Origin of the sequence: Reinekea thalattae (genome assembly GCF_008041945.1) — a bacterium.
GTDB classification, from domain to species: Bacteria; Pseudomonadota; Gammaproteobacteria; order Pseudomonadales; family Natronospirillaceae; genus Reinekea; species Reinekea thalattae.
Genome location: NZ_VKAD01000002.1, coordinates 1 through 230,686 on the forward strand (window position 1 = coordinate 1; position 230,686 = coordinate 230,686).

Sequence of the window (230,686 nt, forward strand, 5' to 3'; positions counted from 1 at the left end):
AAGGTATAAAGGCAAATGAAAGCAACGTGTTTGTAGTGTTGTAGTGATGGACAGCCCGCAATGCCCCTTACCGGCTCGAGAACTCGCTGCGCTCAGACACACTCGCCGATAAACACGCATTGCTGACTGTTCTTGCAGTGACCTTTGGATAGTAGAAAAACAGATAAAAACAGTCTGATATAAAAAAGAACAAATAGATAATAAAGTTGCTGACTCAAAGTAAAGGGCGCTCTAGCTCTGCCCTAGCGAAGGTGTTTGAGCGCAGCGAGTTCTTGAGCTGGGCAAGGTAGAGAACACTGAACTGATAGTTCAGCTAGAGCAAGAAAGCGGCTTGAATAAGAAGTGAAAACTAACTTTGCAGTTTATTTTTTAAATCGTTAAATAATTGCCGTTTGGTTGTGGGGTCAAGGTCGGCTGGCGTAGCATCTGGGATAAGTGAAGTGGTATCCAGTTTAGCATCCGCATTGCTTTCAATAGGCGCTGAAAGTTGTTCAAGGTGACTTTGTAATACATCGGCTGCTTCGATTGAGCCTTGAATCTCTTCATCATCACCGGTCCACTTTTCGATACGCTGCTCCAGCTTTTCAATCATTTGAGCAACTTCTTGCTGAGAAGGTTTTTTTTCTTCTAGCCAAGCTTTGGCGCTTTGTGCGGTTGTGGACATTATTAAAGCCTTTCTGTCAGATTTAGAGCGTTGTAATTATAATGAATTGGTCGATCAATGCAGCCAAAAGTCATCCTATTGCATAGCTTACTTTACTGACTCTATTGATAAGATTAGGCTTTAGTCTGTTTAAATATGCATTGTTAATAAATCAGGTGGTAAAGGGAGCGGTATGTCTGAAGTAGTAAAGAATTTAATTAAACTTCTTGAACTGGAATCCATAGACGAGACTCATTTTCGAGGTCACTCTCAAGATTTAGGTTATCCAAAATTATTTGGTGGTCAGGTTATCGGTCAAAGTCTTTCTGCCGCTAGCCAAACAGTTGCCGATCGCCAACCACATTCGTTACATACCTACTTTATTCGTCCTGGAGATGCCAAGCTTAGTATCGAGTTTGCTGTAGAAAACGTTAGGGATGGAGGCTCTTTTAGTGTTCGTCGTGTTGTCGCAAGCCAAAATTCAAAACCTATCCTAGAGATGACTGTATCTTTCCAAGGGCATGAGGATGGCTTAGAGCACAGTGTTTCCATGCCTAACGTTCCCGGCCCAGAAGTGCTTGAACCAGAGTTGAAAATTTATCGGCAACATGCAGAAGAAATTCCTGCACCGATTCGCGATCTATTCACAGCAGATAGACCGATAGAATATCGCATAGTAGAAAATCAAAACCCATTTCGACCTCGCCACGGTATTGGTAAGCGCCATATGTGGATAAGATCTACCGCAGCGCTTCCCGATAGCCCGTTGGTGCACCAATCAATGTTAGCCTACACAACCGATTATGGATTTTTAGAAACCGCCCTGATGCCGCATGGTTTGTCGATAATTTATCCAGGCTTGACTATTGCGAGCCTTGATCATGCCATCTGGTTCCATCGTCCATTCCGCTTGGATGATTGGTTGTTATATGTCGCAGATGCACCAACAACAGGTGGTGGTCGGGCTTACGTACGCGGGCAAATTTTTGATCAATCAGGTCAATTAGTTGCCAGCACAACACAAGAAGGCTTAATTAGAGTGCCGAGCAAATAATGATAAAAGAAGTCACACTCGCGATCACGGGTGCCTCTGGCGCACCCTATGCTCATCGGTTATTGCAAGTGCTGTTGGATCAGCAGGTGCATGTGCACCTGCTAGTTTCTAAAGCTGCAATGATGGTTGCAGCCGTTGAGCAGGGCGAAGCATGGCCGACTAATCACGCTAAACTTGCCGATTACATTCGGCAGAACCTTTCAGCGAAGGGTAAGCTTGATATTTATGGCAGAGACGACTGGATGAGCCCTGTGGCTAGTGGTTCTGGAGCTCCTAGCACAATGATTGTTTGCCCTTGTTCTTCTGGTTCGTTAGCTAGTATTGCTACTGGCCAGTGCGATAACCTGATAGAGCGAGCTGCAGATGTCGTGCTAAAAGAGTCAGGACGACTTATTTTAGTGCCCAGAGAAACACCATTGCATGAAATTCATCTCGAGAATATGCTGAAATTGAAGCGCGCCGGAGCAGTGATATTGCCAGCCTCTCCCGGTTTTTACCATCAACCAAAAAGGGTTGAGGACTTGGTTGATTTTATTGTTGCTCGAATTTTAAAAAGTGCTGGTTTCGAGCAAACTCTGCTACCTGGCTGGGGTCGCTAGGCGAATATATTAGATGGCCATTTTTTAACATATGTGTAAGTCAGTCACTCAATTCATTAGAGTGGTTGGCTAAAATTTCCCCGATTAGATGACTGCGTTCTTTATCGATAGCCTCGCCAATCGCCTTACCCGTTAGCCCTTGAGCAATAAAGTTTTCAGCTGAAACCTGCTGACAAGCATCGGCCATACTCTGTAATAAAGCACCTTGTGGATAGGGTGTTGCTTCAAAACCCGTGCGTCCGCGAGCATCGGCTTGGCAAGCAATGATAAAACCGTGAAGATCTTCAGGCTGACGTAAGGCGTTAATATTTTTTAGTAGCTTGAGGATCGTCTTCGGCTTGAGCTGTGTAATGGTATGACAATGAGTATGGTAGCGGGCGACGTTTTCGACCAGGCGCGCTGTTTTTGTCGGCCACTTCATACGTTTTGCGATAGCGGGCACCAAGTCAGCACCTCGGCTTTCGTGAGCGATATGCGAAGGCAGTTTATCGACTGGAGTTAAACCCTTACCTAGATCATGGCATAAAGTCGCCATTAGGGTTGCCTCGTCATCTGTTTGGCTGCGGGCATAACTTAGGGCGAGCAACGCGTGTACGCCAGTATCAACTTCTGGGTGCCAGCGTTCAGGTTGGGGTACGCCAAAGAGACGGTCTAGTTCAGGGAAAATCAGCTTGAGCGCCCCTACTTGCCTTAAGCAATAGAAAAACTCTTCCGGGTTTTTACTCGCCAGTGCGCGACTCATTTCCGACCACACCCGCTCGGCGACTAAATGTTCAAGCTCGCCATTGTTGGTCATTTCGGTCATGAGGGCTAAGGTGTCAGGATGTACCGAAAAGCCTAAGTGTTTAAAGCGCGCCGCAAATCGAGCGACACGTAATACTCGCAATGGGTCTTCACTAAACGCAGGCGAAACATGCCGTAAGACTCGATCATTAAGGTCTTGCACTCCTTGGTAAGGGTCAATCAACCTACCATCTTGGCTTTTAGCGATAGCGTTAATGCTGAGGTCGCGGCGTAATAAGTCATCTTCTAGGGTGATGGATTGATCAAACACCACCTCAAAGCCTTTGTAGCCAGTACCTGACTTTCGCTCGGTACGTGCGAGTGCGTATTCTTCTTTTGTGTTGGGGTGTAAAAATACAGGAAAGTCAGCGCCGACCTGTTTAAAACCAGCGTCGATCATCTTTTGAGGTGTTGTGCCTACCACAACCCAGTCACGATCTTTGATCGTTAAGCCTAAAAGTTCATCACGGACAGCACCGCCAACGAGATATGTTTCCATGCTTAATGTTTCTATCTAAAAAAAAGTAGCAGCAGTATAAACAACAAAGCCCCTAAAAAGGGGCTTTGATTTAAAACGGCTGTTTGTTCTAGCTTGCTTAGAAGCTTGCTGATGCCTGTAGCGCAAAACCAAAGTCTTTAACAAACTCGGTAGCTTCGCTAAAGCCGTCAGGCTGTACCCAAGTACTAAACTCTAGACCAACGCCAAATGGTGTTAAACCAAAGCCTGTTGAAACCACATGGCTGCTATCGACGGCTAAGTTATTACGGTAGCCAGCGCGCAATGCGGCATGTTTACCAGCCTTTAATTCGCCACCTAAGGCTAAATAACGAGTCGGTACACCATATTTTAGGGCTTGGTTTTCGGTAAGGTCTAAATCCATCGCTAAGGTTGAAAAGGTAGTGCTGTGCGCAAGACCTGCACGCAATTTAGGGCGGATTTTTAGTGTCGAGCCTTGGTCGGTTTCCAAATCCCATGGAATGACATCTTTAAGTGCTAAGCCGGTAGTAAGCTTGCCCTTGTAGTCCCAAGATTTTGCCGCGCCTAAGTCGAGGTTGCCGCGTAATAGGGTGGTCGAGTTTTCTTGGAAATAGCCAACTGGGTCGTCTGAAATCTCATCAGACTCATCGCTAATGAGGTCAAGTTCAATACGCTTTTCAAATACGGTAAACATTTGCAGTTTTGGCGTTACTCCTAATGCAACATCGGTATCTGCAATAATGACGTTTTTAGCAAAGGCGACGGCTAATTCAGTCGTTTGAGCACCGATAAACTCAATCTCACTATCGAAGTTTTCTAGTGCAGAGTCATCAAATTCACCATTAGTGAAGTATGTGCCGTTGTAACTAGAGACTGCCGTTGTTGCCGTTTCGACTTCAGCTGCTTGTGTCTCAACATTATCACTAAGAGTTGCAAGTTCATCGGCCCACTCTGCTAAATCATCTTGATAAGCTTGGGAAGCGGCGCCTCCGGCATAGTCGTTTTCGTCTGGCTGTTCATTAATGTGTGCAGTAAGGGCTTCATTTGCTGCGGCTAGTTTTACCATTTCAGCACTAAGCACCGATGCTTCATCTGTCATGCCATCAAGGTCTTGGAGTAATGCGTCTAACGTAGTTTGATCTCCATCCGACAGAAGCACCTGTGCACCAATGACGAGATTAGTAGAAACAGAGACAGCCATACTTAAATTGTTGTTGGGCAGTGCTGCATCGAGCCAGTTTTCACCAACGCCCACTTGGAACGGTAAGCCATCAACAGTAGCTGAGCTGTCAACGATGTTTTGTAAGTTTGTGACTTCGGTATCCGTTACCGATACCTTACTGTCTAGCAATGTTGTATTCGTTGTTAAAGATGCTGATTCGTTATTTAGAGCAGTGATATCTGATGGGTCGACACTGCCACTTTGAGCATCACTTTGGATTCTAGTAACAAGGGTGGTTATGGCGGTTGTATTATCTGTAACGTCACTGATGACAGTAGACATACTTGCTTCTGTGCCGTCACCAGCAATCGCGGTATTAAACGCGTCGAAATCAGCATCACTCATAACATTTTGAATATCATCAAGAGTTTCAACTAGACCTGCGGAATCGTCTGTATAAACCTTAGTGGTAAATAATGACAACTCAAAATTGGTGTCTTGATTCTCAGCCAGCATTGCTGGGTTAAAATTGGTGGCGCTGGTAGCGCTTGCCGAGGCAACACCAGTTGTACCCATGGCATTAGAGGCTGCATCGTTACCGGTATAAGGGCTGGCCATTGCAATCCCTGCCGCGAGCGCACTAAAAGACATCAGTATCTGTTTCATAACTAAACCCTTTGTTTATGTAACATTTACATTGAGCTTAGCGGGAAATGGCGCTAGGTAAAAGCTAAATCAATGTTTTTATCAAAAAACATCTATTGTCATATTGACAGCTTAGGCGTGGCTTGAACTCTAAATGAATGATTAAAAATAAAACCTAAGGCTTTTTTCTAGATAGCCGATAAATCAAGCAACATAGTTATTCAGAACATTCTGAACGGAGTAGATAGATGAATATGCGAAGCCTAATGGCAGTCTCTGCTGCGGTAATATTCGCCGCAAGCTGCGGTTCTAATGGAAAAAAAGAAGAGCAAGCGCAGGCAGAAAAAGTTGATGCGATTGTTTCTCAAGTGCAAGAGATCAATGAAAAAATGCCAACGATGGAGCCAATGGTGCTTCAAGTGACTGGTTATGGCGCTATTAATGCGGCAACTCGCGGTGTTACAGAAGTGCAGAAGCGCTTACTAGCAATGCGAGCATCTAAGTTAGATGCTTATCGTACGCTCGCTGAACGAGTATACGGAACTAAAATTATCGGTAACTCAACGGTCGAAAACCTAGTTGTTCAAAACGATAAATACCGCGCCTTTGTTGATGCCAATATTTTGGGTGCAAACGTTATTTATCAAGAAATGATGCCTGATGGCAGTTACGAGACCATGGTTGAAATGATTATTGACGAAGGCTTCCGCAACTGTCTTGCCAGTCAAAATGAAGGTCGTTCTAACACTACCTGTGCATCTGATGCGGTACACAGTTTAGATTCGTTGTCACGTAGCAGCTTGTCAGCACAGGGCGTTAGCTCAACAGGCAGTGGCTTGTACTTCATTGAGTAATGACAGCCTTGAGCAATGATAGTATTTGCTGATTTCGTTAGTTACTGAACTGTAAAGCGTAGAGATTGGGGTAGGCGTATGAGCCGATTTATCAAGAGCGTATTTAAATTGTTACTGGTTAGCTGTTTGGCGATACCGGCTGTTTCTGCAAAAGAAGTCATTGCAGAAGGTGTTTCTGAAATCACCTTTGGTGATGAAAACAGCGCCAAAGTCCATGCAATGCGCAATGCGATAGAAAATGCCTCAATGCAAGTTAGCGCCAGTGTTAAAAGCAGTCAGGTGATGGAAAATGGTAATCTGACTGTCGATTACTTGCGAGTTAACAGCGCCGCACAGGTAACCGATATCGAAGTGTTGTCGGAAGGTCGTGAAGGGGCGCTGTACAAGGTCGTCATTCGGGCGGATGTCTCGCCAAATCAAATTTGCGCCAACGTCGTTGCCAATAGCTATCACAAGTCGGTCGCCATTACAGGCTTTGCAATGGAGCATCCGGAGCATGCTACCTTAGGCCATTTAGGTTCGGTTGATCGCTCGCTTGCTGCTTTGTTGGTGAATGGTTTAAACGGCCGCCAGGGTACGCGAGCATTAAGTGCAAACTACATGACGCTTTATCCGAATATCGCTAATGCGCCAACTCAAATATCACCGAGAATGACTCTAACACGTGCAGTTTCTACGGCTAAAGACTTGGGTGTTCAGTTTGTCGTTTCTGGTGTGATTCGAGATATGGCCATGGAAAATCCGGATGCGCCGCGAGCCAATGGTTGGGATAAATGGCTGAAAAAAGTTGGTGTGACCAAGGCTAAGCGAACCCGTCATTTTGTTTTTGATCTATTTGTTCATGATGGTTATTCGGGTGCGTTAGTTTTTCAGAGCCGTTATAAAACCTATGGTTTATGGAATGAACGTAATCATGATGAAATCGGTTTTGCCACCGGTAAGTTTTTTACCACCGATTATGGCCAGCAGGTTCGTATGTTAGTCGACCGTGCAGTGACCGATTTACAAGAAACCGTTCAGTGTCAGCCGTTTATGGCGACGATTGCGCAAGTGAGCGGTAATCGTATTTATGTTTCTAGCGGCGCTGAAAGTGGTTTGCGTCCGGGTGACTATTTATCGGTTTACCGCACCAGCGAACGTTTTAATCGTGAAGGTGATAATTTCTGGCAAATTTCAGATACTCGATTAGTCGCAGAAGTGAAGCAAGTTCAACCCTACTATGCTGTTGCCGAATTGGCGATTGGCGCAGAACGTTTGAATCTGCAAGTTGAAGATATTGTGATGGCTTGGTAATTAAAATCCATTGCGAATGTTCTTGTACACTTTCAGATCAATAAAAAAGCCAACGTTAATGTTGGCTTTTTTGGTTAGTCGCGAAGAACTTTTATTAGCTTGGCGATTAAAAGTTTTTGCGTAGGCCAAATAGGTAGTTGATGTCTTCTTCGTCTTGATCGTATTCACCGCCAAACGGCGTGCTGTCCGAAATCGCACTTGCACCAACGTAAATATCAATGCCGTACAGTTCTGGGAAATCGCGGCCGAGTTCAACGTGACCAGTAATGCCGATATCATCTACGTCATCTTTTAGCCAAACGCCAGCGCTGGCGTCGAGATATAGACGGTTAGATAAGTATTTTTCCAATACTAATTCTGGATACCAAGTATTTCGTTTGATACCACGGTATAAATTAATATCTAAGACATTATTCAGTGAGGTGCCAATTTTAAATTCGGTCTCATCGCTTCGAGTGTCAACAAGATAGTTGTAGGTAATGACTTCTAAATCGATATTGAAGTCATCGAACTGCATGTTGTAACCAAAGTTGACATCCATCTCGACAGGAACGCCTTCGGCTTCTTCTGAAGCATTAATATTTATAAAGCGTATGCTGGAATAGGCATTTTTGTTGGTGTTAGTCGCTTTAACATAAACGCCGATATCGTGATTGGTTTGGCTGATACCGCGGAACAGATAGTCGGACATTATGCCTGCCTGTTTAACGGTAGCGGCCTGAGTACTGGCAGCCAGGACGAGTGCTGCGGATGCAAAAAATAGCTTGTTCATTGAATCCCCTAGATTTCAAAAGAGTGCTGCATAGCAGCGTTAAGCTGAGACTAATCGGCTTGTCTGTATGGGTCAATGGCGCTGTTCTGAAAACACTAATGGGTCGACAATTCATCAAAGGCAGACTGGCTTAGTTGTGCTATGTCGCCTTTAGCATCACAAATATAGCGAGTGCTGTTATCCATATTCATCAGCGTCAGGTAATTACCCCAAGCGTAACCGGTATCTAAGCCGATCATGTTGTAATTATGAGTGATACCCATGAGTGCAGCCCAGTGACCAAAGATAAGTCGGTGCTCGCGTTTATTCGCGGGCCATTCATACCAAGGCAACATACCTAACGGGGCCTTTTGTGGTGACGACTTGGCTTTGAAATCGAGCTTGCCGTTTGCATCGCAAAACCGCATGCGGGTGAAAGCATTAACGATATAGCGTAAACGGTTGTGACCAATCAGTTTACCGGACCAACGATTCGGGCTTTGGCCATACATCTGTTTAAAAAATTCGTAGCGAGCGTTTTTATCGGCAAAGCAGGACTCGGCTTCGCGAGCCCGTTTTATCGCTTTTTTATCCGACCACTGAGGTGGAATCCCCGCGTGGGTCATGATCAGCTTGCGTTGCTCGTCTTGCACCAGCATGGGTTGCTCAATGAGCCAGGCTAACAATTCTGCGGCGTTAGGCTGTTTTAAAATATTACGAATTTCTGAGCTTGCTTTCGCAGGTAAGGCTTCATAACAGGCCAGAAGATGCAGGTCGTGATTGCCGAGTACGGTTTGGGCGGCATCACCTAAGGATCGAACATATTCTAGCGTGCCTATAGAGTCGGGGCCGCGACAGACTAAGTCGCCAGTGAGCCAAAGCTGGTCGTTGCTTGGGTCGAACTTAACATGATCCAACAGTCGCTTAAGTGGCTCAACACAGCCGTGTAAATCACCGACGGCATATAGACTCATTGCGCGCTCTCGTGCATGGCGTTAGCAATGCGAACAAAGCTTTCGATGTCGAGTGTCTCTGCTCTAACACTAGGATTAATATCGATATTGGTAAGTGCTTGCTCATCGATAAGACCTTTAAGGTTGTTCCTAAGAGTCTTGCGTCGTTGAGCAAAGGCGGCTTTTACAACCTGTGCGAATAACTGAAAATTTTCTGCTTTATAAGGCAGCTCTTTTCGAGGTGTTAATTTCACAATAGCCGAGTCGACTTTGGGTGCTGGACTGAAAGAACCCGGTGGTACAGTAAATAAATAGCGAGCTTCGCAGCGATACTGCATCATGATACCTAAACGGCCATAAGCGCTGTCGCCAGGAGCAGCACATAGGCGCTCGACCACTTCTTTTTGCAACATAAAGTGCATATCACTGATCAGTTCTGAAAACTCCAGCAACCGAAACATTAATGGCGTTGAAATGTTATAGGGCAGGTTGCCGACTAAACGTAAAGGTCGGTCATCCTGTGCTAAGGATGCAAAATCAAATTTCAGCGCATCGGCTTCATGAATCTCTAGACCTTCGTATCGGAAAAACTGAGCTTTTAAAATGGGGATTAAATCTCGGTCCAATTCGATAACGTCAAGATGTCCGTCGAGTGCTTGTAGTAACGGCTCGGTAATGGCACCACGCCCCGGACCAATTTCTATAAGGTGTTGGCCAACAGTTGGGTTAATGCTTTTAACGATTCGATCAATCACATGGTGATCGTTTAAAAAATTCTGACCAAATCGTTTACGCGCTTTATGCATGTCGTTGTTCCTGCTGTTTTAGTTGCTGCTGTTGCGCCATGCTGTGAGCATAGTTTAGTGCGGTATAGAGAGAACCGGTATCGGCTCGACCGGAGCCTGCAATATCCAGTGCCGTACCATGATCCACCGAGGTTCGAATAAATGGTAGCCCAAGGGTTATGTTGACGGCATTACCAAAGCCTTTGTACTTTAAAACTGGTAAGCCCTGATCGTGATACATGGCAAGTACCGCGTCGGCATTTTCTAGATAATGTGGCTGGAATAGAGTATCTGCTGGTAATGGGCCTTGAGTGCGAATGCCTTGCTGATGCAACGCTTTAAGTGCAGGAATAATGGTGTCGATTTCTTCATAGCCAAGATGGCCGTCTTCACCGGCGTGTGGGTTGAGCCCAGTGACTAAAATAGTTGGTTGCTCGCAACCAAACTGATGGATCAGGTCGTTGTGTAAAATACGGCAGACACGTTGAATTTTATCCTGCGTAATGGCGGCACTGACATCTTTTAGCGGTAAGTGCGTCGTTACTAATGCGACTCGCAATCCTTCTGTCGCCAGCATCATCACAACTTCTTCGACGCCGCATTGATCGCGCAAATATTCGGTGTGACCAGTAAAGGCTAAACCGCCGTCGTTGATAACACCCTTATGCACGGGGCCGGTAACAATCGCTGAGACTGTTTGGTTGTTGGCAAGCTCTATGGCAAGGTCGAGCATCTGAATGACATAACGGCTATTGGCTTTGTTGAGCTGGCCGGTGATAACTGGCTGATCAAGTGGAATGTCCAAAATAGCAAGCACACCCGCCTGGTTGCTCAGGTTTGCAAGCTCAGAGCGGTCGATTTTTTTAACTGTGACCTCGATACCCAACTCAGAGGCGCGCTGTTGCATTAGCTCTAAGTTCGCGATGACCGCGGTTGCTCTCGGAAAACCTTGAGCAGCCTGCAATAAACAAACATCAGGGCCGATACCAGCTGGCTCACCAGAGGTGATGACTAAGGGTTTGTCAGGGTTAGCAGGTTTGCAAGGATTAGCGATACTCAACGAAAGACTCCGCACGTAGTTCAGATTGCCAGCGCTCTAGCGCATCGTTGTAACGTTGTTGGCCTAGCTGATTGCGTACTTGCTGGCGTACAACATCGATACTGACATCACGATCGCGACTGCCTTCCACGCGTAAAATATGAAAGCCAAATGGCGATTTAAAAATTTCAGAAAGCTCACCCTGCTGGGTGTTTAATGCAGCTTCGGCAAATTCAGACACGTAGCTGTCCAGTCGACTCCAGCCGAGCAAGCCGCCAAGGCCTTTACTACCGTCGTCCTGGCTGAATTCATCGGCTAATTCTGCCATCGACTCGCCCGCTAAAATACGAGCTCGTAATTCTTCTAGCAGTGATTGTGCGGCGGCGTCGTCAAACACGATGTCGGTTTTGATCAAGATATGACGAATAGAATACTCTTTGATATTCAGTGAACGGACTTCTGATTTGTTCGTCAGTTGGGCGAGGTGCAAGGCGCCATTACGCTCAACAATAACGGCTTCGTTGTCGTTTAAAACCGGTACCAGCGTTCGAAACAAGGACGGTATATCCGCCAGTTTGCGCATGCCCAAATCACGGGCGTTGTCTTGATCGATTAATTTGGCACCCTTGTTGAGTTCTGCGACCAGCTGTTCAGCTTGTGTGCGCTGGCTGCTGTCAAAACGCAAATAGCTCAATTGATATTGCGTTTCGGTAAAGGATTGGCCGGATTGAGTTTGTAAAAAGCGATCAACTTCCGCATCGGATACATAAATTTGTCGGCTGATGATTTGCTTCTGCAATTCTGCAATGGTCAGTTCATTGCTGATCTGTTCTCGGATCGCTTGCTCTGAAAATCCGCGTGCATTGAGTTGCTGATAATATTGAGCGACGTTCATATTTTGTCGCGCAGCAATGCTGGCGATGGTGTTATCAATGGTTTGGTCAGGAATGATAATTCGTGATTTTTTAGCCAGTTGCAATTGCAGTGACTCTAAAATCAGCGTATCCAATAGCTGCGCTTTTAATGATTCATCATCAGGCAGTCGGTTCGGCGCGGCACGGTATTGGTCTTTAATAAAGTTTAAGCGGTTATCGAGTTCTTGCGCCGTAATGACGTCATCGTTAGCGACAACAATAATACGATCGAGCAAGACCGCTTGGCTGGTGGCACTGAACAGTAACGCGCAAATAGCGATAAAGCATTGGCTCGCTAACGAGTGAGTTCGGTATGTTGCGTTTGATCGAAACAGTTTAGTCATTTTAGGCTCTGTCATGGGTAGTTAAATCTGTCATTGATAGTTAAAGAGACGGCCTGCATATCCAAAATCGAGGCTGTTTAATATTGATTCAATGTTGCCGCTACCCGAATTGATGCCTTTGAGGGTCAGTTCAAAATAAAACTCCCACTCGGTTTCTTCTGGGTAAAACGAGTCGCTGTCATCGTCGTCAGCAGCAGATTCTAATGCTGCTAAGCGTACATTCCAGCAGCAATTATCGTATTCTAGGCCGTACAGTATGTCGTTAAACTGGTAGGCGTTTGGGCTTTCTTGCGCTTCTTTTTCAAAACTGGCGTAACCGATAAGCGCAACGTTATACCTGACAGGGAAGTAAGCACCAGCTTTTAGATAGTCGAACGTGGTGCCGTAATCATCACTGTCTTCATCGTCATCTTCTTCGCGTTCCGCTTCAAAGTAACCAAATACCTTATCCGTCGGTTTATAGTGGGCTGTTAGGCCATAGCTGCTGAACGTTTCAGCGTCATGCTCAAGCGCGGCATCGGCGCTGAATGTCCATTGAGAATTCGGTTGATAGCCCAGAGTTGCAAACCAATCGCTCCATACTGGCTGCCAATCTTCATCAATGCTATCGACACCGGTTTCGGTCAACCTTTCTTGAGACAGCTGAATGCCTTTGCTCATACTAGCGCTAAAGAACTCTGCATTGCCGTTTGCCTGATAGCGGTAAGCTAGGCTGGTGGCGAGGCGGTTCATGTCGCCAACCCGATCGTAACCTGAAAAACGACTGGCGGTAAAAAGAGCAAAGCTGGTGGCTTCTTCACTGTCTAAAATAGGGCCGTCTTGGTCGGTCAGCGGCGCATAGGCGTAATAAAGTCGCGGTGAAACAACGTGTTTATCGCCATAGCTGGTGCCTATATCTAAGCTGGCGCGACCAGCATATTGGCTGACTTGCTCTGCACCGTATTCGCTGTTTAGGTCTAAGCCTTGATCGTTAGTTAGGCTGTATTGACTCGCAAATACTTCGAACTTAGGTTTGAAATAACTTTTGGAGCTGGCTAGGTAGTCTCTACTCAAGGAAAGTGATGCGTAACTGCGAAATGCTTCGGTTGCATAGTCTAATTCGTTGCTCGCAAGACTATTTAGCTGGCTATCGGAGAGGCCACGGCTAAAGTAACCTAAGCGAAATTTTTCGACCTGATCAAAGCCTAAAATGGTGCTGTTAGGCGTTAACGATAAAGCGAACTCTGGCGCGCGTAGATAGTCATAATCGCTGGCACTGGCGTCGCTGGTAGGTTCATACTCTTCTTGTTCTTCAAACAACAGGCTGCTGCTGAACCTACTGTTGCTGTTACTTAGTTGAATGCTGTAAGTCTCAAAGTCTTCGCTGCTGTCATCGACGGGGCGGCTGTAATCGATCGCCAACTTATTGTTCAATGATGCAACCGATTTACTTAAATCCAGTGACAGCGTTTGGTAGTCGACAGAATCAGACCCTGAGTAATAGGCTGGGTCAAAATTAATATCACTGACCCAGCGGCTATCGAACTGGTATTCGATGCCACCGATAATTGAGCCTTCTTGCTCGTGCGAAATCGACCAGCGTCGATCATCGCTGCTATCAGCTTGAATAACCTGGTAATCAATTTGGTTGGTGCCGCTATGCTGTTTGGTTAAAAAGCGGAACTCATTACGCAGCACACTGCCGTTATCTGAGGTGATGACTGGCGTGATTGTATCGTCGTAGTTGGGCGCTAAATTGATGTAATAGGGCAGTGTCGTTTTACTACCCAATGTAGGCGTTAACAGGCCTGTTCTTGGTCGATCATCGATAGGGAAGCTGATGTAAGGCGTGTACAAAACAGGAATGTTCTTTACTTCGAAGCGTGCGTTCCAAGCGGTGGCTAAGCCTTCTTCACTATCGATAGTAAGGCTGCTGGCTTTAATGTTCCAAGCGTCAGAGCTGGGCGCGCAGCGAGTAAAGGTAATGCCGTTGGCATTAAAAGCATCGGCTTGAGTGCGTTCAATTTGGTTTGCTTCGCCGTGTAAGTTTTGTTGGTAGAGCACAAACTGCGCATTGTTGATGATCGCGTAATAATCTTCCAAACTGAGCGTAGCATCGCTGCCGCTGATACCATTGTCGGGTGTGCGAATAGCCACGTTGCCGGAAAGCTCACTCTGCTGGTTTGCAACTGAGTAATAAGCTTGATCAGAATTGGCAACACCCTGCTCGGAATAAATTTTAATATCGCCAGTCAAATGATGGTTTTGCTCGGCATCGCTGTTATCTTGGTCGAAAAGGATGTAGGTTTTACCGCCTTTGACGATCTCGGGTGTTTCGATAACCGGTGCCACAAAGCGGCCGCTACAATAGGGTGCGACATTGGCTTTTTCATCGTCTGAAAGTGACTGCCATGCTTTCCAGTCGGTTTGTGTTATCGGTTCAGCATTGACCGTTAACAGCACCTGAGAGGTAAGCACAAGGCAGGTTTTTTGGAGTGTATGTCGTCGCACAGAAATTCTTGTCTGGATAAAGGTAAGATCATAACCAAATTCTTGTCTGAACGCATGAGGCAAGGTGATTTTGGCGACGTAAAAAATGTGATTGATTGCCTGAATGCTAAGGCATTGGCCGAACAAAACTCAGAGTTAGGGCTCTAAATAAACTTTCTAGGTCTAAATAAGCTATCTAGCTTTAAATAATCTCTCTATAGGAATATTGGTACAGTTTTTATGAAGTATTGGGCAGGTAAGATCATTGGCGCCACGATAGGCTTTTATAGCGGTAGTTTTCTGGGGTTGGTCTTAGGCCTGTTGCTGGGTAACGCCTTTGATCAAACCACGAGGCGACGAATAAGTGGTCCTGAGCGGCCTGCATCATTAGGCATGTTGCAAACGGTTTTTTTCCAGGCGACGTTCAAAGTCATGGGCCGAATGGCGAAATCCGATGGCCGAGTGACTGAGCATGAAATCAACATGGCGCGCAAAATTATGGCGCGTATGGCATTGAAAGAGTCTCAGCGATTAGAAGCGATGCGGCTTTTTAACGAAGGTAAATCACCAGAAACGCAGATTGAACCCTTATTGCAGGATCTCGCGGAAGTGATTGGTCGACAAAGTGGCTTGAGCCAGATGTTTTTAGAAATTCAGCTTATGGCAGCCTATGCCGACGGCCAGCTCAACAGCGTTGAGCGCCAGCTGCTAGCTAAAATTAGTCGCTATTTGAGTATTAGCCCCATTCAGTTTGAAATTATTCATCAGCGTGTGCGCATTCAGGTGCGCTATTCATCGCAACAGGGGCAGGGTGAGACTAAGCGCCAGCAGGCATCATCTGCGTTGGTGGATGCCTATAAAGTCTTAGGTGTTGAGGCCAGTGCATCTGAAGCCGAAGTGAAAAAAGCCTATCGTCGACTGATGAGTCAGCACCATCCAGATAAGTTACTGGCCAAAGGCTTGCCTGAGTCGATGATGGAGATGGCAAAGCAGCGTACGCAACAAATTCAGCAAGCTTATGAGCAAATTAAGTCCGCACGCCGCTAGGGTTTGCGGTCTAATCTTTTTGGTAGATTAAATCCCAAACACCGTGACCAAGGCGCTCGCCACGTTTTTCGAATTTAGTGACTGGGCGGTGCTCAGGTCGAGCAGGTAAATAGTGGCCAGTGCCTGCGGTATTACTAAAGCCTTCGGCTGCATCCATGACTTCTAACATATGCTCGGCATAATTTTGCCAATCGGTCGCCATATGTAGTGTGCCGCCAGCTTTCAGTTTACGACGAATCAGCTGGGCGAATTCGGCGTTAACAATGCGTCGTTTGTGATGGCGCTTTTTATGCCAAGGATCTGGAAAAAACAGCTGTACACAGCTTAGGCTGCCATCGGCAATGCAGTCATTCAGGACTTCGATCGCATCTTCTTTGTAGCAACGTACGTTGTTTACATTCTCAGTGGCTACTCGATTAAGCATGCGGCCAACACCCGGTAAGTGAACCTCAACGCCAATAAAGTTTTTTTCTGGTGCGGCAATGGCCATGTCGACAAGGGAGTCACCCATACCGAAGCCGATTTCGAGCGTTGTATCGGCCTCTCGCTGAAACAGCTGTTGGCTGCTTATTGGGCCTTGGCTAACGCTGAGGCCATAAGACTTCCAATGATTGTCTAAGCTGAGCTTCTGGCTTTCCGTCATACGTGCAGCGCGTAATACAAAGCTTTTAATGCGGCGAGGAAAGTCGATGTTTTCTTGAGTCATTGGAGGCTTCACAATAAAAAAGCCGCAAAAGCGGCTTAGGTTTTTGGTTTATTCCACAGCGATAACAGTATCGGCGTGGGTTCAATCAGTGACAGATTAGATCGATTAGAAATCGATGCTCATAACCTTTTTCACTTTATTCATGGCGTTTTTCTCTAGCTGGCGGATACGCTCAGCAGAAACGCCGTATTTTTCGGCTAATTCGTGCAATGTCGCCTTTTGATCACTTAACCAGCGCTGCTGGATAATGTCGCGTGAACGATCATCCAGATCTTCAAGTGCAGTAAACAGCTGACCATGTGCGTCATCGGTATAGTTTGCGCGCTCAACGGTTAAGGCTGGGTCGTCGTTCTCATCCTGCAGGTAATCTGAAGGGTGAAAAGCAACGCCATCGTCGTCGTCATCGTTAAAGCCATCGAAAGCAGCATCGGACGCTGTTAGACGGCCTTCCATGTCGTACACCGTCTTTTTGGTGACGCCTAAGGTGTCAGCAATGTCTTGTGCTTCCGTTTCGTTTAACCAACCGAGGCGTTTTTTTGAACTGCGTAAATTAAAGAACAGTTTACGCTGTGCCTTGGTGGTGGCGATTTTAACAATACGCCAGTTGCGCAAGATGTATTCTTGGATTTCAGCTTTGATCCAATGCACGGCAAAAGATACAAGACGCACGCCGACTTCTGGGTTGAAGCGACGAACCGCCTTCATTAGGCCAACATTACCTTCTTGGATTAGGTCGCCTTGGTTTAGACCATAACCAGAATAGGTTTTTGCAATGTGCACGACAAAGCGTAGATGCGACATAACTAAGCGACGAGCGCTTGATAGATCGTCATCGTAATAAAGACTTTCAGCGAGTTCTTTCTCTTCTTCTGCACTAAGTAGCTCGAAGGTGTTTACCGTTTGAATATAGGCTTCGAGATTTTGACCTGGTGATAATGTATCTAGTGCTAGTGTCGGAACGCTATTATTTAGTTTCACATTCACTCCTTATTGGGCTTCGTGAAATTCGCTACAGCCGACCATTATAGGACGGATCTGTACTTAGTTTAAACCCTAATAACCTAGTTTAAACCCTAAAGCTGAGAATAAAACATGGGGTTAGCAAACATTAATTAAAGGTTTGTTTACAATGGCTTTAAAGTTGTACCAAAACATACGTAGAATCGATGGATTTGGTTCTGTAGTGCTTATTTTAGTAATTATTAATGTTATTTAGGGTCGGTGTCTCGCAAGTGTTTCCATAAGGCTATTCGGGCGCCAAGCAGACTGACCGCAATCGCCGAGGCCACTAAGATCAATAACTCTTTAGCGCTTAACCAAATAGCTGGACTACTCAGACCATAGCCAGCCAGAAAAGGTTTTAGGGTTGACTGAAAATTTACGCTGATCAGCGTTAGTAGCAGCGAGGCTGCTAATCCGCCAAATAAACCATACCAAGCACCTAAATACAGGAATGGTCGGCGAACAAAGGCGTCAGTGGCGCCCAAAAGCTTAATAATCTGAATATCGGCCTTACTCGATTCCACCGACAGTCGAATGGTGTTGCCAACAATCAGCAAAACAGCCATAGATAGCATGCCGCTGAGCAGGTTTACGATCGATTTGGCGATACTCATCAAATGATTAAGTCGTTCAATCCAAGCCAAGTCCAGTTGGATATCTTCAATTTCAGGAACGTCAGTCAAGGTTAAAATTAACGCCTCTAAATCGACTCGATCTTGCAGTGCAGGGACGACAACGATGCTCGCTGGCAATGGGTTATCGCTTAACTCAAGGCCAGTATTTTCGCTGATCAGTGGTCGGAAGTCCTGCCAAGCTTGCTGCTTGCTGATGTAGTCGGTGCTGACGACTTCTGGGCGTTGTGCCAGTTCAGTTGTCAGTGCTTGGCCTTGCTCTAGCGATGTTTGATCGTTGAGATAAAGAGTGATTTGACCGCCCTGTTGCCAGTGGCTGGTTTGTTGTGCGACCGCTTGTAAGGCAATGTAAAACAGAGCAGGTAGGATCAGCGCAATAGCAATCACCAGCCAAGTCAGAGCGCTGGAAATGGGTTGTCTTATCAGTGAGTTGAGAGCTTCAGTGGCGCACTTTTTATGATGCCTGAGCCAGCCAGAAACATCCCAGCCTGTGGACTGCGTCGAGCGTTTGCGATTCGCCGTTACTTTTTTCTTTCTTGCATTGGCCATTTTATTCGCCGCCTGCCGCAAAAGGAGAGTCCATCAGTTTACCGTCGCTAAGCGATAGCACACGATAATTGAGTCGCGCGATCAGTCCCAAATCATGGCTGGCAATCAGAACGGTGGTGCCTAAGTCGTTGAATTGCTCGAACAACGTCATGATGTCTTGAGACAATGCCGGATCAAGGTTACCTGTCGGTTCATCGGCGAGAATAAGAATGGGGCGCTTCACAACAGCGCGAGCAATACCGACCCTTTGCTGTTCACCGCCAGACAATTGAATCGGGCGGAAACTCGCCTTGCTAAGCAAGCCGACTTTGTCCAACGCGGCATGCACGCGGCGTTTCATATCGTTGGGTTTTTCGCCAGTGATAAGCAGCGGCTGAGCGACATTGTCGAATACCGTATGGTTCATCATCAGCTGGTGGTCTTGATGAATGATACCCAGCTTACGGCGATAAAGCGCAATATCTTGGCGGTTGTAGTTTTTCAGCAAAGCGCCGTCGACTCGGACCGAGCCGGAGGATGGTTTTTCGATCGCAGTAATCAGTTTTAACAGCGTACTTTTGCCTGCGCCAGAACGGCCGGTCAAAAACGCCAGTTCGCCCTTTTCGATATGGAAGGACAACCCTGATAGCGCCTCGTGGCCGCCGTCGTAGCGTTTACTGACTTGCTCGAATCGAATCATGGCTATTGTAAACCCAGCAGTGCATCGACAAATTCTTCTGCTTTGAAGCGGTTTAGGTCTTCAACCTGCTCACCAACACCAATAAAGCGAACGGGTATGGGTTGCTTGTTTGCCAGCGCAAAGATAACGCCGCCTTTGGCGGTGCCGTCGAGCTTGGTCAGCGCCAGTCCGGTCAGTGGTGTTGCTTGAGTAAAGGCTTGTACCTGATTGACGGCATTCTGTCCGGTTCCAGCATCGAGCACGAGCAAGACTTCGTGCGGCGCGTCTTGATCAAGTTTTTTGATAACGCGTTGCACCTTTTCTAGCTCAGTCATTAGATTGTCTTTGTTGTGCAAACGTCCGGCAGTATCGGCAATGATGACGTCTATGTTGCGAGCTTTGGCGGCCTGAACGGCGTCAAAAATAACCGAAGCGCTGTCTGCGCCAGTATGTTGTGCCACAACTGGAATGTCGTTTCGCTCGCCCCAGGTTTGTAGCTGTTCAACTGCCGCAGCACGGAAGGTATCACCAGCGGCCAACATGACAGAATGGCCTTCAGACTGAAAGCGCTTGCTCATCTTACCAATGGTTGTGGTTTTGCCGACACCGTTGACGCCAACCACTAAAATGACGTACGGCTTGTGATTAGTGTCGATAACCAAGGGCGCTTCAACCGGTGTGAGTAATTCAATCATGGTGTCGCGTAGCGCTTGCATAATGGCATCGTCACCAGCGTTTAGCTCTTTGCGAGATAGCCGAGCTGTCACCGTGCTGAGTATCTGTTCGGTTGCCTCAATGCCAACATCGGCAGTCAGCAACAGCATTTCGAGATTTTCTAGCGTATCTTCATCGAGCGACTTTTTACCTAAAATAGCGCTGCTAATACCGCTGGTAAATTGCTCGCGGGTTTTACCCAAACCAGATTTTACTCGTTTAAGCCAGTTGGCTTGTGCGACTGCAGTGTCTGCTTTAGACATCTCGTTGCCGACCTGAGTCTGTGCTTCCGAGGCCTGTTGTTTCGAGGTTTGTGGTTCTGGGCTCTTGTGTTTACGCTTTGAAAATCCGAACATGGTGAGAGGTGCCAATAAACTATTCTAGAAGGTGGCCTACATTAACACAGAATCAATGGACTAAAAACGGATGCTCAATGTTTCACTTTAAGCGACGCACACTCTGGATCATCATGTATATCACCATCCCGCTGATTGCGTTATTAAACAGCTTAGGGCCAGATGAATCAGCGCAGAATGATGCGGAAAAGACTCAAGCCGCGTCGCCCACTGAGTCAACTCAATCAATTGCTTCGACAACAGAGCCAACCAACTCGGCAATAACCGAGCCGGTTATGGCGGATTCGTGGCGTTTATCTGAGCTTGCGTTCGACTGCTTAAACTCTGTTTGCCCAGTTTATTTACCGGGCGCTGCTGAATTTTATGTCACGGTAATCAGCGATCAGGTTCCTGTTGAGCGCGTTGATGTCCCGACTCAATTGCAAGTCTCTGCAACAGGTCAGGCAGGTTGGTTTGTCATTAGAGTTAAAAGCCCAGCGGGCGATGAAGCGATCGAGCAAGCGCGGTTATTTTTACAGCAGTGGTTACCCGCAAACGCAACCATGAAACTGGTCTTGAGCGGCGATATCGATAGCGCCATTGTTGAGCATTGGTCGTCGTTAAAATCCGAACTGAATGCATCTGGCGCACCTTACCGAGCGGCAGTGCAAGCTTTGCCGACCTCGATAGCCAGCCCTACCTTGGGCAGCGAACAGCAGCTAGCATTTTTGCTTTGGAGTGAAGTGCTTAAACAAAGGCTAGCTAAACAGCAAATCGAATTGCATTGGGATCACCGCGCCAAACCGAGCTTCTTGATTTTATCTGCTCCGGTAGATCCTGCCGATTTAAAACCGGTTGATAATTCTGAATTGGCCCCGATCTTATCGGCTTACATCGATCAGGCCCAGTTGCCGCAGCGCAGTGCAGAACAGATTCATCGCTATGCCGTTTCGGCAGTATTGCATCAGTTACCACTGTCTTATTTTGCTGAGCAGGGCGAACGTTTAAACGCCATAACCTTGCCTTCTATTAATCGTGCGCGAGACTACTTCATTGAGCAAATCCAGCCGTAAAAAAAATCATTCAAATCCACAGCCACGTTCAACGGCAAGCGGTACTTTAAGAATTGTTGGTGGTAAGCATCGCGGCCGAAAACTCAGTATTCCGGCGCTCGATGGCCTACGACCAACCTCTGATCGCGTTCGAGAAACGCTGTTTAATTGGCTGCAGTTTGAACTTGCTGGCATGTCAGTGGTCGATCTATTTGCTGGTACCGGCGCTCTCGGTTTGGAAGCCTTATCACGTGGAGCTAAGCAGGTTGATTTTGTTGAGCCGCAACGCCTAGCGGCGCAAGGTATTCAGCAATCGCTGTCGGTTTTGGCTGAAACAGAGGCTCAGGTTCATATAAAAACAGCGCAAGCTTTTTTACTTGAGCAGCCAACCAAAGTTGATTTGATTTTTGTTGACCCTCCATTTGCATTAGGGCTTTGGGATCAAACGCTGAGTGCGTTAGTAGAGCAAGACTGCTTGAACAATGGCGGCTACGTTTATCTTGAAAGTCCGAAAACGCAACCGATTAACCTGCCAAATGGATTTGTTGTCGTAAAAGACAAGACCGCGGGCAATGTTCGCTTTCAACTACTTCAGCTGCGCAGCTCCAGTTGAACTTCTTCCGTTGTATAACCTAAGTCGATTAGATGTTCTTAGCTTTGAATAAATAGCAGCTTGGATAAATGCAGACTGAACCAACAAAAACTGGAATGAATAGGGTATAGCAATGACTCAATCAAACAGATTGCAGCAACAGTTAGCTGACCAGCTGCTTAAACAAGATCAGGCATACCGGGACCAACCTTACGCTAGCGCTGCGGTTCGGCAAAAGCGGCTGCGCACACTGAAAAAAATGCTGGTAGAGAATCGAGCAGAAATTTGCGACGCCATTGATGAGGATTTTGCCGGTCGATCAAAAAACGAAACACTGATTGCCGAATATCTTCCCAGCGTTATGGCAATTAATGATGCGGTTCGTCACCTTAAAGGCTGGATGAAACCAGACTATAAAATGCCGCATTGGTTGTTTCAGCCTGCAACGGCCAAGGTGCTAGCGCAGCCGCTTGGTATTGTCGGCATCATGGTGCCTTGGAATTATCCGCTTTATTTGGCGATAGGCCCGTTAGTCGGTGCGCTATCGGCAGGCAATCACGCCATGGTAAAGCTGTCTGAATTTACGCCAAAATTTGCTGCTCTGTTTGAGCAGCTTATTCGAACCTACTTTACGCCTGGCTTAATTACCGTCGTTAATGGCGAAACAGAAGTAGCGCAAGCCTTTAGTGCCTTGCCATTTGATCATCTGGTTTTTACCGGCTCAACCGCTGTGGGCAAGCACGTTATGCGAGCTGCGAGCGATAACCTGACTCCAGTAACTCTTGAATTAGGCGGTAAAAGCCCAGCGGTGATCGACCGTTCTATTGGTATGGCTGAGGCCGCGCAACGGTTAGTTTTTGCTAAGTCGATGAACGCAGGGCAAACCTGTGTCGCGCCCGATTATGTATTGTGCCCAGAAGAGTCGATTGACGATTTTATTCAGCACTATATCGCCGAAACAAAACGCCAGTACGCTGATATTCGTGATAACGATGATTTCTCCAGCATCATTAATGAGCGCCAACGGCAGCGTTTAATCCATCTGTTAAACGACGCTAAAGCACAGGGTGCAACTCTTTATATTGTTGGTCAGTCAGGAAACCTAGAAGACAGTGATGCTTTTGAAAACGACATCAGTTTTGAAGGCTATGGCACTAAGTTTCCGCCAGTTTTGGTCAAGGATGCACCAGCAGGTTGTGAACTCATGACTGAAGAAATTTTTGGGCCGATTTTGCCGGTGGTAGGCTACAACGAAAGAGCCGAAGCTTTGCAATACATCAATGCCCGACCAAGGCCATTGGCGCTTTACGTGTTCGGTTTTGATCGCGCGTTGAAACCTCTGTTCGAGCAAGGTACGCACAGTGGCGCATTATTGTTCAATGAAGCCTTGATTCATGTTGCTATGGAAAACCTACCCTTTGGTGGTGTTGGTGCCAGTGGCATTGGCCAATATCATGGTTTTTATGGATTTCAGCGCTTATCGAAACTTAAACCGATTGTTTCTAAAGGCCGTATAAGTAGCTTGAAATGGCTTTACCCGCCCTATAAAGGCTGGATAATTCAGTTAATGTTGAAGATTATGCGCGGCTGATTTGTTCGCAATCGTCGCATAAGGTAATATTCGCGCGCTTTTTTTGACCAACTAACGGAACGCCAATGACTAGAATCGTCGTCTATCCGGGAACTTTCGACCCTATTACGTTGGGGCACATGGACTTAATCGAGCGCGGATTACGCCAGTTCGATAAGCTGGTTGTCGCGGTAGCAGCTAGCCCAAAAAAGAACCCGTTGTTTTCATTAGAGAATAGGGTGGCCCTCGCTAAAGAGGTAACTCAAGGGCTAGGCAATGTTGAAGTGATAGGCTTCAGTAATCTGTTGGTCGATTTTGCTCGGGAGCAGGGTGCGCAAGCAATTTTGCGTGGCTTGCGAGTGGTTAGTGACTTTGAATATGAGTTTCAGCTAGCCAACATGAACCGAGTTTTAGCACCGGATTTAGAAAGTTTATTTTTAACGCCGTCAGAACAATTTTCATTTATATCGTCGACCTTTGTACGAGAAATTTCCTTCCTGAAAGGGGATGTTTCTAAAATGGTCCATCCGGCGGTTGAGGCGGCGTTGACCAAACAGTTCGATGGCTTGGGGCGTTAGTTTAACGCGCAAAAAAACAGCCGACACTAACGGCAGTTAATAATTAGTAGAATGAATAAAAACAGCGCAATTTACAGACGCTGCAACGAAGAGAATCAGGAAGGACTACAACATGGCGTTAATCATTACCGATGAATGCATCAACTGTGATGTTTGTGAGCCAGAATGCCCGAACAGCGCTATATCTGAAGGCGAGGAAATCTATGAGATTGATCCGGCTTTATGTACTGAGTGCGTCGGTCATTATGACGAACCACAATGTCAGCAGGTTTGCCCAGTGGATTGTATCCCGCACGATGCAGACAACGTAGAAAGTCGAGACCAATTGATGGAAAAGTATGAGCGCATCATGGCCGCTCAGGCCTAAGGGCTTATCCTCTAGCCAGTTAACTGGCTGCTAACCCGGTTTCGGTTAGGTTAACTCACAGCAAAAGCCTCAACACAGTTGGGGCTTTTTTTCGTTTGGCGAGCCTTCACATGCCTGTCTGAAATTAGGTTGCTAGCTAGAGGGGGTATTTCATTGCCTGACTTGTTGGTCAAAATACATTGTCGATAATGAATATCGGTGTTAGCCTTGGTCACCGGTTTTTAACACACCTCATGCCGGAGCACACTCCATGCGCGTCGAAAACGACATTAAATTGGGCTTTAAGGATGTCATGATCCGCCCGAAACGTTCTACTTTAAAATCTCGCTCGCAAGTCTCACTAGAAAGAACCTACACCTTCTGCAATAGCGGTCAAACTTGGACTGGCGTGCCAATTATTGCCGCCAATATGGACACTGTTGGAACTTTCGAAACAGCTCAAATTTTGGCTGGTTTTAAAATGCTCACCGCAATGCATAAGCATTACTCGGTACAGCAATGGGCGGATTTTTTAGCGCAACTGCCTGTCGAACAGCTGCCCTATATTATGGTCAGCACTGGCACTTCCGATGCCGATTACGAACGCTTGCAGCAGATATTGGCACTAAACGACGGCCTATCATTTGCCTGTATTGATGTTGCCAATGGTTATTCGGAGCACTTTGTCAGTTTTCTACGTCGTGTACGAAAGAGCTATCCAAAGCTGACCATTGTTGCTGGTAATGTTGTTACCGGTGAAATGGCTGAAGAATTAATTTTATCGGGAGCCGATATCGTCAAGGTTGGCATTGGCCCCGGCTCTGTTTGTACCACGCGAGTAAAAACAGGCGTTGGCTATCCACAGGTTTCGGCGGTTATTGAATGTGCCGATGCCGCTCACGGTTTACGCGGTCATGTCATTTCCGATGGCGGTTGTGCCTGCCCGGGTGATGTTTCTAAAGCCTTTGGTGCCGGTGCTGACTTTGTCATGCTCGGTGGCATGCTTGCCGGTCATGATGAAAGTGGCGGTGAATTAGTTGAGCAGGAAGGCAAAAAATTTAAACTGTTTTATGGCATGAGTTCCGATACCGCGATGGATAAATATCATGGCGGAGTTGCTAATTATCGCGCCAGTGAAGGCAAGACAGTTAAAGTTCCTTACCGCGGCTCAATCGTCGATACGATCCATGACATTCTGGGTGGCGTGCGTTCAACCTGTACCTATGTTGGCGCCAGTGAATTAAAAGAACTGTCTAAACGTACGACTTTTATTCGCGTACAAGAGCAAGAGAATCGCGTCTTTACTCAATAGCTGTTGCTTGATTTAACAACCATTCAATCGATGGTTGTTAAATCATTAGAAAGCAATTTATTCGGCAGACTGTTTTTCAAGTTTTGCGAGTGTGTAACTGCCACCGATGACTCGTGTTGTGGTGGTCAGTATGCAAAGCCCAAAAAACACCCAAGCTAATATCGGGAAGTAATTTGGCAGTAGGCACATGGCAACAAAAAATAGAATCGTCTCAGTGCCTTCCATTAAACCATTGATATAATAAAAGCCCTTGTTCGGGTAGCTCATCGAATTCAGCTTTAGTCGTTCTGCTAAAATAGCAAAGGCCAAAAAGCTAGAACCTGTTCCCATAAAACTAAATATCAGTGCTGCGGCAGGCAATGCGTTTGTTTGAGGCGCCGCCATAGCAAAGCCAAAAATCACACCTGAGTAAAAAATAAAATCCAAAACAATATCGAGGTACGCGCCCTGTTCACTGGGTTTGCTTAAGCGAGCAACGGTGCCGTCGAGGCCATCAGCAATGCGGTTTAGTGCAATAAACAGCAGTGCTAAAAGATAATGTTGTAATGCTAAAGCAGGGATGGCGAGCATGCCGATAAAAAAGCCAAACAGACTGATATGATTTGCGCTGATACCTAAGCGAAGCATTTGTTTTGCTATAGAACGTAGAGGCGGCTTTACCGCGATTAAGCTCCAACGATCAAGCATGACTCGCCTCCAATTCGATACAAACTGCGCCGTCAGGAATATCCTGTTGGTCGTGTGTGACCAAAACGGCAGCAATGTTTTGTTGTTTTAGTTGAGAAAACACCCAGCCACGAAATTGCTCGCGTAGACTGTCGTCCAATTTTGAAAACGGCTCGTCGAGCAACATCAGTCTAGGCTCGGATAACAGAGTGCGCAACAGACTGACGCGTGAGCGTTGGCCACCAGATAATGTGGCAATATCTCGGCTTTCAAAGCCCGCTAATCCTGCTTCTGCCAATGCTTCTTTAATACGTTGTTGTTTTTCTTTTTTTGTCCAGTGGCTCGGAACACCAAAGACTAAATTTTGGTAAACATTTAAATGTGGAAACAACAGGTCTTCTTGGAATAAAATTCCGATGTGGCGTTGCTCAACGGCAACGTCAGAAATTTCACTGCCGTTTAAATAGATGTGTCCGCTGCGTTTAAAACCGGGCTCCAGCGTCCCTAATATATCTGACAAGATCGTCGACTTACCAATGCCGCTTGGACCTTTAATGGTAGCGATTTGGCCAGCTTCGATCATCAGTGAAACTGGCTGAAATAATGCCTGATCGGCCTTAAAAATTTGTAGCTTGTCTAATTTAAACATAACTGCCGTTTCTTAGTTATTAGTTATTAGTTTTGGTTTTTAGTTGCTTGGCTGAATTAAAGCAGCGCTTTACGTTTTCTAAAGAGTAGCGCCGGCGCTAATGTTGCGAATAAAAAAATTAATAAGGGTAGAGCCTGTTGCCAAAGCGCCATGACCGCAATGAGTCGGCGATCGCTGCCGCTGGTAATGGCGACAGCTTCAGTGGTGAGTGTCGAAAATTTACCGGCGCCGATAAAAAGTGTTGGCAAATACTGCGCAATCGAAACCGAAAATCCGGTAGCAAAGGCGTAAAGAATAGGCCGCAATAAAATTGGTAATTTAATTAGCCAAAAACTTTTTAAATGGCTGGCACTGAGCGATAAAGCTTGCAGCTGATAGCGTTGATCGTAACGACGATAAGGCCCGCTTAGTGTTAAAAATACATAGGGGATGACAAAAATGCAGTGCGACCAAAGCAAGGCGTAAAAGTTAGCGTCGATGCCGAGCTGAATAAGAAAAACCTGAAAGCCAAACAGAAACGCAATCTGTGGAATCAGTAACGGCAAGTAAATAAGCAGTTGGATGTTGTCGGTATTGATGCTGCGTTTTTTATGTCGTAGCCGAACTTCATTTTCGAGCATCAATATGCAAAGCACTAAAGCGAGAGTCGCGCTGGCTAAGGCCAATTGAAAAGTCGTATAAAAAGGTTCGTCGATACGATTAAAAATTCGTGACCAAGCTTTGGTTGAAAAACCGTCCGGCCAAAGGTGAGGGTAGCGCCAACGTGATGCAAAACTCCAACTGAGCATCTGCAAGGTCGCGCCAATATAAAAAGAAAATAACAGTAGCGCTGAAACCAGTGCGATGGGTTTTTCCCAAAAAATACGGTGTGCCTTTTTGGAGCCCTGATTAACAACATGGCAACGCAATAAGGCGGCAGGCTTTTCTAATAGATGCAATAAACCCAGCACCAAAATGTTAATGGCCAGTAAGGATGTTGCACCCGCTGCACCCAGTGTTCGTAATTCTAAATTAGGATCGTAGAACCAATGGTTGACCATCACTGCAAGAGTTGGTGGTGTTGTTGGCCCAGCGATCATCGCAATATCGACAACGGTTAATGAGTAAGCAATGATCGCAAAAAATGGCAATTTAATCTGTTTGTACAGCTGCGGAAAAATTAGCCAAACCCAAGCGTAGCGACGACTGTGCCCTAAGCTGTGAGTCAGCGTAATGGTTTGACTGACTTTAAGGCTTGGCAAAACCGCGAGCGACATAAAAAGTAAAAAAGGAATTTCTTTTAACGTCAGCGCTAAAATTAAACTCAAGCCCATCGGGTCTTGGAATGTCGCAATATTGGGCGGTGACGCCAGCTGATCGAAGCCTTGTGCTAGCAATCGAACTAACCAGCCGCTGGGCATAATTAATAAGCCTAAACCTATGGCAAAGGCGGCATGAGGGACAGAAAGTAGCGGTGCTAAGTTGCGCTCAATGGTTTTAAACAGCTTAGAAGGGTAGAGGCCAATCAATAATAGCAGTGTTATCAGAATGGCTAAAAATGACGCGACCAGACCTGTTGTCAGTGTTGTTTTTAGCGCAGTCCAAAAGCCAGGATAATCGGTCATTAACGACCAAGCCTGAATGGAAAATGCGCGAGCATCAATCGCCGGCAGCCAGCCAAAGGCAGGCAGCCAAGTACCTAATAGGCCGACGGCAACAGGCAATAAAAAAATTGCACTGGTGAGCCAAGGGCTGGTACTTAGACCTACTTTTGAAAGCTGCGGTTTTAAAAAAAATGTAAGGTATGGTTTCAAGAAAAATCCGTTTAATTTCCGTAACGTTCTAACCAAGCAGCTTCTAACGCAGCAACCCAACTGGCGTGCGGCTCTTGCAACACCTTGGCGAGCTCTTGGTTAGATAGCGTGGCAATACCTTGCGGCAAGTTATCAAACTGTGCTTTTTGTGAGGCATCCAGTTTGTCCATGCTTAACACGGTTGGGTCGCCCCAAATTGTTGGGTTCGCTTTACGAGCTTGAGCCTCTGCAGACATTAAAAAGTCGGCAAATACCATGGCCGCAACAGGTTGGCTTGCGTTGTAAGGGATGGCGACAAAGTGGCTATTACCAATGGTGCCGTTATCGTGGATGTAAGTACGAATACTGTTGGGTAGTTCGTCGTTGGCAATGGCACTGCTGGCTTCAAACGGGTTAAAGCTCAGCGAGATAGCAATTTCGCCGTCGTTGAGTAATTGCTTCATGCGCGGTGCGCCATCGGTAAAGGTTTTACCCTGACGCCACATAACTGGGTGTAGTTGATCTAAATATTCCCATAACGGCGCGGTGACAGAGTCAAAGTCGGCCATGGTGACAGGCGCATAAAGCGCAGCATTTTGTTCGCTCAATTCAATCAGCATTTGCTTTACGAAGGTGGTGCCATGAAAGGCCGGTGGCGCAGGATAAGTAAAGCGGCCAGGGTTTGCTTGCGCAAAGGCTAATAGTTCGGCTGCGTTACTGGGTGGCTGGCTGACCAGTTCGCTGTCGTACATAAATACCAGCTGAGCCATGCCCCAAGGCGCTTCTAGATGATCGACCGGAACGGTAAAGTCATACAGGGTTGTCGGTTTGTTTTCGGTGTCCACCAGTGCGTAATTAGGTAAGTCTTGCGTGAACGCGCCATACAGCAAGCCACCCTTTTTCATGCTGGCGAAGTTTTCACCATTGATCCAGATTAGATCGACCGCGCCGCCGTTATCTTTGCCGGCGGATTTTTCTGCAAGCACTTGGCTAACCGCTGTAGCAGCTCCGCTTTTGACATGCTTAACATCGATGTCGTATTCGGCTTTAACCCGATCGGCAGCCCACTGAATGTAGTCGTTAATGTTTTCGTCGCCGCCCCAAGCATGAAAGTAAACCGTTTGCCCTTTGGCTTGATCGAGCTTGTCTTGCCATGCATCAGCGTGAGCAGTTGGCAGAGCAATCAGAGTAAGATTAACAAGGGTGGCAATGGCAGCACGGGTAACAGGTTTCATGAGTGTCCTTATGTTTAGGTTGGCTATTGTTGTTGTGGTCAATATTTTTTAGCAAAGCAGCTCAAGCAAATATCTGCATTAAATACAGCTCTCGTGTTTATCATTAACGTCGACATTGACAGGCTCGATAAAAGACAGCGACAGAGTTAGATAGTTCCATTTTGTTTAAGTGGCTGACGAGACAGCCTATAACAATAGAGCGCTAGATTTCGCGGTATTCGAGTTCGCTTGCAGGCGTTAAACAAACGGCAGTTGCAACAAACTATAATAGCCTGCGAAGCCTGTTTTTGGGTAGCGCTTGTCATTAAACTATTAGACAGGGCGTTTCATTTATTAACTAGGGTTGCAGCATGTCACAAAAACAACAGCAAAAAGAACGTGAACTATTAGCCTGTCAGCCAGCTTTTTTACAACTGGATGAAAGCCTGCAGAAGTTTTATCAAACCGCCTGCTTTGCCAGTCCTTGGCTGTTCGGCTGGCTCAAAAGCTGTACGGATTGGTCGGCCTTTATGGATTTTGTTAAAGCCGATGTCGATGCGAATCGTGAATTGGAAGGGCTCAGTAACGATTGGCGATTAGATGATGAAGCCGGTGTGATGAAGCAGTTGCGTTGCTGGCGCAACCGGCACATGGCGCGTTTGATCTGTCGCGATCAGCTACAGCTGAACAATGTGCGCACCACGGCGAAGGCGGTTTCGGATTTAGCTGACAGCGCCGTGAATGCCGCGCTCAAATGGAGTACGGATGCAGTGCAGCAACGCGAAGGTGTCGCCGCGAGCTGTCGCTTTAGCGGCCAGCCGGAGCAATTGGTGGTTATTGCAATGGGTAAGCATGGCGCTCAAGAATTAAATTTATCCTCGGATATTGATCTCATCTTTGCTTATCCCAGTCAGGCCGAAACTGATAAAGATAAGCCGCACGAACAGCTGTTCACCCGCATTGCCCGCAAATTAATAAAACTGCTTGATGCGCGTACCGCTGATGGTTTTGTGTTTCGAGTCGATATGCGCTTGCGGCCTTGGGGTCAGTCTGGTGCGCTGGTGTCTAATTTTTCTGCGTTGCAAAACTACTATTTACAGCACGGTCGTTTTTGGGAGCGCTTCGCTATGGTTAAGGCTCGCAGTATTACTGGCGCGGCTGAAGCACAGGCGCAGTTGCAGCAGATTTTAATGCCTTTTGTGTATCGCCGTTATGTTGATTATCAGGCAATCGGTGCGTTGCGCGAATTGAAGCAAAAAATGAATGCCGAGGTGCGACGGCATCGTTTAGATCGCAATATTAAGTTGGGCCGTGGCGGTATTCGCGAAGTAGAATTTATTGCTCAGGTGTTTCAATTGATCCGTGGCGGACAGGATGTTCGCTTGCAACAAAGAGGTACTTGGCCGGTGTTGTCGGTATTGGCTGAGGTTGAGTTATTGCCCTTTGAGGCTGTTGAGCAATTGCAGCAGGCTTACGATTTTTTGCGTGATTTGGAACATCGCATCCAAGCCATTGATGACCAACAGGGTCAAACCTTACCATCCGATGAACTCAGTTTAATGAGGTTGGCTTGTGCGATCGGTTATTCGTCGGTTGATCAGTTAGAGCAGCAGTTGCAGCACTATCGTGATCAGGTGCATCAACATTTTAGTCTGTTAATCAGTGAAGAGAGCGAGCAACTCGATACAGCTGAATTGAATGGCTATCGGCAACAATGGTTGGCCGATAAGTTAGAAAATAATGAGCCGCTGGTACAGCGCTTGGCGCAGTTTCGTGACTTAGCCGCCGTTCAGCGATTGGCGCCAAGTGCGCGACAAAATTTGGATGCACTGATGCCCATACTGTGGGCCAAGCTGCAAGCTTGCTCGGATGCTGCAAGTCGGTTTGACGCAATCGCTCCAATTTTGGAAGCGGTATTACGGCGTACGTCTTACTTTTCATTGCTGGCAGAAAACCCAGCCGCGGTATCCGAATTAGTCAAGTTGGTGCCGCAAAGTCAGTGGTTGGCTAACAACTTTATTGAAAAGCCTTATCTGTTAGATGAATTAATCGACCTGCGTAGTCTTTATTCACTGCCGACTAAAGTTGAGCTGATGGATGAATTGCATCAGCAGCTGTTGCGCATACCCGAAGAAGATTTAGAGCAGCAAATGGAAGTGATGCGACACTTCCGTCATGCCAAGGTTCTGCGAGCTGCGGCGTGTGAAATTACAGGCTTATTGCCACTGATGAAAATTTCCGACTACCTTGCTTGGGTTGCCGAAGTTGTTGTCGAGCAGTCGCTTAGCTTGGCATGGCAGCAGATGCTGGCTAAATATGGCCGACCTTCCTGCTTGAATGATGAGGTTGGCGAAGTCTCGTTTGGTGTTATTGCCTACGGCAAGATGGGCGGCCTTGAGTTGTCTTATGAATCCGATTTAGACCTCGTGTTTATTCACCGGGCCGACCCGCAAGGTGCAACCGATGGCCCTAAGGTTATCGAGAATCCTGTGTTTATGGCTCGGCTCGGGCAAAAGCTTATTCATCTGTTATCGGCACAGACTGCATCCGGCAGCCTTTATGAGGTCGACATGAGGTTACGTCCGTCTGGAAACTCCGGCATGTTGGTGTCGAGTGTCAGTGCCTTTGCCGATTATCAGCAACGAGAAGCCTGGGTTTGGGAGCATCAGGCTTTGGTCCGGGCGCGCTTTATTGCTGGCGATGCAAGCTTAAAGCAGGCCTTTGATCAGATTCGCCAGTCGGTGTTGTGCCAGCCTCGAAGTCGACAGCTGTTGTTGGCTGAAGTGACTGCCATGCGGCAAAAAATGCGTCAGCATCAATCGGCTCACGTTAGCGCTCGTTACCCAGGGAACGACTTTAACGTTAAGCAGGATGATGGCGGCATTATTGATCTTGAGTTTATGGTGCAGTTTTGGGTGTTACTGAATGCTCATGATTATCCGCAGATTACGCGTTTTTCAGATAACGTTCGGACGCTAAATGAGCTGAGCAGCGCTGGCATCGTGTCGCAAAGTGAAAATGAGCGCTTGCAGCAAGCCTATTTAACCTTGCGACAAGCGGCGCATCACTGCATTTTATCGGCGCAAAGTAGTGGCGTGGTGCAAGTAGAAAAGCACTCGTCGTTGGCTCAGGCAATAGAGGATGTCATCAGCCTTTGGCGCCAGCATATGCTGACCTAGCGGCTGCAATAGTCGATTTATATTATTGCGATATTTGCAGGTTATTTAGGCCTAGTGTCGCTCTTAGAATAAGCATACAATATTTCACTCTTTTAAAGAGATTCATTTTTTTAGTGCGTTTTTTGCACTGTTGATTGACCGATTATTCATGCATGGGAGCAATACGATGGCCGCTTTTGGAACCGTTTTTATGCCAGAAATGACGCTGGCGACCTTTGAAAATAGCCAATGGAGCGAGTCGCAAGTCGTGCCATCCGACCGATTGCAGCTGCATCCTGGTGCTCATGTATTGCATTACTCAAGTACTTGTTTTGAAGGACTTAAGGCGTTCCGTCATCAAAACGGCAGTGTTTGTATTTTTAGAATGGACGCCAATATTCGCCGTTTACAACAAAGCAGCGCTTTGCTGCATTTGCCAGAATTCAGTGCTGAGCAGCTATCGAGCATGATTGTCGAGATTGTCGCCAAGTACGCCAGCGAAGTACCAGCACCTCCAGGCTCAATGTACATTCGCCCAACCCACTTTGGTACCGACCCTGCCATTGGTAAGGCCGCAGCGCCATCGTTAGAGTCGCTGTTGTATGTTTTGTTGTCGCCGGTGGGTGATTATTTTACCGGTGGTGCTCAGGCGTTACGTTTACTACTTGATGAAGATGGCGCCCGTTGTGCACCGCACATGGGTATGGTGAAAAGTGGTGGCAACTACGCCAGCGCACTGGATCCTATTATCAAAGCAAGGGCAGCGGTCAAGGCCGATCAGGTATTGTTTTGCCCGAACGGTGATGTACAAGAAACAGGCGCGGCGAACTTTTTGTTAATCGACGGTGATGAAATTATTACTAAAGCGCTCGACTCTAGTTTTTTACACGGCATTACTCGAGATTCTTTACTAACCTTAGCTGCCGATATGGGCATGAAGGTCAGCGAGCGAGAACTGACGGTTGAGGAATTATTAGAGCGCGCTGCGAAACCAAATTGTGAAGCGGCTTTGTCTGGTACGGCTGCGGTATTAGCACCGGTTGGCACCCTGATTCATGATGGTAAAGACTATGCGGTCGGTTCTGCTCAAGAAGGGCCGACAACTAAGAAGCTGCGTCAGGCGTTAAATGATATTCAATGGGGCTTGGCAGAAGATAAGTTTGGCTGGTTAACGAAGGTTTAACTTTAATCAGTTATAACGTTGGTTAGGTATGGCTTTGGTCAGGTGCTAAATCTGGCCTGGCGTTAAATAGGCAAGATGCCGTTTAGGCATCTTGCAAGCCTGCTTTCTCGACTATAACGTGGCTTAGCTTTTATAAATGGCTGAAGCGAATGATGTTAGAAAGCTTAGGGTTAGGCTCATCAGCGGCTTTTAAAAGCAGTGCTACGTGGCCAATGGTTTGCACTAATTCCGCACCGCTTTGCTGTACTAGGGCGGTAATCATTGCTTTTTTATCGTCACGATCTTCAGCGACAACCTTTACTTTTATTAACTCATGATCATCCAGCGCACGGTTGATTTCAGCCATAACAGTATCTGTTAAGCCCTTTTCACCGACGGTGACGATTGGATTTAACTTATGGCCTATTGTGCGTAAACGCTTTTTTTGTTCCTGTTTCAAACTCATAATGGGTGTTTCTCGTTTTTACTTTAATTGCATTGCGGCCATTGTACGTTAGATGCTCGCAAATCACTAAAGAGGATTTACAGTGGCTCGGCCAAAGAATAGTCAGGATTGGCTTAAAGAACACTTTGATGACAAATATGTCCAGATGGCGAAGCAGGATGGCTATCGCAGTCGAGCAAGCTATAAACTGCTTGAAATCAGTGATAAGTATCAGCTCATCAAACCCGGCATGACCGTGGTCGACTTAGGTTCTGCGCCGGGCGGTTGGTCACAGGTAGCGGCTCGTTTAGTCGGCGATCATGGTCGTGTGGTGGCCTCGGATATTCTAGAGATGGATTCAATCGCCGATGTTGAGTTTATTCAGGGTGATTTCACCGAAGAATCGGTTTATAGCGAGCTGTTAGAGCGTATTGGTGATCGTCCTGTTGACCTTGTAATTTCTGACATGGCCCCCAATATGAGCGGAAACGCTGTAATCGATCAGCCGGCTGCCATGTATTTGGTTGAGTTAGCGCTTGATATGGCACAATCTATCCTGAAGCCCAACGGTGCCTTTGTCGCTAAGGTGTTTCATGGCGAAAGTTTTGACGAATACGTCAAGACGGTAAGGCAACACTTTACAAAGGTAGTGATGCGTAAACCAGATGCATCTAGACCGAGATCCCGCGAGACTTATGTCGTTGCGACTGGTTATAAAAATTAAGCAAGCACGCAAGCGTTTGTGTGAGAAGGTGAAAATTGAACGATATGGCTAAGAATTTAATTTTATGGGTGATTATCGCAGTTGTATTGATTGCGGTGTTTAACAACTTCGATATGTCGACCAATGCCGAACAGGTCAGCTACTCGCGCTTTGTTCAGCAGGTTGAGCAGGATCAGGTACGTTCTGTGACCTACACTGGGCTTAATATTCGCGGTGAATTACGTGATGGCTCAAGCTTTGCCACGACGCGTCCAGAATACAGCGACCCTAACGTACTGATCGGTGAAATGATCGACCACGGTGTCGATGTATCCGTTCAGCCACCAGAGCAACCCAGTATCTGGACTCAGCTCTTTTTAGCAGCATTCCCTATTTTGATCATTTTGGGCGTATTCATGTTTTTTATGCGCCAAATGCAAGGTGGCGCGGGCGGTGGTAAAGGCGGCCCAATGAGCTTTGGTAAGAGCAAGGCTCGCTTACTCAGTGAAGATCAGATTAACACCACCTTTAAAGATGTCGCTGGTGTTGATGAAGCGAAAGAAGATGTTCAAGAGTTGGTCGACTTTTTACGTGACCCCGGCAAATACCAGCGACTCGGCGGTAAGATTCCGCGCGGCGTTTTAATGGTTGGTCAGCCAGGTACAGGTAAAACCTTACTTGCGAAAGCTATCGCTGGTGAAGCTAAGGTTCCGTTCTTCTCAATTTCAGGTTCTGACTTTGTTGAAATGTTTGTCGGTGTCGGTGCTTCTCGTGTGCGCGACATGTTCGAGCAGGCTAAAAAGCAAGCGCCTTGTATTATCTTTATCGACGAAATCGATGCCGTTGGTCGCTCTCGTGGCGCAGGTATTGGCGGCGGTAACGACGAACGCGAACAAACACTTAACCAGCTACTGGTTGAGATGGATGGCTTTGAAGTTAACGACGGCATTATCGTCATTGCTGCAACTAACCGCCCAGATGTATTGGACCCAGCGCTAAAACGTCCAGGTCGATTCGACCGTGAAGTGGTTGTAGGCTTGCCAGATGTTCGTGGCCGTGAGCAAATTTTAAAAGTTCATATGCGTAAAGTGCCTGTTGGTGATGATGTGGATGCTTCGGTTATTGCGCGTGGAACGCCAGGCTTTTCTGGTGCCGATCTAGCTAACCTGATTAACGAAGCGGCGTTGTTTGCTGCGCGTCTGAATCGACGTGTCGTTACCGCCGAAGAAATCGATAAGGCTAAAGATAAAATCACCATGGGCGCAGAGCGCAAAAACAAGGTGATGAGCGAAGAAGATAAGTTGAACACGGCTTATCACGAATCAGGCCATGCAATTGTTGCTTATTTAGCGAAAGAGTCTGACCCGATTCATAAGGTGACTATTATTCCGCGTGGGCAGGCGTTAGGCTTTGTTCAGCAGTTACCGGAAGCCGATCAGGTTGGTTACAGTCGACAATATTTGTTAACCCGCATTACCATTGCTTATGGTGGTCGTATCGCAGAAGAAATGACGGTTGGTTGGGATGGCGCAACGACCGGCGCTTCTCAAGATATTAGCTATGCAACCGGTTTAGCTCGCCAGATGGTGACTAAGTGGGGCTTCTCAAAAGAAGCAGGCCCGGTTTTGTATGAAAAAGAAAATCAGTCATATCTTGGTAGCAGCGGCGGCACGTCCGACTTCTCTCCGGAGACGATGACAAAAATCGATGCAGAGGTTCGTAAAATCCTGACTGATTGCTACGATCATGCGAAGTCCATCTTGGAAGAAAACCGAGACAAGCTTGAAACCATGACTAAAGCCTTGATGGAATATGAAACAATTTTCCCAGAGCAAATAGAAGACATCATGGCAGGCAGAGAGCCGGGCAAGCCAAAAGGCTGGGAAGATCGAGATGCGGCGAAAGCCCCAGAGTCAGAGCCTGCGGAAGATAGCGCAAGCGATTCAAAAGATGACTCGCCTACACAGCACTGATCTACATAGGTTATTATTCAAAGTCGGCTTAGGCCGACTTTTTTGTTGTAAGGTTTGGTGAATGAGCATGTTTAAATTTAAGGATCGGCAACTCAGTTTGGATCAGTCCCATGTTATGGGGATTCTAAACGTGACGCCGGATTCTTTTTCCGATGGCGGCCAGCATAAGCATTTAGATGATGCACTTGTGCGTGCCGAGCAGATGGTTGCCGAAGGCGCGGCCTTTATTGATGTTGGCGGTGAAAGTACTCGGCCTGGAGCTGAACCAGTATCGCTGCAACAAGAAATGGACCGAGTATTGCCGGTGGTTGAAGCATTAGCCAGTCGTGTTGATGCGTTAATTTCAGTGGATTCCAGCTCTGCTGCGGTCATGACAGAGTCTGCCAAATTGGGTGCGCACCTGATTAATGACGTCCGTGCGCTGCAACGTGAAGGTGCTCTGCAGGCGGCAGCATCGACCGGCTTGCCTATCTGTTTAATGCATAAGCAGGGTGAGCCAGTAAACATGCAGGATAACCCAGAATACGAAAACATCATTAGTGACGTTGCCGAGTTCTTTCAGCAGCGTATCAATGCTTGTCACCATGTTGGTATTGATACGGATAGACTGATTCTTGACCCCGGCTTTGGATTTGGTAAACGCTTAGAACATAACCTGTTACTACTGAATCGATTGTCAGATATTCAAGTCGATCAGTTGCCTTTATTGGTGGGAATGTCGCGTAAAACCATGATTGGCGATGTATTAAATAAACCGGTTGATCAACGCCTGTATGGTAGCCTTGCGCTTGCAGCGGCGGCGGTTATGAAGGGCGCTTGGATTGTCCGTGTTCATGATGTCGCCGAAACGGTCGATACGGTACGGATGATTAACGCAGTTAAGCAAGAGCACGTTATTTAGGAGAGCCATTGGTATGGCAAAAGCAAAAAAATATTTTGGTACTGATGGTATTCGCGGAGAAGTGGGCAAGGGTGTTATTACGCCGGAATTTGTTCTCAAGTTAGGTTGGGCGGCTGGGCGAGTCTTTTCTCGCAATGGTCGCGGTAAAATACTAATAGGCAAGGATACTCGTATTTCAGGCTACATGTTTGAAACGGTACTTGAGTCGGGCTTGGCGGCTGCGGGTTGTAACAGTTTAATGGTTGGGCCAATGCCGACACCGGCGATTGCTTATTTAACTCGGACGTTTCATGCCGATGCAGGCATCGTTATCTCTGCATCTCATAACCCATTTTATGATAATGGCATTAAATTTTTCTCAGCCGACGGTACGAAATTACCCGATGAAGTTGAGTTTGCTATTGAAAAAGAATTACAGCAGGAAATGCAGTGCGCGCCGAGTGCTGAACTCGGTAAGGTACGCCGTATTGTCGATGCTAATGGTCGTTACGTTGAATACTGCAAGTCGACCTCTGGTTATTTAAATTTAGATCAGCTCACCATCGTTTTGGATTGTGCTAATGGCGCAACCTACGATATCGCACCAAAGGTGTTTCGTGAACTTGGCGCAACGGTTCATTTAATCGGTGTTGAGCCGAATGGTTTGAACATTAACGAAGGCGTCGGTTCGACGCATCCAGCGGCGCTGCAAAAGGCGGTGTTAGAGCATAAGGCTGATCTTGGTATCGCTTTCGATGGCGATGGCGACCGACTATTAATGGTTGATCATCAAGGCCACATCGTTGATGGTGATGAATTGCTTTACATCATTGCCAAGCATCTTAAAGCTAAGGGAATTGTCAGCGGCGGAATCGTTGGTACGCTGATGACTAACTTAGGTTTGGAAGTGGCATTGAAAAAGCTCGATTTAGAGCTGGTTCGCGCCAATGTCGGTGATCGCTACGTCATGGAGCAGCTTAATCAGCGAGGCTGGATGATTGGTGGTGAGAACTCTGGTCATCTTGTGTGTAAGCATGTCTCGACCACAGGCGATGGCATTGTGTCTGCGTTGCAGGTGCTTTGTGCATTGGCAGAAAGCGATCAGACCTTAGCGCAAGCTAAGTCAGATATGCGAAAATATCCGCAGGTTATGATCAATGTTAAATTGCCTAAAAAGCAGGATGTGTTAGCCTTGCCAACAGTGCAGAAGGCCGTTGAGCATGCTGAGGCAGAATTAGCAGATCGCGGTCGAGTGTTACTGCGCCCTTCCGGCACGGAACCTGTTGTTCGGGTTATGGTCGAAGGGGAAGATATTTCGACGGTCAAAGTAGTGTGCGAGGCATTAGCCAAAGAAGTCGAAGCAGCTGTCATTACTTAACTACCTAATCGATTGATTTAACAATAATTTTAATATAAATCTCGGGTGCTTTTTCGGAGCTAATACTTGCTCCGAAACTTTAAAATAAGTAAACTCTGCGCCCGCTCGAAGGAGGCAAGTTTATGCGACGCTTACTCGTAGCAGCGAATTGGAAGATGAACGGCAGTAAAGAATCTAATGCTTTATTGCTCAATGCTTTTAAAGCCGGGTTCGATGGCTCAGCGGATACAGCAATTTTTCCGCCCGCCGTTTACGTTCCTCAATTGAGTGAAGAATTAGCAGGCACATCCATCGCCTATGGTATTCAAAATGCGCACTTCGAAAAGAGCGGCGCGTTTACCGGTGAGTTAAGTATGGATATGGCGAAAGATTTTGGTTGCCAGTATGTATTGGTTGGCCATTCTGAACGTCGTGAAATTTTCGGTGAGACCGATGCCGACGTTGCCAAAAAAGTCGCAGCGATTTTAGCCGCAGGCCTGATTCCGATGTTGTGTATCGGTGAGACTCTTGAGCAAAGAGAGTCCGGTATTACTGAACAGGTTTGTGAGCAGCAGGTTGGTGCTGTTTTAGAAAAGGTCGGCATTGCCGCTTTCGAAAAAATAGTTATAGCCTACGAGCCAGTTTGGGCGATTGGCACCGGTAAGACGGCCACGCCAGAGCAGGCTCAAGATGTACATGCGTTTATTCGCGCTTATCTTGCCAAGAGTGATCAGGCTGTAGCGGATAAAACACGGATTTTATATGGTGGCAGTGTTAAAGCTGCCAGTGCTGGTGCGTTATTTGGCCAGCCGGATATCGATGGCGGCCTAGTTGGTGGTGCATCGTTAATAGCAGATGAATTCGTAGCGATCTGTAATGCTACGCAAGGGTAATCAAAATGTTATATGAAAATTTAGTTCTGTTGGTGCATGTGTTACTGGCTATTGGTGTGATTGGTTTTGTGCTAATCCAGCGTGGCAAGGGTGCTGAAGCTGGTGCTTCTTTCGGCGGTGGTGCATCTCAGACTGTCTTCGGTTCGGGCGGTAGTGGTAATTTCTTAACCCGTATGACAGCTATTTTAGTTGCGGGCTTCTTTGTTACCAGTCTTGCGTTGGCTTATGTTGCAAAGCAAAAAGCCGATGCTTTATCTGACATCAATATCCCTGCAACTGAGTTGCCGATTGAGTCCGATACTGTAACGACTGAACAGCCAGCTTCTGCGTTACCTGCAGAGTAAGCTGTAGCTCAAAGCGCTGCATTGCAGCGCTAAAGATCAGAGCTAAGAAAAGTTTAAGCCGACGTGGTGAAATTGGTAGACACGCCACCTTGAGGGGGTGGTGGGCGCAAGCCCGTGCTAGTTCGAATCTAGTCGTCGGCACCATTATTGAAAAGGCCTGTTTACAGGCTTTTTTTATGGCTAAACGCCTTGCATGAAATAGGCGTCATCCGTATAATTCGCGCGGTTTTATACGGACGCATGTTGGTTTTATACGCGTTTGTGGTGCAAGTGTTGATGCGGGGTGGAGCAGCCTGGTAGCTCGTCGGGCTCATAACCCGAAGGTCGTCGGTTCAAATCCGGCCCCCGCTACCAATTTACGGCACCGTTCAGTCGAGGTTTTGGCTGGATCGCACGAATGATGTTACTCGTGCGGAGGGATACCGGGGTATCTCTTAAAATTTAGATTCTTTAAGCCCCTCAATGCAGGGGCTTTTTGGTTTTTAGGGTGTAAGAATATTTTGATCTGTTCGTCATAGCGGGCAGTTACATTTATTTTCTGGATGCGGACGAATTTAAGTGGCAAAAGTAGATGAATTAACAACCCTGATTGAGCCGGTTGTCTCCGGTATGGGTTTTGAATTGTGGGGTATCGAGTATTTGCGCAATGGTAAATTTTCTACCTTGCGTATCTATATCGACCACGAAAACGGTATTGATGTAGACCACTGTGCTGAAGTGAGTCGACAGGTCAGTGCGGTAATGGATGTTGAAGATCCGATTACCAATAACTATACGCTAGAGGTTTCCTCGCCAGGTATGGATCGGCCACTGTTTAAGTTGGAACAATACCAGCACAGCATTAATGAGTGGGTAGAGATTAAATTACGCCATGCGTTTGAGGGTCGTAAAAACTTTAAAGGCGTTATTACCGGCGTTGAAGGCGATGAGGTCGTTGTCCAAGTCGATAACGAAGAGTTTTTGTTGCCTATTGAGAGTATAGAACGAGGACGGATTATTCCGAACTTTAGCTAATTATAGAGTTAGTTAATTTGATAGTTCGATAGTTCGTTTAGCTGTGCGATATAGCCGCTTTTTGGTGTAACGCACACACATATTTAACTTAGTGTTTTTGATTAGCCTTAGGTTATCAGCCAGATAACGATGGTCTTGGTCAAAAATGAAATGTCAGAATTTTTAATGAGCGAAAGGCTCAATTGATTGAAAGGGGCTGAAACGATGAGCAAAGAACTACTCCTAGTCGTAGATGCAGTTGCAAACGAAAAGGGTGTTTCACGCGAAGTTATTTTTGATGCGATGGAACAGGCTTTAGCAATGGCTGCAAAAAAGCGTCTAGATGACGAGGGAGAGACTGATGTCTATGTCGTCATTGACCGAAAAACCGGTGAATACGAAACCTTTCAACGGTGGGAGGTCGTGGCAGATGATGTTGTCGCGATCCTAGGTTCTCAATGGACAACAGAAGAAGCTCATGAAGTAGACGAAAGTTTACAGCCAGGAGATTTCTACGAAAGACTGATTGAAAACGAAGCCTTTGGTCGTATCAGTGCACAGGCTGCGAAACAGATTATTGTGCAAAAAGTTCGTGATGCTGAGCGTGCTCGTATCGTAGATATGTATCGTGATCGCATCGGTGAAATGGTTTCAGGTACCGTTAAAAAAGTAACGCGTGATGCCTTGATCGTCGATCTAGGCGGTAATGCCGAAGCGATTATGCCTCGTGAAGAAATGATTGGTCGTGAAGCGTTCCGTTTAGCGGATCGAGTTCGTGCGGTATTGCAAACTATTAAGTCTGAAGGTCGTGGACCTCAATTGGTACTGAGCCGATCGAGCAATGAAATGCTGGTTGAGCTGTTCCGTATTGAAGTGCCAGAAATTCAGGAAGAAATTATTGAAATTCGCTCCTGTGCTCGTGACCCAGGTTCTCGTGCAAAGATTGCTGTAAAAACTAACGATGGCCGTATTGATCCAGTCGGTGCTTGTGTTGGTATGCGGGGTTCACGAGTGCAAGCCGTATCGAACGAGTTAGGTAATGAGCGAGTCGATATTATCCTTTGGGATGATAACCCAGCGCAGCTTGTGATTAATGCAATGGCTCCTGCGGAAGTTGCTTCTATCGTCATGGACGAAGACGCCAACACAATGCAGGTTGCAGTAGCAGAAGATAACCTTGCTATGGCGATTGGCCGAAGTGGTCAAAACGTGCGTTTGGCGAGTGATCTTACGGGTTGGACAATTAACGTTATCACTGAAGATGAAGCCGGTGAGCGACAAGAGCAAGAAGTTGAGCAAATCGTTAGTTACTTTGTTGATAAGTTAGGCGTTGATGATGATTTCGCAGCGGTGTTGGTTGAAGAAGGCTTCACTACCGTTGAAGAAGTGGCCTATGTGCCAATCGCTGAAATGCTTGAAATTGACGGCTTCGATGAAGACTTGGTTGAACAGCTTCGTCAGCGAGCTAAAGATGTCTTGCTTACTCAAGAACTGGCAAGCGAAGAGCGTTTAGAGTCTGCAGAGCCACAACAGGATCTGTTAGAAATGGAAGGTATGGATGAGCATCTAGCTTTGACCCTTGCGAGTAAAGGTATCGTTTCCATGGAAGATCTAGCGGAATTGAGTATCGACGAAATGGTCGATGCCAGTGGCTTAGATGAAGAAACTTCTGGGAAACTAATCATGGCTGCTCGCGCGCCATGGTTTGAAAATGAATAAGCGGGAAGGAGAAATGAATGTCCGAAGTTACAGTAAAGCAGTTGGCCGAGTCCGTCGGCACTCCCGTCGACAAACTTTTAACTCAAATGAAGTCTGCTGGTCTGCCTCATAAAGCAGAAGGCGATGCAGTCAATGATGAGCAAAAGCAGCAGCTGTTAGATCACCTTAAAACCACTCATGGCGATACTGGTGATGCGCCAAAGAAAATAACCCTAAAGCGTAAGGTAACAACAACGCTTAAGGCGAATGGCAATAAGAACAAAACCGTGAGCATTGAGGTGCGTAAAAAACGCACCTACGTTAAGCGTGATGAAACGGCAACAGCGGCTCCTCAAGAAGAAGAGGATCGCTTATCTAAGCGCGCTGAAGAAGACGCGAAGTTAGAGGCTGCGCGTTTAAAAGCGGCACAAGAGAAAGAAGCAGAAGCGCAAAAGCAAGCTGAACTTAAACAGCAAGCAGAGCAAGCCGCTTCCAGTGATCAGAATTCTAAGGCTCAGCCAGATGCCGCTGAGGCCGTTGCCGAGCAAGAAGCGAAGCTGGTTAAAGAAGGTCAGGGTCGTAGCGCAGAGAAAAAACGTGCGCCTAATAAGGCTCGTGAAACGACTCGTCGTGTTGAAGACGGTCCTGCCGAAGCTGGACGTAAAGCTGGCCATAAAAAAGTCAGCCAAAAAGCCCAAGCACAAAGAGCATCGACACATCGTACAGGTAACAAACATCAACAGATGTTGGATGCGTTGGACGATGAAGGCTTTGGTCGTCGTCGTAAGGCAAAACGACCTAAGAAGAATTTAGAGCACCAATTTGAAAAACCAACCGCTCCGGTTATTCGTGATGTTGAGCTGTTAGGAGAAAGCATTACCGTTGCTGAGTTGGCGCAGAAGATGTCGGTTAAATCCGCCGAAGTGGTGAAAAACCTATTCAAGATGGGTGTGATGGCGACAGTGAACCAAGTACTGGATCAAGATACTGCCATCCTCGTTATCGAAGAAATGGGTCACACCTACAAGATCGTTAATGAAAACGCGCTTGAAGACACCATGATGGAAGTGACTTACGACAGTGAGCTTGAATCACGTGCACCTGTTGTTACGGTGATGGGTCACGTTGACCACGGTAAGACCAGCTTACTTGACTACATCCGTAAGTCTCGTGTGACTGCCGGTGAGTCAGGCGGTATTACTCAGCATATTGGTGCTTATCACGTTGAATCTTCTCGTGGCATGATCACCTTCTTGGATACACCAGGACACGCCGCCTTTACTGCAATGCGTGCGCGTGGTGCTCAGGCTACTGACGTTGTTATTTTGGTGGTTGCCGCAGACGATGGCGTGATGCCGCAAACCCAAGAGGCGATCCAGCACGCGAAAGCGGCCGGTGTACCATTGGTGGTGGCGATCAACAAGATCGATAAAGAAACGGCTGACCCAGATCGAGTCACTAACGAGCTTGCTCAACAGGATGTTATTCCAGAATCTTGGGGTGGTGACACGCAGTTTATTCCTGTTTCTGCTCATACTGGCCAAGGTGTCGAAGAGCTTCTAGAAGCGGTTTCATTGCAAGCTGAATTGTTAGAGCTTAAAGCACACAGCACTGGTCCTGGTAAGGGTGTGGTTATTGAATCCAGCCTTGATAAAGGGCGTGGTGCGGTTGCAACCGTATTGGTTCAGTCTGGTTTGCTAAAGCGTGGCGATGTTGTATTAGCCGGCTCTTATTATGGTCGTGTTCGTGCCTTGTTAGACGAGTCTGCCAAACCTATTGACGAAGCAGGCCCTTCTATTCCGGCTCAGATTTTAGGCTTGAATGGTACGCCAGAAGCTGGTGACGAATTTGTCGTCGCGGAAAATGAGCGAGCTGCTCGTGATGTTGCTGAATTGCGTTCATCACGTAGTAAAGGCGCGCTGCAAGCTCAGCAACAGGCGGCGAAACTAGACGCTCTGTTTGCTAACGTCGGCGACACTGAGCTAAGAGTGCTTAATGTTGTTCTAAAAACAGACGTTCGTGGTTCATTAGAAGCGATTAGCAGCTCATTGCTTAAACTGGGTAATGATGAAGTTAAGGTTAATATTGTTGCCAGCGGTGTTGGTGCAATTTCTGAATCGGATGCTAACTTAGCTATTACTTCAGGCGCGGTTGTGTTCGGCTTTAACGTACGAGCAACGGGCAAAGCACGTGAAGCGATTGAACGTGGCGGCTTGGATCTGCGTTACTACAATGTCATTTACGATCTGATTGACGATGTTAAAGCGGCATTGAGCGGCATGTTGGCACCTGATCTTCGTGAAGAGATTGTGGGTCTTGCAGAAGTCCGTGATGTCTTTAACTCACCTAAGTTTGGCCAAGTGGCTGGCTGTATGGTTGTTGAAGGTACGGTTTACCGTAACAAGCGTATTCGCGTATTGCGCGATGAGGTTGTGATCTACGAAGGTGAATTGGAATCTCTACGTCGCTTTAAAGACGATGTACAGGACGTTCGTCAAAATATGGAATGTGGTATCGGCGTTAAAAATTACACCGATGTTAAGGTGGGCGATAAGATCGAAGTATTCGATGTTAAAGAAGTCGCTCGTACGATTGACGACGTCTAGTCGAGTCCAATAAACGTGACCGGCTTTACTTAGCGTGAAGCCGGTTTTTTTGTTTTCGGGAGTAACAAAATGGCGAGTAACAGCAATCGCATCCGTAAAATCGGCGATCAGATTCAGCGTGATCTGTCCGCTATTATTCAGCGTGAGGTTAAAGACCCTCGCGTTGGCATGGTTACCATCAACGAAGTGAAGGTTTCCAGCGACCTTTCTTACGCCGATGTCTATTTCACTTGTATGGCGTTTGGCGCACAGGGTGATGAGTCAGAGCAGGAAGAAAAGCGCGAACAGCAAACCAAATTATTAAACCAGGCGGCGGGCTTTATGCGCTCGGTGTTGGCAAAGGGGCTGAGTCTACGTGTTATTCCTCAGTTGCGCTTTCATTACGATGCGGTCATTGAATCGGGAACCCGAGTGTCAGCATTGATTGATAAGGCGATTTCACAAGATGCCAACAATCAACGAGACGCTGAAGAGGACGAATAAGCATGGCGCGTAAGCGTAAAGGTCGTGCTCTGGACGGCGTGCTGTTAGTCGATAAGCCCGCAGGGTTTTCATCTAACGGTTTACTGCAAAAAGTACGTTGGCTGTATCAGGCGCAAAAAGCCGGCCACACTGGCGCGTTAGATCCCGCAGCGACCGGGCTGTTGCCGATCTGCTTTGGCGAGGCAACTAAGTTCACCCGTTATCTATTAGATTCCGATAAGCGTTATTTAACCACAGGCCTGTTAGGTATTCAGACCGATACGCTCGATGCCGAAGGCGAAGTCGTGGCAGAAAGTGATGTGCCTAATGTGACGGCCGAGCAGTTAGAACAACTCATTCAAACGCAGTTCAGTGGCGACATTGAACAGGTGCCACCGATGTACTCTGCACTCAAACGAGACGGGCAAAAGCTTTACGAGTTGGCTCGACAGGGCGAGGTGATCGAGCTGGAAGCGCGCCCAGTAACTATTTTTGAGAATCAGTTGTTGAGCTTACAAACTCCAGAATTCACATTGTCGGTGCATTGTTCAAAAGGCACCTACATTCGTACGCTGGTTGCCGATATTGGCAATGCACTCGGTTGTGGCGCTCATGTCAAAACTTTGCGCCGCACTCAGCATGGCCCATTTAAACTAGAACAGGCTGTTACTCTAGAGGAGCTGGTGCAGATGCAGGAGCAATCTGAGCTGGCAAAGATGGACGCGTTGTTGATTTCCATCGATGAGTTGCTCAGTCATTTACCCAAGGTGGTCTTGGATGCCCATCAGAGCCGCTTTTTTAGCCATGGTAATGATGTTCAATTCGATCAAACAGAGCGTGGTGAAGTACGGGTTTACGATGCTGAGCTGAGCTTCTTAGGGGTTGGCGAGGTCAGCGAACAGAGCAGACTTAAGCCAGTTCGGTTGATTGCTCGTCAAGCAGTGGAATAAGGTTGGTTCATGGGTTGTGCTTGTGTATAATCCGCCGCGATTCTACTCAATAGAGTCGAATTCGATCTTGCTGTTAATGTGCACGGCAACGATTAGATGAATGAAACGCACATTCTTGGAGTAATGAAAAATGGCATTAAGTGTCGAAAAGAAAGCAGAAATCATTAAAGAGTTTGGCCAAAGTGAAACAGATTCTGGCTCTCCTGAAGTTCAGGTTGCCCTGTTAACTGCAAATATTGAAACATTGCAGTCTCACTTTAAAGATCACGCAAAAGATCACCATTCTCGTCGCGGCCTGATCCGTATGGTTAACCAGCGTCGTAAATTATTGGACTACCTAAAGCGTAAAGATGTTGCTCGTTATGCATCTGTTATTAAGCGTTTAGGTTTGCGTCGATAAGCAACCGATTTCTAAAAGGGCTCATTACTGAGCCCTTTCTCATTTCTAACGACCCTTCGTTGTTTGCTCTTTGTTTTATATTCATTCGCCTATATAGCGGCTTTTTCAAAAACCAAAAGACGTTATTTTAAATCATTTTATGTTAATCATTGGCTGTTAACGATTACTGCCCAGCTTGTTTTGGGGCTTCTATCGATAGGTTTGGATTGTTTAATCAAGAATCTATCGATAGAAGCATCGTGGCAGCCGAATAAGAAAGGTATTGTTAAATGTTAGATTTAACCCCAAAAACCACCTCGTTTGAATTTGGTGGCAAGACCGTTACGCTAGAAACTGGCCGTGTTGCTCGCCAAGCGACGGGTGCAGTTGTTTGTACTATCGATGACACCGTTGTCTTAGCAACAGTTGTAGCAAAAGATTCAGTCTCTCCGGGCCAAGACTTCTTCCCGTTGTCTGTACACTATCAAGAAAAATTCTACTCAGTTGGCCGTATTCCTGGTGGCTATCTAAAGCGTGAAGGCCGTCCTTCAGAAAAAGAAACCCTGACCTCTCGTTTGATTGACCGTCCTATTCGTCCGCTTTTCCCGAAAGGCTTCATGAACGAAGTTCAGGTCATCATTAATGTTTTGTCTGCTAACAAAACAGACGATCCAGATATTTGCGCCATGATCGCAACATCTGCGGCTTTAGCGGTTTCTGGTATTCCATTCAGCGGCCCAATTGGCGCAGCTCGTGTTGGTTATACCGATGAGCAGGGTTACTTCCTAAACCCAAGCTATGAAGCATTAGAAACGTCAAAACTAGACATGGTTGTTGCCGGTACCGACAGCGCTGTATTGATGGTTGAATCAGAAGCGCACGAACTTTCTGAAGATCAAATGTTGGGTGCGGTTTTATTTGCTCACCAAGAATTCCAATCAGCAATTACTGCGATTAAGTCATTCGCTGCAGAAAACGCTAAACCAGCATGGGATTGGCAGCCAGAAGCTGAAAACACTGAGCTAAAAGCCAAGGTATCTGAAGCTTACGCAGAAAAAATTGCTCAATGTTATCAGGTTGCCGATAAGATGCAGCGCTATGCCGCATTGAATGATCTACGCGCAGAAGCGGTAGCAAGCTTATCTTCAGAAGAAGGTGATTCTGCTGACGATGTTAGCGCTATGTTCAGCAAAATCGAAAAAACCACTGTTCGTCAGCGCATTGTTGCTGGTGAGCCTCGTATTGATGGTCGTGATGGCAAAACCGTTCGTCCAATTAAAGTAGAGGTTGGTGTTTTACCAGGTGCTCATGGTTCGGCGCTATTTACTCGTGGCGAAACTCAAGCATTGGTGACTACCACTTTAGGTACCTTGCGTGATGGCAAGATGGAAGACATGTTGCACGGCACGCAAACCGATAACTTCATGTTGCACTATAACTTCCCTCCGTTCTCTGTAGGTGAAGCTGGCCGTATGGGTGGTGTTGGTCGTCGTGAAATCGGTCACGGTCGTTTAGCTAAGCGCGGTGTTCTAGCGATGATGCCTAACACTGAGGAATTCCCTTACACAGTACGTGTTGTTTCAGAAATTACTGAATCAAACGGTTCTTCTTCTATGGCTTCGGTTTGTGGTGCGTCACTTGCGATGATGGATGCTGGTGTACCTGTTAAGAACCCTGTTGCAGGTATTGCGATGGGTCTAGTTAAAGAAGGCGAAGGCTTTACCGTTCTAACCGATATCTTGGGCGATGAAGATCACCTAGGCGATATGGACTTTAAAGTAGCAGGTACTGAAGCGGGTATTACTGCTCTGCAAATGGATATTAAAATCCAAGGCATCACCGAAGAAATTATGGAAATTGCTCTTGCTCAAGCATTGGATGCGCGTTTGCACATCTTGCGTGAGATGGCGACAGTCATTGGCTATGCTCGTCCAGAACTTCCAGATAACGCCCCAACAATGGATCTTATGAAAGTTGACCAAGATAAGATTCGTGACGTTATTGGTAAAGGTGGTGCGACTATTCGTAGCATTATCGACCAGACTGGTGCGGAAGTGGATATTCAAGACGACGGTACTGTTCGCATTTACGGCTCAAGCAAAGAGGCGGCATTGGCTGCTCGCAACATGATCTTAGCGATTACTGCAGAGCCTGAAATTGGCGCAGTTTATAAAGGTAAGGTTGCGCGTATTGCTGACTTTGGTGCCTTTGTTACCTTCTTACCAGGCAAAGACGGCTTGGTTCACATCTCCCAAATCGTTGAAGAGCGTATTGAGAAAGTGACCGATAAGCTAAGCGAAGGCGAAGAAGTTGTCGTTAAAGTCCTAGACGTTGATGCTCGCGGTCGAGTGAAGCTGTCAATGAAAGAAGTGACTGAAGAAGACAAAGCAAAAGTTGCTGACGCTGAATAAGTCGTTAGTTTAGACACAAAAAACCGCACAGCAGTGCGGTTTTTTTTGCCTGTAAAAAAGGGTGATCTGCGTTATTAGCAGCTCACCCTTGTTAAGTTTTAAGTAAGAACAGATTTAAAGATAAGAATAGAACGTAGCCTAGAACAGTGAGTTGACGCCGCCGTCGCTTGAACTGGTCGGAATGGCGGGCTGGTCAGCACTAAAGTCGATCGATAGGTTCGAGTCGCTACTGTATTCGGTTGGTGCTTCATCTTCTTTAAAGTATTCGAACACAGCATTAGGTGTTCTTGCGGTCGCCAGCAGGCCGTTTCTTGGATCAATTCTCACCCTGACGATCCCAACTGGCTGAGGTTGAGTATTCAGCGGTTTATTTGCCAGTGCTGTTTCCATGAATTCAATCCAGCCCGGTAACGCTGCCTTGCCGCCGTATTCTGAGGCGCCTAGTGATTTATGCGAATCGTAGCCAACCCAGGTCGCGGCAACGTAATCGCCGTTGTAGCCGGTAAACCAAGCATCGACTGCATCGTTCGTTGTGCCGGTTTTACCGCCCAGATCACTGCGGTTAAGCGCTGCATTGGCGGCTCGCCCGGTACCTTTTTGAACCACGTCTTGCAGGATCGAGTTCATCAAAAATGCGGTTTGAGCAGAAATAACTCGCGGTGCATGCTCTTGCTCTGCTTTTGCCTGTACGCTGACGCCTTCCTCTTCTGGCGGGCCTTGATCCAGCGATAGCGACAATGGCGCGATATCGATGGCGGTTGTGCTTGTTGATGGGCTTTCCGCTAAATCGAACTGCTCGGTATCTGGGCAGCCGCGGCAAACCGTGGCAGGGCTCGCTTCGAATAGAATATTGCCGGACTGATCTTCAATACGATCAATAAAGTAGGGTTCAACTCGATAGCCGCCATTGGCGAAAACAGCATAACCGGTCGCTACCTGAATGGGCGGCATCGCGGTACTGCCAAGCACCAAGGTCATATCGTTTGCTAAGGCGTTGCCATCAAAACCAAATTTAGCGGCATAGTTACGTGCGTAGTTAACGCCGATATCATCCAAGATCCGAATGCTCGATAAGTTACGAGATTGGTACAGGGCTTGACGGAATGGAATAGGGCCGAGATAACGATCACCAGAGTTTTTCGGCCGCCAAACATCTTCGATTGATGAATCTGGACGTACAATCGGCGCATCGTTGACGATAGTGGCTGGTGTGTAGCCCTTATCGATCGCAGCAGCGTAGATAAAGGGTTTAAAGTTAGAGCCGGGTTGTCGACTTGACTGTACTGCTCGGTTGTATTTATTTAGCACGTAATCGAAACCGCCGACCAGCGCCTGAATGCTGCCGTCGACAGGCGATAACGCGACTAATGCGCCTTGAGCTTGAGGCACTTGCGCTAACGCCCAGCCGTCCTCGGTTTGTTCTACGCGGATAACATCACCAGGCACAGCAACCTGATTTACATGCGTCAGTTGCGGTCCAAATTCATCAACATCGATGCGTTTTCGCGCCCAAGCGACTTGTTCTAAGGTTAGTGAGTAGAGTCGGTCGCTGCCTTTTGGAATAAAGCTCAGCTCGTCTTTTTTACCAGTGACCACTAACGCTGGCTGCAAGCCACCGAAGGTCGGTAATTTGTTGAGCTCCGATAAGTTACTTTGCAGTATTTCACGCTCGGTCGTGCCTTCACCAACCAGCTGTTGTTCTGGGCCGAGGTAGCCGTGTCGACGACTGTAACTGATCAGAGTTTTGCGAACGCCTCGGTTAGCGGCTTCTTGAAGTTCACTGTTAACGGTCGTGTAAACGGTGTAGCCATCGGTGTAAGCCGCATCACCAAAGCGGTCGATCATTTCGGCACGAACCATCTCTGCTAAATAATAAGCTTCAAAATCTGGGTTGTTACCGTGATAACGGGCGCTGATTGGTTCTGCAACTGCCAATTCGTATTCGCTTTGAGTAATGAATTGGTTGCTTAACATCGCTGCAAGTACACCATCTCGACGGCGCTTTGCTCGCTCAGGATTGGCAATCGGGTTGGCGCTGGATGGCGCTTGATGCAGGCCAGCAATCATTGCCATTTGTGGCAGCGTTAGGTCATTAACGTCTTTGCCGTAATAGACAGTAGCCGCGGCCTGAATACCGTACGAGCGGTAGCCAAGGAAGTGTTTGTTGATATACAGCTCGAAAATCTCTGCTTTGCTTAATTCTTGCTCCATCTTTAGGGCAAGCAAAATTTCAGTGAACTTCCGAGTAAAGGTTTTTTGCTGTGATAAGAAGTAGTTACGTGCAACCTGTTGCGTCAGCGTGGAACCGCCGGCACCTTCTTTATCGCCGGTGATCAACACATCAAGCGTTACGCGGGTAAAGCGGATCGGGTCGACACCATGGTGTTCCTCAAAGCGCTTATCTTCAATGGCGATCAATGCCTGAATAAAAGGAATGGGCACATTCTGAAAGGCAATCGGTGCTCGGCGCTTTTCACCGTATTCGGCGATGAGTTTATTGTCGGCGCTCATGACTCGCATAGGGGTTTGCAGTTTAAAGTCTTTGAGCGTCTTAACATCCGGCAGCTGTGGCGATAAATAAAGATAAACGCTGGCGGCGATTAGCACGGCTGTGCATAACAGCGATGCGCAGAGCCAAAGCAAAAAATGGATGAATTTGGTAAGAATCTTCATGTTTTTCCAACTAATTAAATGTCGTTAGATAAGGATCAGTTTCAATAGTGATCGATTATAAGCTGAAATGGATGTTGTTTGATATTGCGTAGCGTTGAATAGTGATATCTAATTGTGAAGTAGGTATGAAAGGATTTATACCATACGCCATAGCGAAGGGAAGCACCGATGGCCTTACTGTACACAAGCAAACCAAAAGGTTTACTTGGTATCGACATTGCCGATAACTCGGTTAATTTGGTCGAACTTAGTAAACACTCACACCTTATTCGGCTTGAATGCTACGCCTCGGCGCAATTGCCCGCAGGTGCTGTTATCGATGGCCTAATTCATAACGAAATCGTACTCGCTGAAACACTGCAGCAACTTATCCTGACCGCCAAACCCTGTTGTCGTGATGCCGTTATTGCATTGCCCGATAGTGCCGTTATCGAAAAACAATTTGAGTTGCCTGCAAGGCTAAATAAAAAGCAACGGCAGGCGCAGATCGAAGCTCTAATTGCCGAAACCATTCCTTATCCTATTCATGATGTTGCTTTTGATTATTGGCTAGCGCTCACTCAGCCAGAAACAGAAGCTAACCAGACATTTAGCGTCGCGGTTTGTCGTAAACAACAGGTACAAAGTCGAGAAATTGTTTTGGCAATGGCCGAACTCAACTGCATCGCTATCGAGCTACAGAGCTGTGCCCAATGGCGCAGCCGAGAACGTTTAACGTCGTTGTCATGCGTCAACTTAGCTTTAGGGGTTGAACGCACCGAGTTGTTATCAATGACCGGTGCGTTAGAGGTTGCATACGGTTTGGCTGCAAGGGGGCTTGTTGATGGATCAAATTAATTTTTTACCCTGGCGCTATCGCCGCGACCAACAAAGGCTGCATCGGCTCAAGTATGGCCTTGCCATCCTTTTATTGTTGAACCTGTTGCTGGTCATCGCGTATAGCGCTTACATGCAGTTGCGCTATGAGCAACAACAAGAGCGGCAAGCCTATTTACAGCTGCAATTGCAGCAGGTTAAAGCGGTTACCGCCAAATTTGACCAGCTTAAAGATCAGCAGCAAAGGCTGTACTCGCACCTTGTCTGGCTTGGGCAATTGCAGCGGCACAATCAAGAATTATTGGCGAGTTTGGAACAGCTGGCGATAGTGACGCCGCCGCAGTTGGTTTATTCACGGTTATTAATCAATCAACGAGAGCTGCTTATATCCGCCGAGCTCCATGACATAGAGCAGCTTGGGCCTTTGTTGCAAGTTTTGACAATGACGGAGCCGTTTCAGCAGGCCGAAGTGCTTTCGATGAAGAGGCTCGAAGTAAGCAGGCTTGAACGGTTAGATAATACCGCACTGCATCAAGTCGAATTACGCCTGTTGCGGGCAAAAAATAAACAAGAGGAGGCGTTATGAAAAAGGATTTTCAGTCTGTCGCGATAAATGAACCGTATTTTTTAGCCCATCGTTATAGTTGGCGGCAACCAGCAACTTGGCTGTTTTGGCATCAGTTAGTGCTCGGTTTAGTGGTTTTAGGCTTGCTGAATCTGTTGCTTTATCAGGGAGTGATTCAGCCAAGGCAGAGCCGTTTAAAGCAAGCAGCAGTATTACAAGCAGAACTGAAACAGCAATATGTTAGCCAATGGCAGCCATTATCGACAGTGGATGAGCTAGCCAAGCAGTTGCAACAGCAGACCGAGCAATGGCAGCAGTTACAACAGCGCTATCTTAATTCGATCAGTATGGCTGAGTTGATTGCTCGGGTCAGCGCGATAAGTTATCAGCAGGGGCTGGCGGTGGTTGAGATAGCCCCATTGGATAAAGCTCCGCTGGATAAAGTTCCTCTCGACAAAGCGCCGATTGATAAGCAGCCGCTCGATGCAGTGCTATCGGTCGAGTACCAAGAAATTCGATTGTCGATTCATATCCGAGGCTCGTATCATCAGCTGGGCCACTTTGTTGCCGCTCTTGCCGAGCAGCAGCCATTAATGAATCTTACCGATGTTGTTATTGAACAGTCTGTTTTTGGCAGCGAAACTGCTAGCCATGAATGGTTGGATATTCACGCGACCGTTAAGAGCTACGCTTTATTGGAGGGTGACTATGAATAGTTATGTCGCCGCTCTTTTGCTAAGGCGTTTAATGTTAGCGGGGCTATTATTATTGTTGGTCGCTTGTCATAAGCCAGCAGAGTTAACGGACTTAAAAGCCTTTGTCGAACAAACTCAGCGAGCTGCACAACCCATGCCCTCGAAGTTAGAGCATGACCGTAATCAGCAACCGTTTGCAGCCGTTTTATCTGATAGGGTGGCAGTGGCTTATCGGGCAGATCAGTATCGTTCACCCTTTGCAGAACAAGGCTTTGTTGCCATATCGTCATTCACGCCAGAAGGTAGCGCTATAGAAGCTGAGTCAGCCTTGAGGCAAGTTGATATTACACATCAAAATCATATGGCTGGCTTTACTCTCGATCAATTGGTGCTGGTGGGGACTCTATCTGGCTTGGCCGATGATGACTATTGGGTGTTGATTCAGGATCCAAACGGCGAAGTGCATCGACTTGGTGTAGCAGACTACATCGGTGCCGAGTCCGCTAAAATCGACACGATAGGTCGATCAAAAATCGAACTGTTGGTGCAGGTTGTAGCGAATGACGGAAAAATCATTGAGCAGACAAAGGTTATGCGACTTAATAGTCAAAATGCTAGACTTGAATAATAATAGACACAATAGTCGAACGGAGACGTGAACCGAATGAAATATGGGGTTATTTTTTTAATCTGCTGGTTGGCCGCAACGGTTCAGTCTGCCAATTTAATTGAACTCGAAGTAAAGCCGCTGACTACGGACCATACGCAAATCGTGTTGCATTTTGATGCTGCGGCACCCAAGCCTGTTGGTTACAGCATTCAGCAGCCAGCGCGCATATCGCTAGACTTTATGGGGGCCGCCAGTCAGCTGGACTCCAAATACATTCAATTGGGTCTAGGTAATACACGCACAGCTACCGTATTGGATACGGGCGATAGAATTCGTGTGGTCTTTGGCTTGGCTAAATTGGTGCCATACGTTTGGCGAGTCAACGGCAATGAGCTGTCCGTTTATATCGGTGAAGGTGTCGAGTCGATGGTGTTTAACGGCGAACCGGCATCATCGCCGCAGAGTTCTGCGAGTCCAGTGCCTGCGGTTAGTTATCGGCAAGTCGGTAGTCCCGTGGGGGCTGATGCAGCGACACCTGAGCAGCCTGCTTATCGCTTAACCAATGTTGATTTTGATAAAACCGATGAGGGCGCTGGCCAGCTAGCGCTGCAGTTTTCTGCGGCTAACGCCAGTATCGCGGTCTATGAGCAGCAAGGCGATATCGTGGTTCGCGCCGAAAATACTCAGGTCGATAATGAGCTGTTGCGTAACCTAGATGTTTCTGGCTTTGCTACCGCGGTGAGCTCTATTCGCTTATTTAATCAGGGTAATGATGCATACATTCATATCACGCCTGAGGGTTTACATGATTACCTTGCCTATCAAAAACAAGATCAGCTAGTGATCGAAGTTACCACACTCAGTGAAGAGCAATCGAAAGATGCTTACCTCTACTCGGGTGAAAAAATATCGCTTAACTTCCAAGATATTGGAACCAGAGATGCATTACAGATTCTGGCAAACTATGTCGGTTTTAATTTGGTGGTGTCCGATTCTGTCGATGGCTCAATGACATTGCGCTTGGATGATGTTCCTTGGGATCACGCATTAGACTTGGTGCTGAAATCTAATGGCTTGACTAGCCGGCTTTCTGGCAATATTTTGCAAGTAGCAACCACGGCTGAATTTTCAGCTCAGGATGCGCTGGAGCTATTAGCCAAAGAACAAGAAATAGAATTGGCGGTGCTGCAAACTGAGTACATCCAAATTAATTATGCAAAAGCTGAGGATATTGCTGAAATTTTGATCGAAGGCAGTTCACAAGAAACCACCGTCAGTGATGGTGCTTTAACGACAGCAACGAGTATTTCAATTGCTAATGGATTTTTATCCAGCCGTGGTAATGTTGTTGTTGATGAACGTACTAATACCTTGGTGATTACCGACACACAAACCAATTTACAGGGTATTCGTCAGGCGATTGCTGTGTTTGATGTGCCGATTCGTCAGGTACTGATTGAGGCGCGAATCGTGTTGGCGCGCACTTCGGTAGATGAAGGCTTAGGTGTTCGTTGGGGTGGGCAGGCGTATCAGAATATTGGCTCTGGCAACATACATGCCTCTGGATCTTTAGCGCAAAATGAATTGGCGGTAAATAATAATGGTGGCTCATTAAGCTTCGACGATATGCTCGCCGTCAACCTACCCGTGGATAATAATACCGGCTCGTTTGCGATCGGTTACACTCAGGGCGTATTTGATTTGGAACTTGAAATCTCGGCCTTAGAATCAACCGGCATGGTCGACGTGGTATCGCAACCAAAAGTCATTACTCAAGATGGCCAACAAGCACGGATTTTTTCTGGTCAGAATGTGCCTATTTTGGGTGAACTGGTTGAGGCGGGTTTAAAGTTGGAAGTTACGCCGCAAATTACGCCGGATGATCGTGTGGTTTTAAATCTCATTGTTAATCAAGATTCGGTTTCTACCACCACAGGCACCGGTTTAACGGCTATTGATACCAATAGTTTATCGACACAAGTTCAGGTGAAAAGTGGTGAGACTCTAGTGCTTGGTGGCGTGTATCGGTTAGCAACCAGCTATACCGAAGATAAAACGCCAGTGTTAGGTGATTTACCAATGATTGGATGGATGTTTCGCCGCGAGACAACCTCGGATGATAAATCAGAATTACTGGTGTTTATAACACCAACATTAATTGAAGAAGGCGCAGTTGTTCAATAATGAAACTCAAGCAACATATAGTTTTAATTGGCCCAATGGGAGCCGGTAAAAGTACCATTGGGCGGTTTTTATCTGAGCAGATGTCTTGTCAATTTACCGATATCGATAAGGTTATAGAACAGCAGGCTGGCGCATCGATACCTTGGATTTTTGAAATCGAAGGTGAGCAAAAATTTCGCGAACGTGAAACCACAGCTTTACGTCACGTTATTGCCGATCAGCCCAGCGTTATTGCAACGGGTGGTGGTTGCGTGATGAGCGCCGAAAACCAACATATCCTTAATAGTCAGGCAGTGACTATCTATTTAGTTACCTCTATTGAGCAGCAGCTAGAGCGAACCGCAAAAGATAAAAATAGGCCTTTACTGCAAACGGATGACCCAAAAAAAGTACTCGAAGAATTAGCCAATAAACGCAACCCCGTTTATGAGTCGTTGGCAGATATATCGGTTACAACCAATTCAAAACCGCCAAAGGTGGTTGCACAAGAAATTTTAACTAGGTTACAAAGTAGATATGATGAAAACCCTTCACGTTGATTTAGCCGAGCGCAGTTATCCCATCTATATTGGCGAATGCTTAAGTCATGAATCGCTAATTTTAGAAACGCTGAGTCATCAGGAAATCGTCATTGTTACCAATGAAACAGTGGCGCCGCTTTATTTAGATGTCATCAAACGACCGCTGGTTAACGCTGGAAAAAAAGTCGCTCAGGTTATTTTGCCAGACGGTGAAAAATACAAAACACTCGATACCGTTAATAAAATCTTTGATGTGCTATTGGCTGAAAATTTCAGCCGCCATGTTGCGTTGGTCGCTCTCGGTGGTGGTGTCATCGGTGACATGACCGGCTTTGCTGCGGCAGCTTATCAGCGAGGCGTCGACTTTGTTCAAATACCGACCACGTTGTTGTCTCAAGTGGATTCGTCGGTAGGCGGAAAGACAGGCGTGAATCATCCGTTGGGCAAAAATATGATCGGTGCCTTCAAGCAACCATTGGCGGTATTGATCGATCCATCGACGTTAAAAACCCTACCTGAAAAAGAGTTTTCTGCAGGCTTTGCTGAAGTTATTAAACACGGTGTTATCCAGTCGGCAGAATACTTTGAATTCTTGGAGCAAAATTTATCCACTATCTTTAACCTAGATCTTACTGTTTTGGCAGAAGTGATCGCTGGCTCCTGTGAGATTAAACGTAAGGTTATTGAGCAGGATGAAACTGAACAAAATATTCGAGCAATTCTGAATTTAGGGCATACCTTTGGTCATGCCATCGAAACGACCATGGGCTATGGCAATTGGTTGCACGGCCAAGCGGTGGCCGCTGGTGTTATTATGGCTGCTGATCTATCTGCTCGTTTAGGACGTATAGACTCGGCATTGGTGCAACGTATTGTCGCACTAACGCAAGCATCGGGCTTACCTGTTAACTGCCCCTCAGAAATGACGCCTGATAGTTTTTTAGCAGCCATGTATCGTGATAAAAAGGTTCAGTCAGGAACCTTACGCTTGGTATTGATTAACTCGTTAGGCAGTGCAGAGGTGACCGATCAGTTTGATTCGGCGCTTTTAGGTGAAACGCTTGAACACTTTTGTCAGCAAGCAAAAGCCAGTTAATGTTATTTGTTGAGACCTAATAAATGAACAGATCGCGAAAAATAAGGGAGGTGTGTTGTGGATTTAACTGAACAGTCTGATCGTATGCAGCAGCATTATAATTTACGCCACGACCCATTTGGCCCCCTAGTTGACGCGCTTGTTTTTAGCGGTGCCGGTGGCAGGTACGATGTTGCTGAAACCGTTCGACATTTGCTTTCTTATAGCCCGCAAGAAATTTTACTCTACGGTGCATCCGGGAGCGGTAAGCGTACTCTTGCGCAAAATGTATTAAGAAAATTAGACGATGATTGGCGGGTTGCTTGGGTCGATGGTATCGATACCGAAACAGTACACGCCTTAGTCAAAGAAATTATTGGCCAGCTTGGGCTTGGCTTACGTGGTGATCAAGACCCTGAAGCCCTGTTGCCGCAAATTGCTCAGCAGGCATCTGCGCGTGCTCAGTCGGATGAAATGTTTGTCATCGTTGTGCAGTTTGCCGATCATCTTTCCGCAGAAGTGACTCAAGCTTTATTAGAGTTGCGTGATCTTTGTGCCGATAGCGAGTTTCGAATCCGCCAGCTTTGGTTGGCTGAATCTTTAACGTCCTTTCCTGATGGCGTAAACGAAGACGACTTTTATATTTATGAGCTGGCACCGCTCGATGATGACGATGCCGCGCAGTATTTAAAAGATAGGCTAGTAGCTGCCGGTGGCGTTGATACCTTCCCATTTACAAATAAAGACGTTGCTCGATTAAATCAAATGTCAGCGGGGTTGCCTGCAGCGCTGAATGATATTGCTCGTGATTTTTTAATTGGCACGACATTCAAAGCATCAGAAAAAAAACGTTCTTTCCCGATTACTCATATCATCGCAGGTGTTGCTGCGCTTTGCTTGGTCGTTATCGCGGTACTTTATAATGCCAGTATCAGTGGCTTAGATGCTGAGTCTGAGCAAGTTGAGTTGGCAGATCAAGGCGAAGTGGTCGGCTTGTCGACAATAGAAGAAAAGCTCGCTAATGCTGTTGCCAATGTTGAGTCAAAACAGTCGCCAACAGAGGCCGAGCCTGCCGATCAAATGCAAGAAGACGATGCTCAAAGCACCGTTGCCGAAGATTCCGGCACTGTTGCTCCTAGTGTTTCTGTTCCAGAGGTTTCTGCTGCTACCGATTCGGTTGCGGCGACGAACAATGCAAGCGAGGCGCAAGCAGAGGTTAGTCAGCGCTTGGTTGATGTTGCAACGGATAGCGAATACACCTTGCAGCTGATTGGCGTTCGTAATGCCGAGCAGCTAAACACCATTAAAGAAGGTTTAGCAAACAGTGAGCGCTACGATATTGTCGCTACTCGCTATAAGGGTGAGCCTTGGTATATTTTGATTCATGGTCGCTACCCGTCGACGACAGCCGCTAAAGCTGACATAGCAACGCTGCCAGAGCCGTTCCGTTCAAGTCAGCCGTGGGCACGTTCGTTTCGATCAATTAGAGCCGACTTACTCTAAGTTAGGTATTTATAGCCAGCGTTTAGATGTTTATAGCGAGTTAGGCGGTTATAGAGATAGCTCTAAATGTTTGCAGAGCTCATCGATGTGTTGATCGAATTGCCGTTTAAACCGCTGCGTGCTTGCCACTGCAGTGGCGGCCTGTTCGGTTAGTGGGTTGGTAAAACGTATCCGCTTGGCGACACCCTGAAGCGCCTTTTCGATACCTTGTGGCGAGCGGTAGGCTATAAACCAATTATAATTTCGCATCGTTTCTATTGTTTGGGTCAGTCGTATCGGTAACGCCATTTCATTAAATTCGGATAGTTGCTGGTAGCTGTTGTGTGCAAATTGCTCAAGCGTTAGTGAGCTGTAGCTCTGCCAGTGCAGAGCGATGTGATGATCGAGTAGCATGTCGATAACAACCGGCGTGGTTTTACGAAATGTCGGTCGTAAATAGTCTCGCACAGGTGTGAGAGTTGGGCTGGTATCGGTTAGTTGGTCGATAAGCTGATGGCGATCAAAGTGTTGCAAAAATAGAGTGGAGCACTGTTCAGCCTCCGGTCGTTTCGCAAAGTCGGGCCAAAGACTGCCCATCAAGGCTGACGGCGTTTGTACAGATAGTAGGCAGTGCCCCAAATAATTCATATCCAACTAAATTCCGTCGTAAGCCAATAAATCAATCAGTATACTGAATACTCAGTATTTTTAGGTAAAGAATGTGACCAAGCTAGAGAACGATCGTTTTTTAAGAGCGCTACTTAAGCAACCCGTTGATAGAACGCCGATTTGGATGATGCGGCAAGCAGGTCGCTATCTACCTGAGTATCGAGAATCCCGAGCTAAGGCTGGCGACTTCCTCAGCCTATGCAAAAACGCCGACTTTGCCTGCGAAGTGACTATGCAGCCGCTGGAGCGGTTTCCGCTCGATGCTGCCATCCTATTCTCTGATATATTGACCATTCCTGATGCCATGGGTTTAGGCCTTTATTTTGAAACCGGTGAAGGGCCAAAGTTTAAGCGCACTGTCCGTTCACAGCAGGATTTCGACCAGCTCATTATTCCTAAAGTTGAGGATGACTTGGGTTATGTCATGAAGGCGATATCGACCATTCGCCATGAGCTTAACGGCAAAGTGCCACTTATCGGTTTTAGTGGTAGCCCTTGGACCTTGGCGACCTACATGATTGAAGGTGGCAGCAGCAAGGACTTCCGGCATAGCAAGGCGATGCTTTATGACACGCCTGAATTAATGCATCAGTTGCTCGATCGATTAGCAGATGTCGTTATCGAATACCTTAATGCGCAAATCGCAGCTGGGGCGCAGGCGGTGCAGATTTTTGATTCTTGGGGTGGCGCGCTGAGTCATCGTGCGTACCAAGAGTTTTCTCTAAAGTACATGTCGAAAATTGTTGCGGGTTTGAATCGCCAAGCTGAAGGCCGCACGGTGCCGGTTATTTTATTCAGTAAGGGTGGCGGCCAATGGCTGCAATCGATGGCTTCGGTTGGTGCCGATGCGTTAGGGCTCGACTGGACGACATCGCTACGCGATGCACGTGCACTGGTCGGCGATCGAGTGGCTTTACAGGGGAATATGGACCCAAGCGTGCTTTATGCTAAGCCTGAGCGAATCCGTGAAGAGGTCGCTTGCATCCTCGAAGAATACGGTCGCGGCTCTGGTCATGTGTTTAATTTAGGTCATGGTATTCATCAGTTTGTCGACCCTGATCACGCTAAAGCATTTATTGATGCTGTTGTTGAGTTGTCGCCTCATTATCATCTTGATGACTAATGTTGTAGGTTGTGCTGGAACCTGAGACACTAGAGGGCAACATACGGCAAATGCAAAATATTAGCTTTAATTGATTGATTTTTAACAGGTTTTTCCATGTCTGAACAAAGTGCTGATTTTACTGAATCACTATCGCTGAGTGAGTTTACCGAAAAAGCGTATCTGGATTACTCCATGTACGTCATCTTGGACCGAGCCTTGCCGCATGTGGGCGATGGTCTAAAGCCGGTACAGCGACGCATTATTTATGCGATGAGCGAGTTGGGTTTACGTAATTCGGCAAAGCATAAAAAGTCGGCGCGTACCGTCGGTGATGTGCTTGGTAAATACCATCCGCATGGTGACAGTGCCTGTTATGAAGCCATGGTATTGATGGCTCAGCCGTTTTCCTATCGTTACCCAATGGTTGATGGCCAGGGTAACTGGGGCTCGCCAGACGATCCTAAATCGTTTGCTGCAATGCGATATACCGAATCTCGGCTGCATAAAAATGCGCAGCTGTTATTAGAAGAGTTGGGTCAAGGCACAGTCGACTGGGTGCCCAATTTTGATGGCAGTCTAAATGAACCAACGGTGTTGCCTGCGCGCCTGCCGCATGTGCTATTAAATGGCACCACCGGTATTGCTGTCGGTATGGCGACCGACATTCCTCCGCATAATTTAAAAGAAGTTGCTGCCGCCTGTATTCATCTGATTGATCAGCCGGATGCTTCTGTTGCCGATCTGATGATGCATGTTCGTGGTCCAGATTATGCGACCGGTGCTGAATTAATCACGCCAAAAGCAGAGTTGCAAAAAGTCTATGAAACCGGCCGTGGCTCGGTTCGCTTGCGTGCTAAATACATGAAAGAAGGTAGCGATATCGTTATTACTGAGCTGCCTCACCAAGTTTCTGGCGCAAAAATACTTGAGCAAATTGCAGCTCAAATGCAGGCTAAGAAGCTGCCGATGGTTGCGGATTTGCGTGACGAGTCAGACCATGAAAATCCGACTCGCTTGGTCATTGAGCCGCGCAGCAATCGCGTCGATGCCGAATCCTTAATGAACCACCTGTTTGCCACCACCGACCTTGAAAAAACCGCTCGGGTAAACCTCAACGTTATCGGTATTGATGGCAGCCCGAAAGTAAAATCCTTGGCTGACATTTTAACTGAGTGGTTGGTCTTTAGAACAGAAACGGTACGTCGCCGATTACAGCATCGCCTAGATAAGGTGAATGCTCGACTGCATATTTTAGATGGCTTATTGATTGCCTATCTGAACATCGATGAAGTGATCGAGATTATTCGTACCGAGGACGAACCTAAAGTCGAGCTAATGTCTCGTTTTGGTCTGACCGATATTCAAGCAGAATCGATTTTAGAAATTAAATTACGTCAGCTTGCTAAGCTAGAAGAAATTAAAATTCGTGGCGAGCAAGATGATTTATCTGCCGAGCGCGATAAGTTAGAAAAAATTCTCGCCTCTAAAGCTCGAATGAAGACATTGATTAAAAAAGAAATTTTGGCCGATGCCGAAACCTATGGCGATGACCGTCGTACAGCGCTGGTTAGTCGTAGTGAAGCTACTGCCTTTAGTGAGTCGGATATTCTACCTTCTGAAGCAGTCAGCGTTATTTTGTCGGAGCGAGGTTGGATTCGCTCAGCCAAAGGCCACGAAATCGACCCCGTAGGTTTGAGCTATAAGTCGGGTGATGGTTTTGCCTATATGGCGAAAGGTAAGAGCAATGAAGCCACCGTTCTAATTGATTCCACTGGCCGTTCTTACTCGCTGGCAACCCACACCTTGCCATCGGCTCGAGGCCAAGGTGAGCCTTTAACAACTCGGTTAAATTTACAGCCAGCATCAACTATTAAGGGTTTGTTGTTGGGCCAAGCTGAAGAAAAATATTTGCTTTGCTCCGATGCTGGCTATGGCTTTGTTGCCAAGCTCTCAGACATGGTGAGTAAAAATAAAGCCGGTAAAGCACTGCTTAACCTACCTAAAAATGCACAGGTGTTATCGCCTGAGCCGGTAGCGCAGTTTGCCACCGATTACTTAGCTGCCGTGACCAATGAAGGTCGCTTATTGGTCTTCCCATTGCGAGATTTACCAGAGCTGGCCAAAGGCAAAGGCAATAAAATTATCAATATTCCAGCGTCGAGAGCCTCAAATGGCGAGGAGCTTATGGTTTCTGTTGCTGTGTTAGGTGCGCAAGAAACTCTGTTGGTTTATTCCGGTAAGCGTAAGTTGAAATTAACCGGTGCTGATTTAGAGCATTATCAAGGAGAGCGAGGTCGACGTGGTAACAAGTTGCCTCGTGGTTTCCAAAACGTATCTGGCTTAGGGGTAGAACGAAAGTCATAGGGCCGTAGGCTAGCTGTTTAATAGCTTTCCTATATCAATCTAAACCTGAATTATTTTGTAGGCGTTTTTTCAGTGAATGCTCGTCAACTGCTGTTTGTTTTAGTTTTTATAGCGTTACTATTGTTGGCCGGTTCGGTTACTTTGGGCGTAAAACAAAGTCGAGTTTTTGCTCAGACTAACGAACTTATTGTCGCCTATGAATCGCTGATGCAATGGCAGAAGCATGCCGAACAGCGGCCAGCTAAAGAATCGGTATTAAATCGCTATGCACAGCAAATTATTAATAACTTGCCTGAGCTAGTCGGCAATACGGATCAGCCAGTTAGTGAACTAACACAGTACTTGTTCGACTATAGTGCAAGCCCTAATCAGCCAGCATCGGTTGATGTTTTTCAATCTGATATTCTTGAGTCAGCGATTCTCTGGGAATTGCTCGACTGCCATCAACAGCAAACTCGGCTGGCTCATCTAGCAAACTATATCAGCGTTGGACTGGGCTTTACGCTATTAGGTTTGGGTCTTAACGCCTACTTTATGGGGCGTCGCTCAAAGGATTATCGCTTAGCGCCTTTTTTGGAAGACAACCCCAATCCTGTTTTCGGTTTGAACTTTAACGGTAAAATCATCTACAGCAATGTTGCCGCCAATAAGGCGCTACAGCAATTATTGCCCTACTCAGACGATGTCTCCATGTTGTTGCCTGACGACTATGGCATGCTGCTTAATAAACTGAAATCCGAACAGCAAACCACGGCAGTGTGGAATCGTGAGCTGAAAGATCGGCTGTATAAGTTTAGCGTTCACCTGATGCCTAATTATGGTCGTATTCATATTTATGGTGAAGACGTTACCGAACAAGAAAAAATCCGTGCTCATAATCATTTCTTAGCGTTTCATGACCCGATTTGCGAATTGGCGAATCGACAAAAATACGAACAGTTGGTGAATGATCTGCACGATGAGTCGCTTGATATTACATTGGTCATGACTCGCGTAATCGGCACCTCGGCCTTGTTATCTAACCAAGGCTTATTGGTTGTTGATCAATTTGTTAAAGATTTGTCTGCACGTTTAACCAGAGCATATCGCGCAGTCGACAGCTTTGGTGAGCGTCGCGCTGAAGTAATCCGATTTGATAACAGCCTTTTTGGCTGTCTTTACTTTGGTCGCTTAACAGAACGCCAATGCCGCTACTTGACTAGCCTGCTTGAGCAATGCGGTGAAGCTCCCTATGTGTCAGGTAATAGAGAACATTACTTCAAGATTAAAAGCGGTGCGGTCTGTGAAAAATCCTCGCGCAGTGCTCAGTTTGTCATGCAAAAAGCCAACATCGCATTAGATTCACTACGTGATCCTGAACAAAGTTTTCTGCTGTTTGATGAATCGATTGAAGCTGAAATGCGAGAGTCTGAGCGTGTTCATAATGCCCTCAGGCATGCCGTGCAATTGGATGAGCTAGCCATGGTTTATCAGCCGCAGCAAGATTTAAGAACCGGCTCGTTGGTTGGCTTTGAAGCCTTAATGCGTTGGAATAACCATGGCAAAAATGTACCGCCAGATGTCTTTATTCCTTTGGCCGAAAAAACCGGCTTAATTCATGGCATTGGTAATTGGGCAATGCGTGAAGTTTTAAGGCAAAGCATTGACTGGCAAAACCAGCCGGCAATTAAACTTAAGCAAATTGCCTTTAATGTCTCGGCGCAAGAATTTAGCCGACAAGACTTTATTGAGTCTATCGAGGTCGCACTTGCTGACTACCCTGCAACGCCGGATACCATTCAAATCGAGTTAACCGAAAGCCTGTTAATCGATGATGAACAGGCGGCGATCGAGAAGTTACACACCTTGAAAGAACTTGGCTTTACCGTTGCTATTGATGATTTCGGTACGGGTTATTCTTCATTTAGTTACTTGTCTCGCTTCCCTATCGATAAGTTAAAAATTGATCGTTCTTTTATTACCAATATGGCCAATGGCGAGCGCGATATCGCAATTGTGGCGGCAATGATCAATGTAGCGCATCGACTAGGTATTGGTGTTATCGCAGAAGGAGTGGAAACTCTGGAACAACGAGATATTCTATTGAGTATGGAATGCGACCAAATACAGGGTTTTTTATTTGGCAAGCCGATGAATTCCGTGGATGCAACACTATTCTGTGTTAATGAAGGGGTAAGCCAATGAACTTTGAAAGCCAAATCTCAAATTTTTATGAAAAAATGGTGGCTGACGATTTAAAAAAACGCAGCGACAAAGATCCGATCGACGATGAAATGATGGTCGACATTGCCTGCGTCGCTCTCAATCAGTTGCCGTCGCGCTATTATCGCTACTCGGTTGATATGGCTTTTTATCTAGAAACACAAGAATACCAAAAGATGCAGGCCGCGGTGATTAAGGCGGTTGATTTCGCGATTAAGTTTGTCGAAACACATAAAACCAATCGCGCAGAATAGCCATTAACGCAATGTTCTTTATTCACGTTATAAGCTGTTGGTGTCATAGAGCATAGGCGTTACAGATTTTTGGCGTTAAATTGAAGCCAGACTGAATCTGCTTACAGGCTTGCAGTTGTACTCCTGTTCAACGCTTGCTCGGCCTTTATCGGCTAATCCAGCTAACAGCATAAACACAGCTAACATCACATAAGAATAGAAATGACGAACCGAATCAGAATTGCCACTCGCAAAAGTCCTCTCGCCATCTGGCAAGCCGAATATGTAAAAACAGAGCTACTAAAACACCATTCAGATTTGCAGGTGGAATTTGTCGCGCTCAGCACACGAGGCGACAAAATTTTAGATGTGGCGCTATCCAAAGTTGGCGGTAAGGGTTTATTTGTAAAAGAATTAGAAGTTGCAATGACTGACGATGCGGCAGATATCGCCGTACACTCAATGAAAGATGTTCCAATGCAGTTACCGCAAGGATTTGAGCTGCCGATCATCTGTGAGCGAGAGGACCCATCCGATGCTCTAGTCAGTCATCACTTCAATAGCATTGAAGCTTTGCCTCAAGGTGCCGTTGTCGGTACCTCCAGTCTAAGACGTCAAGCCCAGCTGTTGGCCATTCGCCCAGATTTGACCATAAAGGTATTGCGCGGCAATGTGGGCACTCGCTTACAGCGATTAGACGATGGTGAGTACGACGCCATTCTGCTGGCAGCGGCTGGCCTTAAGCGTTTAGGCTTAGAAGCGCGAATTGCTCAACGGCTCAACAAAGATGATTTGCTGCCTGCTTGTGGTCAAGGTGCTGTTGGCATCGAAACTCGGCAAGGGGATGAGCGAATTATCCAACTGTTAAAGCCGCTTTATCATCGCGAGACTGCGTTACGGGTTAGCGCTGAACGGGCTATGAATCGAGCTTTAGATGGCGGCTGTCAGGTACCGATTGCCGGCTTTGCATTATTGAGCGATGACCAGCTATCGCTTGAGGGCCGAGTTGGCTCTGTCGATGGTCGTCAACTACTTAAAGTGGCGGAGCAAATCACTCTAGTTGGCAGTGATGATGAACAGCTTGCTCAGGCCGAGCAGCTGGGTTTAAGCGTTGCAAATAAATTACGCAGTCAGGGCGCTGACGCGCTATTAGCTGAGCTCGTTTAATGCGAATATTAATCCCCAAAGCGCAGAGCGAACAGCGCAGATGGCAAGCACTATTAGATGGACAGTCTGTCGAGCCGGTGTTTTGCGATCCATGGCAGATTGATCTATTGCCGCAAACAGCAGAAACAAAAACGGCATGGTTAAACTTGGATCTGAATGCAGTAGTTTTTTGTGTCAGTCCAACGGCAGCGAAAGTATTAGTTGATGCATTAGATGAGTATTGGCCAATGCCGCCAGAAGGGGTGCGTTGGCTTTGTAATGGTCCACGAACGGCGCGAGTATTAAGCGAGTACGGCTTGCCAGCAGAATACCCAAGCAGTGGCCATACCTCTGAAGATGTTTATAAAATGGTTCAAGGCTCGTTGACGTCGTCGCAGCGCTATCTAATTATTTGTGGTGAAGGTGGTCGCGATTGGATGCGACAAACTCTGCAGCAGCAGGGTGTTCAGGTAGGCGTTATTCGCTGCTATCAGCGGGCAGTTAATACGCAGGTGTTAGCACAGATGACCGAGCTGATTACAACGTGCCAAGCACTGTGGCTCAGTTCTGAATATTTGGGTGAAGCTCTTATTGCGCAGGCTGCGGAATTTTGGCGCAGCTGGCCGGGCGCATGGTGGCTTTCATCAAATAGGTTGGATCAGTGGGCCGAACAACAGGGTATTATCAATCGATTCCAAGCCGGTGGTGCAACGCCGGAGGATCTAAGTAGGCTAATTAAACAGCACGCTGGCGCCTAGAGCCGTCGCGGTGCATGAACAGGTTAGATTATGAACGAATCAGATAAACAGCCATCGACTGAAAAGTCTGTAGAAACTGCCGCTACCGAGCAAGTAACCGATAGTAACGCGGCCTTGCAATCAGAGCAGGATGACAGCGCAGACCGTTCAAACCGAGCGACTAAATCAGCCGCTGCTAAACGAGCAGCCCGTGCTAAAAAACGCAAAAAAGCAAAAGCAGATAGTGACTCTTCAGTAGCCAAAACCAGTAAGTTGCGGATCTTCGTAACAAAAAAAGCACTGGCTTTATATGTTATCTGTATCGCTATTGCTGCGATTGCTTACGCTGGCTATTGGTTAAAGGATTTCGCCTCAGATTATGTCGAGCAATATAAAGCGCGACAGGCGTTATTAGTTGAGCAAATCGAACAACAGCGTGAACGTATCGAAGTGTTAGAAAATAAGCTCGATCAGTCTCAGCAGGGCTGGCAGCAAGCAAGTGACGAACTGGAAGAATTGGTCGTTGAGTCTGCTCAGAGGCTAAATCAATATACCAGCAATGGCGAGAATCAGTGGCCACTGGAAGAAGCACTTACCCTAACCCGCTTAGCTCAGCAACGCTTGCAATTAGACAGCTCTGCGACCATGGCCGTGCGGCTATTAAAGTCAGCTGATAGCGTCTTAGCTGGGCAAGACCAAGCCGCTGTGTTGCCTTTGCGACGTCAATTGGCGGCAGATATTCTAGCGCTTAACAATGTTGAGTCGGCTGATATTAATGGGCATTACTTTGCTTTGGAGGCGATAGCTGATCAAATCCGACAGCTAGAGTGGTTACCAAAACCGGCGCAACAGCAAGCGCTGGCTGATGATGTAGCACCCAGTGAAGGCTTCTTGCAAAGTTTGCAGCAGATAGTTGTGGTGCGTCGCTTAGATGTACCTATGCAAGCTGCGCCATTGCAAACCACCTTTGAGCAATGGCGACAACAGACATTGTTACGTATCGAGCAAACTCAGCTGGCATTGTTGGCGCGTAATCAGCCATTATACGACAGCGCATTGCAGCAAAGCCAGTCATTGATCAGCCAAATGCAGAGCCAAGTATCTGTCGATGCTTACTTGGCTCAGTTGACGGAGTTATCTGGTGCAGAATTAAACCCGAGTTGGCCGGATATTTCTGCGAGCACGGAGTTGATCGAACAATACATTTCCGAGTATCAAACGACTGAATTATCGGAGGGCGACGAATGAAAAAATTAGCACCGCTGTTGCTGCTGTTTATCGTCGTCTTATTGCTCGGCGGCGTATTGGCACAAATGATGTCCAAGGACGCTGGCGTCATGTTGTTAAGCTGGAATGGTTGGCTAGTAGAAACCACCTTTTGGGTCGGTGTAGCGCTGATCATTAGTTTTTTGTTGACGCTTTATTTTGGTATCTGGCTGCTGCAGCGAATTGCGCCGACTCGATGGTTAGGCCAGTTGCAGTTACGCCGTCGGCGTCGACAAGCTCGTATCGAAACTAAGCAGGCGATTGACCGGTGGATGCTCGGTGACGAAGAGGGCGCAAGCCAGGCGTTACAAAAGGTGGCAAAGGCTGGCGGTTCAGAGCGTTTGCCGCGAGCATTGAGTTTGGCGCTGGGTGTCACGCATGCGCAATGGCCAGATCAATTCACCGCCTTTACTCAGCAGGATGCGGAACTGACTGACTACGCATTAATGTTACAAGCAGAGCGTTACTGGCAACTCGATCAGCCATTAGCCTTTATCGCCCTGTTGAAGGATCATCCAACCTTGGCGGCACTGCCACGGCTGCAACGCAGATACTGGCAGGCATTGATTGAAAACAGCCAAGCCAGTGATGCTATCGCTCACATCATTGGTGCGCACAGCGTGCAACCAGATGAGCGTCAGCGCTGGTTGGTGCAGGCTGTGGTTATGGCGTTTAAGCAGGTTTTAGGCGAACCACAACAGAGTCAAAAAATACTCAAGCCGTTGAACAAAGCGCAAAAAGCCTTGCCAGAAATATGTGTTGCAGAAATTCAATACCTGATCTCTATTGGCGAACATAGCGCGGCATTTAAACGCATAAAACAGCTTCTGTTGCAGCCTCATCAGTTGGATCAGTGTGAGCTGTTATTGGCATTGAATATTGACGATAAGCTTAAGCTCGATTACTTGCACAGCCTTAAGCCAGCCGAACCCAGCGCGACCTATTGCCGAGTGGTGGGCTTGTTGCATTTTAATTTGAAAATATGGGGCAGCGCTCAAAGCTGGTTAGAGCTCGCTTGGCAACAACAGGATTTGGTCGCAGCAGTGCAACTGGCAGAGCTTTATCAACAACGAGATATGGAAAAAGAGGCTGCAAGCTTATATCAAGCGATTGCACATTCGATCCATCAGCCTAATCAGAAGGAAGATTAATATGGCAGAAACATTAGATTATGACCCAAGTGCCAGTACCGAATTGCAATACGACCAGCTGCAAACACAACTGCAAGCTCTTTGCCACGGTGAACAGGATTTAACCGCGAACTTAGCCAATATCGCAGCAGCGATGCGGCAAACCTTTGGTTTTTTTTGGGTCGGCTTTTATGTTGTTAAAGAGGCGCAGTTGGTTCTAGGGCCGTTTCAAGGAGACATTGCTTGCACTCGTATTGGTTATGGCAAGGGCGTCTGTGGTACCGCTTGGAAAAACAAGTCGCTGCAGTGGGTGCCTGATGTTGATGCATTTGATGGCCATATAGTGTGCAGTAGCGCCTCGCGTTCTGAAGTGGTTGCACCTATTCTTAAAGATGGAGAAGTTGTCGCCGTGCTCGATATTGATAGCGATCAGCTGGATGACTTTACCGAACAGGATGTACAAGGCATACAGCGATTGAGTGATTGGATCGCCACACTGTTTTAATAACCGCAGATTTAATGACAGCAGAGTCAGATCGCTTTAGAAACAACCTGTATTTTAATTTGCTGCTTACGTAAGGCTATTTCAATTGCATTCAGGTTTGCTTAGATGAAACAACAAAAATTATATAACGATCTTAAAACAGCCTTGCGCAGTGTAAAAATAGATCCGCAACAATCACAAATAGTGGCGGAACAAGCTGTATTGGTCGCCCAGAAAAACGCCTCGATCAAAACCTTAGGTCTTGCTTATTTAGTCCTTGGCGAGGCGAATTTAGAGAATCGAATTGACGATTTGGCGACGGATTATTTTTTGCGTGCTAACGCCATTTTCAAAGACTTAAATATCACTGAATTCAATGCAGAGTGCCATTATGGGCTCGGCTGTTGCTATGTTCATTTGGGCGATTTTGTTCAAGCCATTGAACAGTTTCGGGCAGCACAAAGACAAATCCCCCATGCAGAAAATCGCGACTATTTAGAAGTACTTATTAAACTGGCCATTTCACGTGGTTTAATGAATCTAACCTATTGGTCTGAAGCAGAAGAAGAGTTACAAAGTATAAAGCGACAGCAGTTAGAAGACGGCGTGTTACAGGTCGAGCATCAATTACAGCTGTTGCGTATTGCCTTTCATCGCGGTAATCAGCGCTTCATTCATGACCAGTTGATTTGTTGCCGGAATTTAATATTCGATGTAAAAAATAAAAATATTCAAGATCTGTTTACCTATTTTTCTGGTCGCTTCGTTATGAAATACCAAAGCGTTAAAAAGGGTGAAGCGATTTTGGCTAAGCTTTGGCGCGAAGTCGATTATGGCGGTGGCTATGCGTATTTTTTATGTTATGAAGCCGCGCTCGATATCCTAAAATCTGATCAGCCAAAAAAAGGCGTCAACTGGTTTAATGTGCTGTTGGCCATTGAAAACCTTCCGATGGTGCTGCGGCATCGAATTCACATAGCCATGGCTGAATTTTATGTTGCTCACTCTGCTTATAAAAATGCCACGGAACACTTTCAGTCGGCAGAGAAAGCATCGCGTGAAATACAAGAAAATGAATTAGCCCAACAGTGGGTTAAATTTAGAGCGGAAGAAACCTATCAACAGCTGCGACATCAGGTTCAGGAGCAGCAGGAGAATAATCAACTACTGGAACAAGCCAATAGTTTGCTTGCGTCGGTCAATGAAATTGCTATCGATGTGAACTCTGCGTTGGACCATGCGACCATGTTGCAACGGCTATATGAACAATTATCGCATTGGTTGGATGTCGACATTATCGCAATTTGTGAAATTCATCAGGGTAAATTAAAAGGTGGCTCTGTGGTTAAGCAGGGGCAGCCTGTAGATCCTAAAGAATGCATTTCTATTCAGCACAAAATGTGGGCTGTCGAGGTAATAGAGCAAAGGAAAGCATTGCTTAAGCAGGACATTGAGCTCAGCAAGGTCTACCCGCATCCTGATCATCCGAAAACTAAAATTTCATTATTTCAGCTGCCATTAACCTGTGAAAATCGAGTTGTTGGTGTATTTTTGGTGCAGGCAAATAAGTCCTTTGTTTTTGATGAGCAGGTCATTAATTTGCTTAATTCCATTTCGCCGGTTATCGGTATTGCTTTAGCAAATCTTATTAACTTAGAACGTATGCGCAATATGAGTGGCCAGTTAGATAAACAACAGCGAGAACTTAATGATGTCCGTAAATTAGTTAGCCACCTTGCCGAAAATGATGAGCTTACCGGGTTGTTGAATCGATCAGGTGTCGAATATTATTGGCCGCAGTGGCAACAGCGAGAAGCCTTTTATTGTATGCAGATCAGCATACTGAATATTGATAAAATTGATCGATCAGTTAGCGGTCATTCGGCACAAGAGGCGGTAAGAGTATTGGCTGAACGATTTTCTCAGCATATTGATTCAGAATATCTTTTTGCTCGAGTGGACAATGCAAGCTTTGTTGTTTTGCTCGACGGAGATCAAGCTAAACGCACCATTAAACAATTGGCAGAAACGCTAATACAGCAGAGTCGAGAGCCGGTTGATTACGCAGCGGCGGTGTTTTCTACCGAGGTGGCTGTTGGTGTGGTGAAGTATCCAGATCATGGCGATAACTTAGAAGAATTATTATCGTTAAGTTCGATTGCAGTCAGTCACGCAGCACATGATCAGAGCAGCTTTTCTTTTATTGATTAGCCAGTGTTTTTTTTAAATTAGAATTTAAAGAATAGCTTTTGACCTGCTCTAATTCAGTTTGAAGATTTAGATTGAAGGTTTTGAGATATAGATTGAAGGTAAGTTGAATCTTTTTAGAGTAGCCCGCCATACTTGGCGGGCTTTTTTCAAGGGCGTTATTTTTTAATTAGCTACGAGCTTTCAGTGTTTGCTGCGCCCGTAAACAGGCTGCTAACACTTGGTTTGGTGCTGTACCGCCAAGGTGGTCTCGAGCAGCAACAGAGCCTTCTAACGTTAAGACATCAAAAACATCCTGCTCAATCAAATCAGAAAATTGCTGTAGTTGCGCTAACGTCAGTTCGGCAAGGTCTTTACTTTGTTCAATACCAAAAGCGACAGACTCACCCACAACCTCATGCGCATCTCGGAAGGGTAAACCCTTTTTAACTAAATAGTCTGCTAAGTCTGTGGCGGTTGAATAGCCTTTGGCAGCGGCTTGATACATGCTGTCTTTTTTCGCCTTGATGTGCGGCACCATGTCGGCAAAAGCACGTAGACTTCCAGCAAGCGTATCGATGGTGTCAAACAGAGGTTCTTTATCTTCTTGGTTGTCTTTGTTGTAGGCCAATGGCTGAGATTTCATTAATGTTAGAAGACTCATCAGATGACCATAAACGCGCCCTGTTTTGCCACGGACTAATTCCGGAACGTCAGGGTTTTTCTTTTGCGGCATAATTGAAGAGCCGGTGCAAAAACGGTCAGGTAGGTCGATAAAATCGAATTGAGCTGAGGCCCACAGAACTAACTCTTCAGACATACGTGATAGATGCATCATGATCAATGCACCGACCTGGGTGAATTCAATAGCAAAGTCTCTGTCTGAAACCGAATCCAGAGAGTTTTCAGAAGGGCGATCAAAGCCCAGTAACTCAGCAGTAATGGTTCGATCAATCGGATAAGTTGTGCCTGCTAGTGCCGCAGCGCCAAGCGGCATAATGTTAACGCGCTTACGACAATCGATAATGCGTTCGTAGTCGCGCTGTAGCATTTCATTCCAAGCCAATAGGTGGTGACCAAATGTGACTGGCTGTGCTGTTTGTAGGTGGGTAAAGCCGGGCATGATCGTATTGGCTTCAGTTTGTGCCAATTCGATAAGCGCCGCCTGTAAGCGGGTTAGCTCGCTGGCGAGGTGGTCGATTTCATCGCGCAAGTAAAGTCGTATGTCGGTGGCAATTTGATCGTTGCGTGAACGGCCAGTGTGCAATTTTTTACCAACTGTGCCGATTTTCGCCGTTAAGGCAGCTTCGACGTTCATGTGTACGTCTTCCAATGCGACTGACCATTGCATGTCGCCATTTTCAATATCACTTTGCACGGCTTTAAGACCATCAACGATAGCCTGCTGCTCTTGCTCGGTAATCACATTGCATTTTGCCAGCATCGTTGCATGAGCAATTGAACCTTCAATGTCGTGACGATACAGCCGAGCATCAAAGCCAATAGATGCGGTGAATTCTGCGACAAATGCATCGGTTGCCTCGGCAAATCGGCCACCCCAAGAAGCGTTCGTTTGAGTCATGAAAGAGTATCCAGTTGTTGAATTTAGCCGACCATTATAGGCCTTCCGCTAAACGCATCAAACCAACTTTTTCAGCGATTGTTGATTAATTTTCACATCATTGCAGACGAGGATGATGGAGATGAAAAAAATTTTGCTAAAAGCCTGCGAATTACTGGCGGATGCCAATGGCAGCGACTATATATACTGATGTTATCTGGCGGTGCCCTGTTTGGCTGCATAAATGCTTGCTGAAACAGACATTAAGCTGGTCAATATAATAATAACGAAAACCGATCGACAGCGGCCAATGTCGTTTTAACGGCAACTAAGTTTACTCAATATTCGTTTGCTTAGACGTTGTTTATTTAGCAAAAAATAACCCTAGGATTCAGGGTTTTAGTGATGTCGCAGTGCGCTGATAAGCGAGTGCAATACTGCAAAAGGAGAAGAAAATGACAGCAGAAAAAAAATTACCGGAAGGCCCAATCACAACAGAAGAGTTGGCGCGTACCCCGAAATGCAATGAAAACGTTCGCTCTGCTATGAACAGCGAAGTAGAAAAATTTTTAGCTCAGGGCGGTGCGGTTACTCAAGTGGAATCAGGTTATCGGGCAGATCCACCGAAAAAGCCTGAAAGTAAATATGGCTCTCGGCCTATCTAGGCTTATTTATTTAGCATCCCGTTTTACAGGTTTCACGGGCCGTCTCCATTGGAGCACTTTTAGCTTAAGTTTGCTCTATTAAGATGTGACCGCTTTGTTGGAAAGCCTGCTTTATCAAAAAACACGTAAAGCTCTAGCCTACGATTAAAAATAATGAGTAGGCTTTAGTTCGAGCTTTTCTCTATAATGCGCCTTCAATGTAACTTGCTAGAGCGCATGCGCGAATTTGATCTGATAAAAACACACTTTACCGACTGGTCGACAAACTGCTCAAACCTGAAGCTGGGTATTGGCGATGACTGCTTAGTTTGGCAAGGTGATCAACCCTTGGTTATTTCGACCGATACCGCAGTTCAGGGGGTGCATTTCCCAGAGCAGGCGCGGCCCGATCAGGTAGCCTCGCGCGCGTTTTTATCGGCCTTGAGTGACCTTGCTGCCATGGGTGCGAGCGCTGATTTTTTTACTTTGGCGTTATCGTTACCTGCAGATCTCACCGACCATTGGTTATCCGAATTTGCCAAACAGTTGAGAGTTTTAGCGCAGCAGTACCAAATTGTTTTGGCAGGTGGAGATACCACTCGCTCCAAACTCATTACCGTGACCATCAGTGTTCATGGCTGTGTTGCCAAACCGCTATTACGCAGCGGAGCTATAGCGGGCGATGATATTTGGGTTACTGGCCGTTTAGGTGGTGCAGCGGCTGCATTACCGACAATCCTTGCCAGCTACGATGAAACATCAGGCGACGCTAATTTGGGCACTCAGGCTGTAAGCGCGAAAACTTCTATTCCTAGCCAATGGTTAAACGCCTATTGGCAACCTGATATTCCCATGCTGTTTGCCAAGCAAGCGAGCAGCCTCTTGAACAGTGCAATCGATATTTCTGACGGTTTAATGGGCGATGCCGGACATCTTGCTCGGGCCAGTCAGGTCGATTTAGAATTCGATATCCATGCCTTACCACTTGCTGAACAATTGCAGCCTAACGTGCCGCAGCATCTTGCTTTGGCGCTTGCCGGAGGTGACGACTACCAGCTCTGTTTCACCGCAACTAAGGCGGCGCGTCAGTCGATAACACTATTAGCAGAATCCATTAATCAGCCGGTTAGTCTTGTTGGTCGCGTTGTTCGCGGCAACGGCGATGTTCGCTGGTATGATGGAACCCATCAAATCAAGCCTGCTTTGCAGGGCTACCAACATTTTTAAACGAGGACGACATGTTAGAACCTTCACAGCGACGCTGGAATAATCATTGGGTACATTTTTTAGCCTTTGGTTTAGGCAGTGGTGCCGCCCCTAAAGCGCCAGGAACCTTTGGCACCATTGCTGCGGTGCCACTGTATTTGCTATTGGCTCAGCTCTCGTTGCCGCTCTATCTGGTGGTTGTTTTGGTTAGTTTTGTCTTGGGTATTTATTTGTGCGGTCAAACCTCAAAAGATATGCAAGTACACGATCACGGCGGCATTGTTTGGGATGAGTTTGTTGGTTTTTGGATCACTATGATCGCATTACCTTTGCACTGGGCTTGGCTGTTGGCTGGTTTTGTCTTATTCCGCCTGTTCGATATTATTAAGCCGTTTCCGATTGGTTGGCTAGATAAGCGTGTGCACGGCGGTTTGGGGATTATGATCGACGACGTCTTGGCTGGTGTTTTTGCTTTGCTGGTTTTACAGGCAGTGCGCTACTTTTTCTTTTAGCGGTTCTGTTTTTGCTGTTGATTGCTGATGCGTAAGTGCAGCAGCAATCAACGGTTGCTAAGTTAGGTAAACTTTTCTGTAAAGCCTATTTCATCAAGCCGTTGTTCTAGCTTTTTCTGAATTTCTTTCTCATTAGGTAGGTCGATAATATCGTCCAGTAGTAGCCGACAATCGCGCATTTCAATATTGCGAATTAGCCACTTTATCAGTGGCAGTTTATAAGCAGACAGGCTTAAGGTTCTTATGCCCATACCTAATAACACCAATACTGCTTTTGGATCCCCAGCCATTTCACCACAGACACTGACTGCTAGGTTGAGTCGTCGACATTCGCGAGCGATATCATAGATGGCGCGTAATACCGCCGGATGAAAAGGCGTAAACAGATGAGCAACGCGCGGATTATTACGGTCGACCGCCAACAAATATTGGGTTAAATCGTTTGAGCCAATAGACACAAAATCAATATGATCCCTTAGGTGTGGCAGCATCCAAATCACCGCGGGCACCTCAGCCATAATGCCAATCGGTGGTCGCACGACCGCATGGCCTTCTTCTTTAAGCTGACTGACCGCCTCATCGATAATCGCGCCAATACGCAGTAGCTCATCTTCTCGGCTCAGCATTGGCACCATAATTTGCAAGTTCCCCAAGCCGATGTCGGCGAGCAGCATGGCGCGAATCTGGTCGAGCTGAATGTTGCGATAATCAAGCGTGAAACGAATGCCGCGCCAACCCAGATAGGGGTTTTCTTCTTGGATTGGGAAGTAGGGCAGAGCTTTGTCGCCACCGATGTCGAGTGTCCGCATCACCACGGGTTTGGGTGCATAAGCAGACAGCACCTTGCGATAAATGCGCACCTGTTCTTCTTCGGTCGGGAAGGTGTTGTGCACCATAAAAGGAATTTCAGAACGATACAGACCAATGCCTTCGGAGCCGCGTTCTAGTCCGGGGCGAATATCGGCCAGCAAGCCGGTATTGGAATAGAGGTTTACTCGCTGTTGGTCAATCGACTCGGCAGGCAAACTTTTCAGGTGCGCCAGATTAGCCTGGCGGGCTTGGTTTTGTTTGATAACCTGCTGATATTCTTCTTTTACAGCCTCTGGCGGATTGGCAATCAGAATGCCGCGATGACCGTCGAGAATAACCTGAGCGTGATGCATGGCGCTGAGGTTGGATTCTTGCAAACCAACAATAGCCGGAATACCCAAAGCATTTGCCAATACCGAGGTATGTGAAAGCGTCGAGCCTTGGTTACTGGCAACCCCAGCTATTAATGCCGGATTAATGCGACCAAAATGTTCAATGGTGATGTTCTCACCGATCAACACAATGGGTTCATCGGTATTGATGACTTCGGGTTCTAAATTTTGTAAATGGCGGTAGACGCGAGCAGCTAAGACGCGTAAATCATCGGCACGGGCCTTTAGGTAAGGATCTTCAACGGCATCAAAAATAGCGATCTGCTCAAGCATAGCGAGCTTTAATGCACTGCTTGCGCTGACGTCAGTTGCTAAGTGTTTATCGATTGCCGCATGCAATTCTGGGCTACTCAGCAGTAAGCGATAAACCTCAATCAGCGCGGAAAGCGTTTCTTCTTGAGTATTGCCCTCACTGGCAAGCTCTTCTAAACAGTTATCGAAAGAGTCTTTGATGCGAGACTTTTCAAACTCTAGGCCAGAGCCGGGCTGAACGCTGATGTCTTCTAGGCGGATGTCGCTGCGAACGACCCACGCTTTGGCAATGGTAACGCCCGGAGCACCGGCTAAGCCGCGCACATGGCGAACTTCGTGAGCAGTAAATGGCCGCTCTTCACGAGTCGAACGTTTCAAGCTGGCCGCTTGGCTGGCAACCAGGTTTGCGCCCATGGTGACTAAGAAGGCTTCTTCTTCTTCACTGAAGCGGCGGGTCTCTTTAACCTGAACCACTAGAACGCCCAAAACATCGCCATGATGAATCAGCGGTACGCCCAAAAAGCCTTGGTAACGCTCTTCACCGGTTTCTTCAAAGTATTTAAAGCGAGGGTGTTTTTCGGCATAGGGTAGGTTAAGCAGATGTTGCCGCTCTGCAATGGTACCCACCAAGCCTTGGCCTGGCGGCATGCGAATTTTACCAATGGCCTCTTCTGCCAAACCTTCGGTGGCGGTTAATACCAGCTCACCTTCTTGCATAATATAGAGGCTGCAAACATCTACAGATAACGCGGTGCGAATACGTTGCACAATGAGCTTAACCAGAGACTTGTGGTCTTTTACCAGGGCAGCATCTAAGAATATTTTTTTTGCGACCAGTAAAGGGTTAAGCATGGAGGTTCCTGTTGAAAGAGGGGTTTAAAGTATACCTATATGTTGGTGCGTTGATTCGTGACCAGCATCTATAAACAATCGGTTAGTGTTTGTCAGGTTAGAACATGCCACAAAGTCAAAAAGAACACCATAAAAGCATGCTATTTAGCCTGTAGTTTAGCGTGTAAAAACAGCATAGATTGCGTTAGCTGGGTAACTGTAATGAGAAGCACTAGATAGTAACGCTTAGGGGTAAAATAAATACTTAAATCTAAAGCAGCAGTGCGGCGAGAGCCGCCACACTGCGCGTAAGTTTCGCTAGCTTTAGGCCGATTTCAAAGCCTGATACGCCGCTTCAACACGTGCCACCTCGTCACTGTCGAGTGGCAGTTCAGAGTAGTGTGCCAGTGTTTGCTTTAAGCCTTTATCGGCAAACATGGCTTGTAGCTCAACCGCTTGTGGATCTTCTTCGTTAATGTAAAAGAACGCAGCCGCCATACCTTTTATAAGGTGGTCGTTTGCAATGCCATACTCCATGGTACCGAGTAATGGTTTGGTTAAGCGATCGGCAGGACCTAACTTGCGGATTGGCTGGCGGCCAACGCGGTCGATTTCATCAACCAAATAGGGGTTGGCAAAGCGGCCGAGGATCTTCTCGATATAGGCAGCGTGCGCCTTAGCATCGAAGCCATAACGTCGCACTAGAACTTCACCAGACTCTTGCATTGCTGCTTTTACATCAGCTTTAACGGCATCGTCTTCAATGGCTTCGCGGATGGTTTTATAGCCCGCCAGAGCACCCAGATAAGCGGTAATAAGGTGGCCAGTATTGAGCGTGAACAGTTTACGCTCAACAAACGCCATTAAATTATCGGTTAGTTCCATACCTTTAATATCAGGAACGTCACCTTTAAATTGGCTTTGGTCGACAATCCATTCACTGAACTCTTCAACGGTGACTTCTAAAATGTCGTCACTGTCCGAAGGTGGCACAATACGGTCAACGGCCGAATCGGCAAAACCTACTAGCGCCTCAACTTTAGCGTGGTATGAATCATCAAGATGCTTGAGCACCTCAGCTTTTAGATGGCTAGTGCCACGCACCATATTTTCGCAAGCAATGATATTAAGGTAACTTTCATTGCCTTGATCAATGCGCAGAGCCAAGCCTTCGGCCAGTGTTTTAGCAATAATATTTAAAACGTTAGGTCCAACCGCTGTCGTAATCAGATCTGTGCTGGCGATCTGATCGAGTACTGCTTGGTTATTCTTCGAGTTGACGGCATCGACATTGGTGACGGTATCGACTTGAACCTCACTACCAACAACGCGTACTGGGTAAGACTTACGTTCTTGCAGCGCAGTGATGAGTTCATCGGCAACGTCGGCAAAGGTGACATGAACACCTGCGTCGGCTAAAAGCTTGCCGATAAAACCACGGCCAATATTACCTGCACCAAAATGTAGATTCTTCATGGGGCCATCCTTACATAGTTAAAAAGTGAGAAGCGTGACCAACAGGGGCAGCCCCGTGAGTCGTTGTTATTTTTATTGCGATCATTGTTATGTCGATCGGTTATTCAGCCATGCGATATTTGATAACTTAAGCTTAACGTATTTTCCAAGTAACGCTTAAGCTTAGCAACCAGCAGACGATTAGTTTTGCAAATAACTTGATTAAAATTGACTTAATTCGCGTATCTACTGCGTTTTATTGATTGCCTAAAGGCTGCTTAGTCGAACAGCGACCGCTTAAAAGGGCCGCTTAGGCCTTAATTGAGCGGCTTTTATCTCGAGTGAGTCAAGAAAAAACAGTTAAAAATCAAGCATCTGGCTAGACTTGTCGATGTTGCGCGTTATAATGCGCCCACTATCCAAACAGTACAGCTTAGCCTGTGCGAATCTCTGAGGGCCTATAGCTCAGTTGGTTAGAGCAGTCGACTCATAATCGATTGGTCGTCGGTTCAAGTCCGCCTAGGCCCACCACTCCCCATTTTTATACCTTTCTGTCTACTACAAACGAGCTCTATTTTTGCGTATGGTTTCAATGCCGATTCTCTATGCTTGATCGATAGCTTTATTCAGCTGTTTTTAAATCGCCCTTTTTTAGTTGTGTTGAACTCACTAATTTACTGAGTAAGTGTCGAGTGATTTCTTAATTGCATCGGTTTATAGGTTGTTTGGTTGTCGTGATTTCAATAAATGATCGTATTAAGGAAGTAGTTCGTATTAATAATCGATCTCGACTTTTCTATTTCATTTTTTTAGCTAATCTTTTTTTAATTTAACCTTATTTTTTTTATGGTTTTATTGTCGATATTTTTTACTTTTTAAATTTTTTTAGTTCGATAAGTCGAATTAAAAGGGTTCGATCACAGTTCTAAAATTAAAGTCATTGCCCCTGGAACTCATTGAAAAATATTTTTATTAACAGAGGGTGGTTTTTATAAATATTATTTTGTGAGCGCATAGACGGCATTTTTTTTTCACGTTGTGATTTTATAGCCTACTATGAGGAAATCGTATTAAGTTTTACTCTGGCATGCCGATGAATTGGCTGATAAAAATGAGCGACTACTCTCCACTCTTGCATTTTTTTAGCGGATTGAAAATTCAATTTTATCGGTAATGAAAATCTTGAACAGCATTCGATGAATAGGTCATTGGGTGCAACTAATATAGGCGTGTCTTCATGCTTATGAATTTTAGAATATGATAGATATAGGTTTAAAAATATGACTTACTCGTTTCGAGCATTAGCGTTTCGAATTTCCTTCTACGTCAGTGTAGGGCTGATGGCTTATGCTCTAGTTTTAGCGAATTGGCATAACACTTGGTCGCAAGCCTTTGTTATTGGCTTACCGTCGTTACTCATTCCATATGCACTCTACAAGATGTTAGGTGACCACCTACTATCACGTGTCGCTTACGGTCTTAGTTATATGATTTTCTCTGGCCTCTTTATCCACCAAGGCGCCGGAATGATTGAAATGCACTTTGGTATTTTTGTCTTACTGGCATTGCTGATCGTGTTCCGCGATTGGATCGTTATTTTAGCCGCTGCCGGTCTCATTGCGGTGCATCACCTGTCCTTTATGTTTTTGCAAGCCTCGGGCGTGCCAGTTTATGTATTCCCTGAAAATGAGTTACACCTCGGTATTGTTATTTTACATGCAGGCTATGTGGTCGTAGAAAGCATCGTGCTTTGTATTATTGCTTACACCAGTTTAAAAGAAGCCCGACAAGCGGAGTATTTTTTACAGGCGACCGAAAAAATGGTCGATGAACAGGGCAAAATTTGGCTTGGTGAACTTTCAATTGATAAGCACACAGCCTTAACTCGTAAATTCTCTAATGTGATCGGTACGCTTCGTTCAACTGTTGCGATGATCGACGATTCTGCAATGACCTTAAAAGACGAAACTCAAACCATGGTTGGCCAAGGTATGAGCATGATGGGAAGCATGCGTAAGGAAGCAACGCAGGTCGACACCATTGCCTCGGCGACTGAACAGATGACGGCATCAATTAACGAACTGGTGACACTTTCTGAACAGGTTGTTTCTATGGCCGATGGTCAGCAAGAAGCATCGAAGGCAGGCCAGTCGGCGGTAACAGAAATGACCAATACCATTACCGAATTGTCTGAAACACTTGAGACAACCAAAGAGAAGGTTAATGGTTTGGCCGAGTCGACCAACAATATTCGTAGCGTACTTGAAGTCATTCAAAGCATCGCAGAACAGACTAACTTACTGGCGTTAAATGCAGCAATTGAGGCAGCTCGTGCTGGTGAACATGGTCGAGGTTTTGCTGTCGTTGCAGACGAAGTACGTAGCCTAGCATCGCGTACGCATCAGTCGACTGGTGAAATCGAATCGATGATCGAAGGGCTGGTACAGTCGGGTGAAGAGTCAGTTGTCTCGGTTGATGAATCTATTGCTCGATTACAGTCGACAGTCGAAATTGCTAACGACAGTAGTGGCTGGCTGGATAAGATTTCTGAACACGCATTGAATGTATTGAATGCAGCAGAAACCATGTCTTCTACCTTGACCCAGCAAGGCGAAGCGAGTGAAGAAATTGCCCGCTCAACAGCGCTACTGAATACTATTTCTGCGTCGTTAAATGAAAAAGGCCAGACAGTCGTAGAAACTGCTCAAAGTGCAGAGAAAATCGCCGGAAAACTAAAAGAAGAAGCCGACAAGTTTGATTATAAATAATGGCGGTTGTGCAAAAAAAACATATCCTTGCGGCAATACTCATTGCCGTTTGGGTACCTGCCTCATTAGTGTTACTCAAACGTTTTGGCGATAGTTACACCGGAGTGTTTGACCCAAACTTTCAACTGAAAACGGTCAGCGCTAACGCCCCTGAACTGATCAGTAAGCTCGACATTCGCAACGATCAATCGGCGATCATTCATGTGTTGGATAAGACTTGTTCCTGTTATGAGCAAACGGCCGAACACGTGAATTATTTAGCTGACCAAATGCCCGCTGGTGTAGCACAGCGTGATATGAGCGTTGCAGAGCTAGCGAAAATGGGTATCGAAGTACCAGCCACACCGATGACTATTTTGATTCGTAATAGCGAATTGCAGTACGTAGGGCCTTATGCCACAGGCCCTTTATGTACCCCACAAAGTGATATTATCCTGCCAATCTTAGAAGGTAAGATCCAGCTGCCCAACGCGTGGCTGAACAGTACTGCCGTGGCCTGTCGCTGCCCAGTGTAACCGCATACCCTGTCGCTTTTCAGGCTTGAATTTTTCTACTGTCATTGATTTTTGTTTTAACAAACAGTGGCTAGCAAAGAGCGCTTCGATTTTATCCGTAAACTAATGCCTGTAGTAGCAAGCCAGTAAATAAGGCCAAGCTCATCGAAAATAAAGAGCCTAAAATAACGTACTCGGTGAACTTCCTATCGTGAGCCTCTCGCAAATCGCCCATTCTAAAAATAGATTTTGCTGCCAAGATAAAGCCGACGGCTTTAAATTCATCGTTTAGTACAAAGGTTAATACCAGCAGTCGCTCTAGGTAGCCGATGTATTGCCCAGCCTGAGGTAGCGAGTCTCGATTCTCTTTTGATGTTTGTTGTTCAATGGCTAACGTCCACTGCGAGAGTAACTGGCTAACCACAACCGCGCTGGGTTTCAGCATTAGCAAATAGCCAAGGCACAGCGCCCAGCCATTCGACCAATTTAATGTACTGAGTAAGATTTGAATTTGTGGCCCAGCGCCAGGCAATAAAAACAGCCAAAGTACGACCAAACTTAATAGGTGCAGCGCTTGGTCCAATAAAAACCAAATCAGCGTTTTGCCCAGTAGCAGTTTTAAGTAATCAATCGCGCCGTGAATTAGGCTAAAAAGCAGCCCTGTAACGAGCGCAAGCGATAGGTTGAGCGTTGCCGTCGTTGCCAGTATTAAGGCAACAATACCGCCATGCAGCAAAGCATGTAGATAAAAATAGCTAGAACGAATTTTATGCTGCTGTTTAGATTGAGCCCAATGGTCCGGTTGCAAAAAGAAATCACCGATCAAGTGACCAAGCAATAACAACCAAAGTAGCGAAATACCGTCCAGTGTTGCCAGCATAGCCAAGTTCCTCTTGGATTATTGGTCTGTGTGCAGTTCGTTGTTATGAATCAATGGCTGCAAGCTTATCAGCAATAACCGCTTCATACAGCGCTAGTGTTTCAATAATGATGTCGGCATTGGCGCGCTGTAGCCGCGAGGCTAGGGAGCGTCGGTTGATCGCTGTTTTTTCTGCCAGCAGTTGTTGGGTAAGTGCCGGGTAAAGTAAGCGCGGATACAACACCTCTGCTTGCTTATGGCTTAGTGCGGTCAAGACAAAATCTAAATACTGGATAAGCAATTGATGGCTGGGGTTGATCTGCGCGCGGCTTGAACAGTTAACGGTTAACCGCTGCTCGTCCATCGCTTTTAAGGCTCGGCCCGATAACACAAAGGCTTCACCCTTGGCGGTTTTTCGCAGCTCAGGCTCTAGTTGATTAAAGTGGCCAATACCAATCGCCACCCGTGCATCGGAGCGCTTAACGCATTGCATAAGGGCTAGGCGTAACAGTACGGCGATGCGCAAACTGAATTGTGGCTGTGCAATAAAGACTTGGAACTCATCACCACGATAAATATCGCCCTGAACAGCAAACTCTTGGTTTAGAGTCAGCATCGATTGCTCTAACTGTACAAGGCAGCTGCGATGATCGGTATCGGACAAGCCGGTAGAGTTAATGATGTCGCCAGTGACGACAGCGCCGATGCTGACCATAGTCTATGCCTTAGAAGTGAGATCGCTTATTGGTCATACTTTAGTGGCCAAAGTATATTTGGTCAATAATTCGTGGCCATTAATGGAGCTTGAATAAATAGGAAACCCCATACAGCCATGTCATGATACGGCTTTAAAATGTTAACCGATTTAATTATGCAGCGTTCCCAACTACTCGATTTACTCAGAATCTTCGCCATCTTGCTGGTGTTTATTGCTCATTTTGGCCAATTGTTTAATCACAATTTAGGTGACTTTTTTGGCATTAAAAACTTTTATTACGTCAGTTTAGGTGGCGTTGGCGTGACTCTCTTTTTGCTGCTGTCAGGTTTACTCTTAGGTCTAACCGACGGCAATAAAAAGCGCGGTTACTTTGCTTTTATAGGCAAAAAGCTAAAGCGCATTTATCCGCTTTACTGGATCTGCTTGCCTTTATCTTTACTTGGTTATGTACTCGGCAGTTATGTAGCGGGAGATGGCTTGCCCGATTTGGCTCCCAATGGTCTGCTGGTGGACCTGTTCGGCACATTAACGGGCTTTTATGCTTGGCTGAGTTTGTGGGGGGGGCCCTATAATGCGCCCAGCTGGTTTATTGGCCTTATTATTAGTTTGTACGCCGTAGGCCCATTACTTTTGTTTGGCCTTAAGCGCTTCCCTTATATAGTGCTGCTTATTTTGTTGCTTATTAGTGTGCTATCGCGTTGGTATGTTGGCCAAGAAGGCATTCCATTGGTATCGAATAATCTCTATGACGAAGCCAAAGGCTGGGCCTATCGTCAATTTGGTTTTATGCCTGGTCGACCAACAGACTGGTTCCCGCTGTGTCGAATATTTGAGTTTGGGTTTGGTATTTATCTTGGCTTAGTTGTGCCAAAACGAGTTTGGTTTAGCGTTAATCTGCCGGGGCAGAAAATCAGCAGCTATTTAAGTGATTTGGCATTCCCTCTTTTTTTATTGCATCTTCCGTGGTTGTTTTTTGTCGAGGTATTGATCGATAAAGGTATGCCAACTTCCGTAAGCATAGCGGTGTTTATGTTGCTGTTGGTCGTGCTCGCTCAAGGCGTGACCAAGTTGGAAAGCATGTTGCTGGCGAAGCTAGGTTATTGACCAAGCTAACTAAGTTATTAAAAAAGTAAAAAGCTTAACAGCATTTAATTTACAGGGTACTGAGTTAATGGCAGTGGAATATGTTTCATTTTAACGCCAGAGCGTTTGTTATTAGTGTGCTTCTTTTTGCGGCGTTGGTCGTTATTGCAGTGTATGTAACTGACGATATTGTTAGGCCTTTTTTGGGCGATGTGCTGGTGGTGGTCTGGTTGTATTTTGTTATGCGCAGTGTGCTCAATTATTCGAAAAATATAATTATTTCCGGTGTGTTGATCTTTGCTTATGCAGTAGAGTTTGCTCAATACTTCCAGCTTTTAAGCTGGTTGGGGTTGGATCATATCTATTGGTTGCGAATTGTTTTAGGCGCGACGTTCGATATTAAAGATTTACTGGCTTATAGCGTAGGGGCCGTTATGTTATTTTTGCTGAATGTCGATACAGCCTAACGGCTTCTATATCTGTATTTGGGAATTGGCGATAATCCAAATAAGGGCAAAGGATTAGATTAGCCTTTACCAACAGTGAGCCTTTTTCGTTGAGTGCTTGCCAGCCGTGTAGCGAGGTCTGTTCAGTCACATTCTGTTGCATGGCTTGGCCGCAAAGAAAATAGCTTTTGTCAGCGTTAAACTGCATCGGCGTTTTAAACTCAATGCGTTCGTGCTGCGTTAATAGTTCGCTATCTCGGTAGTTACGCCAGTCGTCAGTATTACAGCTTAGTTTGGCCATAATGGTTAAAATCTTCCGCCAATGGTTGCCGTCCTGACTAATAATATTTTCGACCGCTACTTCACTTAACTCCGAATCTTTATTTAGCCGGTATTGCCCTTTGGGCGGTGTCGGCAAAATAAATATTATCTTGGCTTTTTCTCGGCTAACGCCAATGCTTTGCATCGATTTTTACCTTATGACTTTACGACAGGAAGCTTGAACCGCTGTTGTTTGTTGAATGCTAATTTTATGGCTGGTTAAAAGCAAAGAATAATGATGAGCAATGAACTTGTAGCATGCCTGATATGCAAATAAATCCATAGGCGGTATTGGCTTATCGTTGTAACTTACAACCTATGAGGTTCATAACCTCTGTGACTTATTTATATTGTAATTGACAGTCTTTGTAACTAAGAACCTTTGTAACTAAGAACTTTTGTAATTAATAACCAATTTGTAATTGATGGAAGCGACCATGTTAACTGCAGGCACTCACGTTCAATCGATTTCTTTACCGCATCAGGTCATTCGAGGTCCAAACAGCTTAACTCAGCTGTTTGGCTTTTTACCTAAAAATATATCGCGTGTTTTTATTGTTGGTGGTCATACCGCGTTATCAATAGCATTGCCGACTATTGAAGCGGTTGTCACAAACAATTATCTGCTCGAGTCAGCACACTATGGTGGTGAGGTGACGAGAACTAATTTAGCACAGCTGAAACAGCAGGCGAGTCGCTTTGATGCCGATATCATCGTAGCCATTGGTGGTGGAAAGGCGCTCGATATGGGCAAGTGGCTAGCGGATGAACTTGGACTTGCTAGTGTGACAGTGCCTACTATCGCAGCGACCTGTGCTGCAACATCGACGGTTTCGGTTATTTACGATGAGGCTGGTCACTTTGAATCTTTAATTTCCGTTAACAAAGCGCCCATCGCTGTTTTTTTAGATAGTGACATTATTGCGCGTGCGCCTTATCAGTGGTTGGCCGCAGGTTTGGGTGACACACTGGCAAAGCTGTATGAGTTTCGCGCCATTGCTGAGAATTTACCCCAATGCAGCTTTAACTCGTCGGCCTATATGAACGGCAAACTTTGCTACGACATTATTGTCGAGTTTGGTGAACAGGCGATCAGTGATGTTCAGCAAGGGCGCACCTCACCAGCCCTAGAGGCAGTAATGGATGCCATTATTTTGTATGCAGGCTTTACTTCTATTATGGGGGTTGGTGATCACGTTGCTGCTGCGCACGCGTTGTACGATGGTTTTACCACCAATGAAAAAACGCGTTTATATGGTCATGGCTTGCTGGTCGGTTTTGGTAATTTAGTCTTGCAAGTTTTAGAGGGTCGTAGTGATCTTGAATTAGAAGAAGCCATTAAGATTGCTCGCCGCTGCGCAGTTCCTACTGATTTGGATGAGATCGCCAACTTAACGCAAGCCGAACTAAAATCAATATGCCAAGCTGCGGTGGCTACTCCCGATATGAACAATATGCCGATGGACGTATCAGTCGAACAACTGATGGCAGCAGTTAATCAGGTGTCGATGTTTTCGAAATCTGTGCGTTAAGCCAGTCAACGATTTTAGCAATGTGTGGTGTTTGATCTAATGCTTCTGCATAGCGTAAGTAGTAGTGAGCACCGCTGTTAACGCTGATAGTGGAAGGGCATATAAGGCGTCCGGTTATGATGTCTTCTTTAACTAAGTTTATGTCGGCAATGGCAACGCCAAAGCCTTGAATGGCAGCGCTAATTGATAAATCCATGGTTTCAAAGAATTGATTTTTTACCATGACAGCAGGGTCAATCTCTGCTTCATTTAACCACAAGGCCCAATCTGAGTGATTTTTCGATGGGTGCAAAAAAGTGTAGTTGTTGATATCGAAAGGTTGTTGCGGGTTATAGATAGTCGGTGAGATAACCGGCGTCAGCTGTTCATCAAAAAGTTTAATCGATCCACTTTCGTCAGGCTTATCATCATAAGAAAAAACCACCGCCATATCGAAGTTTTCTGTTTCGAAGTTTATGCCGTGCTCGGTTGTTGTGGTTAGCGCTACCTGAATATCTGGGTGGTCGTTTTCTAACTCAATTAATTTTGGTACTAGCCAACGCATCGAACAAGTAGGCGCTTTCATCTTAATGTCCGTCGAAGGGTGCATCGCCTGTTGCGTGGTTTGCATAATCTGATCAAAGGCTTGCTTCATCGAAGGCAAAATATCTTTGCCTTTATCAGTAAGCTCTAGGCCTCTGGCATGGCGATGAAAAACTTTAAAGCCTAAGTAAGATTCTAGCGCTGCAATTTGTCGGCTAACGGCACCTTGCGTTACAAATAGCTCTTCGGCTGCATGAGTAAAATTAAGATGCTTTGCTGTAATGATAAAGCTATAAAGCCCATTGAATGGAGGTGATCTTTTCGCCATTAGAAACCTTAACTGACTTATGTGTTTTACTCATGCCTAGTATGACGACAAATCGATGGCGGATATAGAGGATATTTTCTCTAATAGCCAGACATTGCAAGTTTATAGCTAGGAGCCTTCATGGTTGATACGCCCATTCACGTCCCGTCAAAACTCGATGATGTCGGTACCACCATCTTTAGTGTTATCGCAGAGTTGTCCGACCAGCACAAGGCTATTAACTTAGCACAAGGTGCGCCAAGTTTTGACTGCGACCCCCGATTGATTGAGTTAACCCATGAAGCAATGCGGCGTGGCGATAACCAGTACTCTCCTATGGCAGGCGTGTTGGCGCTACGGCAGCAAGTCTCAGACAAAATAGCCCAGCTGTACCAGCATCGCTACCGGCCCGAAGATGAGGTATTGATCACCGCCAGTGCTAGTCAGGGCTTGTACATTGCGATATCTGCGTTAGTTCATGCCGGTGATGAAGTGATCTACCTTGAGCCATGTTTCGATAGCTATGCGCCAATTGTTCGCATGCAGGGCGCAACGCCGATTGGAATAAAGCTCAAGGTGCCTGACTTTAGTGTCGATTGGCAGCAAGTGGCCGAGCACATCACTCCGAAAACACGCATGATTATCCTCAATAGTCCGCACAACCCAACCGGCATGGTTTTCTCTCAACAAGATTTAGAGTGCTTAAATAATCTGACTAAAAACAGCAATATCCTTATTCTTTCTGATGAGGTTTATGAGCACACTTTGTTCGATAATAAAAAGCATCTATCGATGTCGACGCATAAAGAATTAGCTCAGCGCAGTGTCGTAGTCACCTCCTTTGGTAAGACTTTCCATGTTACCGGTTGGCGAGTCGGATGTTGTGTTGCGCCCGAGCCGATCATGAAGGAACTAATGAAGGTGCATCAATTTTTGATGTTTGCCGCAGACACGCCCATGCAGTACGCTTTTAGTGAATACCTTAAAGAGCCAGAACATTATTTGGGCTTAGCGCAGCTTTATCAGAAAAAAAGAGATCTAATGCTATCTTTATTAGAGCAGGGGCCTTTTAAAGCCTTGCCCAGTGCGGGTTCTTTTTTTGTATTGTTGAGCTATGGGCACTTGTCGCAAGAAGCCGATAGTGAAATTGTAAAACGCCTTATTCAAGAGGCTGGCGTTGCAACAATACCGCTGTCGGCTTTTTACAGTGACAGCACCGATAACAAATTTATACGTTTAGCATTCTGTAAAAAAGACGAAGAAATTATCCGAGGCGTTGAAGCGCTTAATGCATTTAAGTTAGGTTGAATCGAATGAAAATAGCCGCCGTTCAAATGTCTAGCCGAGCAGATTTAAAACTCAATATCTTGAAGGCAGAGCAGCTTATTAAGCAGGCTGTAGACAGCGGTGCTGAGTGTGTTTTGCTGCCGGAATATTTTTATTCAATGGCAGCAAAAGATAGCGACCGTCTGGCATTGGCAGAGGCCTTTTTAGACGGGCCTATTCAAATACACATGGCGGCGTTAGCAAAAGAATATGCTATTTGGTTGATCGCAGGCACCTTACCAATTAAAAGCGAGCAGCCAGATAAGTTTTTTAATAGCCAGCTGGTGTATAGCCCTAACGGTGAATGCGTCTGCCGATACGACAAGGTGCACCTGTTTGGTTTTGATAATGGTAACGAAGCCTATTGTGAATCCGATACCATGGCTGCTGGATCAGAAATTAAAACCTTTCAGCTGGCGGAGCACACTGTTAGGCCGTCTATCTGTTATGACTTACGTTTTCCTGAATTTTATCGCCACGATGCAGGCTTTGACCTGATCACCGCTCCCGCCGCCTTTACCTACACCACCGGTAAAGCTCATTGGAAAACACTACTGACTTGCCGAGCCATTGAAAACCAGTGTTATGTTATCGCTGCCGCTCAGGTTGGCGAACATGAAAACGGCAGCCGTACTTATGGCCACAGTATGATCATTAACCCTTGGGGTGAAGTGTTGGATTGCTTGCCAGAAGGCGAGGGCTTTGTTTGTGCCGAATTAGAGATGGATTACTTGAACGAAAAACGCCAGCAATTACCGGCGCTAAAAAATAGAGTGTTTTTTTAATTTCTGAATTATCAAATCCTGACTGCTGGTAAACTTTTTTAGTTAAGAGTTCTTTTAGTTAAGAGCTTTTGCAGCTAAGCATTCTGGCACGTAAAAGCTAGCAGTGAATGCCTAGGCCAAGCCCATAAACGCTCTAAGGCGTGCATAGTGATAGCTGTCGTTATCAAGATCTAAAATGGCCTGAGGAGACGCGCTGACTTTAATAGCACCATCTTCCATCATGACAATTCTATCGGATACCGATAACGCAAAATCCATTTCATGAGTCACAATTATCAGCGTCATGCCGTCTTTTGCTAAGTCTTGAATGACTTTTAAAACCTCGCCGACCATTTCAGGGTCGAGTGCCGAAGTCGGCTCATCAAATAAAATAATATCCGGTGCTAACGCTAGCGTACGAGCAATGGCAACACGTTGTTGCTGGCCGCCAGAAAGTTGGTGAGGGTATTTATGAGCATGGGCTAAAAGGCCAACTCGATCTAACAGATAAAGTGCCTGCTGCTGGTTATCCTGTTCGCTATAAAGCTTGTGGTAACTAGGCGCCAGCATCAGGTTTTGCAGAACGGTTTTATGAGCAAAGAGATTAAAGTTTTGAAACACCATACCAATGCGTAACATACCTGCTTTGCACTGCGCCGCATTGAGTTGGCTGGGTTTAGCAACAAAGCTTTCACCAAATAGAACCACTTCGCCATCATCTAATGTTTCTAGAGTATTCAGTGTTCTAATCAGCGTTGTTTTACCCGAACCAGAAGGGCCAATAATACTGACAACATCGCCCATATTGATGTTCATGTTGATATCTTTTAATACCTGATGACTGCCGTAAGCTTTGGTTAAACCCTGTAACTGTAGCGCCGGAGGTATGCCTTTTTGCACAGTCGTTTCCGTCTTTGGGGTTGCAGCCAACTGCGTTTTTAGGTGGTCACATTCGGCCTCAGTTAGGGTTTGAGGTTTGCGCGAAAAAATATCTAAGCGTTTTTCTAAGAACTGTAAAATAGTGCTAAACAGCGTGACGATTAAGACATAGTAAATTGCAACGCCTAGCAATGTTTCGAGCACCATAAAGTTTTCAGAATAGAGTCGTTGGCCGACCTGAAGTAATTCAGGTAATGAGATGGCAGAGACTAAAGAACTGAGTTTAATGATGGTGACAAATTCGTTGGTCATGGTTGGCATCGAAATACGAAATGCCTGAGGAATAACAATGAGCCGCTGTACGCCTAAAAAACCAATATTCAGTGCATGGCCTGCTTCGCGTTGGCCTTTGGCGACGGAGAGCAAACCGCCTCGATGAATTTCGGCCATGTAGGCTGCTTCTGTTAGCACTAGGCTAACCAAGCCAGCTAAAAATGGTACACCCAATACAGGTCGCGTTACCGGGAATAATTGCGGTAAGTTGTAGGTGAAAACCAATAACACTAATAGCGGTACGCTACGGAAAAACCAAATGTAGAGACTCGCTGGCAAAGAAAGCCAGCGATAAGAGGACATTTTTGCGGAGGCAACAACGAAACCAAACATTAACCCTAAAACCCAAGCAAGACTGCTAATCGCAATAACCGTGACGCAGGCTTGCCAGAACATCTTTAGGGTGAAGAGTGAAAAAACGTATTGCCAATCAAATTCCATTAGTGCGCTCCGCTGAATGTTTTACTCGCTAACAGGCGTTAGCTCGTATTTTTCGATCAATGCCAAGTATGAACCGTTGGCTTTAATGGCATCCATTGCGCTTTGCAATTGGTTAAAGAGCGCGTCGTTACCCTTATCAACAAAAATACCCAGTGTTTGCGGGTAAATTAAATCCAGTGAGCTAATTACGATACGACCACGGCTACGCTCAGAAAACATCTTCGCTGCGCCAGCAATTTCAACTTGCGCATCAATGTTACGTGACAATAACGCTTGCGAAACTTCTGGTGCAGTTGGGTACTGGCGCACGGTGATGGCTGCTTTGTCATTAGCTAAGCAGTAGTCGGTTGATAACGCTTCCAAATCTTTAACCCAAGAAGTGCCTTGCTGTAAGCCAACGCTTAAGCCGCAAAGCTCTTTTTCGGTCGCTGGTTTTTGCTCACTGTCTTTTAACGTCATGATATGAGCACCGGTTCTGGCGTAAGCAATTGCATCAGTTCTTTCTAGGCGCTTAGGCAAGATGTACATACCAGAAATGACGGTATCAAACTTATCGCTCGACAGGCCTAAAATTAAGTTAGTGAACTTGCTGTCGACAAATTTCGGCGTTACGCCCATTTGTTCAGAGAGCAATGTTGCAAGCTCAGGGTCGAAACCGACAACCTTATCGCCATCGTAAGATTCAAACGGTGGGTAGGCGATCTCCATGCCAACGGTAAGAGTGCCTTCGCTAATCAATGTTTCTGCTTGTGTTGATGTTGCTGCTAATAGCACGCTGCTCGTTAGCGCTAAGCTGGCCAGTGTCTTCACAAAAGAGTGGGTGGTGATACTCATACTGTTCTCCAAATATCGTGGTTTCAGTTTGCAATAAGCGGTATTGGTCATTAAATATCAACTAAAAAAAAGCGAGTAACGAAACCTAGTCATGTGAGCGATGACAAAAAATCATACCGGCGTTGGCTGCGTCAATAATCTCGGCTCGTCTTTTTGAGACAGCTGGTTGCTATTACCGACAATGCTCTCGATAACCGATCAAATAAGGTGATAGTATTTGCTTTATTTACCTAATTTAAGAGGCAGATCGCAGCGATGGCATTGCTAGACGATATAGAGATTTACCCTATCAAATCGACTCAAGGCATTGCCTTGAAACAGAGCTCGGTGCAGTTGTCTGGCCTAACGGGAGACAGGCGCTATATGCTGGTCGACGAGCGAGGCCAATTTGTAACCGCGCGTAAATATCCAGTCTTAACCCAAGTGAGCTCAACCTATCAGCCAGGCGATCAATTACAACTGACCTATAGTGAGCCTGATGCTCAGGTTGATAGTCAATTGACAATCAACCCTGCCGACTTTACTGGCGATTACACCGATACCATTATTTGGAAAGTTGGCGTACGTGCGCTTCTATGTGGTGAAAAGTACGACCGTTGGTTCAGTGATATCCTAAATAAACCAGTACGATTGGTTTATTTTGCTGAGCAATCCAGCCGATTAGCTAACTCGCAGCCAGAAAAGCCCGTTGCCTTTGCCGATAGTTACCCCTTTTTAATTGCCTCTCGTGCCTCTTTAAACGCCGTTGCCGAGCAATGCCCTGAGCCCGTTAACATCCAACAGTTTCGAGCTAATATCATTGTTGATGAATGCGAACCGTTTGCCGAAGATAGCTGGCAGCGTTTTAAAATTGGCGATGTGGTTTTTGAAACGGTCAGCCCCTGTGTGCGTTGTAGTTTGATTACAGTAAACCCTGCAACGGCAGAAAGAAGCAGTATTGGTGAGCCGTTTAAAACGTTGACCAAACAGCGCATGCTAGAAGAAAACGGTAAAAAACAAGGGCCAACCTTTGGTATGAATTTGGTTGCACTGAACGAAGGTACAATCCGTGTCGGTGATTCCGTCGAAGTATTGGAATACCGAACGCCAGAGCGTTACTAGTTATAGAGTGATTAACTGAATGACTAGCTAAGCGACTAAATAGCTCGAATGGCTAACTTGATTAAACCGCGCGCATAAATCCGTGTAACCAGCAAACAGAGGTGCTTGTTCAAAATGCAAAATAAAATCGGCTTTCGTCATTTTTTAGCGTTGTCATTCATCGTTGCTTTAGCTTGGTTTGGTTTTTTAGATCGCTACGCTGAATATTATATTAATGGTTCATTAGCCACCTCGACGGTCTCGTTTGGCATTGCACGACTGTTTAATGCAACGGTTTCTGTACTTTCTAGTATTACGCTCAATGTGCCAGTGGTTGGCTCAGTGCAGATCGGAGAATTACTCGACCCACTGAATGATTTAGTCGAAGATTTTTCAACCGTGATGAAGTATGCGATTTCATCTTTATTGATTCAAAAATTCTTAGTCGAAATTTCTCAAACGCTGCATTTTAAAATTTTCTTAACCTTAACCGCGGTAGCGTATTTTTTTTCCGGACGATATTGGCCAAACCGACGTCAGCTTGCTTATCGAGCTTTTGTGTTGGCGTGCGCCTGTAAGTTTTCTATTGTGCTCGTTGCGCTTGCCAGTAGTTGGGTTGATGCTGCCTTTGTTGAAGATAAAATTGAACAGGCGAATAACTCACTAGAAGCCTTTCCGATACGCGCCCAAGAGTTGGATCAACTGCTGGACTTGAATGTCGAAATTCGTGAACAGGTAGAGCGAGATATCGTCGTTCACGAAAACAATAAAGTTAGCCTGCTGAATGAAAAGCTTTTACTGCTCGAAAAAATCAGCCCACTAAAAAAACAGTTGGCTAGTGTTGAGCAGCAGCTAGCAGCAGAGAACGAAAAAGAAGGCCTTATTAATAGCCTAGTGAATAAAAACGAACAACAGCTAGCGTTAAAAACAGAGGCTCGCGAATTAAACAAATCGCTTGCTCAACTAAACAGCCAGATAGCAAACCTAGATCGGCTGGTACAGAATATCGATGTCGACATCCTCAGGTTGGAGCGCCGCCTTAACAGCGATGTCGGCACATTCGAAAGCCTTATGGGCGGCTTTGATCACGTCACCGAAGCGGCAAAAAGTAAAATCACCCGCTATGTCGACACGCTCAATAACTCGATAGAAACCTTCTTAAACCTGATGGCGCTCTTTGTACTCAAAACAATAGTTCTGCCGTTATTGTTTTTATTAGTGCTTTATCTTTCGTTTAAAAAGCTTTGGTGAATCTTTCTTTGGTAGGTCTATAGGTTTATAGGCCAAATGCCATAGTTATCGATATAACAGTCACTGATTTGACTAAGTTTTTGCAGCGTACATTATTCGACGTGATTTTGACGAGTGAGGCGCTCAGCGCATTTTGTGTGGCTAGCCCTTATAGCATGGAGGCTTAGCTATAAGGACAGCCTTTAGCATTTAGCTTGTTTTATGAACAAAAACTTAACACACCTCAGCTTTGAATCGAAATTCATACAAATGCATCTTTTCTCCTTATTTCCAATGCCTCCATTGCCATGTAATATCTTCATGTTTTGAATTTTAGGCATAGCATTTATAAGGAACGCTCATGAAATACTTTAAATTAAATGGGGCCCTGCTGGCAGCAAGTATCGCGCTGGTAGGCTGTGGAGCCGAAAGTGGCAGTTCATTCGGAAATGACATATCACTGACTAACCCAATTGCTGATATGACGTTATCTGGTGATACAAGACTAAATTTCTCGATCCCCGACAATACCTGTACCAGTAACAGCGTCCACTCAATCAATTACGAGATCGACAATGTAGCTGACAATGTTGGCTTTTCATTAAATTACAATTCAACAACGCTAAGCGGCTATGCCGACGATGTTGGCGAGGTCACTGTATCTTATAGCTGTAGCGTTTTAGGTGGCGATACCCTAACGGATGAATTCACCATTACTGTTGTTGATTTCGATGCCGACCCAGTGGTGACAATTTCAGCCGATCAAACTGGTGATGTGCGAGGTGGAACAACGGTAACCCTAACCGCAGATGCCGAGGTGCCGAACCTAACCGGTGAAATTGACCCGGACTCGTATAACTGGGAGCAGAACTTAGGTGAAGATGAAACTGGAACTCGGGTTGCCGATTTTACAGCAAATGGCAATGAGCTGAGTTTTGATGTTCCAGCCATCTCGTCCCCTGAAGAGCTGGTGTTTGAAGTTACTGTGGCGGATGCTGCGGATGAAGATGCTACTGCCACTGCTACTATCTCTATTCGTGCCATTCCTCAGTACGCACCGGAAGTTTCTATTTCATTCCCACTGTCTTTAGGTGAATACAGTGCAAGTGCTGTGGATATGTTTGGTGTAGTTGAGGCTGCGACGGGTGGAACTGTCAACAGTGTTACTGTCACTATCGATGACGGTGTTCCTCAGACCGCTACTGTTACTGGCACCCAATGGCGAGTTGAAGATGTTACCTTGCCGATAGATGCCGAGATTAAAGTTGTAGCGGTTGGTGGCAGTGATGAAAACTACGCCGAGATCTCTCTAGACAAAGATACCTTCTACAGCACATCGCTTGATAATGACCTTTCCGATATCGCTGTCGATGAAATCAATGGCTATGTTTATGCGCAGGTCGATGGTGCGACATCCGCACAGGTTGAGTTTTTAAAGTTCGACTTAGGCTCCGCTGAAAGTAGCGTGCTCGATATTGATCGTTACTTTAGTTTTTCTGATGATGAGCCGACTTCTATCTCTATCGATGCGGAATCGCAAACACTATTTGTCGGCTATGCAACAGGTGCGACTAAAATTAATTTAGCCACTGGTGATGAGGCTATCTTATATAACGCGCCAGATTTTACAGACGAGAATGGTGATCGTTATAGCGGTCTTATTGCTGACTTGTTTTATCATGATGCATCAGGGTTGGTGTTAAGTGCCGAGGCGAATAATTCAGTTTTAGTTTCAGTCGACCCCGAAGTGGTGTTTGGTGACCGAACACCTTATATTAGTGGTATTGGTGCCCTTCTTTCAACGGCGATTGACTCATCTGGAAACGCCTATTTCTCTCAGGGCTATAATGTAGATGGGCAGGCAATCATTCAAAAAAATGATGGCTCAGATTTTAGTATTATCTATGATGTCGCTGCAGGCTCTTCCGGTGGTCCAGTTTCTGATATCGCAATAAATGAAAATGGTGATTCATTGTATTTCGTAAATGGGGCAGGTGATTTAATTAAACTTGCTTTAGCCGATAACTCAACTGAAACGGTTTTATCTGAGCTGTTTGATATTAGTACTTTTCAAAATCCTGGTACGCCTTTAATCGGCTTACACTACGACAGTACTCGTCAGGTGTTAATAGCGGCAGGCCGTGATTTTGGCGGCTCGGGTAACAAGCTATTAGTTATCGACCCTGAAACTTGGAATTACGCCAAAATAGCCGAAGGTAACTAAAATTAAGTACTCTCAGTGCAAGCCAATGCATTGAGTAACAAAACAAAAAGCCGCTGATTAGCGGCTTTTTTTTGATTAAAAATTTATCAAATAGATGTGCCTTATAAAGTAAAACCTTAAATAGATTCGTCGATAATTTGACTTATTTTGGTGTCGCTTTTCAGATTTTGGTTTTTTTTGACGCGTTTGAACGTGTTCACATGAACAAAAACTTAATGTGATTAAATTTGAAAGTGAAAAGTATACAAATGCTCTCTTTCTGCATATTTCCAATGCCTCAATTGCCATGTAGTATCACTGCTGTTTTCAATTGGCTTGCATAGAATTTACAAGGAACGCGTATGACGTATCTAAAATTAAATAGCGCACTACTGGCAGCGAGTGTCGCGCTGGTGGGTTGTGGTGCAGAAAGCGGCGGGAGCAGTTCCCGATTAACATTGGCTAACCCAATTGCAGATATTGAATTGGATCGAGGTAATGAACTCGATTATTCGATTCCAAGTGATGTTTGCACAACACCAGGTGGTTACTCTTCTGCCTCTACTGTGATCACTGACGTTTCTAATAATCTTGGCTTTCAATTTAATCACTATACAACCGGTACTAGTAATGGGGTTGCCTATTCTGGTTATCGGCAGATCTATGGCTATCCAACTGAGGCTGGCGAAGTTTCCGTCACCGTTACTTGTATTGATCAGGGGGAAAGACTAACGGATGAATTTACCATTACCGTTCTCGAAAACGATGAAGCTCCGAATGCCTCTATATCCTTCCCATTTGATTTTGGCGACTACAGTAGCTCAACCTCAATGGATGTGTTTGGCAACTTTTCAGCACCAGTGGGCGAGTCAATAAGAAGTCTTGAAGTTAAGATCAAATATAAAGCTGGATATAGTACTGTATCGGATATATCCGGCGTTACTGATACATGGCGCAGGTCGGGTATTAGTTTGGATGAGGTTGAGAGCATTTCGGTGACAGTAACAGCAGAGAACGACTATGTGGCTTATGATGAAGTGATTTTAAATAATGGTGAGCTTTATTCTACCAGCATTGATGACTATATTTCTGATATTGCTGTTGATGAGGCCACGGGTGATATCTATGTTCATTCCGATGGTGATTATGTTAGTCAAATAGCAATCAAAAAATTTAATTTAGATTCAGGCGAGAGTGAAGAGCTAAGTTATACGGCTGACACTACCTATGGTACGTATGTTCGCTCTAGTATCGCGATCGATACTGATAATTTATATGTCAGCGCGAGTAGTGGAATAACAAAGATAAATTTATCAAACGGTATAGAGACTGTGTTATCGGATGCAAACGCAGGTAGCGGGGTTGCCTTGGATTCTACCCTTGATCTGATTTATAGCGAATCTGACGATCTTTTGTATGCGGTTCAATATTCTAACCATACGATTGTTTCTATTGACCCTGACACTGGAGATAGAGCGGTCGTTGTCGTAGATACAGATGAGCAACCAATGTCTATGGCAATTAACGAATCGACTGGAAGTATTTACTATTCCCGAGGTGTTAATATTACAGGAGATTATATTCTATATGAATATGATGGTTCGAGCTCTACACAGCTTACATACGGTGACAGCGGAGCGGTTTCAGATTTAGCTTACGATGAGTCGAATAATATATTGTATTATGTTGATGGTGCGGGAGACTTAACCTCATATGACATATCAGCCAATGCCCAAACGACAGTTGTCGCTGATTTGTTTGCTCTTGAGAACTTAAATGGCTTAACTACTCCGCTAATCGGCCTTCATTACCACAGTGAACGTAACCTGTTGATAGCTGCTGGTAAAGATACTGACGGTACGACAAATCTGTTATTAGCTATCGACCCTGAATCAGGTAATTACGCGAAACTAGCCGAAGGTAACTAAGGCAGAGTCTCTCAGTTAAAAAATATTAGTTAATAATATTGTTAACTAACAAAACAAAAAGCCGCTGATTAGCGGCTTTTTTTTTAGGCTAGTGTTTTTATTTTTATAAAGCTCAACGTCAGTTTAGTTTTTTATACATCACATAGCTGTCGACAAAACCGAGCGTTTTATGTTGGTAGGCGTTTGGTATCGTACCGATAATATCGAAGCCGAGTTTTTGCCAAAGAGTAACCGCGGCGGTGTTGGTAGAAACAACGGCGTTAAATTGCATGGCGCTAAAGCCAAGTTCTTTTGCAAGGCTTTGGGAATGCAAGCAAAGTTGTTTGGCAATGCCTTGACCGCGCGCGCTTTCTGCCACCATGTAGCCGCAGTTACAGATGTGGCTACTCGGCCCCATGCCGTTTGCTTTTATGTAGTAAGTTCCGAGGATGTGGTTTTGTGGTTCATAAGCGTTTTGTTTTTCATAGACAAGGGTTTTTAATGGGCTTGTACACCACAGCTCGAAGGCCTGTTCAAAACTCATGTCTGGCTCATAAGCGTAGCTGTTTTGTGCTGCTATGATGCGTTTAAAGTCTGGCCAGAATTGTTGGAAATCTTCTTTGTTGAGTTCTCGAATCATTTGTCCACTCTTATGCCTAAAGCCTATTCTGTAAACCTAAAGTCTATTTTGTAAAAGAGTATGGCGCAGTCGGCTTAAATAAAAAAGCTGAAAAAAAGCAGCCAGAGAAAAGCCAGCTATAAAAATAAAGCCACAAAAAAGCCCCAATGAAGGGGCTTAGTATTTTAAAACATAATCTGTTTAGCGAGTGCTCAGTTTACAGAATAAACTTCCACCAAATAAATACCGCTAAGAAACCGAATAGGTAAACAAGGCCAGCCCAGTTTAAAACCTTAAGGCGAGTAGTGAGTGCTAATACGCCAGTCAGGTTAGTCTTAGAAATAAGGCGGAAGTTAAGCAATGCGAAGATTGGCGTGGTAATAAAGGCTAGGATCATCGCGAAGTTTAACATCGGTACCAGTTCTGCTTTGTAGAAGAACAAAATCAGCATGGCGCCAGCTGCAACTAGTAACATCCAGAAACGGTGGTAATTGATGTTTTCTGGCTTATTTAAAATAAGACGCTGTGCTTCTGCTAATGCGCGCGGGTAGCCGTCGATGCAGGTTAGCGTGCTGCCAAAAATACAAAAGAACGCCAAGATCGCAACAATGTAGCGTGACCATTCACCAATGTTTGAAGAATATAAACCCACTAACTGGTGTGAAAAGCCGATGCCTGAAGTCGCTAATTCGGTGCCGCTACCGTTAAGCAATAGCGCACCCAGTGCGAGGAAGAATAACGCTAATACGGCGGTAGTAATGTAGCCGACGTTGAAGTCGAACAATGCCGAGCGCGGTGTAACGTTTGCGACTTTACGTTGGTCTTTTAACCATAATGAGGTGATGCTCGAAACTTCGATAGTGGTCGGCATCCAACCCATCATAATCACAATAAAGCCAATCGCGCTAAGATCCCAAATAGTAGGTGGCTGGTAGTCTGCAGGAGCGACAGCGCCGTTAGTAAAGGCGGCGATGACAACAAAAATAGTCACAAGCGATAGAGTGCCAACAATCACTTTAGACATCTTGTCTAACGCCTGGTAACGGCCAGCAAATAAAATGACTAGGCAAGCCGAAATAAGAATCAGCGCATTGTATTCCAGTGGTAAGCCGGTTTTGAATATATAGCCAAACAGACTGGCACTGAACAGTAGCAGTGCAGATACGTTGACAAAGGCAGCCACGACACTCAAGAAAGTAAATGACCACAAATAAATACGGCCCATACCCTTGTAGCCTTCGACCAAGCTGTTACCGGTTGCCATAGTGTATTGAATACCGGCGCGGAAGAATGGGTATTTAAATAGGTTAACCAGTGCGATAACCAGCACTAATTGCCAGCCGTAAATAGCACCAGACTTAGTCGAAGCAACTAGGTGCGAGCCACCAATAGAGGTTGAAGCTAACATGATGCCAGGGCCTAGAACCTTGATCATGTCGAGTAATGTTTGTTTTTTGATGCTGCGGCCTGATTCTGGGGCCAATGTGTTTTCCATGTTCTTTCCTTTAAATGAGCCTAAGCAAAATGCAAGCAGCGGATTCTTACGTGGCTCATGGATTTGCGGCCAGCCAGTATAACAACAGTGAAAGTTTTATTATTGAATTGTCTGCAATTCTGGTATGCAACTTTTAGCAACAGTGCGCTATTTCGTTAGCCTGTAGAGATTGGTTTAATTATTTTGTTGACCAGATAGTCAACTTTGGTACAAAAGCTGCTACAGTATCGCTAACTAGAAAAACCATAAGATGAGTCAATGGCCTATTTTTATAGAGACCGAGCGATTGGTTGTGCTATGAAACATAGGCGTTGTTGGCTCGATAGAGAGAGTAGAGGTAGAGCGTGATACGTTTTCTATTAAATAACCGGGTAGTTGAGCTGGATGGCGTCGCGCCGACCTTAAGTACCCTAGATTGGCTGCGCACTAAAACGGATCTTGCCGGTACCAAAGAAGGCTGCGCCTCGGGCGATTGTGGTGCCTGTACCGTGGTGATCGGCGAGCAGCAAGATGGCGAGCTTAGCTATAAAAGCATGAATGCCTGCTTGTTACTGGTCGGTCAACTCAATGGTAAGCACCTTGTGACGGTTGAGGGCCTGACTGTCCAGAATACGACCGATGCGCTGAGCTTAGAAGCGCTACACCCAGTGCAGCGAGCGATGGTTGAATGCCACGGCTCGCAATGTGGTTTCTGTACGCCCGGCTTTATCATGAGCATGTTTACGCTCTATATGAATCATGTCGAATATCCAGGTGAACATCAGGTGATAGAGCAGTTGGGTGGTAACCTCTGCCGCTGTACTGGTTATCGGCCAATTTTGGCGGCGTGTGAGCAAATGTACCAATACCCGCGTGCTGAAAATCATTTAAGTGCCGCGGCGAGCGATTTTTTTGCTTTGCCTGCGTTGCCAGAAGCTTCGTTGAGTCATCAACAACAGCAGTTTTATTTACCAGCCGATTTAGCCACATTGACGGCGTTAAGAAGCGCTCACCCAGCGGCGTTGCTGGTGACCGGTGGCACCGACTTATCACTTGCCTTTACTCAGCAGTTGCAAACCGCCGATGCTGTGATTTCGCTTGCCGATGTCGCGGAACTCAAGCAGATCGACGACGATCGCCAAGGCCTAACCATTGGTGCGGCATTGAGCTATTCGCAATTTATGCCGAGCTTGCTGAATTATTTTCCTGAGGCGACAGAGTTGTTTTCGCGCTTGGGCTCGATGCAAGTACGTAATGCTGGCTCATTGGGCGGCAGCCTAGGCAATGCCTCGCCGATTGGCGACCCTGCGCCGCTGTTGCTAGCGTTAGATGCAGAAATACAGCTGGTTAGCCAACGCGGTGAGCGCTGGTTAGCGATTGCAGATTTCTTTTTAGATTATCGCAAAACTCAACTGGCCGAAGACGAAGTGATTGCGCGCATTTTCATTCCTGCCAGAAAGCCAAACAGTAAATTGGCTTGCTACAAAATCTCCAAACGTATGGAAGACGATATTTCTGCCGTCTGTTGTGTCATTCATTACCAACTTATCGATGGCGTTATGCAAAATGTTAAAACCGGTTTTGGTGGCATGGCGGCAATACCTAAAGCGGCGAATCAGCTGCAAGATTATCTAGAAGGTAAGGCGTTAACGGCGGCTGAAATTGAACATGCAGCAGAGCGCTTAACAGAAGATTTTCAACCCATGGCTGACGTTCGCGCAAGTAAAGACTACCGAATGCAGGTCAGTAAAAACCTATTGCAACGACTTTGGCTGGAGCAAAGTAGCCAACTAATTACGAGGGTCGATCATGCGGCACTTTAAAATGGACGCCCAATCAAGTGGGCATAAAGTGGTGGGTAAATCACTCAAGCACGAGAGCGCCATCGCTCAAGTTACCGGCCAAGCACAGTATGTCGACGATGCTCTGATTGCCGAACAAGCCTTGCATGCATACCCAGCGGTTGCCAACCAAACGGTCGGCTTAATCAAGTCTATTGATATCGACGCCGTATTAGCCGTAGAGGGTGTTGTGACGGTACTAACTGCTGCCGATATTCCTGGTAAAAAAGACATTGGCCCAGTGTTTCCCGGCGATGTATTACTGGCTGAAGATCAGCTGCAATATCATCATCAGCCGGTGGCGCTGGTGGTTGCCGAAAGTTTTGATATCGCCCGCAAAGCCGCTCGGTTGATCAAAGTTGAGGTTGAAGCGGATGAAACTAAGCCCGCGCTGTTGGATGTTGAGCAAGCCGTTGCACAGCAAGATTGGGTGCGTCCTCCTTTTACCATTAAGCGTGGCGATGTAGAGCAGGGCTTTGCCCAAGCGCCGCATCGTTTACGAGCAAGCATGACCTTAGGTGGCCAAGAGCACTTTTATTTAGAAGGCCAAGTAGCTTACGCCTTACCGACTGACGATGGCGGCGTGTTTGTAAAAAGCTCCACTCAGCACCCGAGTGAAGTACAGCATCTGGTTGCCGAAGTTTTGGGCTTACCATTTAATGCCGTGACCGTTGAGATGCGTCGCATGGGCGGTGGTTTTGGCGGCAAAGAAACGCAAGCCGCGCCGTGGGCAGTTATGGCAGCGTTGGCCTGCAAAAAAACCGCTCGGCCAGTAAAATTACGTTTAGCGCGTGCCGACGACTTTAAACTCACCGGCAAGCGTCATCCCTTTACTAATCGCTACGATGTTGGCTTTGATGATCAGGGCACCATTATCGCCGCCGATATCAATGTGACTGGTCATTGCGGTTATTCACCGGATTTATCCGATGCCATTGTCGATCGCGCCATGTTCCATTCGGATAACGCCTACTTTTATGAAAACGTCACCATTACTGGTCAGCGTGCGCGCCTCAATACCGTCAGCCATACTGCTTATCGCGGCTTTGGTGGGCCGCAAGGTGTCATGGTCGCCGAAGCTCTGATGGACGATGTTGCCCGCCGGTTGGGTAAAGACCCTGCCGATGTACGGCTGCATAATTTGTATCGAGAAGGCCGCGATTTAACGCCTTACCACCAACCGGTAGAGCAGTTTGTGTTGGCCGATATGATGAACATGTTGATGACTCAAGCGAACTATCGTCAACGCCGAGAAGCCATTACCGAATTTAACAAGCAGTCGCCAATCATTAAAAAAGGTTTGTCGATTACGCCAGTGAAGTTTGGTATTTCTTTTACCGTGCAGCATCTTAATCAGGCCGGTGCTTTGGTGCATGTCTATACCGATGGCTCGATTCATCTGAACCACGGCGGCACAGAAATGGGCCAAGGGCTTAACACCAAAGTCCAGCAAATTGTCGCGCAGGTATTTGGTGTTTCGGCTGATCGCGTTGGTGTTAGTGCAACCCGAACCGATAAGGTGCCAAACACCTCGCCAACGGCGGCTTCTTCCGGCACCGATTTAAACGGTATGGCGGCGCTTAACGCGGCGATGCTGATTAAAAACCGAATGATCGATTACATGGTTGAGCAGCTCGGAGCCGAAAAGGACAGCATCGAATTTGGCGATAACAAAGTCAGTTATCAAGACGGCGAAATCAGTTTTAAAGCGCTGGCGCAGCAAGCCTATATGGCACGCGTTAGTCTTTCTGCTAATGGTTATTACGCCACGCCGAAAATTCACTTTGATCGCAATGAAGGCAAGGGTCGACCATTTTTCTATTACTCGCATGGCGTTGCCTTAGCAGAGGTTCAGGTCGATACGCTCACCGGCGAGAACAGCCTGACGCATGTCGATATCATGCACGATGTTGGTAACTCGATTAATCCGGCCATCGATATCGGCCAGATTGAAGGCGCATTTATTCAAGGCATGGGCTGGCTAACAACCGAAGATTTGCAATGGAATGAACGTGGCGAGCTGGCCAGCAATAGCCCGGCAACCTATAAAATCCCAGCCATTGGCGACACACCAAAACACTTTAAGGTGAACCTGTACGATTCAGAAAACCCAGAGCATACGGTGTTTAAATCGAAAGCCGTTGGTGAGCCGCCCTTTATGTTGGCCAGCTCCGTTTGGTGTGCATTAAGAGATGCGGTTGCCAGTGTTGCCGACTATAAGATTTCACCGCAGATGAATGCGCCGGCAACACCGGAAGAAATTTTAAAAGCCATCACTGCGGTTAAACAACAGGCGTTAAATAATGCTGAATAAAAACACACAGGGTTTTCATAACAATCGTTGGAGCGAGGCGGTGCACCTGTTAACGCAGCGCCAGTGCGACTATGTATTGGTGACGGTGTTGGCGACAAAAGGCTCAACACCACGTGAAAACGGTAGCAAGATGGTGATCAGTGGTGATGATATTTTCGATACCATCGGCGGTGGCCATCTAGAATTTAAAGTTATAGAAAAAGCTCGCCAGCTGTTGCTTGATCGACAATACGGTCAATGTTTAGAGCAGTTTTCTTTGGGCGCGAGTCTAGGTCAATGTTGTGGCGGCAGCGTCAGTGTGCTGTTTGAGTGCCAGCAAAATGTGGCAACCGAAGTGGTGGTTTTTGGCGCGGGTCATGTCGGCCACGCCTTAGTTGATACACTGTCTGGTTTACCTATTCGTGTGCGCTGGGTTGATAGCCGCGCAGACTTATTTCCAGCTCAACTGCCTGCAAATGCTCAAATACAACTCGAAGCTTACCCCGTTGATGCAGTTAAAGATGTGGCGAAAAACTCAATCTATATCGTCTTAACGCATAACCATCAACTCGACTTTGAGCTCACCGAGCACATCTTAAAAAGAAACGATGCGTTGTTTTTAGGTGTTATTGGTTCAAACACTAAAGCAAAGCGTTTTCAGTTACGGTTAAAGCATAAGGGGTTTAATGCTTCGGCTATTGAGCAGATGCATTGTCCTGTAGGCTTATCAGATGTGACCGGTAAGCTGCCAAAAGAAATCGCCATTGCCATAGCGGGTCAAGTTATTCAGCAGTACCAAAGGCTGGCAGAAACAACACAGCAGGATTCGCTACAATGGCAGTCGGCAACATCGCAATTAACGCACCTTGTTGATGCCTAACCCGTACAACATAAAATGGTAAAGCTAAAAGGTTACTAATTTGCTGGTTAGCTTTTCTTACTGATCGATTTTTATTAATAGTCTTTTTACTAAGAGTTGAATTATGAACATTGAGCAATTTAACTTACTGCCGCAACCGCAAGCCTTTAGTGCCTTAGAAAGCTGTTGCGTTGCTAAAAACTGGGTCGACGCCATGTTGGATCTGCGCCCCTTTGCCGACTTGCCAGCCTTGTATAAAAGTGCCGAAAGTATTTGGGAAAAATGCGCCGAAGCCGATTATTTGGCTGCGTTTGAAGGCCATCCGCGTATTGGTGATGTCGCTACATTAAAAGCCAAATATCAGCATACCGCCGGTATGGCAGGGCACGAACAGCAAGGTATGTCGCAAGCCGATGAGCAATTGCTGCATCGTATGAAACAACGCAACGACGACTATTTTGATAAGTTTGGTTTTATTTTTATTGTTTGTGCTAGCGGTAAATCAGCACAACAGATGTTAGAGATTTTAGAGTCTCGTATCGGTAACGATTACAAAACTGAGCTGGCTATTGCCGCAAATGAGCAAATGAAAATCACCCAAATACGATTAGAAAAACTATTTATTGCGGAATAAATTTTTTTTTAATCGTTTTTTTAATCGACGCTTTTTTTAAAGTGACAGTTTTTTAAATGACTGCTTTTGTTTAAACAGTTTGTCGCCAGCTAAGCTAGGTTGGCAATTTATAAATGGAGTCCATAGAGTATGTCTAGAAGCCCAATCACTACACACGTATTGGATACAGCGACCGGTAAGCCGGCCGAAAACGTCAGCATTGAACTGCATAAGCTGCAAGGCGAGCAATATCAACAATTGGCGGTGGCGAATACCGATGCCGACGGCCGAATTGCGCAGTGGCCAATCGCAGATGATCAGTTGGGTTTTGGTCAGTACAAGTTGGTGTTTAACCTAAAAGACTACTACGGTGACGAGAGCTTTTTCCCAACGGTGGATATTGCCTTTGTCGTCAGTGATGAACGCCATCACCATGTGCCACTGTTGTTATCGCCATTTGGTTATTCCACTTATCGCGGCAGTTAATAAGTCGTTATAAAATGAAATTCAATTAAAAAGGCGGCTTATGAGCCGCCTTTTTAATGTTTAACCGAAATGTTATTAATCGAAAGCTTTTTAATCGAATAGTCGGTTATTTCTTCCAAGCTTTAAATTGATTGATCAGATTATTGGTCGAACTGTCGTGACTGTTGACCAATTCACTGTCGAGCAATTCAGGTAGAATTTTATTCGCCAACTGCTTGCCCAATTCCACACCCCATTGGTCAAAAGAAAAAATATTCCAAATAACGCCCTGTACAAAAATTTTATGTTCGTACATCGCAACCAACGCACCTAAGCTAAACGGAGTGATCTGCTGAACTAAAAATGAGTTGGTTGGCTTATTGCCATTAAAGGTTTTAAAAGCCGTTAGCTGGTCTATTTCCTGTTCGGACTTTCCTGCATTAGCCAGTTCTTCTCTGACGACTTCGGCCGATTTACCAAATGCCAGCGCCTCTGTTTGAGCAAAAAAATTCGACATCAATTTTGGGTGGTGGTCCGAAACTGGGTTGTGGCTAATTGCTGGTGCAATGAAATCGCACGGAATCATTTTGGTGCCCTGATGAATCAGTTGGTAAAAGGCGTGTTGGCCGTTAGTGCCCGGCTCGCCCCAAATAATAGGCCCAGTTTGGTAGTCCACAGCATCACCGTTACGGTCGGTGCATTTACCGTTAGATTCCATATCGCCTTGCTGGAAGTAAGCCGCAAAGCGATGCATGTATTGGTCGTAAGGTAAAATGGCAACGCTTTCTGCGTTATAAAAGTTGTTATACCAAATACCCAAAAGCGCCAAAATAACCGGAATGTTTTGTTTGAATTCGGTTTCTGCAAAGTGATTATCCATGGCGTGAGCGCCATCAAGGAAGGCTGTGAAATTATCAAAGCCTATAGTCAGTGCAACCGATAAACCAATGGCCGACCAACTGGAATAACGGCCACCGACCCAATCCCAAAATTCAAACATGTTGTCGGTATCGATACCAAATTCATCGACTTTTTCTGCGTTGGTCGATAGCGCGACAAAGTGTTTAGCCACGTGGTTTTTATCTTTTGCTTGGTCTAAAAACCATTGCCTAGCTGTCATCGCATTAGTCATGGTTTCTTGTGTGGTAAAGGTTTTAGAGGCGATTAAAAATAGGGTTGTTTCTGGGTTAAGCGGCTTTAGCGTTTCAACGATTTGTGTGCCATCGACGTTAGAAACAAAGTGGCTGTTAATATGCTCAACCTGATAGGGCTTAAGTGCTTCGGTGATCATCACCGGGCCAAGATCCGAACCACCAATACCAATGTTAACAATATCGGTAATGGCTTTGCCGCTATAACCGAGCCATTGGCCAGTATGTACCTTGCTGCAAAAGCTTTGCATTTTAGCTAACACAGCATTGACCTTTGGCATCACATCTTCGCCATCAACCATCACCGGATTATTACTGCGGTTACGCAAGGCGGTATGAAGCACAGCACGACCTTCGGTCTGGTTGATTTTTTCACCGCTGAACATAGCTTTAATAGCATCAGCAAGTTTGCACTCATCAGCTAACGCAATCAGCTTGGTGAGCGTTTCGTTGTTGATCAGGTTTTTTGAATAATCGAATAGGAGTTGCTCGCCAAAGCGAATATTAAAGTCGTCGAAACGATCGGGCGATTGTGCGAACAATTCGGTCAGGGTGGTGCCGTTAAATTCGCTAAAGTGATGTTCTAAGTCTTTCCAGGCTGCTGTCGATGTTGGATTTATTGTATGGAGCATAGGAACCTCTAGATAGATTGAAATCGGCTTTTTAAGCTAGCTAGCGCCAGTTAGCCGATGGACTCATGGTTAAATCAACGACTCAAAATGAATATTAAAGGCTACTTTAACTGATTAGCCAGCAGCTTCAAGCCAGCATTGACGCTCTAAAGGTTGTTGGTGAGCTGGGTCAGTAGTTTTTTAACCGGTGCGGCCAAACCAATAGACTGTTCACCGGCGTCCAACAGGGCTGGGTTAAACCAAATATCATCGGACTCCTGCAATTCCGTTGGTGCTGCATCTAGCTTGGCGAGTACCGGCGTTATTTCTAGGTGGTAATGGCTAAAGGTATGGCGAAAGGTTGGCCAGTAATCGAGCTGATCCGTTTGATAATGCAGGCGGCAGTGATCGCTTAGCGCTTCGGCTTGGGCGAATTCTTTAAAGCTGTATAGGCCACCCCAAATGCCGCTGGCTGGGCGCTTTTCTAATAGGATACGGCCATCGGCTAGCTGTAGCATGAGCATAAGGGTGTGTTTTATCGGCTTGTCTTTTTTCGGCTTGGACTTGGGCAGCAACGAAACCTGATCACTGGCTAAAGCAAGGCAATGGTCGCTCAGTGGGCAATCGCCACATTTGGGTTTGCTACGCGTACAAACCATCGCGCCTAAATCCATCATTGCTTGGTTATAGTCGGCAACCTGTTCGGTGGGTGTGAGTTGTTCGGCCCAATGCCATAATTGCTTTTGAGATTCGGTTGTTCCGGGCCATTCTTGCAGTGCAAAAAATCGGCTCAGTACACGCTTTACGTTGCCGTCTAATATCGCCTCGGCATGACCAAATACCGAACTGGCGATAGCCGCTGCGGTAGAGCGTCCAATACCCGGAAGACTTTCTAAGTCCGTCGCATTGTCTGGCATTTCAGCTGAAAAATTGCGCACAACGGTTTTTGCCGCCTTGTGTAAATTACGCGCGCGAGCGTAGTAGCCTAAGCCGGTCCACAGGTGCAGCACCTCATCTTCGGGCGCACTAGCTAAATCACTTACCGTAGGGAAGCGCGCCATAAAGCGTTCAAAATAGGGGATGACCGTCGCAACCTGAGTCTGCTGCAACATCACTTCGGAAACCCAAACCCGATAGGCTGTTTTACCCTGTTGCCAAGGCAAATGTTTACGGCCGTGCTGGGCAAACCAACTTAGAGTCAGCTGTTGAAAAGTCGTAGCGGATAGATGAATGGCTTCTGGCATAAAAAAGCCACCTAAATAGGTGGCGTTCAATTAATTATAGAAGCTGCATAGTAAAAGATTCATTAATACAAATAAACAGCACCAGAACTTGCTATGGGTTCATCGGTGTATTGGCCGTTAATGCCACTGGCATTGGTATCTTCATAGGTTGTTGAAATAGCGATGGTTTTGTCATCACTAATCTGTACATTACCACCAAAATACTTTGATCTAGTTGGGTTAGTAGACTTTAAATAGCCCGTTTGTTGCCATGTTCCATCATTTGTTAATTGGAAAACATAGGCTGCGCCAGAATCTCTTTGTTCATTATTGTTAGGGTCACCTGTCAGTCCGATACCATTGCTGTCTTCTCCTGTTGCGCTGACAACCAGTAGTGTACCGCTACTGTCTAGATCGACTCTGTAACCAAAGTAATCGTATTTATTTTTATTTTGAGCTGTAATAAAGGCTGTTGGTTGCCATTGATCATTACTGTCTAAGTTGAAAATGAATACAACGCCAGGATCACGAACAAGTCGATCATCAATACTTGTAGCACCAACGGCAAGCACATTTCCTGCTTTGTTTAGACTAAAGCCCTTAGCAAAATCGTCGTAGTTGTCAGGGTTCGTGGCTTCTACGAACTGCTGAGCTTGCCATTGACCATTCTCTTTTGCATAAAGGTAAACGCGGCCTCTGACGCCTCTGTTTTGAGTATAACTACTTACTGCCAAACTATTGCCATCACCACTTAAACTGATTTTATCACCGAATCTATTGTCACTTCTGGCGACTAAAATTATCGATTTGATGTACGCCTCTTCGTGCCAGCTAGCACCATTGTATTTGTAAAGATAAACAGCGCCAGCTCCCTGTCTTTTGTTTTGAGTATCAGGTGTTTGATGGGCACTGCTTTGATCTCCATCCTCGCCAATTGCTGCAACGGCAAGAGTATTGCCGTCGTCACTTAAGCGGACTGAATGACCAAAAAGATCACCTTCTTCGGCGTTGCTGGCTTGAATAAAGTCTCGCAGGCGCCATTGGTTTGTTTCTTGATCACGAACATAGATATAAGCAGCCCCCGCATTTTTTGGATCACGGTCATTTGCGCTAGAGGCCGCTCGGTCTGCACCGAGAGCGCCAACTGCGAGAATGTTACCGTCTTTGCTTAGACTGACAGATGTTCCAAAGCGATTATATTCTTTGATGTTATCGGCTTTAATGTGTGCTTGTTGAACCCAGTTATTTTCTGACAAGGTGTATATATAAACAGCGCCAGTATTAATGTATTCATTCTTACTTGAACTATTATTGTCGTAACTTATATTTTCATTTGGTACGCCAACTGCGAGAGTCGAACCATCGGCACTGAGGTTGATATCTGAGCCGAACATATCAGTCATGTTTGGAGTGTTGCTTTTTAAGTGGCCAATAGCCTGATTGATAGTTTTGTTAACGGTTACTTCTGGGCTATCAACACAACCGTTTTGATTACAAGACTGCAAAACATAGCTGGCATTTGTACGCTCATAAAGTGCTCGAACTGTAGTGTACAGATTGGTATTTGGTTCTATGTTTTCGCTGATAGTGACATAGCTGGATTGCGAGTCTAACTTTTCGAGTAGCTTATAATAGGTCGCACCTTCAACATCACTCCACGTAAACTCAAATACTTTAACCGGCTTCACAGAGAGTGTTAGCTCTGCGGCAACGTTAGGCATTCTTTGGCATGAAGAGACGAGCATACAGATGGCAATTATTGAAATTATGTTAAGGCGATACTTGAGTAGAAAAATGCAGTTATTAACGCTCATACCTATAATCATCAATGAAGAGTCCTTTAAATCTTAGTCAGGTTGACTGTGAACATTGAGTGTTGCATTACTGATACTGGATGGCAAGATTTAGACTGAAGTCGCCATCCTGTAAGTATAAAACGAAACGCTGCCATAAAATCCGGTAATGAAAGTATGAGTAGTAATTGGTATAAAGATCGACAAAGACTAAAAATTATTTACAGGCTATATAAGAAATACGTAGAGGTTATTCAAAAAATATTTAGACATTATTTTACTGTTGCAGAGTTTATGTAAACGTAACTAACGTGACCCTTTTAAATCAACTAAAGTGTCACAATAACCGGTTTTTGGTTTACCGGATGCGCCATAACAGTGGTTTCGATTGAGAATACACGCTGAATAGTCTCGCTATTAAAGATGCTATCGCTGGCTCCCTGCTCGACAATGCTGGCTTGCTGCATCATAACGACACGGTCGGCGTACTGCGCTGCCAAGTTTAGGTCGTGCAAAATTGTCATGACACCAATGTCTTGTTTCGCTAATTGTTTTGCGAGCTTCAGTATCAGCTGTTGGTGTTCGGCATCTAATGCAGAAGTCGGTTCGTCGAGCAATAAATAGCGTGGGCCTAAATCGCTTGGCTGCCAAATTTGCGCTAATACGCGAGCTAGCTGTACGCGTTGTTTTTCACCACCAGAAAGTGACGGGTAAGCTTTTGTTTGCAGGTGGCTAATGTCGAGTGCTTCGATTGCGGCTTCGGCAATATCGATATCTTTTTTGTAGCCAGTGCTGTGCGGCAAACGCCCGAGTAAAACGATCTCTAGAACACTGAACGGGAAGTTCAGTAGCGAGGTTTGTGGCAGTACGCCAATCATTTTTGCGCGTTCGTTATTTGACCAAGCCTTGTAGTCTTTTTGGTTTAATTTAATTAAGCCTTGGTAAGCAGAAATTTCACCGGCCATGACTTTAAGTAACGATGATTTACCCGCACCGTTTGGCCCCATAACGGCGACGATTTCACCTGGCGAGAATGAAAAATCAATGCCATTAAGCAGTGTTTTTTTACCAGCTTTAAGCTGTAAATGCTGAACAGAAAAACTCACAGTGCCCCTCGATTTGAACGCAACGCTATCAGTGCAATAAAAAATGGCCCGCCGATAATCGCCGTGATTAAACCAATGGGTAATTCCGCTGGAGCAATAAGCGTGCGCGACAGCATGTCGGCCAATACTAAAAATAAGCCACCTAACAAGGCTGAGGCCGGTAATAGATAACGATGATCTGGACCTAAACTCATGCGTACAATATGAGGCACGACCAAGCCGACAAAGCCAATCATGCCGGAGACAGCAACTGCCGCACCCACACCTAATGCCACCAACAGGATGATACGAAATTTTACCGCATCGACATTTACGCCTAAGTGCCGCGCTTCAGACTCTCCTAGCAGTAAAGCATTAAGTTGTTTCGAATAACGTAAAATACAAATCAGCGTGACCATGCACATTAGCGATGTGATGCTCAAGTCTGTCCAAGTCGCGCCGCCTAAGCTGCCCATTTGCCAAAAGGTGAGTGTACGCAACATGGTGTCGTCGGCGAGGTAAGTTAAAATACCAATGCCGGAGCCGCAGGCGATATTAATAGCAATGCCTGCTAGCAACATCGTCGTAATAGAAGTGCCAAAGCGGCTGGTGGCAATCCAAGCAACAACGCAAGTTGTGCCTAAGCCTCCTAAAAACGCCATGATCGAGAGCGTATAGCTGCCGAACAAATCAAACACTGGCTTTAATATTGAACCTGCCAGCACAATGCTGGCAACGGCGGCCAGAGCCGCGCCACTGGAAACGCCAATCAAGCCTGGGTCGGCTAATGGGTTACGAAATAAACCCTGAATTGCCGCACCACTGACTGCCAATGTGGCACCAACCACTAAGCCTAAAAGCGTTCTTGGTAAGCGAATCGATTCGACGACAACGATAGCGTATTGAGGCAGTTCATTGTTAAAGCTGAAAAAGCGCGTCAGTATGGCCTGAAACGATTCCACAATAGAAAGCGGCATTGGGCCGACACCAACAGAAACGCCAGTGCAAAAAATGATGGCTAAACATAGCCCGCCAATACTGTAGCGAGCTGCGGATTCACGTTTGTTTTTCACTAATTTACCTGTGTAAACAGTTATCGGTCAGTGGTTTTTTCTTTATAACAAAAAGAAAAAAGCAAAAAATAAAAATTAAGAGCCAGAGTACAGCTGTTGAGTCAGTTCACTGATGGCTTCGCCAATGCGTGGGCCAAAGCCAAGCAGTTTTAAACCGTCGATCAAAATAAGCCGCTGTTGTTCTGCCGCAGGTGTTGCCGAAAATCCCGGTAGCGCGAACAGTTCAGTAGCGTTAGTGCTGTGACCGGCTCGGTCCATCATTAAAATGACATCGGGTTGCGCTTTGATAATGGCTTCGACCGGCATCGGTTTATAGCCTTCAAATTCGGTCACGGCATTGTTAGCGCCAGCCAGTTGAATCATTGTATCTGGGCTGCTGTTGCGGCCTGCAACCAATGGCGAGCGATCACCTAACGACAACACAAACATAACGCGAACTGGCTTTTCGATGTTGCTCGAAATTTTCTCAGCTTCAGCGACTTGCTGTTCAACTTGCTGCCACAACGCTTGTCCTTGCTTTGGTTTTTCTAATAACTCAGCGATGCCGAGAATTTTTTCTTTCACGGCATCAAGGCTGGGTTGTTCGCTGTAGGTTTGAATGTTGACGCCTGCCGCTTGCAGCTGGTTGATTACTCTTTCTGGGCCAGAATCCTGTGTTGCCACAATGACATCAGGTAATAGCGACAGCATACCTTCGGCAGATAGGTTTCGCTTATAACCAATTTGCGGTAATTCGCTAGCCTGTTGTGGGTAAGTTGATGTGGTATCAACACCGACTAATCGGTGTTGTTCACCCAGTGCAAAAATTATTTCGGTCAGCGAGCCATCGGCAGAGACAATCCGTTTTGGCGCTTCTGCAAACAGTGGTGAAGTCACCATAGCAACGCAAACTAAAACAGAACTGAGTAGTTTGGTGGTTGAGATTTTTAACGAAAAAAATGTCATGCCAGTGTCTCCTCAGTTAATAGGCTTTCGGCCAGAGCTCGCCATTGCAGGTTTTCTGTGTTGCCTTCTTGGCGAACGCCATTGAACTGAGCAATTTGCTCACTTTCTGCGCTGAATAATTCTAATGAAGTGATGTTGCCATCGACAGTTGGCTTTCTAACTAGCCAAGCGCTGGCGACATTTTTATGCAGCAGGTGTAGATTAAATTCAGGGTCTAAAACATTTAGCCAGTCACCAACAATTTTAATGTTAGAGACTGCGCCGCTGTGAATTTGAATGATGCCGCTGTTGCCGACAAAGCACATAATAGGCGTTTCTTGTTCGGCTGCACTGGTTAAAAAGTGCTCCAGCTTTTCTGGGTTTACTGGTAATGCCCAAGGCTCACCGACAGCGTGAAAGGCTTGTTCGCGGCTGATGTTATGGCGTTTTAAAATGCCAAAAAGCTGATGCACATCGCGCATGCCTTGCCAGTCTTGGCTCAATGTCGCGACATCGATTTTCTCGTCGGCAATGTGTTCCGTTTTTTCTAACTGGCTTACTAATGACAGAGGCGCTGTTTGGTCATCGGCCAAGAACTGTTTTACAAAGTCAGTGTAGGCGTCGATTTTTTCTTCGCTCTGTAAAAATATTTTCTCAATCGCGCTGCCTGTGGCATCAAAATATTGCAGGCTGTAACGCAGCCCTTTGGCTGTCCATTCTTGTACAGCAAAGCCATAAGCCCAACGACTTAACATAATGCGCAGATCTATTTTTCGATCATCAGAAATAACCAAACCCATGTGCGGACTATTGACCGAAACGTTTTGATAAACACCTTTCTTTTCGTGTACGCAATGATCGTTACGGGTCAGTGTCATAACGTAGCCAAGGCTTGGCATCTGGTTAATTTGTTCGGCAAAGTTTGTATTTAGGCGCAGACTTAAAAGGTCACATTTTGAGTCAATTAGTTCAGCTTCGCTGACGTTTAGTGCTGTCGCTTGGTCTCGTCTTCGTAGGCTTGGCTGTTGTTCTTGCAGTGCCTTAAAGCGATCAAACAGATCGTTGTTTGCTGGGGCTTGATCAAACAAAGCCTGTAACTCAGTTGTGTTGTTTTTAGCTGCCATAGTCGCCTCAATAGGTGATTGTAGGTTTGCCCACTACATATGTTTATTGAGTGGGCGTTTAAGTTATTAACTCGTGTTCGAGTTTTATCCTTTATAGGTTAGCCGTTAAGCTAAAACCAAATAGCCGGCCTGTTTCGGTATAGGCGTTACCATCTTCATCTTCTGACGCAGCCAGACTGTCGAGTAGGTTGTAAACACCAACACGGGTAGAAAGGTGATCACCAAACTGTTTATTGAAGGTAAGGTCAATCACTGTTGATGCCGCTCGCTCACTGGTGTTGTCATCATCAACATATTGTTTGCTCGAATAGGTTGCCGCAAGTTGGCTGTTCACATCAATAACAGGCAAGCGATAGTTTACCGAGGCACTGGCTTGATGATTTGAACGGTTGGTTAATTCATTACCTGTGGCCTTATCTTCATGATCGAGGTAGGTGTAATTTAGGCTACTCGATAGACCTTCAAAAAATTCATAGCTGGCCTCGGTTTCGATACCGGTGATGCGCGCATCTTTTACGTTCTGGTATTGGTAAGTCGTGCCGGTTGTCACTGCGGTGTTAATCAGATTTTCAACATCGTTATTAAACACAGTGATGCTGCTGGATAAACCTGCATGATTGTAAGCTGCGCTGAGTTCAAAGGTTTGGCTGGTCTCTGCTTCTAGGTCGCTATTACCAATGACGGTATAACCATAACCGTAAAAGACATAATCGCTAGAGGCCTCGCTGATCGATGGTGCTTTAAAGCCTTGGCCGTAGCCACCTTTTATATAAAACTGGTCGTTGATTTGCCAATTAACATAGGCTTTCGGGCTGATCTCGGAGCCGAATCGTTGGTTGTAGTCAAAGCGGCTACCGACGGTAAATGTCAGCTCATCGTTAAGGCTGTAAGCATCCTGAATGAAGGCAGAGGCGGCACTGAATTCATCGCTGAAGTCGGTGCTTGTTGCGGCGGTGTAATCTTTAACATATTGCTCCGATGCGAACTCGATGCCGCTAGCAATTTGGTGCGCATTAAATGGGCTGCCGACTATATCCAGCGTGGCGACGTTTTCGGTAATGTCATGACTGTAATCGTAAGATACCAAATAGTTTTCGGAGGCTGCTTGGTAAGCCTGAGCTGTGATATCGAAGCCAGCAAGGTAGCTTTCTAAACTGACGCCTGCTTGGTGGCGGTCGATATCATAATAAAGTTCATTCGGATAAGTACTGCGCTCTTCTTGGCCGATAATGCCGGTGAGCGTCAGTGTCGTTGATTCATTCAGATAAATGCCCAGATCAGCACTGAAATTGGTAATTTCTTTGCCTTGAACGCTGGAAGATGCGCCAGTGTCATCAAAGTTGGCTTCAAAAGCATCGCTACTGCGTCGTTCTGCACTTACGGCGAGTTCACCAAAGCTGCTTAATGGTCCATAGGCGTTTATAGCCAGTGCGTTTTCATCGCCGCCGTCGCCTTGAGAATTACTGATTCGGCTTTCTGCGGTCACAGAACCAGACCAAGTGCCTGAGCTCTTTTTAGTAATGATGTTAATGACACCACCCAAAGCGGAGGAGCCATAAAGGTTAGAAACAGGGCCGCGAATGACTTCGATGCGCTCGATGGCTTCAACCGGAACCCAGCTGAGTTGATAGTCAGAAAAAGCAATGTTGGTGTCGGTATCGCTCAGCCTGCGCCCGTCGACAAGAATCAGAGTATGGTTGGTTTCCATACCGCGAATTTGAATCCCTGAACGGCCAGAGCCGGTTCGGGTTGCACTCACACCAGGCAGGGTAGCAATGGCTTCTAGTAAATTTGTTGCGCCGCTTTGCGCGATATCATTAGCCGTTACAATATCAACGGTGCCAGCAAAGCTTTGCTCAGTCGCGGAAGATTTTCCGGTAACGATTAATGTTTCTGTGGAGTCTTGTGCTTGTAGCTCAGCGAAAAGTGAGGCTGCAATTAGCAGTGGAAGTGTCTTTTTCATAATGCCTACTCAGGTTAATGTTTAATTCAAAACGGGTATAAATGACCCGATAAAAATTAACTCTGGCTGGCTGGTTTTTTTGGCTGGCTGGAGTTGTTGCTTTCGTTTTGGTGATTTTTACGATAAATCTGTTTGCCTTGGTACGTTACAGATTGTGATGCTAAATTAGCTTCGATAGCCGCTGTCTAGCAGGCTATTACTTAGTAAGGATCAACTTACCGCTGCTGGTTTCTTGCAGCCGATAAACAGAGTCGTTATGGATGATTAACACCTCTTTCTGTTCGTTCAGCAGCGCTTTACTGGTAATAAAGGGCTGTGGCTCAAGGCTTTGTTCTGGACTTTGTTGTCTTGGATCGTCTTGTTTTGTCATTGTTATGCCCATTACTTTATTTGGTAATGAGAATCATACTCAATATTGTTTGTATAAAAAATCCCATTTTTTTTGGGGGTATTGAGAGAGCGACTAAAGAGTGGTTCATTGCATCGCTTAGTTAAGCGCTTTGGTCATATGGCAGGCACAAAAAAGCCACCCGTAGGTGGCTTGTTGTTTAACGCTTAAGCGGCGTTCGGATTATTCTTCTAGCATCGCTTTGTTGCGTACCGCGCCTTTATCGGCGCTGGTGGCGAGCAATGCATAGGCTTTTAGCGCCGTAGTCACTTTACGCTTGCGTTGCTCGACAGGCTTCCAAGCAGCGCTGCCTTTTGCTTCCATCGCTGCGCGACGCTCGGCGAGCTGCTCGGTAGTCAGGTCGACATTAATTGAACGATTTGGAATATCGATAATCACTGAATCGCCTTCTTCAATAAGGCCAATCGCACCGCCAGCGGCGGCTTCTGGAGAACAATGACCAATCGATAAACCACTGGTACCGCCAGAAAAACGACCATCGGTAAGTAGGGCGCAAGCCTTGCCTAAGCCTTTCGATTTTAAATAGCTGGTTGGGTAAAGCATTTCTTGCATACCCGGACCACCTTTCGGGCCTTCGTAGCGAATAATGACGATATCGCCAGCTTCGATTTGATCGGCCAAAATAGCGTTAACCGAATCGTCTTGGCTTTCAAAAATACGCGCACGACCAGTGAATTTTAAAATGCTTTCGTCAACACCGGCGGTTTTCACAACGCAGCCGTCTTCGGCAATGTTGCCTTTTAATACCGCTAGGCCGCCTTCTTTGGAGTAGGCGTTTTCTAATGAGCGAATACAACCATCGGTACGGTCGCCATCGAGCGTAGGCCAACGAGTCGCCTGACTAAAGGCAGTTTGTGTTGGAATGCCGGCAGGGCCAGCTTTGTACATCTCGTTCACGGCCGGATCATTGGTGGTCATGATGTCCCACTTTGCAATGGCCTCTTTCATGGTTTTGGCGTGTACCGTTGGCACGTCAGAATGTAACAGGCCCGCGCGATCAAGCTCTGCCAAAAGACCAAAAATGCCGCCGGCGCGGTGCACGTCTTCCATATGGTATTTCGGTGAATTAGGCGCAACCTTACAAAGCTGAGGCACCTTACGAGAGAGTTGATCCATATGGTCCATGTTGTAGTCGACTTCGGCTTCTTGTGCGATTGCCAACAGGTGCAAAATGGTGTTGGTTGAGCCGCCCATGGCGATATCGAGTGTCATGGCGTTTTCGAAAGCTTTGAACGAGCCAATATTGCGTGGCAATACTGATTCATCTTCTTGCTCGTAATAGCGCTTGGCGTTTTTAACGATGAGTCGACCGGCTTCTAGGAACAACTCTTTACGATCAGCGTGAGTGGCCAATAGGCTGCCGTTACCCGGTAGTGACAAACCAATGGCTTCGGTTAAGCAGTTCATTGAGTTAGCGGTAAACATGCCAGAGCAAGAACCACAGGTTGGGCAGGCGCTGCGTTCGTATTCGGCGACTTCTTCATCACTGGCGTTGTCGTCAGCGGCAATCACCATGGCATCTACTAAGTCGAGTTTATGCTCAGATAGCTTGGTTTTACCGGCTTCCATCGGTCCGCCAGAAACAAACACCGCTGGAATGTTAAGGCGCATTGCCGCCATCAGCATTCCGGGTGTGATTTTATCGCAGTTAGAAATACACACCATGGCATCGGCACAGTGAGCATTGACCATATATTCGACAGAGTCGGCAATGATTTCCCGAGAAGGCAGCGAATAAAGCATGCCGTCGTGACCCATGGCTATACCATCGTCCACCGCGATGGTGTTAAATTCTTTGGCAACACCGCCAGCTGCTTCAATTTCGCGTGCAACCAATTGGCCCATGTCTTTTAAATGCACATGGCCGGGCACAAATTGGGTAAAGCTGTTCACAACCGCAATAATTGGCTTTTGGAAATCTTCATCTTTCATGCCGGTGGCGCGCCATAACGAGCGAGCACCCGCCATATTACGACCAGCGGTAGAGGTTTTGGAACGGTACTGTGGCATTGGTGTCATCCTGATAGTTCTTATAAGTGGGCTATTTTAACCTGTTATTGCGCGCAAGTAAGTGAGATTTATGCAAAGCGGTATTGCTTGCTCGGTGAATGTTTGTCAATAAACCTAAACACGGCTATTTGTTAAATAGTCGGTCGGGTTGGGTTGGGCAGGATTTAATTGTTGAGCGGAGATAAAAAAGCCCGCATAAAGCGGGCTGGCTATTCTTTGCGGCTAAGCGCAAATATTAAGCGCGAGACTCATTAGTCATTGTTGTCTTGACGTTCTTGGAAGCTGTAATCAACGTCAATCACGGCACGGTACTGAATGTTGTCCGGTGCGGTTGCAAATTTTTGAACATGAACCGTTGTGTTTTCTACGTTTAGGTCACGAATATCGGCACCATAGGCGTGTAGTTCAGTACGTAGTTCGCTTTGTGATGCATCGCTGAGTTGGTCGATGACGGCAAAGCCAGCGTTATAGGCTGCAGATTCTGATGAGAACGCGTCTGTGTAGATGACTTCGCTATCGGTTGCAGCTTCGAAGTTTGCAAAAGCAGCAGTGCTGAAAAGCAAAGAAGCAGAAAGAGTAGCGGCAGTAAGTAAAGTTTTAGTATTCATGGTTTGTACCTCTTATCAATTTTATGGTTTCACTGTGATTTAAAGAGAGATTCAATTTGTGCGTTACTCTTAAGCTTTAAAACAGACCGTTAGAGGATTAAAACCATCTAAGGGTTGCCCTAAGAGCACGTCAGCCGTTGCCTCTCGATGACTAATAAGATGGGGCACGGCGATTCAAATAACCAATAAAACAATATTAAAAAATATTTTTTGGTAAATAACGTCAACATTTAAGGTGACAGGCTGAAGCCTTAACCTACCCTTAACTCATTAGTCGTTACCTTGAATCTGCTATTTCAAGGCACCAGTTAGGATTATTGTTGCAGTGGGTGCAGGGTGAACAAGAGGAGTAAAAAAAATGGCTAGTGACTATCGGTTTAGACTTTTTGATAATTTTTTATTTGATTCACGCAGCAACAGTTTAAAAGATTTAACCAAGAATGGTGCAGAATTAAGCATCGGTAATAATGAAAGCCGATTACTGGCGTTTTTTTGCCAGAATGAGAATGAATTACTCACTCGACAAATGATTCAACAGCGCGTTTGGCTCGATCAAGGGTTTCAGGTTGATGATTCCAGCTTAACTCAAGCGATTTTTAATTTACGCAAGCTATTAAACGACTCGGCTAAATCACCGAACTATATTGTTACCTTACCTAAACAGGGCTATCGCTTTATTGCCCAGGTCGAGCCGGAGCCAGCTTTGGATAGAGGCGTGCGAACAGATGTTGCCAAAGTGGCGACAACACCGCAGTTGCAAAACGATGCGCTAGGCTCATTCACCGACACATCAAATAGCTTAACCGACACATCAAATAGCTTAACCGACGCATCAGATACTTTAGATGCTCAAAGCACTTTAGATACTCAAAGTACTTTAAAAGCATTAACAGTACAGCCAAATACGGATCGCCTTTCAGATCAGCAAGCCGCGTCAGCCGTCGAGGCGAAAAAAAATAAGCGCATCCTGTTGTTTACCGTATGGCCCAGTATTGCTGCGGCTTTTGTGGTGGTTATTTTTTCTGCGCTATTGGTTGGCTGGTTTTATAATCAACAGCCGGGCTTTATTACCGTCAGTGATTTAGAGGGCGTGCCGATTAAGACCTATAATGGCAGTTCGGCGAATCAGGATTGGTCAGGCATAGTGAGTAGTTGTTTGGATCGGTATGGTAATCCAGAGCCTGGTCAGCCATCACCTGAACAGGTCATTATTACCGGTGATCAAGATGGTCGGATCAACATCAACCTGTTATTTGATAAAGCCAATGCCAATATGAACGTCACCATGAGGTTATTGCCTCGATTGGATGGACAGTCGAATAGCTGTTCTATTTGATACTGTTTAACCTTCATTTCAGACATGGATAAGTGAAAACAACAACAATGAAAATAAAACTAACCATAGCGTTATTGCTATTGAGTATTACTTGTAGCGCTTTGTTATCGGCTTATTGGTTTTTTAGTCAGGAGCTTTCGCGCACCTTAACTTCGCGTGAGTGGATGCAAAATATGGTTTTGATTTTGCCAAAAGAATTCAATCAGGCTGCAAGCGAGTACCGATTGATGGAAAGGGTTAATGTGTCCTCGACCACTAAGTTTTTGCAGGATGGAGTCTTTATCAAGAGTTTGAGTGTGCAGGTTTATCAACTGAATCAACAGGGTGAAGTTGATCTGATGCCGCCGGTTGAGTTTTCTATCGACGGTGTTTGGGAGCTGGTGGATAATTATTTGGTAACCAAAAATACCAGTATTAATAACTTGCCCACGGCGCGGGGCATGGCACTTTCTAGTGAGGAAGTGGAAGTCTTAAGAAAGCGAATCATTATTCTCGAAGAAGAAACCAAACGAGTCGATAAGTTAGCCAAAGATAAGCTGCTGTTTACCAGCCTTAATCAGGATTCACAGCTGCTGTACGCCGAATAACTCTAGCAAGCCGTTACTTGCCTGTTTTTATCACTGCCGAGCATCGCTGCATCGCGCAGTTTTGTAGCTATTGATCCTAACCACTGTTTACAGCGTATAGCTTTTAATCATTGAATCCTTTGCTAGGGTTAAAGCTCTATATAACCCAAATAACAATAACGCAAATTAACATTGTTCAAGCTAATACAGGCTAAGTAGTTAAGCTCATGACGCACAAAACACTGGTTTGGTTTCGCAACGATTTGAGACTGGACGATAACCCTGCCTTACATTTCGCCTGCCAAGCCGGTGATGTATTGCCTGTTTTTATTTTCGATACCGATACTCCCGACGAATATCAGTTAGGCGGCGCTAGCCGTTGGTGGTTGCAGCAGTCGCTAACCAGCCTAAATCAATCACTTGGTCATCGCTTAGTGATTCGAGCGGGCAGCGCCAAAACCCTATTGGCTCAGTTAATCGACGAGTTTGGTTGTGATCAGTTGGTTTGGAACCGCGGTTATGAACCTTGGCAAATGCAGCGCGACCGCGACATAAAGGCCGAGCTATCGACAACGCTTCGAGTTAAAAGCTTTAACGGCAGTTTATTGTGGGAACCGCACACGGTACTTAAACGCGACGGTAGTCCTTACCGTGTGTTCACGCCTTATTTCAAAAAGGGCTGCTTGAATGCGCCGCCGCCTCGTCAACCGATAGCGCAGCCAGAAACCATTAATTGCCTAGCGCTGACGCAGGCCGACAGCCTCGATGTTGATAAGCTTGATTTGATCGATGACATTGGCTGGCACCACGCGATTGCCGAGCATTGGCAACCGGGTGAAAAGGGCGCGCATCAACGTTTAGACGATTTTGTAGCAGGCCCCGCCGAGCGTTATAAAATTGCGCGAGATGTGCCGTCACTTGAAGGCACGAGTTTTTTGTCGCCGCATTTGCACTTTGGTGAAATCTCACCGAATCGGGTTTGGTATCAGCTGCACGATAATTTTGCTGGCTTTGATCGGGCAGACATTGCCAGTTATTTAACGGAACTGGGTTGGCGCGAGTTTAGCTATTACCTTCTATATTATTTTCCGACCTTGCCGAGTGAGAATTTTAACAACCGTTTCGATCATTTTGCGTGGCAGCAAAATGCCACTCAATTAGCGCGTTGGCAGCGCGGCCAAACCGGTATTCCGATTGTCGATGCAGGTATGCGTCAGCTATGGCAAACCGGCTATATGCATAACCGAGTACGGATGATCACGGCCTCGTTTCTGGTTAAAAACCTATTGTTGGATTGGCGCTTAGGCGCGCAATGGTTTTGGGATACGCTTGTCGATGCGGATCTTGCTAGTAACAGTGCCAGTTGGCAGTGGGTGGCCGGTTGCGGTGCCGACGCCGCTCCCTACTTCCGAATTTTTAATCCGGTATTACAAGGCGAAAAATTCGATACTGAGGGTGCTTATGTAAAGCAGTATTGTCCAGAGCTTGCCGCCTTACCGAAAAAATATCTGCATCAGCCTTGGAGCGCTCCGGCCGAGGTATTGCAAGCTGCGAATATTGAGCTCGGGCGAGATTACCCAGAGCCATTAGTTGATTTAAAGCAATCACGGCAAAGAGCGCTGGATGCATTCGCAGCGTTGAAGCAACTGGGGTGATAAACTACGACCGATGGCAGGGTCATGCTTGAACGACTCTGCATAAGGAGTTGATTTATGATGTCGCGTACCCCTAGCGCAATGCAGCAGTTGCTCACAACCATTCACACCAATATCCCATTTGATCAGTTAGACGAGGCACGAGTCTGCTCTGGTCAGTGCATCGGTTGCCCGAAAAAATTACTCGAGTATTTGGAGCAAGAGGTGCAATGGTGGCAGCAGTCGTTAGATGCTGGCGAAGTGCCTAAGCTCGGCGATATTGAAAAGCTTTCTCGCAGTAGCCAAAAAATCTACAGGGTATTGCAGAAAAATCAGATTCTTTAGTTGGTCTTACTTATCAGCGAGGTTTGGCTGGCTAATTTATAGACAAAAAAAAGAGCGGCTTAGCCGCTCTTTCTGGTTAACTTACTCGCTAGCGCTTATTTTTTAATGCAGCCAGTTTGACTGCTCAGAGCAGCGGCAAGTTAGCAATATCTTATTCAGCTTTTGGTGCGCCGATTGGTAAAACAGTGCGACCGTGCTGTTCGTTGATTACTTCAGCCATGCCTAGGTAAATCGCGCTTGAACCACAGATGATGCCAACCCAGCCAGCGATGTAACCAATGATGGCAGACTCTAAGAAGTTATGAATAGCAAGCAACGCGAACAATAGCGTTAGGCTACCAAAAATAAACTGCAATGCTTTGTTCGCTGGTAAGGTACCAATGAACATAAAGCCAGTGAAGATACCCCACATAGTTAGGTACCAACCCATAAAGGCAGCAGAGGTTGCTTCACCAAGGCCCCAAGTTGGGATAAACAGCAATACCACTAGGCTAATCCAGAAGAAGCCATAAGAAGTAAAGGCAGTTAGACCAAAGGTGTTACCCTTACGGAACTCTAAAATACCGGCAATAACTTGCGCCGCGCCGCCATAGCAAAGGCCCATCGCCATAACCATGGCACTAAAAGGGAAGAAGCCTGCATTGTGGATATTAAGTAGAACCGTGGTCATACCAAAGCCCATTAGGCCTAGAGGACCTGGATTCGCTAATTGCTCTTTCATAGTAAATATCTCATTTATGGATAGGGATAAAAAAAGAGCGCGGAATGTACCAGCTAGAAAACAGCGGTTAAATGCCTAGCGGCCTTTAAATGAAGCTGCTAAATGTAAATTTTCGCTGACATTAAAAGAAGAATTTACCCTTGCCGCTCGCGGCGCTAGAATAGCGCCCCTTCAAAACTCGCGCTACCTAAAGGCTGACCATGGAACTTACTCCAGATCGTATTGTTGTTGTTAGTAATTCGTCCGAAAACCCTTTTGCCATCGATGTTGCATACGCCATGGGACAGCATGATGACATTGCTGATCGCATCAGCATGAAGCAGTTCACCAACTCTGAATTTTGCCCCCGATTTATCTCTGATGAGAACGACTTCTCCAATATCGGCAATACGCTAGAAGGTAAGGTGGTGGTGATTGTCAGTACCAGCTGCCACACTAAAACGCGTCAAGAACTGGCAATGAGCAACTTTGTTATTGCTCGAACGGCAAAAGAAAACGGCGCCGAGCATGTTGTACTGGTTGAGCCAGATCTGTTTTACAGCGCACAAGATCGAGGCCCGCACGCAGATTTAGGCGAAACCCACTTTGAGCGCGATATCAAAGACATTAAGAAATTCGATGGTCAGGGTTTTACCGCCAAGCTATACGCCCAACTGTTAAAGATGTCTGGCGTGGATCGAGTACTCACCATTCATAACCACTCCTACTCAGTACAAAAAATCTTTAATCAGGTCTTTGAAGGTTTATTCCACAACATCATCCCTTACGAAATCTACACCCACTATCTATTAAATTCGAACATCTTAAATCACGGTAATCAGGGCGAAGGCTTAGTTTTCTGCGCACCGGATAAAGGCGCTCGTGATTTTGTTAAAGAGATGTTTGAGCGCTCTGGCCTAAACAAAGCTAAGTTCATCATGCTCGACAAAGAGCGCACCGCCGAGCGTAAGGTTGAAATCACCCTGCATAAAGAAAGTGAGCATACCTTTGAAGGTCTCGAAAATTGCAGCATTGTGTTGTTCGACGACATGGTTCGCACAGGCGGCACGGTAGTTAAGTCATGTGAGTTTTTACAGCAGCTAAAACCAGAACGTATGGTTTTTGCGGTAACGCACTTCTACGCCAGTGATGAAGGCCGCGAACGTATGGCCAGCAATGCATTAGGTGAAATTTTAACGCTCAATACCTTGCCGACTATTTTGAACCGCGACCAGCAAGGCCGCTTACGTAAAAAGATGGTGGTATTAAAGGTCGAAAAATGGATTGCTCAAGAGCTGTGCTCGATCTTAAACGTGCAGCACCGTGAAGAGAAAAACCCATACAAAATTGATATGTCCTCGAAAAACCCACGTTTTAAACGAAAAATTTGGTTCAGTGACCAACTTAACCAGCTCAACGATGACGCCGACGACTAGGCTAAATCGCCGCTGATAGATGCGTTGCAGTAGCTATCAGCGGCATGCTGTATTTAAAGTGTGAATTTTTACCGTAATTTATACAATCTCGATACCCAGCCTCGGTGTCTGTAGTGACCTTTGTTGCAGTGGCGCTATACTCACTTTATGGCTATCTCTCGCAAACTTTTTTTTTCCTTCCTCGCACTTACCTGCATTATTTTGCTGGCGACATTGTCGTTGGCGCGCTGGAGCTTTAATCAGGGGTTTTTAAACTATTTTCAGGCGCTAGAACAACGCCGGTTAGAAAATCTCAGCCTTGATTTGGCCGAGGCTTATGTTGCCGCCGACTATTCTTGGCAAGGCATTAACTCGCGCAGTTTTGATCGAATTATTCAAAATTACAGCCGCTCTCATAATGTGCAGCAATTGCCCAATCGCCAAGACCCTAATCGAACAGCGCCGCAGCCTCTAAATGGTCAGTCAGCGCCGTTCCCTAGACTCAGCGACCCCGCAGGAAATAGCGCCGAGCGCCAACTACCGAGGGTACCAATCAATATTCAACCAACGACATTACCGCCACCAAACCTGCCGCCAGCCAGTGTTTATGATGTCGATGATAAGCTGATTGTCGGCATGGCATTGGATCGACGGGCTGAAGGTTTAGTCGAAGCGCCCATTCGGGTAGAAGGCGAGCTAGTGGGCTCAATAAAAAGCATCGGCCCTGTTCGGTTGGATTACGATTTAGCAAAAGCCTTTTCGCGTCAGCAACTATGGACCAGCCTGTTGATTGGTGTGTTTTCGCTCGCGTTAGCGCTGGGCTTGTCGCTGTGGTTGGCAAAGTTATTTTTAACGCCGATTCAGATCATCATGACGGCCATCAGCCGCTTATCTGATGGTAACTACAGCGATCGCCTTGATGATCAGCGTAAAGATGAATTCGGTAATATGATGCGAAATATCGATCATCTGGCCAATACGCTGGACAAAAATCGCAGCTCTAGAAACCGTTGGTTGGCTGATATTTCTCATGAATTGCGTACGCCGCTGACCATTTTGACTGGCGAAATCGAGATGATGCAAGAAGGTCTGAAACCGCTCGATATGGATCGCCTTAAGTCGCTGCAACAAGAAACCGATCGCATGCGCCATATTGTTGATGATCTTTACCAGCTGTCGCTATCTGATATCGGTGGCCTGCGTTATAACTTAGAAATAATCGATATCTCCGAGCCAATACAAACCGCAGCTATGGCGTGCCAAAGTCGCTTTGATGAAAAGGGCTTGCAGTTCGAGTTGCACAGCGATGTTGTTGCAAAAACGCGCGCCGATAAAAAACGCCTAGAGCAGCTGTTTATAAATTTACTGACTAACGCCAGTGCCTATACCGATAAACCAGGTAAGGTGGTGTTAAAGGTTTTTGTTGAACAACAAGACATTGTTATTCAGCTTGATGATTCCGCACCGTCGGTTCAGGCCGATGAATGTGAGCTGTTGTTAGAGCCTCTGTACCGAACCGATGCATCGCGAACACGTAGAGGTGAAGGCGCGGGCTTAGGCTTAACTATTTGTAAGAATATTGTTGATGCTCATCACGGGCAAATTGGATTGTCACCTTCCACTCTTGGTGGGTTGCAAGTGGTCGTTAAATTAAAGCTAGAAGAAAAAACTTATGAGTAACGCATTAAAAGTATTGGTCATCGAAGACGAACCTAAAATTATTGAAATATTGCAAACCTATATGGAGCGAGAAGGCTATCAGGTTTCAGTATTAAGTGATGGCGCAGATGCCGTAGAGGTGATTAAACAAACGGAACCAGAATTTATTATTTTAGATTTAATGCTGCCCAATAAAGATGGCTTCACCATTTGCAAAGAGGTGCGTCAGTTTTCGACTGTGCCAATCATTATGTTAACGGCTCGTGTCGATGAAATAGATCGATTGATGGGTTTGGAGTTTGGTGCAGACGACTATGTTTGTAAGCCGTTTTCCCCGCGTGAAGTGGTGGCGCGTATGCGTACCATTATGCGTCGAATGGAAGCCAGTCTGCACAAAGAAGAAGAGCTAGCATACCAAGGTGTAACGCTGAATGTTGATCGCTTTCAGTGCCAAGTCGGCGGCCAGTTAGTGGAGTTAACGCCTGTTGAATTTCGCTTATTGCAGACCTTGCTGGCTCGGCCCGGTGTGGTGCATTCACGTGAATTGTTAATGAAGGTTTGTTATGTCGATGAGCGGGTTGTTAGCACGCGGACTATTGATAGTCATGTTAAAAACTTACGCAGTAAATTAAGCAATGCCATGCATGGTAAAGATTTATTGCATTCTATTTATGGCGTTGGCTATAAGTTGGAATGATGACTCAAGGCCTCTATATAGATAGACGGCTAGCATTTTTATTTTTTCATTAGAGCGGCTAAACAATGCCGCTTTTTAATTCATGCGATTTTTGTTTTATTTTTTTAGTGATTTTTTAACTGACGTTACGTCATATCTGTGTAATTTTTTCTGCACTTTTTTTCAACATTTATCGTTGTATTCTTCACTGTTTCTCCATTAAAGAAATGAGTTTTCTTGCCGGTCATAAAACTATTTTTAATTTTCATTGGTTTTGCGAAATCTCTACACAATAGGCGTGATCAAGCTCACTATTCTCAGCCTTATGTTTTTTAACCTTATCGAATCAGCGTTGAACTGCATGAGGCAATATTGCCGGCAAAATAGTGGTTGATGTTATTGGAATACAGATTGCGTAGTAATAGCTTCTAATAACAAGTGATCGATCAGCTTGTTTGTTTAACTGAGAATCAAAGAGGAAATTACCATGGTAGATTCTGTCAGCTCTTCTTCAGCAATGGCATCGATGATGACAACACCATCGAGCGCCACGACGAACAGTGCATCATCATTAACCGATGAGCAGACCGCAACATTAACCGACGTCTTGTCAAACTACGACGCCGACTCACTAACCGAAGCCGAAGCACAAGAAATTGTTTCCGCCTTATCAGAAGCGGGTATTGAACCTGGCGCAGGTTTGGAAGAAGCGATGTCGGAAGCAGGTTTCGATGCTAAAAACATTGGTGATCTTGCCGGAATTGGCCCGCAAGGTGAGCAAGGCCCGCCACCGCCACCACCAAGCGGCACAGAAGACAGTGATGTCGCCAGCTATTTATCTGAATTGATAGAAGCCAAGTTGGCCGAAACGGGTGAGTCAGAATTGAGCGAAACCGAAATGGCTGAAATTCAAGCATTGGTTGCTGATGAATTTGGCTTAGAAGACGACGATGCCATGATCGATGTTAGCGTCTGACGATAGGTGTTAATCGGAAGATGTGATCCTTTGCTGAGCCTGCAGTTGTAGGCTCAGCTTTTTTATACTCGACATGGCTATTTTTTACGCAACACTTTTTAAGCTAATTCACCGCAGTTGCTTTTATGATCTACTTTTTTATCTAAGCGCTCATCTCTGAGCACTGTTTTAATTTTCTTGCACACTTTAATCAGGTTAAAAAAATGTTAACGACGGCACAGTCTGTCTTTTTGCATGCTTTTTAATCAGCTTGAGGCGGCTTTTACATCTATAGTGCCAATGCGTCTTTGCTCGTTTCGCCGTATTATTTGTCTATCTAAAATTTTTAATCATCCAAGTAGAGGACATTCATGGATATCGTCATTATTGGTGGCGGTGCAGGCGGACTGGAGCTGGCGACTAAGCTCGGCAAAAAGTTTGGCAAGCGCAAAAAAGCCACTATCACCCTGATAGATCGAAACAGCACACACCTTTGGAAACCCTTATTGCATGAGGTTGCCAGCGGCAGCTTGGATATGGGCATTGACTCATTAAGTTATCGTGCTCACGCCTATCACAATCATTTTAAATTTCGTATTGGCTCACTCGATGGTATTGATCGTGAGCAGAAGCAAATCACGCTAGCGCCATTGGTTGATGAGCACGGCAATGAGGTGCTACCAGAGCGCAGCATGAGTTACGATATTTTAGTGCTGGCGCTGGGCAGCGTTACTAACGACTTTGGTACGCCTGGTGTGCGAGATAACGCCATCTTTTTGGATGCCTCGTCGCAGGCTGAGCGTTTCCATAAAGAGCTGTTGAACGGCTTGTTGAAGTTGAACCGAAACGCTATGACCGATGCCGACGCCGCTTATCGTATTGCAGTGGTTGGTGGTGGTGCCACCGGTGTTGAACTTTCAGCCGAATTGCATAACACCTTTACCACGATGAAGGCTTATGGTTTATCGGAGCTTAAATCTGAACAATTAAAAATCACCCTCATTGAAGCGGGGCCTCGAATTTTACCCGCCTTGCCTGAACGTATTTCGGCAGCGGCGCATAAAGAATTGGTTGAGCTGGGTGTCGATGTTAAGACAGACACTCTGGTTGCTAAATCAAACCCTGGTGAATTTGTAACAAAAGATGAGCAAGTCATCGCTGCCGATATTTTAGTTTGGGCGGCAGGCATTAAGGTGCCGGATCGGTTGGCACAAATTTCTGATCTAGAAACCAATCGCATTAATCAGTGGGTGGTTAAACCGACGTTGCAAACCAGCATTGACGATAGCATTTTCGCGCTTGGTGATTGCTGTGCTTGTCCACTGGGCGATACCGGTAAAACCGTACCACCACGAGCACAGTCGGCGCACCAAATGGCCAGCCATGTGTATAAAAATATTGTTGCGCAGCTGGCAGGAAAGACAAAGTTAAAAGACTATGTCTACACCGATTATGGTTCGCTAGTTAACCTAAGCCGCTATTCTACCGTCGGTAGTCTCATGGGTAGCCTGACCAAAGGCAGCATGATGATCGAAGGACGCATCGCTCGACTCATGTACGTCTCTTTGTATCGTATGCATCAGTTGGCGCTGCACGGAGTCTTGCGAACAGGCTTGCGTATGCTCAGCGACAGTATTAATAAAGTGCTAAGACCGCGATTAAAACTGCATTAATAATTAATTGATAACTATGATTATTTGAAAAGATAGATGGTTATTTGAAAAGGCATATATGATTGTGAAAAGCCTATCACAGAAAGTTTTGTTGGCTGTGTCCTTAGCCTTAATGGTTCCACTGTCGTGGGCCGGTTGTGCGCAAGATATAGAAACTCAATGTGTTGCTATTGATGAGAATGGTCAGGTTTCGGAATATCAGAGCTGTATCTTAAATGCCTGTGGCAATGTTTACAGTGCTTTTGTTGAATACATCTTTGATGATGGTAATTACATTCTTAACTCTGCCAACTTGGAAAGTAAAGAATCCGTCACTCGAGTTAACCAGTTAGAAGCTAAGCCTGTTGAGGTGAGTAGCGACATTAAAGAGGGTTTTGAATGCTATCAGGCTATTGATCAAACTCTCACCCTGTGTGGCCAATATTAGCTATCAAGACACAAATAAGCATCAACTCTAAAGGCTATAACCGATAGCCTTTAGAGCGACCCTTTAAGCCGCTCGGTTAAAAAATCGACTGCGGCTTTAATCTTTGCCTGTTGGTATTGCTGCTTTTGGTAGAGCAAATAAATACTACCGGCATCAGACGAAGGCCGAACAAACAGCTCAGGTTTAATTCCTAACTCGACTAATTCTTCGCTCTCAATATTAGGCTGAATGCACCAGCGCGGCGCTAATAAAATGCCTTCTGCATTAACCGCCTTACTCACCAACCATGGCACATTGTTGGACATGGCGATCGGTTCAATAGCTACTTTTTTCCACTGACCTTGCTGTTGCATTAACCAAGGCAAGGTGCCCGAAGGGCCTTTAAAGCAGATGGCTTTATGGTGTTGCCAATCGTCTATATTTTTCGGCGTGCCATAGCGCTCAATGTATTTGGGTGAGGCAACCAGATAGAATTTATTGCTTAACAACGGCACTGCAACAACGCGTTCATTTGGCGCATAGCCGCCGCGAATGGCAATGTCGGCTTCGTCGCGGCTAAACACCGCCAGCTCATCACTGAGTGTGACATCCAAAATGACTTTCGGATATTGGCGATTAAATTCGTCCAGCAGAGGCAAAAGCCGGCGCTCGCCAAAACTCACCAATGAGCTAATCCTTAACAGGCCTTGCGGCTCGGTGTTATGGCTGCGAACAATCTCTTTGGCGTCGTGTAGCTGCTGGTAAATATCCAAGGTTTGCTGGTAATAAAGCTTGCCCACCTCGGTGAGTTTAACCACCCGTGTGGTGCGGTGTAGCAGAGTCGTGTTGAGGTCGGCTTCTAGGTCGGACACTCGGCGTGAAAGTGAAGACGGCGGCACGTTAAAGTAGTGCGCAGCTTCGGTGAAACTGCCAGTTTCGGCGACTTTTAAAAAGTATTTGATTGCGCGTAATTCATCCATAACCACTATTGCTATAAAGACAATAAAGAAGCGCATATTCTAGTCTATATCTAGCCAAAAAACTCATTAATATAGCTGCCATATTCCAAAATAATGAGGACGATTGTGATGACAAGCTATACCGCTATTCACCTAATTGCGCGCCCTGGCGCAGAACCTGTTGGCCCGCAGTTGTTTGAGGTTGTTAAAAAAGAATTACCGAAAGCTGGCGCAGGCGAGTTTGTAATTAAGCAAACCCATATGTCGATGGACCCTGCCATGTTGGGCTGGATGAGCCCTGATACCGAAAGCTATATTCCGCCGGTTGAACTGGGAAGCGTTATGCGCTCAAGCGGTTACGGCGAAGTGGTTGAGTCAAACCACCCAGACTTTGCCGTGGGTGATCGAGTCATGGGCATGCTGGGTTGGCAAGAATATGCACTCAGCACCGGTGCAGGCATCAATAAAATCGATGCAGCTATTCCTGCTGAAATGGCTTTGTCAGTGTTTGGTCTGCCTGGCCTTACTGCAAGCCAAGGTTTTTATAATATTGGTCAGCCTAAAGCGGGCGAGACCATTGTTGTTTCTGGTGCTGCAGGTTCGGTCGGTGTCATGGTCGGTCAGATGGCAAAAGCCGAAGGCCTAACGGTTATCGGTATTGCCGGTGGTAAAGAGAAATGCGAATGGTTAGTCAACGAGTTTGGATTCGATGCTGCCATTGATTATAAAGCCGATGATATTGATGCCAAATTGGCTGAGGTTGCACCACAGGGTGTGGATATCTTCTTTGAAAACACTGGCGGAGCTGCGCAGATTCCGGTGTTTAACCGTATGAATGCACACGGTCGAATTGTGGTTTGTGGCCTTATTGCGGACTACACCACAGCAACACCAGCAGCAGGCCCAAGCTGGTTAAATGTCATTAAAAAGCGTTTAACCATTCAAGGCTTTACCATGCCTGACCACTTGCATAATGCAGCCGAGCTTGCAGGTAAATTTGCGCCTCATGTGCAGGCCGGGAAAATCCAATACCGCGCGCATGTACTTGAAGGTTTGGAGTCTGCAATGACCGGTTTAAATCTATTTTTAACCGGCGGCAATAAAGGCAAGTTGTTAGTTAAGTTATAAGTTTAAGAGCGTTATAAGTTAGAGAGCGTTATTAGTAAGACGCCGAAGTTTAAATCGAAAGCATTAAAAAGGCCTCATAGTGAGGCCTTTTTTTTATCTCACGAATCAATTAATTCATAAGCTGTTTTAGTTAATCCGCAAACCACTGTTCTGATCGAATAAATGAATGTTTTTTCCTTTAAAGAAGATCTTTAATTCAGTATTTTCAGTGGGCTCAAAGTTTTTAATATTGAGCGTGAACTTTTCATTGGCAACGATGCCATGCAGTAATTGGCTAGTGCCGAGTTCTTCTGAAAGTAGAGCAGAAAATTCTAAATCTATTTCGTTTTTAGTATTTTGTTGAGCCAGTCCTATATTTTCGGGGCGGATACCTAAAACTAATGACTGTCCGGGTTTGAGCAAAGCTTTAAAATCATCTTTTAAGTTAATTGTTTGACCATCAGCAAGTATTAGTTGCTTATCATCATTGACGGCAACCGGTAAAAGATTCATCGATGGCGCACCTAAGAATGTCGCTACAAATATATTTTTTGGGCGATGGTAAACTTCTTTCGGTGTACCGATTTGTTGGATTTCACCTTTGTTTAATACCACCAAACGATCAGCCAGAGTCATCGCTTCTACCTGATCGTGCGTGACAAACACCGATGTTGTACCTAAGTTACGTTGCAGCTGTTTTATCTCTAAGCGCATTTCGGCGCGTAAGCGAGCGTCTAGATTAGACAGCGGTTCGTCGAACAAAAACAGTTTTGGGTTGCGCACCATTGCTCGGCCCATCGCAACACGCTGACGTTGACCACCAGAAAGCTGACTCGGTTTTCGATCAAGATAGTCACTCAGCTGCAACATCTTGGCAGCGTTGGTCACTTTGCTGTCGATATCTTCGGCGCTATAACCACGGTTTTTTAAACCATAGGCCATGTTTTTATAGACACTCATGTGTGGATACAGAGCATAATTTTGGAATACCATGGCGATGTCGCGCTTGGCAGGAACCAAGTCATCGACACGACTGTCAGCAATATGAATTTCCCCTGCACTGAGTTCTTCTAGGCCAGCAATACTACGTAAAATGGTCGATTTACCACAGCCAGAAGGGCCGACCAAAACGAGAAATTCACCCGGTTCTATTTCCAGTGACAACCCCTTAACTGCTTGATGGCCGTTAGGGTAAGTTTTTTCAATGTTATTCAATTTTAAAGCACCCATTTTTTAGGCCTCCAAATAATAATTTTTTGTTAGAAAGTTGATTTGTATAAACGCCGTACTATTTTTCGCTTTCAACCAAGCCTTGAATAAACCAGCGCTGGAAAATAATCACAACAGCGACAGGTGGCACGAGTGATAAAACCACCAATGCAAAGGCGACGTTGAAATCCGGTACACGGCTTTCACGTATAACGCTTAAAATATTTTTAATACCCATAATGATGGTGTAGTAGGATTCTTCTGTGGTCATCATGATGGGCCATAAATACTGGTTCCAACCGACCACGAACATGATGATAAACATGGCCGCAATCATGGTTCTTGATAGCGGTACTAAAATGTCGAAAAAGAATCGAAACGGTCCAGCATTATCCAATTGGGCAGCTTCGAGAAGTTCATTGGGGATGGTTTTATAGAACTGCTGAAAATAAAAAGTCGCGGTCGCCGAAGCGATTAACGGTACAATTAGGCCAGTATAACTATTGAGTAGACCTAACTGACTGACCACATCGTAAGACGGTACAATGCGAACTTCCAATGGCAATAATAACGTACTAAAAATAATCCAAAATAAAAAACCGGCAAATGGAATGCGGAAATAAACTAAGGCGTAAGCAGCCATCATTGAAATTAAAATTTTACCAATGGCAAAGCCTAAACCCATGATAGTGGAATTTAATAGCATGCGATAACCGGTCGCCGTATCAGTAAAACCAGTTGCTTTAGTTAAAGCTGTTTTATAGGCAGCAAAGCCTTCACTGCCAGGTAAAAACTGCAGGCCTTCTTGTAAGATAGTTTGCGTGCTGTGCGTTGAGCTAGCAATTAACAGCCAAACAGGAGTTAATAAAAATAAAATTCCCACCCAAAGAATGGTGTGATCTAACCAATGTGAACGATTCATAAATAACCTACCTATAAAACCTAGTAATGAACTTTGCGTTCAATAAAGCGAAATTGGAAAAAGGTCAGTGATAACACCAGCGCCATCAAAACAACCGACTGTGCAGAACTTAAGCCTAAGTCTGCACCGAGGAAGCCATCTTGATAAACCTTATAAACCAGTGTGGTGGTTGCACCGCCGGGTGCACCGCGTGTTAGGGTGTCGATTAGGCCAAAGGTTTCAAAGAAGGCGTAGGTGAGGTTGATCACCAGTAAGAAAAATGTCGTTGGTGCTAACAGAGGGAATGTGATGGTCCAAAAACGACGGCTCGGACTGGCGCAATCTAATGCTGCAGCTTCGCGTACAGCTTTAGAAATTCCCTGTAAACCGGCTAAGAAGAAGACAAAGTTTACGGGTACCTGCTTCCACACTGAAACTAGAATTAATAACGCGGTAGCATCAAAGGCGTTGGTTTCAGGTGAAAAATCCCAACCCATACTGAGCAGTAGGTCGTACATGACCCCAATGTGACGGTTGAAAATAAAATAAGCAGTAATACCCGCAACCGCAGGTGCGACAGCATACACCCACGTCAATAAAACACGGTACGTCGATTGGAAACGAATCACCGCGTTGGCTTTAACTGCCAACACTAACGCAAGGCCAAGCGACAAACCAGCAACCATCGCTGAATAAAAGATGGTGAATAAAAAGGTTGATAAGTACTCGCTTGATTTAAACAGATACAAATAATTGCGTAAGCCGACAAACTCACGTGAAAGACCCCATGGGTCTTCGAGCATAAAACTAAGGTAAAAGGCTTGCAGCGCAGGCCAGATAAAAAATATCAAGATAATCAACATCTGTGGCGCTATAAATAAATAGGGGATCGCCGAATGTGAAAACTGAACACGCTTGTTAGACACCGTTACTTCCTTAACGCCGATTATCGGCGGACAACTTTAAAAAATCGATCGGTCACTGTTTAAAAATGAACTTAATTAAACCTTTGTAAAATAAATCTGAATGAATCACTTAATCTGGCTATTGATAGATTTATTTTAAAAAGATGAATTACTGTAGGTTTAAATAAATAAATAAAGCCAGGCTCGAAAAACGAGCCTGACCTGTTTCTTTGTCGAACGTTAAATAAAATTAACGATCGATAAACAACTTACTTAACGGTTTCAGCAAAACGCTCAAGGTTACGGTTACCGTCAGTTTCGATTGCTTTTAGCATGTCAGCAACAGTGGTTTCACCAGCCATTAGGCGATCCATTTCACGGTAGATAGATTCACGTGTTTGAACGTAGAAGCCCATGCGGTAGCCTTTTGTCCACTCGCTGCCGTGTAGGCTAAGCTGTTGGATGCCGACTTCTGCGTCTGGGTTTGCTGCGTAGTAACCGTCTTTCTTAGCTAGCTCGTAAGCAGCGTTAGTGATAGGTACATAACCCGTTTGCTCGTGCCAGAAGTATTGAGTTTCGGCTTTGGTTAGGTAGTCAAAAAATGCAGCAACGGCTTTGTATTCTGCATCCGTATGGCCGGCCATAGCGAACAAGGCAGCACCACCAATAAAGGTTGTACCTGGGTTGCTGTTAACGCTATTCCAGTAAGGAAGGTAAGTAGTGCCGAAGTCAAACTGTGCAGACTGTTTTAGGCCACCGAATGAACCAGAAGAGCCGATCCACATTGCTACGTCTTGTGCAACGAAAGCGTTTTGGTTGTCGCCCCACGCTTTACCGTAGTAGCCGTAGTAACCCTTGTCTTTCCATTCTTTAACGTGCTCAAAGTGCATGGTTAATTCTGGGTTGTTGTACATTAGCTCTGTTGGTAAACCACTGAAGCCGTTGTCTTTATCGGCAATCTGTAGGTTGTGGCGTGAGTGGAAGTTCTCAAAGAAAATCCAAGGTGTATGCGATTGAGAAAGTGCAATGTGACCTTGTGCTTTTAATTTTTCAGCAGTCATTTCAAACTCTTCCCAAGTTTTAGGCGGTGTAACACCGGCTTCATCTAGGATCGCTTTGTTGTAGTACAACACTGGCGTTGAGCTGTTGAAAGGCATGCCAATCATTTTGTCGTTAGCGTCAGCATAGAAGTAACGAACGCCTTGGATGTAATCGGTAATGTCGAAGTCATAACCGTTTTCGGTCATGATATCTTCAACTGATTTTGCCGCGCCTTTAGCGTTGATAATTGTCGCCGCGCCAGCATCAAAAATCTGAATAATGTGTGGTGCTTCACCAGAACGGAATGCAGAAATACCCGCCGTAATGGTTTCTTCATAGCTGCCTTTAAAGATAGGCGTAACAATGAAATCAGATTGAGAAGCGTTAAACTCTTCAGCCATGGCGTTAACGGTTTCACCGAGTGAACCGCCCATTGCATGCCACCACTGAACTTCTACAGGACCAGAAGCTTCAGTAGTCGCCGAGTTATTAGAAAGGTTATTGACGACAAAAAAAGCAATCGCTGCGATTACAACAACGCCAGCAATGATTGCCTGAATCATTTTGTTCATTGGAGAGACCCCTTTGGTTTCTGTTTAGAACTGAATTAACGGAGTCAGCAATCTATGAGGTAATTGTGAAAGTTTCGTGTCAGTATGATGACGATTCGATCGCAGTCACCGAGTCGGCCTGTTACAAATGAATGGCTCATTACGACGTTAGAAGGTAATGGTGAAGGCGATCACGACGTGTTTCGCGGCATTCAGCGGCCGCACTTTTCAGCTTGTCTTTTTGATTATATTTATTGGAGAATTATGACAGTTGAGTAAAGATTTAATGAATTGATAATTTTAAGCACTGGATTCAACTATTAACTGCCAGCTTATCGTTAGGCATTCGCCATTGCTTATTGAATGTGTGAAATGGACGACGATTGTCGCCCATATTTCATTGCTAGTTGGCTTCAACGGCAGTTGTATTCGCTGATTGCTGCCAGCGCTCAACCACCCAATAGCGGGCCAATAAACCCAAGCTCAACCAAATGATGGCATTGCGCCAGCCGATCAGCAACGAGGGTTGATGATCGACATAAGCGACATCAATAAGAGCGTTGACGCCCCAAGTGGATGGCAGCCATTGCGATAAATAACTTATCCAATCTTGCATTGCTAAATTAGGCCAGCTTATTCCCGAAATCATCAGCAACGGTACCGACAGCGGTATACACCAAATAAGCGCGGTTTCTTGTTCTTTAAATGCCGCAGTAACAACCATACCAAAACCAACAGCACCCAAAATAAAGGGCAGCGATACATTTAACAGTGCGGTGGGGTCGCCATTAAATACAATGCCTTGATGCGGCAGAATGACGCGGAAAAAGAAAATGATCAGCGCCCAGCCTTGCAAGCTGTATAGGATTAGGTGCGAGGCCCAAACCTTAAGCGGGTCGCCAACTGGTCGGTTCATCTCAAAACGATAACCCCAATGCATGCCCATTGCCATGACCAGAATTTGATGCACGATCATGACAAATACCGCCGGAACCAAGTACTGATAGTAACTTGCCTCTTCGTTATAGAGTTTGCTGATGTTTGCAGAAATTGGGCTGGCCGACATGATTGCGCTGATGGCGTTGCCTTCAACCTGATAAAAGGTTTTTAGCCGAATGTCGGTATTGATCTGCTGCACCAGACTGGCAAACGCGCCAGCGGCGGTACTGTAGACCAAAAAGTTATCGGTTTTACCACCAAAGGGGATATCGACCTGCTGTTGGTGCGCCAGCTTTACGCTGCTGTTTGCCGGAAAGTGAGCAAAAAATTGTGCATCGGGAAACTGTTCAAATTCGGCTTGATTCGGCTCGCCCGGTAAGACCGCAATTACATCGAGCTTAGGGCTGGCGTCGATCTGAAATATCCAATCGCGACTGGTATCGGAGTTTTCATTATCCCAAATAATGGTCGGCACTTCGTTAACCACCGCCTGTTCGTAAGGCAGTGGATAAAACATCGAGTAGACAATTGGTACTGCCATTAGGATGGTGAGCACCCCTTTATGGCGATAAATCCAAGCGCATTCTTGTAAAAAGGTATTCATTGATAAGCCTCTAATGCTGGAACCAAAGATCTTTTTGGTAAATTCTTGGTTTGAGCGCCACCACCGCCAGTATGCTAAACATTAGGGTGTAGCCAGCCAGTGGTAATAGATAAGGCAGTATGTCGCTCAAGCCTGCTTGCCAATGTAGGATCGCATTTTGCGATTCCATCAGGCTGGTGATGGGCAAAAATGCACGCCATGCTTGGGCGAACCAGTCCATGTTAAAGGTTGGAAAGGTAATACCGACGAACGAAAAGGCTGGCGTCGTGTAGAACGCCGCCATACTTAATGCCGTCCGATAGGATTTGCTGATCGCGGTAAAGGTAATGGCGGCGGCTTGATAACACAGCTGGGTTAACAGACCGGTAAAAATTAAACTGCCAAGCGAAGCATAGGAACCGGCACCGAGCACATTAAAAATATAGATATCAATTGCGATAATCCATAGTGCCAGTACCAGCGTTGGAATCAGCAACTTGCTGGCCAGTGCCAGCAGTAGATTACTGCCGCTGTGTTCGTACCATTGGGCAACGGTACCATCTTTAAATTCTTTACCTAAGGCAATGATGATCACCACGACAACCAACACATGCCAGATGTGCGGCAAAATACTGGCGAGCATAAAGCTTTGGTAATTCAAATAGCTGTTGCCTAAACGTCGAGCGGTGGCATTCAGTGGTACCGTGTTGGCAATGGCTTGGTCATAACTTTGGCCAGAAACCATAAGGTTGACGGCGCTTTCTTGCAGCGAGTTACGAATGAGGTTGCTGAGTACTTCGCCAGACAAAATATTACCGAGCATAAAGTTTTGTTGATTGACGTAAGCGTTGACTTCAACCGCTTCACCGGTGGCGAGCTTACGTTCTAAATCTCTCGGTATCACCATGTAGCCAAAGGTTTCACGCTGATGCAATCGCTTAACGGCATCGTCCGCTTCGGCAAAGACGCGTTCAAGCTGCACCTTTGGGCTGGAGTCGATACGAAAAATAATATCGCGTGAAGCGGCGGAGTTATCCATATCGACAATGTCCATCGGCACATTGTTGACCACAGGCACGCTAAATACCGAGGTTAAGCAGATAACGCAAACAGCTGGCAACACTAGCAGCGCACCCCAATAGCTGGGTTGCGTTAATAGTCGTTGCCATTCGCGTTTAACGCCGGCAATAAATAGTTTCATCGGGCAGCCTTGGGTAGCTCAATGATGGCAGACATTCCGGCACGCCAGTTGTCGTCGATCATGGCTGGGCGAGCGCGAACTTCGAAGGTTTTTAAATCGTAATCGCCTGGTTTAGACGCACGCCAAGTAGCGTAGCTGCCCATGCTCGATACGTAATAAACCGTAAACTCGACTTCTTTATCAAACGCTGGCAAGTAGGCGTTGAATTGGCTGCCTTTGGTAAAGAAAGAGAGCTGGTCTTCCGTTAGATGAAAGCGAATGTACGCCTGTTGCATGTCGATCAATGTCACCACAGGGAAGCCAGCTGGTGCGATTTCGCCTTCATTAATTAAGATGGAGGTCACTTCGCCAGCGTCGGTTGCGCTGATGCGAGTTTCGTCGATGGCTGCTTGTACTTCTGCTAGCTGGCCTTGAGCGGCTTTTAAGTCACTTTCGGCGGCTTCTTTGAGTTCTTCTTCGGTGCCTTTTAACGCTAACTGGTATTGCTCTTGCGCCGCTTCAAGTAAGTATTGGGATGATTGCGCCTGTGCTTGTGCTTCATCGAGTTTTTGTTCTGAAACCAGACCGTCGTCGTATAAATTTTGTAACCGCGCCAGTGATTTTTGCGCCAATTCTGCACCGGCTTGAGCGCGCAGCATGCTGTCTTTGGCAATGGCGACTTCTTCTGCACGAGCGCCTCGATTGGCTCTGGCCTTCATGGCTTGTTTTGCTTCGATTAGTGCTTGCACCTGAGTCAGCTTGGCGTCGATTTCTGGGCTGTCGAGAGTGAAGACTAAATCACCCGGCGCCAATACATCACCTTCTTCGACTTCGATAGAGCCAACACGGCCAGCGATTTTCGCGCTGATACGTAATTCTGGTGCATCAAAGTGAGCCTGAATCACATCCGCGCTATTTCGAGTCTGAGTAAAATAGCCGAAGCAGATAAAGCCTAAAAGGGCGATTAAATAAATGATGGTTATCGTGCGAGTTGGACGTTTCATAATTTATCTCTGTAATTCGAAGTCAGGTTATTGTTGCGTGCTGGCAGTAATGGGTAAGCCTTGCAAGAGCGATAAGAAGCGTTCGGTATCACCGGTCAGCGCAGCAAGCTGAGCCAGTGCGGTGTAGTAGTCGTACAGCGCTTTGTGGCTTTCTAATTCGATGCCGGTCACGATCAGCTGGGCATCAATTTCATCCAAGGCGGTACTGACACCCTGAATAAAAGCCTTTTCTTGCAAGCGTAGGTTTTCATCGGCCAGCTCTTTGCTGGACTGTAACGACAAATAGGCATTGCGTGCGTTATCGACAGCCAGCAGTGATTGGGTGGTATAAAGTGATAGATCGCGCATCAGCTGTTGCGATTTAAGATCGGCCGACGTGGTTAACATCTGATAGCTGCGAATGGTGGCGTTGCGATTGCCGCCGCCAAACAGCTTCCACTGTAACTGTGCGCCGACAACCCATTCAGGTTCTAACTCGGTTAGGTCATCGCGTGCTAATTCAGTCATGCCAAACAACGCAACGGTCGGTAGACGATCGCCTTTGCTGGCTTTAATTCCAGCATCGGCTTTATCTCGCTTAGCGGCAACTTGTGCCAATAGAGGTGAGCGTTGCAAAACCTGTTCGGTAATTTCGGCTTGATCGGGCAGAGGGATTTCTACATAGCTGAGCGATTGGCTTGGCGCTGCGACTTCTGAACGGAACAGAGCCTGATAAGCCGCGCTGGCCAGCGTGTAGTCGTCGTTGGCTTTTTGCCATTCTCGTTTCGCCTTGTCGCGCTCTACTTGCGATTGCAAACGTTCGGTGTGGGCAATGCTGCCTTCTTGCTCCATGCGAATGGCGCGGTCGAGGTGTTTTTGTAGATTGTCGTAAGCCAGTTTACGCGTCGCTAAATTTTGCTGCGCTAACTCGACACCCAAATAGCGGCTAATGTAAGTGCTGAACAGCTGGTCTTCTATCTGCTGTTTTTTGGCAATGTTTTCGGCGATGTCGGCAAGTTCTGAGTCGATGCCCGCGCTGATTTTTCCGCCGGTATAAATTGGCAAGCTGACGGTCAGTTCTGTGTCCCAATAAGCTTGGTCTTGGATGTCGAAATCCATTGTGCTGCCTGGTACACCTGTTAGCGCACTTAGATCCATCGACAACGAAATGTCATCGTCTAAATAGTTGTATTGGCTGGTAAAGTTCACCGTCGGTAGGCGACGGGCTTTGGCGTTCTCAAGCTGCGCCTGTTCAGAATCGATTACCTTTTGCTGCGATGCTAAATCACCGTTTTCTTGCAGCAATAAATTCCAATGTTCGCTGATTAGGCTGTTGGCATGAGAGGGGGCTATTTGTAAAAAAATAAAGACCGCAAAACCAAGCGATCGAATCTGCAACGACATCCTAACTCCTTATTACTGCTGAATGCTTAAGTAGGTTGTTCTTTTCTTGGACATTTCAAGGCTGTGTAGCGATGATTTAAAGGTATTAAAAGACGGCGGCCATAATACGGGCACTGTCGTTTATGTTAATTGATTCTAAGCAATGGAATGATAGGCCAATAGTCATACTAATTTAAGCAATGTTGATAAGCATAAAGGGCCCGATGTTTTCGTTTAGCTTAGTTATCTGACGGATCTGTAGGCACAAAGCCTTCAATGCTGTCGACTTCTTCGCCGTTGAGGAATTTATTCATCTGTTCCATTAGATACTTACGGGCGCTTGGGTCGGTAACGGTTAATTGCTTTTCGTTAATTAGCCGAGTTTGATGCTCTTGCCATTCGCTCCATGCCTGTTTTGAAACCGACTGATAAATTTCTAAGCCTTTAGGGCCGGGAAAGGGCGGTTTTTCTAAACCGGGTAGTTCTTTTTTATAGCGTTGGCAGTTCACTAGATGGCTCATTAAAACGACGACCTATTTAAAAATTCGGCCTAAGTATCGCGCACTTTTCATGGTGAGTGAAGGAAGTGGCATTATAACCTTTCAATCATTCGCAGTTTTATTGAGCCTCTTTTATGAGGTCTTTTTTATTAGGCTTTTTTTATTAGGTTTAGTGATGAAGTCGTGATTCGTTTAATGTGACATGTACAGCGCAGATAAAAATCGATTGCTTTGGCATGGCCAAAGCAATCGTTCACAACGATTGATCAAGGCTATCGATCTTAGGCGCTTTCGGCCAAGTCTAAATCGAATGAAGCGTTGATCAATGTTTTGGTGTAATCGTGTTGTGGTTTTTCGAAAATTTCTTGTGCTGTACCTTGCTCAAGTACTTCACCGTTTTTCATCACCAGAACGCGATCGGACAGTGCTTTAACAACACTTAAATCATGGCTGATAAACAAGAAACCGATCTGGTGGTTTTTCTGAATTTCACGCAACAAATCAATCACTGTTAATTGTACTGAACGGTCCAGCGCTGAAGTTGGTTCGTCTAACACAATGAACGACGGCTCTAGAATCAGTGCGCGAGCAATCGCGATACGCTGACGTTGACCACCAGAAAATTCGTGAGGGTAACGGTTGATCATCGCAGGGTCTAAACGGACTTCTTCTAGCGCTTTACGTGCACGAGTCAGGCGCTCAGCTTTAGAAAGTTCTGGGTAATGTACGGTTAAACCTTCAGAGATGATTTCACCAACGTTCATACGTGGCGAGAGCGAACCGTAAGGGTCTTGGAAAACAATTTGGATGTCTTTTTTCAGAGCCAGCTTTTGCTTGTTGCTTAGTTTGCTTAAGTCTTGGCCTTTAAATAGAACTTCGCCAGTGCTTGGTAATAGACCAATGAGTGCACGGCCTAGAGTCGATTTACCAGAACCCGATTCGCCAACAACACCTAAGGTTTCGCCCTGTTTTAGATCCAGAGAGATGCCTTTAACTGCATCAAAGTAGATATCTTTACGGCCTAAGAAGCTGGATTTAACTAGGTATTGAACCTTCACGTCTTTGGCGTTGAGTAATTCTTTATCGGTTGTCACGCTTGGGTCTTTCATGCCAGAAGGTACTGAATTAATCAGCATCTTGGTGTATTCGTGCTCAGGGTTTTCAAATACTTCTTTGGTGATGCCAGTTTCAACCACTTCACCTAAACGCATAACAATAACGCGGTCAGCAAAATGCTTCACCACACCTAGATCGTGGGTGATAAACAGGATCGACATGCCGATTTTTTTCTGAATCTCTTGGATCAGGTTTAGCACTTCCATCTGCACGGTAACGTCCAGAGCGGTAGTCGGTTCATCGGCAATAAGAATATCTGGTTCGTTGATCAACGCCATTGCGATCATGATGCGCTGTAGCTGACCGCCAGAAAACTCATGTGGGTATTTAGTGAAAGCCTTTTCTGGCATCGGTAACTGAACCAGTTCAAACAACTCAAGCACACGCGCTTTGGCCTGTTTTTTACTGATGTCGCGCTGGTGCGTGGTAATGGCTTCGGCAACCTGTTCACCTACTCGCAGGTAAGGGTTTAATGAGGTCATCGGCTCTTGGAAGATCATACCGATACGGTTGCCACGGAAGCCGCACATTTGTTTTTCCGATAAATCGAGCACCGATTCACCGTTATAAAGGATTTCTGATTCTTCAGAGACAGAGCCATTGGGCGGCAGAATACGCATGATCGCGCCGGTAGAAACCGATTTGCCTGAGCCTGACTCGCCGACGATGGCAAGCGTTTCGCCCTTTTCTAGCGAGAAGCTGACATCTTTTACTGCGTTGAAAATACCGTCGTTGGTTGCAAAGGAGACAGATAAATTATTAACACTTAATAGGGATGACATTAAAAACAGTCCTTTTCTTGCAAGTTAATAGGCCTGCTTCAACGTTTTCAGGCAGCCCATTTAGAATTGATGGCACATTTAATTGGAATTGCTCCTTTTTTGCAATATTCAATGTCATTTTTTGCAACTATCTGATCAAAGTGAGCATTTTAGTGCAACGTTAGGGCTGTTTTTGTTCAATTTGGTGCGTTTTTTTCTTAATTTGTCGCTCAAGGAATAACTTAGGTGATGGACTTTGATAATTGGGTGGCAAAAAGATGAAAGTTGGTTACTTCCTCATCAATGGTAAACGGAATGCTCATACTTTTGACTGATTAGTCAATATTGGGTCTATTGCTTGCTCTATTAAGTACTGACGCAGTTCATTTAATAAACAAAGAGGAATAAAACATGCGAACTCTGTTTTCGAAATGCTTGGTAGCTCCGGCATTATTCGCCAGTACGTTGGCTAGCGCCGAAGTGAAGCTTCCGTTCACATTGGATTGGAAATTTGAAGGGCCATCGGCACCTTACTTTTTAGCAGTCGATAATGGTCACTTTGCCGATCAGGATTTGTCGGTTGAAATTTCCGCAGGCCAGGGTTCGTTAGACGCTATTCCTAAGGTCGCCACAGGCGCTTACCCAGTAGGCTTTGCTGATATTAACTCGCTGGTAAAATTCTTGGACCAAAACCCAGGTGCGCCAGTGACTGCTGTAATGATGATTTACGATAAACCACCTTTTGCGGTTGTTGGTCGTAAAAGTCAGGGTATCTCGACGGTTGCTGACTTAGAAGGTTCTGTATTAGGTGCTCCGCCACCAGATGGCGCTTGGGCGCAATTCCCTGTGTTCGCAAAAGAAAACGGTTTGGATATGTCCAAAATTAAAGTCGAACCTGTTGGTTTCCCAACGCGTGAGCCAATGCTTGCCGAAGGTAAGGTCGACAGCGTAACTGGCTTCTCGTTTTCGTCTTACTTGAACCTAGTACGTTTAGGTGTGCCAGAAGAAGATCTGACGACGCTATTAATGGCCGACTACGGTTTGGCGCTGTATGGCAACGCCATCATTGTTAATACCGATTATGCAGAGAAAAACCCAGAAGTGATTACTGGCTTTTTAACTGCAGTAGCTGAAGGTGTTAAAGATGCCGCGGCCGATCCAATGGCTGGCGCGCAAGCGGTTATCGACCGTAATCCTGCAGGTAATGTTGAGTTAGAAGCTTGGCGTTTAAAGCTGGCTTTACAAGACAGCATTTTAACCGATTACGTTATGGCCAATGGTCTAGGCGATATCGATGTTGAGCGCTTCGAAAAAGCATTAGAGCAGATTGCTGTAACTTACGAGTTTAAAGGTGAGCCTAGCGTATCGACGATCTTTACCGATGCCTACTTGCCAGCGTCTGAACTATTAATGATGAAGTAGCCTATATGCCTGTTTCTATTTCTATTGAAGGCGTAAAACACGCCTACCAAACCGGGCAGCAGCAACCGCTGCCTGTGTTGGATGATCTAAATATCACCATTCCTGAAGGTAAATTCACCGCCGTTGTCGGACCATCGGGTTGCGGTAAGTCGACGCTGACACGATTGGTTTCTGGTTTGCTATTCCCTAACGAAGGCACCGTCAGTTTGGGTGGCGAGCCGGTTAAAGCTCCACGCTCAACGGTGGGTATGGCGTTCCAAAACCCTGTGTTGTTGGAATGGCGCAGCATTATTCAAAATGTTGTCTTGCCGTTAGAAATCGTGAAGAGCGAATTGACTCATAATCAACGCCTAAAACGCGCCGCTAAACTGTTAAAGATGGTTGGCCTTGAAGGCTTTGAGCATAAGCGACCGTCGGAGCTTTCTGGTGGTATGCGTCAACGTGCTTCTTTGTGTCGCTCGTTGGTTCATAACCCCGATGTGTTGATTTTGGATGAGCCGTTTGGTGCCTTAGATGCCTTTACTCGTGAAGATTTATGGCAGCTGATGCGCGATATCAAAATTAAGCAGCCTTTTACTGGTTTGTTGATTACGCACGATCTACGCGAAAGTGTCTTTTTGGCCGATCAGGTGGTTGTGCTGTCGAGTCGACCTGCTAAAACGCAATTTGTTTTGGATGTCGACCTGCCGGAAGATCGCACTATCAACTCTTTATACACACCAAAAGCGGTAGAAATGCTGGCGACGTTACGCGAGCAAATAGAAATCGCTCAAGGTCGAAAAGAGGAGGTGGCCGATGTCGAGTAAATTGAAAAACTTACTGATCCCTCTGCTCGCCATTGTTGTGTTTTTAATCTTGTGGGAATGGTTGGTTTGGTTTAACCAGTGGCCGAATTACAAGATGGCTTCGCCTTCGGATGTTTGGCCTGCGTTTTGGCAATATAAGGCATTGTTTGCCAAATACTCATGGGACACCTTGTGGCGCACCGTTGTTGGTCTTGGCTTGGCGGTTGTGGTTGGTGTTTTTTTTGGTGTGGTTATGGGTTTTTCCAAAACCATGCGCAGCGCACTTTACCCGTTGCTGGTGGGCTTTAATGCCATACCGAAAGCGACATTAGTGCCGGTAATTGCGTTGATCTTTGTTGGTCAGCATGATTTCAATACTGTGCTTATTGCTTTTATGATTTCGTTTTTCCCAATTGCGGTGTCGGTTTCGATTGGGCTTTCAACATTGGAGCCAGAATACCAAGATATCCTCAAAGCATTGGGCGCATCGAAGTTGACCATCTTTTGGAAAATCGCTTTACCTAAAACACTGCCAGAGTTTTTTGGTGCGCTAAAAGTTTCGGCAACGTTGGCCTTTATCGGTACTAACCTGATGGAAATTGTAGAACCGCATGGCCGAGGTTTGGGGCATCTGTTCGACAGCGGCAAAATTAACGCCGACTATCCATTGATGTTTGCTGTGCTTATTGCCTTAGCGGTATTGGGTATTTTGCTGTACTACATCGTGGTAATTCTGGAGAAGATTTTTGCTGGCTGGGCGGAGCGTCCTTCTGATCATTAGTGATTTATAATGATTCATTTTTTACAGCCATTCGGTTTTTACAGTAATTAACAGTCAGCCATCGTTGGTGAATTAAACTTAAAAAGCGGTAACGTCATATGGCGTTACCGCTTTTTTGTTTTTAGTGCTCGCTTGCTATCACTGACTCGGTCACCCAATCTATCGCGTCGGCAACAACCTCTGGTGTTTTAAACGGAATAAAGTGATTGGCCTTTTCATCGAGCTTGAGCTGCAGTTGTGCATTGCTCAGCTGTTGCTGTAAATAAAGAGCGTTCTGCGATTTGACCAGCCAGTCTTTCTCTCCTTGTAAAATCACAACCGGCATATTGATGGCGGCTAACTCGGGTTTTAATTTTTCTAGCTCTTCATCGAGTGTCAGCATTTCTTGGTTTGAATCTGTCATCCGTTGGCCAATGAGCCATTGCACAGGTATCAGCCGAGCCGCCTGATGATACCAGCGCGGTTGGCTGACGGCTGGGTCCGCCGGAGAGGCGACCAAAACAATACCATCGATTAATTCAGGAAAACGCTGCGCCAGAGCCAACACAACCGGCCCGCCCCAGGAGTGGCCGACTAAAATGGTTGGCGTTTCGCTGGTTTGTTCGCTCCAGCTGGTGTGCTCGATAATCGGTTCGATCAATGCCACCTGATCGGCCAGCTGTGGATACATTCGTTGCTGCGCATCTTTCGAGCTGCCCCAGCCAGGGCGGTCAATGGCAATAACGCGATAGTGTTGTGCAATATTCGGCTGTGCCATCAAGGCTTGCCACGCATCGGCAGAGCCGGGAGTGCCATGAATCGCAATCAGAGTAGCCTTGGTTGTCTGGCTCGATGGTTGTTCAAGCCACGCCAATTGGCCCTGAAAAATATCTGAGTGCCAGTTAAGCAGTTGGCGATTATCTGGGGATTCTTCCGCACTTAATTGGCTAAATAGTAGGCCGCTGATAACAACAGTGATAAACCCCATGAGTAAGTATTTCATCCGTTTGATTCGCCCTTTCAGTCGCTGTTCTAAATTACAAAATAGAAGCTTAGGCCATCTATTTAGCGAGGAGTTCCATCAATGCTGCAAAGTATCAAATCAGTGCGCCGAAACGCCTTTATGCTCACTGTTATAGCGGCTATTGCCGTTGTTTATCAGGTCTAATTACCGTGAATTCAGCAATAGCAAGGCTGCCTGCTGGATTGATTTTTTGGTGTGATCGTTGCAAGTGATATATAGTTTTGGTTCAATCGTTTCTTTTTTGTTAAGGCTGATGGCCGCTAACCGATTATGACGCACTATCACGTACTGCTCGAACGTATTGCCAATGAGTATGCTGGATTGACTAAAAATAGCCGGCGCATAGCTGATTTTTTGCAATCAAGCCCAGAACGACTATTGATGCTATCGACGGCAGAAATTGCCGAGTCTTGTGGTGTTTCTAAAACCAGTGTCAGTCGCTTTATTCGCCAGATTGGTTATCAGGATCATACCGAGCTTCGCCATCAGCTATTAGCAGAGCGTGAACAGGGTACGCCGGTCGTCACAGGTGACGGCGTAGAAAGCGATATTCAATTCGATATTAGCGAGTTGCAGCAGCTGCAAAATTATTTAGCCAGTGTCGATCTATCGGTACTGATCGAGACTTTAGCTCAAGCTCGGCGTATTAAAGTTATTGGTTATCGCAACAGCTACCCGCTGGCTTTGCATTTACGGCAGCAATTATTGCAGTGTCGGCCGAATGTCGATTTGCTGCCAACACCGGGGCAAACGCTGGGCGAAGAATTAGCCAGCCTTGATGAGCAAGATTTTGTCATTTTAGTGGGTATTCGGCGTCGGCCTAAATCCTTTAAAAATCTTGTTGCCTATTTGCAAGCAAAGCCCTGCCTGTTGATTACCGATCAGTCGGGGCTGAAATATTCCAATCAGGTGGCGCATCTTTTGAGTTGCCACCTGAATAATGAAACACCACTGGACAGCCACGCTGCGCCGATGAGTTTGATTGCTTATTTAGTCAATCGACTGTACTTGCATTTAGGCAGCGCCGCAGTACAGCAGAGCAGTGCGGTTTCGCAAAGTTATGCCCAGTTAGAAGAATTAGATGAACACATCATCTAACCTTGAATTTAATCTTTATAACTACCCTTATTCCCTAATCGCTTAACCCAGAAAGATGAGAAATATGAACGTACTGAATAAAATTAAAAAAGAATGGTTTATTGTCGGCATGATCATCGCGATTGCGCTGGCGACTGTAACGCCGACCATTGGCCGTTCCGACGGTATCCTACATTTAGACACCGTGACCAAACTAGGCGTTGTGCTGGTGTTCTTTTTACACGGCTTAGGTCTTTCGCCCAAGTCGATCAAAGCGGGCATTTCTAATTGGCGCTTACATCTTTATGTGCAGTCGGCCACCTTTATTGCTTATCCGCTGTTGTGGTTGCTGTTCGGTAATGTCTTTATGAACTATATGCCAGCGGCGTTGGCGTTTGGTTTTTGTTATTTATTTGTGCTGCCAAGTACTATTTCTTCTTCTGTAACCATGACCAGCGTTGGCAAGGGTAACGTGCCTGCGGCAATTTTTAACGCATCGCTTTCCAGTATTTTAGGTGTTTTTATTACGCCGTTGTTCATTCAATTTTTTATGGGCTACGAAGGCGTTCAGCTGGACTTAATGGCCTCGGTTATTTCCATTGCCAAGCTGTTGTTGATCCCGATGATTGCTGGCCAATTACTTCGACCGGTATTGTTGGATTGGACCACCAAGCATAAGTCGATTGTTGGCAAACTCGATAAGTACGTGATTATTTTAATTGTCTATAACGCCTTTTGTGATTCGGTCATTAATGGTGTTTGGAGTCAGTTTTCAATCGCGTTATTGGCGCTTTCGTTTGTAATTTGTGTCGTGGTTTTATTGATCATGGTGCACGGTATTCAGTGGGGCGCTCGCCGTTGTGGTTTTGCTTTGCCAGATGAAGTGGCTGCAGTCTTTTGCGGTACGAAAAAAACCTTAGCCGCCGGTGTGCCGATGGCAAAAGTTATTTTTGGTGCCGACCCAACACTCGGCATGATCTTGCTGCCGATTATGTTGTATCACCCGACGCAGATATTTTATTGCGCTATTTTAGCCAATCGATATGCGCGTCAAAGTGACGCAGCAAGTAACACACAATAAGCTTATTTTTGTTAGGCAAAGGCACTCAGTTATGACTCGAGATTCTCGTATTTACTGCCAACAGGGCCCAGACAGTTTAGCGGCAACAAACCAAGGCGCGTTGTCGGGAATGGACTTTGTTTTTAAAGATCTATTCGATGTTAAAGGTTACGTCACCGGTGCTGGTAATCCGCGTTGGTTAGAAACTCATGCCCCAGCGAAAACGACCTCACCCATTATTGAGGCGTTGTTGGCACAGGGTGCAAATTGCATTGGCCGCGTGCAAACCGATGAGTTGGCTTATAGCTTAAACGGTCAAAATATTCACTATGGCACACCGATTAATCCGGTAGCAGAAGACTCGATTCCCGGTGGTTCTTCCAGCGGTAGTGCGGTGGCGGTTGCCCGTGGCGATTGTGACTTTGCAATCGGAACCGATACCGGTGGTTCAGTGCGTGTCCCTGCCAGCTATTGTGGCTTGCTTGGACTTCGGCCAACACATGGCAAGCTGGATTTAAGCCATTGTTTTGAGCTGGCAAAAACCTTTGATACCGCGGGTATTTTTAGCGCCGACATTCAAGTTATGCGCACGCTTTGGCAAGCGTTGACGGGTGCTGATTCAGGAAACAAAGTAAACGCTATTTATCTCGATAACCGTTACCGTGAATTGTTGAGTGATCAACGCTATCAGCGTTTTTCACAGGCTTGTGAACAGGCGGGCATTGAACTGTTAAGCGGTTCGTTGTTGGATGAATTGAAGCTCGATTTTGATCAACTCAGTTTGTTGTTCCGCACCATTCAAGGCTATGAAATTATTCAAAAACACGGCGATTGGTTAGCGCAATATGGCGACAGTTTAGACCCCTCAATTTTAGAACGAGTACATTGGGCGAAAACCATTTCGGCACAAGAGCACCAGCAGGCCAGTGAAACACGAGCAAAGCTGACAGCTGATGTGTTGGCGTTATTATCGTCTATGAATTGTCTGTGGGCATTGCCTACCACACCATCTGCGCCACCTAAGTTAACCATGGCAGGCGAGCCATTGGCTCAGTATCGTTCTCAGTTAATGGGTTTAACCAGCTTAAGTGGTCTGTGCGGCTTGCCGCAATTGCATCTGCCATTACCGAACCTCAGCGAAGGCCCGTGCGGCATATCGCTATTAGGTTTGGCAGATACAGAAGCAGACTTAATAAGCACAGCAGAAGCGTTGCTTGCAGCCTTAAATCAGAAATCGGCGGAGGTTTAAAAAACATGGCTTATCAAACAGCCTTTACAGCACCGCACTTCAAGGCAGCAGAAGTCGGCCAAGCCATTCTTGATCAGGGTGGTACCGCAAGCGAAGCGATGGTGGCTGCGGCTGCGATGATTGCAGTGCAGTACCCACATATGAATAGCATTGGCGGCGACAGCTTTTGGTTGGTTAGTAAAGTTGCTGAAGCACCCTATACCATTGACGGCTGTGGCGCGGCGGCGCGGGGCATCGAATTGGAGAGCTTTTGTCAGCAGTATCAGCAAATCCCAGACGCCGGTGGTGGCGCTGCAATTACCATGGCTGGAACCATTTCAGCTTGGCAAAAGGCGCTGCAAAAGGATGCGACCGATATTTCGCTGAATACATTATTGAAGCCTGCCATTAATGCTGCTGCCGAAGGCATTGATGTAACTGAAAGCTTAGTCGCCGCGAGTGAAAAAACATTGCCGCGCTTAGCCAGCTTAAAGCACTTTGCTGAAATCTATTTAAAGCAGGGCCAGCCATTGCAGGTGGGTGATCGCATCACCAACCAAGCACTCGCTAACACACTGCAGTGGTTAGCCGATAATGGCTTGGACGATTTTTATCGTGGCAAATTAGCGCGCAGCATGACGCAAGATTTAGAAGCCGCTGGCAGCCCGCTGCGACTGGCTGATTTTTTACAGCATCAGGCACAAGTGCTTGAGCCGTTAACGGTGAATACCTTGAAGGCGCAGCTGTTTAATTTTGGCGCACCGACTCAAGGTGTGGCGTCGTTGTTGATTCTTGCCATTTACGATCGCCTTGCCGATCAGGCAAGCAACGAATTGGATCATATGCATCTGTTAGTGGAGGCGACCAAGCAGGCGTTTATTTTACGTGACCAATGGGTTTGCGATGAAGCCTATTTGCAGCAGCCATTACAAGACCTGTTGAGCGATGAGGTCATCCAAGGCTGCGTTAACAACGTATCGTTAACACAGGCGAAGCCTTGGCCGCATGTTGCTGAGCCGGGCGATACCATTTGGATGGGCGCAACCGATCAGTACGGCACTATGGTCAGCTTTATTCAGAGTATTTACTGGGAGTTTGGCAGCGGCGTATTTTTACCCAACTCCGGCGTATTGTGGAATGTGCGTGGTAAAAGTTTTTCGTTAGATAGCAAACACCACAATGTTTTAGCCGGTGGTAAAAAACCGTTCCATACATTGAACCCAGCCTATGCCGAATTAACCGATGGTCGGCGCATGGTTTACGGCACCATGGGTGGCGAAGGCCAGCCGCAAACACAGGCCTGTTTATTCAGTCGCGCCATCTATCAGGGCGATGACTTAGCCAGTGCGATTGCCAAACCACGTTGGTTGTTGGGCCGTACTTGGGGCGATGAAAGCCACAGCTTACGGTTAGAAAAATCTCTCTATGAGCAAAGCCAAACTGAGCTAGAAGCACGCGGTCATGAACTGGCCTGCGTTAGCGATAATAATGAATTAATGGGCCATGCTGGCGCGGTGATTCTAAACACCGAAGGTTTAGCGACCGCCGCGACCGACCCACGCAGTGATGGCCAATGTACGTTAGGAAATAAAAATGAAAACTAAACATGAACTTTTTGAAACTCTAAATCCACCGCAGCGACTATTAATGGGCCCAGGGCCAATCAATGCTTACCCGCGTGTGCATCAGGCGATCTCGCAAGCGTTAATTGGTCAGTACGACCCAGTTATGACCGGTTACATGAATCAGGTTCAGTCGCTGTATCGTGGTGTTTTTGAAACTCAGAATCAGCAAACTTTTTTAGTTGACGGTACGGCGCGATCTGGCATCGAAGCGGTGTTGGTTTCGTTACTTAAGCCGGGCGATAAGGTGCTCATTCCAGTGATGGGACGCTTTGGTTTATTGCTCAGTGAGATTGCTAAACGAGTTGGTGCCGAGGTTAAAACCATCGATGTCGTCTGGGGTGAAGTTTGTACGCCAGATCAGTTGGAAGAAGCGATAAAAGAATTCCAGCCGAAATTATTGGCAACGGTGCAGGGCGATACTTCAACGACCATGAACCAGCCGTTAAAAGAATTTGGCGAAATCTGCCAGCGTTACGATGTACTGTTTTATTGCGATGCCACAGCCTCTATTGCTGGTAATGAATTGAAAGTCGATGAATGGCATTTGGATGCCGTCTCTGCCGGTTTGCAAAAATGTTTGGGCGGCCCTTCCGGTTCGTCACCGATTACGTTAAGTGATCGCGCTGCCAAGCAGATTAATGCACGCAAGCATATCGAGGCGGGCATTCGAGCAGAGCATCATAGCGAAGGTGCTGATGCCATGATTCAATCCAACTATTTTGATCTCGCCATGGTGATGGATTATTGGGGGCCAGAACGTTTAAACCACCATACCGAAGCGACCAGTATGCTGTACGCCGCACGTGAGTGCGCCCGCATCTATTTAGAAGAAGGCGCAGAGCAGGTTATTGCTCGTCATAAGCAAGCAGGCGATGCCATGGCGGCTGGCTTGCAAGCCATGGGCTTAACTCTGTTTGGTGATCAAACTCATAAGATGAATAATGTAGTCGGCGTTTATATTCCCGATAACATCAATGGTGATGCGGTGCGTATGGAATTGCTAGAGCGCTTTGGCATCGAAATTGGCACTTCCTTTGGCCCATTGCACGGCAAAATTTGGCGTATTGGCACCATGGGTTATAACGCCCGTCAGGAATGCGTGCTCACCACACTTGCGGCATTAGAATCCCTTCTAATTAAACATAAAGCGGCGATTGTTCAAGGTCAGTCGGTTATCGCAGCCATGGAATTTTACCACGGCTAATTAGCAGCGCCGTAAGGCGCTCGACAGATTAAGAGATTGAGTTTGTAATGAAAAATCCTGCACATACGATTATGCAACGCGCCGATGTTTTAGCCGCAATCAGCGCAACACCAGGGCAAGTTACCCGAACCTATTTGTCGCCAGAGCATCGCTTGGCAAACGATCAGTTGGCGGCCTGGATGCAACAGGCTGGCTTGGAAACATGGCAAGACAGCGTCGGTAACCAATGGGGTCGAAAAGTTTCTGCTCAGCCAACAAAGCCAACATTAATTTTAGGCTCGCACAGCGACACCGTGATCAACGCCGGTAAATACGATGGAAATTTAGGCGTGTTGTTAGCCATTGAAACACTCGCTGCATTAGCCGAAGAAAGTTTTCCGTTTCACATTGATGTTGTCGCCTTTGCCGATGAAGAAGGCACGCGCTTTAATACCACTCTGATTGGCTCAAGCGCGGTGGCTGGAGATTTTGATGATCGCTGGTTAGCGATTGAAGACGCCGCCGGCATCAGCATGCGACAAGCCATGCAAGATTTTGGTTTAGTGCCAGAGCAGGCAGGTGACGATGCGCGTTCGGCGGATTCTGTGCAAGCCTATTTGGAAGCACATATTGAGCAAGGCCCGGTATTAGAAAACGAAGACCGAGCGGTTGGCGTTGTTACTGCCATTGCAGGTGCCAAGCGTTACCAATGTTCGATTGAAGGCATGGCCGGTCATGCTGGAACGGTACCGATTGATTTGCGCCAAGATGCATTATGTGGCGCAGGTGAGGTGATCAACTGCATCGAAAATTTTGCTCAGCAACAGAATATTGTTGCAACGGTTGGCAAGTGTGAAGTCACTAATGGCGCAGTTAATGTGATACCAGCGCAAGTTGATTTTACTATCGATATTCGCAGTGAATCGCAACAGCAATTAGAAGATTGCTGCCAGCAGATGCTTCAGCAAATAGATGCCATCTGTACTCGCCGAAAACTGGCCTTTATGCATCAAACCATTTACCAAGCCGATGCCGCGCAATGTGCGCCAGCGTTACAACAACGTTGGGCCAGAGCCATTGAAAACGTAACCAAGCAGCCAGCTCGCTTATTGGCCAGTGGTGCCGGACACGACGGTTTGGCGATCAGTAAGTTAACCGATATCGGCATGCTGTTTATTCGTTGTGAAAAGGGCATCAGTCACCACCCAGCCGAGCAGGTGCAAAGTAGCGATGTTGATATCGCATTAAAATGCTTTATCGAGATGGTGCGTAGCTTTAACGCTTAGCATTTAGCCTCACTCAAAAAATTATTTTTTAAACACTTGAGTGAGGCTTTTTACTTGGCGGCTCCTGTTAATCTGTTCTGGCTAAACTGCTTTTATAAAACCGTTGGTTAAACCTTCAGTCTCGGCGTTTATTTTAAACAGACTGCCCGCGAATGGTTCATTTACCAACGTCGATTTATCTAAATGTTGCCGCGCACTGGTGATTAACAATTCTTGATTATTTTTGCCACCAAAAGCCATCATGGTCGGTTGGCTGACCGGGCATTCAATATCCTTTAGCCGTTCGCCAGCTGGTGAAATCACCGCGATTTTTCCGCTGCCGTACAGCGCAACCCAATAGTTACCTTGACTGTCTACCGCCGCGCCGTCCGGGAATTCAACACCAATTTCAAATTGATAAAACAATCGGCCGTCACGCAGTGTTGAGCTTTGTTTATCATATTTATATTGCCAAACTTGGCTGGAGGGAGAGTCTGCCACGTAATAGGTTTCGCCATCGGGCGAAAAGGCTTGGCCATTAATAATTTGATAACCGCCAGCAATTTTTTGCGTTGTTAATTCACCATTTGGCTCAATCCGACCAAGATAACTACAGCCGTCTGCACATTGGCCGTTACTAATTGTGCCGGCAATAAAGTGACCATCTGGTGTTGTAACGCCATCGTTAAAGCGGTGCTTTAAGCCAAAGTCATGAGCGCTTTTAAGCTGTTTTGGTTCAGCACCAAATTCTGTTAACTGGAAAATCCCGTTGTTGCTGGTGACAATAATCTGGTTATTTTCAGTAAAGAAAAAACAAGCCGGTAAAAAATCTAACGATTGTGTTTCGAGGTTTTGTCCATTGTTATCGGCACGGTAAAGACAGCCGCCGAGAATATCGACCCAATACCATAATTGCTCTTTCGGATTCCAACGCGGGGACTCGCCCAACTGCATGTCTAGCTGTATGAATGGTTGCATGGTTTCTTCTTATTGTTTTGTGGTTTTCTTTTACTTAATGCTTAGCTCTGTCCAGAACTAAAAAGCAAGCTCGGTTATTCTTTGTTGAGCACTATCTTCCAGCTGAGCCAGTTCTTTAGCAAGGTTAATTTGCATATTAGCTGAAGCGATTTCTTTAACGGTAAAATCGACCGATTTTTGTTGTTCGGTTTCAAACCAGTGTAGAACTGTTGCAAGGTGCCAGATGGCGGTTTTGCCCGTATGCACCGGTTGCGGGAAGTTACTTTTGGTGGTTTCTAATTTGCGTAAGTATTGTCGGCTAAAGCCTAAAAGATCTGCAATATCGGTGAGGCCAACTAAATCTGGTGAGGATTCAATGAGCGTAGCATTTGGGATCGCACTTTTAACATCGGTGATGGCCGATGTAATTGCCGATAAGGCGTCGTTGGCGGCGCGATTAAATTGCAAAGCGATGCGACCTTTTTGGCCAATGCCGATAATGGCATCATCGCAGCCAGCAACGGCTAACGCTTCTACATATTGTTCTGGTTGTTGTTTTGCGCCAGTCAGTGCGAAGGTTAGAGTGAATTCAAATTCATTCATGGGTTAATCCTCAAGGTCGTCTTTGACTGCGGTGCAATTATCAACGACTCGTTTTATCTGTTTAGCATGGTTGTCTGAATTTTTAGGTGTGCTCCAAATACTCGAAACACAGAATTCACCACAGCGGCAATTCTTGTCATTGTGCGGGCAGTAAAGCTTGCCCCAAGCATGACCACCGCCTACCTGAACTTTCCAGCCGAAAGATTCGGCATAACAAAGAGCTGCTTCAATTTCTTTTTTAGCATGTCGCTTCCTAGCCATACATCACCAAATCCATTTTGCGCAAGTGTAGGTTATCTTAGCGGGTTGTCAAGTGACACCCTTTGGTTGTTGAATACAATACAAATAGTTACAAGCCGTTTAACCGAAAACCATTTAATCGAAAATCTATTTAGCCTAAAAACAACTTAATCTAAGAAAAACTTAACTTAGGAACAATGTACAAGGCTTGGGCTTATTTATAGGGAAGTTAAATCATGCAGACGAAATGAGAAGAGAAGGGCAGCAAGGTATAAGCTCAGGCTACTCGCAGTCAGTGCTAGCAGCCTGAACAGGGGGTTTAGTCGTCGCGTTCTGCTAAAGGTGTTGAAAAGGTGTATTCCATATCCCAAGGGAAGCGAATCCAAGTGTCTTGGCTGACTTCGGTGATGAAGGTGTCGACCACAGCAACGCCAGCTGGCTTGGCATAAATGGTGGCAAAGTGCGCTTTAGGCAGCATTTCACGTACGTAACGGGCGGTTTTACCAGTATCGACTAGATCGTCGATCAGTAGCATGCCTTCGCCGTCGCCTTCGACGCTTTTTATCAACTCAATATCGCCCTGTACAGAAGCGGTGGCGTCGTCATTTTCATCGGCTTTGTAGCTGGCAACACAGACGGTATCGATTAGCCGTATGTTGAGTTCACGCGCAATAACAGCTGCTGGCACAAGGCCACCGCGGGTAATGACAATCAAGCCTTTCCAAGGGCCTTTGTCGAGCAAACGTAAGGCCAGTACACGGGCGTTGCGGTGTATTTCTTCCCAGCTAACGGGGTAATCCATCGAGTAGGTTTGATTGGGCATAGAATTAGGTACCTATCTGAAAATTCAGTTCAGCGGACACCGCATCGTTAAATGCGGCGTGCTGACTGGTCTTGTTATGATTTTGCGTAAAAGGGTTTGCCGAGTGATACCGGCGCCAGCAACTTATTTGCTGACTGATTGTTAGAAAGTACCACAAGCACGATCACTGTGGCTAGATAGGGTAGGGTTGCCAATAGGTTCGGGGAGATAGAAAAGCCAAGACCTTGGAATACCAAGTGCAGAATAGAGGCAAGGCCAAATAACCAAGCGCCAAGCAAAACTCGTTCGGCTTTCCAGCTGGCAAATACCACTAAAGCCAGTGCAATCCAGCCGCGTCCAGCGCTCATGTCTTCGACCCATAACGGCGTGTAGGCGAGCGATAGGTAGCCGCCTGCCAAGCCTGCCATTGCGCCACCAAAGGCGATGGCTAGGTAACGTGTTTTAAATACCGGAATACCGATAGCGTTGGCAGATTCTGGGTTTTCACCGACGGCCTTTAAAATTAGCCCAGGATGAGAATGGTTAATAAACCAGTAAACAGCGGCAAACAGCCCGAAAGATCCGTACACAAACAGATCTTGGCCAAACAGCATACGGCCAATAATAGGGATGTCAGAAAGTAGCGGAATATTAATCGGGTCAAGCCCTGCAATCGGCTTGCCGACGAAGCTGGTACCGATAAAGGCCGATAAGCCGGTGCCAAAAATTGTTAAGGCGAGCCCGGTCGCTACTTGGTTGGCGCTTAATTCCATGGTGATAACACCAAAAATTAACGACATGGCAATGCCTGCAATCATGGCGCAGATAAAGCCTAGAACAAGGCTTCCTGTGGTCAGCGTGACAATAAAACCAAGCACGGCACCCATCAGCATCATGCCTTCTTGGCCTAAGTTAAGCACACCGCTTTTTTCGCAGATCAATTCACCTAAGGCGACGATCAACAGCGGCGTTCCGGTGCGGACCATGGCGTATAAAATATTAGTAATAAGGTCGATATCCATGCCTTAGTCCTCCGTACTTGTAGTTGGGTTTGTCGATGCCAGTGCTGGGCTGATGCGACGTAGGCGGAAGTTAATAAACACATCGCAAGCCAATAAATAAAACAGCAACATGCCTTGGAATAGGTTGGTCAATGCTAACGGCAAACCTAAAGCGATTTGCGCCATTTCGCCGCCCATGTAGAGCAATGCCATTAAGAAGGTTGCTAGCACAATGCCAAAGGGGTTGAGTCGGCCAAGAAAGGCAACAATGATGGCCGCATAACCATAGCCGGGCGAGATGCTCGGTACCAATTGGCCAATTGGGCCAGAAACTTCACTGATACCAGCAAGGCCAGCCAAACCACCACTGATTAACATGGCAAGAATGGTCAGCTTTTTACGGCTGAAACCAGAAAGCTTAGCCGCACCAGAATCCAACCCCATCACCTGTATCTGGAAGCCGATAAAGGCGCGACTCATCAACACCCAAACTGCAACCACGGCCAATAGGGCTAAGGCCAGGCCAAAATGAACTCGAGTGCCAGAAATTAACGAAGGCAATAGAGCTGAGTCTGAGAACATGGCTGACTCAGGGAAGTTGTAGCCTTTAGGGTCTTTTAATGGCCCGTGAACTGCCCACAAAACGACGTTGAGTGCGATGTAGTTCATCATTATGGTGGTGAGAATTTCGTTGGCGTTAAAGCGAACTTTGAGCACAGCCGCAATGCCAGCCCAAAACATACCGCCGATGACACCGCTGATCAGTACTAGCGGTAAAATCCACATGCCTTCAGCGTCTAAGAAAGAAAGCGCAACATAGCCGCCAAACAGACTGCCCATGAGTAGTTGGCCTTCGGCACCGATGTTCCAGATTTCAGCCTTATAGACCACCGATAGTCCAATTGCACAGAGCAAAATCGGAGTCGCCTTTACAGCAAGTTCGGCAAGTCCGTAAGTGTCTGAAATAGGCGTGTAGAAAATAGTCACCAAGGCATGCCAAGGGTTTACGCCTAATAGAGAAAATAAAATAAAGCCGGTGAGTAAGGTTAGAAAAATCGCTAAGACGGGCGATAAATACGCCATCAGCGCTGAGCTTTCACCGCGAGGTTCGAGCTTAAAACCGGTCCGTTGAATGTTAAGCATGATTTAAAGTCTCCGTTAGTTGGCTGCGGCCGTGAGGTCGCCGGCCATCTGTCGGCCTAGAATTTCGATGGTGGTTTGCTCTGTAGGGACAAGTTTCGATAGCTGCCCATCGCAGATCGCACCGATGCGGTCAGAAATTAAAAACAGTTCGTCGATATCTTCAGAAATCACCACGATGGCTGCACCCTGATCGCGCAATCTAATTAAAGCATTGTGAATCGCTGTGGCGGCACCAATGTCGACGCCCCAAGTCGGGTGAGAAGCAATGAGAATTTTTGGGTTCTGCAAAATTTCTCGGCCAATAATAAATTTCTGCAAGTTACCGCCAGAAAGGCTTTTGGCTTCGGCATGCTGGCCAGAAGCCTTTACTGAATATTCGCTGATGATTTTTTCGGCAAAGGCTTGAGTTTTATGCCAGCTGATCATGCCTTTTTTAACGATGCCGGTTAAAAAGCCAGTTAATAAAGCATTCTTAGTCAGGCTCATGCTCGGCACTGCTCCACGGCCTAGTCGCTCTTCTGGGACAAAGCCTAAACCTAAAGCGCGGCGTTTTTCGGGTGTTAATTTAGAGACATCAATGCGATTAAAGCTGACGGTATTATTGGCAGTCAGAGTTTCACCACTGAGGCTGGCCAGCAATTCTTCTTGGCCGTTACCGGCAACACCTGCAATACCAACAATTTCACCAGCATGGACGCTAAAGTCGATGTTTTTTAAATCGATGCCAAAGGCCGCATCACTGGTTTGGTTAAGCTTGGCGACTTCCAATACTTTTTTTGTGCCGAGCTTTTTAGTAAAGGCTGCGCTGATCGGTGTGTCGTCACCGACCATCATCTTAGCAAGGCTGCTGGCGTCTTCATGTTCTGTGTCGCAACTGCCAGACACTCGACCGCCACGCAACACGGTTGCTTTTTGGCACAGAGCTTTTACTTCATGCAATTTGTGACTAATAAATAAAATAGAGCAACCTTCTTGCGCTAATTTTCGAAGCGTCACAAACAGCGACTCAACTTCTTGCGGTGTCAGTACTGAGGTTGGTTCATCTAAAATAAGTAATTTAATGTCTTGGACTAAACAGCGAACAATTTCGACACGCTGACGTTCGCCGACCGAAAGACTATGTACTTGGCGATTGGGTTGAATCTCCATGCCGTATTTTTTTGAAATACTGGTGATTTTTTCGGCCAGAGCAGACAGGTCGCCAGCTGTTTTTTTGCCTAAAGCTAATGCGATATTTTCTGTGACGGTTAGAGTGTCGAACAAAGAGAAATGCTGAAACACCATGCCGATACCCATTTGACGTGCATGAGCCGGATCTTTAATAGTGACAGATTCGCCGTTCCAAAAAACCTCGCCTTGGTCAGGTTTCACTAGGCCATAGATGACCTTCATTAGCGTACTTTTACCTGCGCCGTTTTCCCCAAGCAGGGCGTGAATTTCGCCTGCGTCGATATCCAGATGTATATCGTCATTGGCTAAGCAGCCGGGATACTGCTTAGTGATGCCGCGTAAACTTAGTCGCGGTTGTTTTGCATGTACGGACACAGAAAGTTCCTCATAGCATTAGGGTTGCAAATGTTGATGGTAAGCTGCAATTTTTGCCTCGCTTGCTTAGCTTTTTTCCGCGTCGTTACGGTAAGCATAGGTCGCGTTAAAACAGTAAATCATCCAGTCGCCGGCCGAAATAGGCTGGTACTTAGGTTCTTCATTTTCAGGTTTACAGTTAGGTAAACAGCTGATGTTGGTATCGAAATCGGGTTCTACAAAAAACGGCATGGAATAGCGTTCTTTACCAGAAGGGCTATAGACTCGATGCGGAGTCGATTTGTAGCGGTCGTTACTCCATCGCGCCATCATATTGCCAATATTAATCACGAAGCTATCGGCAATAGGTGGAGCGTCGACCCATTGACCATTGACATCCTGCACTTGCAAACCACCTAGCTCGTCCTGCCAAAGAATGGTTATGCAACCATAGTCTGTGTGCGCGCCTGCGCCAATCGGTTGGGCGTTGTTTTCTTGCTTTACGCGCGGCGGATAATGTAGGAAGCGCAGTACGCTGAGCGGATGATCAAATTTATCATCAAAAAATGTTTCGTCGATATCCAGCGCAAGGGCGATGGCACTTAAAATCTTTTTACCAAGCGCTAACATATCCCAGTAGTGGCGTTCCATTTTTTCTTGGAAATCGGCAATCGATTCTGGGTATTGGTTAGGGCCGTAAAGTGGGCGGTCTTTTCCTACTAGCGCATGATCTGGCGCGAGGTTTAGGCCCATATCAAAAGATTCTTTCCAATCGGTTGGCTGGTTAGGGTCAAGTTGCTCGGCGGCTGTTTCGCCATAACCTCGGTGGTTGTTCGAGAACTTGATGGAAATTTTTTGCTTTTGCTCTGCCGGCAAGGAAAAAAACTGCTCAGCTAACTGGCGCATTTCTATGATGCGTTGTTGACTAATAGGATGGCCAGTGACGTAAAAGAAGCCGCTTTCTTGGCACGCTTTATCGATGGCTTGGGCCACTGAAAATTTATTGGCGGTTTCGGTTTCTTGGTAAAGCGGCGATATGTCGATCAGAGGGATATGCATGAGTGTAACCTTAACTAAAAAAAAGACCTTCCATAAGGAAGGTCAGATTGTTACGTAATCTTGTTTAAGGCGGAGCCAAACTTAGTTTGGAATTTCTCCATTGATGCCTTCAACATACCAGTTCATGGTTTCTAGTTCGTGCCAGCTGTACTTGACGCCGTCAGCAATTTTTAACTCACCCTTGTTGTCTTTTAAAGGACCAGTCCATGGGTAAATACTGCCATCTTGAATGCCAGCAATAAGCTCTTCTGCATGGGCAACAATATCGGCAGGGATTTTTTCGTTAAAGCTTGGAATTACGATCGCGCCTTCTTTCATACCTTCAACCGCAGCTTTTGGCTCCCAAGTTCCGTCCATAACGGCTTGAGTTTGGTTAATGTAGTGAGGAGCCCACTCGTCAATAACAGAAAGTAGGTGTGCGTTCGGGCCGAATGAAGACATGTCAGATGCTTGACCAACTGCCCACATGCCACGACGCTCAGCCGCTTGCATTGCAGCAGGTGAGTCAGTGTGCTGTAGAATAACGTCAACACCCTGATCCATCATCGCGTTTGCAGCATCGGCTTCTTTACCTGGATCGAACCAGCTGTTCACCCAAATAATTTTAAGTTCTGCTTCTGGGTTGTACTTAGTCAATGCTAATTGCACGGTGTTGATATCACGAATTACTTCTGGGATTGGGAATGAAGCAATGTAACCGATTTTATTTGTTTCGGTCATTTTTGCAGCAACGTAACCAGCAACATAACGACCTTCATAAGTCTTACTAACATAAGTCCCCATGTTGTCAGTCATTTTGTAGCCAGTCGCGTGTTCAAACTTAACGTCAGGGAATTGCTTAGAAACTTTTTCAGTTGGGTTCATGAAACCGAAAGAGGTGGTGAAAATAATGTCATTACCTGCTTTTGCAAGGTTAGCAATAACGCGTTCAGCGTCAGCACCTTCGGCTACATTTTCAACGTAAGTTGTTTCAACTTTATCGCCAAAATATTCTTCAACTGATAAACGACCTTGGTCGTGTTGGTAAGACCAGCCGTGATCTCCAATCGGACCAACATAAACAAAACCTACTTTGGTAGGTTCTGCAGCAGCGGCACTGCTTGCGTCTGCTGAGTCATCGCTTGAGCAGCCAGCTAAAATTAACGCTGAGCTAACAATGGCTGTGGTTAAGCCTGCTAAACGTTTTTGAAAGTGACGTGATTTCATCCGTTCTCTCCGGTTATGGCAAAGTTGCCGATTTGAAATTAAAACTGATCATTTGGACAGGATTGTAATAAGCAAAAACTTGACCAAGAAATCAAAATAAAAGCACGGCGGGCGCCTGCGGCTTTGAGTGCTGGAGTTTATAGGTTTTTTACCTGTTGGTTAATTCTAAGTTGTGTTTATTTGTATTTAATTGGGGCGTTGTTTGATCTGTCTGCGTCATGATGATGCGAAAGAGAGTTAATAGCGAAAAAAATGAAATGTATTGGTGCGTTTTGGATTTAATAATCAATTTAGTGAAATAAAAAAGCCCTAAGCTTTTCAGCTTAGGGCTTTATAAAATTTTATTGTTTGTCGGTTCTACTGGCGCTTAACGATCTTTAGGATCGAGTGCGTCACGCAAACCATCACCGATAAAGAACATGCTAAATAGGGTGACGACAAAGAAAAATAACGGGAAGCCTATTTGCCATAGTGTGCCGTACTGCATCGAGCCGGCGCCTTCACTGATTAATGCACCCCATGAGGTATTAGGTTCTTGAACACCTAAGCCTAAGAATGAAATAAACGACTCAGTCAAAATAAGTCCTGGAACCAGCAATGAGGCATAAACAATGACGATGCCCAGCAAGTTGGGAATAATATGTCTTGTAATGATGGTTGTATTGGAGACGCCGGAGGCTTTGGCTGCTTCGATAAATTCTTTGTTTTTAATCGACAGCGTTTGGCCGCGAACAATACGTGACATGTCCAGCCAAGAGATCAAGCCAATGCCAATAAATAGCATGTTGAGTGAACGGCCAAAAATAACCAACATTAAAATCAAAACAAACATGTATGGCACTGACATAAAAATATCGACAAGGCGCATCATGATGTTGTCGACGCGGCCACCAACGTAACCTGCAATCGCACCGTAAAGGGTGCCGACTAAGACCGCTACGATCGAGCCAATAAAGCCCACCATCAGAGAGACGGCAGTGCCTTGAATGACTCGAGAATAGAGATCACGGCCTAAATCGTCGGTGCCAAAATAGTGGCCGGTTTCGAATGAGGGGGCGCCCATTGTTTTCACTTGGCCAAGTACTGACCAGTCGATTTCTTCATTACTCCATTGAGCAAAGCTAGGGCCGATCAGCGTAAATAGAAGAATGATGGTCAGTGCAATAACACCACCAACGGCGGCTTTGTTTCTTAAAAAACGTCGGCCAGCATCTGCCCAGAGTGAGCGACTTTTAGTTTCGGTTGCTTCCAGCAGGTTATCGGCGACCTGTTGAACTTTGTCTTTGTTAACGATCATGAAATTACCTACAGCCTTAATAACGGATTTTCGGGTCGATCCATGCGTACAGCACGTCGACAATGAGGTTAAGTAATACGGTAAGAACGCCGACCAAAATGGTAATGCCCATAATAGTTGAGTAGTCACGGTTTAACGCCCCGTTGACAAACAGCACACCGATACCGCCAGTACTGAAGTACATATCGATAATAACCGAGCCGGTAATCAGACCAACCATGGCAGGCCCTAGGTAGGAAAGTACAGGTAACATAGCTGGCTTTAATGCGTGCCGTAAAATAATGCGGTGATACGGCAGGCCTTTTGCTCTGGCTGTACGAATAAAGTTAGAGTTTAAAATCTCGAGCATCGAGGAACGAGTAATTCGGGCAATGGTCGCCATGTAGCTGGTAGATAGTGCGATTACAGGCATGATGATGTATTGGATTTTGCCGCCTTCCCAGCCGCCGCCAGGCAACCAGCCTAGTTTTAGCGTAAATAGCAATACCAATAGCGGAGCCATAACGAAGTTTGGCAGCACCTGCGCGGTAAAGGTAAAGCTGAGTGCGGTGTAGTCTTTCCAGGTATTTTGGTTCAGGGCGGCAAAAACACCTAAGGAGACCCCTACCAAAAGAGCGACCAATGCAGAGATTGCACCGTAAGTCAGAGTAACCGGAAAGCCGTCGTGGATAAGGTCGTTTACTGAGCGGTCCTTATAGCGGAATGAAGGGCCAAAATCGAAGTCGAAAACAATGCCTTTTACATAGTTAACGATTTGCACTGGCAAGGGTTTGTCGAGCCCATATTTGGCATTAATGTTGGCTTCAACTTGTGGCGGTAATTTACGTTCAGAAGTGAAGGGTCCGCCTGGTGCGCTGTGCATCAGTAGGAAAGAAACGACAATAAGCAGTAGCAGCGTCGGGATAGCAGTAAGCAGGCGCTTAACTATAAAACTGACCATACAACAGTCCTGTAATTCTAAAAAGCGGCGAATATTAATGGATTTAGGGTATTTTTACGACTAATAACGCGGGTATATTTCTATTTATTTGAATATAGCGTTGCTTTTTTTGCATTAATCCTGGCTTGGATCAATGGTCGAAAGAAGAAACCGCCGCAGGGCGGCGGTTTCTGAGTTAGCTGAGATTATTCAGCAACTTTGTACAGGTTACGAGCGTACCAGTTCTGCTCGACGTTGTTCACTGGCCAGCCTTTAACATTGCTGTGTAGCATGATGTTTCCAGCATAGTGGTATACAGGAATAACAGGCATTTCTTCAGCAAGAATCTGCTCAATCGCTGTGTAGTTAGCGCTTGGATCAGCCATAGTTTTCGCTTCGTCCATTAGACGATCAACTTCAGCGTTGCTGTATTTACCGTCGTTATAGCCAGAAGTTGTACGTAGTAGGTCTAAGAATGTAGACGCTTCATTGTAGTCACCACACCAAGCACCACGAGCCATTTCAAAGTTCTGGTTGCCGCGCTCAGTTAAGAAGGTTTTCCATTCCATGTTGTTCATGGTGGCTTCTACACCAAGTTTCGCCTTCCACATTTGTGACATGGCTGTAGCGATTTGCTTATGACCTTCTGAAGTGTTGTATAGCATATCGAACTGCAATGGATTCTCAGCACTGTAGCCAGCTTCAGCTAATAAGGCTTTTGCAGCTTCATCACGCTCAGCTTGAGTCATAGAAGCAAATTCTACGCTTGGTACTTCGAAGTTTGCAGTCGCACCCGGAGTAAAGGTGTAAGCCTGTGGTTGGCCACCTTGAAGGATTTGCTCAGTGATTACTTTGCGGTCTAGTGCATAAGCAAGAGCTTTACGAACACGAACGTCTTTGAACGCTTCTGGGCCGCTTTCGCTTAGGTTGAAGGTGTAGTAATAGTTACATAGACGAGGGTAAGCAATAGCTTCACCAGGGAACTCTTCTTGTAACGCAGTGAATTGACCCGTTGGTACACTGCTCATTAGGTCAAACTCACCCGCTTTCCAGCGAATCAAGCCTTGGTTTTCGTCTGGCACTACAATAGCAACGATTTTTTCAATGATAGTGTTTTCGTTGTCCCAGTACATCGGGTTGCGGACAAGCTCAGCACGTTCGTTTACAACGTGGTCACTAAGAGTGTATGCACCGTTTGAAATCATGTTGCCAGGTTTTGTCCACTCGCTGCCGAACTTCTCAATAGTTGCTTTGTGTGCAGGGAAGGTCGTTGTGTGTACAACCATCATTGGGAAGTAAGGTAGAGAATCGGTTAGTTCAACCTTCAAGGTGTGCTCGTCGATCGCTTCAACACCTAAAGATTCAATAGGTGCTTCGCCATTGATAATTTCAGCGCCATTTACGATTGACATGATTTCCATGTACCAAGCGTAAGGAGAAGCTGTTTCTGGGTTAACAGCACGTTGCCAAGCGTAAACGAAATCACCTGCTGTTACAGGATCACCGTTGCTCCACTTAGCGTCTTCACGAAGATAGAAAGTATAGGTTTTTTTGTCTTCAGAGGCTTCATAACGTTCTGCAACACCCGGTACTAGGTTGCCGTCTGCATCTTGGTTTAATAGACCTTCAAATAGGTTACGTACATGCTCAGAACCAGACACGTCTTCAACGATTTGCGGGTCAAATGAACTGTGCTCGTCTAACGCCCAATAAGTAAATGTCTGATCGGCAGCTAGTGCTTCACCAGTGATAGGGTGAACGGCACCAGAGGCAGCTGCATCGGTTGCTGCGCTTTCGCTAGTAGCGTCATCGTTTGAGCAGCCTGCAAGGAAAATAGCAGAACCCACTAGGGTTGCAGCAAGCGTTTTTTTGAATGGTGTCATGAAGAATGATCCTCTTAGTTTGTAATAGGGCCTCTTTTAAAGGCCTTCGTTATCTCGACGTTTCGGTAGAAACGCAGTGGTATAGGTTTTCGGTTTTTTTGTGAGGTTGAACAAAGGTAGCTGTTCAACGGTCTCTAAAACGGGGTTCCAACTAACAAGAATTACGCCAAAGATTTAAAAAAACTAAAATATATACCCTGGTTTCTTATACATAACCGTCTGCAGCCCAGAGGCTGCGCCCTATTTAGCAAGGGGCTAACTAGGGTTAAGGCGGTAGACGTTGCCACGACTGTTCAATAAATTCAACAGAGTTTTGCGTTTTTTGATCGACTAGTGATCTAAATTGGTGCGGTGATCGGTTCTAGGGCGCTCAGCCCCTCGTAAATGCTGAGGCTTCTTAGGGTGCTTAGATTGTAAATTTGCGATCAATGGGATGAGGCATTGATGCTTAAGTCGCGCTAGTCCGCTAGCAACTGATCTTCTAATAGCTGGTGCAATTCACGCTGTAGACTGGCGTTGTCACTGAGGTTAAGTTCTATAAGTCGGCGTAAGTGGCCTGCAGTATCAATGTCCATCTGGCTGATTTGCATGCCGTAGGTTAATGCTGTTACGTTCGGCTGGGCCGGTAGACGGTGTAAAATATCGACTGAAAAATTCAAGCTAAACTCAGCTTGTTCCGGCACGATAGTCAATTCGCCAGACCTACCGATTAGGTTATCAGGGCTGTTTTCGATTTTGGCTAGTACGCCATTAAACGAGATGTCTTGTAAAACGCCCTGATAAACACCATTACTGCTACCTGATAGCGATAAGGATAGGTACGACGGAAAGACAATTCTTTGGAATTTTCTTCTGTTTTTAGGGTCAGTCATTTGAGTCTCTAACGAGTTATAAAGTTATTGTTATTAACGTTTATTAAGTTGGGCGTTCTTTTAAAAGTAGAGCGCTATATAAAATATAGAAGGCGATATTTGTCCGTGCAAACCAATACAGCAAGAGGTTTAAGCCACTGTGTTAAACGAATATGAGTTAGATCAAGAAGCCATCGTTGGGCGTGAGCAAGCGATTCAACTGGATACTGAACATGCGGTGTTAAAGACCGATATGACCGAGTTACCAAAGGGCCATAGTCGTATTTGGTTAGGGTTAGGCTGTTTTTGGGGCGCAGAGCGATTGTTTTGGCAATTGCCTGGTGTTTACAGTACTGCGGTTGGCTACGCTGGCGGCGTCACACAAAATCCAAGCTATGAAGAAGTCTGTTCTGGAGCAACGGGTCATGCTGAAGTTGTTCAGGTGATCTTTGATCCTAGCCAAATTTCATTGACGGCGTTATTGGCGCAGTTTTGTCAGGCGCACGATCCGACTCAAGGTTTGCGTCAAGGTAATGATATTGGCGCTCAATATCGCTCCGCCATTTATGGTGACGCGCAGCAGCTGGCAGAAGCAGAAAAAGTATTGGCTGATTATCAGTCTAAGTTAACCGCAGATGGTTTTGGTAAGATCACGACTGAGCTTAAGCTTGCTTCTACGTTTTATTATGCCGAGCAATACCATCAGCAATATTTGCATAAAAATCCTAACGGTTACTGTGGTTTAAAAGGTACGGGGGTGGTATGTCCAATTTGACCGCAGATTTAAATCTTGAAGCGACACAATGGTCGACACAAACGGTTTCAGCTTTAAAACAATATGAACAGAGCTGTGCAGACGATCAGTTGTTTTATATCGGTTATTTGATTCCATTGGTGGAGCGGCTTGAATTAGAGGATGAGTCTCTTCAGGCGACAGTCGAGCAGTGGCATACAAACTATCGGGGTTATGTCGAGCAATGCATGGCAGAAGACAATATGTCAGCTTCGGATCGTCAGGGTGTATTGCAAGTATTTACCGAGGTATTAGGTTAGAGGCAGTTTTCCAGAAAGAGCCACTTCAACCTTAAAAAAGTGGCTCGAGGAAAATGGTGATTATCTAGGGTTATAACGTATTCCTGTGTTATCTAATGACGTGTTCTAACCTACTATCAGTGCTTTCGATTTACCACCAGGCCTCAAACATTGCACCCACTGTTAGGATGTCTGATTCTGTGCTTGTAGATTCGTTATCCTCATTGCCTACTGTGGTGTAGAAGCGCAACATTGGGCGAGCACCCGCGCCTTTACCGATCGCAAGGTTCTGCGATGCAGTAAACTTCCAAGCAGTGTTCGTAGAGTCAATTTCGGTATAGTCAACCATGGTGTAACCGGCTTCTAACCAAGTGGAATGGACGTCATCCCAGGCAATCATAGGACGAACAATACCGCTGTAGTTAACACGAGTATTGGAATCGTCGTTATCATCGTTTCGATTGTGGTAAGCCAGTAGGTAATCAACGGAAATGTTATCATTGACGTTTACGCCACTCTCAAAGCTTGCATAGATGTTAGTGGTTTCATCTTTTAAACCGGTATTCCAAGAATAAAGCACGGTGTCATCGGAATTAGCCGAATAACGCAGTGTTACCTTACCTAATGCAGTATTGATTTGTGAGCCAATTTGGTAGGCGTCGATAGTATCCGTTGTGATCACTTCATCATTTTGGAAGCCGTAGTTGAAATATAAATCAATACTGGCTGGGCCTGCGGCGATGCCGGCTAATTTTGAAGTGACAGCATAGTAACCTGAATCAGCTAAACCATCAGCTTGACCAACAAACGAAAGATCTAGCTGAGCAAAGCCTAAATCCATATTTTGGAAGCCAGCACCCTGACCATCATGTGTCATCCAAGCATAGTCATTTAAGCCCTGCTGTGGACGTTGGTTAAAGTTTCTGCCTGCCCAAACGTACATGTCGGGCTGGCTTTCGAATAGGTTTTTACCTCCAGCGTAAAACTTTTTATTGTTGAACGTGGAGCCACCCCAGTTTTCGGCCATGATTACGATATCCCATTGGCTACCGTTTTCACCTTCAAAGGCCTTATTGAATTGGATTTCACCGCCAGGACCTTCGTTACCGAGTCGACCCATTGTGCTGCTTCCGTTATAGGCACCTTCTGGTGATACTGCCGTTTCGTCGGCGGTTTGATAAGCCATGCCTAAACGGCCATAGCCAGTGAAGTTAAAATCATCATCGGCAAGCACCGCACTGGAGGCAACAACCGAACTGATACTTAAGACGAGCGCAGAGAGAGGCAATCTTTTTATTGTTTTCATAATGATTCCTGTAATGTTTCGCTTTGGTTTATTTTTATTGTTCAAAGACGACGGCAGTACGGCAAACGGCTATATAATTAGCTCGTCATATTGAACTGCTGAGCAATAGTGTAGCGCTGGAATTTTTTTTCGCAATGAAAACTGACGAGAAAGTTGACTTTTTCTGATGTATTTATTGACACAAAATTTTCTGATTAGTGTTCGATATTTTTTTATTGATGGCAATCAATAGTCAGCGTAAATAGAGTGCTATTTACGCTGGGAAAATGGTTAGATGTTTTGATTAATGGCCAGCTGCAACTGTTCAGTTTCACGACGTGCAGCATCAGCAAAATCTTTTTCTTTTGACGCGTAAATAATACCACGCGAAGAATTTATCATAACGCCATCGCCATCACTAAAGCGGCCGTTAATGAGCGTACTTTTTAAATCGCCGCCTTGTGCGCCAATGCCAGGAATTAGGAATGGTAACTTAGGTGCCGCACTTCGAATGTGCTTCATTTCTTGTGGCGCTGTTGCGCCAACAACTAAGCTGATGTTGTTGTTGCTGTTCCAATCTTGCTGGGCTTTACGAGCAACGTGAATGTAAAGTGGTTCACCTTCGATAGATTGATTTTGGAACTCACTCGCCGACGGGTTTGAAGTTCGGCAGAGTACGATAACGCCTTTGTCTTTAAATTCACTGAACGGCAGCACAGTGTCTGAACCCATATAAGGGTTTACGGTAACAGCATCAGCGGCATACTGTTCGAACGCTTCTTTGGCGTACATTGTTGCAGTGGAACCGATGTCGCCACGCTTTGAATCTAAAATAACCGGCACACTTGGGTAATGCTTTTTAATGTAGTGAATGGTTTCTTTTAGTTTGTGCTCTTTGCCTAGTGCCGCATAGTGTGCAAACTGGGGTTTGTAACAGCAGGCTAAATCTGCAGTGGCATCAATGATTGCTTTATTGAATTCAAACAGATCAGTGATGCCGTTTGGTAGATATTCAGGAAATGGATCAAGACCAATACAGACGTGTTTTTGTTGACGCCATTGATCTCGAATTGCTTCATTAAAATTCACTGTTATCAGTCTCCGTAATATAGGGTGCAGTTAGCTCAGCGTTTTTAGATAAACTTTTGAATTACGCTGAACGTTATACAATGCAATTCGATCTTGAGGCAGTTGTTGTACTGCTACCGATTTAAAGCCTCGCTCAACAAACCAATGTTCAGTTTGAGTTGTTAATGCATAAAGCTCGCGAATGCCACTTTGCTTGGCTTGTTTTTCAACCTCGTTTAGTAGAGCGTCACCACGGCCATTTTTTTGGTAATCCGGATGTACCGCAACACAGGCCAACTCAGCTTGATGCTTCGACAAAGAATGTACCGCAGCGCAACCGATAATCATGCCGTCGCGCTCATTGACAACAAAAGAGTTGATCTCAGCTTCAATTTTTTCTGGGTTTCGCTTCACTAAAATTTGTTTTTCTTCCAGCGGTTTTAACAGCGCAATAATACCTTGGATGTCATTTAGATTGGCGCGGCGAAAGGTATCGTATTGATCTCTTGGAATAAGCATGCCGACACCATCGCGAGTAAACAGTTCAACCAGTAACGAGCCGTCGATGCTGCCATTAAGTACATGGCAGCGAGCAATACCAGCTCGGCTGACTTCACATGCAACCTGTAATTCTAAACTGCCTAATTTATTTGCTGGCTGTTGAGCAATAAGCTTTTCCAGTTGTGCCGCGTTCATTTCTTTTTGGCCTTGGCTAATTGGCATAGGGTCATTGCCCATAATCACCACTTTATCGGCCAGTGTTTTCATGGCCAGTTCAACCACGAGTTGTTCTGGAGGCAAATAGAGGATGTCGCCCGTGATGGAATAGCCGAGTGGGGGAATCAAGACTAGGTGTTGTTTATCTAGCTGTTCTTTAATGGCGTTAGCATCGACACGCCTAACGCGGCCTTGTGCCTGTAAATCTTTGCCTTCAAATACGCCTGCCGGGCGAGCCATAACAAAGTTGCCGCTAATGATTTTCATTTTTGAGCCATGCATCGGCGAATTTGCAATGCCTTGGCTAAATAGCGCTTCGAGTTGATATCGACGACGCCCAATAGCCTCGGTCAACTGATTGAGTCGAGCTGGGTCTATCATGTCTTTGGGCGTGAGCTCGGTGTCGAAGCAGTCGACATCAAACAGAACGATTAGCTTTAAGCCAAGACTGTTTAGCAATGCCAAATCGCTGACTAAAGCTTCTAGGCGTTCGTCAGTCAGCGCATGGTCCCGAATCCAAACAACGGAAGTTTTGCCTCGGTAAGCGTGAATATAGGGGGCACTGTTTCGAAAATGACTGACAAAATCCATGGCCGAAGGACATCTCCACTGAGCGGTTGAAAGAACAGCAGTTTAACGGCAATTTTAACAATCAGCCAGCGCTATAATGGCTCGCTTACTGTGTCGAGCGAGGATGTTCAGCCTGTAACAGCAGGCGCTAGTTAGCAACGAATGACTTACATGACTTTTGAAAAGTGTTGGCTCATTTTTGCATCGTAGTAAGCATCCAACGACAGCAGAATGGGTCTGAGCAATAGGCGACCTAAAGGCTCTACGATGATGGATGAGCCATCGATACGCACCAATTGATCTTGCTCCAGTGCAACAAACTTCTGCCATGCGTTGGCAAAATAGTGCTGAGCGTCGATCTGAAAGCGTTCAGACAACTCGTGCAAACAAAGCCGCCCTTGGCAGGCGAGTTGTAAAATTGCCCATTGACGAATTTTATCGTCACGGCTTAAAAATAAACCGCGCTTAACCGCTAACTGCATATTGTTTAGCATGGCTTCGTAAGTGTCTAGTTGATGATGATTTTGCAAATAAGCGCCGTCGATTTGGCTAATGCCAGATACACCAAGCGCCAGCATGTCGATTTCAGCCTGGGTTGAATAGCCCTGAAAATTACGTTGTAAGGTACCCTGCGCGAGAGCTTTGCTAAGATCATCGTCGGGCTTGGCGAAGTGGTCCATGCCTATGTAGATATATCCGGCTTGCTGCAAACGCTCAATGCTGTCCTGCATGATGCGTAGCTTCTCGTCAGCATCGGGTAGGTCTGAGGCATTGATTCGCCGCTGTGGTTTAAACCGTTCTGGTAAGTGTGCGTAGTTATAAAGACTGATGCGATCAGGTTGCAGCGCTAAGGTTTTTTGCCAAGTACTTAAAAAACTCTCGCTGCTTTGATGTGGCAAGCCACAAATCATATCGACACTAATGGAGTCAAAGTTTAATTCTCGGACATCGTTGAATTTTTGTTCAACCAGTTCAAACGGCTGTACTCGATTAATCGCTACCTGAGTGCGATGATCAAAGTCTTGAATACCAAAGCTGACCCGATTAAAGCCGCGCTTTTTTAATAGCACGAGCATCTCTTTGCTGGTTTCTCGAGGATCTAACTCGATGGAAAATTCACCTTGGTGAATACTTGGCTGCCAATCAAAATAAATGCTGATCATGTCCAGCAGGCGATTCATTTGAGACAACGACAAAAAGGTTGGCGTGCCTCCGCCTAAGTGCAGTTGGCTTATTGGTCGGTGACCAAAGTTGCGCGCATGCAACACCATCTCACGTTCTAACATATCGATATAGTGATCAGGTCGTTGGCGATCTTTGCTGGCGATTTTATTACAACCACAGTAGAAGCAAAGATGTTCACAAAAGGGGATGTGAATATAAAGAGACAGAGGTCCCTGTTTATTACGCTGCTGATCTAAATGGTTTTGTACTTCAATGTTTTGTAATGGCGAAAATTGAAGCGCCGTCGGATAAGACGTATAACGAGGAGCATTGATGTCGTATTTGCGAATGAGAGCGTCATTCCAAGGAACATACCAGTCGGTCGCGTGAGTCATAGGTTGCACTCATAAAAAATTTGGCTGGAAGGTAACGGAATCGAGGCGATTGAGTGATGACTTGAATCAACAGACTGAAAAAGGAAAAAACAGTCTGAAGCGCATTGATGTTGTCGATTTTAGACAACACCAATGCTTGTATATCTAAGTATGGCGGGGCTTTCGAGGCGGTGTTAATTACTCAGTTGAAAAAATTCACGCGAGCCGTATACGACCATAGTCTTACCTGCAACGGAGATTAAACCCTGTTCTTCTAGGTTCTTTAAGACTCGGCCAACCATTTCACGAGAGCAGCCAACAATACGACCAATCTCTTGTCGAGTGATTTTAATTTGCATGCCATCTGGGTGTGTCATCGCGTCAGGCTGTTTGCATAGATCTAATAAAGTGCGAGCTACGCGGCCGGTCACATCTAAAAATGCTAAGTCGCCAACTTTGCGCGTGGTGTTGCGTAATCGAGACGCCATTTGTTCACCAATAAAGTAGAGCATCTTGGTGTCATTCTGGGTGATTTCGCGAAACTTAGAATAGGAAATTTCAGCCACTTCACATTCGGTTCTTGTTTTAACCCAAGCCGAACGAGAATTAATGGAATCAAACAAACCGATTTCACCGAAGAAGTCACCAGGATTTAAGTAGGCCATAATCATTTCCCGGCCTTCATCTTCTTCGATAATAACTGACACAGTACCTTTGGTTATGTAGTAGAGCGAATCACTTTGATCGCCAGCATAAATTAGCGTTGTTTTTGCAGGGTACCGTCTACGGTGGCATTGAGATAAAAAATAATCGAGGTGCTTATGTTCTATTGAGTGGTTAACCATTATTTACTAATTCCGATAGTGCAGTTAAATCGCCAATAAGAAGAATATTACTTGCTATAGGCAACGCTAATTGTCGTATTACTTAACTTATCTTGCGCATACTGTAGCGAATTGGGGCTACAGCTTGTCGTTTAGGGTACAAACTAAACGGTTTTACACACATTTAAAATGAATATAACTCCATTTTAGTCGCTTTTGTTCGATTCTGTTGAGCTTTTAACATTAATTGTTAAAAAATTGCTGTCCACTTTGGTGTTGCATTCCGTTAAAGTAATATCGGTTAATAGAATCAATACATTAGAGGTATATGCAAGGTGAAGGCAACAATAGAATGGCACAGTGACAAGGCGTTTAGTTACCAATCCAATAGTGGCTTTAAAGGTTTTGTTGATGGCGCAGCAAAGGATTCGGCCGATGCTAAGGGGCCAAGCCCAATGGAATTGATATTAGTTGGCTTAGGAGGCTGTACCTCTTACGACGTGGTCAGCATTTTACAAAAAGCCCGCCAGCAGGTGGTTGATTGTAAAACTCAACTGCAAGCAGAGCGTGCCGATACTGTTCCCGCTGTCTTTACCAAAATCCATATTCATTTTATCGTTACTGGTAAAGCTTTGAAAGAGGCGCAAGTTGCGCGTGCGGTGGCGCTTTCAGCAGAAAAATATTGCAGCGCTTCACTGATGCTTGAACGAGGCGGTGTGGAAATTACCCACAGCCATGAAATTATTGAATCTAATGATTAACTCTTTTGCTTAACGCTAAGTAAGTTAGCATGAACATTAGTTGTATTTTGTCATTAATTAAGCGATAAACTAGATTAAGTGAGTCTAAGCTGAGGTACTATCGATCATGGTCGATATTATCAAGAATAACGATTCGTTTTGAAAATGAACACTCAGGCTGCAGGTATAAAATAGGCTATGTCCCAAGAAATCGAATTAAAACTGTCACTTGCCAAAGAGTCCGTGGATGTTTTTTTATCCTTGGATTGCTTAGCTTCTTTGCAGGCGGAGACGTTTTATCTAGAAAATACCTATTACGATACCCAAGACTTTGCGCTTTCTGAAGCCTCTGCGGCGTTACGTACTCGCAAAATGGCCGATGGTCGTTATGTTCAAACCTTAAAGTCACGTGGCACCAATGTCAGTGGCTTGCATCAGCGCCATGAGTGGGAAATGCCCATTCCAACCAATCAGCTTGATCTATCTTTGTTTCCAGAATCTGCACTGCCAAGTGATCTCGATACTCAAAATCTAAAACCTATTTTTACCACCCACTTTACTCGTCGGTGCTGGAATGTTCAGCAAGGCAATAGCCTGATTGAGTTGGTTTTAGACTCGGGCATGGTCGAAGCAGCAGAACAGCAAGAACCTATTTTGGAGTTAGAACTGGAATTGAAATCTGGTGTTGTGACGGATCTATTTTGTTTAGCGTTGCAAATTAGCCATGAGGTTCCAGTTATGCCGTCGGATGTTAGTAAGGCAGAACGCGGTTTCCGGTTATCGGGCCGAGCCTTTGGTGGAACGCCAGAATTACCAAGTATTCGCAGTGACCTGACAATCGGAACGGCTTTTGAGCAACTATTTAATTTTGAATTGCAGAAGCTTCATCAGCAATGGCATCTGTTTTGGCAAACGCAACAATGGCGTTATTTGCAGGCTTATTTGGTGAGCTTGGGTAACCTGTCGACGGAGCTTGACTGGTTTAAACAGATGATACCGACCAGCCATGTTCAATTTGTCGCCTCACAGCTGGACTGGATAGAGCAGCAGATCCGCCCGATTTTATCGTGGTGGCCAGCGTGCTTTGCATTATCTCAAGATGTAGAACGAGACTCTCAAGATGCGGCCTTTATACTGCAGCGTGAAAGTGCCCAAAAAGCCATGGCAGCGTTGGATGCGTTGGTTAATAACCCAGAGCTAGGTTTCCGACTATTGTCGCTAGCGGCTTGGTTGCATAAAGCCGATTGGCAGCAGGATCAAACCGATGAGCATCGTCAATTGAGCGATCAGTCGATTCGACAGGGTGTGAATGCTTGCTTTAAGCGTGCGTTGTTAGAGTTAGATACCGATAATTTTGCAGGTAATGCCAGCTATGCGCTGTCTCAGATCAGCGCGGTACATAAGCTGTTAATTCTTTGCCAATATTTTGATCGGCTTTATGGTGATGAATTGAGTGATCTAAAAGAGCACTTGCGAGCTCTGGAAGAAAACTTAGCTCAACTTTCTGCCATGGGAGCAATATCTCAATTAACGGATTGGGTGCATCGCTTACCAATGGAAAAACAAGCCAGCGTTCACAGTTGGGCGCGTTCACAAACCGTTATTTTACGTGAGATTAAACAGTTGGCAGCAACTCTAGCAAAACCCCAGCTGGTCCATTACGGGGAACTTGCTTGAGTTTCCTTTCTGGGAAACTGACTACAGAAACGTTACTGGCTGAGCTGGTTAAAGAAGGTCGCCTGACCGCTCGGCAAATGCACCAAGCCAGTCTTATTAGTTCCGGCGGCCATCCCATATCTGAGCTTGCAAAGCTCGCATTAGAAGATCAAAAAACACCTCATCAAAAGCTGACCAGTCTTCGGCTCAGCCAATGGCTGGCTGATCGACTTGCGCTACCCTTTATTCATATTGACCCATTAGAATTAAATGTCGATGTCTTAACACGTACCCTGTCATTTGAGTTTGCTGAACGTTACGGCTTGCTACCTTTGCAACTCACTGAGCAAAATATTCAAATTGCAGTGAGCGACCCATTAGTCAGTGGTTGGGAGCCTGCGGTTGAACAAGCCACTCAGCGTGCGGTAGTAAAGGTGATTGCTGTACCGGAAGAGATCGAGCGTTTTCGGGCTGAGTTTTATAGCATTACTCATTCTGTCGACAGCGCCAACTATCGCAACAATGCTGGCACTCATTCTGGCAACGGTGAGCTATCGGCCAATAATTTTGAACAGTTGGTGGAGCTCGGTCGTGGTGATACCAACGACGAACATATCGTTAAAATAGTCGACTGGCTTTTACAATATGCATTTGAGCAACGAGCCAGCGATATTCATATTGAGCCTCGGCGCGATAGTGCTCAAATTCGTTTTCGTATTGATGGTTTATTACATCCGGTTTACCAGTTACCTGTGCAGGTTGGGCAGGCAGTGGTGAGCCGAGTAAAAATCATTGGTCGAATGAATATAGCGGAAAAGCGCAAGCCGTTAGATGGCCGGGTTAAAACCAAAACATTGGATGGACAAGAGATTGAATTACGCCTGTCGACTTTACCCACGGCCTTTGGCGAAAAGTTAGTCATGCGCATCTTTGACCCCGAGGTGTTAGTAAAGTCTTTTAATGCACTTGGTTTAAGCGATGAGCATCTGAGTAACTGGCACCAGATGACACGCCAGCCTAGTGGCATTGTATTGCTAACCGGGCCAACCGGTTCGGGCAAGACTACGACGCTGTATTCGACGCTCAAGTCATTGGCAACACCGCAAATCAATGTTTGTACTGTAGAAGATCCAATTGAAATGGTGGAACCAGCGTTTAACCAAATGCAGGTGCAGTCGAGTATTGAGTTGAATTTTTCAGAAGGGATTCGCGCGCTGCTTAGGCAAGATCCGGACATTATTATGATTGGTGAAATTCGTGATCTTGAAACAGCGCAAATGGCGACTCAAGCGGCATTGACCGGTCACTTGGTATTGTCGACAGTGCATACCACGGATGCGCCGTCGGCGGTTATTCGCTTGCTCGATTTAGGTGTGCCAAGCTATTTGATTAAGTCGACACTGCAAGGTGTCATGGCTCAACGTTTAGTTCGCTTGCTATGCCCGCATTGTAAAATGGAAGCAGAAGTTAACGAGGTAGTTTGGCAGCAGTTGGTTCGGCCATGGAGCGCTAAAGTACCGGCTAAAATTTACCAACCAAACGGTTGCCCAGAATGCAAAAACACTGGTTACTTAGGGCGAACAGGCGTGTACGAAAGCCTGCTCATCGACGATGCGTTAGCGGAACAAATTTACGACAAGGCAGACCCGAAAACCTTGCGCAAAAAAGCCATTCAAGCAGGTATGCAAAGTCTACGATTATCTGGAGCGAAAAAGGTTGCTGCAGGGCTGACAACCATCGAAGAAATTCTTAGAGTGACACCCGATGTGCGCTAAAAAACAATAATCTATTTCAGCATTGTTCAATGATCAGCCAAGCTCACAGTGAGCGTTATTAAGGCGCAAAAACAGCATTAAGATATAAAAACAGCGCCAAGAGGCGCTGTTTTTATTTGTGCGAGCGATGCTAACTCTAACAGCCTAACGGTTAATCGCTTTATGGCCGATATCGGTGCGGTAATACATATTTTCCCACTGGATTTCTGCCGCTGCAGCGTAAGTCGCTTGCTGTGCTTGGGCAACGGTATCTCCCAGTGCAGTAACACAAAGTACTCGGCCGCCGTTGGTGACTAATGTGTTTTCATCATCGAATTGAGTTCCCGCTTGAAACACCTTTGCGCCTTTGGCTTCTGCGTTATCGATGCCGTTAATAACATCGCCAGTGCGGTATTCAAAAGGATAGCCGCCTGCGGCCAATACAACACCGATTGCGGCTTGTTCTGTCCAGTTTGCCGACTGGCTTGCCAGCTCGCCATTAACTGCGGCTAAGCACAGTTCGGCCAAGCTCGATTGCAATCGCATCATAATCGGCTGGGTTTCTGGGTCGCCAAAACGGCAATTGTATTCCAGTACGAACGGTGTGTTGTCTTCACCAACCATGATGCCGGCATATAAAAAGCCACGATAGCGATTACCTTCACTCTGCATGCCTTTTACCGTTGGATAAATCACTTCATCCATAATGCGTTGGTAGATTTCGTCGGTGACTACTGGTGCGGGTGAGTAGGCTCCCATGCCGCCAGTATTTGGCCCGTTGTCGCCGTTATCCCGCGCTTTGTGATCTTGCGAGGTCGCCAATGGCAATACCTGATCGCCATCGACCATGACAATAAAGCTGGCTTCTTCACCGGTTAGGAATTGTTCAACAACGACACGCGAGCCTGCGTCTCCAAAGCGATTACCAGATAGCATGTCTTTGACCGCAGCAATGGCTTCGTCGTTTGTTTGCGCCAAGATCACGCCTTTACCAGCCGCCAAACCATCGGCTTTAACGACGATAGGTGCGCCCTTTTCTTCGATATAGGCAATGGCTTCATTCTCATCGGTAAAGACACCGTAGAATGCGGTTGGAATCTTGTGGCGCGCAAGAAAGTCTTTAGTGAAGGCTTTTGAACCCTCTAATTGAGCTGCCGCTTTTGATGGACCAAAAATGGCCAGCCCTTGTGTTTCAAAGTAATCAACAATACCTGCAACCAGTGGCGCTTCAGGGCCAACAATAGTCAGCTGTATGTCATTCTCTTTGGCAAATTGTGCCAGTGCAGGGAAATCTAGGGCATCGATATCAACATTGGTGACACCGGCTTCAGACTGAGTACCAGCATTGCCCGGTGCAACAAAAACCTGTTTGACGTTAGTTTCGTTTGCCACTTTCCACGCCAAGGCATGTTCGCGACCACCGTTACCGACTATTAATACATTCATGCATTTTCTCCGTTAAATTCTTTGCTTCGGCCGAGTGAGCAAGTTGCTTAGTGGCGGAAGTGGCGCATGCCGGTAAAGACCATAGCGATGCCGTGTTCGTTAGCGGCAGCAATGACTTCGTCGTCGCGCATACTGCCACCTGGTTGAATCACCGCGCTTACGCCCATCTCGGCAGCCTGATCTAAGCTGTCGCGGAACGGTAAGAACGCCTCTGAAGCCATGGCAGAACCGGCAATTTCAATGCCCTGATCTTTGGCTTTAATGTTGGCGATGATGGCGCTGTAAACACGGCTCATTTGGCCTGCACCAATACCCGTACTTAAACCGTCTTTGGCATAAACGATGGCGTTAGATTTAACAAACTTCGCCACGTTCCAAGCAAACAATAAATCTTTGATCTGTTGCTCGCTGGGTTGGACTTGGCTAACCACTTTTAGATCTGCCGCGTTAATGCTGCCTAAGTCACGATCCTGTACTAGCAAGCCGCCGTTCACTTTTTTGAAGTCCAGTGCTGGTTTGGCTTGTTGCCATTGGCCGCAAGCCAATAGTCGGATGTTAGGTTTTTGTGCGACACAGGCGGCTGCTTCGGCGGAAACCGAAGGTGCGATAATCACTTCAACAAACTGATTGCCGATAATCGCTTCGGCGGCTGCTTTGTCGAGTTCGCGGTTAAACGCAATGATGCCGCCAAATGCCGAGGTCGTATCTACCGAATAGGCGCGTTGATAGGCTTCTTTTAAGGTCGCTGCCGTTGCTACACCACATGGGTTGGCGTGTTTGACGATGACACAGGCTGGTTCGTCAAAGCATTTAACACACTCTAGCGCGGCGTCAGTATCGGCAATGTTGTTGTAGCTCAGCGCTTTACCTTGCAGCGTGGTAATGGTGGAGATACCGGCTTCTTTTTCGCCTGGTTCAACATAAAAGGCGGCACGTTGATGCGGGTTTTCGCCATAACGCATAATGTCTTTTAATAAGAATTGGCTGTTAAAGGTGGTCGGAAAATCTGTGCGCTCAGGCGTGCTTTCTGCTGCTGTATCGCTTGGTACGGTGCCTAAATAGTTAGCAATCATGCCGTCGTATTGGGCGGTATGTTCAAAGGCGGCACGCGCTAACTCGAAACGGGTACTGGCTTGAATACCCTGATGCTGATCGAGTTCTTCGATTAGCTGTGAGTATTTGCTGCTGTCGACCACAATGGCGACGTCTTTGTGGTTTTTCGCTGCTGAGCGAACCATGGTTGGGCCGCCGATATCGATATTTTCGATGGCATTGGCCAACGAGCAGTTCTCGTCTGCAATGGTTGCTGCAAATGGGTATAGGTTCACCACGACCATGTCGATAGCGTCAATCTGATGCTGTTGCATCACATCATCATCAATACCACGGCGGCCTAAAATGCCACCATGAATTTTAGGGTGTAAGGTTTTAACACGACCATCCATCATTTCTGGAAACTCAGTGATCGATGACACTTCGGTCACAGCGATAGCGTTTTCTTGCAGCAGTTTAAAGGTGCCGCCGGTGGAAATAATGTCGATGCCTCGATCAGTGAGGGCTTTCGCAAACTCAACAATACCTGATTTATCGGAAACACTGATGAGCGCCCGTTTGGGCTGAAGAAGAGAGCCGCTTTGAGTCATAAGATCCTCGGTTTAGAATGATAAGTTGAATGTTTGGTCAAAAATGAATGTCTTAGAAATGACAAAGGCGACCGAAGTCGCCTTTTATAATGCTTATAGTAAGCCGTATTGCTTGAGTTTTTTACGCAGAGTTCCGCGGTTCAAGCCCAGTACTTTACTGGCCTTGGTTTGGTTGTCGCGGCAGTAGCGCATAACGGCTTCTAGCATGGGTGCTTCAACTTCGTTCAGCACCATCTGATGAACATTGGTAATCTCTTGGCCGTCTAGGTGAGAGAAGTAGTTTCTCATCGCGATTTCAACACTGTCGCGTAGAGTCTGGGGATTTTCGGCCGCTGCATTTACATTCAGGGTGTCAGTTGTTTCTGTGTTGGGAGCATAGGCTTCAAATTTCATGCGGCGCATTCCTTAAGTATTTCAAAGTTTTCAAAAATTGCTTCTATCGCTGATAGCTGATCGATACCGGTTTTCAGCGAATTGAACTGCTGGTAATGGTGTTTGCGAATTCCCTGGCTGTTTAAGTACCAGCCAAGATGCTTACGCGCAATCCGCACACCCATATAATCACCATAAAACTGATGTAGTTCAGATATATGGTGAGTAATCGTTTTAAAGACGTCATCTTTCGATGGCGCGGCAACCCGTATACCGGTTGCTAAAAATTCGTTAATGGCCGCGAATATCCACGGCTGCCCCTGAGCTGCACGGCCGATCATGATGCCATCGGCTTGGGTGTAAGCCAGCACTTCGGCGGCTTTATCTGGGCTGTCGATATCGCCGTTGGCTAGTACTGGAATCGACACCGACTGTTTCACGGCGGCAATGGTGTCGTACTCAGCTTCGCCGTTATATTTATCAGCCTTGGTTCGACCGTGTACCGACAACAGCGCAATACCAGCTTGCTCGGCGAGGCGAGCGATGGTGACCGCATTTTTGTTGTCGCGATCCCAACCCGTGCGTATTTTCAGCGTCACTGGCACGCTGACCGCGCTGGTCACTGCGGTTAATATTTCAGCGACCAGTTTTTCATCTTTCATCAAAGCCGAACCGGCAGCCTTGTTACAGACTTTTTTGGCCGGGCAGCCCATATTGATATCAATAATTTGTGCGCCTAGCTGTACATTACTAACGGCGGCGTGAGCCAGTGTTTCTGGGTCGCCGCCTGCAATCTGTACACTAATCGGCTCAGCTTCACCTTGGTGGTTCATGCGCCAGCGTGACTTATTGGTTTTCCACAGTCTGGTATCGCTGGTCACCATCTCTGAGACAACGAGCCCGGCACCGAACGAACGACATAGATTACGAAACGGTTGATCTGTAACGCCAGCCATCGGCGCGAGAACAGTCGGTTTTTCGATGGTGTAAGGGCCAATGGTAAACACGTGAATAGGTTAAAAATTGCTCAGTTCAAGGGCGCGAAATAATAGCCGCAATCCTTGCGTTTTTAAAGGCTGCTGAGTAGAAATAAAACCAAATAATTGGCTTGATGATCCGAGTCAGGGGTGTTAGTGGTTGCGCCAATCTTGGTGACGGCCTTGCTGGAAAATCGTTGCATAAGTTACCTGACAAATTAGGGCTCAGAGGTGACTGTTGACTCTTTTGCTGGCGCTAGCAGCAATTGATAGTTAATTGCACTAGGGTCAGGTCGTTTAATGGCGAGTACTGCGTAAATTCGAGTGTTGACAGGCATCAGTTCGACACCGGTCATTTCGCCTCTGAGATAGTCGCTTGGTTGAAAGGCTTGATCCGCAATCAGTTTGCCGTTCAGGTCCGTGTATTGTAAGACCAAGGCAGGGAATTTTTGCTTAAAGGTTGCGCGATTGGTGAGGACAACGTCGACAATGAGGATGTCGGACAGCGCAGGGTCTTTTGCTTCGCGTACTTGAATCGATGTTCGAATGCTAAGTAAGTCTGATTGTGTTGGCAGCTGGCAACCTAAACGATCACAAACCGCACTGTAAATGCCTCGCCATTGATCCATTTTGGCGTAGGTGTCGCGCTTATACCAAGCCCATTGGCCAATGGCTAAACAAAGCAGAAGTACAATCGCAAGCCAGCCTAATGGTCGTAGCCGGTGCATGCGTGCCTCAAACGGGAAGTCATGTTCAATGCTTTGGCTTGCCTGTGTTACTACCTGTGAAGCATTCGGTTTTGGGCGCTTTTTATGTCGTATTCGACGCTGTTTTTTGGTTTCTTTTGCAGCTTCGACAAACTCTTGGCTGGGTAGATGATCTTTAAACAGTTCGAAGTCGAGCGGTGGGTCTGACTCTATATCGAGTTCGGTTGGTGTTAGTGCGTTCTCTTGAGTCATCGACGGTTGCGAGCGTGCGGATGAATCCTCAGATGCATCGTCGGCGATTGTCGATAATTTTTCGGCGGGCTCAGCAGCGGCAGATTCGCTGTCAACGCCCTGTGTATCGAGATTATTGCTGACTTCAGTATCAATATCTTCGACGATTTCAACTTCAGTCTCGGCCGACTCAGCTTCTGCGCGCTCTTTTTTTTGTGTTTCTGGTTTTGGTGTCGGTACTGACATAACCGCAGCTTGTGCCGATTGCTTTTCGTGCACTTCGGTATCGGCCAATGACGTTGACTGTGGTGATGCCGGCTGGGTGTTGGATTTATTTATGGCAATCGAACGGCTGGATAAATTGGTTTGGGCGTTAAAAACCTGCAAGCAGGCGCCGCATCGCACGGATCCATTTGCCATGGCAAGCTGGTCTGTTCTGACTCGAAAAAAAGTAGAGCAGTTAGGGCATTTGGTAATGAACGAGTCAGCCATGGCTGATGAAATTCCTTCGCGGTTTACTGAACGTCTTTTTCAGTGGTGAAAATAACGTCGCAGGCTTATCGATAATAGATGTAGTGGCGCAAAATTTTAAGAAAGCTATGTGGCGAAAGCAACGCCACCCGTTGTCGATGGTCCGCCTTTTAACAACAGTGAATCATAACAACAAATAACGACTGCAAATAACGACAACAAAAACAAAAAATTTCATGCAGATGCTATCTTGATTTTAGCCGTTAAAACCTTAAATAGTGCACAAAAATTTAATAGCCAAAGCGCTGAGCGATTACCGCCGAACGCCACTTAATCGCACCCAGCCATCAAGTTCGGTAACAGGATCAAACTGAATCCAGTTTTTATAGGCATCGATTACGGTCTCAGCCTGATAGCTAAGAATGCCAGAAAGAACCAGAGGTCCGCCCTGTTTTAGTCGCGCCACAATTTGCTCACTTAGATCACACAATGGGCCAGCTAAAATATTAGCGACTACCATATCGTATTGTGGTTCTAGGTCGGCAGGTTCGGTGGTGACTGAGTATTGGCTGGCGTCGATGTTGTTTGTCGTAGCGTTGTTTTCGGTGGCGACCAATGCTTGTGGGTCAATATCTAGTCCGTGCATTTTTTTTGCGCCTAATAGCAGCGCGGCTAAACCTAAAATTCCGGAGCCGCAGCCGTAATCTAAAACCGACTCGTCACCTTTGATTTTTTCATCGAGCCACTGCAAACACAAAAAGGTGGTTGGGTGCGTGCCTGTACCGAAGGCTAGGCCGGGGTCGAGCTTTAAATTAACCGCGTTAGCGTTTGGTGCTTCTGTCCAAGAAGGGACGATCCACAATCGCTGACCGCATTCGATCGGCTGGAAGTTGCTCATCCATTCTCGTTCCCAATCTTTATCTTCAACAATTTCGGTTAGAATTTTGCCTGCTGTCAGTTGCTGGTCTGTAATCAGCTGCTGCATCTGTTCAACTAGGCTGGCCGCGTCGATGTCATGTTCGAACAGGCCTTGGATGGTGGTTTGTTGCCATAACGGTGTGGTGCCTCGGATCGGCTCAAATACCGGCTGGTCTTTACTGTCGAGCAAGGTTACAGCTTGGCAACCGGCCAGCAGTAACGCGTCTTCTAGCAAATCGGTATGGTCGGGTGTTGTCGGTATTTTAATTTGTAACCAAGGCATTGTTGTTTAAACCACATTGTTTATTTTAAAAAGGAATAAAAAAAGGGCGATTATCATCACCCTTTTTGAATTAGCAATAGCAAAGAGAATTTACTCGATTTATTGCTCTTCTGCGAGCTTATGTTCAAGGTAGTGAATGTTTACGCCACCCTTTTTAAAGCCTTCGTCGTTGACCAACTCTTTTTGCAGATCGACATTGGTTTTAATGCCTGCAACCACAAGTTCATCTAAAGCGGAGTTCATTCTGGCAAGTGCTTCGGCACGGCTCGGTGCAAAAGTAATCAGCTTACCAATCATTGAATCATAGTAAGGCGGTACAGAATAACCGCTATAAATGTGCGAATCCCAACGTACACCTAAACCACCTGGTGGGTGGAATTGGGTGATGCGGCCAGGTGATGGCATAAAGGTTTTTGAGTCTTCGGCGTTAATACGACATTCAAAAGCATGGCCAGAAATAACAATCTGATCTTGGCTGATAGAAAGCGGCTGACCAGAGGCAACTAGCAGCTGCTCTTTAATAATGTCGACACCAGTGACCATTTCAGAAACAGGGTGTTCAACCTGAACTCGGGTGTTCATTTCAATAAAGTAGAAATGTCCGGCTTCGTATAGAAACTCAAAGGTACCAGCGCCACGGTAGTTAATATCGATACAGGCTTTAACACAGGCTGCTTGAACCTTGGCGCGTGCTTCTTCATCGATACCAGGAGCCGGAGCTTCTTCTAAAACCTTTTGGTGGCGACGTTGCAACGAACAGTCGCGATCACCTAGGTGAATCGCAGAGCCTTGACCATCAGAAATCACTTGAATTTCAACGTGACGTGGATTGGTCAGGAATTTTTCCATATAAACAGTGCCGTCACCAAAGGCTGATTTCGCCTCGGTTTGTGTCACTTCAATGGAGCTCATTAATTCAGCTTCATTATGAACAACGCGCATACCACGACCACCACCGCCAGCAGCAGCTTTAATGATCACCGGATAGCCAATGCGTTGTGCAATGGTTTTACACTGAGCTTCGTCTTTCGGTACAGGGCCGTCAGAACCAGGTACTGTCGGTACGCCAGCTTCTTTCATGGCTTCAATGGCTGAAACCTTGTCGCCCATTAAGCGAATAACATCGGCAGTGGGGCCAATAAAGGTAAAGCCAGAGTTTTCGATTTGTTCGGCAAAGTCAGCACGTTCTGCTAAGAAGCCGTAGCCAGGGTGGATAGCATCGGCGTGAGTCACTTCTGCTGCGGAAATAATCGCAGGAATATTCAGATAGCTGTCAGTCGAAGAGGCTGGGCCAATACATACGGCTTCGTCGGCTAGTTTGACGTGTTTTAAGTCACGGTCGGCGGTGGAATGCACAGCAACAGTCTTAATGCCGAGCTCTTTACAGGCGCGCAAAATGCGCAACGCAATTTCGCCTCGGTTTGCAATTAGAACTTTAGTTAGCATAGTCAAACTCCGATCAGCTGATCGTGATTAGCGGTTGGTCGAATTCTACAGGTGAACCATCTTCAACAAGAATGGCAGTCACAGTACCGCTTCTGTCTGCTTCAATTTGGTTCATCATTTTCATAGCTTCAACAATACAGATGGTATCGCCAGCACTAACCTGTTGGCCGACTTCGATGAAAGACGGGCTAGTTGGTGATGGTGAACGGTAGAAGGTACCAACCATTGGTGATTTAACGGCATTGACTGAGTTGTCTGCTGCCGGTGCAGCTTCTGCTACAGGCGCGGCTGGTACAGCAACTTCGGCAGCAGGAGCGCTGACGGGTGCTGCAGCGTATTGTAGAGGGGCTGCCGCTGCTAAACGAGAATTACGGCTAATGCGAATTGATTCTTCGCCTTCAGCAATTTCAATTTCGTCAATGTTCGATTCTTCTAATAGCTCTATCAGTTTTTTAACTTTACGAATGTCCATTGTTTACCTCAACAATAAAATGAGTCAGAAATTTATTTCAGCAGCTGGTCGGCTGCTGTCAGTGCTAATGAATAGCTGTTTACGCCAAAGCCAGCGATGACACCACTGGCAAGGTCGGATAAATAAGAATGCTGTCTAAATTCTTCCCGTGCATGAACATTCGAAAGGTGCAGTTCAATAAACGGAATGTTAACACCGGCTAGAGCATCGCGAATGGCAATGCTGGTATGAGTAAAGGCGCCAGGGTTAATTAGGATAAAATCGATTTCATCGGTCATGGCCTGATGAATACGGTCGATGATGACACCTTCATGATTTGATTGAAGGTGGCTGAGTTCATGGCCTAAGCTTTGGGCTTGTTCGGTGAGTTGCTTGACGATATCGGTGAGCGTGGTGTCACCATAAATTTCCGGTTCGCGGCGGCCTAATAAGTTCAAATTAGGGCCGTTTAGAAGCAATAACGTCGCCATAAAGTTCCTAGGGGTCAATATTCAGACTGGTTAACTTGTCGCTAAAATCATCGAATTGGCGACTATCGAAACAAGATAATGTTCCTTTGAGTCGAATACAACCAAGTTGTTGAATATTAGTTGTGATTTTTAGTTAATAGATAAGGGTCGTCGCTTAGAATTCGCTTGGATGGTTAATAAAGTTGCCAGTTTTACCGATGTTTACAGCCATTCAATCGCTGGCGCCAACGTTGACTCGGTATTGACCTCATACTTTAATTTTACATAGCGATAATACTTAAGTATGAACGTTTTAGATGGTGTTATAGTGCTCGTCAGTCGGTGGCTGTGAGTCAGGTAACGGAAACGCCGTATCGTCGTTACGCATAAACAGGCCAGTCGCAGACAATAGACTCAGTAATTGATGCTGTAACGTTAAAACAAAAATTGAAAAGCATGGCAAGTGACCTCAAGTTGGGTGGATAAAGCTAAAATCATCGCTCACCTCAGCACATAACATGCAGGAGTATAAATAGGATGAACGCTAAGTTAGAGCAACTGTGGCAGAGCATTCGTGAAAAAATAAAGTTTGGTCGGCCAAGTTGGATGACGGTTAAGGCATCAAAAGGCTGGAAGAAGCCGATTGGCTATTCACTTATCGTTATCCTTATTATTTGGGTTGCACTGGCAATCTATTGGAGTCAGGAACCGAAGTACCAAGATGTGGTGAGCTTGGCGCAGCGCTCAGTTGAACAGCAGGGGCAAACCATGGTGGTTGGCTATACCACAGCATTTACCCTCAAGCATCTGACCGATACGTTGCTGAATAAGCCAGGTGGTTATTTGTCGAATGACGTCATGCCGCCATCGGTATTTTTAGATAACATGCCCAATTGGGAATTCGGCGTGGTTATCCAGCTGCGTGATTTATCACGCGCGTTGCGTAAAGACATGAGTCGTTCACAATCGCAGTCCACAGAAGATGTTGATTTGGTTGAAGCCGAGCCGCTGTATCATTTCAATAATGACAGCTGGATTTTGCCAGCAACTGAAGGTGAATACCGCAAAGCGGCACGCTATATCGATCAATATTTACAGCGCCTTGCCGACCCTGTTGAAGGTGATGCTCAGTTCTATGCTCGAGCAGATAATTTATCCAGCTGGTTAAAAGATGTAGAAACTCGCTTAGGTTCGTTATCTCAACGGCTTAGTGCCAGTGTTGGTCAAACACGCTATAACACCGATTTGGCTGGCGAACGTAATGCCTCGCAGTCAACACCGGTAAGCGAGCAAGCTCAGGTGAAAACGCCGCGCTTTGAAGTGGATAATATTTTTTATGAAGCCAGAGGCTATAGCTGGGCGCTTATCCATGTATTACGCGCCATCGAGGTCGATTTTGCCGATGTGCTAGAAGATAAGACCGCCTTGGTGAGTTTGCAGCAAATTATTCGTGAGTTGGAATCCACGCAAGAAACCGTTTGGTCGCCGTTCATTATGAATGGTTCTGGCTTTGGTATGTTGGCGAATCATTCGTTGGTGATGGCCAATTATATATCGCGGGCGAATGCCGCCATTATCGACTTAAGAGAGCTGCTTGATAAGGGCTGATGTTGAGCAACAAATAAAAAAGCGACCCGTTGGTCGCTTTTTTATTGCTGAGCGATTGTTATTCGCTGATCTGACTAAAGCGCTCAAAATAATCTGGGAAGGTTTTCGCCGTGCAGCCTGGGTCATTAATGATGACGCCATCGGTAGCAAAGGCCGCTAGTGAAAAGCACATCGCAATGCGGTGATCGTTATAGGTGTCGATTGCCGCGCCATGAACCTCTTTGCTCGGAGTGACTGAAATGTAATCCAAGCCATCTTCAACGCGCACACCTAATTTACGTAGTTCTGTTGCCATCGCTTCAATGCGGTCAGTTTCTTTAACTCGCCAGTTGTAGATATTGCGAATGGTGGTGGTACCTTCGGCAAAAAGTGCGGCAACAGCAATGGTCATCGCTGCGTCAGGAATGTGGTTTAAATCTAGATCTATGGCTTTGAGTGGGCCGTCGGCTGAGACTTCGATCCAGTTTTCAGACCAGGTCACCTTGGCGCCCATCTGTTCTAAAACATTGGCAAACTTGGTATCGCCCTGAACCGATGCGGTGCCTGTGCCATGAACTTTAACAGGGCCACCGCCAATCGCACCTGCGGCTAAAAAGTAGCTCGCGCTACTGGCATCGCCTTCGACTTGAATGTCACCAGGCGATACATATTGCTGTTCACCGTCGATAACGAAACGTTGGTAATTTTGGTTTTCAACCGTGACACCAAACTGCTGCATGACGTTTAGGGTGATGTCGATGTAGGGCTTGGAAACCAGCTCGCCAATCACTTCAATTGTGATTGCCTGTTTTAGTAGCGGGGCAGCCATAAGTACAGCGGTTAAAAATTGGCTCGAAATACTGCCGTCAATCTTAATCGGTGCTGCGGTAAGTGTTTTTGCGTTGATCTTTAATGGCGGGAAACCCTCGTCTTTCAGGTATTCAACATCGATGCCTAAAGGTTTTAATGCATCGATAAGATCGCCAATCGGGCGTTCAAACATGCGATCTTCGCCAGTTAACTCGAACTCACCTGAGCCAATGCAAAGTGCTGCCGCTAAGGGGCGCATCGCCGTGCCGGCATTGCCTAAATAAAGAGTCTCGATTTGGCCGCTTGCGAGCGGGCCAGCTAAACCTTGTACGATGCACTCGCTACGGTCGTCGCTTAGTTGATAGTCAACGCCAAGCTGTTTTAATGCCGTAAGCATGTGGCGAATATCATCGCTGTCTAGCAGGTTAGTGACTTTAGTTTGCCCACGACACAAAGCCGCTAGCAATAAAATTCGGTTAGAAAGGCTTTTCGAGCCTGGGATAGTAACCTCGCCGGCTGCGCGGTGTAACTTGGGGAGTGCTAGAGTTTGCATGGCTTCCTGAGTGTCGTTGGCTAACAATTGTAAGAATAGGTTTTATTGTATGTCAGTTTGGCTAAGGCGACATCTTCCTAATAAAAAACACAGTGTTGTATAAATAGGAAGGGTCGCCGTGATATTAGTTGATGATCTGGAATACCTTAACAACCTTTTGCACACCACCGACTTCAGCGGCGATAGCAACGGCCTTATTGGCGGTTTCCTGCGTCACTCGGCCCATGATGTAGACCACACCTTTTTCGACAACGATGTCGAGGCTGGAGTCTGAAAAGTCATCATTGGCAAACAGTTGTGAGCGAACTTTAACGGCAAGCCATTTGTCGTTTGAGCTCACGCCAACGCCAAGGTTGGGTTCAGCCGTTAGGTGATTATGAATCGTCTTCACTTGGCTATCTTTGCTCACCAGCTGTGTTGCGAGGCTGATCATTGATTTTTCAGGTACTTGGCCTACCAACAGCACAGTGCCAACGTTGACGTGGATGTCGACATTGGCATCACGAAAACGCGCATCGTATTTGGTAAGGTTGACCTGCAACCGCGCGCGGGTGTTTTTGTCATCTAACGCTTCGCCCATGGTGCGTTCTTCTGGGTTTGTCGTAATCGGCTGTTCGATGAAAGGGCTGGTAATGGTCGCACAGCTGGTGAGAGCCAGCACCATAGACAGCGCGATCAGCGACAGTGCTTGGTTGATTCGTACTGGGCTCGTTCTATTGATCATTATAGGTCACTCCCAAAGATGGTGTTTTCTATCAGCTCTACTAGGCAGTTGAGCAGTAGGTGATGGCTAAGTTGTACTGGTCCAATACGTTCGCTTTCAATACGCAGTTCAATATCGTTATCTGCTAACAAGGTGGCGACATCGCCGCCCGTGCCGCCGGTCAGTGCGATAACGGTAGTGCCTTGATCGTGCGCTGCTTGAATGGCTTTAATCAACGCCGACGCAGTACCAGTAGACGAGACCAGCAAAAGAATATCTCGTTCGTTACACAAAGAATGAATTTGATGGGCATAGATGTCAGCAGGGCCATTGAAGTTGGAAATGGCGCTGGTCATTAGGCCGTCGCTATTTAATACGATGGCAGGCAGGCCAGGTCGCTCGCGTTCAAATCGGCTTAGCATGCGTACTGCAAAACTGGCTGCGGTTGCACCAGAAACGCCCATGCCGCAGACGGCTATTTTTCCATCATTAAGCAAGCATTCTGTCATCACATCGCTGGCATGTATCATCAGGTCCGAGAGTGTTTCTGCCGCCATTTGGAATGTTTCTAGCGACTGACCAATATGCTCAACGATCAGGTTTTGAGGATTCATAATGCTGCTTGAAAAGCTCCTTGTAGCCACTCAATGTTATTGTTGGCATCAATGCCAATGACGTCGAACCGCATGTAGAGTCGGTTCAGCGCTGGATTTTCTAATATAAAGTATTGTGCCGTCTTTGCGATCTTTTTTTGTTTTGCTTTGGTGACACTGCTGGCGGCGCTGCCAAAGTTTGGATTGGAACGAAAGCGCACTTCAACAAATATTAATTCGTTTTTGTCACGACAAATTAGATCTATTTCACCAAAGTGCGAGTGAAAGTTTTGCGCGATCAGCTGGTAACCGGCATTTAATAAATGCTCTTTAGCCAGCTGTTCGCTGCGCTCACCCTGAGTTAAGTGAGCCGGCTTATTCGACATTCTCTAGTTCGGTATTCTCTAGGTCGACGTCTAGAGTTTGCTCGTCGTCGGCGCTTTCTAAATTAGGTTCTTGCAGCGGCGCCGGTATCGCGATGCCGTTTTTGATCTGTGCCCAATCTAACTGACGCTTAATGCGACCATTGTCAGACATAGACAGTAAGCCAGTAACGCCATGGATTCTGACATCGTTGAAAACGGACATCTGCGGTACGCGCGGATACAGCTTGTACGCGTCGGTGCCTAATGCCACTAGAGAGGCGTAATCATCAACGCTGCTAGGAAATGCCAGCGATGCCTGTTGTTTTTCTGCCGAGTCATATAGGCGCCAAGGCATTTCGACGAAATGGACATCGTTTAGATCGCGATCTTTGTCCTGATTCAGTTCGCCGGCATAGATATTCGATGTGGCGACGATGCTAATGTCGGCTGCACGCTGGTAGTTTAAGATAGGCTTTAGCTGACGCGCCTGATCAGGGAAGGCGACCATGAAAATCATATCGACATCTTGACGACGGCGGAATTCGAATTCCAAGTCGGCATCTAATAGTCGAGCCAATTGAATGTGGCGGCGCTCGCTATTAGAGATGTTCAGTGCGTACTTTACGCTGTAAAGGTACTGGTCAGGACGGTTGAATCGAGCCTTGCTGGTGATGGTGCCGCCGAGTAGTTCCCAGCGGGTAATGAAGGCGTCTGCGACTCGGTCGCCCCACTGCGTAGCAGGTGACACCACCATAATATTGCGAGCGCCTTGCAGCCAGATATCTTCGGCAATCTGAATGGCTTCATCTTCTGGTGCGAGTCCAAACTGATAAAAGTTGTTGGTTTTGGTAAAACTGTTATTGGTGTAATTCAATGCCAAGACCGGAACATCTAATTTTTGATGACGGGCAAGCTGTTCGACTTTATTTTTTGCCAACGGCCCAATAATCAGTTCGGCGCCCTCATCGACAGCGGTGTTATAGAGCTGTACGGCATCTTCAATGTTGGCGGTGTCGTAAAAAGAAATTTGTGGTACTTCTTGGCCATTTGCTTTGGCGCTGTACCAGTTTGATAGCAGTCCGTCACGAATCGCTTTGCCAGCCTGTTCAAGTGGCCCAGACAGTGGTAACAAAACCCCGATTTGCTTTGGTTGCGACAGCGTTAGCTCGCGTAGCATCTGCAAGCTATTGGGTAAGTCTTTTGCGGCAGGGTGAGATTTATTGTCGTTTTGCCACTGTTCAACCGCTTTAATCAGTTGGTCCATGTTGCTGTTTTGTTCGTGGCTGATAATTGCTAAGTCGAGCCAGCCGGTTAGGTCGGGGCTGGATTCTTGTGCTGCCAGTTTTTTGATGTCGTCTAAAGGACTGATCTGTAAGTCGAACCAAATTTGGTCTTGGTTCTCAATGCGATCTTTACGGCTTAAAACCGGTGCTAAAAAGATACGTTCTCGCGCTGCGGCCAATGGCTTGCCAGACAGTTCTAGTGCTTGGGCGCGCATTTTTCCGATTTCGATTTGCTGTTCAAGTGGCAGGCCATCTAACAGATAGGCGTATTCGTTATTGATCCATCCGAGAGCCTCTTGGCCTTTTCCTGTTGCCAGAGAAACACGCGACTGGCTTAATACATAGCGCGTTTGCTGGGCAATGCTGAGCTGATTGAAGTTTAAACCACCTAAAATAGCGCTAGCCTCTTCAACTTGGTCTAAGTCGATGAGTGCCTCGGCCGCACTAATCTGCTGATTAATAAATGCCGAGTCGGCTAAGCTATCGCCTTGATCTTTGACCGGTGTCGTGCCGCAACCAGAGATAAAAAGAGCAAAGAGGATGGCCGCTACAGTCGAAGCGTTTCGAAGTGTGCCTGTTAGCGATTTCATATGAGTCAACATAAGCCCAAGTCAGTTTGAGAAGTCAGCACGCATTTTACTCGGTAATGACAGCAAAAGTCATCGCCGAAACACAACAAGCTTGTAAGAGGTAAGAAAATGGAAGCCACCGCCGTTCGTCGAGGCACGCTTTATATTGTCGCAACGCCCATTGGCAACCTTGCCGACGTGACCGAACGGGCCAGAGCCGTACTCAACAGTGTCGATCTGATTTGCTGTGAGGATACTAGGCACAGCCAGCGGCTGATGGAACATCTGGGTTGTAAAACACCGCTTATCTCCTTGCATGAGCACAACGAAAGAGAGAAGTCATCGTTGATTGTCGGTAAGTTGAATGCTGGCGATTCTATTGCGTTAGTCAGCGATGCTGGCACGCCTCTGATTTCTGACCCGGGTTATGTGTTGGTTAATCAGGTTGTCGAAGCAGGCTTGCCGGTGGTGCCGGTACCGGGCGTGAGTGCGGTTATCAGTGCGCTCTCGGTAGCTGGCTTACCAACCGATCGCTGGTATTTTGAAGGCTTTTTGCCGAGCAAAACAGGTGCGCGAGTAAAGCGAATGGCGCAATTGGCTAATAACCCTGAAACACTAGTGTTCTATGAAAGCAGCCATCGCATCGTTGCTTCGCTGGAAGATATGGTGTCTGAATTTGGTGCCGACCGTCCTGTCTGTGTCGCGCGTGAATTAACCAAAACCTTTGAGACCACTCTTCGTGGCACGCTTGAACAGGTTTTGCAGCAGGTGCAAGCAGACCGAAACCAGCAAAAAGGTGAATTCGTTGTCGTGCTTGGCGGAGCTAAAGCTCTAGAGCAAGGCGAAGAAGATGAGCGAGCCTTTCGCTTAGCGGCGGAATTAAAAGCCGTTATGCCACCTAAAAAAGCAGCAGCATTGGTCGCAGATACTTTCGGTGGCCAAAAGAAAGTCTACTACCAATACATTATTAATTTAGAGCAGTCGGAATAGGTCTGTCATAGTTGTGAGGACTGCTGTGTTCTAAGTTCACGCCAAGCGAATAAAGAACCAGAGGTAAGATTTACTTGCCTTATGGATAAAAATCGGTATTTTGCAGCCCCGAGAATCAGTTAGACAGTCGCCGCTCGCTTGCGAGGGGAGGAAAGTCCGGGCTCCATAGGGTAGGGTGCCAGATAACGTCTGGGCGGCGAAAGCCGACGGCAAGTGCAGCAGAGAGAAGACCGCCTCAGGTTTCGGCCTGCGGTAAGGGTGAAAGGGTGCGGTAAGAGCGCACCGCAACACTGGTAACAGTTGTTGGCGAGGTAAACCCCACTTGGAGCAAGACCAAATAGGATTCCATTAAGGCGTGACCCGCGCTGGAATCGGGTAGGTTGCTTGACTGCATGAGTGATTGTGCAGCTAGATGAATGACTGTCCACGACAGAACCCGGCTTATCGACTGATTTTCAATTATGCCTGCAAGCCTTTAGCGAGGCTTGCAGGCAGTCCTTCTTTTTTATTCCTACTTTTTCTTTCGGTTTGTGATTTTTATAGTCGCCTATCTCTTATTGACTCTGTTTAGCTCTCGTTTTAGTTCTGTTGAGTTAATGAGGTATTCGCTATTTCGCTATATATAAAGGTATACATCTGATTGCTTGCAGGAAGTCCGCTTCATACATTGGTATGAGTTGGTTACTGCCTATCTGTTTCAAAAGTAATACATACCTCATGTAGTACTTTAACTTCTCTTGCTAACGCTAAGGTCTTGAAGACTTTTGGTTTGTTAGTGCTTGCTAACTTTGTTTATCGTTTTGTGAACCTGTTCCTAAGCTTATGTTTTGTAAGGTTTTTTGTATCGCTTATTGATAGTGAACGCTTGCTTGTGGTTGACAGTGCAACTATAGTGTCGAAATGTGGAGAAAAGTGGTTTTTTGTGGATTCTTTAGATCGAATCAAAGCCGCAAGCTGCTAGGTTAGCAACTGCTAACTTGGTGCAAACATAAACGAAACTGGGGACTGACATGGCACTGAGCGATAGCGTTATGCTGCGTGGTGTTCACTCTTTGGCGTTAGACGCCAAGGGGCGTATTGCTGTGCCTAGCCGTTACCGTTCTATGTTGGAGGCCGCATCGGCCAACCAGTTAGTGATTACTATCGATACAGAATCAAAATGCCTGCTTATTTATCCGTTGAGTGAGTGGGAGCTTGTGCAAGAAAAAATATCTTCCCTTTCAAGCTTTAATAAAGCTGCTCGCCGATTGCAGCGTTTGTTGCTGGGTTATGCGACCGACGTTGAAATTGACGGCTCTGGCCGATTGTTGATTTCCGGGCCGTTAAGAGAGCACGCAGAGTTAGAGAAGAAGGTGGTTCTTCTTGGGCAGGGCAATAAGTTTGAATTATGGTCAGAGTCTATTTGGCAGCAAACGCGAGATGCCTACATTGCTGAGGCTGGAAGTGACGCTACGATGACCGAAGAATTGGAGCAAATATCATTATGAGTGCGCCAATGACGGAGCAATTTTCACACGAAACCGTATTACTGCATGAGACAGTCGATGCGCTACAGCCAAAAGATGGCGTCTATATAGACGGCACCTTTGGTCGTGGCGGTCATACTCGGTTGTTGCTGTCGAAAGTTTCGCCAAATTCAACCCTAATCGTTTTTGATAAAGATCCGCTCGCCATCGCTGAAGCGCAAAGTTTAAAAGCAGAAGACGACCGCGTTCAGATTATCCAAGCAGGCTTCGCGCAAATGGCGCAAGAAATTGAGCAGCGCGGCTTGTCTGGTCAAGTCGATGGTATTTTGCTGGATCTTGGCGTGTCTTCACCGCAGTTGGATGATGCCAGGCGTGGCTTTAGCTTTATGTCCGACGGGCCATTGGATATGCGTATGAATCCAGACACTGGTATGAGTGCCGCCGATTGGATTGCCAATGTTCGCGAAGATGACTTAGCTAATGTTTTGTTTCAATACGGTGATGAGCGTTTTAGTCGGCGTATTGCTAAGGGCATTGTGATGGCTCGTCAGCAGCAAGCGATTACACGTACCTTGCAATTGGCTGAAATCATTAAGGCCTCGCACCCTAAGTGGGATCACAAAAAACACCCGGCAACGAAATCATTTCAGGCGATCCGTATCTTTATTAATGGTGAATTAGATGAGCTGGATGCAGTGCTGCAAGGTTCATTGAAAATATTAAAACCGGGCGGTCGATTGGCGGTGATTTCGTTTCACAGTTTAGAAGATCGAGCGGTTAAGCAGTTCATTCGTTTGCAGGCCAATGGGCCGGAATTGCCACCGGGCTTACCAGTGATGGAGTCAAGCATCGAGAAGCTATTGAAGCCGGTTGGCAAAGCAATTAAGCCGAGTGCGCAAGAGGTTGCTGTTAATGTGCGTTCGCGCAGTGCCACCCTAAGAATTGCGGAGCGGCTTTAATGGCTGCGGCATCGCCACGATTGAATTTGCTGTTAATAGCAGGCTTGGTTGCGTTGCTGTTAATGACCACCTTCCAAATAGTCGCCGTGACTTATCAAACGCGACATCAGTTTGCGTCGTTAGAGCAGATGCGTGATCAGCTGCGAGCGATGCAAGAAGAGTGGGGCAAATTATTGTTGGAAGAAAGTGCGTTTTCTTCACCTTCTCGGGTTGAGCGAATTGCACGAGAAGAATTAAACATGGTGTTGCCGGACGTGGCAAACACAAAACAGTTACAAAGCTTGGAGTAAAGCGAGTCTTTATGAAGCAACTCAGTTGGCGTTACATGACTATCCAAATACTGTTGCTGGCATTGCTGTCAGTGACGGTTTGGCGCGTCGTGTATTTGCAGGTGTTGCAGAAAGACTTTCTGATCTCGGAAGGCACATCGCGCTGGCAGCGAGTTGAAGTCGTTACTGCGCCGCGAGGCATGTTGTCTGATCGTTACGGAAAACCCGTTGCGGTGAGTACGCCGGTTGTGTCTTTGTGGGCAGACCCTAGAGAATTGAATAAAGAAGACATTCCGCAATTGGCGAAAGCGGCAGGTGTCAGTGAAGGCACATTGCGCTTTAGAGCCGATCAACACCGAGCCTTTATGTATATTCGTCGCCAAGCGACACCGGAACAAGCTGAGGCGGTTTTAGATTTAGGTTTGAAAGGCGTTTACGGCCGCCCCGAATACAAACGTTATTATCCTGCCGGTGAAGTTGCCGCTCAGGTGGTTGGCTTTACCAATGTTGATGACAAAGGCCAAGAAGGAATAGAGCTGGCATTTGAGCAGCAGTTGGCAGGACAGGCAGGGAAAAAAGAAGTGATTCGGGATTTGCTTGGTAGGTCGGTTCGCGACATTGGCGAATTGGCAGCGGCTCAACCCGGCAATAATTTGAATTTAACTATCGACTTGAGGCTGCAATATCTCGCCTATCGAGAGTTAAAATCAGCAATAGCAAGAACCGGAGCCAGCTCCGGTTCTGTGGTTATGATGGATGTGCACAGCGGCGAAGTCTTAGCGCTGGTTAATCAGCCTGGCTACAACCCAAACGACCGTTCCAGCATTACACCAGAAGCGCTGCGGAACCGAGCGGTCACCGATGTTTATGAGCCCGGCTCGATTATGAAACCCTTTACTATGGCGATTGCTTTAGAGCAGGGATTAGTCAGCCCAGACAGTGCTATCAATACTAGTCCTGGGCGTTTGCGCTTAGGTCGTTTTACGATTCGTGATTTTAGAGATTACGGCACATTGACGGCAACCGAAGTGATTCAAAAATCGTCCAATGTCGGCATCGTCAAAATTGCAAAAGATTTAGATCGCGACGTGTTTTGGCAAACGCTTTACGACTTTGGTTTGGGCACTACCGCAGGCGTAGGCTTCCCAGGTGAAGCTTCAGGTTCTTTGCCAAACCCAATGCGTTGGGATGAAGTACGTCAAGGCGCGCTGGCTTATGGTTATGGTTTATCTGTTTCACCGATCTTAATGGCGCAGGCTTACGCGACGCTCGCTAATGATGGCAAGCGTGTGCATGCCAAGCTCATTCAAGGTATTTCGCCGTTTGATGATGATCAGCAGGTGGTTTCCAAAACCACGGCTAACCAAGTTATCGATATGATGAAAACGGTTGTTGAACCTGGTGGTACCGCTCGCCAAGCGAAGCTCGACTGGTACTCGGTGGCGGGTAAAACCGGCACCAGCCATAAGGTTGGTGCAGAAGGTTATGAAGATGCGAAATATGTTTCTTCTTTTGTTGGTATTGCACCGGCTAACGATCCGCAGATTGTCACCGTCGTGTTTATTAATGAGCCGCCGCAAGACTCCTATTACGGTGGTGAAATTCCGGCGTCGATCTTTAACGGTTTAATGAGCCAAGCACTGCCGCTGTTGAATATTCCCAGTGATCAGTCTCCATTAGCAAGAGGAGCTTTATAACATGATTGCGATGATGGATTGGCTGCCAGAATACCCAGAGTTGGCTGGCGTAAAAGCGATACAGCTAACCACTGACAGCCGCGAAGTCACTAAAGGCTCAATTTTTATTGCGCTAAATATAGAAAGCTACGCTCGTGATGGTCATGACTTTATTGAGTCTGCAATCGATCAGGGCGCAGTGGCGGTATTGTGTGAGCGAGCATTAAAAACGGCGATTAATACCGCTGTGCCTATTTGTGTTGTCGCCGATTTAAAACAGCGACTAGGTGATCTTGCGCATCGTTTTTATGGCTCGGCGAGCGAAAAATTAAGCATGATTGGTGTCACTGGCACCAATGGTAAAACCTCTACCTGCCAATATATTGCGCAATCACTAGATTATTTGGGTAAGCGCTGCGGTGTGATCGGCACCAATGGCCAAGGTTTGTGGGGGCAACTAACGGATACGTTAAATACCACGCCAGATATCATTCGCTTGCACTCAGAAATTACTCGCCAGCAACAGCAGGGCGCTGAATATTGTGCGATGGAAGTATCGTCGCATGGTTTAGACCAAGGTCGTGTTGATGGCATTCAATTTTCAACAGCGGTGTTTACCAACCTCAGTCGTGACCATCTCGATTACCACAAAACTATGCAAGCTTACGGCGATGCTAAGTGGCAATTGATGTCTTGGCCTAAGTTGAAAAACGCGGTGGTTAATCTTGATGATGAGTGGGTGCAGCAGCATTTGGATTCTATTAAAGCTGAACACACTTACACCTTTAGTTTAAGTAAACCGGCGGACTTTCAAGTCACCGAGATGCGATCGCATACCGCAGGTATCGACGCGACAGTTAAAACAGCCGAAGGCAGTGTCAATCTCAACTTACGCTTACTCGGTTCATTCAATTTAAGCAATGCGCTAGCGGCATTTGCAGTATTAATGGCAGAGGGTATTCCGTTAAATACTGCTGCGCGGGTGATTTCTAATTGCGCGCCGGTGAAAGGTCGCATGGAAATGATTCGTCTGCCTTATGCACCGACGGTGGTGGTCGACCATGCTCACACACCCGATGCTTTAGCGAATGCATTAACCGCTTGTCGCGATCATGTCGACGGTCGTTTAGGTGTGATCTTTGGTTGCGGTGGTGATCGCGATAAGGGCAAACGTCCAGAGATGGCGAAAATTGCAGAGCAGTATGCTGACTTTGTTGTGGTGACTGACGACAATCCGCGTACAGAGCAATCGAACGAGATTATTAACGATATTTGTCAGGGCTTTAATCAACCACAAGCCCATAGCATTATTCCAGATAGAGCCGAAGCGATTACCCAGACACTGGATAGCTGTGGCGAACATGACGTGCTGCTGATTGCAGGCAAAGGTCATGAAAGCTACCAAGAAATCGACGGCATAAAACATCCGTTTTCTGACCAAGAAGTCGTGCGCAACTGGCAGGAGTCTCATGATGTGGACTGATCCTACCTTAGCCGAATGGGCTGCTAGAACTGACGGTCAGTTGATCGGCGAAGATAAAGTCATTGCTGGACTTTCAACTGACAGCCGCTCGACGCAAGCAGGCGATATCTATTTGGCGATTCGTGGTGAATCGTTCGACGGTCATCAATACATTCAGCAAGCGATAGCCGCTGGCGCGATTGCAGTTGTCGCAGAACAGCCGCAAACCATCGATGACAGCATTAGCCAGCTTATTGTGCCTGATAGCAAGCGAGCGCTAGGTTACTTGGCAGGCTTGCTGCGCGACCGTTTTCAGGGTCAGGTGATTGCCTTAACTGGCAGTGTTGGCAAGACCAGTACGCGCGCCATGCTGGAAAATATTTTGAGCCGCCAAGCGAATTTGTTAGCCACGCAAGGCAACTTTAATAACGACATTGGCGTGCCGAAAACTTGGTTCCGTTTAACCGATCAGCATCAGCAAGCATTGATCGAAATGGGCGCCAATCACCAGCAAGAAATCGCTTGGTTGTGTGAGTTTTCCAAACCCAACATTGGCTTGTTGCTTAATGCTGGGCAAGCCCATACAGAAGGGTTTGGCGGTTTAGCAGGCGTACGCCAAGCCAAGGGCGAAATTATCGACGGCACACTCGACTCTGGTTGCTGTGTGTTAAACAGAGATGACCCTGCTTTTGAACAATGGCAGCTTCGAGCCGGTGCCAAAAAAGTCATTACCTTTGGTCGTGACGCACAAGCCGATGTGCAATTACTCCGTTATCAGTTAGCACCGTTGGGTAGCGAGTTTTGTTTGGCAACACCTAGCGGTGAAGTCACCATTGCTTGGTCGATGATTGGTGAACACATGGCATTAAATGCAGCGGCTGCAACGGCAACCGCGTTAGCCGCTGGTGTCACTCTTAATGATATTTGTAGCGGCTTACAAAGCATGGCGGCAGAGCCTGGTCGGTTGGAGCCAGTGGTTTCAAATTTTGACGGCCCATTAATTAATGATGCGTATAACGCCAACCCAGAATCATTTAAAGCGGCGATCGATGTATTAAGTGCCATGAGTGGCCAGCCAATTTTAGTGGCCGGAGACATGGCTGAGTTGGGTGACGATATCATCGCCATGCATCAGCAGGTCGGTCAGTATGCAAAAGAAAAAGCCATTACCGTACTGAGCGTCGGTCGTTATGCGCAGTACATTTCAGACAGTGCAGATGGGTCTTGTTTTGGTTCTATCGAACAGCTTATCGCCGCCTTGCCTGAACAGTTAAATTCACAAACGGCGGTATTAATTAAAGGCTCTCGCAGCGCGGGCATGGAACGCGTAGTCGATGCTTTAAGAAGGAGTAATTAATGTTTGTTTGGCTAACCCCTTATCTTATGCAATTAGATGCGGGCTTTGGTGTGCTGCAATACCTAACGGTGCGTGCAATCTTTGGTGTGTTGACCGCATTGGGCGTTTCGTTAGTGTTTGGCCCTAAGTTGATACGCTTGCTACACAACTATCAGATTGGTCAGTCGGTACGTGACGACGGTCCTCAAAGCCACTTGAGTAAAGCCGGTACGCCAACCATGGGTGGTGCGTTGATCCTGTTGTCGATCATTATTGCTACCTTGCTTTGGTCGGACCTTTCCAACCTTTATGTTTGGGTTACGGTGTTGGTTACCGCAGGTTTTGGTTGCATTGGTTGGGTAGATGATTACCGCAAGGTGGTGCAAAAAAATTCCAAAGGCTTGTCTGCAAAAGCGAAATATTTTTGGCAGTCGGTATTGGGTTTGTCGGCTGCGTTAGTGTTGTATTTCAATGCCACAACGGTTAACGAAACCACTCTGTTTATTCCGTTTTTAAAAGATGCCGCGTTGCCGCTAGGTGTTATGTTTGTCGTGCTGACTTACTTTGTCATCGTGGGAACGTCAAATGCCGTCAACCTAACCGATGGGCTTGATGGCTTGGCTATTTTGCCAACCGTTCTAGTGGGCGGTGCTCTTGGAGTGTTCGCTTATGTCACCGGTAACTCTGTTTATTCTGAATACTTACAAATGCCGTATGTCGCAGGAACCGGTGAAATTATTGTGTTTTGCGCCGCGTTACTCGGCGCGGGGCTTGGCTTTTTATGGTTTAACACTTACCCAGCGCAAGTCTTTATGGGTGATGTTGGCTCGTTGGCGTTAGGTGCAGCATTGGGTGTGATGGCGGTTATTGTTCGCCAAGAGTTGGTGCTGTTTATTATGGGCGGCGTTTTTGTTGCCGAAACCGTTTCCGTTATTTTGCAGGTCGGTTCATACAAACTGACGGGTCGCCGAATTTTCCGTATGGCGCCATTGCATCATCATTTTGAATTAAAAGGCTGGCCAGAGCCGCGTGTCATTGTGCGGTTTTGGATTGTCACTGTGATTCTTGTATTAATTGGTTTGGCTTCGTTGAAGATACGTTAATGAAAAATATCGATACCACAAAACAGTATTTAGTCGTTGGCTTAGGCGTTACAGGTGCTTCCTGTGTGCGTTACTTGGTTGCGCGTGGCTGTTCTGTTGCGGTTATTGATAGTCGTCAGGCGCCGCCAGCAAAGGCGCAGATTGAGCAAGAGTTCCCGCAGGTCATTATGCATTTAGGCGATCTGGACGCCAATATACTGTCTGCCGCCGATGTTTTAGTGATGAGTCCAGGTGTGCCGTTGGCAACTCCAGCGATCCAACAGGCAATAAATAGTGGCGTCGAAATCAGCAGCGATATCGAATTATTCTTAAACGAATTTGATGGCAAATGGGTGGCGATTACCGGCTCTAATGCTAAGTCAACAGTGACTCAGTGGCTGGGCGAAGCGCTCATGGCCGGCGGCCATAAAACCCTGATTGCTGGCAATATTGGTACGCCAGTATTAAGTGTTGTCGATCAAATGTTTGATGTCGCGGTATTGGAACTGTCCAGTTTTCAGTTGGAGTTATTATCGCAACCTGAAGCAGATGTCGCAGTGGTATTAAATATCAGTGAAGACCATATGGATCGTTACGATTCATTGGACGATTACCGCCGCGCTAAATTACGCATCTATGAAGGTGCGCATCATATGTTGGTTAATCGTGAAGACGAACTCACCTGGCCAGAAGTTAAAACTTCAAAGCAGTTAACCAGTTTTGGTTTGCACGAAACCGACCAAGGCTATGGCTTATCGTTGCATCAGGGTGAGTTGTATATTTGCCACAATGCTCAGCCTGTACTGGCTGCCAGTCAGCTTGGCTTGCCGGGTCGGCACAACCAAGCTAATGCTATGGCGGTATTGGCATTAGCCGACAGTATTGGTAACGATCGATCAGCGACACTAAGCAGTTTAAAAGTATTTAAAGGATTGCCGCACCGCTGCCAATTAGTTGCAGAAAAATCTGGTGTGCAATTTTTCAATGACTCTAAAGCCACGAACGTAGGCTCAGTGTTAGCTGCATTGACTGGCTTGGCAGACGCAGAGCATAAAAAAATTATTTTACTTGCCGGTGGCGAAGGCAAGGGGCAAAACTTTGATCCACTGATTGAACCAGTTGCAGCAAGCTGTAAAGCCGTGCTGTTGTTTGGTGCTGATCGCGAAAAAATTCAGCGGTCTTTATCGTCAGCTGAACTTGTTGAAACATTAGCGCAAGCGTTTGATCGCGCGACAGCGATCGCCCAGCCCGGCGATATTGTTTTGTTGTCGCCGGCCTGTGCCAGCTTTGATCAATTCTCTGGTTTTGCCGCACGCGGCGATGCCTTTGTTGATTTAGTGGAGGCCTATGATGACGCTCGCTAAATCGCACATGCCAATCAGTCAGCGACTGGCTCAGTATTGCCAGCCGATTGCTGCCGTTGATCAGGTGTTAGTCGCATCTGCCTGTAGCATTTTATTGTTTGGTTTGGTGATGATTGCCTCCGCCGGTATTGATGTTAGCGAACAGTTATTTGGTGTGCCTTACCATTTCGCCATGCGTCAGTTTATTTACATGGTGTTAGGTTTGTTGGCTGCCGTTCTAATATCGGTGATGCCAGTGGTGTATTGGCAAAAACTCAGTGCTGCGTTTTTGCTCATCGCCTTTTTACTGTTGTTCTTGGTTTTGATTCCTGGCATTGGTCAAGAGATTAAAGGTTCGCGCCGCTGGATCGATTTAGGTCCGTTTGGTTTTCAGCCGTCTGAGTTTGCTAAGGTCGCAATGGTGCTATATGTCAGTGCTTATTTAGTGCGACGACGAGATGAAGTGACTAGCAGTTGGGCGGGCTTCTTAAAACCAATTTTAGTTTTATCCTTTAGCGTACTTTTACTATTGATGGAGCCGGATTTTGGCTCTGTGGTTGTTATCCTTGGCACCGTGTTGGCGATGTTGTTTTTAGGTGGTGTTAAACCGGGTCAGTTTTTCTTAGCGATGATTGCTGCTTTGTCGGCCGTGGCGGTGATGGCGTTTGCAGAAAAATATCGAGTGCAACGATTGCTCGCCTTTCGCGATCCTTGGGCAGATGAAAATGTTTACGGCAGTGGCTATCAGTTAACCCAATCATTAATCGCCTTTGGTCGGGGAGAATGGTTTGGTGTCGGTCTCGGTAATTCGATGCAAAAATTGTTTTATCTACCAGAAGCACACAACGACTTTATTATCGCCATCATTGCAGAAGAGTTAGGTTTACTTGGTGTACTTATTTTATTTGCACTCTATGTGATGATGATTCGAAGAATTTTTAAAGTCGGTCGTTTAGCGGAATTAAAGAACAATCTGTTTGGTGCTTTTACTTGCTACGGCATTGGCATTTTATTTTCCGGCCAAGCCTTTATTAATGTCGGCGTAAATACAGGCTTATTACCAACTAAGGGTTTGACTCTGCCTTTAGTCAGTGCCGGTGGCACAAGCTTAATTGTCAGCATCGCACTTATTGCGCTAGTAAACAGAATTTATGCGGAAACCCTTCAACTCAAGGGTGAGAAAGAATGAGCAAAGTAATGATTATGGCCGGTGGTACCGGCGGACATATTTTCCCTGCCGCGGCTGTTGCCGAAGCGTTAGTACAGGCTGGCTATGAAGTCAGTTGGTTGGGTTCCAAACGCGGTATGGAAGGTAAGTTAGTGCCAAATATGGGTTACCAATTTTGTGGCTTGCCGGTAACGGCCTGGCATGGCGGTAAGCTTAGAAAATTAATTGCGCCGATTAATTTACTGCGCGCGTTTTTGGCTTGTGTCGCTATTTTTAAACAGCAAAAGCCTGCCGCGGTAATAGGCTTTGGTGGTTATGCCTCGGCTCCGGGTGGCGTAGCGGCATGGTTGATGAAAATACCGTTGATTCTACATGAGCAAAACGGAGTGCCAGGGCTGACCAATAAAAAGTTAGCGAGTAAAGCGCGAACGGTTTTGCAGGCGTTTCCAGATACATTCGAACAGGATTATGCCGTTGTTGGTAATCCTGTTCGCGAGGCGATGTGCCAATTTGAAAATCCAGAACAGCGCCAGTTAGGGCAATCGCAGCAGTTAAAAATTTTAGTCTTGGGTGGTTCGCAAGGTGCTCAGTCGATCAACAGTTTATTACCTGAGGCGCTGGCAAAAATGAGTTCGCTTGATGCTGTCGATGTTTGGCATCAGGCCGGTGCAAATAAGGTGGCAGACTGCCAGCAGGCGTATCAACAAAACGGAGTTGAGGCCAAGGTTGTTGAGTTTATTGACGACATGGCGCAAGCCTATCAGTGGTGCGATCTAGTCATAGCGCGTAGTGGTGCTGCCACGGTTTCGGAATTAGCCGCCGTTGGGGTCTATGCGATTTTACTGCCATACCCTTGGCATAAAGATCGTCAGCAGTTTAATAACGCCATGTGGCTATCTAAAGCTGACGCTGCAGAGTGGTATGAGCACGATGATTTAAATGCAGAAAAATTAGCCGAGCGAATTGATTATTGGCAGCAGCATCGAACGGAACTGCAAGCGGCAGCGATGAACAGCTGGCAACTGGGTGTACGAGATTCAGCCAGCCGGATATTAAAAGTTATTCAACAGATTTTACCAGAGGACAAGGCATGACATACGCCCACGCGGATTATAAAAACGGATTCCCTATACCGGAGATGCGCCGTATTAAGCGCATCCATTTTGTCGGTATTGGTGGCGTTGGCATGTGTGGCATTGCCGAAGTATTACTTAACCAAGGTTATCGTATTAGTGGTTCAGATTTACGTGAGTCGGCGACAACTAAACGACTTGCCAGCATTGGCATCGAAGTTTTTTACGGCCATCAGCAAAGCAATGTTGAAGGCTCTGATGTTGTTGTTGTTTCAACAGCCGTTAACCCTGCTAATGAAGAAGTCCGCTGGGCGTTAGAAAATCGAGTACCAGTGGTTCGCCGTGCAGAAATGTTGGCCGAACTGATGCGCTATCGTCATGGTATTGCGGTTGCCGGCACTCACGGTAAGACAACCACGACATCGTTAATGGCGTCGGTTATGACGTCAGCTGAATTTGACCCGACCTTTATTATTGGCGGCAAATTAAACAGCGCAGGCAGCAATGCCGGCTTAGGTACGAGTCGCTATTTGGTGGCCGAAGCAGATGAAAGCGACGCGTCGTTTTTACATCTTCAACCAATGACCGCCATTGTGACCAATATCGATGCCGATCACATGAGTACTTACGATGGTGACTTTGAAAAGCTAAAGCAGACCTACATCGACTTTTTACACAATGTGCCTTTTTATGGCTTGGTGGTGTTGTGCTCAGACGATGAGCATGTGCAAGCCATCATGCCATCGGTACGGCGACAGATTATTACTTATGGTTTAAATGAAAAGGCGGACTATCGCGCCATCAATATTCAAAAGCAGGGTGTACAAACGCACTTTACCGTACAGCGTAAAGGCAAGTCTGACCTGGATGTGAAACTGAATATGCCAGGCGATCACAATGTTTTAAATGCCCTTGCAGTCATTGCTGTTGCCACCGATGAAGGTGTTCAGGACGCCGATATTGTAGCTGGTCTTGCAGGCTTTAGTGGTGTTGGTCGCCGCTTTGAAGTGCATGGCGAATACCAAACCGAACGCGGCAATGTGATGTTGGTTGATGACTATGGTCATCACCCTAAAGAATTGGAAGTTACCTTTGAGGCCATTCGCACTGGCTGGCCAGAAAAACGATTAGTTGCTGTATTTCAGCCGCATCGTTATAGCCGGACACGTGACCTATATGAAGATTTTGTCGATGTTTTATCGCGAGTCGACGTGCTGTTGCTACTCGATGTTTACGCCGCTGGTGAGACACCAATTAGTGGTGCCGATGGTCGCAGCCTGTGCCGTAGTATTCGCCAGCGTGGTCGAGTCGATCCGATTTTTGTTGAAGATAAGAGCACGTTGTTATCAATTTTGACTGACGTGTTAGAAGACGGCGATTTGTTGCTGACTCAAGGTGCCGGTGATGTTGGCAACCTGTCAGTGAAAATCGCCAACAGTTTAGGGCAGAAGTAATATCTGTTAGGACAGAAGTAATATCTGGCATTCATTGGGCTAGGTAAAAAGTTACGGGTATAAAGCGTGGAGGCTCTATTAGCCGTGAATAAAATGCAAAAAACAACCAAGGCAAGAGGTGCCACTCGACGTAAAACGTCGAATAAGCGGAGGCTGAACCTGCCTTGGCGACAGTGGTTTTCCTCGGCATTAAAACCAGCCGCGGTTGTATTAATCATTGCATTGTTGGTGGTGTCGATCAGCTTTATTAAACGAATCGATTGGCAGCCTATTCCGGTACAGCAGATTAGCCTTGCGGATCCATTGGCGTATCAGGATGAACAAGGGTTACGGCAAGTTAGTGATCGTTTTATCGGTACCAGTTTGCTGTTGTTGGATATCGAAGAAGTACAGCAAAGCTTGCAACAGTTGCCTTGGGTAAAACAGGTGAGTGTTCGTAAGCAATGGCCCGGTGAATTAGAAGTGCTGATTGAAGAACATGAACCGGTTGCGATTTGGAATGGTGACCAAGTCTTGAACAGTGAAGGCGAGCCACTGGAGCGACCAGCGAATTCATTAGCATTGGCATCGTTGGTTGGACCGGTAGGAAGTGAAGTTCAGGTGATGAATCAGTACCTGCAGTTTGCCCAAGTGTTTGGGCAAGATGGCGCTCGATTACAAGAAGTGAAGATGCACCCTAGAGGCGCATGGCAATTAACATTAGAAAATGGCGTCACTATATCGCTGGGCGATGAACATCTACTGGCTAGAAGTCGCCGAGTTATGAAAGTGCTGCAATTGGAAGCCTATAAAGGCAGCAAGATTGAATACATAGATGCTCGCTATTCCAATGGCGTAGCCCTAAAAATGGCGAGTTGAACAGAGAGTTAGAGGTTATTTATGGCATCGATACATCAAGGACAATTGTTAGTTGGTCTAGATATCGGCACATCAAAAGTTGTCGCGATAGTTGGTACGGTGACCGCAGAAGGTGGTATCGAAATTATCGGTGTTGGTTCGCACCCATCGCGCGGTCTTAAAAAGGGCGTTGTGGTTAATATCGAATCAACTATTCAAAGTATTCAGCGCGCCATTGAAGAAGCTGAACTTATGTCTGGCTGTGATATTCATTCTGTTTATGTCGGTATTGCAGGCAGTCACATTAACAGCCTAAACAGCAATGGCATTGTTGCTATTAAAGAAAAGGAAGTGGTTGAGGCTGATCTTGATCGGGTGATCGACGCAGCTAAAGCGGTTGCGATCCCGGCGGATCAGAAAATTCTGCATGTATTGCCGCAGGAATACATCATCGATGCTCAAGAAGGTATTAAAGAGCCATTGGGTATGTGTGGTGTGCGTTTAGAAGCCAAAGTTCACCTAGTGACTGGTGCTCAAAACGCAGTGCAAAATATTGATAAGTGTGTGCGCCGCTGTGGTTTAGAAGTGGATCAAATTATTTTAGAACAGCTTGCCTCTGCGCAATCGGTGCTGACCGATGATGAAAAAGAGTTAGGCGTTTGCTTGGTTGATATCGGTGGCGGTACCACTGACATTGCTATCTTCACCGAAGGCTCTATTCGCCATACCGCAGTGATACCGATTGCCGGTGATCAGGTGACTAATGATATTGCTATGGCTTTTGCCACACCGACGCAGCATGCCGAAGAGATAAAAATTAAGTACGCCTGTGCGTTGTCACAATTGGCTGGTGAGCATGAAACCATCAAGGTGCCAAGTGTTGGTGATCGCAGTGCACGTGAATTGACTCGCCAAGCATTGGCCGAAGTGGTTGAGCCAAGATATGAGGAGCTGCTGTCTTTAGTTAAAGCAGAGCTTCGTCACTGTGGCTACGAAGATATGATTCCAGCCGGTGTCGTTTTGACCGGTGGTACATCGAAAATGGAAGGTGTCGTGGAACTGGCAGAAGAGGTGTTTCATGTGCCGGTTAGGCTGGCATCACCACAGGGTGTGTCCGGATTGTCCGATGTCGTGTCCAACCCCATTCATGCAACGGGCGTTGGGTTATTGCAGTATGGCTTACGTCAGTTAGCAAATGGCAAGGTCACTATGAGTTCAAGCAGTAGCAGTACAAAGAGCAAGAAAAAGAGTTCAGGTTGGCAGTCCTTTAAAGATTGGATTGCGGATAATTTTTAGTAGACGATTTTTAACAGGCGACTGTTGAAAGTGAAACGTACCGGTCAGGCGGTACCTTTTAAATTGGAGCAGGAAAATGGCAAATTTTGATTCAGATACAAAGGGAAGCGATATGTTTACATTAGTCGATGAACAACCGAATGCGATTATCAAAGTATTCGGCTGTGGCGGCGGCGGCGGGAATGCCGTTAAGCACATGCTGAATAGTCGAGTTGAGGGCGTTGAATTTATTTGCGCCAATACCGATGCGCAAGCATTACAGGATGTCTCTGCAACAACCTTATTACAGCTAGGTAACAGCATTACCCGCGGTTTGGGTGCTGGCGCGAATCCAGATGTGGGTCGTCAATCTGCGTTAGAAGATCGCGATCAGATTGCAGAAATCCTAAAGGGTGCCGATATGGTATTCATTACTGCCGGAATGGGCGGTGGTACTGGAACCGGGGCGGCACCTGTTGTCGCAGAAGTTGCTCGTGAATTAGGCATTCTAACAGTCGCGGTTGTCACTAAGCCGTTCCCGTTTGAAGGCAAGCGCCGTATGAAGGTAGCGATGGCGGGTATTGAAGAGTTGCGTCAGCATGTCGATTCCTTGATCACGATCCCTAATGAAAAGCTGCTAACTGTGTTAGGCAAAGGCGTGTCATTAATCGATGCTTTCGCTGAAGCTAACGATGTATTGTTAAATGCTGTGCAGGGTGTCGCAGATCTTATTGTCAGACCAGGTACAATTAACCTTGATTTCGCCGATGTCAGCACCGTGATGTCAGAAATGGGAATGGCGATGATGGGTAGCGGTCGGGCTTCTGGTGAAAACCGTGCCAAGCGCGCTTCCGAGATGGCCATTCGTAGCCCATTACTAGAAGATGTTGATCTGAACGGTGCCCGAGGTATTTTGGTGAATGTCTCAGCAGGTCTCGATTTAGGCCTAGATGAATTCACTGAAGTCGGCGATACTATTGAAGAATTCGCATCAGAAGATGCAACGGTTGTTGTTGGTACGGTAATCGATCCTGAATTAGAGGATGAAATTCGAGTTACTGTTGTAGCAACTGGTATTGGAGAGGTGGCCAAACCTGTCGCAGCCCCGGCTAAGCCGAAAGTCGCTGTCGATAATCGGTCATTGGACTATAAAACATTAGACCGCCCTGCAGCTCAACGATCGACTGAAAAGACTAATGATACTTCAGCGGTTAAAAATGAGGCAGAGAAGCCAGCAAAACCTGCTCGGGATTTAGACTATTTAGATATCCCAGCGTTTTTGCGACGTCAAGCTGATTAATAAATGGCCAGTGATATGGCTTTATATTAGATGTTTGATTCTGCTAAACTGTGCGGCCTATAAAATTTGGAATTGGTAGTATCACCAGATGATTAATCAGAGAACGCTTAAAAATACAATTAAGGCGACGGGTGTCGGATTACACTCGGGCAAGAAAGTATATTTAACATTAAACCCTGCTCCAGTAGATACAGGGATTGTTTTCGTTCGAACGGACTTAGACGGTCATCCTGAAGTGAAAGCCCATGCCCTGAACGTGGGTGATACAACGCTGTCTACAAACCTGGTTAATGGTGAAGCTACCGTTGGTACAGTTGAACATCTATTATCTGCCTTGGCTGGCTTAGGTATTGATAACGTACGTATTGAGTTAAGCGCTCCTGAGGTGCCGATTATGGACGGCAGCTCAGGCCCGTTTGTTTTCTTGATTCAGTCAGCTGGCGTGGTTAGTCAGCCGAAAGCTAAAAAATTCGTGCGTATTAAAAAAGATATTAGTGTTCAGGACGGTGACAAGTTTGCCCGTTTTGAACCCTATAATGGCTATCAGTTGAAGTTCACCATCGATTTCGATCATCCGGTGTTCCGCAGTCGTAGCCAAGAGGTCGTATTCGAGTTCTCTACTTCTTCGTATGTTAAAGAAGTTTCCAGAGCCCGTACCTTTGGCTTTATGCGTGATTTCGAATATCTGCGTTCTAAAAACCTGATTTTAGGCGCCAGTGTTAATAATGCTATTGCCGTAGATGACTATAAAGTATTAAATGAAGAAGGCTTACGATACGAAGATGAATTCGTAAGACACAAAGTTTTAGATGCTGTCGGTGATCTGTATCAAATGGGTCACTGCATCATCGGTCGTTTTGTTGGACATAAATCCGGCCATGGGTTAAATAACATACTTTTACGTGAGCTGTTAAACAATCCAGATTCATGGGAGTATGAGACTTTCAGTGATGAGGAGCACAGCGATGTGCCAATTGCTTACTCACCGACATTCTCTGCGAGTTGATGTAAATGAATATTATTGTCGTTAGTCGTAAGTCCGGACATTCAAAAACCATTACCGCAAAAGTTATGCTTAGTGTGTTGCTAGTAGCTTTTGCGCTGGTGGGCACAGCCTTTATTGGCGTGTATCGTTTTATTACTGAAGAGAAGTTCGTCATTATTAATGAAGACGTCGCTCAAGAATGGCAGTTCCGCATGGAAAGTCATTCATCAGAGGTAGAACGCACTCGTCTTTATACCGAAGAACAAATTAACGCGTTGCGCGTCAAAATGGTTGAGTTGCAAGGTCGGCTTACCCGTTTGGATGCACTTGGTCAGCGTTTAGTTGATGTTGCAGGCCTTGATGAAGGTGAGTTCGACTTCTCTATGCCAGTGGCTGTGGGTGGTCCAGAAACGCCTTCTATCGACTACGAAGCCCCCGATTTTGTAGGCATTCTCGATGATTTAGCTGCGTCGATTGATAATCGTAATCAACAGTTAAAAGTACTTAACTCTCTACTGGGTGATCGTGAGATTCAAAGCGAGACCTTTGTTGCTGGTCGACCTATTGTTCGAGGTTGGATGAGCTCTCGATACGGTTACCGAAATGACCCATTCACAGGTAAAAAAGCTTGGCACGATGGCTTAGATTTTGCCGGTAAAGAAGGCTCAGATATTATTGCTGTGGCCTCTGGTGTAGTGACTTGGGCTGGTCCGCGTTATGGTTATGGTAATTTAGTTGAGGTGAACCACGGTAACGGTTATGTCACTCGTTATGCTCACTGCCAGGAAATCCTAGTGTCTGTCGGTGATGTTGTGAAGAAAACAGATGTCGTTGCCTTGATGGGTAGTACGGGTCGATCAACAGGTCCTCACGTTCACTTTGAAGTTCGTATCGACGGCAAATCAGTCGATCCAAACAAATACATCAATCGAGTAGCTCGTTTCTAAGAGCGACATCATTTGATTTGAATCATTAGAATGCAGGCCTATATGGCCTGCATCTAACAGCCTTCCAATTTCGTCTACTTATTCCCTACAATTTCAAAGACAAGCCCTCTTGCGATCTGTATAGTTACCCCCATCTTAAACGCTTGAATAATCTATAGAAATTAGTCGCTATGTTTACCGCAATTGCCCGTAAAGTGGTCGGAAGTAAAAACGACCGAGAGATTAAACGCCTTGGTAAGACAGTCCAAAAAATAAATTTATTGGAAGACGAATTTACCAGCCTATCCGATGACGATATTAAATCCAAAACCGCTGAGTTCCGTGAGCGCTATGAGCAGGGAGCAACGCTAGAAGCATTGCTGCCAGAAGCCTTTGCGTTGGTGCGTGAAGCCAGTAAGCGAGTTATGGGGCTACGTCATTTCGATGTCCAAATGATTGGCGGCATGGTGCTGCACAGTGGCAAGGTTTCAGAAATGAAAACCGGCGAAGGTAAAACGCTGGTTGCGACACTGGCGGCCTACCTGAATGCCATTCCTGGTTTGGGTGTGCATGTCATTACCGTTAACGACTACCTTGCTCGCCGTGACTCTGCTTGGATGGAGCCACTCTATAATGCGCTAGGTTTGACGGTCGGTGTGGTTGTTTCGCAACAGGACCCAGTTGAAAAGAAACAGGCCTACCAAGCAGATATTACCTACGGTACCAATAATGAATTTGGCTTTGACTACTTACGCGACAACATGGCGTTCCGGCTAGAAGACAAGTTTCAGCGCGGTCACTTCTTTGCCATTGTCGATGAAGTTGACTCCATCTTAATTGATGAAGCACGTACTCCGTTGATTATTTCCGGTGCAGCAGAAGATTCCAGTGCCCGCTATATCGAAATCAATAAGCTGATTCCAAGTTTAACCCGAGGCTATGAAGCAAACGAGGGTGACGCTGAAAAGCCTGGTGATTTCATCATCGATGAAAAGCAGCGAAGTGTTGAATTGACCGAATCTGGTCATGAGCATATCGAGCAGCTGTTGCAGGGCGCAGGCTTATTGCAGCAGGGCGATAGCCTCTATTCACCATCAAACCTTATTTTATTCCACCATGTGATGGCAGGTATTCGCGCCCATCATGTGTTCCAAAAAAATGTCGACTATATCGTACAGGACAATCAGGTAGTGATTGTCGATGAGCACACAGGCCGTACTATGCCGGGTCGACGTTGGAGCGATGGTTTACATCAGGCTGTCGAAGCAAAAGAAGGCTTAGAAGTACAGAAAGAAAACCAGACTCTGGCTTCTACCACCTTCCAGAATTATTTCCGGCTCTATAAAAAGCTGTCAGGCATGACTGGTACTGCCGATACTGAGGCCTTCGAGCTTAACGAAATTTATGGCCTTGATGTCGTGGTGATTCCAACCAATAAACCGATTTCGCGTAAAGACGAGAACGATCTGGTTTATCTTAACGAAGCCGATAAATACGCTGCCGTGATTGAAGAAATCATCAAGGTGGTTAAGCAAGAGCGCCCAGTATTAGTGGGTACGGCTTCGGTTGAAGCATCAGAGCGTATATCCGTAGCGCTAGATAAAGCGAAGATTAAACACAATGTGTTAAACGCCAAGCAGCATGCCAGCGAAGCAGAAATTATTGCGCAAGCCGGTTTGCCAGGTTCGGTAACGATTGCCACCAATATGGCCGGTCGTGGTACCGATATCGTGTTAGGCGGTAATTTAGACGTTGAATTAGAAAAGCTTGGTAATGCCAGCGATGCCAAAAAAGAGGCGGTTAAAACAGCCTGGGCAGAGCGCCAACAAGCGATTAAAGATGCTGGCGGTTTGCACATTATCGGTACAGAGCGTCATGAATCTCGCCGAATCGACAATCAGCTACGAGGCCGTGCTGGCCGTCAGGGCGATCCGGGTTCTTCACGCTTCTTCTTATCGCTAGACGATAATTTGATGCGTATTTTCATGCCGCCAAGTATTAAAAATATGTTCAGCCGATTAGGTATGGATGAAGGCGAGCCTATTGAAGCGAAGATGGTCTCTAATGCCATTGAAAAGGCGCAGCGCAAGGTTGAGAACCGTAACTTCGACGTTCGTAAGCAGTTGTTAGAATACGATGATGTCGCGAATGACCAGCGTACGGTTATTTATAACCAGCGTGATGAAATTATGGCGGCAGACGATATTGCAGACATCATTGAAAATATCCGTAGCGATATTTTGACTGAAGTTGTCGGTGCCTATATCCCAGCCAATAGCCTTGTTGAGCAGTGGGATATCGAAGGGTTAGAAAAAGAATTGCAAACTGAATTTAATGTGCAGCTAGGTATTCAGCGTTGGATTGATGAAGATGATCATCTGACCGATGACGATATTTTACAGCGCATCATTGAACAGATCGTTGCTATTTATAAAGAAAAAGAAAACCGTGTTGGCGCTGAAAACTTTAGACAGTTTGAAAAGCAGGTAATGCTGCAGGTGCTCGACCAGCATTGGAAAGAACATCTTTATAACATGGATCACCTACGTCAGGGTATTCATTTGCGTGGTTATGCGCAGAAAAACCCGAAACAGGAATACAAGCGTGAATCGTTTGAACTGTTCCAGAATATGTTGACCGAAGTGAAATACCAGACGGTTAAATATCTGTCGCTTATTCAGGTGCAGTCCAAAGAAGAAGCCGAAGCTGAAGCACGTCGTCGTCAGGAATTAGCCGCCGCGAAAATGCAGTATGAACATGCTAAATCATCTTCGTTAAATAACGAGTCTTCGGCATCTAAACCTAGTGCCTCAGCTGCTACTCGCAGCACTCCTAAGGTCGGTCGTAACGAACCGTGCCCATGTGGTTCTGGTAAAAAATATAAACAGTGTTGTGGCAAGTTGAATTAAGCGGAGACAGCAGTGGCAACAGGTGTAGGTATTACAGATCAATTATCCGCCGTCAAAGGGGTGTCATTGGGCACCACTTGCGCCGGTATCAAGGTTGAGAATCGACGTGACCTTGTTATTTTTGAATTGGCACAGGGCACCAGCGTTGGTGCGGTGTTTACTAAAAACGCATTCTGTGCCGCGCCAGTAACCCTGTGTAAAACGCATTTGGCGCAGACAAATAATATTCGCTATTTGGTTGTTAATACCGGTAACGCCAACGCTGGCACTGGCAAGCAGGGCATGCAGGATGCGCTGCAAACCTGTGAGCAGATTGCTGACTTGGCCGGTGTTGAAGCGCACCAAGTACTGCCGTTTTCTACCGGTGTGATCGGTGAATATTTACCGATGGACACCATCTTAAAGGCGCTACCAAACGCCCTAAGTGATACCGCCGAAGATCACTGGTTAGAAGCCGCTGAAGGTATTTTAACTACCGATACACGCGCAAAAGCTGCCAGCCAAGTGATCGAGTTTAATGGTGAAACCATCACCGTGACTGGCATCGCTAAAGGCTCTGGCATGATTCGGCCGAACATGGCGACGATGCTTGCTTTTGTTGCGACCGATGCAGCCGTACCAGCGCAGTTGTTGCAACAGATGACTCGCGAGGCGACTGATCAATCCTTTAACCGCATTACCGTTGATAGCGATACTTCGACCAATGATGCTTGCGTGTTGGTTGCAACGGGCCAAGCTCAGGCTGCTGCTATTAGTAGCGATCAGGATGAACGTTATGCCGCCTTATTGAAGGCAGTGAAGCAGGTCATGCTGTCGTTAGCTCAGCAGATTATTCGCGATGGCGAAGGCGCTAACAAATTTATTGAAGTTGCCGTTGAAGGCGCGCTTAACACCGAAGAAGCGTTGAAAGTTGCTTATTCGGTTGCCGATAGCCCGTTGTTTAAAACTGCGATGTCGGCGTCGGATGCTAACTGGGGCCGTATTTTAATGGCCGTTGGTAAAAGCGGTGTCGAAGCGTTGGATGTCGATAAAATCGATGTTTATCTGGGTGATGCGCAAATAGTCGCGCAAGGAGAGCGTGCCGCTCAATACACCGAAGAACAGGGTGCTGCTGCGGTTGCTGGCGAAGATATTCGTGTTCGTATCTGCCTTAATCGCGGTGAGGTGAGCGATACGGTATGGACTTCGGACTTATCTTACGAATACGTGCGTATCAATGCCGAGTATCGATCTTAAGCAGAGAATAATCGGTTTACATCTAAGCACCGCTCAGCGGTGCGTTGCTTAAGTAGGCTGCGGCCTTACTTGAGCAACGAGTCTTTTATCATCTGTTCTAACTCTTCTGAAAACATTTCTTCATGGGCGCTCTTGCCGCCAATCTTGTGGCTTTCTGACGCCCATTCGCCTAAATCAATTAGCTGACAGCGTTTGCTGCAAAAAGGCCGAAACGGATTCTGTTTTGAGTATTCGATGGTTTTTTGGCAGGTAGGGCAGTTCATTTCAGTCATGGTGTTATCTCTTATTGGCCAATGCAGAAAGTTGAAGATGCAGCTGCTTGGCTTGTTTTTCAAGGTGGCTTCGGTCAAGAGCGTTATCAATAATAATATCGGCACGCTGTTGTTTTTCAGTTCGGCTCATCTGAGCGTCGATAATCGCCTGTATCTGTTGGTGCGAACTTTCATCTCGGCTTGCCGCACGTTCGAGTTGCAGCTCTACCGGTAAATCGACCAGCACTGTTTTTTCGCAATAGCTGTCTAAGTTGTTTTCAAATAACAACGGCGCTTCTAACAGTTGGTAGGGCGATTGGCCTAATGCTAATTGGCGTAAAATTTCTTCACGAATGATTGGGTGCAGTAGGTTATCAAGCCACTGCTTATGTTCTGCATGGCTGAACACGAGTTGGCGCAACTTGGCTCGGTTTAATTCGCCATCAATTAAAATATCATCACCAAAGTGCTGCGCAATTTTTGCTAAGGCTGGGCTTTCTGGCGCAACGACTTGGCGTGCCACCAAATCAGCATCGACACGATGTACGCCTTCGGCCACCAAAAGTTCTGCCAAGCTCGATTTACCCGAGCCAATACCGCCAGTAAGACCGACGATCATAAAACTAAGCCTAAATAAGTCGCCATAATGGTTTCACCCCAAAATAGGTAAATCAGTGCTGCACCGGCTAAAAATGGACCAAACGGCATCGGCTTGGCTTTTTCGCGACCATAGAACAGAATCATAACAATACCAACAACGGCACCAACTAACGACGACAGAAGAATAATCAGCGGCAGAGCTAGCCAGCCAAACCAAGCGCCGAACACCGCAAACAGCTTAAAGTCGCCATAACCCATGCCTTCTTTACCGGTGAGTAGTTTAAATAGCCAATAAATGCTCCACAGGCTTAAGTAGCCTGCAGCGGCACCGATCACGGCCTGATCTAGGCTGACCAAACCGTTGCTGACGTTTACTAATAAACCAAGCCACAACAGTGGCAAGGTGATGCTATCGGGTAGCAATTGAGTATCTAGATCGATAAAGGTAAGCGCCACCAAGCACCAAATAAAAACCACCAATGCCAGTGTGGTCATAGAAAAACCGAATTTGGCGGCAACGATTGCGGCAAGTAGCGCAGTTAACAACTCGACCAGCGGGTAACGTATAGAGATAGAGGTTTTACAACTAGCGCATTTGCCTCGAAGCAGTAGCCAGCTGATGACAGGAATATTCTGCCACAGCGTTATTTTATGTTGGCAGTGTGGGCAACGGGAGTCAGGTTTAGCCAGATTAAAAGTAGGTTGCTTGGTTAACTTTTTGTAGGCTTTTTCATCATTTTGCCATTCGGCCGCATCTAATGCCCAGCGGTGACTTAACATAATAGGTAAACGATAAATAACGACGTTTAAAAAACTGCCCACCATTAAGCTAAACATAAATACCAGAGCAATAAACAACTCAGGATTTTCAGTCAATAGAACCTGCCACATTAGATCGCGCTTCCCATTTGAAAAATGGGAAGATACATGGAAACCACCAAGCCGCCAACGATAATCCCTAAAATTGTGATCATCAGTGGCTCAACCAGATCGGTAAGCGCGTCAATTTGCTGTTTTATCTCCTGTTCGTAAAGGTGCGCGGCCTTATTGAGCATCCTATCTAAAGTACCGGTTTGTTCACCGACACTGACCATCTGAGTAAGTAGATTGCTAAAACCACTGCTAGCGCTCATGGCTTTTGCCAGTTCGTCACCCTCTTCAATACGCTGCTTTAGTTGCTCAACTATCTGCTGATATTGGCTATGGTTTAGTGCACCGGCGACGGAGCTGAGCGCTTGGTTTAGCGGAACACCCGCGGCGTATGTCGTTGCTAGAGTGCGAGCAAAGCGCACCATGATAGATTTAAACAAAATACTGCCGATGATCGGTAAACGAAGAGCGCAATAGTGCCACAGCCTTTTGAGCCACAGTGTTTTTTGGTACAGCAACAGGCTTAGGGCGCAAACGCCAAGTAAACCGATTAGCAGCGTTGGCCACCACTGGCCTAGTTGTCGAGCCAGCTGAATAACCAGTTGCGTAGCCAGCGGTAGCGGCGCAGAAAAGCTAGAAAATAACGACTCAAAGGTGGGCACCACCTTGATTAACAAAATCGCACTCACCAAAACGGCTACCACTAAGACAATGGCTGGGTAGCGCAACGCCGCCTGTATTTTTCGTTTCAGTGCGTCGCCTTGTTCTCGGTGCTCTGCAACACGTTCTAGCATGGTTTCCAATGCACCTGCCTGTTCACCGGCTTCAATTAGACCGCAGTAAAGCGAGTCGAAATATTTTGGGTAGGCGCGCAGTGCTGAACTCAACGAGCCACCATTGCTAAGCCGTTGTTTGAGTTCAGCAATAAGCAGCTTCATGCGAGGGTGGTTAAGGTTTTCTGCCACTAGATCAAAAGTACTCAGCAGCGGCATGCCGGTTTTTACCATAATCGCCAGCTGCCGAGTAAAGAGCGTAATATCTTGGCGGCGTATGGCAGCCTCAAATAATCGAATCTGCAACGCTTGTTTGGTTTTAGAGTGATTATCACCATGAACTGCCGAGCTTTTTAAACCACTGCTAGCAACAACGGCTTTGCTATTGGCTACTAAGCCTTGCTTGTTTTGTGCTAGCAGGCCAGTTTTGGCGATGGGTTTGAGTTGCTGAATGTCTTGCAAACCTTGCTGGCGCAACATTGCCTGTGCCCAGGCTGCATTGCTCGCTGTGAGTTGGCCAGTTTGAAGCTGGCCGTTAGAGTCGAACGCTTGGTAAGAGAAAGACTGAGGTCTGTGTTGGTTAGCCATGCTACATCCTTGTATCGAAGCTGTGGTTTTATACTAACCCTTTGTTGGCATGCTGTAACGGTAACGAATGATTGTTTGTTGTTAATGGTTTGGTTGAAGAGGTTAATACTTTAAGTATTAATTTTATAAAGAACGCAAAACGAGACTATGTGAGTGTTATTTAAAGTTGAACTAGGCGTTGCTGGTAGCGCGTTGCTTGGTGATTCAATTAATAATTCACTAGAGTCTAGTTCAATGATATAAAAAGAAGGTTATAAAAAGGTGCCGCAGGACGTGGCATAGAGGACGGAGTCTCAAAATTTTAAAGGAGCGTAAGGATGCGAGTGTTAAAAGGTTTTAGTCTTATCGAACTGATGATCGTTGTTGCCATAATGGGAATGTTGGCCACGGCGGCAATTCCAGCTTATCAAAACTACACGTTACGAACGAAAATTTCTGAAGTTATTAGCTTGGCTTCGGCGGCTAAATTAAGTCTGTACGATTATTATTTATCGCAAGGTTCAATGCCGTTAACTGCCAATAACGAAAGTGCAGAACTCAGTGCGGTGGCAAATTTGGAGTTATCGAGAATCGTTGCTAATAACGCTGCTGTTTATTCTGAGTTATCAGGTAATACTGATATTTCTTCTCTCACCGTAACGATCAGTGGCGCCGGTTCGGCAGTGGATAATAAAATTATTATTTTTACTTTCGATGCATCACAAACATCGGGGTTAAAATTTTATTGCGATGCAACACAGGCGGTGAGTATTTTAAATGCCAGTGTAACGAATTATGTTGCTGATGATTATTTGCCCAGTCAGTGTCGAAGCTGAACGATTTAAAACTTAGATAGTTTTATTTTTTAAATTGGACGCATAAAAAAGCCCGCAAAAAATTGCGGGCTTTTAGTTTGTGTTTTATCTAAACGGATATTTAATTAGGCCATTGGCGAAATGCCGACTTTCTTTTTAATTTCTTGTAAAAAAGGCGTGGCATGAGCTCTGGCTTTTTCTGCACCCTTGGCTAACTGACGATCCAGTTCGGCAGGGTCTGCCATTAGACGATTGTATTCTTCGCGTTTGTCTTTTAATTCTTCGTTTAAAAATTCAAACAGATACTTTTTCAAATCGCCCCAGCCAATACCATCAGCGTAACGCTGGCGCATTTCTTGTTGCGCGGCTTCATCAGTAAAGGCGGAGTAGATGCTAAACAGCGTGCAGCCTTTAGGATCTTTTGGCTCGCCTGGCTCCAAACTATTGGTTTTTACCTTGTTGATAAGCTTGCGGAATTTTTTCTCGTCTTCAAATAACGGGATAGTATTGCCGTAGCTTTTCGACATTTTACGACCATCCAAGCCAGGAATAATCATCGAGCTTTCATCGACAACAGCTTCTGGTTGTTGGAAGGTTTCGCCATACAAATAGTTAAAGCGTTGAGCGATATCGCGCGCCATTTCAATATGCTGAATCTGATCTTTACCGACTGGGATTTTCTGGCCGTTAAACATCAAAATATCGGCAGTCATTAAGATGGGATAAGCAAATAAGCCCATTTCAACGCCCTTGTCTGGGTCGGCCGCTTCGTCTTCTACATTAGCCTGTACCGCAGCCTTGTAAGCGTGAGCGCGGTTCATTAAACCTTTCGCCGTGATCGTGGTGAGGATCCAGCTAAGCTCCAAAATTTCTGGAATGCTGCTTTGGCGATAAAACGTCACCTGCTCTGGATTTAAACCACAAGCTAGCCAAGTTGCCGCGATAGCGCGAGCCGATTGTTGAACAACAGCTGGCTCATGGCATTTAATTAACGCGTGGTAATCGGCCATAAACAAAAACGATTCAGTATCGCTTGCTT

Annotated in this window: 202 protein-coding genes, 3 tRNA genes and 1 other RNA gene (1 of these 206 cut by a window edge); 113 read left to right on the plus strand and 93 right to left on the minus strand. The window is 46.2% G+C overall.

Translation table 11 applies throughout. The features are described 5' to 3' along the window. Window positions 1-349 precede the first annotated feature (349 nt). Complete coding sequence (locus tag FME95_RS10350; protein WP_147714419.1) at window positions 350-664, minus strand: hypothetical protein; 315 nt, start codon at window positions 662-664, stop codon at window positions 350-352. A 172-nt stretch (window positions 665-836) separates the two neighbouring features. On the opposite strand from FME95_RS10350, the gene FME95_RS10355 reads away from it, so the two are divergent. Next, a complete protein-coding gene (locus tag FME95_RS10355) occupies window positions 837-1,697 on the plus strand; it encodes an acyl-CoA thioesterase (RefSeq protein ID WP_147714420.1) in 861 nt (286 codons plus the stop codon). Then, a complete protein-coding gene (locus FME95_RS10360) occupies window positions 1,697-2,296 on the plus strand; it encodes a flavin prenyltransferase UbiX (RefSeq protein ID WP_147714421.1) in 600 nt (199 codons plus the stop codon). The genes FME95_RS10355 and FME95_RS10360 overlap by 1 nt, the downstream gene beginning before the upstream one ends. Before the next feature lie 40 nt (window positions 2,297-2,336). On the opposite strand, the gene FME95_RS10365 is transcribed toward FME95_RS10360, so the two are convergent. Both FME95_RS10365 and traF read right to left on the minus strand, forming a co-directional pair. Then, a complete protein-coding gene (locus tag FME95_RS10365) occupies window positions 2,337-3,578 on the minus strand; it encodes a multifunctional CCA addition/repair protein (RefSeq protein WP_147714422.1) in 1,242 nt (413 codons plus the stop codon). A 97-nt stretch (window positions 3,579-3,675) separates the two neighbouring features. After that, window positions 3,676-5,385 (minus strand): conjugal transfer protein TraF, encoded by a 1,710-nt coding sequence (traF, locus tag FME95_RS10370; protein WP_147714423.1) that lies wholly within the window; start codon window positions 5,383-5,385, stop codon window positions 3,676-3,678. Window positions 5,386-5,612: 227 nt separating this feature from the next. Here traF and FME95_RS10375 point away from each other — a divergent pair, with 227 nt between their 5' ends. Together FME95_RS10375 and FME95_RS10380 are read left to right on the plus strand one after the other, a co-directional pair. After that, entirely contained in the window at window positions 5,613-6,218 is a 606-nt protein-coding gene (locus tag FME95_RS10375; protein ID WP_147714424.1) for an LPP20 family lipoprotein, read from the plus strand. A gap of 78 nt (window positions 6,219-6,296) precedes the next feature. Beyond that, window positions 6,297-7,511, plus strand: coding sequence for a flagellar assembly protein T N-terminal domain-containing protein (locus FME95_RS10380; RefSeq protein ID WP_147714425.1), 1,215 nt, complete (start codon window positions 6,297-6,299; stop codon window positions 7,509-7,511). A gap of 106 nt (window positions 7,512-7,617) precedes the next feature. Here FME95_RS10380 and FME95_RS10385 read toward each other — a convergent pair whose 3' ends face one another. From FME95_RS10385 to FME95_RS10410, 6 genes are all read right to left on the minus strand, one after another. Continuing rightward, window positions 7,618-8,283 (minus strand): TorF family putative porin, encoded by a 666-nt coding sequence (locus FME95_RS10385; protein WP_147714426.1) that lies wholly within the window; start codon window positions 8,281-8,283, stop codon window positions 7,618-7,620. 95 nt (window positions 8,284-8,378) lie between these two features. Continuing rightward, window positions 8,379-9,236, minus strand: a complete 858-nt coding sequence (locus FME95_RS10390) for a symmetrical bis(5'-nucleosyl)-tetraphosphatase (protein WP_147714427.1) — start codon at window positions 9,234-9,236, stop codon at window positions 8,379-8,381. Further along, on the minus strand, window positions 9,233-10,021 hold the full coding sequence (gene rsmA, locus FME95_RS10395) for a 16S rRNA (adenine(1518)-N(6)/adenine(1519)-N(6))-dimethyltransferase RsmA (RefSeq protein ID WP_147714428.1): 789 nt from the start codon (window positions 10,019-10,021) through the stop codon (window positions 9,233-9,235). The genes FME95_RS10390 and rsmA overlap by 4 nt, the downstream gene beginning before the upstream one ends. Then, entirely contained in the window at window positions 10,014-11,060 is a 1,047-nt protein-coding gene (gene pdxA / locus FME95_RS10400; RefSeq protein ID WP_342783523.1) for a 4-hydroxythreonine-4-phosphate dehydrogenase PdxA, read from the minus strand. The genes rsmA and pdxA overlap by 8 nt, the downstream gene beginning before the upstream one ends. Next, complete coding sequence (locus tag FME95_RS10405) at window positions 11,047-12,297, minus strand: peptidylprolyl isomerase (RefSeq protein WP_187265504.1); 1,251 nt, start codon at window positions 12,295-12,297, stop codon at window positions 11,047-11,049. Before FME95_RS10405 ends, pdxA begins: the two co-directional genes overlap by 14 nt. Window positions 12,298-12,327: 30 nt before the next feature. Beyond that, window positions 12,328-14,754 (minus strand): LPS-assembly protein LptD, encoded by a 2,427-nt coding sequence (locus tag FME95_RS10410; RefSeq protein WP_187265505.1) that lies wholly within the window; start codon window positions 14,752-14,754, stop codon window positions 12,328-12,330. 252 nt (window positions 14,755-15,006) lie between these two features. On the opposite strand from FME95_RS10410, the gene djlA reads away from it, so the two are divergent. Next, complete coding sequence (gene djlA, locus FME95_RS10415; RefSeq protein WP_147714431.1) at window positions 15,007-15,813, plus strand: co-chaperone DjlA; 807 nt, start codon at window positions 15,007-15,009, stop codon at window positions 15,811-15,813. A gap of 10 nt (window positions 15,814-15,823) precedes the next feature. Here the strand turns inward: djlA and trmB are convergent, their stop codons facing one another. From trmB to ftsY, 5 genes are all read right to left on the minus strand, one after another. Then, window positions 15,824-16,519, minus strand: a complete 696-nt coding sequence (gene trmB / locus FME95_RS10420) for a tRNA (guanosine(46)-N7)-methyltransferase TrmB (RefSeq protein WP_147714432.1) — start codon at window positions 16,517-16,519, stop codon at window positions 15,824-15,826. Between the two features lie 105 nt (window positions 16,520-16,624). Then, window positions 16,625-17,497: an RNA polymerase sigma factor RpoH gene (rpoH, locus tag FME95_RS10425; protein WP_147714433.1), complete on the minus strand. Its 873-nt coding sequence runs from the start codon at window positions 17,495-17,497 to the stop codon at window positions 16,625-16,627. A gap of 230 nt (window positions 17,498-17,727) precedes the next feature. Then, a complete protein-coding gene (gene ftsX / locus FME95_RS10430) occupies window positions 17,728-18,702 on the minus strand; it encodes a permease-like cell division protein FtsX (protein ID WP_147714434.1) in 975 nt (324 codons plus the stop codon). 1 nt (window position 18,703) lies between these two features. Continuing rightward, window positions 18,704-19,381, minus strand: a complete 678-nt coding sequence (gene ftsE, locus FME95_RS10435) for a cell division ATP-binding protein FtsE (protein ID WP_147714435.1) — start codon at window positions 19,379-19,381, stop codon at window positions 18,704-18,706. Window positions 19,382-19,383: 2 nt separating this feature from the next. After that, window positions 19,384-20,430 (minus strand): signal recognition particle-docking protein FtsY, encoded by a 1,047-nt coding sequence (gene ftsY, locus FME95_RS10440; RefSeq protein WP_147714436.1) that lies wholly within the window; start codon window positions 20,428-20,430, stop codon window positions 19,384-19,386. Between the two features lie 77 nt (window positions 20,431-20,507). Between ftsY and FME95_RS10445 the strand changes: the two genes are divergently transcribed. The 6 genes from FME95_RS10445 (at window position 20,508) to FME95_RS10470 (ending at window position 25,859) form a co-directional block, all read left to right on the plus strand. After that, complete coding sequence (locus FME95_RS10445; protein WP_147714437.1) at window positions 20,508-21,482, plus strand: peptidase M16 family protein; 975 nt, start codon at window positions 20,508-20,510, stop codon at window positions 21,480-21,482. Continuing rightward, window positions 21,463-22,074 (plus strand): 16S rRNA (guanine(966)-N(2))-methyltransferase RsmD, encoded by a 612-nt coding sequence (gene rsmD / locus FME95_RS10450; RefSeq protein ID WP_147714438.1) that lies wholly within the window; start codon window positions 21,463-21,465, stop codon window positions 22,072-22,074. The genes FME95_RS10445 and rsmD overlap by 20 nt, the downstream gene beginning before the upstream one ends. 112 nt (window positions 22,075-22,186) lie before the next feature. After that, on the plus strand, window positions 22,187-23,644 hold the full coding sequence (locus tag FME95_RS10455) for a coniferyl aldehyde dehydrogenase (RefSeq protein ID WP_147714439.1): 1,458 nt from the start codon (window positions 22,187-22,189) through the stop codon (window positions 23,642-23,644). 65 nt (window positions 23,645-23,709) lie between these two features. Next, window positions 23,710-24,201, plus strand: a complete 492-nt coding sequence (gene coaD, locus FME95_RS10460; protein WP_147714440.1) for a pantetheine-phosphate adenylyltransferase — start codon at window positions 23,710-23,712, stop codon at window positions 24,199-24,201. 112 nt (window positions 24,202-24,313) lie between these two features. Then, on the plus strand, window positions 24,314-24,568 hold the full coding sequence (locus tag FME95_RS10465) for a YfhL family 4Fe-4S dicluster ferredoxin (protein WP_147714441.1): 255 nt from the start codon (window positions 24,314-24,316) through the stop codon (window positions 24,566-24,568). A gap of 250 nt (window positions 24,569-24,818) precedes the next feature. Beyond that, window positions 24,819-25,859 carry a GMP reductase gene (locus FME95_RS10470; protein WP_147714442.1) on the plus strand — a complete coding sequence of 347 codons (1,041 nt, stop codon included), beginning with the start codon at window positions 24,819-24,821 and terminating at the stop codon, window positions 25,857-25,859. 57 nt (window positions 25,860-25,916) lie between these two features. Here FME95_RS10470 and FME95_RS10475 read toward each other — a convergent pair whose 3' ends face one another. From FME95_RS10475 to FME95_RS10490, 4 genes are read right to left on the minus strand one after another with little or no spacing between them, the layout of a single operon-like run. Beyond that, the gene (locus FME95_RS10475; protein WP_147714443.1) at window positions 25,917-26,546 is read right to left on the minus strand and encodes a CDP-alcohol phosphatidyltransferase family protein; all 630 of its coding nucleotides are present in this window, start codon (window positions 26,544-26,546) and stop codon (window positions 25,917-25,919) included. Beyond that, complete coding sequence (locus FME95_RS10480; protein ID WP_147714444.1) at window positions 26,539-27,174, minus strand: ATP-binding cassette domain-containing protein; 636 nt, start codon at window positions 27,172-27,174, stop codon at window positions 26,539-26,541. Before FME95_RS10480 ends, FME95_RS10475 begins: the two co-directional genes overlap by 8 nt. Window positions 27,175-27,230: 56 nt before the next feature. Then, complete coding sequence (locus FME95_RS10485; RefSeq protein ID WP_147714445.1) at window positions 27,231-28,967, minus strand: ABC transporter permease; 1,737 nt, start codon at window positions 28,965-28,967, stop codon at window positions 27,231-27,233. An 11-nt stretch (window positions 28,968-28,978) separates the two neighbouring features. After that, on the minus strand, window positions 28,979-30,181 hold the full coding sequence (locus FME95_RS10490) for an ABC transporter substrate-binding protein (protein ID WP_147714446.1): 1,203 nt from the start codon (window positions 30,179-30,181) through the stop codon (window positions 28,979-28,981). A 350-nt stretch (window positions 30,182-30,531) separates the two neighbouring features. On the opposite strand from FME95_RS10490, the gene glnE reads away from it, so the two are divergent. Both glnE and FME95_RS10500 read left to right on the plus strand, forming a co-directional pair. Continuing rightward, window positions 30,532-33,339 (plus strand): bifunctional [glutamate--ammonia ligase]-adenylyl-L-tyrosine phosphorylase/[glutamate--ammonia-ligase] adenylyltransferase, encoded by a 2,808-nt coding sequence (glnE, locus tag FME95_RS10495; RefSeq protein WP_147714447.1) that lies wholly within the window; start codon window positions 30,532-30,534, stop codon window positions 33,337-33,339. A 166-nt stretch (window positions 33,340-33,505) separates the two neighbouring features. Continuing rightward, complete coding sequence (locus FME95_RS10500) at window positions 33,506-34,501, plus strand: branched-chain amino acid aminotransferase (protein ID WP_147714448.1); 996 nt, start codon at window positions 33,506-33,508, stop codon at window positions 34,499-34,501. 130 nt (window positions 34,502-34,631) lie between these two features. On the opposite strand, the gene yhbY is transcribed toward FME95_RS10500, so the two are convergent. Beyond that, entirely contained in the window at window positions 34,632-34,946 is a 315-nt protein-coding gene (gene yhbY, locus FME95_RS10505; RefSeq protein WP_147714449.1) for a ribosome assembly RNA-binding protein YhbY, read from the minus strand. 82 nt (window positions 34,947-35,028) lie between these two features. Here yhbY and rlmE point away from each other — a divergent pair, with 82 nt between their 5' ends. The 15 genes from rlmE to pnp all read left to right on the plus strand — a co-directional run bounded on the left by rlmE (window position 35,029) and on the right by pnp (window position 50,574). After that, on the plus strand, window positions 35,029-35,649 hold the full coding sequence (gene rlmE, locus FME95_RS10510; RefSeq protein ID WP_147714450.1) for a 23S rRNA (uridine(2552)-2'-O)-methyltransferase RlmE: 621 nt from the start codon (window positions 35,029-35,031) through the stop codon (window positions 35,647-35,649). 44 nt (window positions 35,650-35,693) lie between these two features. Beyond that, window positions 35,694-37,601, plus strand: coding sequence for an ATP-dependent zinc metalloprotease FtsH (gene ftsH, locus FME95_RS10515; RefSeq protein WP_147714451.1), 1,908 nt, complete (start codon window positions 35,694-35,696; stop codon window positions 37,599-37,601). Between the two features lie 61 nt (window positions 37,602-37,662). Next, window positions 37,663-38,502, plus strand: a complete 840-nt coding sequence (gene folP, locus FME95_RS10520) for a dihydropteroate synthase (protein ID WP_187265506.1) — start codon at window positions 37,663-37,665, stop codon at window positions 38,500-38,502. 13 nt (window positions 38,503-38,515) lie between these two features. Beyond that, window positions 38,516-39,859, plus strand: a complete 1,344-nt coding sequence (gene glmM / locus FME95_RS10525; RefSeq protein WP_147714452.1) for a phosphoglucosamine mutase — start codon at window positions 38,516-38,518, stop codon at window positions 39,857-39,859. A gap of 122 nt (window positions 39,860-39,981) precedes the next feature. Then, window positions 39,982-40,731 carry a triose-phosphate isomerase gene (gene tpiA / locus FME95_RS10530; RefSeq protein ID WP_147714453.1) on the plus strand — a complete coding sequence of 250 codons (750 nt, stop codon included), beginning with the start codon at window positions 39,982-39,984 and terminating at the stop codon, window positions 40,729-40,731. 5 nt (window positions 40,732-40,736) lie between these two features. Then, window positions 40,737-41,075, plus strand: a complete 339-nt coding sequence (gene secG, locus FME95_RS10535) for a preprotein translocase subunit SecG (RefSeq protein WP_147714454.1) — start codon at window positions 40,737-40,739, stop codon at window positions 41,073-41,075. A 57-nt stretch (window positions 41,076-41,132) separates the two neighbouring features. Beyond that, a tRNA-Leu gene (locus FME95_RS10540) sits at window positions 41,133-41,219 on the plus strand. Window positions 41,220-41,352: 133 nt separating this feature from the next. Continuing rightward, a tRNA-Met gene (locus FME95_RS10545) sits at window positions 41,353-41,429 on the plus strand. Between the two features lie 204 nt (window positions 41,430-41,633). After that, complete coding sequence (gene rimP, locus FME95_RS10550) at window positions 41,634-42,089, plus strand: ribosome maturation factor RimP (protein WP_222709973.1); 456 nt, start codon at window positions 41,634-41,636, stop codon at window positions 42,087-42,089. Between the two features lie 204 nt (window positions 42,090-42,293). Further along, a complete protein-coding gene (gene nusA, locus FME95_RS10555; protein ID WP_147714455.1) occupies window positions 42,294-43,787 on the plus strand; it encodes a transcription termination factor NusA in 1,494 nt (497 codons plus the stop codon). Between the two features lie 17 nt (window positions 43,788-43,804). After that, window positions 43,805-46,372 carry a translation initiation factor IF-2 gene (gene infB / locus FME95_RS10560; protein ID WP_147714456.1) on the plus strand — a complete coding sequence of 856 codons (2,568 nt, stop codon included), beginning with the start codon at window positions 43,805-43,807 and terminating at the stop codon, window positions 46,370-46,372. A gap of 69 nt (window positions 46,373-46,441) precedes the next feature. Further along, window positions 46,442-46,855 carry a 30S ribosome-binding factor RbfA gene (rbfA, locus tag FME95_RS10565; RefSeq protein ID WP_147714457.1) on the plus strand — a complete coding sequence of 138 codons (414 nt, stop codon included), beginning with the start codon at window positions 46,442-46,444 and terminating at the stop codon, window positions 46,853-46,855. Window positions 46,856-46,857: 2 nt separating this feature from the next. Then, entirely contained in the window at window positions 46,858-47,784 is a 927-nt protein-coding gene (truB, locus tag FME95_RS10570) for a tRNA pseudouridine(55) synthase TruB (RefSeq protein ID WP_147714458.1), read from the plus strand. 130 nt (window positions 47,785-47,914) lie between these two features. Beyond that, entirely contained in the window at window positions 47,915-48,184 is a 270-nt protein-coding gene (gene rpsO / locus FME95_RS10575; protein ID WP_147714459.1) for a 30S ribosomal protein S15, read from the plus strand. 269 nt (window positions 48,185-48,453) lie between these two features. Next, on the plus strand, window positions 48,454-50,574 hold the full coding sequence (pnp, locus tag FME95_RS10580; protein WP_147714460.1) for a polyribonucleotide nucleotidyltransferase: 2,121 nt from the start codon (window positions 48,454-48,456) through the stop codon (window positions 50,572-50,574). Between the two features lie 138 nt (window positions 50,575-50,712). Here pnp and FME95_RS10585 read toward each other — a convergent pair whose 3' ends face one another. Beyond that, the gene (locus tag FME95_RS10585; RefSeq protein ID WP_147714461.1) at window positions 50,713-53,247 is read right to left on the minus strand and encodes a penicillin-binding protein 1A; all 2,535 of its coding nucleotides are present in this window, start codon (window positions 53,245-53,247) and stop codon (window positions 50,713-50,715) included. Window positions 53,248-53,415: 168 nt separating this feature from the next. Between FME95_RS10585 and pilM the strand changes: the two genes are divergently transcribed. Genes pilM through FME95_RS10625 form a run of 8 tightly spaced genes read left to right on the plus strand, consistent with a single transcriptional unit; the run spans window position 53,416 to window position 61,216 of the window. Beyond that, window positions 53,416-54,084 (plus strand): type IV pilus biogenesis protein PilM, encoded by a 669-nt coding sequence (gene pilM, locus FME95_RS10590; RefSeq protein WP_147714462.1) that lies wholly within the window; start codon window positions 53,416-53,418, stop codon window positions 54,082-54,084. Further along, window positions 54,071-54,649: a hypothetical protein gene (locus FME95_RS10595; protein ID WP_147714463.1), complete on the plus strand. Its 579-nt coding sequence runs from the start codon at window positions 54,071-54,073 to the stop codon at window positions 54,647-54,649. The genes pilM and FME95_RS10595 overlap by 14 nt, the downstream gene beginning before the upstream one ends. Continuing rightward, window positions 54,646-55,344, plus strand: a complete 699-nt coding sequence (pilO, locus tag FME95_RS10600; protein ID WP_147714464.1) for a type 4a pilus biogenesis protein PilO — start codon at window positions 54,646-54,648, stop codon at window positions 55,342-55,344. The genes FME95_RS10595 and pilO overlap by 4 nt, the downstream gene beginning before the upstream one ends. Next, window positions 55,337-55,951 carry a pilus assembly protein PilP gene (locus FME95_RS10605; RefSeq protein ID WP_187265507.1) on the plus strand — a complete coding sequence of 205 codons (615 nt, stop codon included), beginning with the start codon at window positions 55,337-55,339 and terminating at the stop codon, window positions 55,949-55,951. The genes pilO and FME95_RS10605 overlap by 8 nt, the downstream gene beginning before the upstream one ends. 36 nt (window positions 55,952-55,987) lie before the next feature. After that, window positions 55,988-58,117, plus strand: coding sequence for a type IV pilus secretin PilQ (locus tag FME95_RS10610; RefSeq protein WP_147714466.1), 2,130 nt, complete (start codon window positions 55,988-55,990; stop codon window positions 58,115-58,117). Next, window positions 58,117-58,656: a shikimate kinase AroK gene (aroK, locus tag FME95_RS13735; protein WP_147714467.1), complete on the plus strand. Its 540-nt coding sequence runs from the start codon at window positions 58,117-58,119 to the stop codon at window positions 58,654-58,656. Before FME95_RS10610 ends, aroK begins: the two co-directional genes overlap by 1 nt. Continuing rightward, the gene (gene aroB, locus FME95_RS10620) at window positions 58,637-59,734 is read left to right on the plus strand and encodes a 3-dehydroquinate synthase (protein WP_147714468.1); all 1,098 of its coding nucleotides are present in this window, start codon (window positions 58,637-58,639) and stop codon (window positions 59,732-59,734) included. Before aroK ends, aroB begins: the two co-directional genes overlap by 20 nt. 57 nt (window positions 59,735-59,791) lie before the next feature. After that, window positions 59,792-61,216 (plus strand): SPOR domain-containing protein, encoded by a 1,425-nt coding sequence (locus FME95_RS10625; RefSeq protein WP_147714469.1) that lies wholly within the window; start codon window positions 59,792-59,794, stop codon window positions 61,214-61,216. Window positions 61,217-61,264: 48 nt separating this feature from the next. Here FME95_RS10625 and FME95_RS10630 read toward each other — a convergent pair whose 3' ends face one another. Further along, a complete protein-coding gene (locus tag FME95_RS10630) occupies window positions 61,265-61,843 on the minus strand; it encodes an acyl carrier protein phosphodiesterase (RefSeq protein ID WP_246109375.1) in 579 nt (192 codons plus the stop codon). 73 nt (window positions 61,844-61,916) lie between these two features. Between FME95_RS10630 and hemE the strand changes: the two genes are divergently transcribed. The 10 genes from hemE (at window position 61,917) to FME95_RS10680 (ending at window position 74,742) form a co-directional block, all read left to right on the plus strand. Next, on the plus strand, window positions 61,917-62,987 hold the full coding sequence (gene hemE, locus FME95_RS10635) for a uroporphyrinogen decarboxylase (RefSeq protein WP_147714471.1): 1,071 nt from the start codon (window positions 61,917-61,919) through the stop codon (window positions 62,985-62,987). A gap of 96 nt (window positions 62,988-63,083) precedes the next feature. Then, window positions 63,084-65,333, plus strand: a complete 2,250-nt coding sequence (gene parC, locus FME95_RS10640) for a DNA topoisomerase IV subunit A (RefSeq protein WP_147714472.1) — start codon at window positions 63,084-63,086, stop codon at window positions 65,331-65,333. A gap of 72 nt (window positions 65,334-65,405) precedes the next feature. Beyond that, window positions 65,406-67,517 (plus strand): putative bifunctional diguanylate cyclase/phosphodiesterase, encoded by a 2,112-nt coding sequence (locus FME95_RS10645; protein WP_147714473.1) that lies wholly within the window; start codon window positions 65,406-65,408, stop codon window positions 67,515-67,517. Further along, a complete protein-coding gene (locus FME95_RS10650) occupies window positions 67,514-67,789 on the plus strand; it encodes a late competence development ComFB family protein (protein ID WP_147714474.1) in 276 nt (91 codons plus the stop codon). Before FME95_RS10645 ends, FME95_RS10650 begins: the two co-directional genes overlap by 4 nt. A 201-nt stretch (window positions 67,790-67,990) precedes the next feature. After that, window positions 67,991-68,935 (plus strand): hydroxymethylbilane synthase, encoded by a 945-nt coding sequence (gene hemC / locus FME95_RS10655; RefSeq protein WP_147714475.1) that lies wholly within the window; start codon window positions 67,991-67,993, stop codon window positions 68,933-68,935. Then, window positions 68,935-69,672 (plus strand): uroporphyrinogen-III synthase, encoded by a 738-nt coding sequence (locus tag FME95_RS10660; protein WP_147714476.1) that lies wholly within the window; start codon window positions 68,935-68,937, stop codon window positions 69,670-69,672. The genes hemC and FME95_RS10660 overlap by 1 nt, the downstream gene beginning before the upstream one ends. Window positions 69,673-69,702: 30 nt before the next feature. Continuing rightward, window positions 69,703-70,899, plus strand: a complete 1,197-nt coding sequence (locus tag FME95_RS10665; RefSeq protein WP_147714477.1) for a uroporphyrinogen-III C-methyltransferase — start codon at window positions 69,703-69,705, stop codon at window positions 70,897-70,899. Next, window positions 70,896-72,068, plus strand: coding sequence for a heme biosynthesis HemY N-terminal domain-containing protein (locus FME95_RS10670; RefSeq protein WP_147714478.1), 1,173 nt, complete (start codon window positions 70,896-70,898; stop codon window positions 72,066-72,068). The genes FME95_RS10665 and FME95_RS10670 overlap by 4 nt, the downstream gene beginning before the upstream one ends. A 1-nt stretch (window position 72,069) precedes the next feature. Beyond that, a complete protein-coding gene (locus tag FME95_RS10675; RefSeq protein WP_147714479.1) occupies window positions 72,070-72,552 on the plus strand; it encodes a GAF domain-containing protein in 483 nt (160 codons plus the stop codon). Between the two features lie 105 nt (window positions 72,553-72,657). Continuing rightward, complete coding sequence (locus tag FME95_RS10680; RefSeq protein ID WP_147714480.1) at window positions 72,658-74,742, plus strand: sensor domain-containing diguanylate cyclase; 2,085 nt, start codon at window positions 72,658-72,660, stop codon at window positions 74,740-74,742. 166 nt (window positions 74,743-74,908) lie between these two features. On the opposite strand, the gene argH is transcribed toward FME95_RS10680, so the two are convergent. After that, on the minus strand, window positions 74,909-76,300 hold the full coding sequence (argH, locus tag FME95_RS10685) for an argininosuccinate lyase (protein WP_147714481.1): 1,392 nt from the start codon (window positions 76,298-76,300) through the stop codon (window positions 74,909-74,911). A 434-nt stretch (window positions 76,301-76,734) separates the two neighbouring features. On the opposite strand from argH, the gene FME95_RS10690 reads away from it, so the two are divergent. From FME95_RS10690 to FME95_RS10700, 3 genes are all read left to right on the plus strand, one after another. Continuing rightward, window positions 76,735-76,944 carry a hypothetical protein gene (locus FME95_RS10690; RefSeq protein WP_147714482.1) on the plus strand — a complete coding sequence of 70 codons (210 nt, stop codon included), beginning with the start codon at window positions 76,735-76,737 and terminating at the stop codon, window positions 76,942-76,944. 216 nt (window positions 76,945-77,160) lie between these two features. After that, window positions 77,161-78,150: a thiamine-phosphate kinase gene (gene thiL / locus FME95_RS10695; protein ID WP_187265508.1), complete on the plus strand. Its 990-nt coding sequence runs from the start codon at window positions 77,161-77,163 to the stop codon at window positions 78,148-78,150. Between the two features lie 11 nt (window positions 78,151-78,161). After that, entirely contained in the window at window positions 78,162-78,641 is a 480-nt protein-coding gene (locus FME95_RS10700; RefSeq protein ID WP_147714484.1) for a phosphatidylglycerophosphatase A family protein, read from the plus strand. Between the two features lie 62 nt (window positions 78,642-78,703). On the opposite strand, the gene ptsP is transcribed toward FME95_RS10700, so the two are convergent. Both ptsP and FME95_RS10710 read right to left on the minus strand, forming a co-directional pair. Then, window positions 78,704-80,947, minus strand: coding sequence for a phosphoenolpyruvate--protein phosphotransferase (gene ptsP / locus FME95_RS10705; RefSeq protein WP_147714485.1), 2,244 nt, complete (start codon window positions 80,945-80,947; stop codon window positions 78,704-78,706). 303 nt (window positions 80,948-81,250) lie between these two features. Further along, window positions 81,251-82,402 (minus strand): mannitol-1-phosphate 5-dehydrogenase, encoded by a 1,152-nt coding sequence (locus tag FME95_RS10710; protein WP_147714486.1) that lies wholly within the window; start codon window positions 82,400-82,402, stop codon window positions 81,251-81,253. Between the two features lie 433 nt (window positions 82,403-82,835). On the opposite strand from FME95_RS10710, the gene FME95_RS10715 reads away from it, so the two are divergent. From FME95_RS10715 to FME95_RS10725, 3 genes are all read left to right on the plus strand, one after another. Further along, window positions 82,836-82,912: transfer RNA gene (locus FME95_RS10715), tRNA-Ile, on the plus strand. Between the two features lie 749 nt (window positions 82,913-83,661). Beyond that, the gene (locus FME95_RS13780) at window positions 83,662-85,149 is read left to right on the plus strand and encodes a methyl-accepting chemotaxis protein (protein ID WP_222709974.1); all 1,488 of its coding nucleotides are present in this window, start codon (window positions 83,662-83,664) and stop codon (window positions 85,147-85,149) included. Between the two features lie 8 nt (window positions 85,150-85,157). Beyond that, complete coding sequence (locus tag FME95_RS10725) at window positions 85,158-85,664, plus strand: DUF6436 domain-containing protein (protein WP_187265509.1); 507 nt, start codon at window positions 85,158-85,160, stop codon at window positions 85,662-85,664. 91 nt (window positions 85,665-85,755) lie between these two features. Here FME95_RS10725 and FME95_RS10730 read toward each other — a convergent pair whose 3' ends face one another. Together FME95_RS10730 and FME95_RS10735 are read right to left on the minus strand one after the other, a co-directional pair. Further along, window positions 85,756-86,523: a DUF3307 domain-containing protein gene (locus FME95_RS10730; protein WP_147714488.1), complete on the minus strand. Its 768-nt coding sequence runs from the start codon at window positions 86,521-86,523 to the stop codon at window positions 85,756-85,758. 43 nt (window positions 86,524-86,566) lie between these two features. Further along, complete coding sequence (locus FME95_RS10735) at window positions 86,567-87,217, minus strand: hypothetical protein (RefSeq protein ID WP_147714489.1); 651 nt, start codon at window positions 87,215-87,217, stop codon at window positions 86,567-86,569. Window positions 87,218-87,355: 138 nt separating this feature from the next. Between FME95_RS10735 and FME95_RS10740 the strand changes: the two genes are divergently transcribed. Together FME95_RS10740 and FME95_RS10745 are read left to right on the plus strand one after the other, a co-directional pair. After that, window positions 87,356-88,324 carry an acyltransferase family protein gene (locus FME95_RS10740; protein WP_246109363.1) on the plus strand — a complete coding sequence of 323 codons (969 nt, stop codon included), beginning with the start codon at window positions 87,356-87,358 and terminating at the stop codon, window positions 88,322-88,324. 80 nt (window positions 88,325-88,404) lie between these two features. After that, entirely contained in the window at window positions 88,405-88,770 is a 366-nt protein-coding gene (locus FME95_RS10745) for a ribosomal maturation YjgA family protein (RefSeq protein WP_147714490.1), read from the plus strand. Here FME95_RS10745 and FME95_RS10750 read toward each other — a convergent pair. After that, window positions 88,736-89,215, minus strand: a complete 480-nt coding sequence (locus FME95_RS10750; protein WP_147714491.1) for a DUF6942 family protein — start codon at window positions 89,213-89,215, stop codon at window positions 88,736-88,738. The genes FME95_RS10745 and FME95_RS10750 overlap by 35 nt on opposite strands. A 292-nt stretch (window positions 89,216-89,507) precedes the next feature. Between FME95_RS10750 and FME95_RS10755 the strand changes: the two genes are divergently transcribed. Then, window positions 89,508-90,602, plus strand: a complete 1,095-nt coding sequence (locus FME95_RS10755) for an iron-containing alcohol dehydrogenase family protein (RefSeq protein ID WP_187265510.1) — start codon at window positions 89,508-89,510, stop codon at window positions 90,600-90,602. On the opposite strand, the gene FME95_RS10760 is transcribed toward FME95_RS10755, so the two are convergent. Then, entirely contained in the window at window positions 90,565-91,452 is an 888-nt protein-coding gene (locus FME95_RS10760) for a LysR family transcriptional regulator (RefSeq protein WP_147714493.1), read from the minus strand. The two genes, FME95_RS10755 and FME95_RS10760, sit on opposite strands and share 38 nt — an antisense overlap. A 120-nt stretch (window positions 91,453-91,572) precedes the next feature. Here FME95_RS10760 and FME95_RS10765 point away from each other — a divergent pair, with 120 nt between their 5' ends. Further along, window positions 91,573-92,739 (plus strand): methionine aminotransferase, encoded by a 1,167-nt coding sequence (locus tag FME95_RS10765; RefSeq protein ID WP_147714494.1) that lies wholly within the window; start codon window positions 91,573-91,575, stop codon window positions 92,737-92,739. A gap of 5 nt (window positions 92,740-92,744) precedes the next feature. Then, the gene (locus FME95_RS10770; protein WP_147714495.1) at window positions 92,745-93,542 is read left to right on the plus strand and encodes a carbon-nitrogen hydrolase family protein; all 798 of its coding nucleotides are present in this window, start codon (window positions 92,745-92,747) and stop codon (window positions 93,540-93,542) included. A gap of 111 nt (window positions 93,543-93,653) precedes the next feature. On the opposite strand, the gene FME95_RS10775 is transcribed toward FME95_RS10770, so the two are convergent. Both FME95_RS10775 and FME95_RS10780 read right to left on the minus strand, forming a co-directional pair. Next, on the minus strand, window positions 93,654-95,174 hold the full coding sequence (locus tag FME95_RS10775) for an amino acid ABC transporter permease/ATP-binding protein (RefSeq protein WP_147714496.1): 1,521 nt from the start codon (window positions 95,172-95,174) through the stop codon (window positions 93,654-93,656). A gap of 21 nt (window positions 95,175-95,195) precedes the next feature. Then, window positions 95,196-96,008, minus strand: coding sequence for a transporter substrate-binding domain-containing protein (locus FME95_RS10780; RefSeq protein WP_147714497.1), 813 nt, complete (start codon window positions 96,006-96,008; stop codon window positions 95,196-95,198). Between the two features lie 255 nt (window positions 96,009-96,263). On the opposite strand from FME95_RS10780, the gene FME95_RS10785 reads away from it, so the two are divergent. From FME95_RS10785 to FME95_RS10800, 4 genes are all read left to right on the plus strand, one after another. Then, window positions 96,264-97,109, plus strand: coding sequence for an MOSC domain-containing protein (locus FME95_RS10785; RefSeq protein WP_147714498.1), 846 nt, complete (start codon window positions 96,264-96,266; stop codon window positions 97,107-97,109). A 114-nt stretch (window positions 97,110-97,223) separates the two neighbouring features. Beyond that, entirely contained in the window at window positions 97,224-98,339 is a 1,116-nt protein-coding gene (locus FME95_RS10790; protein WP_147714499.1) for a hypothetical protein, read from the plus strand. A gap of 340 nt (window positions 98,340-98,679) precedes the next feature. Further along, window positions 98,680-100,542, plus strand: coding sequence for a hypothetical protein (locus FME95_RS10795; RefSeq protein WP_147714500.1), 1,863 nt, complete (start codon window positions 98,680-98,682; stop codon window positions 100,540-100,542). Between the two features lie 341 nt (window positions 100,543-100,883). Beyond that, entirely contained in the window at window positions 100,884-102,449 is a 1,566-nt protein-coding gene (locus FME95_RS10800; RefSeq protein ID WP_147714501.1) for an NHL repeat-containing protein, read from the plus strand. Window positions 102,450-102,567: 118 nt separating this feature from the next. On the opposite strand, the gene FME95_RS10805 is transcribed toward FME95_RS10800, so the two are convergent. Beyond that, the gene (locus FME95_RS10805) at window positions 102,568-103,068 is read right to left on the minus strand and encodes a GNAT family N-acetyltransferase (protein WP_147714502.1); all 501 of its coding nucleotides are present in this window, start codon (window positions 103,066-103,068) and stop codon (window positions 102,568-102,570) included. 196 nt (window positions 103,069-103,264) lie between these two features. Next, window positions 103,265-104,542: an Nramp family divalent metal transporter gene (locus FME95_RS10810; protein ID WP_147714503.1), complete on the minus strand. Its 1,278-nt coding sequence runs from the start codon at window positions 104,540-104,542 to the stop codon at window positions 103,265-103,267. Window positions 104,543-104,886: 344 nt separating this feature from the next. Here FME95_RS10810 and xdhA point away from each other — a divergent pair, with 344 nt between their 5' ends. The 5 genes from xdhA (at window position 104,887) to uraH (ending at window position 110,613) form a co-directional block, all read left to right on the plus strand. Further along, window positions 104,887-106,344: a xanthine dehydrogenase small subunit gene (gene xdhA / locus FME95_RS10815; protein ID WP_147714504.1), complete on the plus strand. Its 1,458-nt coding sequence runs from the start codon at window positions 104,887-104,889 to the stop codon at window positions 106,342-106,344. Further along, complete coding sequence (gene xdhB, locus FME95_RS10820) at window positions 106,331-108,676, plus strand: xanthine dehydrogenase molybdopterin binding subunit (RefSeq protein ID WP_147714505.1); 2,346 nt, start codon at window positions 106,331-106,333, stop codon at window positions 108,674-108,676. The genes xdhA and xdhB overlap by 14 nt, the downstream gene beginning before the upstream one ends. Next, the gene (gene xdhC / locus FME95_RS10825) at window positions 108,666-109,535 is read left to right on the plus strand and encodes a xanthine dehydrogenase accessory protein XdhC (protein ID WP_147714506.1); all 870 of its coding nucleotides are present in this window, start codon (window positions 108,666-108,668) and stop codon (window positions 109,533-109,535) included. The genes xdhB and xdhC overlap by 11 nt, the downstream gene beginning before the upstream one ends. A 103-nt stretch (window positions 109,536-109,638) precedes the next feature. Beyond that, window positions 109,639-110,148, plus strand: a complete 510-nt coding sequence (uraD, locus tag FME95_RS10830; RefSeq protein WP_147714507.1) for a 2-oxo-4-hydroxy-4-carboxy-5-ureidoimidazoline decarboxylase — start codon at window positions 109,639-109,641, stop codon at window positions 110,146-110,148. Between the two features lie 129 nt (window positions 110,149-110,277). Further along, a complete protein-coding gene (gene uraH / locus FME95_RS10835) occupies window positions 110,278-110,613 on the plus strand; it encodes a hydroxyisourate hydrolase (protein ID WP_147714508.1) in 336 nt (111 codons plus the stop codon). A gap of 106 nt (window positions 110,614-110,719) precedes the next feature. Here uraH and pgi read toward each other — a convergent pair whose 3' ends face one another. From pgi to FME95_RS10890, 11 genes are all read right to left on the minus strand, one after another. Continuing rightward, the gene (gene pgi, locus FME95_RS10840) at window positions 110,720-112,375 is read right to left on the minus strand and encodes a glucose-6-phosphate isomerase (protein ID WP_147714509.1); all 1,656 of its coding nucleotides are present in this window, start codon (window positions 112,373-112,375) and stop codon (window positions 110,720-110,722) included. A 146-nt stretch (window positions 112,376-112,521) separates the two neighbouring features. After that, window positions 112,522-113,598, minus strand: a complete 1,077-nt coding sequence (gene mutY, locus FME95_RS10845) for an A/G-specific adenine glycosylase (protein ID WP_147714510.1) — start codon at window positions 113,596-113,598, stop codon at window positions 112,522-112,524. Between the two features lie 62 nt (window positions 113,599-113,660). Then, entirely contained in the window at window positions 113,661-115,322 is a 1,662-nt protein-coding gene (locus FME95_RS10850) for an FG-GAP repeat protein (protein WP_187265511.1), read from the minus strand. Between the two features lie 377 nt (window positions 115,323-115,699). Further along, entirely contained in the window at window positions 115,700-116,476 is a 777-nt protein-coding gene (locus tag FME95_RS10855) for a heme ABC transporter ATP-binding protein (protein ID WP_147714512.1), read from the minus strand. After that, window positions 116,473-117,528 (minus strand): FecCD family ABC transporter permease, encoded by a 1,056-nt coding sequence (locus FME95_RS10860; RefSeq protein WP_246109364.1) that lies wholly within the window; start codon window positions 117,526-117,528, stop codon window positions 116,473-116,475. Before FME95_RS10860 ends, FME95_RS10855 begins: the two co-directional genes overlap by 4 nt. 75 nt (window positions 117,529-117,603) lie before the next feature. Next, window positions 117,604-118,473, minus strand: coding sequence for a heme/hemin ABC transporter substrate-binding protein (locus FME95_RS10865; RefSeq protein WP_246109365.1), 870 nt, complete (start codon window positions 118,471-118,473; stop codon window positions 117,604-117,606). After that, window positions 118,470-119,576 carry a hemin-degrading factor gene (locus FME95_RS10870; protein ID WP_147714514.1) on the minus strand — a complete coding sequence of 369 codons (1,107 nt, stop codon included), beginning with the start codon at window positions 119,574-119,576 and terminating at the stop codon, window positions 118,470-118,472. The genes FME95_RS10865 and FME95_RS10870 overlap by 4 nt, the downstream gene beginning before the upstream one ends. Window positions 119,577-119,667: 91 nt before the next feature. Next, window positions 119,668-121,539 (minus strand): TonB-dependent receptor plug domain-containing protein, encoded by a 1,872-nt coding sequence (locus tag FME95_RS10875; RefSeq protein ID WP_147714515.1) that lies wholly within the window; start codon window positions 121,537-121,539, stop codon window positions 119,668-119,670. A gap of 196 nt (window positions 121,540-121,735) precedes the next feature. Next, a complete protein-coding gene (gene hemP / locus FME95_RS10880) occupies window positions 121,736-121,909 on the minus strand; it encodes a hemin uptake protein HemP (protein WP_187265512.1) in 174 nt (57 codons plus the stop codon). 201 nt (window positions 121,910-122,110) lie between these two features. Further along, window positions 122,111-123,958 (minus strand): dihydroxy-acid dehydratase, encoded by a 1,848-nt coding sequence (ilvD, locus tag FME95_RS10885; RefSeq protein WP_147714789.1) that lies wholly within the window; start codon window positions 123,956-123,958, stop codon window positions 122,111-122,113. Window positions 123,959-124,209: 251 nt separating this feature from the next. Next, a complete protein-coding gene (locus FME95_RS10890; RefSeq protein ID WP_147714517.1) occupies window positions 124,210-124,566 on the minus strand; it encodes a DUF3316 domain-containing protein in 357 nt (118 codons plus the stop codon). A gap of 358 nt (window positions 124,567-124,924) precedes the next feature. On the opposite strand from FME95_RS10890, the gene FME95_RS10895 reads away from it, so the two are divergent. The 4 genes from FME95_RS10895 to FME95_RS10910 all read left to right on the plus strand — a co-directional run bounded on the left by FME95_RS10895 (window position 124,925) and on the right by FME95_RS10910 (window position 128,447). Then, on the plus strand, window positions 124,925-125,902 hold the full coding sequence (locus FME95_RS10895) for a transcriptional regulator (RefSeq protein WP_147714518.1): 978 nt from the start codon (window positions 124,925-124,927) through the stop codon (window positions 125,900-125,902). A 47-nt stretch (window positions 125,903-125,949) separates the two neighbouring features. Then, window positions 125,950-126,489: a regulatory protein ToxS gene (locus FME95_RS10900; protein WP_147714519.1), complete on the plus strand. Its 540-nt coding sequence runs from the start codon at window positions 125,950-125,952 to the stop codon at window positions 126,487-126,489. A 206-nt stretch (window positions 126,490-126,695) separates the two neighbouring features. Then, complete coding sequence (locus FME95_RS10905) at window positions 126,696-128,123, plus strand: cryptochrome/photolyase family protein (RefSeq protein ID WP_147714520.1); 1,428 nt, start codon at window positions 126,696-126,698, stop codon at window positions 128,121-128,123. Between the two features lie 57 nt (window positions 128,124-128,180). Continuing rightward, window positions 128,181-128,447, plus strand: coding sequence for a hypothetical protein (locus FME95_RS10910; RefSeq protein ID WP_246109366.1), 267 nt, complete (start codon window positions 128,181-128,183; stop codon window positions 128,445-128,447). 151 nt (window positions 128,448-128,598) lie between these two features. On the opposite strand, the gene FME95_RS10915 is transcribed toward FME95_RS10910, so the two are convergent. Next, entirely contained in the window at window positions 128,599-129,168 is a 570-nt protein-coding gene (locus tag FME95_RS10915) for an acetate uptake transporter (protein WP_147714521.1), read from the minus strand. A gap of 200 nt (window positions 129,169-129,368) precedes the next feature. Between FME95_RS10915 and FME95_RS10920 the strand changes: the two genes are divergently transcribed. The 6 genes from FME95_RS10920 to FME95_RS10945 all read left to right on the plus strand — a co-directional run bounded on the left by FME95_RS10920 (window position 129,369) and on the right by FME95_RS10945 (window position 135,952). Further along, the gene (locus FME95_RS10920) at window positions 129,369-130,583 is read left to right on the plus strand and encodes a phosphoribosyltransferase family protein (RefSeq protein WP_147714522.1); all 1,215 of its coding nucleotides are present in this window, start codon (window positions 129,369-129,371) and stop codon (window positions 130,581-130,583) included. Window positions 130,584-130,730: 147 nt separating this feature from the next. Next, window positions 130,731-132,242 (plus strand): ATP-binding protein, encoded by a 1,512-nt coding sequence (locus FME95_RS10925; protein ID WP_147714523.1) that lies wholly within the window; start codon window positions 130,731-130,733, stop codon window positions 132,240-132,242. Continuing rightward, window positions 132,235-132,918: a response regulator gene (locus FME95_RS10930; RefSeq protein ID WP_147714524.1), complete on the plus strand. Its 684-nt coding sequence runs from the start codon at window positions 132,235-132,237 to the stop codon at window positions 132,916-132,918. Before FME95_RS10925 ends, FME95_RS10930 begins: the two co-directional genes overlap by 8 nt. A gap of 466 nt (window positions 132,919-133,384) precedes the next feature. Beyond that, complete coding sequence (locus tag FME95_RS10935; RefSeq protein ID WP_147714525.1) at window positions 133,385-133,873, plus strand: hypothetical protein; 489 nt, start codon at window positions 133,385-133,387, stop codon at window positions 133,871-133,873. Between the two features lie 350 nt (window positions 133,874-134,223). Then, on the plus strand, window positions 134,224-135,525 hold the full coding sequence (locus tag FME95_RS10940; protein WP_147714526.1) for an NAD(P)/FAD-dependent oxidoreductase: 1,302 nt from the start codon (window positions 134,224-134,226) through the stop codon (window positions 135,523-135,525). 64 nt (window positions 135,526-135,589) lie between these two features. Next, window positions 135,590-135,952: a hypothetical protein gene (locus FME95_RS10945; protein ID WP_147714527.1), complete on the plus strand. Its 363-nt coding sequence runs from the start codon at window positions 135,590-135,592 to the stop codon at window positions 135,950-135,952. 50 nt (window positions 135,953-136,002) lie between these two features. Here FME95_RS10945 and FME95_RS10950 read toward each other — a convergent pair whose 3' ends face one another. Continuing rightward, window positions 136,003-136,947: a LysR family transcriptional regulator gene (locus tag FME95_RS10950; RefSeq protein ID WP_246109367.1), complete on the minus strand. Its 945-nt coding sequence runs from the start codon at window positions 136,945-136,947 to the stop codon at window positions 136,003-136,005. 72 nt (window positions 136,948-137,019) lie between these two features. Between FME95_RS10950 and FME95_RS10955 the strand changes: the two genes are divergently transcribed. Further along, entirely contained in the window at window positions 137,020-138,018 is a 999-nt protein-coding gene (locus tag FME95_RS10955; protein ID WP_147714528.1) for an NADP-dependent oxidoreductase, read from the plus strand. A gap of 126 nt (window positions 138,019-138,144) precedes the next feature. On the opposite strand, the gene FME95_RS10960 is transcribed toward FME95_RS10955, so the two are convergent. The 10 genes from FME95_RS10960 to FME95_RS11005 form a co-directional block, all read right to left on the minus strand. Then, entirely contained in the window at window positions 138,145-139,227 is a 1,083-nt protein-coding gene (locus tag FME95_RS10960) for an ABC transporter ATP-binding protein (protein ID WP_147714529.1), read from the minus strand. Window positions 139,228-139,285: 58 nt separating this feature from the next. Next, the gene (locus FME95_RS10965) at window positions 139,286-140,128 is read right to left on the minus strand and encodes an ABC transporter permease subunit (protein WP_147714530.1); all 843 of its coding nucleotides are present in this window, start codon (window positions 140,126-140,128) and stop codon (window positions 139,286-139,288) included. A 20-nt stretch (window positions 140,129-140,148) separates the two neighbouring features. After that, complete coding sequence (locus tag FME95_RS10970) at window positions 140,149-141,033, minus strand: ABC transporter permease (protein ID WP_222709975.1); 885 nt, start codon at window positions 141,031-141,033, stop codon at window positions 140,149-140,151. A 248-nt stretch (window positions 141,034-141,281) separates the two neighbouring features. Continuing rightward, window positions 141,282-142,625 (minus strand): extracellular solute-binding protein, encoded by a 1,344-nt coding sequence (locus tag FME95_RS10975; RefSeq protein ID WP_147714531.1) that lies wholly within the window; start codon window positions 142,623-142,625, stop codon window positions 141,282-141,284. Window positions 142,626-143,007: 382 nt separating this feature from the next. Further along, window positions 143,008-144,147: an ABC transporter permease gene (locus FME95_RS10980; protein ID WP_147714532.1), complete on the minus strand. Its 1,140-nt coding sequence runs from the start codon at window positions 144,145-144,147 to the stop codon at window positions 143,008-143,010. Window positions 144,148-144,157: 10 nt separating this feature from the next. Then, complete coding sequence (locus FME95_RS10985) at window positions 144,158-145,327, minus strand: ABC transporter permease (RefSeq protein WP_147714533.1); 1,170 nt, start codon at window positions 145,325-145,327, stop codon at window positions 144,158-144,160. Further along, on the minus strand, window positions 145,324-146,310 hold the full coding sequence (locus FME95_RS10990) for an HlyD family secretion protein (protein WP_147714534.1): 987 nt from the start codon (window positions 146,308-146,310) through the stop codon (window positions 145,324-145,326). Before FME95_RS10990 ends, FME95_RS10985 begins: the two co-directional genes overlap by 4 nt. Before the next feature lie 27 nt (window positions 146,311-146,337). Further along, window positions 146,338-147,693, minus strand: a complete 1,356-nt coding sequence (locus tag FME95_RS10995) for a TolC family protein (RefSeq protein ID WP_147714535.1) — start codon at window positions 147,691-147,693, stop codon at window positions 146,338-146,340. 218 nt (window positions 147,694-147,911) lie between these two features. Then, window positions 147,912-148,193, minus strand: a complete 282-nt coding sequence (locus tag FME95_RS11000) for an oxidative damage protection protein (RefSeq protein ID WP_147714536.1) — start codon at window positions 148,191-148,193, stop codon at window positions 147,912-147,914. A 260-nt stretch (window positions 148,194-148,453) separates the two neighbouring features. After that, window positions 148,454-150,070: an ABC transporter ATP-binding protein gene (locus tag FME95_RS11005; protein WP_147714537.1), complete on the minus strand. Its 1,617-nt coding sequence runs from the start codon at window positions 150,068-150,070 to the stop codon at window positions 148,454-148,456. A gap of 390 nt (window positions 150,071-150,460) precedes the next feature. Between FME95_RS11005 and FME95_RS11010 the strand changes: the two genes are divergently transcribed. From FME95_RS11010 to FME95_RS11020, 3 genes are read left to right on the plus strand one after another with little or no spacing between them, the layout of a single operon-like run. Further along, a complete protein-coding gene (locus FME95_RS11010; protein ID WP_147714538.1) occupies window positions 150,461-151,471 on the plus strand; it encodes an ABC transporter substrate-binding protein in 1,011 nt (336 codons plus the stop codon). Window positions 151,472-151,476: 5 nt separating this feature from the next. Then, the gene (locus FME95_RS11015; protein ID WP_147714539.1) at window positions 151,477-152,277 is read left to right on the plus strand and encodes an ABC transporter ATP-binding protein; all 801 of its coding nucleotides are present in this window, start codon (window positions 151,477-151,479) and stop codon (window positions 152,275-152,277) included. Continuing rightward, window positions 152,267-153,037: an ABC transporter permease gene (locus tag FME95_RS11020; RefSeq protein WP_147714540.1), complete on the plus strand. Its 771-nt coding sequence runs from the start codon at window positions 152,267-152,269 to the stop codon at window positions 153,035-153,037. The genes FME95_RS11015 and FME95_RS11020 overlap by 11 nt, the downstream gene beginning before the upstream one ends. A 121-nt stretch (window positions 153,038-153,158) precedes the next feature. Here the strand turns inward: FME95_RS11020 and FME95_RS11025 are convergent, their stop codons facing one another. Further along, entirely contained in the window at window positions 153,159-154,019 is an 861-nt protein-coding gene (locus tag FME95_RS11025) for an alpha/beta fold hydrolase (RefSeq protein ID WP_147714541.1), read from the minus strand. 291 nt (window positions 154,020-154,310) lie between these two features. Here FME95_RS11025 and FME95_RS11030 point away from each other — a divergent pair, with 291 nt between their 5' ends. The 6 genes from FME95_RS11030 (at window position 154,311) to FME95_RS11055 (ending at window position 161,499) form a co-directional block, all read left to right on the plus strand. Continuing rightward, window positions 154,311-155,138 (plus strand): MurR/RpiR family transcriptional regulator, encoded by an 828-nt coding sequence (locus tag FME95_RS11030; RefSeq protein WP_187265513.1) that lies wholly within the window; start codon window positions 154,311-154,313, stop codon window positions 155,136-155,138. Between the two features lie 64 nt (window positions 155,139-155,202). Then, window positions 155,203-156,198, plus strand: a complete 996-nt coding sequence (locus tag FME95_RS11035; protein WP_147714543.1) for a bile acid:sodium symporter family protein — start codon at window positions 155,203-155,205, stop codon at window positions 156,196-156,198. Between the two features lie 31 nt (window positions 156,199-156,229). After that, entirely contained in the window at window positions 156,230-157,426 is a 1,197-nt protein-coding gene (locus FME95_RS11040) for an amidase (protein WP_147714544.1), read from the plus strand. Between the two features lie 5 nt (window positions 157,427-157,431). Continuing rightward, complete coding sequence (locus tag FME95_RS11045; protein WP_147714545.1) at window positions 157,432-159,009, plus strand: gamma-glutamyltransferase family protein; 1,578 nt, start codon at window positions 157,432-157,434, stop codon at window positions 159,007-159,009. Beyond that, complete coding sequence (locus FME95_RS11050; protein ID WP_147714546.1) at window positions 158,999-160,234, plus strand: pyridoxal-phosphate-dependent aminotransferase family protein; 1,236 nt, start codon at window positions 158,999-159,001, stop codon at window positions 160,232-160,234. The genes FME95_RS11045 and FME95_RS11050 overlap by 11 nt, the downstream gene beginning before the upstream one ends. A gap of 47 nt (window positions 160,235-160,281) precedes the next feature. Further along, complete coding sequence (locus FME95_RS11055; protein ID WP_147714547.1) at window positions 160,282-161,499, plus strand: allantoate amidohydrolase; 1,218 nt, start codon at window positions 160,282-160,284, stop codon at window positions 161,497-161,499. 81 nt (window positions 161,500-161,580) lie between these two features. Here FME95_RS11055 and FME95_RS11060 read toward each other — a convergent pair whose 3' ends face one another. The 13 genes from FME95_RS11060 to FME95_RS11120 form a co-directional block, all read right to left on the minus strand. After that, window positions 161,581-162,456, minus strand: coding sequence for an SMP-30/gluconolactonase/LRE family protein (locus FME95_RS11060; RefSeq protein ID WP_147714548.1), 876 nt, complete (start codon window positions 162,454-162,456; stop codon window positions 161,581-161,583). 57 nt (window positions 162,457-162,513) lie between these two features. Beyond that, on the minus strand, window positions 162,514-163,038 hold the full coding sequence (locus FME95_RS11065) for a helix-turn-helix transcriptional regulator (protein ID WP_147714549.1): 525 nt from the start codon (window positions 163,036-163,038) through the stop codon (window positions 162,514-162,516). Window positions 163,039-163,041: 3 nt separating this feature from the next. After that, window positions 163,042-163,299 (minus strand): hypothetical protein, encoded by a 258-nt coding sequence (locus FME95_RS11070; RefSeq protein WP_147714550.1) that lies wholly within the window; start codon window positions 163,297-163,299, stop codon window positions 163,042-163,044. Between the two features lie 298 nt (window positions 163,300-163,597). Then, on the minus strand, window positions 163,598-164,101 hold the full coding sequence (gpt, locus tag FME95_RS11075; RefSeq protein ID WP_147714551.1) for a xanthine phosphoribosyltransferase: 504 nt from the start codon (window positions 164,099-164,101) through the stop codon (window positions 163,598-163,600). Window positions 164,102-164,175: 74 nt separating this feature from the next. Beyond that, on the minus strand, window positions 164,176-165,102 hold the full coding sequence (locus FME95_RS11080; protein ID WP_147714552.1) for an ABC transporter permease: 927 nt from the start codon (window positions 165,100-165,102) through the stop codon (window positions 164,176-164,178). Between the two features lie 3 nt (window positions 165,103-165,105). Beyond that, the gene (locus tag FME95_RS11085) at window positions 165,106-166,224 is read right to left on the minus strand and encodes an ABC transporter permease (RefSeq protein ID WP_246109368.1); all 1,119 of its coding nucleotides are present in this window, start codon (window positions 166,222-166,224) and stop codon (window positions 165,106-165,108) included. A 15-nt stretch (window positions 166,225-166,239) separates the two neighbouring features. Next, window positions 166,240-167,769: an ABC transporter ATP-binding protein gene (locus tag FME95_RS11090; RefSeq protein ID WP_147714553.1), complete on the minus strand. Its 1,530-nt coding sequence runs from the start codon at window positions 167,767-167,769 to the stop codon at window positions 166,240-166,242. Between the two features lie 66 nt (window positions 167,770-167,835). Continuing rightward, complete coding sequence (locus FME95_RS11095) at window positions 167,836-168,807, minus strand: isopenicillin N synthase family dioxygenase (protein ID WP_147714554.1); 972 nt, start codon at window positions 168,805-168,807, stop codon at window positions 167,836-167,838. An 81-nt stretch (window positions 168,808-168,888) separates the two neighbouring features. Then, window positions 168,889-170,013: a BMP family ABC transporter substrate-binding protein gene (locus FME95_RS11100; RefSeq protein ID WP_147714555.1), complete on the minus strand. Its 1,125-nt coding sequence runs from the start codon at window positions 170,011-170,013 to the stop codon at window positions 168,889-168,891. 367 nt (window positions 170,014-170,380) lie between these two features. Then, on the minus strand, window positions 170,381-171,310 hold the full coding sequence (locus FME95_RS11105; RefSeq protein ID WP_187265514.1) for an ABC transporter permease subunit: 930 nt from the start codon (window positions 171,308-171,310) through the stop codon (window positions 170,381-170,383). Between the two features lie 16 nt (window positions 171,311-171,326). Further along, window positions 171,327-172,250 carry an oligopeptide ABC transporter permease OppB gene (oppB, locus tag FME95_RS11110; RefSeq protein ID WP_147714556.1) on the minus strand — a complete coding sequence of 308 codons (924 nt, stop codon included), beginning with the start codon at window positions 172,248-172,250 and terminating at the stop codon, window positions 171,327-171,329. A 185-nt stretch (window positions 172,251-172,435) separates the two neighbouring features. Beyond that, complete coding sequence (locus FME95_RS11115; RefSeq protein WP_147714557.1) at window positions 172,436-174,112, minus strand: peptide ABC transporter substrate-binding protein; 1,677 nt, start codon at window positions 174,110-174,112, stop codon at window positions 172,436-172,438. 458 nt (window positions 174,113-174,570) lie between these two features. After that, window positions 174,571-174,984, minus strand: coding sequence for a PilZ domain-containing protein (locus FME95_RS11120; RefSeq protein ID WP_147714558.1), 414 nt, complete (start codon window positions 174,982-174,984; stop codon window positions 174,571-174,573). A 139-nt stretch (window positions 174,985-175,123) separates the two neighbouring features. On the opposite strand from FME95_RS11120, the gene msrA reads away from it, so the two are divergent. Both msrA and FME95_RS11130 read left to right on the plus strand, forming a co-directional pair. Beyond that, entirely contained in the window at window positions 175,124-175,738 is a 615-nt protein-coding gene (gene msrA, locus FME95_RS11125; RefSeq protein ID WP_147714559.1) for a peptide-methionine (S)-S-oxide reductase MsrA, read from the plus strand. Continuing rightward, entirely contained in the window at window positions 175,726-176,016 is a 291-nt protein-coding gene (locus FME95_RS11130; RefSeq protein ID WP_147714560.1) for a hypothetical protein, read from the plus strand. Before msrA ends, FME95_RS11130 begins: the two co-directional genes overlap by 13 nt. Before the next feature lie 130 nt (window positions 176,017-176,146). Here the strand turns inward: FME95_RS11130 and FME95_RS11135 are convergent, their stop codons facing one another. The 5 genes from FME95_RS11135 to crp all read right to left on the minus strand — a co-directional run bounded on the left by FME95_RS11135 (window position 176,147) and on the right by crp (window position 182,018). Next, window positions 176,147-177,301, minus strand: a complete 1,155-nt coding sequence (locus FME95_RS11135) for a carbohydrate porin (RefSeq protein ID WP_147714561.1) — start codon at window positions 177,299-177,301, stop codon at window positions 176,147-176,149. A 270-nt stretch (window positions 177,302-177,571) separates the two neighbouring features. Continuing rightward, window positions 177,572-178,369: an orotidine-5'-phosphate decarboxylase gene (gene pyrF / locus FME95_RS11140; RefSeq protein WP_147714562.1), complete on the minus strand. Its 798-nt coding sequence runs from the start codon at window positions 178,367-178,369 to the stop codon at window positions 177,572-177,574. Between the two features lie 30 nt (window positions 178,370-178,399). After that, window positions 178,400-179,656, minus strand: a complete 1,257-nt coding sequence (gene argA / locus FME95_RS11145) for an amino-acid N-acetyltransferase (RefSeq protein ID WP_147714563.1) — start codon at window positions 179,654-179,656, stop codon at window positions 178,400-178,402. Window positions 179,657-179,802: 146 nt separating this feature from the next. Further along, window positions 179,803-181,194, minus strand: coding sequence for an oxygen-independent coproporphyrinogen III oxidase (gene hemN / locus FME95_RS11150; protein WP_147714564.1), 1,392 nt, complete (start codon window positions 181,192-181,194; stop codon window positions 179,803-179,805). Between the two features lie 173 nt (window positions 181,195-181,367). Next, a complete protein-coding gene (crp, locus tag FME95_RS11155; protein WP_147714565.1) occupies window positions 181,368-182,018 on the minus strand; it encodes a cAMP-activated global transcriptional regulator CRP in 651 nt (216 codons plus the stop codon). 314 nt (window positions 182,019-182,332) lie between these two features. Between crp and FME95_RS11160 the strand changes: the two genes are divergently transcribed. The 3 genes from FME95_RS11160 (at window position 182,333) to tfpB (ending at window position 186,168) form a co-directional block, all read left to right on the plus strand. Further along, the gene (locus FME95_RS11160; protein ID WP_147714566.1) at window positions 182,333-182,758 is read left to right on the plus strand and encodes an OsmC family protein; all 426 of its coding nucleotides are present in this window, start codon (window positions 182,333-182,335) and stop codon (window positions 182,756-182,758) included. A 177-nt stretch (window positions 182,759-182,935) separates the two neighbouring features. Next, on the plus strand, window positions 182,936-184,414 hold the full coding sequence (locus FME95_RS11165) for a CYTH domain-containing protein (protein ID WP_147714567.1): 1,479 nt from the start codon (window positions 182,936-182,938) through the stop codon (window positions 184,412-184,414). After that, entirely contained in the window at window positions 184,411-186,168 is a 1,758-nt protein-coding gene (gene tfpB, locus FME95_RS11170) for a type IV pilus assembly ATPase TfpB (protein ID WP_147714568.1), read from the plus strand. Before FME95_RS11165 ends, tfpB begins: the two co-directional genes overlap by 4 nt. Window positions 186,169-186,312: 144 nt before the next feature. On the opposite strand, the gene purD is transcribed toward tfpB, so the two are convergent. The 9 genes from purD to aroQ form a co-directional block, all read right to left on the minus strand. Continuing rightward, complete coding sequence (purD, locus tag FME95_RS11175) at window positions 186,313-187,593, minus strand: phosphoribosylamine--glycine ligase (protein WP_147714569.1); 1,281 nt, start codon at window positions 187,591-187,593, stop codon at window positions 186,313-186,315. Between the two features lie 47 nt (window positions 187,594-187,640). Continuing rightward, window positions 187,641-189,236, minus strand: coding sequence for a bifunctional phosphoribosylaminoimidazolecarboxamide formyltransferase/IMP cyclohydrolase (gene purH / locus FME95_RS11180; RefSeq protein ID WP_147714570.1), 1,596 nt, complete (start codon window positions 189,234-189,236; stop codon window positions 187,641-187,643). 93 nt (window positions 189,237-189,329) lie between these two features. Continuing rightward, window positions 189,330-189,629 (minus strand): DNA-binding transcriptional regulator Fis, encoded by a 300-nt coding sequence (gene fis, locus FME95_RS11185; RefSeq protein ID WP_147714571.1) that lies wholly within the window; start codon window positions 189,627-189,629, stop codon window positions 189,330-189,332. Continuing rightward, window positions 189,626-190,615, minus strand: a complete 990-nt coding sequence (gene dusB, locus FME95_RS11190; protein ID WP_222709976.1) for a tRNA dihydrouridine synthase DusB — start codon at window positions 190,613-190,615, stop codon at window positions 189,626-189,628. Before dusB ends, fis begins: the two co-directional genes overlap by 4 nt. A 188-nt stretch (window positions 190,616-190,803) precedes the next feature. Next, the gene (locus tag FME95_RS11195; protein ID WP_147714573.1) at window positions 190,804-192,015 is read right to left on the minus strand and encodes a DUF3426 domain-containing protein; all 1,212 of its coding nucleotides are present in this window, start codon (window positions 192,013-192,015) and stop codon (window positions 190,804-190,806) included. Window positions 192,016-192,307: 292 nt separating this feature from the next. After that, entirely contained in the window at window positions 192,308-193,195 is an 888-nt protein-coding gene (gene prmA, locus FME95_RS11200) for a 50S ribosomal protein L11 methyltransferase (RefSeq protein WP_147714574.1), read from the minus strand. A gap of 99 nt (window positions 193,196-193,294) precedes the next feature. Next, window positions 193,295-194,641: an acetyl-CoA carboxylase biotin carboxylase subunit gene (gene accC / locus FME95_RS11205; RefSeq protein ID WP_147714575.1), complete on the minus strand. Its 1,347-nt coding sequence runs from the start codon at window positions 194,639-194,641 to the stop codon at window positions 193,295-193,297. Window positions 194,642-194,654: 13 nt separating this feature from the next. Beyond that, on the minus strand, window positions 194,655-195,113 hold the full coding sequence (gene accB, locus FME95_RS11210; protein ID WP_147714576.1) for an acetyl-CoA carboxylase biotin carboxyl carrier protein: 459 nt from the start codon (window positions 195,111-195,113) through the stop codon (window positions 194,655-194,657). Window positions 195,114-195,145: 32 nt separating this feature from the next. Continuing rightward, complete coding sequence (gene aroQ / locus FME95_RS11215) at window positions 195,146-195,583, minus strand: type II 3-dehydroquinate dehydratase (protein WP_147714577.1); 438 nt, start codon at window positions 195,581-195,583, stop codon at window positions 195,146-195,148. Window positions 195,584-196,099: 516 nt separating this feature from the next. On the opposite strand from aroQ, the gene FME95_RS11220 reads away from it, so the two are divergent. Then, window positions 196,100-197,170 (plus strand): DUF2333 family protein, encoded by a 1,071-nt coding sequence (locus FME95_RS11220; protein WP_147714578.1) that lies wholly within the window; start codon window positions 196,100-196,102, stop codon window positions 197,168-197,170. Window positions 197,171-197,228: 58 nt separating this feature from the next. On the opposite strand, the gene aroA is transcribed toward FME95_RS11220, so the two are convergent. From aroA to FME95_RS11245, 5 genes are all read right to left on the minus strand, one after another. Further along, the gene (gene aroA / locus FME95_RS11225) at window positions 197,229-198,512 is read right to left on the minus strand and encodes a 3-phosphoshikimate 1-carboxyvinyltransferase (RefSeq protein ID WP_147714579.1); all 1,284 of its coding nucleotides are present in this window, start codon (window positions 198,510-198,512) and stop codon (window positions 197,229-197,231) included. A 124-nt stretch (window positions 198,513-198,636) separates the two neighbouring features. Next, the gene (locus FME95_RS11230) at window positions 198,637-199,236 is read right to left on the minus strand and encodes a BON domain-containing protein (RefSeq protein WP_147714580.1); all 600 of its coding nucleotides are present in this window, start codon (window positions 199,234-199,236) and stop codon (window positions 198,637-198,639) included. Beyond that, the gene (locus tag FME95_RS11235) at window positions 199,236-199,829 is read right to left on the minus strand and encodes a D-sedoheptulose-7-phosphate isomerase (protein WP_147714581.1); all 594 of its coding nucleotides are present in this window, start codon (window positions 199,827-199,829) and stop codon (window positions 199,236-199,238) included. Before FME95_RS11235 ends, FME95_RS11230 begins: the two co-directional genes overlap by 1 nt. Continuing rightward, the gene (locus tag FME95_RS11240; RefSeq protein ID WP_147714582.1) at window positions 199,826-200,194 is read right to left on the minus strand and encodes a YraN family protein; all 369 of its coding nucleotides are present in this window, start codon (window positions 200,192-200,194) and stop codon (window positions 199,826-199,828) included. The genes FME95_RS11235 and FME95_RS11240 overlap by 4 nt, the downstream gene beginning before the upstream one ends. Next, window positions 200,184-202,046 (minus strand): penicillin-binding protein activator, encoded by a 1,863-nt coding sequence (locus FME95_RS11245; RefSeq protein WP_187265515.1) that lies wholly within the window; start codon window positions 202,044-202,046, stop codon window positions 200,184-200,186. The genes FME95_RS11240 and FME95_RS11245 overlap by 11 nt, the downstream gene beginning before the upstream one ends. A 108-nt stretch (window positions 202,047-202,154) precedes the next feature. Between FME95_RS11245 and rsmI the strand changes: the two genes are divergently transcribed. From rsmI to argJ, 20 genes are all read left to right on the plus strand, one after another. After that, complete coding sequence (gene rsmI / locus FME95_RS11250; RefSeq protein ID WP_147714584.1) at window positions 202,155-203,015, plus strand: 16S rRNA (cytidine(1402)-2'-O)-methyltransferase; 861 nt, start codon at window positions 202,155-202,157, stop codon at window positions 203,013-203,015. 111 nt (window positions 203,016-203,126) lie between these two features. Beyond that, window positions 203,127-203,475: RNase P RNA component class A (gene rnpB / locus FME95_RS11255), an RNA gene on the plus strand. A gap of 550 nt (window positions 203,476-204,025) precedes the next feature. Beyond that, window positions 204,026-204,502 carry a division/cell wall cluster transcriptional repressor MraZ gene (gene mraZ / locus FME95_RS11260; RefSeq protein ID WP_147714585.1) on the plus strand — a complete coding sequence of 159 codons (477 nt, stop codon included), beginning with the start codon at window positions 204,026-204,028 and terminating at the stop codon, window positions 204,500-204,502. Then, window positions 204,499-205,440, plus strand: a complete 942-nt coding sequence (gene rsmH, locus FME95_RS11265) for a 16S rRNA (cytosine(1402)-N(4))-methyltransferase RsmH (RefSeq protein WP_222709977.1) — start codon at window positions 204,499-204,501, stop codon at window positions 205,438-205,440. Before mraZ ends, rsmH begins: the two co-directional genes overlap by 4 nt. After that, window positions 205,440-205,730, plus strand: a complete 291-nt coding sequence (gene ftsL, locus FME95_RS11270) for a cell division protein FtsL (RefSeq protein ID WP_147714586.1) — start codon at window positions 205,440-205,442, stop codon at window positions 205,728-205,730. Before rsmH ends, ftsL begins: the two co-directional genes overlap by 1 nt. Before the next feature lie 11 nt (window positions 205,731-205,741). Continuing rightward, entirely contained in the window at window positions 205,742-207,406 is a 1,665-nt protein-coding gene (locus FME95_RS11275; protein WP_147714587.1) for a peptidoglycan D,D-transpeptidase FtsI family protein, read from the plus strand. Between the two features lies 1 nt (window position 207,407). Next, window positions 207,408-208,868: a UDP-N-acetylmuramoyl-L-alanyl-D-glutamate--2,6-diaminopimelate ligase gene (locus tag FME95_RS11280; RefSeq protein ID WP_147714588.1), complete on the plus strand. Its 1,461-nt coding sequence runs from the start codon at window positions 207,408-207,410 to the stop codon at window positions 208,866-208,868. Further along, window positions 208,855-210,204, plus strand: coding sequence for a UDP-N-acetylmuramoyl-tripeptide--D-alanyl-D-alanine ligase (locus tag FME95_RS11285; protein WP_147714589.1), 1,350 nt, complete (start codon window positions 208,855-208,857; stop codon window positions 210,202-210,204). Before FME95_RS11280 ends, FME95_RS11285 begins: the two co-directional genes overlap by 14 nt. After that, window positions 210,204-211,286: a phospho-N-acetylmuramoyl-pentapeptide-transferase gene (mraY, locus tag FME95_RS11290; RefSeq protein WP_147714590.1), complete on the plus strand. Its 1,083-nt coding sequence runs from the start codon at window positions 210,204-210,206 to the stop codon at window positions 211,284-211,286. The genes FME95_RS11285 and mraY overlap by 1 nt, the downstream gene beginning before the upstream one ends. After that, on the plus strand, window positions 211,286-212,629 hold the full coding sequence (gene murD, locus FME95_RS11295; RefSeq protein WP_147714591.1) for a UDP-N-acetylmuramoyl-L-alanine--D-glutamate ligase: 1,344 nt from the start codon (window positions 211,286-211,288) through the stop codon (window positions 212,627-212,629). The genes mraY and murD overlap by 1 nt, the downstream gene beginning before the upstream one ends. Further along, window positions 212,616-213,797 (plus strand): putative lipid II flippase FtsW, encoded by a 1,182-nt coding sequence (gene ftsW, locus FME95_RS11300; protein WP_147714592.1) that lies wholly within the window; start codon window positions 212,616-212,618, stop codon window positions 213,795-213,797. The genes murD and ftsW overlap by 14 nt, the downstream gene beginning before the upstream one ends. Beyond that, window positions 213,794-214,870, plus strand: coding sequence for an undecaprenyldiphospho-muramoylpentapeptide beta-N-acetylglucosaminyltransferase (gene murG / locus FME95_RS11305; RefSeq protein ID WP_147714593.1), 1,077 nt, complete (start codon window positions 213,794-213,796; stop codon window positions 214,868-214,870). Before ftsW ends, murG begins: the two co-directional genes overlap by 4 nt. Continuing rightward, the gene (gene murC / locus FME95_RS11310; RefSeq protein ID WP_147714594.1) at window positions 214,867-216,303 is read left to right on the plus strand and encodes a UDP-N-acetylmuramate--L-alanine ligase; all 1,437 of its coding nucleotides are present in this window, start codon (window positions 214,867-214,869) and stop codon (window positions 216,301-216,303) included. The genes murG and murC overlap by 4 nt, the downstream gene beginning before the upstream one ends. A 93-nt stretch (window positions 216,304-216,396) precedes the next feature. After that, window positions 216,397-217,161, plus strand: a complete 765-nt coding sequence (locus tag FME95_RS11315; RefSeq protein WP_147714595.1) for a cell division protein FtsQ/DivIB — start codon at window positions 216,397-216,399, stop codon at window positions 217,159-217,161. 21 nt (window positions 217,162-217,182) lie between these two features. Then, window positions 217,183-218,436, plus strand: coding sequence for a cell division protein FtsA (ftsA, locus tag FME95_RS11320; RefSeq protein WP_147714596.1), 1,254 nt, complete (start codon window positions 217,183-217,185; stop codon window positions 218,434-218,436). Between the two features lie 112 nt (window positions 218,437-218,548). Further along, window positions 218,549-219,715: a cell division protein FtsZ gene (gene ftsZ / locus FME95_RS11325; protein WP_147714597.1), complete on the plus strand. Its 1,167-nt coding sequence runs from the start codon at window positions 218,549-218,551 to the stop codon at window positions 219,713-219,715. An 88-nt stretch (window positions 219,716-219,803) separates the two neighbouring features. Then, window positions 219,804-220,721: a UDP-3-O-acyl-N-acetylglucosamine deacetylase gene (lpxC, locus tag FME95_RS11330; RefSeq protein WP_147714598.1), complete on the plus strand. Its 918-nt coding sequence runs from the start codon at window positions 219,804-219,806 to the stop codon at window positions 220,719-220,721. Between the two features lie 5 nt (window positions 220,722-220,726). After that, window positions 220,727-221,647, plus strand: a complete 921-nt coding sequence (locus tag FME95_RS11335) for a M23 family metallopeptidase (protein ID WP_147714599.1) — start codon at window positions 220,727-220,729, stop codon at window positions 221,645-221,647. 170 nt (window positions 221,648-221,817) lie between these two features. Beyond that, a complete protein-coding gene (gene secA / locus FME95_RS11340) occupies window positions 221,818-224,535 on the plus strand; it encodes a preprotein translocase subunit SecA (RefSeq protein ID WP_147714600.1) in 2,718 nt (905 codons plus the stop codon). A 12-nt stretch (window positions 224,536-224,547) separates the two neighbouring features. Further along, on the plus strand, window positions 224,548-225,771 hold the full coding sequence (gene argJ, locus FME95_RS11345) for a bifunctional glutamate N-acetyltransferase/amino-acid acetyltransferase ArgJ (RefSeq protein WP_147714601.1): 1,224 nt from the start codon (window positions 224,548-224,550) through the stop codon (window positions 225,769-225,771). A 65-nt stretch (window positions 225,772-225,836) separates the two neighbouring features. On the opposite strand, the gene yacG is transcribed toward argJ, so the two are convergent. From yacG to FME95_RS11365, 4 genes are read right to left on the minus strand one after another with little or no spacing between them, the layout of a single operon-like run. After that, window positions 225,837-226,043 (minus strand): DNA gyrase inhibitor YacG, encoded by a 207-nt coding sequence (gene yacG, locus FME95_RS11350; RefSeq protein WP_147714602.1) that lies wholly within the window; start codon window positions 226,041-226,043, stop codon window positions 225,837-225,839. Between the two features lie 4 nt (window positions 226,044-226,047). Then, window positions 226,048-226,641, minus strand: coding sequence for a dephospho-CoA kinase (coaE, locus tag FME95_RS11355; RefSeq protein ID WP_147714603.1), 594 nt, complete (start codon window positions 226,639-226,641; stop codon window positions 226,048-226,050). Then, the gene (locus FME95_RS11360; protein ID WP_147714604.1) at window positions 226,638-227,513 is read right to left on the minus strand and encodes a prepilin peptidase; all 876 of its coding nucleotides are present in this window, start codon (window positions 227,511-227,513) and stop codon (window positions 226,638-226,640) included. The genes coaE and FME95_RS11360 overlap by 4 nt, the downstream gene beginning before the upstream one ends. After that, the gene (locus FME95_RS11365; protein ID WP_147714605.1) at window positions 227,513-228,853 is read right to left on the minus strand and encodes a type II secretion system F family protein; all 1,341 of its coding nucleotides are present in this window, start codon (window positions 228,851-228,853) and stop codon (window positions 227,513-227,515) included. Before FME95_RS11365 ends, FME95_RS11360 begins: the two co-directional genes overlap by 1 nt. Window positions 228,854-229,170: 317 nt before the next feature. Here FME95_RS11365 and FME95_RS11370 point away from each other — a divergent pair, with 317 nt between their 5' ends. Continuing rightward, window positions 229,171-229,668, plus strand: a complete 498-nt coding sequence (locus tag FME95_RS11370) for a pilin (protein WP_147714606.1) — start codon at window positions 229,171-229,173, stop codon at window positions 229,666-229,668. A gap of 104 nt (window positions 229,669-229,772) precedes the next feature. On the opposite strand, the gene FME95_RS11375 is transcribed toward FME95_RS11370, so the two are convergent. Continuing rightward, window positions 229,773-230,686 carry the 3' portion of a tryptophan--tRNA ligase gene (locus tag FME95_RS11375; protein ID WP_147714607.1) on the minus strand. 97 nt of this gene lie beyond the right edge of the window, so 914 of the gene's 1,011 nt are visible here — the last part of the coding sequence; its start codon lies off the right edge, out of view; the stop codon is at window positions 229,773-229,775.

What these genes read in the sequence shown, in the direction of transcription:
- FME95_RS10350 (WP_147714419.1), bottom strand. Translation starts at nt 664, where the DNA reads ATGTCCACAACCGCACAAAGCGCCAAAGCTTGGCTAGAAGAAAAAAAA.
- FME95_RS10355 (WP_147714420.1), top strand. Translation starts at nt 837, where the DNA reads ATGTCTGAAGTAGTAAAGAATTTAATTAAACTTCTTGAACTGGAATCC.
- FME95_RS10360 (WP_147714421.1), top strand. Translation starts at nt 1,697, where the DNA reads ATGATAAAAGAAGTCACACTCGCGATCACGGGTGCCTCTGGCGCACCC.
- FME95_RS10365 (WP_147714422.1), bottom strand. Translation starts at nt 3,578, where the DNA reads ATGGAAACATATCTCGTTGGCGGTGCTGTCCGTGATGAACTTTTAGGC.
- traF (WP_147714423.1), bottom strand. Translation starts at nt 5,385, where the DNA reads ATGAAACAGATACTGATGTCTTTTAGTGCGCTCGCGGCAGGGATTGCA.
- FME95_RS10375 (WP_147714424.1), top strand. Translation starts at nt 5,613, where the DNA reads ATGAATATGCGAAGCCTAATGGCAGTCTCTGCTGCGGTAATATTCGCC.
- FME95_RS10380 (WP_147714425.1), top strand. Translation starts at nt 6,297, where the DNA reads ATGAGCCGATTTATCAAGAGCGTATTTAAATTGTTACTGGTTAGCTGT.
- FME95_RS10385 (WP_147714426.1), bottom strand. Translation starts at nt 8,283, where the DNA reads ATGAACAAGCTATTTTTTGCATCCGCAGCACTCGTCCTGGCTGCCAGT.
- FME95_RS10390 (WP_147714427.1), bottom strand. Translation starts at nt 9,236, where the DNA reads ATGAGTCTATATGCCGTCGGTGATTTACACGGCTGTGTTGAGCCACTT.
- rsmA (WP_147714428.1), bottom strand. Translation starts at nt 10,021, where the DNA reads ATGCATAAAGCGCGTAAACGATTTGGTCAGAATTTTTTAAACGATCAC.
- FME95_RS10405 (WP_187265504.1), bottom strand. Translation starts at nt 12,297, where the DNA reads ATGACTAAACTGTTTCGATCAAACGCAACATACCGAACTCACTCGTTA.
- djlA (WP_147714431.1), top strand. Translation starts at nt 15,007, where the DNA reads ATGAAGTATTGGGCAGGTAAGATCATTGGCGCCACGATAGGCTTTTAT.
- trmB (WP_147714432.1), bottom strand. Translation starts at nt 16,519, where the DNA reads ATGACTCAAGAAAACATCGACTTTCCTCGCCGCATTAAAAGCTTTGTA.
- ftsX (WP_147714434.1), bottom strand. Translation starts at nt 18,702, where the DNA reads ATGGCCAATGCAAGAAAGAAAAAAGTAACGGCGAATCGCAAACGCTCG.
- ftsE (WP_147714435.1), bottom strand. Translation starts at nt 19,381, where the DNA reads ATGATTCGATTCGAGCAAGTCAGTAAACGCTACGACGGCGGCCACGAG.
- ftsY (WP_147714436.1), bottom strand. Translation starts at nt 20,430, where the DNA reads ATGTTCGGATTTTCAAAGCGTAAACACAAGAGCCCAGAACCACAAACC.
- FME95_RS10445 (WP_147714437.1), top strand. Translation starts at nt 20,508, where the DNA reads ATGTTTCACTTTAAGCGACGCACACTCTGGATCATCATGTATATCACC.
- FME95_RS10455 (WP_147714439.1), top strand. Translation starts at nt 22,187, where the DNA reads ATGACTCAATCAAACAGATTGCAGCAACAGTTAGCTGACCAGCTGCTT.
- coaD (WP_147714440.1), top strand. Translation starts at nt 23,710, where the DNA reads ATGACTAGAATCGTCGTCTATCCGGGAACTTTCGACCCTATTACGTTG.
- FME95_RS10465 (WP_147714441.1), top strand. Translation starts at nt 24,314, where the DNA reads ATGGCGTTAATCATTACCGATGAATGCATCAACTGTGATGTTTGTGAG.
- FME95_RS10470 (WP_147714442.1), top strand. Translation starts at nt 24,819, where the DNA reads ATGCGCGTCGAAAACGACATTAAATTGGGCTTTAAGGATGTCATGATC.
- FME95_RS10475 (WP_147714443.1), bottom strand. Translation starts at nt 26,546, where the DNA reads ATGCTTGATCGTTGGAGCTTAATCGCGGTAAAGCCGCCTCTACGTTCT.
- FME95_RS10480 (WP_147714444.1), bottom strand. Translation starts at nt 27,174, where the DNA reads ATGTTTAAATTAGACAAGCTACAAATTTTTAAGGCCGATCAGGCATTA.
- FME95_RS10490 (WP_147714446.1), bottom strand. Translation starts at nt 30,181, where the DNA reads ATGAAACCTGTTACCCGTGCTGCCATTGCCACCCTTGTTAATCTTACT.
- glnE (WP_147714447.1), top strand. Translation starts at nt 30,532, where the DNA reads ATGTCACAAAAACAACAGCAAAAAGAACGTGAACTATTAGCCTGTCAG.
- FME95_RS10500 (WP_147714448.1), top strand. Translation starts at nt 33,506, where the DNA reads ATGGCCGCTTTTGGAACCGTTTTTATGCCAGAAATGACGCTGGCGACC.
- yhbY (WP_147714449.1), bottom strand. Translation starts at nt 34,946, where the DNA reads ATGAGTTTGAAACAGGAACAAAAAAAGCGTTTACGCACAATAGGCCAT.
- ftsH (WP_147714451.1), top strand. Translation starts at nt 35,694, where the DNA reads ATGGCTAAGAATTTAATTTTATGGGTGATTATCGCAGTTGTATTGATT.
- folP (WP_187265506.1), top strand. Translation starts at nt 37,663, where the DNA reads ATGAGCATGTTTAAATTTAAGGATCGGCAACTCAGTTTGGATCAGTCC.
- glmM (WP_147714452.1), top strand. Translation starts at nt 38,516, where the DNA reads ATGGCAAAAGCAAAAAAATATTTTGGTACTGATGGTATTCGCGGAGAA.
- tpiA (WP_147714453.1), top strand. Translation starts at nt 39,982, where the DNA reads ATGCGACGCTTACTCGTAGCAGCGAATTGGAAGATGAACGGCAGTAAA.
- secG (WP_147714454.1), top strand. Translation starts at nt 40,737, where the DNA reads ATGTTATATGAAAATTTAGTTCTGTTGGTGCATGTGTTACTGGCTATT.
- nusA (WP_147714455.1), top strand. Translation starts at nt 42,294, where the DNA reads ATGAGCAAAGAACTACTCCTAGTCGTAGATGCAGTTGCAAACGAAAAG.
- infB (WP_147714456.1), top strand. Translation starts at nt 43,805, where the DNA reads ATGTCCGAAGTTACAGTAAAGCAGTTGGCCGAGTCCGTCGGCACTCCC.
- rbfA (WP_147714457.1), top strand. Translation starts at nt 46,442, where the DNA reads ATGGCGAGTAACAGCAATCGCATCCGTAAAATCGGCGATCAGATTCAG.
- truB (WP_147714458.1), top strand. Translation starts at nt 46,858, where the DNA reads ATGGCGCGTAAGCGTAAAGGTCGTGCTCTGGACGGCGTGCTGTTAGTC.
- rpsO (WP_147714459.1), top strand. Translation starts at nt 47,915, where the DNA reads ATGGCATTAAGTGTCGAAAAGAAAGCAGAAATCATTAAAGAGTTTGGC.
- pnp (WP_147714460.1), top strand. Translation starts at nt 48,454, where the DNA reads ATGTTAGATTTAACCCCAAAAACCACCTCGTTTGAATTTGGTGGCAAG.
- FME95_RS10585 (WP_147714461.1), bottom strand. Translation starts at nt 53,247, where the DNA reads ATGAAGATTCTTACCAAATTCATCCATTTTTTGCTTTGGCTCTGCGCA.
- pilM (WP_147714462.1), top strand. Translation starts at nt 53,416, where the DNA reads ATGGCCTTACTGTACACAAGCAAACCAAAAGGTTTACTTGGTATCGAC.
- FME95_RS10595 (WP_147714463.1), top strand. Translation starts at nt 54,071, where the DNA reads ATGGATCAAATTAATTTTTTACCCTGGCGCTATCGCCGCGACCAACAA.
- pilO (WP_147714464.1), top strand. Translation starts at nt 54,646, where the DNA reads ATGAAAAAGGATTTTCAGTCTGTCGCGATAAATGAACCGTATTTTTTA.
- FME95_RS10605 (WP_187265507.1), top strand. Translation starts at nt 55,337, where the DNA reads ATGAATAGTTATGTCGCCGCTCTTTTGCTAAGGCGTTTAATGTTAGCG.
- FME95_RS10610 (WP_147714466.1), top strand. Translation starts at nt 55,988, where the DNA reads ATGAAATATGGGGTTATTTTTTTAATCTGCTGGTTGGCCGCAACGGTT.
- aroK (WP_147714467.1), top strand. Translation starts at nt 58,117, where the DNA reads ATGAAACTCAAGCAACATATAGTTTTAATTGGCCCAATGGGAGCCGGT.
- aroB (WP_147714468.1), top strand. Translation starts at nt 58,637, where the DNA reads ATGAAAACCCTTCACGTTGATTTAGCCGAGCGCAGTTATCCCATCTAT.
- FME95_RS10630 (WP_246109375.1), bottom strand. Translation starts at nt 61,843, where the DNA reads ATGAATTATTTGGGGCACTGCCTACTATCTGTACAAACGCCGTCAGCC.
- parC (WP_147714472.1), top strand. Translation starts at nt 63,084, where the DNA reads ATGTCTGAACAAAGTGCTGATTTTACTGAATCACTATCGCTGAGTGAG.
- FME95_RS10650 (WP_147714474.1), top strand. Translation starts at nt 67,514, where the DNA reads ATGAACTTTGAAAGCCAAATCTCAAATTTTTATGAAAAAATGGTGGCT.
- hemC (WP_147714475.1), top strand. Translation starts at nt 67,991, where the DNA reads ATGACGAACCGAATCAGAATTGCCACTCGCAAAAGTCCTCTCGCCATC.
- FME95_RS10660 (WP_147714476.1), top strand. Translation starts at nt 68,935, where the DNA reads ATGCGAATATTAATCCCCAAAGCGCAGAGCGAACAGCGCAGATGGCAA.
- FME95_RS10665 (WP_147714477.1), top strand. Translation starts at nt 69,703, where the DNA reads ATGAACGAATCAGATAAACAGCCATCGACTGAAAAGTCTGTAGAAACT.
- FME95_RS10670 (WP_147714478.1), top strand. Translation starts at nt 70,896, where the DNA reads ATGAAAAAATTAGCACCGCTGTTGCTGCTGTTTATCGTCGTCTTATTG.
- FME95_RS10675 (WP_147714479.1), top strand. Translation starts at nt 72,070, where the DNA reads ATGGCAGAAACATTAGATTATGACCCAAGTGCCAGTACCGAATTGCAA.
- FME95_RS10680 (WP_147714480.1), top strand. Translation starts at nt 72,658, where the DNA reads ATGAAACAACAAAAATTATATAACGATCTTAAAACAGCCTTGCGCAGT.
- argH (WP_147714481.1), bottom strand. Translation starts at nt 76,300, where the DNA reads ATGACTCAAACGAACGCTTCTTGGGGTGGCCGATTTGCCGAGGCAACC.
- FME95_RS10690 (WP_147714482.1), top strand. Translation starts at nt 76,735, where the DNA reads ATGACAGCAGAAAAAAAATTACCGGAAGGCCCAATCACAACAGAAGAG.
- thiL (WP_187265508.1), top strand. Translation starts at nt 77,161, where the DNA reads ATGCGCGAATTTGATCTGATAAAAACACACTTTACCGACTGGTCGACA.
- FME95_RS10700 (WP_147714484.1), top strand. Translation starts at nt 78,162, where the DNA reads ATGTTAGAACCTTCACAGCGACGCTGGAATAATCATTGGGTACATTTT.
- ptsP (WP_147714485.1), bottom strand. Translation starts at nt 80,947, where the DNA reads ATGCTTAACCCTTTACTGGTCGCAAAAAAAATATTCTTAGATGCTGCC.
- FME95_RS10710 (WP_147714486.1), bottom strand. Translation starts at nt 82,402, where the DNA reads ATGAAGAATCTACATTTTGGTGCAGGTAATATTGGCCGTGGTTTTATC.
- FME95_RS13780 (WP_222709974.1), top strand. Translation starts at nt 83,662, where the DNA reads ATGACTTACTCGTTTCGAGCATTAGCGTTTCGAATTTCCTTCTACGTC.
- FME95_RS10730 (WP_147714488.1), bottom strand. Translation starts at nt 86,523, where the DNA reads ATGCTGGCAACACTGGACGGTATTTCGCTACTTTGGTTGTTATTGCTT.
- FME95_RS10735 (WP_147714489.1), bottom strand. Translation starts at nt 87,217, where the DNA reads ATGGTCAGCATCGGCGCTGTCGTCACTGGCGACATCATTAACTCTACC.
- FME95_RS10740 (WP_246109363.1), top strand. Translation starts at nt 87,356, where the DNA reads ATGTTAACCGATTTAATTATGCAGCGTTCCCAACTACTCGATTTACTC.
- FME95_RS10745 (WP_147714490.1), top strand. Translation starts at nt 88,405, where the DNA reads ATGTTTCATTTTAACGCCAGAGCGTTTGTTATTAGTGTGCTTCTTTTT.
- FME95_RS10750 (WP_147714491.1), bottom strand. Translation starts at nt 89,215, where the DNA reads ATGCAAAGCATTGGCGTTAGCCGAGAAAAAGCCAAGATAATATTTATT.
- FME95_RS10755 (WP_187265510.1), top strand. Translation starts at nt 89,508, where the DNA reads ATGTTAACTGCAGGCACTCACGTTCAATCGATTTCTTTACCGCATCAG.
- FME95_RS10760 (WP_147714493.1), bottom strand. Translation starts at nt 91,452, where the DNA reads ATGGCGAAAAGATCACCTCCATTCAATGGGCTTTATAGCTTTATCATT.
- FME95_RS10765 (WP_147714494.1), top strand. Translation starts at nt 91,573, where the DNA reads ATGGTTGATACGCCCATTCACGTCCCGTCAAAACTCGATGATGTCGGT.
- FME95_RS10770 (WP_147714495.1), top strand. Translation starts at nt 92,745, where the DNA reads ATGAAAATAGCCGCCGTTCAAATGTCTAGCCGAGCAGATTTAAAACTC.
- FME95_RS10775 (WP_147714496.1), bottom strand. Translation starts at nt 95,174, where the DNA reads ATGGAATTTGATTGGCAATACGTTTTTTCACTCTTCACCCTAAAGATG.
- FME95_RS10780 (WP_147714497.1), bottom strand. Translation starts at nt 96,008, where the DNA reads ATGAGTATCACCACCCACTCTTTTGTGAAGACACTGGCCAGCTTAGCG.
- FME95_RS10785 (WP_147714498.1), top strand. Translation starts at nt 96,264, where the DNA reads ATGGCATTGCTAGACGATATAGAGATTTACCCTATCAAATCGACTCAA.
- FME95_RS10790 (WP_147714499.1), top strand. Translation starts at nt 97,224, where the DNA reads ATGCAAAATAAAATCGGCTTTCGTCATTTTTTAGCGTTGTCATTCATC.
- FME95_RS10795 (WP_147714500.1), top strand. Translation starts at nt 98,680, where the DNA reads ATGAAATACTTTAAATTAAATGGGGCCCTGCTGGCAGCAAGTATCGCG.
- FME95_RS10800 (WP_147714501.1), top strand. Translation starts at nt 100,884, where the DNA reads ATGACGTATCTAAAATTAAATAGCGCACTACTGGCAGCGAGTGTCGCG.
- FME95_RS10805 (WP_147714502.1), bottom strand. Translation starts at nt 103,068, where the DNA reads ATGATTCGAGAACTCAACAAAGAAGATTTCCAACAATTCTGGCCAGAC.
- FME95_RS10810 (WP_147714503.1), bottom strand. Translation starts at nt 104,542, where the DNA reads ATGGAAAACACATTGGCCCCAGAATCAGGCCGCAGCATCAAAAAACAA.
- xdhB (WP_147714505.1), top strand. Translation starts at nt 106,331, where the DNA reads ATGCGGCACTTTAAAATGGACGCCCAATCAAGTGGGCATAAAGTGGTG.
- xdhC (WP_147714506.1), top strand. Translation starts at nt 108,666, where the DNA reads ATGCTGAATAAAAACACACAGGGTTTTCATAACAATCGTTGGAGCGAG.
- uraD (WP_147714507.1), top strand. Translation starts at nt 109,639, where the DNA reads ATGAACATTGAGCAATTTAACTTACTGCCGCAACCGCAAGCCTTTAGT.
- uraH (WP_147714508.1), top strand. Translation starts at nt 110,278, where the DNA reads ATGTCTAGAAGCCCAATCACTACACACGTATTGGATACAGCGACCGGT.
- pgi (WP_147714509.1), bottom strand. Translation starts at nt 112,375, where the DNA reads ATGCTCCATACAATAAATCCAACATCGACAGCAGCCTGGAAAGACTTA.
- mutY (WP_147714510.1), bottom strand. Translation starts at nt 113,598, where the DNA reads ATGCCAGAAGCCATTCATCTATCCGCTACGACTTTTCAACAGCTGACT.
- FME95_RS10850 (WP_187265511.1), bottom strand. Translation starts at nt 115,322, where the DNA reads ATGCTCGTCTCTTCATGCCAAAGAATGCCTAACGTTGCCGCAGAGCTA.
- FME95_RS10865 (WP_246109365.1), bottom strand. Translation starts at nt 118,473, where the DNA reads ATGACATTTTTTTCGTTAAAAATCTCAACCACCAAACTACTCAGTTCT.
- FME95_RS10870 (WP_147714514.1), bottom strand. Translation starts at nt 119,576, where the DNA reads ATGGCAGCTAAAAACAACACAACTGAGTTACAGGCTTTGTTTGATCAA.
- FME95_RS10875 (WP_147714515.1), bottom strand. Translation starts at nt 121,539, where the DNA reads ATGAAAAAGACACTTCCACTGCTAATTGCAGCCTCACTTTTCGCTGAG.
- hemP (WP_187265512.1), bottom strand. Translation starts at nt 121,909, where the DNA reads ATGACAAAACAAGACGATCCAAGACAACAAAGTCCAGAACAAAGCCTT.
- ilvD (WP_147714789.1), bottom strand. Translation starts at nt 123,958, where the DNA reads ATGCCACAGTACCGTTCCAAAACCTCTACCGCTGGTCGTAATATGGCG.
- FME95_RS10890 (WP_147714517.1), bottom strand. Translation starts at nt 124,566, where the DNA reads ATGAATACTAAAACTTTACTTACTGCCGCTACTCTTTCTGCTTCTTTG.
- FME95_RS10895 (WP_147714518.1), top strand. Translation starts at nt 124,925, where the DNA reads ATGGCTAGTGACTATCGGTTTAGACTTTTTGATAATTTTTTATTTGAT.
- FME95_RS10900 (WP_147714519.1), top strand. Translation starts at nt 125,950, where the DNA reads ATGAAAATAAAACTAACCATAGCGTTATTGCTATTGAGTATTACTTGT.
- FME95_RS10905 (WP_147714520.1), top strand. Translation starts at nt 126,696, where the DNA reads ATGACGCACAAAACACTGGTTTGGTTTCGCAACGATTTGAGACTGGAC.
- FME95_RS10910 (WP_246109366.1), top strand. Translation starts at nt 128,181, where the DNA reads ATGATGTCGCGTACCCCTAGCGCAATGCAGCAGTTGCTCACAACCATT.
- FME95_RS10915 (WP_147714521.1), bottom strand. Translation starts at nt 129,168, where the DNA reads ATGAAAGAGCAATTAGCGAATCCAGGTCCTCTAGGCCTAATGGGCTTT.
- FME95_RS10920 (WP_147714522.1), top strand. Translation starts at nt 129,369, where the DNA reads ATGGAACTTACTCCAGATCGTATTGTTGTTGTTAGTAATTCGTCCGAA.
- FME95_RS10925 (WP_147714523.1), top strand. Translation starts at nt 130,731, where the DNA reads ATGGCTATCTCTCGCAAACTTTTTTTTTCCTTCCTCGCACTTACCTGC.
- FME95_RS10930 (WP_147714524.1), top strand. Translation starts at nt 132,235, where the DNA reads ATGAGTAACGCATTAAAAGTATTGGTCATCGAAGACGAACCTAAAATT.
- FME95_RS10935 (WP_147714525.1), top strand. Translation starts at nt 133,385, where the DNA reads ATGGTAGATTCTGTCAGCTCTTCTTCAGCAATGGCATCGATGATGACA.
- FME95_RS10940 (WP_147714526.1), top strand. Translation starts at nt 134,224, where the DNA reads ATGGATATCGTCATTATTGGTGGCGGTGCAGGCGGACTGGAGCTGGCG.
- FME95_RS10950 (WP_246109367.1), bottom strand. Translation starts at nt 136,947, where the DNA reads ATGCGCTTCTTTATTGTCTTTATAGCAATAGTGGTTATGGATGAATTA.
- FME95_RS10955 (WP_147714528.1), top strand. Translation starts at nt 137,020, where the DNA reads ATGACAAGCTATACCGCTATTCACCTAATTGCGCGCCCTGGCGCAGAA.
- FME95_RS10960 (WP_147714529.1), bottom strand. Translation starts at nt 139,227, where the DNA reads ATGGGTGCTTTAAAATTGAATAACATTGAAAAAACTTACCCTAACGGC.
- FME95_RS10965 (WP_147714530.1), bottom strand. Translation starts at nt 140,128, where the DNA reads ATGAATCGTTCACATTGGTTAGATCACACCATTCTTTGGGTGGGAATT.
- FME95_RS10975 (WP_147714531.1), bottom strand. Translation starts at nt 142,625, where the DNA reads ATGAACAAAATGATTCAGGCAATCATTGCTGGCGTTGTTGTAATCGCA.
- FME95_RS10980 (WP_147714532.1), bottom strand. Translation starts at nt 144,147, where the DNA reads ATGAATACCTTTTTACAAGAATGCGCTTGGATTTATCGCCATAAAGGG.
- FME95_RS10985 (WP_147714533.1), bottom strand. Translation starts at nt 145,327, where the DNA reads ATGAAACTATTTATTGCCGGCGTTAAACGCGAATGGCAACGACTATTA.
- FME95_RS10990 (WP_147714534.1), bottom strand. Translation starts at nt 146,310, where the DNA reads ATGAAACGTCCAACTCGCACGATAACCATCATTTATTTAATCGCCCTT.
- FME95_RS10995 (WP_147714535.1), bottom strand. Translation starts at nt 147,693, where the DNA reads ATGTCGTTGCAGATTCGATCGCTTGGTTTTGCGGTCTTTATTTTTTTA.
- FME95_RS11000 (WP_147714536.1), bottom strand. Translation starts at nt 148,193, where the DNA reads ATGAGCCATCTAGTGAACTGCCAACGCTATAAAAAAGAACTACCCGGT.
- FME95_RS11005 (WP_147714537.1), bottom strand. Translation starts at nt 150,070, where the DNA reads ATGTCATCCCTATTAAGTGTTAATAATTTATCTGTCTCCTTTGCAACC.
- FME95_RS11010 (WP_147714538.1), top strand. Translation starts at nt 150,461, where the DNA reads ATGCGAACTCTGTTTTCGAAATGCTTGGTAGCTCCGGCATTATTCGCC.
- FME95_RS11015 (WP_147714539.1), top strand. Translation starts at nt 151,477, where the DNA reads ATGCCTGTTTCTATTTCTATTGAAGGCGTAAAACACGCCTACCAAACC.
- FME95_RS11020 (WP_147714540.1), top strand. Translation starts at nt 152,267, where the DNA reads ATGTCGAGTAAATTGAAAAACTTACTGATCCCTCTGCTCGCCATTGTT.
- FME95_RS11025 (WP_147714541.1), bottom strand. Translation starts at nt 154,019, where the DNA reads ATGAAATACTTACTCATGGGGTTTATCACTGTTGTTATCAGCGGCCTA.
- FME95_RS11030 (WP_187265513.1), top strand. Translation starts at nt 154,311, where the DNA reads ATGACGCACTATCACGTACTGCTCGAACGTATTGCCAATGAGTATGCT.
- FME95_RS11035 (WP_147714543.1), top strand. Translation starts at nt 155,203, where the DNA reads ATGAACGTACTGAATAAAATTAAAAAAGAATGGTTTATTGTCGGCATG.
- FME95_RS11040 (WP_147714544.1), top strand. Translation starts at nt 156,230, where the DNA reads ATGACTCGAGATTCTCGTATTTACTGCCAACAGGGCCCAGACAGTTTA.
- FME95_RS11045 (WP_147714545.1), top strand. Translation starts at nt 157,432, where the DNA reads ATGGCTTATCAAACAGCCTTTACAGCACCGCACTTCAAGGCAGCAGAA.
- FME95_RS11050 (WP_147714546.1), top strand. Translation starts at nt 158,999, where the DNA reads ATGAAAACTAAACATGAACTTTTTGAAACTCTAAATCCACCGCAGCGA.
- FME95_RS11055 (WP_147714547.1), top strand. Translation starts at nt 160,282, where the DNA reads ATGAAAAATCCTGCACATACGATTATGCAACGCGCCGATGTTTTAGCC.
- FME95_RS11060 (WP_147714548.1), bottom strand. Translation starts at nt 162,456, where the DNA reads ATGCAACCATTCATACAGCTAGACATGCAGTTGGGCGAGTCCCCGCGT.
- FME95_RS11065 (WP_147714549.1), bottom strand. Translation starts at nt 163,038, where the DNA reads ATGAATGAATTTGAATTCACTCTAACCTTCGCACTGACTGGCGCAAAA.
- FME95_RS11070 (WP_147714550.1), bottom strand. Translation starts at nt 163,299, where the DNA reads ATGGCTAGGAAGCGACATGCTAAAAAAGAAATTGAAGCAGCTCTTTGT.
- gpt (WP_147714551.1), bottom strand. Translation starts at nt 164,101, where the DNA reads ATGCCCAATCAAACCTACTCGATGGATTACCCCGTTAGCTGGGAAGAA.
- FME95_RS11080 (WP_147714552.1), bottom strand. Translation starts at nt 165,102, where the DNA reads ATGGATATCGACCTTATTACTAATATTTTATACGCCATGGTCCGCACC.
- FME95_RS11085 (WP_246109368.1), bottom strand. Translation starts at nt 166,224, where the DNA reads ATGCTTAACATTCAACGGACCGGTTTTAAGCTCGAACCTCGCGGTGAA.
- FME95_RS11095 (WP_147714554.1), bottom strand. Translation starts at nt 168,807, where the DNA reads ATGCATATCCCTCTGATCGACATATCGCCGCTTTACCAAGAAACCGAA.
- FME95_RS11100 (WP_147714555.1), bottom strand. Translation starts at nt 170,013, where the DNA reads ATGAAATCACGTCACTTTCAAAAACGTTTAGCAGGCTTAACCACAGCC.
- FME95_RS11105 (WP_187265514.1), bottom strand. Translation starts at nt 171,310, where the DNA reads ATGATCGTTAACAAAGACAAAGTTCAACAGGTCGCCGATAACCTGCTG.
- oppB (WP_147714556.1), bottom strand. Translation starts at nt 172,250, where the DNA reads ATGGTCAGTTTTATAGTTAAGCGCCTGCTTACTGCTATCCCGACGCTG.
- FME95_RS11115 (WP_147714557.1), bottom strand. Translation starts at nt 174,112, where the DNA reads ATGACACCATTCAAAAAAACGCTTGCTGCAACCCTAGTGGGTTCTGCT.
- FME95_RS11120 (WP_147714558.1), bottom strand. Translation starts at nt 174,984, where the DNA reads ATGACTGACCCTAAAAACAGAAGAAAATTCCAAAGAATTGTCTTTCCG.
- FME95_RS11130 (WP_147714560.1), top strand. Translation starts at nt 175,726, where the DNA reads ATGTCCAATTTGACCGCAGATTTAAATCTTGAAGCGACACAATGGTCG.
- FME95_RS11135 (WP_147714561.1), bottom strand. Translation starts at nt 177,301, where the DNA reads ATGAAAACAATAAAAAGATTGCCTCTCTCTGCGCTCGTCTTAAGTATC.
- argA (WP_147714563.1), bottom strand. Translation starts at nt 179,656, where the DNA reads ATGGATTTTGTCAGTCATTTTCGAAACAGTGCCCCCTATATTCACGCT.
- hemN (WP_147714564.1), bottom strand. Translation starts at nt 181,194, where the DNA reads ATGACTCACGCGACCGACTGGTATGTTCCTTGGAATGACGCTCTCATT.
- crp (WP_147714565.1), bottom strand. Translation starts at nt 182,018, where the DNA reads ATGGTTAACCACTCAATAGAACATAAGCACCTCGATTATTTTTTATCT.
- FME95_RS11165 (WP_147714567.1), top strand. Translation starts at nt 182,936, where the DNA reads ATGTCCCAAGAAATCGAATTAAAACTGTCACTTGCCAAAGAGTCCGTG.
- purD (WP_147714569.1), bottom strand. Translation starts at nt 187,593, where the DNA reads ATGAATGTATTAATAGTCGGTAACGGTGGTCGCGAACATGCCTTGGCG.
- purH (WP_147714570.1), bottom strand. Translation starts at nt 189,236, where the DNA reads ATGACTCAAAGCGGCTCTCTTCTTCAGCCCAAACGGGCGCTCATCAGT.
- fis (WP_147714571.1), bottom strand. Translation starts at nt 189,629, where the DNA reads ATGAAATTTGAAGCCTATGCTCCCAACACAGAAACAACTGACACCCTG.
- FME95_RS11195 (WP_147714573.1), bottom strand. Translation starts at nt 192,015, where the DNA reads ATGGCTGACTCGTTCATTACCAAATGCCCTAACTGCTCTACTTTTTTT.
- prmA (WP_147714574.1), bottom strand. Translation starts at nt 193,195, where the DNA reads ATGCCTTGGTTACAAATTAAAATACCGACAACACCCGACCATACCGAT.
- accC (WP_147714575.1), bottom strand. Translation starts at nt 194,641, where the DNA reads ATGCTAACTAAAGTTCTAATTGCAAACCGAGGCGAAATTGCGTTGCGC.
- accB (WP_147714576.1), bottom strand. Translation starts at nt 195,113, where the DNA reads ATGGACATTCGTAAAGTTAAAAAACTGATAGAGCTATTAGAAGAATCG.
- aroQ (WP_147714577.1), bottom strand. Translation starts at nt 195,583, where the DNA reads ATGGCGACGTTATTGCTTCTAAACGGCCCTAATTTGAACTTATTAGGC.
- FME95_RS11220 (WP_147714578.1), top strand. Translation starts at nt 196,100, where the DNA reads ATGAACGCTAAGTTAGAGCAACTGTGGCAGAGCATTCGTGAAAAAATA.
- aroA (WP_147714579.1), bottom strand. Translation starts at nt 198,512, where the DNA reads ATGCAAACTCTAGCACTCCCCAAGTTACACCGCGCAGCCGGCGAGGTT.
- FME95_RS11230 (WP_147714580.1), bottom strand. Translation starts at nt 199,236, where the DNA reads ATGATCAATAGAACGAGCCCAGTACGAATCAACCAAGCACTGTCGCTG.
- FME95_RS11235 (WP_147714581.1), bottom strand. Translation starts at nt 199,829, where the DNA reads ATGAATCCTCAAAACCTGATCGTTGAGCATATTGGTCAGTCGCTAGAA.
- FME95_RS11240 (WP_147714582.1), bottom strand. Translation starts at nt 200,194, where the DNA reads ATGTCGAATAAGCCGGCTCACTTAACTCAGGGTGAGCGCAGCGAACAG.
- FME95_RS11245 (WP_187265515.1), bottom strand. Translation starts at nt 202,046, where the DNA reads ATGAAATCGCTAACAGGCACACTTCGAAACGCTTCGACTGTAGCGGCC.
- rsmI (WP_147714584.1), top strand. Translation starts at nt 202,155, where the DNA reads ATGGAAGCCACCGCCGTTCGTCGAGGCACGCTTTATATTGTCGCAACG.
- mraZ (WP_147714585.1), top strand. Translation starts at nt 204,026, where the DNA reads ATGGCACTGAGCGATAGCGTTATGCTGCGTGGTGTTCACTCTTTGGCG.
- rsmH (WP_222709977.1), top strand. Translation starts at nt 204,499, where the DNA reads ATGAGTGCGCCAATGACGGAGCAATTTTCACACGAAACCGTATTACTG.
- ftsL (WP_147714586.1), top strand. Translation starts at nt 205,440, where the DNA reads ATGGCTGCGGCATCGCCACGATTGAATTTGCTGTTAATAGCAGGCTTG.
- FME95_RS11275 (WP_147714587.1), top strand. Translation starts at nt 205,742, where the DNA reads ATGAAGCAACTCAGTTGGCGTTACATGACTATCCAAATACTGTTGCTG.
- FME95_RS11280 (WP_147714588.1), top strand. Translation starts at nt 207,408, where the DNA reads ATGATTGCGATGATGGATTGGCTGCCAGAATACCCAGAGTTGGCTGGC.
- FME95_RS11285 (WP_147714589.1), top strand. Translation starts at nt 208,855, where the DNA reads ATGATGTGGACTGATCCTACCTTAGCCGAATGGGCTGCTAGAACTGAC.
- mraY (WP_147714590.1), top strand. Translation starts at nt 210,204, where the DNA reads ATGTTTGTTTGGCTAACCCCTTATCTTATGCAATTAGATGCGGGCTTT.
- murD (WP_147714591.1), top strand. Translation starts at nt 211,286, where the DNA reads ATGAAAAATATCGATACCACAAAACAGTATTTAGTCGTTGGCTTAGGC.
- ftsW (WP_147714592.1), top strand. Translation starts at nt 212,616, where the DNA reads ATGACGCTCGCTAAATCGCACATGCCAATCAGTCAGCGACTGGCTCAG.
- murG (WP_147714593.1), top strand. Translation starts at nt 213,794, where the DNA reads ATGAGCAAAGTAATGATTATGGCCGGTGGTACCGGCGGACATATTTTC.
- murC (WP_147714594.1), top strand. Translation starts at nt 214,867, where the DNA reads ATGACATACGCCCACGCGGATTATAAAAACGGATTCCCTATACCGGAG.
- FME95_RS11315 (WP_147714595.1), top strand. Translation starts at nt 216,397, where the DNA reads ATGCAAAAAACAACCAAGGCAAGAGGTGCCACTCGACGTAAAACGTCG.
- ftsA (WP_147714596.1), top strand. Translation starts at nt 217,183, where the DNA reads ATGGCATCGATACATCAAGGACAATTGTTAGTTGGTCTAGATATCGGC.
- ftsZ (WP_147714597.1), top strand. Translation starts at nt 218,549, where the DNA reads ATGTTTACATTAGTCGATGAACAACCGAATGCGATTATCAAAGTATTC.
- lpxC (WP_147714598.1), top strand. Translation starts at nt 219,804, where the DNA reads ATGATTAATCAGAGAACGCTTAAAAATACAATTAAGGCGACGGGTGTC.
- FME95_RS11335 (WP_147714599.1), top strand. Translation starts at nt 220,727, where the DNA reads ATGAATATTATTGTCGTTAGTCGTAAGTCCGGACATTCAAAAACCATT.
- secA (WP_147714600.1), top strand. Translation starts at nt 221,818, where the DNA reads ATGTTTACCGCAATTGCCCGTAAAGTGGTCGGAAGTAAAAACGACCGA.
- yacG (WP_147714602.1), bottom strand. Translation starts at nt 226,043, where the DNA reads ATGACTGAAATGAACTGCCCTACCTGCCAAAAAACCATCGAATACTCA.
- coaE (WP_147714603.1), bottom strand. Translation starts at nt 226,641, where the DNA reads ATGATCGTCGGTCTTACTGGCGGTATTGGCTCGGGTAAATCGAGCTTG.
- FME95_RS11360 (WP_147714604.1), bottom strand. Translation starts at nt 227,513, where the DNA reads ATGTGGCAGGTTCTATTGACTGAAAATCCTGAGTTGTTTATTGCTCTG.
- FME95_RS11365 (WP_147714605.1), bottom strand. Translation starts at nt 228,853, where the DNA reads ATGGCTAACCAACACAGACCTCAGTCTTTCTCTTACCAAGCGTTCGAC.
- FME95_RS11370 (WP_147714606.1), top strand. Translation starts at nt 229,171, where the DNA reads ATGCGAGTGTTAAAAGGTTTTAGTCTTATCGAACTGATGATCGTTGTT.